A 229239-nucleotide genomic window follows, 5' to 3' on the forward strand; every position below is an offset into this window, starting at 1 on the left:
GCACTACCGACGAGTAACGTAGGCTGGGGATATGCCAGATCGCGTGTACCCGCCGGTGATCGCCGCGGCCAAGCTGATGTTCCGCGTGCTCGACATGCGGATCACCGTGGAGGGCGCGGAGCACGTGCCGACCACCGGCGGGGCCGTGCTGGCCTCGAACCACGTCTCCTACCTCGATTTCATCTTCGCCGGCTACGGCGCGCAGCCCGCGCGCAGGCTGGTCCGGTTCATGGCCAAGCACGAGGTGTTCAAGCACCGCGTGTCGGGCCCGCTCATGCGCGGGATGCACCACATCCCGGTGGACCGGACCGCCGGGCAGGCGTCCTACCAGCAGGCGGTGGACGCGCTGCGGGCCGGCGAGATCGTCGGGATCTTCCCCGAGGCCACCATCAGCCGGTCGTTCACCGTCAAGGACGTCAAGAGCGGCGCGGTGCGGATGGCGGCCGAGGCCGACGTGCCGTTGCTGCCGACGGCCGTGTGGGGCACGCAGCGGCTGTGGACCAAGGGCAGGCCGAAGTCGCTGACCCAGCGGCACGTGCCGATCACCATCATCATCGGCGAGCCGATGGAGCCCACCACGGACGCCGCGCTGCACGAGCGGATGCAGGCGCTGCTGGACGACGCCCAGGCCCGTTACCCGGAGTCGGGTGAGGACCAGTGGTGGCAGCCCGCCCACCTCGGCGGCACCGCTCCTACACCGGAAGAGGCGAAGCAGCTCGACGGTCGCTGACCCGACCGCGCCGCAGCACCCACTCCGCGACGAGCAGGTTCGGCACCCACGAGCCGAACGGCATGAACGCGTACGCCGTCGCGAAGCTGCCCGTCACCGGCACCAGCAGCACCACGCCCAGCCGCAGCGCCACACCGGCATAGACCAGGGCGAAGGCCCGCACCATCCAGCGGCGGTGGGCGGGCACGTCGCCGGTGCGGACGGCCCGCAGGCCCAGCAGCGGGAACACCACCGACAGCACGGCCAGCAGCCCGAAGCCGGCCGTGCCGACCCAACCGGCGATGCTGAACGGGGCCAGCGCACCGCCGGCAGCGCCACCCACCACCATCGCGACGATGGTGACCCGGCCCGCCACGCGGTGCAGTCGCGGCGCCCTGCCGCGCACGCGCGTCGACAGTTGCAGCGGCGACAACAGCAACGCCAGCCCGCTGAACACCATGTGCACGTACAGCGCGCCCCGCGTCCACGCCGGTTGCGCCACGTAGTGCGCGGCCAGCCCACCGTCGTTCGCCGCCAGCTCCCCGAGCGAGTTGGTCAGGTACGGCAGTGGCGCGAGGCGGACGTGCTGCGGGCGTTGGCGCGCGGGTAGTCGAACCCGGAGATCGCGCGGTCGCTGCACCTGTCGGTCGAGACGGTGAAGACGCACGTCAAGCACGTGCCGGCCAAGCTGGACGCGCGCGACCGCACCCAGGCGGTGGTGGGGGCCTACCGGACCGGGTTCGCGCACCGGGAGGACTAGGGCGCGGCGTCAGTCTCCGGCGCGGCTTCGGTCACCGGCGCGGCGTCAGTCTCCGGCGCAGCTTCGGTCACCGGGGCGGCCTCAGTCTCCGGGGCGGCCTCAGTCTCCGGGGCGGCCTCAGCCTCCAGAACGGCGACGGCGTCGGCAGTGACCACGGCAGGGCCGTCGGCGGTGGGCTCGGCCTTGGCGGCGGCCCTGGCGCGCTTCGGCTTGTCCTCGCCGCGCAGCCGCTGCGAGATCACCTGGCTGATGCCGTCACCGCGCATCGACACGCCGTACAGCGCGTCGGCGATCTCCATGGTCGGCTTCTGGTGCGTGATGATCAACAGCTGCGACCGCTCCCGCAGCTGTTCGAACAGGCCGATCAACCGGTGCAGGTTGGTGTCGTCCAACGCCGCCTCGACCTCGTCCATCACGTAGAACGGCGACGGCCTGGCCCGGAAGATCGCCACCAGCATCGCCACCGCCGCCAGCGACTTCTCCCCACCCGACAACAACGACAGGCGCTTGACCTTCTTGCCCGGCGGTCGGGCCTCCAGCTCGATGCCCGTGGTCAGCATGTCGTCCGGCTCGGTCAGCACGAGCCGACCCTCGCCGCCGGGGAACAGCACCTTGAACACGACCTCGAACTCGCGCGCGACGTCCTCGTAGGCCGACGTGAAGACCTCCAGGATCTTGTCGTCGACCTCCTTCACCACGGTCAGCAGGTCGCGTCGGGTCGCCTTGATGTCCTCCAGCTGGTTGGACAGGAACTTGTAGCGCTCCTCCAGCGCCGCGAACTCCTCCAACGCCAACGGGTTGACCTTGCCCAGCAGCGAGAGGTCCCGCTCCGCCCGCTTGGCCCGCCGCGCCTGCGTGTCCCGGTCGTAGGGCATCGGCTGCGGTGCGGTCACCAGCTCGCCGCGCTCCTTCGCCGCCTCGTACTCGGCGACCTCCTGCGGCGACGGCGGGATGAACACGTCCGGCCCGTACTCGGCGACCAGGTCCTCCAGGCCGATGCCGAACTCCTCGGAGACCTTGGTCTCCAGCTGCTCGATGCGCATCCGCTGCTCGGCCCGCAACACCTCGTCGCGGTGCACGGCGTCGGTCAGCTTCTCCAGCTCGACCGACATCTCGCGCACCAGGTTGCGCACCTGGGCCAGGAACGCCTCGCGCTGCGTCCGGCGCTCCTGCGCCGCGTCGCGCTCGCGGGCCGCGCGGGCCAGCGACGCGGCGATCTTCTCCAGCGCGAGCTCACCGCCGCGCACCACGGCCTTGGCCACGACGGCGCCCCGTGCCCGGGCCGCGTGGGCGCGCTGGGCACGTTCCCGCGCCTCGCGCTCGGCGCGTGCCGCCCGGCGCAGCCCCTCCGCCTTGCCCTGCAACGCGCGGGCGCGTTCCTCGGCGGTCCGCAGCGCCAGCCGCGCCTCCACCTCGCCCTGGCGGGCGGCGGCCAGCTCGGCGGCCATCTCGTCGCGGTGCGCCGTGTCCGGCTCGTCGTCCAGCGGCTGCTCCTGCGCCACCAGCAGGCGTTCCTCCAGCTCGCCGAGCTTGAGCAGGTTCTCCTCGCGGGCGAGTTCGACCTTCTCCCGCTGCACCCGCGCCCGCTCCACCTCGGCCTCGGCCGACCGCACCGCCGAGGCCAGCCGGTTGAGCCGCTCCGACGACCGGGCGCGCCGCACCTTGGCCTCGTTGAGCTGCTCCTTGACCGCGGCGACCTCGGCCCGACGCGCCTGCTGCTCGGCCCGTGCGCCCTCAAGGGCGGCCGTGGACTGCTCCAGCGCGCGCTCGGCCAGCGCCAGCTTCTCCGACGCCTCGTCCACCGCGGCCTGGACCTCGATGACGCTCTGGCTGCGCCCGGACCCGCCGACCGCCCAGTCCGCGCCCAGCACGTCGCCGTCACGCGTCACCGCGCGCACCGACGGGTGCGCGTCCACCAGCTCCCGCGCGGTGGCCAGCGAGTCCACCACGACGACCTTGTCCAACGCGCGGTGCAACGCGGGCCGCAGCGCTTCCGGCGCCTGCACCTGGTCCACGGCCCACCGCGTGCCGGGCGGCAGCGCCGGCCACCCGGACCGGTCGACGACCACCGCGGCACCGCCCACGAGAACTCCGGCGCGACCGGTGTCCTGCTCCTTCAACAACTCCAACGCCGCCACCGCGTCGGCGCCGGACGCCACCGCGACCGCGTCCGCGATCGGCCCCAGCGCCGCGGCCAGCGCGACCTCCGCGCCCGGTTCCACGGTCAGCAAGGCCGCCACCGAGCCCAGCAGCCCCGGCAACCGGGAGGCCAGCAACGCGCCCGCGCCGTCCTTGCGGGTCAGGCCCAACGACAGCGCGTCCACCCGCGCCTGCCACGACGCGATGTCCCGCTCGGCCGTCCGCTCGGCCTTGACCAGCTCCTCGACCCGGCGGCGCGCGGCGTCGTCCGCCTCGGCGGCCAGCCGGTGCCGCTCGTCCAGGCCGACGTCGTCCTCGTCCTCGGTCCCGGTCACCTCACGGGCCTCGGCCAGCTCCTGCTGCACGACCTCCGACCGCTCGACCGCCTCGGCCAGCGCGATCGACATCCGCTCGATCTCCTCGGCGGTCGCGCTCGTCTTCGACCGCAACGCCTCCACCTGCCCGGACAGCCGGGCCAGGCCCTCGCGCCGGTCGGCGATCGCCCGCACCGCGGCCAGGTGCGCCTTCTCCGCCGCGGACACCATCCGTTCCAGCTCGGCCCGCGTCTCCACGGCCTCCGCCAGACCGACCCGCGCCTCCGTCACGCCGTCCTGGAGCTCCTGCTCCAGCTGCGCGGTCTGCTCGGCCTCGGCCTCCAGCTCGTCCGGGTCACGCCCGCCGCGCGGCGCGTCCACGGCCGCGGACAGGTGCCGTTCCCGTTCCACGGCCAGCCGCACCGTGCCGCGCAGCCGCTCCTCCAGCGCCGAGAGCCGGTACCAGGTGTCCTGGGCCTGCTGGAGCCGCGGCGTGTCGGCCGCGACCTGGTCCTCCAGCTCGTTCTGCTGCAACTGCGCCTGTTGCAGCGACTTCTCCACCTCGGCGCGGCGGGCGCGGGCGGCGGCCTCGTCCTGCTCCTCGCGCGCCAGCGCCTCGCGCTGCGTGACCAGGTCGTCGGCGAGCAGGCGCATCTTGGCGTCGCGCAACTCCGACTGCACGACCTGGGCGCGGCGGGCGATCTCGGCCTGCTTGCCCAACGGCTTGAGCTGGCGGCGCAGCTCGGCGGTGAGGTCGGTCAGGCGGGTCAGGTTCGCCTGCATCGCCTCCAGCTTCCGCAGCGCCTTCTCCTTGCGCTTGCGGTGCTTGAGGACGCCCGCGGCCTCCTCGACGAACGCCCGCCGTTCCTCGGGCTTGGACTCCAGGATCGCGGCGAGCTGGCCCTGGCCCACGATCACGTGCATCTCGCGGCCGATGCCGGAGTCGCTGAGCAGCTCCTGGATGTCCATCAGCCGGCAGGAGTTGCCGTTGATCTCGTACTCGGTCGCGCCCTCGCGGAACATCCGGCGGGTGATCGACACCTCGACGTAGTCGATCGGCAGCGCGCCGTCGGAGTTGTCGATGGTCAGCGTCACCTCGGCGCGGCCGAGCGGCGCGCGGCCGGACGTGCCGGCGAAGATGACGTCCTCCATCTTCCCGCCGCGCAGGTCCTTCGCGCCCTGCGTGCCCATGACCCAGCGCAGCGCGTCGAGCACGTTCGACTTGCCGGACCCGTTCGGCCCGACGACGCAGGTGATGCCCGGCTCGAAGCGCAGCGTGGTAGCCGAGGCGAAGGACTTGAAGCCCTTCAGCGTCAGGCTCTTGAGGTGCACGCCGGGCAGAGTACCCGTGCGGTCCTCACACCAGTCGTCGGCACGCTGACCAGCGCGATCACGGCCGGACCGACACCAGGACCCTCATGTCGACCACCAGGTCGAGCCGTTCGATCTCGTCGACCGGGAACGAGGTGGAGCCGGGGATCCGCTCGTCGGGGGCGTGGTCGGTGCCCCACCAGCCGCCGATCTCGGTGCGCCCGGCCCGGTCGTGGACGATCAGCTTGCACCTCACGCCCTTGGGCATGTTCTCGATGCTCATCCACAGCTCGGTGCCCCACGACTTGCCGACGAGGTCCGCGCTGGCCACCACGCCGGAGGTGGCGTCGGAGGCGCGCCAGGTCACGGCGGCCTCGCCGCCGCGGTGCACGCCGTCGTCACCGGTCAGCCTCGGCACCAGCAGCACGCCCAGCGCGACCAGCACCAGCAGCGCCGCGGCGCCGACCAGCACCGGCCAACGCCGCACGCGCGACGCGTGCCGCGGCTCGGGCTCGGGGGCGGTGGGCGGCTCGGGGGGCAGCGGCCACAGGTCGGGGTCGGGCGCGGGGTCGTCGAACGGCAGCTCCAGGTCCGCCAGCTGCACCTGGCCGAGCAGCCCAGGCAACGGCGCCAGCCGCACCATCTCCCGGCGGCAGGTGGAGCAGCCGTGCACGTGCCGCTCGAACGCCGACCGCTCCGCCGGGTCGAGCGAGCCGAGCAGGTAGGCGCCGAGCGCCACGGTCCGGTCACAGCTCACGACTCGGTGACCCCCCGCTCCTCCAGCGCGTCCCGCAACGCCCGCAGGGCGTAGAAGCAGCGGGACTTGACCGTGCCGGGCGGGATGCCCAGCACCACCGCGGCCTCGGCGACCGAGCGCCGCCGGTAGTACAGCTCGACCACCACGTTGCGGTGGTCGACGCTCAGCGCGCGCAGCGCCTCCGCGACCTGCCAGCTCTGCAGGACGTGCTCCACCTCGTCCGCGACCGGGGGCAGGTCGCCCGGTTCGATCGGCACCTCGGAGTTGCGGCCGCCGCGCTTGCGGAAGCCGGAGATGACCAGGTTCCTGGCCACCGTGTAGAGCCAGGGGCCCGCGTCGGCCGGGGTCAGCTCGTCGACGTGCCGCCACGCCCGCAACAGCGTCTCCTGGACCACGTCCTCGGCCTGCTGGTGGTCACCGCCGACCATGCGCAGGACGTAGCCGTGCAGCGGGCCGCGCCAACGGCCGTACAGCTGCCTGACGACATCTTCGCCACGGTCCACATCGAAGTACTACGCCATCGGACCCCTCGGCGTTCAACGCTCCACGAAACCGGTGAGGCCACCGCGGGCCTCCGACCAGCGCTCCACGATCGAGTCCACCCGACCAGGGGTACCGCCGGAACGCAGCGCGGTGAGCAGATCCCGGCACGCCGATTCCGGACCTTCCGCGTTCACCTCCACCCGACCGTCCCGCAAATTGGACGCCGAACCGACAAGTCCCAGCTCAAGTGCCCTCGCACGAGTCCACCAGCGGAAGCCGACGCCCTGCACCCGGCCCCGCACCCAGGCGGTCAGACGTACGGTCCCCTCTACTCCAGCCACAACAGCCATCCTGACATTTCACCCGTTAGTGGTACGGTGCGCGACCGTGACAGCACGGCGTGGTAACCGATCCGTGATCGGCGGACTCGTCGGCCTGCTCCTCGGCGCGGCCGGTGCGACCGGCGTCGCCGTCGCCAACCCGGAACAGCTCGCCCCGTTCGTCGGGGTAAGCGCAGCACAGAGCCGCGGTTCCGACAACGTGGGCGTCGGCGGGGTGGGCGGTGTCGGTGAGCCCGCGCAGAGCCGTGAGCCGGAGGACCTGCCGACCACCACCGAGGCGCCGTCGTCGCCGGAGACGACCACCGCGACGACGACCACCACCGAGACCACCACGACCACGACCGAGACGACGACCACGACGCCGCCCGTGACGTCCGCGGCCCCGACGACGACCACCGCGCCCGCCGACGTGCCGCAGGCGCAGCAGGTCGTCGCCCTGGTGAACGAGGCCCGCGACCTCGCCGGCTGCAAGCCGCTCAAGGTGGACGAGCGGGTGGTCGAGGCCGCGCAGGGCCACAGCGCCGACATGGCCGCGCGCGACTACTTCTCGCACACCACCCCGGAGGGCGTCGACTTCGCGCAGCGGATGCGCGCGGCGGGCTACCCGAGCCCCGGCGGGGAGAACATCGCCATGGGGCAGCGCTCCGCCGAGCAGGTCATGCGGGCCTGGATGAACTCCGACGGGCACAGGCGCAACATCCTGAACTGCGGGTTCACCACCATCGGCGTGGGTCTGGACACCCGCGGCTGGTACTGGACCCAGAACTTCGGCTGGTAAAGACGTCCGACGAACATTGGGAGAACCGTTGTACGAGACCCCGGAGCCCGAGCGCCCCCGCCTGCGCGTGTCGCCCCACGTGCTGCTGGCCGCGTCCGGTGTCGCCGTGTCGACGATCTTCGCCACCATCGCGTCCCTGGCGGGCGCGACCCCGGCCGCCTCCTCCGGGGAGCAGCTGCCGCGCGAGGACGTCGTCTCGCGCAGCACCCTCAGCACGGTCCCGCGCACGTCGGTCTCCTCGATCAGCCTGACCACCACCGCGGAGTCCACCACCACGACGACCGAGACCACGACGACGACCACCACCTCGCGGCGCACCCGCGTGACCACGGTGACCCGGCCGGACGGGACGACCACGACCACCGTGGTCGACGACCCGCAGCCGCAGCCCACCACCACGACCACCCAGCCGCCGGCGAACACGACGACCACCACGAAGCCGACGACGACCACCAGCACGACCACCACCACCACGACGACGACCACGACGCCGCCGGTCGACCCGCCGACCGAGCCGTAACGAGATCGTCCGCCCGGGGTGACGGTCGTCCACACCATCGTGTGGACGACCGCTCGAACGTTGAGGCCCCCGGCATGATCCGCCGATAACTCGAACACTGACCATCCGTCCGGATCCCCCACAGGGAGATGGTGTGTTCGAGGAAGATCAAGCGTCACCGAAGAAGAAGGTCTCCTCGGTGGTGCTGCTCGCCGCGGGCGGCGCCGCCGTCGCCACCGTGATCGCCACGCTCGCCTCGGTGCTGGCGGGCGGGTCCACCGCGGCGCCGCCGGAACCGCTCGCCGAGCTGAAGACGACGACGGACACGTCGCTGAGCGCCGCACCGCACGCGGGCACGGCCACGGTGGTCGTCACCGTGTCCAAGCGGTCGACCACCCAGCCGGGCAAGACGACCGGCTCGAAGCCCGAGGACCGCGCGGAGCAGCCACCGCAGCCGGGGTCGGCGTCGTCCGAAGCGCGGCTCACCACCCAGCCGCCGAGCAACCCGCCGACGTCCTACGAGCCGCCGACGTCGTCCTCCTCCTCCGCGTCGGCCACGACCACCACCACGCCGACGACGACGGACACCCCGTAGCTACCAGACGTCGCCGTCGCGCCAGTCGCAGGTGAGGTCGCCCGCCAGGTCGAGCGGCACGACCGGCAGGACGAAGATCGCGTCGTCCTCCTCCTCCGTGCGCTCGACCCCGGCGGGCGTCAGGGCGAACGTCCTGCCACGCCACCGCTGCCACCCGCGCGCCGCGTAGAACGCCAGAGCGTCCTCCGACGCGCTCAGCGCACCGAGGGGGTACGCGCCGCGCACCACGTCCTCCAGAGCCGCCATCACGACCCCGCCGACGCCTTCGCGGCGTCGGTCCGCCCGCACCGCGACCCCTTCCACGTAACCGGCCCGCAGCGCGCGGGTGGTGTGCGGGACACCCGCGACCCGGCGTGCGTGCAGCAGCCGCCGCTGCACGACCGCGCCGTGGCCGATCAGCTCGTCGCCGTCCCAGACGAAGGCGTGCACGCCACCGAGGCCGTGCTCCCAGTCCTCGTCGCTGAAATCGCCGTCGAACGCCTCGTCGAGCAGCTTGCGCGCGGCGGTGAGCGTCGTCGCGGGCACTTGCCAGGTGTGCAGCACGGAAACAGGTGACACGACTCACACCCTATGCCGTCACACCGCGCCGCCCTCTCTCGCTCCTCTCACGACGAAAGGACGGGAAAATGGCAGAGCACATCGTGGTGGTCGGCGCGGGGTACGCGGGTCTGGCCGCGGCCAAGCTGGCGGCGAGGTGGACCGGCTCCCGGGTCACCCTGGTCAACGCGCGGGACCGGTTCGTGGAGCGGGTCCGGCTGCACCAGCTCGCGGTGGGTCAGCGGATGCGCGACGTCCCGCTCGCCGACCTCCTCAAGGGCACCGGCGTCGACCTGGTGGTGGACCGGGTGACCGACATCGACCCGGACACCCGCAAGGTCCAGCTCACCGGCGGCACGCTGGCCTACGACCGGCTGATCTACGCCGCGGGCAGCCAGGCGAACCTGGACGGCGTCCCCGGCGCGGCCGAGCACGCCCACACCGTCGCCACCCGCGAGGACGCCGAGAAGCTGGCCGTGGCGCTCAAGGGCGCGCGCACGGTCGCCGTGACGGGCGGTGGGCTGACCGGCATCGAGGCCGCCTCGGAACTGGCCGAGTCGCGACCGGACCTGGACGTCGTGCTCGTCACCGCCGGCGGGTTGGGCGACGCCCTGTCGGAGAAGGGCAGGGGGCACCTGCGCAAGGTGTTCGCCCGGCTCGGCGTCCGGGTGCGCGACCACGCGCACGTCACCGAGGTCCGCGCCGACGGCCTGGTGCTGGACGGCGGCGAGCTGGTCGCCGCCGACACGGTCGTCTGGACGGCCGGTTTCGCCGTGCCCGACCTGGCGGCGCGGGCCGGGTTCGCGGTGGACGACCACGGTCGCCTGCTGGTGGACCAGACGTTGACGTCGATCTCGCACCCCGAGGTCCAGGGCATCGGCGACGCGGCGGCGATGAAGCGCCACGACGGCCTCGAACTGCGGATGGCGTGCGCGACCGGCCTGCCCACCGCGCAGCAGGCGGTGCGCGCCCTGGCGAAGCGGCTCGGCGGCGACGAGCCGGCCGACCGGCTCGACTTCCGGTACCACATCCGGTGCGTCAGCCTCGGTCGCCGGGACGGCCTGATCCAGTTCGTGGACGCCGACGACAGCCCGAAGGAGCGCGTGCTCACCGGCCGGGTCGCGGCGCTCGCCAAGGAACTCGTGGTGCGCAACGCGCTGTTCTTCCAGAGCCACCCCACCATGCCGGCGGGGTGAGCGGTCAGCGGGCGGCCTGGGCGATGTCGGCGCTGGTCGTCGTCCCTAGAGCTCGAACCGGTAGCCCATCCCCGGCTCCGTCACCAGGTGGCGGGGACGGGCGGGCTCCGGTTCCAGCTTGCGCCGCAGCTGGGCCAGGTAGACGCGCAGGTAGTGGGTCTCCTTCGCGTACGCCGGGCCCCACACCTCCTGCAACAGCTGCTTCTGCGCCACCAGCCGGCCCCGGTTGCGGGCCAGGACCTCCAGCAGACCCCACTCGGTGGGCGTCAGGTGCACCTCGACGCCGTCACGGCGCACCTTCTTGGCCGCCAGGTCCACGGTGAACGACGCCGTCTCCACGACCGCGTCCCCACCCTCGACCACCGCGGCGCGGCGCACCGCCGCCCGCAGCCGGGCCAGCAGTTCGTCCATCCCGAACGGCTTGGTCACGTAGTCGTCGGCGCCCGCGTCCAGCGCCTGCACCTTGTCCGCGGAGTCGACCCGCGCGGACAGCACGATGATCGGCACGGTCGTCCACCCGCGCAGGCCCGCGATCACCTCGGTGCCGTCCACGTCCGGCAGCCCCAGGTCGAGCACCACCACGTCCGGCTTGCCCTCGGCCGCCGCCTTGAGCGCGGTCGTACCGTCGTGCGCGGTCAGGACCGAGTAGCCGCGTGCCGACAGGTTGATCCGCAACGTCCGCACGATCTGCGGCTCGTCATCCACGACCAGCACCTTTGTCACGCTCGGACACTACGCCCGGGGTTCGCGCCACCGCCGGGCCCGACTACGTTCGGCGAACCGCCGGGGAAGCCCGTTCCCGCCTCTGTGCCGATTTGCCGGTTCCGTCTCCGCATCGGTGCGGAAAGGGTGAGTACATCCGGGTGCGAATGAAACCATTCTCTGGACAGCCGTACTGCGATAGTGCGAATGTCCTGTCCGAATTCGGACACTTGCTCACTCACGGTGAGCCACGAGGAGGTCTGATGACCACCAGTGTGACTAATCAGGACGCGTTACAACTCGTGGTCGCCGTGCACCGGCTGATCCGCAGCCTGCGCCAGTCCGCGTCCGTTCGGCGACTGCAGCCCACGCAGTTGCTGGTGCTCGCGGAACTCGCGTCGAAGGGACCGATGCGGATCGGTGAGATCGCGGTGCGTGCGCTGTGCTCGCAGCCCACGGCGACCACGGTGGTGACGGGCCTGGAATCCGGCGGCCTGGTGCGCCGCGAGTCCGACCCCGCCGACGGTCGGGCGACCATCGTCGAGCTGACCGGTCTCGGGCGGGACACCATCCTGTCCCTGGCGCACGGCGAGGCGGAACTGCTGTCCGAACGGCTTTCCCGGCTGGAGCCGGAGGAGCGCGACGCGGTGCGCACGGTCACGCCGCTGCTGCGCAGGCTCGCCGACCCGGCGCGGTGAGCGCGTCCGTCAGCCCCTCGGGCGGGGTTGGCACCGCGGGCACGAGTAGGAGGAGCGGTTCATGAACGGCTCACGCCTGATCGCCGTCCCGCACCGCGGGCACGGCCGGTTCTCCTGCCCGTACACGGCCAGGGACCGGTCGAAGTAGCCCGACTGGCCGTTCACGTTGACGTAGAGCGCGTCGAACGACGTGCCGCCCTCGCCCAGCGCCTCGTACATGACCTGGGTCGCGTGCGCGAGCAGTTCGGCGGCCTTGGCCCTGGTCAACCGGTCGGCGGGGCGCAAGCCGTGCAGCTTGGTCCGCCACAGCGCCTCGTCGGCGTAGATGTTGCCGACGCCGGAGACCAGCGTCTGGTCGAGCAGGGCTCGCTTGACCTCGGTCCGCCGCTTCCGCAACGCCGCGACCGCCGCGTCCGGGTCGAACGCCGGGTCCATCGGGTCGCGCGCGATGTGCGCCACCGGTTGCGGCAGTCGGGTCCCGTCGACCTCGACGATGTCCGCCAAGGCCAATCCGCCGAACGTGCGCTGGTCCACGAACCGCAGCTCCGGGCCGTCGTCGGCGAATCGGACCCGCACCCGCAGGTGCTTCTCGTCCGGCGCGTCCCCGGGCTGGACCAGCATCTGGCCGCTCATGCCGAGGTGCGCGAGCATGGCGTCGCCGCCCGACAGGTCGACCCACAGGTACTTGCCACGCCGACGCGCGGCCTCCAGGCGCTGACCGGTCAGGCGCATGGCGAAATCCGCCGCACCGGGTAGGTGTCGGCGGATCGCGCGCGGGTGGAGGACCTCCACCGAGTCGACGGTCCTGCCCGCGACGTGCTCGTGCAGACCTCGGCGGACGACCTCTACCTCGGGCAGCTCGGGCACGGGTGGACGGTCAGTCCTCGGACTCGCGCTCGGCGGCGGCGGCCTCGGCCCGCTCCAGCTCTTCGAGCATCTCGTAGGCGGCGGCCTGCGGCTTGGTCGGCTTGAGCATCCAGCCGCCCGCCTGGGCGGTGTCGCGCACGAGTACCAGGCCCTGGATGCCGCCGTTGCGGCTGGCGTTCAGCGGGCGGGACGGACGCGCGTGGCGCGCGCGCCGGTTCGTCCGGACGTTCGTGGCATACATTTCGGCGTCAGTCTTCCTGAGTAGGTGAAGCCTGAGGTGAAGCCTGGGGTGAAGCCTGCGTCGCCGAGCCGGGTGCGTGGCCGTTCCCGGACGCGCCGGTCTCCTCGGCGCGAACCCGTTCGTGCAGCACCCGGTAGGCGGCCTCGGCCGCCTTCTGCTCGGCTTCCTTCTTCGTGCTGCCGTCGCCGGTGCCGTAGGCCTGGCCACCGACGAGCACCTTGGCGGTGAACTCCTTGCGGTGGTCCGGGCCCTGGTCGTCCACCCGGTACTCGGGGACGCCCAGACCGGCGGACGCGGTCAGCTCCTGGAGACTCGTCTTCCAGTCCAGTCCAGCACCCCGCAGCGGCGCTTCGGCCAACAGCGGGTCGAACAGGTGGTGAACGAGTTGACGCGCGGTGTCGATGCCGAATTGCAGGTATACCGCGCCGATGACGGCTTCCAGGCCGTCCGCGAGGATGCTCGCCTTGTCCCTGCCGCCGGTCAGCTCCTCGCCGCGACCGAGCAGCAGGTGCCCGCCCAACCCGTCGTCGCCGAGCCCCCGGGCCACGCCCGCCAGGGCGTGCATGTTCACCACGCTCGCGCGGAGCTTGGCGAGCTGACCCTCGGGCAGTTCCGGGTGCGTGCGGTACAGGTGATCGGTGACGACGAGGCCGAGCACCGCGTCGCCGAGGAACTCCAGCCGCTCGTTCGGCGGCAGACCGCCGTTCTCGTACGCGTACGACCGGTGTGTGAGCGCGAGCGTCAGCAGCTCGGCGTCCAACGGGACGCCGAGCGCTTCGATCAACGGGGCGCGGTCGGCGGACCGACCGCGCGACGACCTACCCCCCACGATTCGCCGCTACCTTCGCCAGAGGGGTGATCAGGCCGGCTGGACGACCTGGCGGCCGTCGTACTGGCCACAGGCCGGGCAGGCGACGTGCTGCGGCTTCGGCTGGCGGCAGGCCTTGTTCTGGCAGGCCACCAGGTGCACGGCAGCGGTCTTCCACTGAGCGCGGCGCGAGCGCGTGTTCGAGCGCGACATCTTCCGCTTCGGGACGGCCACGACTAGTTCTCCTCTGGATTGTCACGATTCCCGTCGAACCGCTCCTGCAGAGCAGCCCAACGGGGGTCAATCGTCTCATGCCCGTGGTCGGGGCCGAGATCAGCCAGCTTCCCGCCGCAGTCGACGCACAGCCCGAGGCAGTCCGGCGAGCACAGCGGCACCTGTGGCAGCGCGAGCACGATGGCGTCGCGCACCACGGGTTCGAGGTCGATCAGGTCGTCGTGCAGACGGCTGACCTCGTCCTCTTCGGTCGTCTCATCGGTGGTGCTGTCCGGGTACGCGTACAGCTCGGTCAGCTCCACCTCGACCTCCGCGGACAGCGGCTCCAGGCAGCGCGAGCACTCCCCTTCGACCACCGTCGCGGCGGTGCCCGTCACGAGCACGCCCTCGACCACCGACTCCAGCAGGAGGTCGAGTTCGACGTTGCCCCCCGCCGGCACCGCGATCACGCCCAGAAGGCCGACGCCCTCCGCGGGCACCGTCCTGCGCAACCCGCGGCTGGAGCCCGCACGACGCCCGAGGTCCCTGGTGTCGATGACCCAGGGCCCGGTCGCTGTGGGACGCGCGGAGGCGTGACGATGCTCAGACATGATGTTTGGTGTGCCGTCGGGGACTTACCACGACCAGCCGGTCAAGGGTACGGGACAACGGGCGTCGACGTGAAATCGGCTGGTCGGGACGTCGTCCGGTCGGGTGCACGGTTCCTATTCGTGGTAGTCGAAGGGTGCGGCGGCGCTCGCGACGGCCGGTCCGCGCAGGTGCGAACGGCCCTTGCCGACGCTGCGCAGGGTGTGCGCGAGCAGGTCCTCGAAGTCGGCCAGCTTGCCGTCCACGTACGCGTCGCACTCGCTGCGCAGCCGGATGGACTCCGTCTGCGCGGCGTCCAGCACGCGCGCGGCCTCGGCGTGCGCGGCCTGCACGACCTCGGTGCCGTCGACCAGCCGCGCCTGCTCGGCCCGGCCCTCCTCGATCGCGCGCTCGTAGTTGGCCCGGCCCGCCTGGACCATGCGATCGGCCTCGGCGTGCGCCCGGCCCACCAGGTCCTCGTACTCCTGGCGGCCCGCGGCGACGGTGCGCTGCGCCTGGTCCTCGGCCTCGCCGACCATCCGCTCGGCCCGGGCACGCGCCTCGGACAGCATCCGCTCGGCCTCGTGCTGCGCCTCGGCGACCATCCGCTCGGCGTCGGAGCGGGCCTTGCTCACGGCCTGGTCCGCGTCGTGCTGCGCCTTGCCGACCAGCTCGTCGCGGTGGTCGAGCACGTCCTGGGCGTCGTCCAGCTCCGCGGGGATCGCGTCGCGCACGTCGTCGAGGAGTTCGAGCACGTCGCCGCGCGGCACGACGCACCCGGAGGTCATCGGCACGCCACGCGCTTCCTCGACGATCGTGACCAGCTCGTCGAGGGCCTCGAACACCCGGTACACGTCTCACTCCTCGCGCCCACAGCAGTACCCGTCCCAGTGTGCCCTGCCGATCTCTTCGCCGCCGGGAGATCGGCAGGGCGTGTCCGGCTAACGGGTGATGTCCACGAGGACGAAGCTCGCGTAGTGGTCCGCCGTGTAGAAGTACGACTTCGGGGTGGAGTTGCCGGTCACGATCCGCCGCGCGCCGCGGGTGGAGGTGCCCGGCGTCTTCACCGTGTACTCCTTGTAGTAGCCGGTCGAGCAGGCCGGGAGGATGCCCTCGCGGTTGTAGAAGGTCTGGTTGTCCTGCGAGTACGGGTACGGACCGCCCCGCTGGATCAACCGCACGGTGTCCGTCGCCTGGCTCGGCAGGGTCGACAGGGCCACCGTCCGGAAGCCGGACGTGTCACCGCAGGCCGCCTGCGCGACGGCGATCGACTCGGCCGCGACCGCCGGTGCGGACGTGCTGAACGTGCCCGTGAGGACCAGCAGCAGGGAGAGCAGCACCTTCGCGGTGCGCGATGTGATCTCGCTCATGCCGGTGAACGCTAACCACACCGAGCGACGAACAGACCGTTCGGAAGTGAACGGACCGTGACCGGTCAGCGACTCTCGGCGAGCCGGGCGGCGAGCCGGTCCTTGATGGTGGGCGGCAGCAGGCTGCTCACGTCGCCGCCGTAGGTGGCCACGTCCTTGACCAGGGAGCTGGCCAGGAAGCTGTAGATCGGGTTCGTCGGCATGAACAGCGTGTCGACCCCGGAGAGCTGGTGGTTCATCTGCGCCATCTGCAGCTCGTAGTCGTAGTCGCTGACCGCGCGCAGGCCCTTGACGATGGCCTTGATGTCGTTCTCCCGGCAGTAGTCGACCAGCAGGCCGTGCCAGGCGTCGACGCGGACGTTCGGCCACTGAGCGGTGACCTCGCGCAGCATGTCCGTGCGCTCCTCGACCGAGAACAACGTCTTCTTGGTCTTGTTGATGAGCACGGCGACCACGACCTCGTCGAAGAGCTTCGCCGCTCTGCCGATGATGTCCAAGTGTCCGTTGGTGACCGGGTCGTAGGAGCCGGGGCACACGGCACGCGTCATGGTTTCGGACGGTAGCACCCGATCGGACGCAGCCACTCAGGTGCGTGGTCGGCATCACCCGGTGGCGGCAACCTGTTCGGCCCAGTGGAGCGCCGTGTCGCCGTATCTCTTGCTGCGCAAGGATTCCACCGCGCTTGGCCAAATCGGTTCAGGACTGCGCGCGCCGCGTTCCACGACGATCAGCGAGCCCGGTTTCGTCCAACCGTTGGTGACCAGCGACGCGAGGATCCTGTTGAGCTGTTCGTCGGTCACGGCGTACGGCGGATCGGCGAAGACCACGTCGCACGGCCCGTCCGCCGCCGCCGCGACGACGGCCTCGGCGGTGCGGTGCACCACCACCGCCCCCGGCAGCGCGACCACCTTGGCGTTGCCCTTGAGGACTTCGGCAGCCCGCTTGTCGGACTCCACGAAGGTGGCTTTCGTCGCACCCCTCGACAGCGCTTCGAAGCCGAGCGCCCCCGACCCCGCGTAGAGGTCGAGCACGACGGCGCCGTCGAGGTCGACCATCGTCTCCAGCGAGCTGAACAACGCCTCGCGAACGCGGTCGGAAGTGGGTCGGGTGCCGCGTGGGGGCACTTGCAGTCTCCGGCCACCGGCGGCGCCCGCGACGATCCTGGTCACCCCGTCATCGTGCCAAGTGCCTGCCACCACCCGTCGACCGCCGGCGGTCGTTCGACGTCGACCCGCTCACCGGGCCGCGGCACGGCCAACGGCACCTCGTGCGCCTTCGCCTCCCGCCACACCCGGTCGACCGGCTCGGACCAGTCGTGGAACGCCAGGTTGAACGTCGCCCAGTGCACCGGGATCAACAGGCCGCCCCGCACGTCCCGGTGCGCGGCCACACCTTCCTCCGGCGTCATGTGGATGTCCGGCCACCCCGGTCCGTAGGCGCCGATCTGGATCAGCGAGGCGTCGAACGGACCGTGCTCCTCGCCGATCTTCTTGTAGCCGTCGAAGTACCCGGTGTCCCCGCTGTAGTACACGCGGTGCCGCGGCCCCTTCACCACCCACGAGGCCCACAACGTGTTGTCCCGCTGGAAGCCGCGGCCGGAGAAGTGCTGCGCGGCGGTGGCCGTCAGGGTGATCCCCGCCACCTCGTGCGACTCGTCCCAGTCCAGCTCCACGATCCGGTGCTCGGGCACCCGCCACCGCCGCAGGTGCGCACCGATCCCGAGCGGCACCACGAACACCGCGTCGGTGTCCCGCTCCAACGCCCGCACGGTGGGCAGGTCGAGGTGGTCGTAGTGGTCGTGCGAGATCACCACCGCGTCCACCCGCCCCACCTCGTGCAACTGGTGCGGCACCGGGTGCAGCCGACGGGGACCGACCACTGGGGACGGTGAGCACCGGTCGCTCCAGACCGGGTCGACCAACACCCGGGCACCGTCGATCTCCACCAACGTGGAGGCGTGCCCGTACCAGGTGATGTGCAACCCGTCCGGTGATCCCGCCACGGGCGGCACCAGCGGCACCTCGCCCACCGGCCGCCGCTGCTGACCGCCGAAGAACATCTCGCGCACGGTCCCGGCCGCCCCGTCCGGCATGGTCCGCGTCGGCCCGGCGTTGTGGAACTTCCCGTCGCGGTACCGCGGCGACCGCCGCACCCGCTCACCACCGGGCTTCCCACCCAACGCGACGGGCACGTCCCGCGCCGCCCAGGCGACGGCGCCGGCCGTGAGTGCGAGCAGTGCAGCGGCAACCTTCTTCATGCCACGACCAACGCCGCCCCCGACCCACCGGTTCCCCACGGCCGGGTGACCAAGCGCACCCACCGGCGAGCGGGCGCGGTCAGGCGTCCGGCTCGACCGCGGATCGGTGGTCGTCGGCGCCCGACGACGTCCCTGCTGCCCACGGCTCGCACCACCATCGTCCGGCGCCCTGCCGGGCCGGGCACCACCACGGCGCCCGGCCCGGCAGGGCGCACCGGTCACTCCAGCACGATCAGCAGGTCCCCGCCCTCGACCTGCTGCACCCCGCGCACCGCCAGCCGCTTGACCCGCCCCGCCTTGGGCGCGGTGATCGCGGCCTCCATCTTCATCGCCTCGATGGTCGCGATCGTCTGGCCGACCTCGACCACGTCGTCCTCCGCCACGCTCGGCGTGACGACCCCGGCGAACGGCGCCGCGACGTGACCGGGGTTGCCCCGGTCCGCCTTCTCCGCCACCGGCACCTCGGCCGCGATCGACCGGTCGCGCACCTGGATCGGCCGCAGCTGCCCGTTCAACGTGGCCATCACCGTGCGGATACCGCGCTCGTCGGCCTCACCGATGGCCTCCAGCCCGATCAGCAACCGCACACCCGGCTCCAGGTCGACCTGGTACTCCTCCCCCGGCTTGAGCCCGTAGAAGAAGTCCTTGCTGCCCAGCACGCTCGTGTCGCCGTAAGCGTCCCGGTGCGCCAGGAACTCCTTCGTCGGCGCCGGGAACAGCAACCGGTTGAGCGTGCCGCGCCGGTCGTCCTCCAGGCCCTTCACGTCCTCGTCGGTCAGCTCCGCCACGCCCTTCGGCGCGGCCCGACCCTGCAACGCCTTGCTCCGGAACGGCTCCGGCCAGCCGCCGGGCGGGTCGCCCAGCTCGCCGTGCAGGAACCCGATCACCGACGCCGGGATGTCGAACCGACCCGGGTCCGCCTCGAAGTCCTCCGGCTTCACCCCCGCGCCGACCAGGTGCAGCGCCAGGTCGCCCACCACCTTGGACGACGGCGTCACCTTCACCAGCCGACCGAGCATCCGGTCGGCGGCCGCGTACATCGACTCGATCTCCTCGAACTTCTGCCCGAGCCCGAGCGCGACCGCCTGCGTGCGCAGGTTCGACAGCTGCCCGCCGGGGATCTCGTGCGAGTAGACCCGCCCCGTCGGGCCGGGGATCCCCGACTCGAACGGCGCGTAGACCTTCCGCACCGACTCCCAGTACGGCTCCAGGTCGCACACGGCCCGCAGGTCCAGGCCCGTCGCCCGGTCCGTGTAGTCGGTCGCCGCCACGATCGCCGACAACGGCGGCTGCGAGGTCGTGCCCGCCATCGACGCCACCGCGCCGTCCACCGCGTCCACACCGGACTGGATGGCCGCCAGGTAGGTGGCCAGCTGCCCGCCCGCCGTGTCGTGCGTGTGCAGGTGCACCGGCAGGTCGAACTCCTTGCGCAGCGCGCTCACCAACCGTGCCGCCGCCGGCGGGCGCAGCAGGCCCGCCATGTCCTTCACCGCGAGCACGTGCGCGCCCGCGCCGACGATCTGCTCGGCCAGCTTCAGGTAGTAGTCGAGCGTGTAGATGCGCTCGTCCGGGTTCGACAGGTCGGAGGTGTAGCAGAGGCACACCTCGGCGACCGCCGTGCCCGTCTCCCGCACCGCCTCGATGGCCGGCCGCATCTGCTCGACGTCGTTCAACGCGTCGAAGATGCGGAAGACGTCGATACCGGTCTTCGTCGCCTCTTCGACGAACGCGCTGGTCACGGCCTCGGGGTAGGGCGTGTACCCCACCGTGTTACGACCGCGCAGCAGCATCTGGAGCGTGATGTTGGGCACCGCCTCGCGCAGCGCGGCCAGCCGTTCCCACGGGTCTTCGGCCAGGAACCGCAGCGCCACGTCGTACGTCGCGCCGCCCCACGCCTCCAACGACAGCAGCTGGGGCGCCATCCGCGCCACGTGCGGCGCGATGGCCAGCAGGTCCTTCGTCCGCACCCGCGTGGCCAGCAACGACTGGTGCGCGTCCCGGAACGTGGTGTCGGTGACCGCCAGCGCCTTGCTCTCCCGCAGCCAGCGGGCGAAGCCCTCCGGTCCCAGCTCGTCCAGCTTCTGCTTCGACCCCGCCGGCGGTTCGGCGTTCAGGTCGACGACCGGCAGCTTCACCTTCGGGTCCACGGCCGACGGGCGCGGGCCGTTCGGCTTGTTGACCGTCACGTCGGCCAGGTAGGTGAGCATCCGCGTGCCGCGGTCGGCGGAGTGCCGCGCCGTCAGCAGGTGCGGGCGCTTCTCGATGAACGACGTCGTGACGCGGCCCTCGTAGAAGTCCGGGTCGTCCAGCACCGCCTGGATGAACGGGATGTTCGTGGACACGCCCCGGATGCGGAACTCGGCCACCGCGCGCCGTGCGCGGGCCACCGCGGCGGAGAACGTGCGGCCGCGGCAGGTGAGCTTGACCAGCATCGAGTCGAAGTGCGCGCCGATGACCGTGCCCGCGCCGGTCGTGCCGCCGTCCAGCCGGATGCCCGAGCCGCCCGGCGAGCGGTAGGCGCTGATCATGCCGGTGTCCGGGCGGAAGCCGTTGGCGGGGTCCTCGGTGGTGATGCGGCACTGCAGGGCCGCGCCGCGCAGCTGCACGGTGTCCTGGCTCAACCCCAGGTCGTCCAGGGTCTCACCGCCCGCGATGCGCATCTGCGACTGCACCAGGTCGACGTCGGTGACCTCTTCGGTGACCGTGTGCTCGACCTGGATGCGGGGGTTCATCTCGATGAAGACGTAGTTGCCCCGCGGGTCGAGCAGGAACTCGACCGTGCCCGCGTTGCGGTAGCCGATGTGCCGGGCGAACTTCACGGCGTCGTCGCAGATCCGGTCGCGCAGCTCGGGGTCGAGGTTCGGCGCGGGCGCGATCTCGATGACCTTCTGGTGGCGTCGCTGCACCGAGCAGTCGCGCTCGAACAGGTGCATCACGTTGCCGTCGCCGTCGGCGAGGATCTGCACCTCGATGTGCCTGGGCTCGACCACGGCCTGTTCGAGGAACACCGTCGGGTCGCCGAAGGCCGACTCCGCCTCGCGTGACGCGGCTTCCAGTGACTCCCTCAGCGCGCCGGGCTCCTCCACCCGCCGCATGCCTCGCCCGCCGCCGCCCGCGACGGCCTTCACGAACACCGGGAACGCGATGTCCTCGGCGGCCCGGACCAGGGCGTCGATGTCGCTCGACGGCTCGCTGGACTTGAGCACCGGGAGGCCGGCCGCACGGGCCGCGGCGATGGCGCGGGCCTTGTTGCCGGTCAGTTCGAGCACGTCCGAGGGCGGGCCGACGAACGTGATGCCGGCGTCGGCGCACGCCCTGGCCAGCTCGGGGTTCTCCGACAGGAAGCCGTAGCCGGGGTAGACCGCGTCGGCGCCCGCCTTGCGGGCCGCCTTGATGATCTCCTCGACGGACAGGTAGGCCCGGACGGGGTGGCCGGGCTCGCCGATCTCGTAGGACTCGTCGGCCTTCAGCCGGTGCAGGGAGTTGCGGTCCTCGTGGGGGAAGACGGCAACCGTGCCCGCGCCCAGCTCGTAGGCGGCGCGAAAGGCCCGGATCGCGATCTCGCCGCGGTTGGCGACAAGAACCTTGCGGAACATGCGGCGTTCCCTCCCGGTTACTCGGCGAGTCCCGCCCCGGCGCGGGCGGGACTCGATGAATCAAGGCACGTTACCGTGCGCTTCCCGCCCCTCGGGAGTTCCATCTCACGTGACGGACGTCATCGTGATCGTTCACTCTCGCGGTCAAGGCGGTCGCGACCTGGGACCATGCCCCGGGATTCTCCCTTGTGCGGCCCTCGTGCGCAGCCCCCGGCGGACGGCACGCGCGTGGCGGGTCGACCGCCGGCGGGCACGGCCCGTCACCCGACATCGGCGAACGAACGTTCACCCCACACGTTGGATCACCGACTCGTTACGGTGCGTTCGCTGCATCGGGTGACTACCGCCGGCGACTTCTCGGTAGGGTTGCCCCCATGGCCGGGGCTGAAGGGACTGGGCAGCCTGCTGCCCGCACCCATTTCGACGTCGTACTGCGCGGGTACAACCAGCGCCAGGTGAACGAACGGGTGACGCGACTCGAGTTCGACCTCAAGAACTCGAACCGCGCCCGGGACGCGGCGTCGGCCCAGGCCGCGGAGCTGGGCAAGCTGCTCGGCTCGACGCGCGCCGAGCTGGAGAAGGTCAAGGCGCAGTTGGGCAAGCTGGCCACCAGCCCGGCCAGCGCCTCCAACGTCACCGAGCGCGTGCGCGTGATGATGACGTTGGCGGAGGAGGAGATCGCCGACATCCGCAAGGCGGCGCTGGACGACGCGACCGCCACCCGTGCCGAGGCCGAGCGCGACGCGGCCCAGGGCAAGGCGGTGCACCAGCGCGCGATGGGCGAGCTGGAAGACCGCCGCCGGCAGCTGGAGGCGGCCCACCAGCAGCGGACCACGGAGCTGGAGCGCCAGTACGACGAGCGCCGCACCGAGCTGGAGCGTTCCCACGAGGAGCTGCGGGTCAAGCTGTCCGGCGAGCACGAGGCGCTGATGGCCGAGGCCCGCGCCGACCGCGAGAAGCTGACCGCCGACTTCGAGGCGAAGCAGGCCGAGCTGGAGGCCAAGCGGGTCGAGCTGGAGCAGAAGTACAAGGGCTACCACGACGACCTCGACAAGGAGTACGACGAGCTGCGCACCAAGCTCCGCAAGGAGCACGAGGTGCACGTGGTGGAGGCCAAGGCGGAGGCCGCGAAGCTCCTCGAAGCCGCACGGGCCGACGCGGCGCAGGTGCGCGCGGAGACCGAGAAGCAGGTCGCCGACCTGGAGGCCGAGGCCCTGGCCAAGATCGAGAAGACGATCGGCGAGGCCAACGCCAAGGCGGAGAAGACCGTCACCGAGGCGGACGCCCACGCCGAGAAGACCATCACCGAGGCCGACGCCCACGCCGACCGCCGGACCACGGCGGCCGACGCGAAGCTGGCCGAGCTGCACCGCGTGCACCGGGCGCTGAGCGAGCAGTTCGCCGCGGCGCAGGAAGCGGTGTCCCGGGCGGTGGCCTCCCTCACCCCGCTGGACGAGGAGTCCGAGGTCCCGGCGCCCGCGGACGCGCCCACCACGCCGGCGACGGCCGCACCGGCGGCGCCCACCGGGCCGGCGGCGGGGACCAAGCCCAAGGCCGTCGACCCGTCGGAGCAGCCGACCGCCCAGCTGTCGGTGCCGAAGTCGGGCAAGCGGACCTCGTAGCGCGCCCGGCCAGGTGCCCCTGCCCTACTGGGGCAACTGGTCGGCCGGGACGACCTCGGCCTGGTCCGGCACGGTGATCCGCACCGGCTCGCCCCACCCGCGGAACCGGGTGGTGGACTGCTTGACGACCTTGCCGGCCAGCTCGAACCGGTACTCGGCCTGCACCGGGGCGCTCGTGCCGTCCACCCACACCGACGCGGAGATCCGCACGCCGTGCTCGGCCAGCTGGGTGTGCTGCAACTGGGTGTCCTGGTCCTCGATGACCTTGGCCATCTTCAAGGCGTCCACCACCAGGTCGAACCGGGTCACCGGCACGCCGTCCAGCTGCTCGGACGCCTTGCCGACGATCAACGCCGCCCTCGGCTGCACGTAGTCCAGCTCCGCGCCGACCGTGGCGCTCGGGCCGAAGCCGCGCAGCAACGCGGACACCTCGCCGCTCTGCGACGGGTAGAAGCCCCACTTCTTGCCAGCGGGCATCGGCGCGCCCTCGACCTGCACGTACGTGCCGTCGCGGACGATCACCAGCCCGATCTTCTTCGGCTGACCGCCGGTCGACACGTCCATCGTCATCGACCCGGTCACCTCGCCGGCGTCCTGCCGCACCGCGCCGTCCACGACGTTGCGCACCTCGGTGGACTGCCCGTCGGACGCGAACCCCTCGGTGTGGAACGTCGCCGTCCCCAGCTCGGCCCGCCGCTGCTCGATGCGCTCGGCCAGCACCGCCAGATCGCCCTTGGGCAGCGACGACGTGGTCGGAGCGGTATCACCGGTCGGCGCGGCCGAGCAGGCGACCAACGCCAACGGAACCAGGGCGAGCAGGAATCGGCGCACGAGTCAGGGTACCCAGCGACCGGCCTGCCCCCTCCGAGTGCGCCGGCCAGGCCGCCCCCGGGCACACCACCCGGCCCACGCGGAGCCGCCGGCTACGCCTTCTCCAGGTACTCCGCGCGCTCCTCGTCCAGCAGCCCCGCCACCAGCCCGGCCAGCCCGGGGTTCGCGGCCAGCTCCGGATCCGCCTCCACGACCTCCTGCGCGACCACCCGCGCCTCGGCGATCACGTCCTCGTCGCGCAGCAGCGACAGCATCTTCAGCCCCGACCGCGTGCCGGACTGGGCCGCGCCGAGGATGTCGCCCTCGCGCCGCAGCTCCAGATCCAGCTGGGCCAGCTCGAAGCCGTCCAAAGTAGACTCGACCGCCCGCAGCCGCTCCATCGTGGACGTGCCGTCCGGCATCTCGGTCACCAGCAGGCACAGCCCCGGCGCGCTGCCCCGGCCGACGCGCCCGCGCAGCTGGTGCAGCTGGCTCACGCCGAACCGGTCCGCGTCCATGATCACCATGACGGTGGCGTTGGGCACGTTCACCCCGACCTCGACCACGGTCGTGGCGACCAGCACCTGCACCTCGTTGGCCGCGAACGCCCGCATCACGGCGTCCTTGTCGTCCGAGGCCATCCGCCCGTGCAGGATGTCGATCCGCAGTCCCCGCAACGGCCCCTCGGCCAGCCGGTTCGCCACGTCCACCACCGCCAGCGGCGGCCTCCGGTCGGCGGCGCCCTCCTTGCCCGGGTCCTCCTTCGGCGGGGCCTCCGCGTCGTCCTCCGCCGCGCCGTCGCCGATGCGCGGGCACACCACGTACACCTGGTGCCCCTTGCCCACCTCCTCGCGGATCCGCTGCCACGCCCGGTCCAGCCAGCCCGGCTTGGCCGCCACCGGCACCACGGACGTGCTGATCGGTGAACGCCCCTGCGGCAGCTCGCGCAGCGCGGACACCTCCAGGTCCCCGTACACGGTCATCGCGACCGTGCGCGGGATCGGCGTGGCCGTCATCACCAGCACGTGCGGCGTCGACCCGCCCGCACGCCCGCTCAACGCGGCCCGCTGCTCCACGCCGAACCGGTGCTGCTCGTCCACCACGACCAGCCCCAGGTCGGCGAACTCCACCTTGTCCTGGATCAACGCGTGCGTGCCGACCACGATCCCGGCCTCACCGGACACGATCTCCAACAACGCCCGCTTGCGCGCCGCCGTCGCCATCGACCCGGTCAGCAACGTCACCCGCGTCGCGTGCTCGGCCCCACCCAGCTCACCGGCCTGCCCGAGATCACCCAGCAACTCGCGCAACGACCGCGCGTGCTGGGCCGCCAGCACCTCGGTCGGCGCCAGCATCGCAGCCTGCCGCCCCGCGTCGACGACCTGCAACATCGCCCGCAGCGCGACGATCGTCTTGCCCGAACCGACCTCGCCCTGGAGCAGCCGGTTCATCGGGTGCTCGCCGGACAGGTCGCGGGCGACCTGCTCGCCGACCTCCCGCTGCCCCGCGGTCAGCTCGAACGGCAGGCGCGCCTCGAACGCGTCGCGCACCAGGCCGTCGCGCGGCTCGCACCGGGGCGCGGGGCGGGCCGTCGCCGAACGGCGGCGTTGCGCCAGCGCCAGCTGCACCGCCAGCGCCTCGTCCCACTTCAACCGCTGCTGCGCGACGGCGATCGCCGCCCACCCGTCCGGCCGGTGGATGTCGCGCAGCGCCTTCTCCAGCCCGATCAGCCCTCGATCGGCGCGCAACGACGCGGGCAGCGGGTCCTCGGTCACCCCGTCCCACACGGCCAGGACCTGCTCGACGCAGTTGGAGACGTTCCACGACTGGATGCCCTGCGCCGCCGGGTAGACCGGGATGAACGCGCCCGCGAAGTCCGCCGCGGCGGCGTCCTCCCCGTCCAGCACCTGGTAGTCGGGGTGCGCGAGCTGGAGCTTGCCGTTGAACATGCCGACCTTGCCCGCGAACATCGCCTCGCGACCCGGCAGCAGTTCCCGCTCGACCTTGCGCGAACCGCGCCCGAAGAACACCAGGTGCAGGTCGCTGGTGCCGTCGGTGATCACGGCTTCCAGCAGCTCGCCGCTGCGCGACTTCATCCGGCGCTGCCGGGCGCTCTTCACCCGCGCCTGCACCGTGACGTGCTCGCCCAGCTCCAGCCCGGCGATCTCGGTCAGCTTGCCGCGCTCGTCGTAGCGGCGCGGGTAGTGGCGCAGCAGCTCACCGACCGTGGTCAGGCCGAGGCCGGCCTCCAGCGCGTCGGCGCTCTTCTTGCCGAGCACCGACACCAGCTTCTCGTCGAAGGTCGTCATCTCGGCCCATTCAACTACTCGACACCGACAACCAGCAGCGCGTCGCGTTGTCCGCCCTGGTAGGCGGCCAGCTCCACCTCCGGGTGGACGACGCGCAGGTGATCTTCCAGCACCCGTTCGACCCCGTCCGGGGCGGCCCGCCCCAACAGCACGGTCACCAGCTCGCCGCCGCTGGCGAGCATCCGGTCGACCAGCCGGCAGGCCAGGTCGCCGACGTGCGCCGCGGCCGGTTCGACCAGCACGACCTCGCCGTCCACCATGCCGAGCAGGTCGCCGGGACGGCACCGGCCGACCCAGGTGATGGCCTCCCGGTCGGACACCGCGACCTCGCCGCGCCGGGTGGCCGCCGCGGCCTCCGCCATGGCCACCACGTCGTCACCGGCACGGCGGGACGGCGAGTGCACGGCCAGCGCGGCCAACGCTTGCACCGGCGAGAACGTCGGCACCACCACGACGTCCTGACCTGCGGCGACGGCTTGCGTGACGGCCTCGTCCAGTGGTTCGCGCCAGGTCGGGTCGCCGGGCAGCACGGTCACCTGCCGCGCCCGCGTGCTCACCACCACGGCCAGCAGGTCGGCCGCCGTCACGTCGTCGCCCGGCTCGAACACCACCGCGCCCTCCGACCGGAACAGCTCCGCCACGCCGTCGCCCTCGACCAGCACGACGATCGCCCGGTCGCGCACGAACCGGGGTGCCTGGGCGGCGATCTGGTCGGCGAACCTGGCCACCGTGATGCGGTGCGGCCGACCGGCCCGGATGCCCGCCTCGACGGCCGCGCCGATGTCGTTGCAGTGCACGTGCACGGTCCACAGGCCGTTCCCGTCGCCGACCGCGGACACGCAGTCGCCGATCGCCAGCAGCTCGTCCTTCAGCACCTCCACGTCCGGCGGACCGTCGAGCAGGTACATGACCTCGTACTCGAACTCGGACGACCCGGCCTCACGCGCGGTGGTCAGCGACTCGCGCGGCACCGTGGCGAGCACTGGCACGTCCTCGACGGCCCGCCCGGTGATCACCGCCGCCAAGGTGTCCAGCAGCACGAGCAGCCCGCGCCCGCCCGCGTCGACCACACCGGCCCGGGCCAGCACGGCCAACTGCCGCGGGGTGTTGGCCAACGCCTCGGCCCCGGCCTTCGCCGCGACCGTGATGACCTCGTCCAGGTCGTCGGACGTGCAGTCGCGTGCCGCCTCAGCCGCCGCGTGCAGCACGGACAGCACCGTTCCCGGTACCGGTTCGGAGACCGCGGCGGTGGCCAGCTCGTCGGCCCGCCACAACGCCCGCCGCAACGACGCACCGGAGGCCGTGGAGGCCCCTTGGGCGGCCTCGGCCAGGCCTCGCAGCACCTGCGACAGGATCACCCCGGAGTTGCCCCTGGCCCCGGCCAGCGCACCCCGGGCGAGGGCGCCCAACGCCGCCCCGACCGTGTCCACCGGTGTCCTGAGCAGCGCGTCCAACGCCGACCGCATGGTCTGGAGCAGGTTGGTCCCGGTGTCGCCGTCCGGCACGGGGAACACGTTGATGCGATCGATGTCCTCCCGGTTCGCGTCCAGGGACCGCACACAGGCGTCCGCCCACTGGCGCACCGCGACCGCATCGAGAGCCTGCATGCCGGCGAGAGTATTCGACCCGGTTTGGTGGCAGAACGCGCCACCGGCTACCCTGTCTGGGTTGCCATGCCCGGCTGAGGCTTGTGCACGCTTGCGCGCCCGCCGGGGCGTGAGTATCGATCAGGAACCTTAAGGAGTGGCTGACGTGGCTGCCGTGTGCGACGTCTGTGGCAAGGGGCCGGGCTTCGGCCATTCTGTCTCGCACTCCCACCGGAAGACGAACCGCCGGTGGAACCCGAACATTCAGACCGTGCGCGCGAAGGTGTCCTCTTCGACGCGGCAGCGGCTGAACGTGTGCACCTCGTGCCTGAAGGCGGGCAAGGTGGTGCGCGGCTGATGACCCGCGCCTGAGCTTGTCGAAAGGCCCCCCGGGACTCGTCCCGGGGGGCCTTTCGGCGTGACTGGGGCCTTTCGGCGTGACTGGGGGGGGTTTGGCGTGACTGGGGGGTTTGGCGTGACTGGGGGGTTTGGCGTGACTGGGGGGTTTGGCGTGACCGGGTGTCCGGCGTCAGCGGTTCGACTTCAGGCCGTACGGCTTCAGGGCAGCTTCCAGTCAACCGGGTCGGCGCCCTGCCGCACGAGCAGCTCGTTGGCCTTGCTGAACGGCCGTGAGCCGAAGAAGCCGCCGGCCGCCGACAGGGGGCTCGGGTGGACCGACTCGACGCAGCGGTCCGCGCCCAGCAGCGGCTTGAGGGCGCGCGCCTGGCTGCCCCACAGGATCGCGACCAGCGGTGCGTCCCGCTCGGCCAGTGCCTTGATCGCCTGCTCGGTCACCGGCTCCCAGCCCTTGTTGCGGTGGGAGTTGGACTTGCCCGGCTGCACCGTCAACGCGCGGTTGAGCAGCAGCACGCCCTGCTCGGTCCACGGGGTCAGGTCGCCGTTGGCGGGCTTCGGGTGCCCGAGGTCGGACACGTACTCGGTGTAGATGTTCACCAGGCTCTTCGGGAGGGGCCGGGTCTCCGGCGACACCGAGAAGCTGAGACCGACCGCGTGCCCCGGCGTCGGGTACGGGTCCTGGCCGACGATCAGCACGCGCACGGAGTGGAACGGCTGCTGGAACGCCCTCAGGACGTTCTCCCCGGCCGGCAGGTAGGTGCGCCCGGCGGCGACCTCCGCCCGCAGGAACTCGCCCATCGCGGCGATCCGATCGGCCACGGGCGCGAGTGCCGCGGCCCAGCCTGCTTCCATGATTTCCTCAAGCGGACGTGCCACGGCCGGACCTTATCTCAGTCCAGACGCCGCAGTTCCTTGCGGTAGAGCAAGATGTTGTCCACGTACTTGTCGACCGCGAACTGCCAGGCGCCGTCCGGCACGACGTACCCCTCGCGCACCTTCGCGGGCACGCCGAGCGCCATCGACCGCGCCGGCACGTGCCCTTCGAAGGACACCACCGCGCCCGCGCCGACGATCGCACCGGTCTCGACCACGGACCCGTTGAGCACTACCGACCCGGAGGCGATCAGGCACCGGTCGGCGATCGTCGCGCCCTCGATGTGCACGTTGTGCCCGATCACGCACTCCGCGCCGATCAGCGTCGGGTGGACCTCCGTGCAGTGCACGACCGTGCCGTCCTGGATCGACGTCCGCGCGCCGACCTCGATGCGCCCGTAGTCACCGCGCAGCACGGCCTGCGGCCACACGGACGCGTGCGCGCCGATCCGGACGTCGCCGATCACCGTCGCGTCGGGGTGCACGTAGGCGTCCGGGTGGATCGCCGGCTCGAAGTCGCCCAACGCGTAGATCGCCATCGCGGTCCCTCCCGGCCCTCACAGGTCCTTCGCGAAGCAAAGGCTTTCCGGATGATGCCGGTACACGCCGAAGTTGTCGATGCGCGCGTATCCATTGGCCTGGTACAACCCGATCGCCTCCGGCTGGCGCAACCCGGTCTCCAGCACCATGCGCCGGCGACCGGCCGCCCGCGCCGCCGTCTCCAGCGAGGCCAGCACCAGCCGCGCCAGGCCACGCCCGCGCAAGGCCTCCGCGACGTACATGCGCTTGATCTCGGCGTCACCGGGTCGCAGCGAGGCGTCCGCCACCTCGTGCGCTCGCCAGCCGCCGCACGCCACCGGGTCGCCGTCGACGTAGCCGACCACGAAGTGCCCCAGGGGTGCGGCGAACTCCGCCGGGTCGACCGGCGTGACGTCGACCTCGCCGTAGCGGTCCAGGTAGACCTGCTGGATGTCGGCGATCAACTTGACCGAGTCTGGATGGTCATACGCGAGCGTGCATAGTTCCACATCCGCCAGGCTACCTAGCGCCAGTGCTCCCATCCAGCGGGTTTCTCGTACGCCCGGCCGTCGACGGTCACCCCGCTGCCGTGCCGGACCGTGCCGATGGTGCGCCACCCCTCGGGCACCACCGCCGGTTCGGGGAACGTGGCCGCCAGCGCGTGGTCCTCGCCACCCGTCAGCGCCCAGTGCCGGGCGTCCGCGCCGAGCGCCGCCGCCACGTCGATCAGCCGCGGGTGCACCTCCAGCAGCTCGGTCCGGATGTCGATGCCGATGCCCGACTCGTCGGCGATGTGCCCCAGGTCGGCCAGCAGGCCGTCGGACACGTCGATCATCGCCGTCGCGCCCGCCGCGGCCGCTTGGGGCCCGGCGGCGTACGGGGGTTCGGGGTTCCGCTGGGCGCCGACGACCGCGACCGGCGACCGGAACCCGCGTTGCAGCACGGCCAGTCCACCCGCCGCCCAGCCGAGCCGTCCGCACACCGCGACGACATCACCCACTTGCGCACCGGATCGGGTGACGGGCTCCAGACCGCCCATGTCGCCCAGCGCCGTAACGGAGATCACCAGTGTCGCGGACGACACCATGTCGCCCCCGACCACGCCCGCGCCGGCGACGGTGGCCTCCTGCCACAGGCCGGCGGTGATCCCCTCGACCACGGCGGACGGCGTGTCGGAGGGGCAGGCCAAGCCGATCAGCAGGGCCGTCGGCATCGCGCCCATGGCCACGACATCGGCCAGGTTCACCGCCGCCGCCTTGCGCCCCACCTGCTCGGGAGAGGACCAGTCGAGTCTGAAGTGGACACCTTCGACCAGCACGTCGGTGGACACCACCACGCGACCGTCGGGCGCCGCGACGACAGCCGCGTCGTCACCCGGCCCGAGCAGGGTGGTGGGCGGCTGCGTCCGACCTGCCGTCACCCGGCGGATGAGACCGAACTCACCCACCTCAGCGACCGTGTCCGCGTTGCGCGGCGGCTCCGGACGCAAGATTGCCTCCCGTTCTGAGCATTCGGAACCCCAACTGGGGTACGTTGCTGTGCACGTTCCTACCCCGACCTAACCTGTCGCGACGAAGGGGCACGCCGTGGTCCACGCATACATCCTCATCCAGACCGAGGTCGGGAAGGCAGCCGCCGTTGCGGCGGAGATCTCCGGCATCCCCGGTGTGGCCACCGCGGAGGACGTCACCGGACCGTACGACGTCATCGTCCGCGCCGAGGCCGACACCGTCGACCAGTTGGGACAGCTCGTGGTCGCCCGCATCCAGAACGTGGAGGGCATCACGCGAACGCTGACCTGCCCTGTGGTCCACCTGTAGGCACGTGTTGTCATAACCGGGTGGCACAGGAACCGGAACCCGCGTCGCTGCTCCCCCGTCCGCTGCTCGCCGTCGCCCTCGGGCTGCCGGCGTTGCTCGCGGCGGCGGTGGCGGCCGTGGGCCTCTTCCTCGGCGCCGGGGGCAAGGACGACCCCGCCGACCCGTCGGCCGTCCACTCCGGGCCCGTGGCGCTGGTCCCGGTGCCCGCGCCCAAGGCCGAGTCGGACGAGTGCAAGGCGCTGCTGAGCGCCCTGCCGATGCAGCTGGTGTCCAACGGCGCCACGTTGCCGCGCCGCGAGCTGGCCGCGCCCGCGCCCGCCGGTGCGATGGCGTGGGGAGACGCGCAGCACGAGCCCGTCGTGCTGCGGTGCGGTCTCGACCGTCCCGGTGACCTCACCCCGACCTCCCGGCTGCGGATCATCTCCGACGTGCAGTGGTTGGAGGTGTCCGAGGGCGACTCGGCCACCTGGTACGTGGTGGACCGGCCGGTGTACGTGGCGCTGACCGTGCCGTCGGACGCGGGCACGGGGCCCTTGCAGGACATCTCGACCACGGTCCGAGACACCCTCGCCAAGGGCCCCGTGAACACCAGGGGTTAGCGGCGGGTCGGCCCGCCGGCTCGCGTCGCCGGAGGCGGGCCCGCGGTCAGCGCAGGCCCGTGCCGCGGGCGATCGCCGTCTCGACCAACGTGGTCAGCAGGCTCGGGTAGTCCACGCCCGTCTCAGCCCACATCCGCGGGTACATCGAGATCGGCGTGAAGCCGGGCATGGTGTTGACCTCGTTGACCACGAGCTCGTCGTAGTCGGTGACGAAGAAGTCGACCCGGGCCAGGCCCTGGCAGTCCAGCGCGCGGAACGCGGTGACGGCCATCTCGCGCAGGTCGCGGGTGACGTGGGGTTCCAGCTTGGCCGGGATGTCGAACTCGCACACGTCGTCGAGGTACTTGGCGTCGAAGTCGTACCAGTCGACCTGGCCGCCGACGACGCGCAGCTCGGCGGGCAGCGACGCCTCGACGCGGCCGTCGGGGAACTCCAGCACGCCGCACTCGACCTCGCGGCCGGAGACGGCGGCCTCGATGATCACCTTCGGGTCGGTCTTGCGCGCCAACGCGATCGCGCTGTCCAGGTGCGCCCAGTCCACGACCTTCGAGATGCCCACGGACGACCCGGCGCGCGCGGGCTTGACGAAGACGGGCAGCCCCAGGCGTTCCCGGTCGGCCTCCGACAGCGTGTCCTGGTCGCGGCGCAGCACGGCGAACTCGCCGACCGGCAGGCCCGCGCCCTTGAGCAGGCGCTTGGTGAACTCCTTGTCCATGGCGACCGCGCTGGCCAGCACACCCGGTCCCACGTACGGGAGGTCGGCCAGTTCCAGCAGGCCCTGGATGGTGCCGTCCTCGCCCCACGCGCCGTGCAGCACGGGGAACACGACGTCCACGTCGGCCAGCACGTCACCGGGCGCCACCGGCACCAGTTCGCTGCCGGACACGGGGACCAGCGCGTTGACGGTGGGCAGCTGGCGGTCCCGCACTTCGAGCGCCGCGGTGTCGTCGGCGCCGATCACCCACGCGCCCGTCTCGGTGATGCCCACCGGCACGACGTCGAACCGGTCCCGGTCCAGGTGCGGGAGGACACTGCCGGCGGACAGGCAGGAGACCATGTGCTCGCTGCTGCGCCCGCCGAACACCACGGCGACCTTGGTCTTGCGCTGTGTCATGGTTCGGACCCTACCCGGATGGCGTAACCCACGATCTCCACCGCACACCCGAGCGTAGAACTCGGGGTACCTGGAGGTACGACTCGCGGGTCCTGGACGTAGGACTCGCGCGCGAGTCCTACGTTCGGAACGCGCGAGTCCTACGTCCAGGTACCCCGAGTTGAACGCTCAGGACGGCTCGGCGCGGGTGGCGATGATGCGGATCAGGTCGGGGATCGCGGCGGTCAGCTGGTCACGGGAGCAGGCGCTGTAGCCGATCGCGGCGCCGTGCACCTTCGGCCGACCGGCGTGGTGGCGGCCGAGGCCGTCCAGCCGCAGGCCGCGGTCGTGCGCCTCGGCCAGCACGTCCCGCTCCGCCTGCGCCGACGGCAGCGGCACCACGATGTGCGCGCCCGCGTCGTCACCGAGCACGGGGATCCCGGCGTCGCCGAACGCCGCCGACAGCAGGGCACGCCGTTCGGACAGCTCACGCCGCAGCTTGCGCAGGTGCCGGCCCAGGTCGCCGTTGCGCGCCAGCTCGACCAGGATCCGCTGGCCCGCCGCGGACGGGCCGGTGCCGGTCCGGTCGCGGTGCGCCAGGACCTCGGCCGCGATCGGCTCGGGCGCCACCATCCACCCCGCGCCGAGCGTCGGGGTGAGGATCTTGCTGGTGGTGCCCAGGTGCACCACCACGTCCGGCGCCAACGCCGCCAGCAACGGCAGCGGCGCCACGTCGTACCGCAGCTCGCCGTCGTAGTCGTCCTCGACCACGAGCCACCCCTCCGCCCGCGCCCGCTCCACCAACGCCACCCGCCGCGCCGCCGACATGCGACCGCCCATCGGGTACTGGTGCGCGGGCGAGCAGTACACGCCCCGCACGCCCGGCGGCACGGCCTCCACCAACAGCCCCTCCGCGTCCACGGGCGCCTGCACGACCTTCACCCCGGCCGACCGCAACGCCCACACCGCCCGCTGGTACCCCGGCTCCTCCACGGCCACCGCGTCACCGGGCCGCAGCACGGCCGACCCCAGCTCCACCAACGCCGCCGTGGTGCCGCCGGTCGCCAGCACCAGCTCCTCCCGCAACCCGCCGCGCACGGCCAGCCCCCGGTGCCGCAACAGGTGCTCGGCCACCACCGCCCGGTACTCCGGCAGCCCACCCCGGGCCGGCCGGAACAACGGCTGCACGTCCGCCGCCGCACGCCACGCCCGCCGCCAAGCCGCCCGGTCCAACCCCTCGGCCCACGGCGCACCCGGCGCGAGGTCGACCACGTCCGCCGGCACCACGGGCGCGGCCGCACGCCGGGTCCGCGACTTCAACGCGCCGGGCGGCGTCGTGGTCACGTACGTGCCGGAGCCGTGCCGCCCGGCGATCCAGCCCTCGGCGTGCAGCTGCTCGTATGCTGCTGCCGTCACGGTCCGGCTCACGCCGAGCCGCTCGGCCAGCGCCCGGGTCGAGGGCAGCCGGTCACCGCTGCGCAGCCGCCCGTCGGCCGCCGCCGCGCGCAGGGCGTCCGCGAGCTGCACGGCCAGCGGCTCGGCCGAGTCGCGGTCCAGCACGACCGCGAGCGCCGTCTCCGCCAAAGTGGCCTCCTCATAACGCCGCGAATTGGCACTTGAGAAGGGCCACTTTACCGGAAATGCTGGTCGCATGACGTTGTCACCGACGGACCGCAGCACCATCAAGCGTGGCCGCAAGCGCGCCGTGACCGAACGCGAGGCGCTGCACGCGGTCCTCGACGCCGCCCTCGTCTGCCACCTGGCCGTCGTCGTGGACGGCGCGCCGCTCGTGCTGCCCACCGGCTACGGCCGCGACGGCGACACCCTCTACCTGCACGGCTCGACCGGCGCGCGCAGCCTGCGCGAGGCCGCGACGGGCGTGCCCGTGTGCGTCGGCGTCACGATCCTGGACGGCGTGGTCTACGCCCGCTCGGCGTTCGACCACTCGATGAACTACCGCGCCGCCGTCGTGCACGGCACCGCCGTCCCAGTCACCGACCCGGAGGCCAAGCGGCACGCCCTGCGGGTGCTCACCGAGCACCTCGCGCCCGGCTCGTGGGACTACGCCCGGCAGCCGACGCCGAAGGAGGTCGCCGCGACCGCCGTGCTGTCCCTGGACCTCGCCGAGGCCTCGGTGAAGATCCGCAGCGGCCCGCCCGGCGACGAGCCCGAGGACGTCACCGCCAACGCGAAGTGGGCGGGCGTGCTGCCGCTGCGCACGGTGTGGGGCGAGCCCGAACCCGACCCGGCGCTCGTCGGCGACTGGGACGTGCCGCCGCACGTCAGCGCGCGGAGGTAGTCCCCGTCAGCGGGTCGAAGTGGACCGGCCGCATGGTGCGCCCGCCGTCGCGGTACACGTGGATCGTGACGGCGGGGTCGACGCCGTCGTTGCGCACCTGGTGCACGTACGAGGGGCCGAACACGCGTGACTGCCCGGCCACGAGGTGGTGCAGCACCTGGGTCGGCCCAGGGGTGACGACCTCCGTCAGCGAGCCGCTGACCACGGTGAACGCGCCGCTGGTGACGCCGTGGTCGTGCAGGTCGGCGTGCTGGCCGGGCAACCAGCTCATCAGCCACACCTCCTGCTCGTCGGTGGCGTCCACGAGCGCGGCGAAGCGGGTGTCGGGGTCGTAGCGGAGCAGGTGGGCCCAGCGCTCACGCCGTGCCGCCACGTCGAGCGCGATCCGCACGGGGTGCAGCGCGGCGTGCGTCTGGGGCAGGGCGATGGTGTTCTCCGGAACGGCGAACATGGTTCCTTCTCGGTGTGCTCGGTGAGTGGCGAGCCGCACGGCTCGCGGGACGCGGGACGATCACCGAGGCAGACAGAGCGCGCTGGCGACCAGGCGGAGGTCGATGTGACCCCGCCCGTCGATCATCGCGCGGAAGGACATGCCGACGAGGGTGTCAGCACGTCCGCCGCCGCGCAACCAGGTCCCACGAGATGGACCCGTCAGAGTGACGCGAGCACGTCCTCGACCAGGTCGGCGGTGTCCTCGCAGCCCGCGGACAGCCGGACCAGGCCCTCCGGCACCGGGTCGCCCCACTGCGCCCGCCGGTCCAGGCTGGTGTGCAGGCCGCCGAAGCTGGTGCTCGCGGACACCAGCCGGGACCGCGAGAGGAACGCCGCCACCGCGTCGGCGTCCGCCAGCTCGAACGTCAGCACCCCGCCGAACCGCCGCATCTGCCGTGACGCGACCTCGTGCGCCGGGTCCTCCGGTGCACCCGGCCACCGCAGGCACGTGACGGCCGGGTGGGTCTTGAGCACGTCGTACAGGGCCGCCGCGTTCGCCGCCTGCCTGCTCAGCCGCAGGTCGAGCGTGCCGAGGCCGCGGTGTGCCAGCCACGCCTCGAACGGTCCGGGGATCGCGCCGCCGGTCGTGCGCGCCGTGCGCACCCGTTCGGCCAGGTCCGGGTCCGTCGTGGACACGTGACCGAGCAGCACGTCGCTGTGCCCCGCGACGGCCTTCGTGTCGCTGCTCAGCACCGCGTCCGCGCCCAGCAGCAGCGGTTGCTGCCCGAGCGGCGTCGCGGTCGTGTTGTCCACGGCCACCAGCGCGCCCGCCGCGTGCGCGGCCTCGGCCAGCGCGGCGATGTCGCACACGTCCAGGCCCGGGTTGGACGGCGACTCCAGCAGCACCAGCCGCACGCCGTGCAGCGACGGGTACGGGCCGGTGGTCGGCACCTCGACCACCTCCACCGGCATCCCGGCGACCAGCGTGCGGGTCAGGAAGTAGCCGTCGCTGGGCAGCACCACCACGTCACCGGGCGCGAGCACCACGCGCAGGAACGTCGAGATCGCCGCCATGCCGGACGGGAACAGCACGGTCGTGCCGCCGTCCAACTCGCCCAGCGCCGCCTCCAGCGCGCGCCAGGTCGGGTTGTGCGCCCGGCCGTAGGTGTCCTCGCCGCCCAGGTGGTAGCCGGTGGCGAACACCGGGCCCGCCAGGAACGGCTCACCCGGCACGGCGGGCGTCGAGTGCACGACCCGCGTGCCGTCACCCCAGGTCACTGCCGTTCCGCCTTCGGCTCGCGGCCGAGCAGCGCCGCCGTCAGCACTCGCGGGTCCAGCCCTTCGTGGCACACCTGGTGCACGCCGTCGGTGATCGGCACGTCCACGCCGACCCGGGCGGCCAGCTCGCGGATCGACGAGCACGACTTCACGCCCTCGGCGACCTGCCCGTGCGCGGCCTCCTGCGCCTGCGCCAGCGAGTCGCCACGCCCCAGCCGTTCCCCGAACGACCGGTTGCGCGACAGCGGCGACGCACAGGTCGCCACCAGGTCGCCCAGGCCCGCCAGCCCGGCGAACGTCAACGGGTCCGCGCCCAGCGCCGCGCCCAGGCGGGCGGTCTCGGCCAGGCCCCTGGTGATGATCGACGCCATCGTGTTGTCACCGAACCCCATGCCCGCCGCCATGCCGCAGGCCAGCGCGATGACGTTCTTGCACGCGCCGCCGAGCTCGCAGCCGACCACGTCGACGTTGGTGTAGGGGCGGAAGTAGGAGTTGGAGCACGCGTGCTGGAGGTCGACCGCGCGGTCGTGGTCGGTGCACGCGATGACCGTCGCGGTGGGCTGCTCGGCCGCGATCTCCTTGGCCAGGTTCGGCCCGGAGACCACCGCGACCTGGTCCTCCGGCACGCCGGCCACCTCGCGGATCACCTCGCTCATCCGCTTGAGCGTGCCCAGCTCGACGCCCTTGGCCAGGCTGACCAGCGTCGCGCCCGCGGGCAGCCACGGCCGCCAGCCGGTCAGGTTCTCCCGCAACGTCTGGCTCGGCACGGCCAGCACCACGGCACCGGCGCCGTCCAACGCCTTCTCGGCGTCGGCGGTGGCGGCCAGGTTGGCCGGCAGCGCCACGCCCGGCAGGTAGTCGGCGTTGACCCGGTCCTTCGAGATGGCGTCGGCCACGTCTGCCCGCCGCGCCCACAGCACCACGTCCGTGCCGGAGTCGGCGAGCACCTTGGCGAAGGCGGTGCCCCACGACCCGGCGCCCAGCACCGCGACCCGGTCCACGTCAGGCCTTCTTGGTGTAGAAGCCGTCGGGCGCCTGCTCCTCGCGGATGTCCGCGAGCAGGTCCTTCACCTCGTTCATCAGCACGTCGGTGACCTCGCGCAGCAACGCGAGGTTCTGCGGCTGGTCGCGGTAGGTCGACAGGTCGACCGGTGCGCCGACCTTCGTGACGACGGTCTTGCGCGGGAACGGGCGGAACTTCTTGCGGTAGTGGTCGTAGACCTCGCGGGTGCCCCAGCGGGCGACGGGCAGCACCGGCACGTCGTGCTCCAGGGCGAGCCTGGCCACGCCGGTGCGGGCGGTCATCGGCCAGCCGTCCGGGTCGCGGGTGATCGTGCCCTCGGGGTAGATGATCACCACCAGGCCCTGCTCCAGCGCCTCGTGCGCGGCGCGCAGGCTCTGCTGGGCGTCGGCCGTGCCCCGGTAGACCGGGATCTGGCGGGCGCCCTTGATCACGGCGCCGACGACCGGGACGTTCCACAGGCTGTGCTTGGCCAGGAAGTGCGGCACGCGGCCCTGCTTGTGCGTGAAGACGGCGTCGTAGACCGGGTCCAGGTGGGACACGTGGTTCATCACGACCAGCGCGCCGCCCTTCTTGGGCACCCGCTCTCCGCCCTCGTTTCGCCGCCGCGCCATCAGCGCGGTGGCGGGGTAGAAGATCGCCGCGGCGAGCCCGACCCAGAAGCCGCCCTTCTCCTTGGCCACTTGCACTCCCTCTTCGTCGTGGACCTGGAGTCTTCCCCACGTCGCCGGAGGGGACAATCAGACTTCGATCGGACTTCGAGCCAGTGGCCAGGTCCAGCCGGCATCCGGGAGTATGGCCTGGTGCGAGCGGACGTCGACCTGGTGGTGCCGGTCAAGGCGCTGGAACGGGCCAAGTCACGGCTGGTCGGTGCCCGGCTGGACCGGCCGGCGCTCGCGCTGGCGTTCGCGTTGGACACGATCGCGGCCGCGATCCCGGCGGTTCGCCGTGTGTTGGCGGTCACGTCCGACCCGGCGGTGGTGGCGGAGCTGCGCGCGCTGGGCGTCGAGTCGGTGGCCGGCCCGGAGGGGTTGAACGAGTCACTGCGGTTCGGCTTCGGGGTGCTGCGTTCCCGTGACGCGGGGTCGGTCGTGGGTGCCCTGCAGGCCGACCTGCCCGCTCTGCGGACGCTGGAACTGACCGCGGCATTGGCGGCCGCCCGGGGGCGGGCGTTCTGCGCGGACCACCAAGGAACCGGTACGACGCTGCTGCTGTCGCCGCCCGGCGGCCCCTTGGCCCCTTCCTTCGGCATCGGCTCAGCCACCGCCCATGCCGCTTCGGGGGCGATGGAACTCGTAGGCCCATGGCCTTCCCTGCGCCAGGACGTCGACACTGCCGAGGACCTGCGCCTGGCATCCGACCTGGGTCTCGGTCCCAGAACAGCCGCCGTCGTGGCCCCCGTCGGCGGTTGAGAACCACCGTATCCCGCACCCCTGTGCGCTGCTGACGCTCTTCCTCCCATAGGAAGGGCTTCGTGTCATCCCGCCGACCTGGCCCCGCCCAACCGCACGTGTCAAGGGGGCGCTTCCAGCCCTACCGCACCTTGCGCTGGAACCGCCCCCTTGACGCGTGTGGTTGCCCTTGTGGAGGTCGGCGGGATGACACGAAACCCGACCCCCCACACAGCCGCACCGGACCGCGAGGCCCCGTCATCCTGCTGATCTGCCCGTCCGGCGAGGACTCTTCTGGATCCTTTCAACACTTCCTCGCACCGATCAGCAGCCGACACCCATCAACAGCCGACACCCATCAGCAACACGGTTCACCCGGCACGCAACGACCGACGAGCATCGGGCAAGCGAACCCGTAGTCCGGGTCCGGTGCGAGGGGCAGTCGCTTGCGGGGGCCGTCCAGCGATCGGAAGGTCGCCGACACCGACGACACCGGCGCCGTCTTCAGCGTCACGTTCGTGTGCGAGGCCTGCGCCTCGTACGCGGCCGCCGTGAGCTTCACCACCTCCACACCACGGGCCAGGTCCGCCACGAACACCCGACCCCGGTGCCAGTACGGGGCGAACGACACCGCGCCCTCCGGCCGCCAGTACGCCACCTGGATCGGGTTCGCCGGGTCGGAGATGTCCAGGAACCGCGTCCCCTGCTCGTACCACGAGTACGCCACGATCCGCTGGTGCACGTCGAAGTAGTGCGCCGAGCAGAACGTGTCCGGCCCCGGCAGCGTGCCCTCCTGGTCGTCCGGCGACCACACGCCCACCGTCTTCAGGTGGAACGGCTGCTCGGGCGTCGCCCGCCACGACTCGCCGCCCGTCGAACCCGCCAGCGACGAGATCACGAACCGCCCCTGGTCCTTGCACGTCGCCGACCCGAACGCCTCCTCGGTGTGCAGCAGCAAGCTGCCCGCCGGGTGCTCGCGCGACGGCTTGGGACCGTCCTTCAGCGTCCGCCCGACCGGTCGGAACGAGTTGTGCGAGAACGACGTCGGCATGTCCAGCTTCGCCGCCGCCCCACCGGCGTACGGGACCGGGCTGTACGGCGTCGCCTCGCGCACCTGCCCGCTCAACGGATCGCGGTGCCACCCGCGCGTGTGGTAGCCGCGCGTCCCACCCGTGCCGGCCACCCACGCGATGCCCGCCGCGTCCACCTGGACGTCGTGCGTCATGTGCGTCTCGCCCTGGTTGCGGTTGAGGTCCACGTAGGTGCCCAGGGTCTTCGGGTTGCGCGGATCGCGGATGTCGGTGACGAACACCTTGCCGGAACGCCGGTAGGTGTCCGGGTCGTCGGTCGGCGTGCCGTCGTAGCCGGTCGTCCACAGGTACGAGCAGTCGTTGACGCACGACGTGATGTGGCCGGTGCCCATCGGCGCGAAGCTCAGCAGCTCAAGCCGCGCCGGGTCGACGGCGGACACGAAGTACACGCCGGTGGGCCGCTCGTTGCCCACCTGCCGGCCGAACGCGCTGCGCTCGCGCGCCAGGAACACCAGCTTGCGGTTCGGGTCGACGGTGACGTCCTCGTTCTCCCAGAACCGCTGCTCGGCGTCGTCGCCCGGCAACGCCAGCTCCTGCTTGGTCAGGTGGTCGAGGAACCTGGGCCGGTCGACGTCCGTGACGTCGTAGGTCTTGAGCCCGAACGTGCCGCTGAGGAACATCACGTCGCGGTGCCGGTACTGCATGAAGTTGATGGAGATGGCGCCTTCGGTCTCGGGTATCGCCGCGCGCAGCTCGACGTTCTTCGCCGCCGCCTGCAGGCCGACGCGCCCGGGTTCCGCGGCCGCGGCCTCCGGGGACGCCTGAGCCTGGCCGGTGACGGCACCGGTGAGGCCGCCGAGCAGCAACGCCGCCAACACCCCTGCCACAACCCTCATGCCCACTCCTTCCGGTAACGGGACCATTGCGGAGCGTGGCAGCGACGTCCGATCGGCCACCACCCGCCGATCGGCTAGCTTTGGCCCGTGACCGAGCAGGCGACGGTGAGCGCGCATCACCCGGACGGCTCAGCGACCGTCCTGCGCGACGACGGCGTGCTGGTGGACGTGTCGGCCGAGGCCGTCGCCGAAGGCGGCTGGCGCACGCTGCGCCCCGGCCAACGGGTCACCCTCGTCCGTGATGCCGCCGGCGACGTACAGGGCGTGCTCCGCCCGGTGTGACTCCTCAGGCGTGACCCGACCGGCATGACCCCGAACCGGCATGACCCCCAACCGGCAACCCCAGCCGACGCGACCCCCAGCCGACGCGACCCCGAACCGGCGTGACCCGAACCGGTGTGGCTCGAACCGGTGTGACTCCGGCCGCTGTGACGCGGAGTTCACCTCCTGGTCGGCTCCGATCGGCGCGCAACCGCCCGTTCTGGGGAACAATGCTGATCGTGAGCACGGACAACACTCCCGAGCAGCCCGCGCCGAAGCGACGGACGAGGACGCCCAGGGCGACGCCCTCGACGAGCGCCCCGCGCCGTCGACCGCGCCCGGCCGCCCGACGCGGCGGCAACGGCACGCGTGCGGGCACGGCGGCGCAGCAACCGGCCGAGTCGGCGTCCCGGTTCCCGAGCTCACCGCCCGCCGTCACGGCCACCGAGGCGCAAGCCGACCTGCCCGACGACCGGTACTTCAACCGGGAGCTGTCCTGGTTGGACTTCAACGCCAGGGTGCTCGCGCTGGCCGAGGACGCCTCCCAGCCGCTGCTGGAGCGGGCGAAGTTCCTGGCCATCTTCGCGTCGAACCTGGACGAGTTCTACATGGTGCGGGTCGCGGGCCTGAAGCGGCGCGACGAGACCGGCCTGTCGGTGCGCAGCGCGGACGGCCTCACCCCGCGCGAGCAGCTGGCGAACATGTCCAAGCGCGCCCAGGGGCTGGTCGAGCAGCACGCCAGGGCGTTCCTCGACCACGTGCAGCCGGAGCTGGAGAAGCACGGCATCAGCATCGTCAACTGGGCGCAGCTCAGCGACTTCGAGCAGCTGCGGCTGTCCAACTACTTCACCGACCAGGTGTTCCCGGTGCTCACGCCCCTGGCCGTGGACGCCGCGCACCCGTTCCCCTACATCTCCGGCCTGTCGCTGAACCTCGCCGTGACGGTGCGCGACCCGGAGGGCGGGGCGGAGCGGTTCGCCCGCATCAAGGTGCCGGACAACGTGCCGCGCCTGGTTCGCGTGGAGAACGACCGGACCAGCCCGACGGCCACGTTCCTGCCGTTGGAGGACCTGATCGCGGCGCACCTGGGCGAGCTGTTCGCGGGCATGCAGGTCATCGAGTGCCACGCGTTCCGGGTGACCCGCAACGCCGACCTCGAGGTCGAGGAGGACCAGGACGAGGACCTGCTCAAGTCGTTGGAACGGGAGCTGGCGCGCCGCCGGTTCGGGCCGCCGGTGCGGCTGGAGATCGCCGACGACATGACCGAGCACATGCTGGAACGGCTGCTGCGCGAGCTGGAGGTCGACCCGCACGACGTCGTCCAGGTGCCCGGGCTGCTCGACCTGTCGTGCCTGTTCCAGCTCTACAGCGTGGACCGCAAGCAGCTCAAGGACGCGCCGTTCGTGCCCGCCACGCACTCGGCGTTCGGCGAGCGGGAGACGCCGAAGAGCATCTTCGCCACGTTGCGCGAGGGTGACGTGCTGGTGCACCACCCGTACGACTCGTTCTCCACCTCGGTGCAGCGGTTCATCGAGCAGGCGGCGGCCGACCCCAGGGTGCTGGCCATCAAGCAGACGCTGTACCGCACGTCGGGCGACTCCCCCATCGTGGACGCGCTGATCGACGCGGCCGAGGCGGGCAAGCAGGTCGTGGCGCTGGTGGAGATCAAGGCGCGGTTCGACGAGCAGGCGAACATCAAGTGGGCGCGTGCGCTGGAGAAGGCGGGCGTGCACGTCGTCTACGGCCTGATGGGGCTCAAGACGCACTGCAAGACCTCGTTGGTGGTGCGGCAGGAGGGCTCCCGGATCCAGCGGTACTGCCACATCGGCACCGGCAACTACAACCCGAAGACGGCCCGGCTGTACGAGGACATCGGCATCCTCACCGCCGAGCCGACCATCGGCGCGGACCTGACCGACCTGTTCAACGTCCTCACCGGGTACGCCCGGCAGGACCACTACCGCAGCCTGCTCGTCGCGCCCTACGGCGTGCGGCGCGGGATCGTGGAGCGCATCGAGCGGGAGATCGAGCACTCGCGGGCGGGGTCGCCCGCCGGTGTGCGCATCAAGGTGAACTCGCTGGTGGACGAGCAGGTCATCGACTCGCTGTACCGGGCGTCGCAGGCGGGCGTGCGGGTGGACGTGGTCGTGCGCGGCGTCTGCGCGTTGAAGCCGGGCATCAAGGGGCTGTCGGAGAACATCCACGTCCGGTCGATCCTCGGCCGGTTCCTGGAGCACTCGCGGGTGTTCCACTTCGTCGGTTCCGCCGAGCACTGGATCGGCAGCGCCGACATGATGCACCGCAACCTGGACCGCCGGGTGGAAGTGCAGCTGCGGGTGACCGACCCGAAGCTCACCGCGCAGCTCGACGCGATGATGGACTCGGCCCTGGAACCGACCACGCGGTGCTGGGTGCTGCAACCCGACGGTGAGTGGGAGGCGTCGCCGGCCGACGGCACCAGGGTGCGCGACCACCAGACCGAGATGCTGCGCAACCACCGCGCGCTGGGGTGAGTCGTTTGATCCGGGCGGCGGGCGCCGTGCTGTGGCGCGATGGATCCGTGGCGGTGGTGCACCGACCGCGTTATGACGACTGGTCCCTGCCCAAGGGCAAGTTGGACCCCGGCGAGACGGTGCCCGCGGCGGCGGTGCGGGAGGTGCTGGAGGAGACCGGGTTCCGCGCCGTGCTGGGGCGGCACCTGCGCCAGGTGTCGTACCGGGCGTTCGGCAGGCCGAAGGTCGTGGACTACTTCAGCGCGCGGGCCGAGTCGGGCGCGTTCGTGCCGAACGACGAGGTGGACGAGCTGCGGTGGGTGCCGTTCGCCGAGGCGGCTTCGCTGGTGACCGCGGACACCGACCGGTCGGTGCTGGCGGCGTTCTCGGCGGAGCCCGCGGACCTGGCGACGGTGTTGCTGGTGCGGCACGCGAAGGCGGGCAAGCGGGACAACTGGCCTGGTGACGACGACCTGCGGCCGTTGAGCTCGGCGGGGTGGCGGCAGGCGGGCGGGTTGCGGTCGATGCTGCCGTTGTGGGGGCCCGCGCGGGTGCACTCCGCGCCCCGGGTGCGGTGCGTGGAGACCGTTCAGGGGGTGGCGGAGGACCTGGGCGTCGGCGTGCTGCTGGAGCCGCGGTTGTCCGAGGAGGGGTACTGGCCGGACCGGGAAGCCGGGTTGGTGCGCCTGCTGGAGATCGCCGACGGCGCCGGCACGCCGGTCGTGTGCAGCCAGGGCGGGGTGATTCCGGACATCGTGTCCACCCTCGCCGACCTGGGCGGTCTCTCGTTGGACGGCACGCCGTGCAAGAAGGGCAGCACGTGGCTGCTGACGTTCCGGCGGCCCGAGCCGGGGTGGTCCACTTCGGACTCGCACACCGCCTGGCCACGCCTGGTCTCGGCCCACTACTTCCCCACCGCGCTGCCCACGCCCACCACCTGACCCTGGGAACACCGGCAATCGGCCAGTCGTGCACCCGACTCGGCCGGTCGGGTCACGTGGGGAGTCCGCTCGGCTCCGCGCAGTCATCTCGGACGTTCTGAGCGTTGAACTCAGGGGTCCTGAACGTAGGACTCGCGCGTTCCGAACGTAGGACACGCGCGACCTGAAGGTACGACTCGCGCGTTCTGAACGTAGGACACGCGCGTTCTGGAGGTAGGACACGCGCGGGGTGGGGGTTGGAGGCGCGCAGGGTGGAGGTGGAGGGGCGCGGGGTGGGGGTGAGGGCTCGGGTGGTTCGGGGTTCCGAGGTGGGTGGGTGGAAGAGGGGCTGAGGTGGGCTGTGCGGGGTTGGGGCGGTGGGGGTTGGGTAGACAGCGCTCAGGGCCCGGTGCGCGTCCGCATCGGGCCCTGAGCTTGTGTTGCGCGCCTGGCCGGTGATCACCCGGCCGGGTTTCACTTCTTCTTGGCCGGGGCCTTCTTCGCCGCAGGCTTCGCGGCGGCGGCCGTGGTGGCCTTCGCCGTCGACGCCTTCGGCGTGGCGGCCTTCTTGGCCGCCGCAGCCGCGGGCTTCGCCGCGGTCGCCTTGGCCGCCGCGGGCTTCGCGGCGGTCGCCTTGGTCGCGGTGCTCTTCGCAGGCGCGGCCTTGGTGGCGGTGGCGGCGGGCTTCGCAGCCGCGGCGGTCCGGCGGGTCGCCGGTGCCTTCGTGGCTGCCGCAGCGGCACGCGTGGCGGTACCGGTGCTGCGCGTCGCGCGCGCAGTGGTGGTACGCGCGGTGGTGCTGCGGGTCGCCGGCGCCTTCGTCCCGGCGGCCGGCTTGGCCGCCGCGGCCGCGGCGGGCTTGGCGGCCGTGACGCGCGGCAGCTTCTTCGTGCCGCTGATGACGTCCTTGAACGTCGAACCCGCGCGGAACGCGGGAACGTTGGTCTTCTTGACCTTCACGGTCTCACCGGTGCGCGGGTTGCGAGCGGTGCGGGCCGCACGGGCACGCTTCTCGAAGACACCGAAGCCGGTGATGTTGACCTTCTCGCCCTTGTGGACGCTGCGGACGATGACGTCGACGATGCCGTCGACGGCGGCAGCGGCGTTCTTCTTGTCGCCAAGGCGCTCGGCGAGCGCCTCGATGAGCTGGGCCTTGTTCACCTTCAGTCCCTCCCAGGACGCTCACGGCCCTTAGCTCGGGCCGACTGATTGCCCACGGTAAGCCCATATGCAAGGAAATACCAATCGCCACGCCAGATTTTCCGTTGTGGCGTGGGCAATTACGACCTGTCGAGGGACACCTGAGCGGCCCCGGAGGGTTCGAAGGGGCCGGATTCCCGCTGTTCGGAGGGGAATCCGACCCCTTCGGAGTCACCCCGCGGGCAGCGGATCGGTAGTCGGCAACCAACCCTGCCTGCGCTGCTCGAACTCGGTGATGGCGTCGGCGTGGCGGAGGGTCAGCGCGATGTCGTCCAATCCCTCCAGCAGCCGCCAGCGGGTGTACTCGTCGACCGTGAAGGGCGCGGTGAAGTCCTTCGCCACAACGGTGTTCTTCGTCAGGTCGACGGTGACCTCGGTGCCGGGCTCGTTCTCCAGCAGCTTCCACAGCAATTCGACATCGGACTGCGAGCACTCGGCGGCCACCAGGCCCTGCTTGCCCGAGTTGCCCCGGAAGATGTCGGCGAACCGGGACGAGATGACCACCCGGAAGCCGTAATCCATGAGCGCCCAGACGGCGTGCTCCCGGGACGACCCGGTGCCGAAATCAGGCCCGGCGACCAGCACGCTGCCCGCCCGGAACGGTTCCTGGTTGAGCACGAACTGCTCGTCGCCGCGCCAGGCGGCGAACAGGCCGTCCTCGAAGCCCGTGCGGGTCACGCGCTTGAGGTAGACGGCCGGGATGATCTGGTCGGTGTCCACGTTGGACCTGCGCAGCGGAACGCCGACCCCGGTGTGCGTGGTGAACGCTTCCATGTTCGTAGAACTCCTCAGACCAGGTCGGCGGGCGACGACAGCGTGCCCCGCACGGCGGTGGCGGCGGCCACGAGTGGCGAAACCAGGTGGGTGCGGCCACCCTTGCCCTGCCTGCCCTCGAAGTTTCGGTTGGAGGTCGACGCGCTGCGCTCGCCCGGCTTGAGCTGGTCCGGGTTCATGCCCAGGCACATCGAGCAGCCGGCCTGGCGCCACTCGGCGCCGGCCGCCAGGAACACCTCGTGCAGCCCCTCGGACTCGGCCTGCGCGCGCACCCGCATGGAGCCGGGCACGACGAGCATCCGGACGCCGTCGGCCACCTGGTGGCCGCGCAGCACGTCCGCCGCCGCCCGCAGGTCCTCGATCCGGCCGTTGGTGCACGAGCCGAGGAACACGGTGTCGACGCGGATGTCGCGCAGCGGGGTACCCGCCTCCAGCCCCATGTAGGTCAGGGCCTTCTCGGCGGCCACGCGCTCGTTCTCGTCGACGATCGTCTCGGGGTCGGGCACGGCGGCGCTGAGCGGCAGGCCCTGGCCGGGGTTGGTGCCCCAGGTGACGAACGGCGTCAGCTCGTCGGCGTCGAGGCGGACCTCGGCGTCGAACTCGGCGTCGTCGTCGGTGCGCAGGGTCTTCCAGTACTCGACGGCCGCGTCCCAGTCGGCGCCCGACGGCGCGTGCGGACGGCCCTGGATGTAGTCGAACGTCGTCTGGTCCGGCGCGATCATGCCCGCGCGGGCGCCCGCCTCGATCGACATGTTGCACACGGTCATGCGGGCTTCCATGGACAGCGCCTCGATCGCGCTGCCCCGGTACTCCAGGACGTAGCCCTGGCCGCCGCCGGTGCCGATCTTCGCGATCACCGCGAGGATGACGTCCTTCGCCGTGACGCCGGGCCGCAGCTCGCCGTCGACGGTGATGGCCATCGTCTTGAACGGCCGCAGCGGCAGCGTCTGGGTGGCCATCACGTGCTCCACCTCGGACGTGCCGATGCCGAACGCCAACGCGCCGAACGCGCCGTGCGTGGACGTGTGGCTGTCGCCGCAGACGACGGTCATGCCGGGCTGGGTCAGGCCCAGCTGCGGGCCCACGACGTGCACGATGCCCTGCTCGACGTCACCCATGGGGTGCAGCCGCACGCCGAACTCCGCGCAGTTCTTGCGCAGCGTCTCGACCTGCGTGCGCGACACCGGGTCGGCGATCGGGAGCTCGATGTCGATCGTCGGGACGTTGTGGTCCTCGGTGGCGATCGTGAGGTCGGGTCGGCGGAGCTGCCGCCCCGCCAGGCGCAGGCCGTCGAACGCCTGCGGGCTGGTCACTTCGTGCAGCAGGTGGAGGTCGATGTAGAGCAGGTCCGGCTCCGCGCCACTGCCGTGGCGCACGACGTGTGCTTCCCACACCTTCTCCGCGAGCGTGCGGCTCATCGCAACTCTCCCAAGATCTGGACAGTCGATAGATCTGGACTTCCCAGACAGTGGGAAGTTAGTATCGGCTTGTGGGACAGCATAGCGGGATCGGCGTGTTGGACAAGGCAGTGGCTGTCTTGAACGCCGTCGCAAAGGATCCGTGTGGGCTCGCCGAGTTGTGCAACCGGACGGGCTTGCCGAGGGCTACCGCGCACCGGTTGGCGGTGGGGCTCGAGGTGCACCGGTTGCTGCGACGGGGTTCCGACGGCCGCTGGCGTCCGGGCGCGGCACTGGCGGAGTTGGCGGGCGGGGCCACCGACCCGCTGCTCGACGCGGCGTCCTCGGTGTTGCCGAGGTTGCGCGACATCACGGGCGAGAGCGTCCAGTTGTACCGACGGGACGGGATGCAGCGGATCTGCGTGTCCTCCGCGGAACCACCGAGTGGTTTGCGCGACACCGTGCCGATCGGCGCGCGATTGCCGATGACGGCCGGTTCGGGCGCGAAGGTATTGGCCGCGTGGGCGGATCCCGGCACTCAACGTTCCGTTCTCGCCGACGCCGTTTACGGCGAACGGACATTGTTGGAAGTCCGCCGGCGCGGTTGGGCGCAGTCCGTGGCGGAACGGGAACCGGGCGTCGCTTCCGTTTCCGCGCCGGTTAGGGACAGCACCGGCTCGGTAGTGGCCGCGGTCTCCGTTTCGGGCCCCATCGACCGGATGGGCCGCCGCCCGGGCGCCCGCTGGGCCGCCGACCTCCTGGCCGCCGCCGAAGCCCTCCAAACCCGCCTCTGACCCCCTGGGCAAGCCCCTCGGGACTCGCCCTGACGCCCTGGCCACGCCTCCGAGGCCTTGCACCCGCCCTGGCACCGGAGCTCGCCTGCCGACGTCCTGGCCTCGCTCGACGGGCTCCCGCTCCCCTCACCGGGGAACGGGAGCCCGCTCGCGCACGGGGGTGCAGGGGGCGGAGCCCTCCTGCCCGGGGGTCGGACCCCCGGTGTAAATGCGAAAGATCCCCGTTTCGCGTCAGCGAAACAGGGATCTCCCTGATCTGTAGCCCCGATGGGATTCGAACCCACGCTACCGCCTTGAGAGGGCGGCGTCCTAGGCCGCTAGACGACGGGGCCAGGAACTTTCATATTCAGTTGAGCGGTCTTGCCTTGCTGTCCTGCGACGCGAGTAGCTTACCACACTGGATTTTTAGCTTGCCACCGGGTTATCTACTTCGCAGCTGGGGTACCAGGACTCGAACCTAGACTAACTGAACCAGAATCAGTCGTGCTGCCAATTACACCATACCCCAATGGTTTCCCGGGCCGCTCCCCGTTGATCGCGCTTCAGGGGGCCGTCCGTTCCGCCGGGAGGAATACTAGACCACGTGCCCGGCGGAACGGAAATCGGGGTCACGCGGAGGCGGCCGAGAGCTCGCAGACGAGCAGTTCCGGCAGCTCAGCCAGGCTGCTGATGGCGGCGATGCCGGTGGGCAGCGCGCCCTCGCGCGGGCCCTGGCGGTTCAGCCACACGCCCTTCATGCCCGCGTCGCGCGCGCCGATCGCGTCGGCGTGCAGGCGGTCGCCGACGTGCACCGTGTCACCCAGGTCCACACCGAGGTCCGCGCACGCGGTGTCGAAGATCACCCGGTCCGGCTTCGCCGCGCCGACCTCGCCGGCGATGAGCACGGTGTCGAAGTACTGGGCCAGCCCCAGGGACGCGATCTTCACCCGTTGGTGGCGCCCTGAGGCGTTGCTCACGGCCGCCATGGGCAGACCGGTCGCCCGCAGCCACTCCAGGCACGGCACGACGTCGGGGAACAGCCGCCAGCCGGACGCGAGGACCTCCTGCCGGTGCAGTTCCCGGCGGGTCGCCTCCTCCTGGTTCAACTCCTCGCCGAGGGCCGCGAAGAACGCGCGGGTGCGGATGTTGCGCATCGTCTCGTACTCCAGCTCGCCCGCGAGCAGCCGCTCGCAGTGCTCGTCGGTGATGCGCTGCCACAGCGGCCAAGCGTCGGCGTTGCCGACCATCGCGGCCAGGGCGGCCCGGGACGACGTGCTGTAGTCGACGAGGGTGTCGTCCACGTCGAGGCACACGGCCCGGATCTCGCCGGTTCTCCGAGGGGTGAAATTCGGGGCTGCGGTTGTCACCCCGTGAGGCTAGGTGCGGTCACCCCTCGTCCGACTCGACCAGAGAGGTGATATCTGGCGATTCTTGCACGGTCAAGCACTGCTGAACCGCCCGAACGAACCAGTCAGATTGCCCCGAGCGCCCGGCGCAATCGCCCGATCGAGCGACTCCGACCCAGTAGTTCCATGGATTCGTACAGTGGCGGCGAGACGGTACGGCCCGTCACGGCGACCCGCACCGGGGCGTAGGCCGTGCGCGGTTTGAGCCCCATCGCGTCCACAAGAGACTCCTTCAGGGCGGCCTCGATGGCCGCGGCCGTCCACTCCGGAAGCGATTCCAGGGCACGGACACCGGCCTCCAGCACCGGCCGGGCGTCCTCGCCGAGGGTCTTGGCCGCGGCGTCCTCCTCGGGCGCGAAGTCCTCCTCCGCGACGAACAGGAACCGCACCATCCCGGACGCCTCGGACAGCACCACCAGCCGCTCCTGCACGAGCGGGGCGACGCCCCTGAGCACGGCCAGCTGCTCGTCGGTCGGCGCGGGCGGCAGCACCCCGTCCTTGACCAGGTACGGCAGCACCCGGTTGAGGAACTCCTCGACGGGCAGCGCGCGCAGGTGGGTGGCGTTGAGCGCCTCGGCCTTCTTCAGGTCGAAGCGGGCGGGGTTGGGGCTGACCTTCTCCAGCTCGAACGCCTCGACCAGTTCGGCCACCGAGAAGACGTCCCGGTCGTCGGCGATGGACCAGCCCAGCAGCGCCAGGTAGTTCAGCAGGCCCTCGGGCAGGAAACCGCGGTCGCGGTAGAGGAACAGGTTCGACTGCGGGTCGCGCTTGGAGAGCTTCTTGTTGCCCTCACCCAGCACGTACGGCAGGTGTCCGAACTCCGGGGTGGTGGAGGTGACGCCGATCCGGGTCAACGCCCGGTACAGCGCGATCTGGCGGGGCGTCGACGGGAGGAGGTCCTCGCCGCGCAGGACGTGCGTGATGCCCATCAGGGCGTCGTCCACGGGGTTCACGAACGGGTACAGCGGGTCGCCGTTGGCGCGCACCAGCACCGGGTCGGGCGTGCTGCCCGCCTTGAACGTGATCTCGCCGCGCACCAGGTCGACCCACGTGATGTCCTCGTCGGGCATCTTCAGGCGCAGCACCGGCTCGCGGCCGTCGGCGCGCAGCGCGGCCTTCCGCTCCTCGGTCAGGTCGCGGTCGTGGCCGTCGTAGCCGAGCTTCGGGTCCTGCCCGGCGGCCTTGCGGCGCGCCTCGATCTCCTCGGCCGTGGAGAACGACTCGTACAGCTCGCCCGCCTCGAACAGGCGCTCGGCGATGTCGGCGTAGAGCTCCCGCCGGCCGCTCTGCCGGTAGGGCGCGTGCGGTCCGCCGACCTCGGGGCCCTCGTCCCAGTCCAGGCCGAGCCACCGCATGGCTTCCAGCAGCGAGAGGTACGACTCCTCGGAGTCGCGGGCCGCGTCGGTGTCCTCGATCCGGAACACGACCGCGCCGCCGGTGTGGCGGGCGTAGGCCCAGTTGAACAGGGCGGTGCGGATGAGCCCCACGTGCGGTGTCCCGGTCGGCGACGGGCAGAAGCGGACGCGGACCCCTGGCGGTGCTGATGCGCTCATGACCCGATCAGCGTATCCGGCTTGACCGCGGCCGCACGCCGGAGCATCCTGGACTTATTCAACCGGTGTTGAAAACGCGAGGGGTGGATCATGGAGAGGACTGGTGTCGTGGTCGTCGGGGGCGGCCCGGCGGGCATGGTGGCCGGGTTGTTGCTGGCCAGGGCCGGTGTGGAGGTGACCGTGCTGGAGAAGCACGGCGACTTCCTGCGCGACTTCCGCGGCGACACGGTGCACGCGTCGACGTTGACCCTGCTGGACGAGCTGGGCCTGGGGCCCTCGTTCGCCGAGGTGCCGCACCAGCTCGTGGACAAGGTGCAGGTGCTGCTGGACAGCGGACTCCAGACGATGGGCGACCTCACGCGGCTGCCCGGGCCGCACAAGCACATCGCGTTCGTGCCGCAGTGGGACTTCCTCGACCTGCTGGCCGACGCGGGCAAGCGCGAGCCGACGTTCGACCTGCGGATGAACACCGAGTTCACCGGTCTGATCGAGGAGGGCGGCAAGGTGACCGGCGTCCGGTACCGCACGCCGGGCGGCACGACCGGCGAACTGGGGGCGGACCTCGTCATCGCGGCCGACGGGCGCCGCTCGCGGGTGCGGGAGCAGCTCAGGCTGCCCGTGCACGAGTTCGGCGCGCCGATGGACGTGTGGTGGTTCCGGCTGCCGCGCGACCCCGCCGAGCTCAACGGCGCCACCGGGCGGTTCGGCCGGGGCCAGGCGATGGTGCTGATCAACCGGGGCGACTACTTCCAGTGCGCGTACCTCATCCGCAAGGGCACCGACGAGCTGCTGCGGGCGGAGGGGGTCGCCGCGTTCCGGCGGCGGGTGGCGAAGCTGGTGCCGTGGCTGGAGGAGCGGTTGGAGACCGTCGAGTCGCTGGACGACGTGAAGCTGCTGGACGTGAAGCTCGACCGGTTGCGGCGTTGGCACGCCGACGGCGCGCTGTGCATCGGTGACGCGGCGCACGCCATGTCGCCCATCGGCGGCGTCGGCATCAACCTGGCCGTGCAGGACGCGGTGGCCGCCGCGCGGATCGTGGCCGCGCCGCTGCGGCGGGGTGAGCTGAGCCCGAAGGTGCTGGCGAAGGTGCGGCGCAGGCGGTGGCTGCCGACAGCGGTGACGCAGGCGGTCCAGCGGCGGGTCCAGGACTCGTTCCTCAAGCCGACGCTCGCGGCCACGTCGACCGCCGCCGCGCCGGGGCGACCGGCGCTGCCGGTCCGCCTGATGGGGCGGTTCCCGTGGCTGCAGGCGGTGCCCGCCTACCTGGTGGCGATCGGGCTGCGGCCCGAGCACGCGCCGGAGTTCGCCCGGCGCGCGCCCGAGCGCATCGAACGGACCTGACCGCTCAGCGGTTGGTGACCGTGTTCGTCAGCGTGCCCAGGCCTTCGACGGTCACCGACACGGTCTGCCCGGCGGTCAGCGGGCCGACGCCCGCGGGGGTGCCGGTGAGGATCACGTCCAGCGGGCGCAGCGTCATCACCGAGGAGATGTACTCGATCAGCTCGGGGATGCCGTGCACCAGCAGTGAGGTCCGCGAGTCCTGCTTGACCACGCCGTCGACCTCGGTGCGGATGGCCACGTCGGACGGGTCGAACTCCGTCTCCACCCACGGTCCCAGCGGGCAGAACGTGTCGAAGCCCTTGGCCCGCGTCCACTGCCCGTCGGTCTTCTGCAGGTCGCGGGCGGTGACGTCGTTGGCGATCGTGTAGCCCAGGATCGACTGGCGGGCGCGGGCGGCGGTGATGTCGCGCCCGCCCACACCGACGACCACGGCCAGCTCGCCCTCGAAGTCGACCCGCTCGGACACCGCCGGGAGCTTGATGTCCGCGTTCGGCCCGATCACCGCGGTGTTGGGCTTGAGGAACATCAGCGGGCTGTCGGGCACCTCGTTGCCCAGCTCGGCGGCGTGCTCGGCGTAGTTGCGGCCGATGGCCACGATCTTGGGCGGCAGGAACGGCGCCAGCAGGCGGACGTCGGCCAGCGGCCAGCGGCGACCGGTGAAGGTGGGGTTGGCGAAGGGGTCGTCGGCGATCTCGACCGCGGTCAGGTCGTCGCCTTCGCCCTCGATCGCGGCGAAGGCGAGGCCGTCCGGTTGGGCGATACGGGCAATGCGCACGGAGATCACCCTAACCGGCGGCTGGAAACCGCACCGCGCGTGCCTAGCGTCGAGGGGATGAGAACCCTGCTGCTCGCACTCACCCTGCTCGTCGCCGCCGCCGCGCCCGCCGCGGCGACCACCTCCCCGGCCGCGACCACCTCCGCGCTGCCGACCACCTCCGCGCTGCCGACCCCGCTGGAGGCCGGCACGCCCCTCTCCACGTGGACCGGCGCGCGCTGCGCCAACGGCTTCAACGTCCGCGGCCACCTGATCGCGTCACCGTCCTGCGGGATCGTCGGCACCATCGTCTACGGACCGGGAGGGGTGGACATAGGTCCGATCGTGGCGGTCCGCCCGGCCTACGCGGTCGTCCGGATCACCAACACCGCCGCCTGGGTCCAGCGACCCACCGTCGCCGGGCGCATCGGCACCACGGTCCGCGGCTCGGTCGAGACGCCGGTCGGCGGCCAGGTGTGCGCGGTCGGCCGCACCACCGGTCTGCGGTGCGGCACCGTGGTGGCGAAGAACGTCACCGTCAACTACCCGACCGGGGTGGTCTCCGGGCTGACGCGGACCAACGTGTGCGTCGAACCCGGCGAGCACTGGTCGCCGCTGCTCACCGGCTCCCACGCCCAGGGGCACGTGCTCGGCGCGAGCGGCAACTGCTCCAGCGGCGGCTCGTCCTACTTCTACCCGCTCAACCGGATCCTGGCCGAGGGAGGGTTCACGCTGGTGACGGGCTGACCCGCATCGCCTTGTGCACGAGCGCGTCGCACAGGGCGAGCCAGCTCGCCTCGACGATGTTGCCGTGCACGCCCACGGTGGTCCACTCGCGCTCGCCGTCGGTGGACTCCACCAGCACGCGGGTGACGGCGTCGGTGCCGTGCTGATCGGTGAGGATGCGCACCTTGTAGTCGTTCAGCTCCACCGCGTCCAACCAGGACAGGTGGGGCAGGAGCGCCTTGCGCAGCGCCGCGTCCAGCGCGTGCACCGGGCCGTTGCCCTCGGCGGTGGCGATGACCCGCTCACCGGCCACGTGCACCTTCACCGTGGCCTCGGACACGATCGCGCCGTCCTGGTGGTGGTCGAGCACCACGCGGTAGGACTCCAGCACGAACGGCGGCGTGTCCAGGTCGGACAGCTCGGCCTTGAGCAGCAGTTCCAGGGAGGCGTCGGCGGCCTCGAACGACCAGCCGCCCGCCTCCAGCTCCTTGACCTTGCGCACCACGTTGGTGAGCGCATCCGGCCGGCGGGTCAGGTCGATCCCGAACTCACGTCCCTTGAGTTCGAGACTGGCCCGACCCGCCATCTCGGTGACCAGCACCCGCATGTCGTTGCCCACGGTGTCCGGATCGATGTGGTTGTACAGCTCCGGGTCCACCTTGATCGCGCTCGCGTGCAGCCCCGCCTTGTGGGCGAAGGCCGACGACCCGACGTAGGCCTGGTGGGTGTCGGGTGCGATGTTCGCGATCTCGGCCAACGCATGGGAGACCCGGGTGAGCTCGGCCAGCGATTCGTGCGGTAGCACCTGCAGGCCGAGCTTGGTCACGAGGTTCCCGACGACGGAGAACAGGTCCGCGTTGCCCGCTCGCTCGCCGTAGCCGTTCGCGGTGCACTGGACGTGGGTCGCCCCCGCCTGCACCGCGGCGATGGTGTTGGCCACCGCGCAGGACGTGTCGTCCTGGCAGTGGATGCCGACGCGGAAGCCCGTGCGGGCGACCACGTCGGCGACGGTCTCGGCCAGGCCCAGGGGCAGCTGGCCGCCGTTGGTGTCGCACAGCACGACGACGTCCGCGCCACCCTCCACAGCGGACTCCAGCACGCGCAGCGCGGTGTCCGGGTCGAACGCGAAGCCGTCGAAGAAGTGCTCGGCGTCGAGGAAGACCCGGCGGCCCTCGCCGACCAGGAACGCGACCGTGTCGCGGACCATCGCGCAGTTCTCCGCCACGTCGGTGCGCAGGGCCCGCTCGATGTGCCTGCGGTCCGACTTGGCGACCAGCGTCACGACCGGTGTCCGCGCCTCCAGCAGGGCCCTGACCTGCTTGTCCTCGTGCACCTTGACGCCCGCCTTGCGGGTGGAGCCGAACGCGACGAGCTGGGCGTGCTTGAGCGTGAGCTCCCCCTCGGCGGCCCTGGCGAAGAACTCGGTGTCCTTGGGCATGGCGCCCGGCCAGCCACCCTCGATGAAGCCGACGCCGAGCGAGTCGAGCAAGCGGGCGACGGCCAGCTTGTCGTTGACCGAGTAGGAGATGCCCTCGCGCTGGGCACCGTCCCGCAGGGTCGTGTCGAAGACGTGGAATGAATCACCGAGGGGGTTCACGAGGGGGCTCCTTGTGAGTCTTGGGAAAACAAAAAGACCCCCCGCAGGATGCGAGAGGTCGGCGCGCCGGGTGCTGGGAGGCAGCACTACCCGACGCGCTGGGAAATAATGACCACGGTGTGGAGAGCCACGTTGGCGATGGTGCCACAACCCGTCCGCGGATACCAAGCCACGGACGGGTCGTCCCACACTATGGGTGGAAGCTATCGGCCAAGAACCTGGCGAACGCCTCGATGGCGGCCGGGTTGCGCGGGCTCTCCACCAGTGCCGCGTACGGCAGCACGAAGAACCTCTTGGCCTTGATGGCGGGCACGTCGGCCAGCGGCGGGTAGGACTCCAGGAACGCCCGCTTCTCGTCCGGTGTGGTCGACTCCCCGTCGGCGTAGTCGTTGATCAGCACCACGTCCGGCGCCCGGTCCACGACGGCCTCCCAGCCGACCGTGGTCCAGCTGTCGTCGAGGTCGCCGAAGACGTTGTCGCCGCCCGCCCTGCCGATGATGTCGTGCGGCGCGGCGTTGCGGCCCGAGGTGAACGGCTGGTCGAGGCCGCTGTCGTAGAGGAACACCTTCGGGCGGTCGCCCTTGACGAGCTCCTCGGCGTCCGCGACCTGCTTGCGGTAGCCGGCGACGAGGGCCTCGGCCTTGTCCTGCACGCCGAAGATCCGGCCGAGGTTGAGCAGGTCGGTGTAGAGGGCGTCCAACGGCGGCATGATGCCGCGCTGCCCGCCCACGCCGTTCCGGCACGCCTCGGTGAGCTGGTAGGTGGCGATGCCGAGGTCGTCGAGGGCGTCGGGGGTGAAGCCGGTCGACTCCGAGAAGCCGTAGTTCCAGCCCGCGAACACGAGGTCGGCCTTGGCGCCCTGGACGAGTTCCTTGGTGATCTGCTCGCCGAGGTGCGGCACGCGTTCGAAGTCCGCCCGCCACGGCGAGGAGGCGACGTCGTTGGCGTGGGCGCCGCCGATGACGTAACCGGCCATCCGGTCGCCCAGGCCCAGCGCGAACATCAGCTCCGCGATGCCGGTGTCGTTGGTGACCACACGGGACGGTGTGCCGTAGGTGACCTGCTGCCCGCAGTTCGTGACGGTGACCGCGGCGGTGGTCGCCGTCGTGGCGATCCGCGCGCCGCAGCCCGTAGTGAGGACCAGGACCACGGCGAGCGCGACGAACTTCTTCACTCGATCTCCCTGTGTTCGAACAGCAGTTGCGGTACGCCGCTGGTGGGGTGGCGCACGACGTGGGCGCGGACGTGGAAGACCTCGTGCAGCACTTCGGGGGTGAGCACGTCCTCCGGCCTGCCGCTGCGCACCACCCGGCCGTGGTCGAGCACGTGCAGGCGGTCGCAGTAGGCGGCGGCGAGGTTGAGGTCGTGCAGGACCGCGAGGACGGTCACGTCCAGGCTGCGGACCAGCGCGAGCACCGCGAGCTGGTGGCTGATGTCGAGGTGGTTGGTGGGTTCGTCCAGCACGAGCACCTTCGGCTGCTGGGCGAGCGCGCGGGCGATGAGGACGCGTTGGCGCTCGCCGCCGGAGAGGCTGAGGAAGCCCCGGTCCGCGAGGTGCGCGGCGTCCACTCGGGACAGCGCGTCGGCGACCACCTCCCGGTCGCGTTGCGGAGTGCCCCGGTGCGGGAGGCGTCCCATACCGACGACCTCGGTGACGGTGAAGTCGAACTCGACGTGGCTGTCCTGGGTGAGCGCGGCGAGGTGCTCGGCGGTGTCGCGGACCTTCGTCGTGGCGAGGTCCCGGCCGCCGAGCCGCACCACTCCCCCGGACGGTCGCAGCGCCCGGTACACGCAGCGCAGCGTGGTGGACTTGCCGCTGCCGTTGGGGCCGACGATGCCGTGCACCTCGTTGGCGCCGGCGTGCAGGTCGATGCCGTGGAGGATGCCGTCGACGGTGACGCGGTCGAGTCGGACGTCCATATGGCGGCGGTCCATCAGCGGCCGCCGAACACGTAGCCGCGGCGGCGCATCAGCAGGATGAAGCACGGCACGCCCAGCGCGGCCGTGATGACGCCCAGCGGCAGTTCCTCGGGTGCGGCGAGCAGGCGTGCGGCGACGTCCACCCAGATGAGGAAGCAGGCGCCCGCCAGGGGTGCCACGGCCAGCACCTTGCGGTGGTCCGCGCCGACCGTGAGCCGGACCGCGTGCGGCAGCATGAGGCCGACGAACCCGACCGCGCCGCTGACCGCGACCAGCACGCCGGTCATGGCGGCGGTGACGCCGAACAGCGCCTTGCGGGTGCGGGAGACGTCGATGCCGAGGGTGGTCGCGGTCTCGTCGCCCATGGAGAGGGCGTTGAGGTGCTTGGCGCGGCTCTGGAGGTAGGCGACACCGGCCAGCACGACGGCGGCGGCGACGGGCAGTGCCGCCCACGTGACGCCGCCGAGGCTGCCCAGCAGCCAGAACATCGCGGCCCGTGCCGCCTCGCCGCGTGGTGACTGGAACACCAGCAGCATGGCCAGGGCGGAGAAGCCGTAGGCCATGGCGGTGCCGGTGAGCACGAGGCGCAACGGGGTCAGGTTGCGGCCGGCGACCACGTAGACCAGGGCCATCGCGGCGAGCGCGGCCAGGAACGCGGCCGTGGACAGGGCGTAGATGCCCAGTGAGGCGAACAGGCCGGTGGTCGCGACGGCGGTCGCGCCGACGCTCGCGCCGGAGGAGATGCCCAGCACGTACGGGTCGGCCAGGGCGTTGCGGACCATGGCCTGGATCGCGACGCCGACCGCGGACAGGCCCGCGCCGACGACGGCGGCGAGCAGGACGCGCGGCAGGCGGATGTCCCACACGATCCGGTAGGGGCCCGCCTCGGCGGCGTCGATCGTGCCGCCGGTGAGCGCGGCGGCCAGGAAGCGGAGGACGTCGCCGAACGGGATGCGCACCGGCCCCAGCGCCACACCGCAGACGACCGAGGCGGCGAGGACGGCGGTGAGGGCGAGGCAGAGGCCCGCGGTGGACGGGCGGCGCGGTGTCGGTGGTGCGGCGCGGTCGGTCGTGCGCCGACTGCTGGTGGAGGTCACCGGTCGCCTTTCGGACGGGTGGCCCAGACCGGCCACCCGCGCCCGCTCGTGGCAGGCCGGCGCACCCGTCCCGCAGACCACGGCAGGAGTTGGAGCAACTTCCCACCGCCCGCGGGTGATCGGGCTCGCCGAGCACGTGGCTCGACCTACCGTTGCGGGTCAGCGCCGGACTTCGACCGGACTTCCCCCACGGGCGGCACCGGCGACCCTACGGCCCGTGACGCGGTCAGGGCCACCACGACGAGGTCGTGGTGGCCCTGATCACGTGCTTTCGCCTGCGCGAGTCGAACACTCGCGTCCCGCGAGTCGAACACTCAGGTAGGCCGAGTTCAACGCTCAGGTGGTGGCACGCCGGTCCCGAGCGTTGAACTCACGGGTCCTGAGCGTTCGACTCGCGGGTCTTGAAGGTTCGACTCACGGGTCCTGAGCGTTCGACTCGCGGGTCTTGAAGGTTCGACTCGCGGGTCTTGAAGGTTCGACTCACGGGTCCTGAGCGTTCGACTCGCGTGGGTCAGCCGGTGCGGACGTTGGACGACACCAAGGCGGCCAGGCGGTCGCCCACCGCGTAGGTCGCGCCCGGCGACGAGTGGTCACGAGTCGCCAGATCGAACGCCACCGACGCTTCGATCCGCCGGGCCGCCTCGGACTCGCCGAGGTGGTCCAGCATCAGGGCGACGGAGAGGACCGCCGCGGTCGGGTCGGCGATGCCCTGGCCCGCGATGTCCGGCGCGCTGCCGTGCACCGGCTCGAACATGCTCGGGTTGCGCCGCGTCACGTCGAGGTTGCCCGACGCCGCCAGCCCGATGCCGCCGGTCACCGCCGCCGCCAGGTCGGTCAGGATGTCGCCGAACAGGTTGTCCGTCACGATCACGTCGTACCGGCCCGGGTCGGTGACCAGGTGGATCGTCGCCGCGTCCACGTGCTGGTAGGCCACCGTCACGTCCGGGTGCTGCAACGACACCTCCTCCACCACGCGCGACCACAACGAACCGGCGTGCGTGAGCACGTTGGTCTTGTGCACGAGCGTGAGGTGCTTGCGCGGCCGGTTCGCCGAACGGGCGAACGCGTCGCGCACCACCCGCTCCACGCCGAACGACGTGTTGATCGACACCTCGGTCGCGATCTCGTGCGGCGTGTCCTTGCGCAGGAGCCCGCCGTTGCCGGCGTACAGGCCCTCCGTGCCCTCGCGCACCACCACCATGTCGATCTCGGGCGGGTCGGCGATCGGGCTGCGCACGCCGGGGTAGAGCCGGGCCGGGCGCAGGTTCACGTGGTGGTCCAGTTCGAACCGGAGCCGGAGCAACAGGCCGCGTTCCAGGATCCCGCTCGGCACCGACGGGTCACCGACCGCGCCGAGCAGGATCGCGTCGTGCTGGCGGAGTTCCCCGAGCACGGACTCCGGCAGCAACTCACCTGTGGCGTGCCAGCGCGCCGCGCCGAGGTCGTAGCGGGTGATCTCAGCCGCTGGAACGACCTCACCGAGCACCTTCAGGGCCTCGGCGACGACCTCGGGCCCGATCCCGTCTCCTGGGATCACTGCGAGCCGCATCCACACACCTCCCAGGTATCAGTCCCAATGCGCGGGACTAGTTCTCATTGCGAAAGGCTACCGGTCCGAAGCGGTGAAACCGCACTCGGAACACCCCTCCGTGGCCATATCTCCCGGACTGCGGGACACCCGAACGGTTCTGTGCCCCCGTTCGGTCGTCACCCGATGTGCGTAAACGGCTCTGGCCGGCCGGGGCAACCCCGACCGGCCAGAGCGATGCACGACGATCAGGCCACTGAGCGCACGGCCGGGTTCAGCCGCGTCTGCGCCCGCACCCTCACCACGTCGGCCTTGTCGCCCGAGGCGTTGTGGTGGTGCAGGACCAGCAGGCTGTCCGCGCCGTCGGCCGCCGCGGCCGCCGAGTCGTGGTTGACGACCAGCGCGGTGGCCGGACGGGCCCGGTAGGACAGCGCCGGGTCACCGCCGCCCTGCACCCACATGCCCGGCTTGAGCGGGTCGAACGACAACGCGGTCGGGATCGAGTCGACCAGGCCGTCGGACGCGCCCGGTGCCACGTAGAACCCGGACACGCCGACCTGGTAGCTGATCCGCGAGGTGTCCGCCGACGCGTCGATGCCCAACGCGGACAGCAGCACCGGCAGGACCACCACGTTCGTGTCGAACACGTTGGTGTCCACGTCGCCGAACTGGCCGTTGACGCCCTGCAGGTCGACCGTGGCGCCCGTGTTCAGGTCCACCGTGGCCGCGACCAGGAGGTCGGTGTCGGTCAGCTTGGTCGCGTACACCTCGTAGTCGAACGCACCGTCACCGTTGGTGTCGATGTCGATGAACGGGATGGTGTTGCTGCCCAGGTTGTACCAGTTGCCCCAGGTGGCGATACCGAAGGCGAGCAGCGCGTTCTCCGGCGTGCCCTGCGCCTTGGCCAGCGGCGCGGTCGTGGCGGCGCCGACGTAGCGCAGGTCGCCGCCCTTGGCGGTGTTGTTCAGCACGCAGTTGTCGGTGACGTTGCGGCGGCAGTCCGGCAGCTGCGGCGAGGACGCCTGCAGCTCCAGCACGCTCACCAGGGACTGGTAGGCGCCCTGGTCGACGCCCCGACCGGTCAGGTTGAGCACGCCCTGGCCCTTGCCGTTGACCCGCACGCTGTTGGCCACGTTGATGTCGGCCACCGGCTTCGGCGCGGAGTACACCGGCACGCGGAGCGCCACCGCGGAACCGGCCTTCGGGGTGAGCACGACCCGGCCCGACGCGTCGGCCAGGTACTGGCGCGGCACGTCGAGGTGGTTGGCCTCGATGGTCGGGTCGACCGTCTTGCGCAGCGCGGTCGGGTCGTCGATCTTCAGCGCGACGGTGACCCGGGCGATGCCGCGCGGGCTGAGCCGCACGGTGCTCGCGGACAGCTCGTAGCGGACGCCGGGGATCTGCGTCAGCGCCTCGTAGCCCACGGTGTAGTCCACCCACTTGGTGGACTTGTTGACCACCTTGATGGTCTTGGTGAGGCTGACCGGCGCGGCCACCTCGACCGTGCCGAAGGACGCGGACACCGCGCCCGGGTCGTCCTGCACGTAGGCGAGGACCTGGTTCTCCACCGCGGCCTTGCCGTCGACGCGGCCGGCGCCGACGCGGTTGGGCGCGTAGGTCTTGTCACCGACCTTCACGTCGTGGCCCGCGGTGTTCATGACCGCGGCCTTGACCTCTTCCGGCGTCCAGTCCGGGTGGACCTGGCGCACCAGCGCCGCGATGCCGGAGATGTGCGGAGCGGCCATCGACGTGCCCGAGTTGACCATCGTCTTGTTGCCCGAGCCGACCAGCGCCGAGGCGATGGAGTCACCGGGGGCGGCCACGTCCGGCTTCACGACCGGGCCGCGCACGCCGCGCGAGGTGAACGAGCTCGGGGTGTCGCTGATGGACTGGTCGAAGGTGGGCAGCGAGGTGCGCAGGTCGCCCGACTGGCGGACCACCAGCGTGCCCGCGGCCAGCACCGGGCGCAGCGCCGCGGTGGCCGAGCCGGTGAACTGGAACACCGGGATCGCCGCGTTGCCGGAGATGCCCGCGTTGAAGTGCTCCAGGGTCGAGGTGAACACCGCGCCGACGGCGCCGGCGGCGGTGGCGTTGTTGCTCCGGCCGACCGAGCCGCAGCGACGCGTGGCGTCGTTGTCGTCCCACTCCAGCCACACCATCTTGCCCGCCACGGCGGCCTTGTCGGCGGCCGAGAACGGCAGGCAGCCGTCCTTGTTGGCGGCGTCGCCCATCGCCACGACCGGCGCGGTGAGCTCCAGGCCCTCGTAGTCGAAGGCCACGCTGTACTGGCCGGGCTTGCGACCCGCCGAACCGGCCGGGGCGGTCACCTCGACCGCGTCGCGCAGCACGTACGCGTCACGGGTGCTGGCCACGGTCAGCGCCTCGGGGGTGCTGCCCGGCGAGCCGCCGATGTCGTACAGGTCGCCGCCGTTGCCCGCGGAGAACACGGTGAGCACGCCGGAGGCGTTGAGCTTGCGCACGAACAGGCTGTCCGGGTCGTCCGGGGCGCCGTAGTCCGAGCCGAGCGAGAGGTTGACCACGTCGAGGTGGTCGGAGAAGTCGCCGTCGCCGTCGGGGTCGAGCGACCAGTCCAGGGCCTGCGCGGTGACGTTGGTCGAACCGTCGCAGCCGAACACCTTCAGCGCGTACAGCAGGGCCTTCGGCGCGGTGCCGGGGCCGATGCGCATCGCGTCCAGCGCCTCGGGGGTGAGCTTGGTGTAGTCGCCCTTGAAGGTGCTGCCGTCGGCGTTGACGCCGAAGCCCGCCGCGGTGCCGGCGACGTGCGAGCCGTGGCCGTTGCAGTCGAGGGGGTTCGGGTCGGGCTTCGGGGTGTTGACCGCCGGGTCGTCGCTCTCGCCGTCGTAGGCGTTGCCGACGAAGTCGTAGCCGCCGACCACCTTGGCGGTCGGGAAGTAGGAGGCGTCGACCACGGTCTCGTCGATCGCCTTGAACGCCTCGATGGTGCCGGGGCCCGCGAAGTCGCTGTGGGTGTAGTCGATGCCCGTGTCGATGATGCCGACGCGGGTGTCGTCACCGAGCTTGCCGTACTCCTGCCACGCCTTCAGCGTGTTCGTCAGCTGCACGGCGGTGGAGTTCTGGCGCTTCTTCGGCACCACGGTCCGCACGGACTTCACGTCCGCGCGCTGCGCCAGCTCGCGCACCTTCGCGGCGTCGGCCTGCACGACCACGCCGGGCACGCCGTTGGCGGTGCGGAACAGCTCCTTGGTGGCGGAGTCCGCGACCCTCAGGGCGCCGACGACCTGGTCGGTGACCCGACCGGTGTCGTTCTTCGTCGCCCTCGCGGCGTCCTTGGCCTGCTGCTTGGTCGCGCCCTGGCTGGTCTTCTCAGCGAACGCGTCGACGGCCGGCTTGGCCTCCAACTCCACGAACGCGGTGACCCTGCCCTTGGCGGCCGTCAGCCGGTCGGACACCTTCAACTGCAACTTGCCCGCGTCCAGCCCGCGCGCGTTCGCGACGGACGGCGCGAGTGGATCTTCCGCGGCCAGCGCGGTACCGGCGGTCGAACCGGCGACGAGTATCGCGGTCAACACCACCGGTACGGCAGATCTGGCGACAACGCGAGATCGGCTCACAACGTGCCCCAAGCGAGGTCGGATTCGACCGGGCAGGCAGCGTCGTCTCCAGTGGGGGCACTGCCCGCGTGGTGCCGTGCCCTCTACGGCACCGGGTCAACCTCGTGCGAGGAACCTAATCGCTCGATCGAGCGGATCACTTAGCCCGATCGAGTGATGGCAACCACAGTTTTGACGACTAACGGTTAACTGTGACACCGCCGAGACCTGCGGCGATATACATCGACAGGCCTCGGCGGCGTTACTCCGTTCCAGGGACGAACGATCAGTCGAAGTTGACCGAGCGCACCGTGCGCGCACCGACGGCCGCACCGATCGGGTCGAGCACCGCGGTGTCCACCGGGCGGTCCACGCGCAGCAGCATGAACGCGTCCGCGCCGTCCTTGGTCTGGCTGATCTGGGCGGCCTCGACGTTCACGCCGGCCTCGCCCAGCAGGGTGCCGACGGTGCCCATCACGCCCGGCCGGTCCGGGTACTCCAGCAGCAGCACGTTGCCCTCGGCCCGCAGGTCGAAGCTGCGGCCGTTGATGCCGACCAGCTTCTCGACCTGGTCCAGACCCGTGAGCGTGCCCGACACCGTGATGACCGCGCCGTCGGCCTGCACCGCGCGCACCGTGACCAGGCTGCGGTGGTTGGCGCTCTCCGGCTCCTTGACCAGGTCGACGCTCACGCCCAGCGAGTTCGCCAGCGCCGGGGCGTTGACGAAGGTGACCTGCTCCTCGACCACGCTGGAGAACACGCCGCGCAGGGCGGCCAGCGGCAGCACCGCCACGTCCTCGTTGGACAGCTCGCCGCGCACCTCCACGCTGACGCTCGTGGGCGCCTTGGCGCTGAGCGCCGCGACCACCGCGCCCAGCTTCTGCACCAGCGGCAGGTACGGGCGGACCTCCTCGCCGACCACGCCGCCGCCCTGCACGTTCACCGCGTCCGGCACGAAGTCGCCCGCCAGGGCGAGCAGCACCGACTTGGCCACGTCCGTGCCCGCCCGGTCCTGCGCCTCCGAGGTCGAGGCGCCCAGGTGCGGGGTGACCACGACGTTCGGCAGGCCGAACAGGGGGCTCTCGGTGGTGGGCTCGGTGGAGAACACGTCGATGCCGGCGCCGCCGACCTGGCCCTCCTTCACGGCCTCGGCCAGCGCCTCCTCGTCGACCAGACCGCCGCGGGCGGCGTTGACGATGATCACGCCGCGCTTGGCCTTGGCCAGCTGCGCGGCGCCGATCAGGCCCTTGGTCTCCGGGGTCTTCGGCAGGTGGATGGAGATGAAGTCGGCGCGCTCCAGCAGCTCCTCCAGCGTCACCAGCTCGATGCCGAGCTGCGCGGCGCGGGCGGCGCTGACGTACGGGTCGTAGGCGATGAGCTCGGTGCCGAAGGCGGCGATGCGGGCCGCGAACAGCTGGCCGATCTTGCCCAGGCCCACCACGCCGACGGTCTTGCCCTGCACCTCGACGCCGTTGAACTTGCTGCGCTTCCACTCGTGGTTCTGCAGCGTGGCGTGCGCGGCCGGGATCTGGCGCGCGGTGGCGAGCAGCAGCGCGACGGCGTGCTCGGCGGCGCTGACGATGTTCGAGGTGGGCGCGTTGACCACCATCACGCCGCGCTCGGTGGCGGCGGGCACCTCGACGTTGTCCAGCCCGACGCCCGCGCGGGCGACGACCTTGAGCTTGGTGGTGGCCTTGAACACCTCGGCGTCGACCTTGGTGGCCGAGCGGACCAGGAGGGCGTCGGCGTCGGCGACGGCTTCGAGCAGCGCGGGACGGTCGGTGCCGTCGACGTGGCGCACCTCGATGCCATCACCGAAGACGTCGAGAACGGACGGTGCGAGCTTCTCGGCGATGAGGACAACGGGCTTGGTCACGGACGTCGCTCCCGGAGGTGTGAACGGGTGGGGAGCGCGGGGCCGTCGAGCAGGTCGTCACCCGCGCCGGCCGGCCACGGCAATGTGTCCGGGTTGTTAACGAGCATAGTCAGCGCCCGCCCGGCGGTTGACACCCGGGTGCCCCGTTTCACCTGCTGGAACACGGTACGCGCGTCCTACTTGGACCCTGCGGGGCGTGCGGGGCGCGAACGGTCACCAGGGCTCGTCGAACTCGCCGTCCTTGACGCCGAGGATGAACGCCTCCCACTCGGCCGGGGTGAAGACCAGGACCGGGCCGTCGGGGTGGGCGGAGTTGCGCATCGCCGTGTACGTCACGCCGTCGGTGTGCTCGACGAACGCGATCTCGACGTGCTCCTCCTCCCCCTCGGCCCCCTCGTCGCTGCGGATCCACTCGGCGCCGCCGAGGTCGAGGTTGCCCCGGACGTGGGCCTTGTCGTCGTAGATGGGCGCGCTGTCGGTCATGGGGCCTAGGTATACCGGGGCCCGCGGCGCAAACCGCGGGCCCCGTCGAAAAAACCGCTGATCTTACGCCGTTTCGGTGATGGGTCGGTCGACCCAGGACATGAGGCCGCGCAGCTTCTTGCCGACCTCCTCGATCGGGTGCTGCTCGCCCTCCTGCTGCAACTTCTTGTAGTTGCCGCGGCCGGCGTCGTCCTCGTTCACCCACTCGGTGGCGAACGTGCCGTCCTGGATCTCGCCCAGGATCTTGCGCATCTCCTCCTTGACCCCCGGCGTGACCACGCGCGGGCCGCGGGTGAGGTCGCCGTACTCGGCGGTGTCGGAGATCGAGTAGCGCATGCGGGCGATGCCGCCCTCGTACATGAGGTCCACGATGAGCTTGAGCTCGTGCAGGCACTCGAAGTAGGCGACCTCGGGGGCGTAGCCCGCCTCGGTCAGCACCTCGAAACCGGCCTGCACCAGCGCGGACGCGCCACCGCAGAGGACCGCCTGCTCACCGAACAGGTCGGTCTCGGTCTCCTCCTTGAACGTGGTCTTGATGACGCCCGCACGCGTGCCGCCGATGCCCTTGGCGTAGGACAGCGCGAGCGCCTGCGCGTTGCCGGAGGCGTCCTGCTCGACCGCGATGAGCGCGGGCACGCCCTTGCCGTCGACGAACTGGCGGCGGACCAGGTGGCCCGGGCCCTTCGGCGCGACCATCGCCACGTCCACGTTGGACGGCACGGTGATCAGGCCGTAGCGGATGTTGAAGCCGTGGCCGAAGAAGACCGCGTCGCCGTCCTTCAGGTTCGGCGCGATGTCGTTGGCGTAGATGTGCCGCTGGGCGGTGTCCGGCGCCAGGATCATGATCAGGTCGGCCTCGGCGGAGACCTCGGCGGGCGTGCCGACGGCCAGGCCCTCCTCCTCCGCCTTGGCACGGGACTTCGAGCCCTCGGGGAGGCCGATCCGGACGTCGACGCCGGAGTCGCGCAGGCTCAGCGCGTGCGCGTGGCCCTGGCTGCCGTAGCCGATGACCGCGACCTTGCGCCCCTGGATGATGCTCAGGTCGGCATCGTCGTCGTAGAAGATCTCGACGCTCACTGGTGGTACTTCCTTCCTCGGAACCGGAAAATCAGCGCACCGCGGTCGCGGTGATGGAGCGGGCGCCACGGCCGATGGCGACCATGCCGGACTGGACGATCTCGCGGAGCCCGTAGGGCTCCAGCATCCGCAGCAGCGCGTCGAGCTTCTCAGACGTGCCGGTGGCCTCGACGGTGACCGCCTCCGGGGAGACGTCGACGACCTTCGCGCGGAAGAGCTGCACCGTCTCCAGGACCTGGCTGCGCACCGTCGCGTCGGCGCGCACCTTGACGAGCAGGAGCTGCCGCTGCACCGACGCGGCGGGCTCCAGCTCCACGATCTTGATGACGTTGATGAGCTTGTTGAGCTGCTTGGTGACCTGCTCCAGCGGCAGCTCCTCGACCGACACCACGATGGTCATCCGGGAGATGTCCGGGTGCTCGGTGCGGCCGACGGCCATCGACTCGATGTTGAACCCGCGCCGCGAGAACAGGCCCGCGACCCGCGCGAGGACACCGGGCTTGTCCTCGACCAGAACGCTCAGGGTGTGCCTAGTCATCTCGTCACTCGTCCTCGTCGAACAGCGGGCGGATGCCACGCGCGGCCATGATCTCGCTGTTGCCGGTGCCGGCCGCCACCATGGGCCACACCTGGGCGTCCTTGCCGACCACGAAGTCGATGACGACGGGCCGGTCGTTGATCTCCATGGCCTGCTGGATCACCGAGTCGACCTGCTCGCGCGACTCGGCGCGCAGGCCGGCGCAGCCGTAGGCCTCGGCGAGCAGCTTGAAGTCGGGGATGCGGTGCTTGTGCGTGCCCAGGTCGGTGCTGGAGTAGCGCTCGCCGTAGAACAGCGTCTGCCACTGGCGGACCATGCCGAGGTTGCCGTTGTTGATCACGGCGACCTTGATCGGGATGCCCTCGATGGCGCAGGTGGCCAGCTCCTGGTTGGTCATCTGGAAGCAGCCGTCGCCGTCGATCGCCCACACCTGGACGTCCGGCACGCCAGCCTTGGCGCCCATCGCGGCGGGCACCGCGTAGCCCATCGTGCCGAGGCCGCCCGAGTTGATCCACGTGCGCGGCGACTCGTACTTGATGAACTGCGCCGCCCACATCTGGTGCTGGCCGACACCCGCGGTGAACAGGGTGTCCGCCGGGGTCAGCGCGCCGATCCGCTCGATCGCGTACTGCGGCGACAGCGTGCCGTCGTCGGGCCAGTCGTAGCCCAGCGGGAACGTCTCGCGCAGCGCGTCCAGCTGCGCCCACCACGGCGTGAGGTCGACGGTGGTGGCCGCGTTCTCCTTCTCCGCCCGGACCGCGTCGACCAGCTCGCTGATGATCTCCTTGCAGTCGCCCACGATCGGGACGTCCGCGCGGCGGTTCTTGGAGATCTCCGCCGGGTCGATGTCGGCGTGCACGACCTGCGCGTCCGGCGCGAACGAGCCGAGCTGCCCGGTGACCCGGTCGTCGAACCGCGCGCCGAGGGCGACCAGCAGGTCCGACTTCTGCATCGCGGCGACCGCCGAGACCGTGCCGTGCATACCGGGCATGCCCAGGTGCTGCGGGTGCGAGTCGGGGAACGCGCCGCGCGCCATCAGCGTGGTGACGACCGGGATGCCGGTCGACTCGGCCAGCTCCAGCAGCTCGGCCGACGCCTCGGCCTTGATCACGCCGCCGCCGACGTAGAGGACGGGGCGGCGGGCCGCGGCGATCAGCTTCGCGGCCTCGCGCACCTGCTTGCCGTGCGGCCGGGTCGTCGGCCGGTAACCGGGCAGGCGCAGTTCCGGCGGCCAGGAGTACGAGGTCATCTCCTGCAGCACGTCCTTGGGGATGTCCACCAGGACGGGGCCGGGTCGGCCGGTGGAGGCCAGGTGGAACGCCTCGGCGATGGCGCGCGGGATGTCCGCGGCGTCGGTGACGAGGAAGTTGTGCTTGGTGATCGGCATGGTGATGCCGCAGATGTCGGCTTCCTGGAACGCGTCGGTGCCGATCAGCGGGCGGGACTGCTGGCCGGTGATGGCGACCACCGGGACGGAGTCCATGTTGGCGTCCGCGAGGGGCGTGACGAGGTTGGTCGCACCGGGGCCCGAGGTCGCCATGCAGACCCCGACCTTGCCGGTGGCCTGCGCGTACCCGGTCGCGGCGTGGCCCGCGCCCTGCTCGTGGCGGACCAGGATGTGGCGCACCTTGGTGGAGTCGAGGAGCGGGTCGTAGGCAGGCAGGATCGTGCCGCCGGGGATGCCGAAGACCACCTCGCAGCCCACTGCCTCCAGTGAGCGGACGAGGGACTGGGCGCCGGTCACGCGGATGGGAGCGCCGCTCGGCGGGGCCGGCTTCGGCCGCGGTCCAGGGCGGGGCGACGACGACTCTCCGGGAGCCGGTCGCGAGGTTGCGCTGGTCATCTGTCTGCCTCGTGGGTAAGGAGAATGCACGGTCCGGGCACGAAAAAACCCTCGCCAACCCGGACGGGTCGCACGAGGGTCGCGCGTCGACGCAAGCTCGAATGCCTAGGCGTCGACGCGCCTGGGAAGTACGAGAACGAGGTTGCGCTGCATGGGGCTGACGTTAACCGTCAAGGAGGTGGAGCGTCAACTGTGCGGGACGGCACTCCCGGATCGTGGACCCCTCCACGTGCGTGGGAGTGGGTCGGCGTCACCCGCTCGGACGAGGAGGTGGCAGCATCTCAGGGGTGCCGAAAGTCGTGTTCCGCATCCCCACCCCGGCCCTGTTCGCCGCCGGGTCCGCCGCCATCTGCGCGACGCCCGTGGCCTGGGGCGTTCCCGGTCTCCAGGTCCTCTACCTGCTCCCGGCGGCGTTCGCGTGGTGGGTGCTGCGCAACCGGACGTCCGTGGACGGCGAGCGGATCGTGGCGCGGGGCACGTTCGGCCGGCGGGAAGTGCCGTGGTCGGACGTGAAGGCGATCAAGGTGGTACCGAAGGGGTGGTTGTCGGCCGTGCTCGCGGACGACTCGCTGGTGCGGCTGCCCGCCGTCCGCGCCGCGCACCTGCCGATGTTGTCGCAGGTCAGCGGGGGTCGCGTGGCCGATCCGACGGTCGTGGCGACCGAGGACGAGCCCGCCGAGGCTGACGGGGACGCAACGCCGCCGCCCGTAAAGTCCGAGGAGTGAGTTCTCGCACACAGTGGGTGCCCGTCGTCAGCCTGGCGCTGTCCGTGGCGGGGCTGGCCGTCTCGACCTACCTCACCGTCGCGCACTTCACCGCGGGCGCGCTGCTGTGCGCCGAGGGCGAGGTGATCGACTGCGGCACGGTGACCACCAGCGAGCAGTCCGAGCTGCTCGGCATCCCGGTCGCGGTGCTGGGGCTCGCGTTCTTCGCGTTCCTGACCGTCGCGTGCCTGCCGTTCGCCTGGCGCGGCGAGGTGTGGCACTGGGCGCGGCTGGCGTCCGTCGGCGTCGGCGTGCTGTTCGTGGTGTACCTCGTGGCCGCCGAGTTCCTGCTGATCGGGAAGATCTGCCTGTGGTGCACGGCCGTGCACGTCATCACGCTCGCGCTCGCCGCCGTGCTGGTCGCCGGCGCGTTGCGGCGGAGTACCCTCTGAGGCACCGCTCCCGCATTCCGCGCCCTCCACCCCGCGCGCGCGTCGTACGCGAATCTTTTGGCAAAGACTTCTGGAGGAGCCGTGCCACCGCTCCGTTCCCGCACCACCACCCACGGCCGCAACGCCGCGGGCGCACGCGCGCTCTGGCGCGCGACCGGCATGACCGACAGCGATTTCGGCAAGCCGATCGTGGCCATCGCCAACTCCTACACGCAGTTCGTGCCGGGGCACGTGCACCTGCGCGACCTCGGGGACATCGTGGCCGAGGCGATCCGCGAGGCGGGCGGGGTGCCGCGCGAGTTCCACACGATCGCGGTGGACGACGGCATCGCCATGGGGCACAGCGGGATGCTGTACTCGCTGCCGTCGCGGGAGATCATCGCCGACTCGGTCGAGTACATGGTCAACGCGCACCAGGCCGACGCGATCGTGTGCATCTCCAACTGCGACAAGATCACGCCGGGCATGCTCAACGCGGCGATGCGGCTCAACATCCCGGTGGTGTTCGTCTCCGGCGGGCCGATGGAGGCGGGCAAGGCGGTCGTGGTGGACGGCGTGGCCGTCGCGCCGACCGACCTGATCACCGCGATCTCCGCGTCCGCCTCGCCGGACGTGGACGAGGCCGGTCTGGCCGAGGTCGAGCGGTCCGCCTGCCCGACCTGCGGGTCGTGCTCGGGCATGTTCACCGCGAACTCGATGAACTGCCTCACCGAGGCGCTGGGCCTGGCGCTGCCGGGCAACGGCTCCACGCTGGCCACGCACGCCGCGCGCCGCGAGCTGTTCGCCGAGGCCGGCCGCACGGTCGTGGACCTGTGCAAGCGGTACTACGAGCAGGACGACGAGTCGGTGCTGCCCCGCTCGATCGCGAACCGCAGGGCGTTCGAGAACGCCATGGCGCTGGACATGGCGATGGGCGGCTCGACGAACACCGTGCTGCACATCCTCGCCGCCGCGCGGGAGGGCGAGGTCGACTTCACGCTGGCCGACATCGACGCGCTGAGCCGGCGCGTGCCGTGCCTGTCGAAGGTGTCGCCGAACTCGGACTACCACATGGAGGACGTCCACCGGGCGGGCGGCATCCCGGCCCTGCTGGGCGAGCTGTGGCGGGCCGGCCTGCTCAACGAGGACGTGCACACCGTGCACAGCCCGGACATCGCGTCGTGGCTGGGCGAGTGGGACGTGCGGGCCACGTCGCCCTCCCGGCGGGCCGTCGAGCTGTTCCACGCCGCGCCCGGCGGCGTGCGCACGACGGAGGCGTTCTCCACGTCCAACCGGTGGTCGAAGCTCGACACGGACGCGGCCGGCGGCTGCATCCGCGACGTCGCCCACGCCTACACCAAGGACGGCGGCCTGGCCGTGCTGCGCGGCAACCTGGCCGAGCGCGGCGCGGTGATCAAGGCGGCGGGCATCGACGAGGAGCTGTGGCACTTCGAGGGGCCGGCGCGGGTGGTGGAGTCCCAGGAGGAGGCCGTCTCGGTGATCCTGAAGAAGGAGATCCAGCCCGGTGACGTCCTCGTGATCCGCTACGAGGGTCCGGCGGGCGGGCCGGGCATGCAGGAGATGCTGCACCCCACCGCGTTCCTCAAGGGTGCTGGCCTGGGCCGCAAGTGCGCGTTGATCACCGACGGCCGGTTCTCCGGCGGCACGTCGGGCCTGTCGATCGGCCACGTCTCACCGGAGGCGGCGGGCGGCGGCGTGATCGGCCTGGTCCAGGACGGCGACCGGATCGTCATCGACATCCACGAGCGCCGGTTGGAGCTGCTGGTGGACGAGTCGGTGCTGGCCGAGCGGCGGGCCAAGGTGGAGGCCTCGGAACGGCCCTGGCAACCGACCGACCGCGTCCGCCCGGTCACCGCCGCCCTGCGCGCCTACGCCCGCATGACCACCGACGCCTCCACGGGCGCCGTCCGCGAAGTGAATTAGCCGGAAACCGGAAGACCGGCCGCCGGATGATCCGCCGGCCGGTCTCCACACCCTGGTCACACGGCCCGACGAACGGGCACCACCACGCGAGGTCGCGTCGACCGTTCGCGACTCATTTCCCGGCGATCACGCTCTTCGATCGCCGGGAAATCAGGCGCGAACGGTCTGCCCGCCGCGAAGCGGCAGATCTGCCCTAGCCAGGCGACCGAGCCGCCGTCTGCGGAGCAGCGGCCATGTCACCTAAACACGTAGAGGGTTGCCGCGGTGGCGCCGGCGGCGAGGATGAGGCAGATGAAGCCGGACAGCAGCGGGTGGCGGAACCAGCTGCGGTTGTAGTCGAGGGCCGCGCGGCCGGGGCCGGCGAACAGCACGGCGAACGCCATCGCCGCGTAGACGGCCTCCAGCTCCACCCCGTTGGGTGCGAAGAACCCGCCCCGGTACTTCAGCGCGATGACGTTCGCCATCACGCCGAGCACGCCGGCCGCGGCCAGGGGGGTGAACAGGCCGAGGACGAGCAGCGCGCCGCCGCCGAGCTCGGTCACCCCGGTGACCCACGCCAGGATCCGCGCCTCGCGGAACCCGGCGGACTGCAGGTACTGGGCGAACCCGTCGATGCCCGGCCCGCCGAACAGGCCGAACACCTTCTGCAGGCCGTGCATGACGAACGCGCCGCCCAGGGCCAGCCGCAGCACCAGCAGGCCGATGTCGGCGCTCGCGGTCCAGCCGAACTTCCTGCGCTCGTCCTCGTCGTCGAAGGTCTCGTAGTGCGCGGGCTTGTCGTCCAGGTCGGCTACCGGCGTGTAGCCGGTCGCGTCGAACGCGGTCGTGTCCTTGGTGAACGCGCTGTTGTCGATCGTCCGCGTGCCGTCGTCGAAGTGGTGAACTCCTCCGCCCACGCCACTCGTCGAGTAGAACCCGTCGTCGGAGTAGCCGCCCGATGCTTTCGAGCGGTCGTCGTGAGTAGCCACGCACCCGCACGTTAGGAGGTTCGGACGACGTCCGCGAGCGTCCGTTTCGGGGTGTACGTACACCCGAATGGCCTAATAATCACCCTCGACCAGGTTCGCCGGCCGCTCACCGCGGGCGAACCGCGCGATCTCGGCGGCCGCCACCGCGTACGCGCGGTCGGCGCTGCCCGTGCAGCTGCCGGCCACGTGCGGCGTGAGGAACAGGCCCGGCGCCGTCCACAGTGGATGGTCCGACGGCAGGGGTTCCGGCTCGGTCACGTCCAGCGCCGCGCGCAGCCGCCCCGACGTCAGCTCGGCCACCAGCGCGTCGGTGTCGACGACCGCGCCGCGGGCCGCGTTGACCAGGATCGCGCCGTCCTTCATCCGGGAGAGGAACTTCGCGTCGACCATCCCGGTGGTCTCCTCGGTCAGCGGCACGACGACGAGCACCGCGTCGAACCCGCCCAGCAGGTCGGGCAGCTCGTGCACGCCGTGCACACCGGGCCGCGCGGTGCGGCCGACCAGGGTCGCGGTCGCGTCGAACGGCTCCAGCCTGCGGCGGAACTGCTCGCCCAGGTCACCCGCGCCGACCACGAGCACCTTCTTGTCCTGCAACGTGTCGGTGAAGTGGTAGTCCCAGCGCCGCTCCTGCCTGGCCCGCTCGAACACCGGGAAGTCGCGGTAGATCGCCAGCAGCGCGCCGATCGCCCACTCCGCCGTGCTGCCACCGTGCGCGCCGCGGCACGTCGACAGCATCACCCCATCGGGTACGACCCCGATGAACCGCTCGGCGCCCGCCGAGAGCAGCTGCACCAGCTTCAACGACGGCAGCTGCGCGAACACGTCCCGAGGGTCCGCGCCCGTGAGGAACTTCGGCACCAGGACTTCCGCCCGCGCGGCCTCGGCCGGCAGCGGCTGCCCCGGCTCGTAGCGGAGGGGGCGCACACCCTCCACGTCGGACAGCACGCGGACACCCAGGTCGTCGGGGACCAGAACGGTGAGGCTCACGGGTTCGCACGTTACGGCACACTGGCCGCCATGCGGGAGCACGACGTCCACTCCGCGGACGGCACGCGGATCAGGTTGTGGCGCACCGACGGCGACGGGCCGGACGTGCTGCTCAGCCCCGGGCTCGGCGCGGTTCCCACGCTGTGGCCGGAGCTGCCGTCGGCCCGCGTGCACAGCTGGTACCACCGCGGCACCCTCGACTCGGACCGGCCCGCCGACCCCGCCCGCATCGAGCTGGCCGACCACGTCGCCGACGCGCTGGCCGTGCTCGACGACGGCGGGATCGAGCGGTGCGTGGTGATGGGCTGGTCGATGGGCGTCACGGTGGCCGCGGAGCTGGCGTTGCGGCACCCGGACCGGGTGAGCGGCCTGATGCTGGTGGCGGGCGCGCCGGGCGACACGTTCGCGGACGTGCTCGGCTTCCCGGGCGTGCCACCGCCGGTGCGGCGGCTGATCGGCGTGGGCGGGGTGACGGCGTTGAAGGCGGCCGGGCCGCTGCTGGACGCCGTGCTGCACCGCGTGCCGGTGCCGGACGTCGGCGGGCCGCTGCTCGGGTCGCTGCGCCGGTACCTGCGGCACGACTGGCGCTGGTACTTCACGCTGGCCCTGGCCCTGGGCCGGGCGCCCCGGCTCGACCTGACCGGCGTGACGTGCCCCACAACGGTGCTGGCGGGCCGGTACGACTTCCTGGCCTCGACCGACGGTGTGCTCGGCCCGGTCGCCGCGCTGCCGCAGGCCAGGGTGCGGGTGCTGCCGAACACGCACTTCCTGCCGCTGGAGGACCCGCGGGTGGTGGTGGACGAGCTGGAGCTGCTGCTCGACCGGGCGGACGCCGTGCAGCGGGCACTGCGGGACGAGGTGGAAGGGCCGCTCACCTCGCGTTCACGGCCGCGCGCCTAACCTGGGACCCGTGTCGCGACTGCGTGGAGTGCTGATCGGGTCGGCCTTGGGCCTGCTGGCCGCGGGCTGCGCGAGCTTCCCCGAGCAGCCGGGACCGGCGGGGTGGAGCGCGGCCGTGCAGCTGACGCCGCAGGCCGGGCCGGTGCCCGAACTGCCCGGCGAGCTGCCGAAGGGGCCCGCCGACGGCAGGCAGCCCGGCCAGCAGCAGACCCCCGTGCCGCCGCCGCAGGGCTGCAAGGACTTCAGCCCGGCCGTGGTCGGCACCTGCCTCAACCCCGTTTCCGGGGTGGCGCTGACCGACATCAACCAGACCACCGGCGCGGTGACCGCGCTGGCGACCGAGCGGACCACCGGCCGGCTGCTCAAGGTGACCAAGGACGTCGACCCGGTCGAGGTGGCGAAGTTCGACGTGGACGCCTCCAGCGGTGGCGGGCTCACCGGGCTCACGCTCTCGCCGACGTACCCCGAGGACCAGCTGGTCTACGTGTACGTGACCACGGCGACCGACAACCGGGTGATGCGGCTCGCGCCCGGCGACGTGCCGAAGCCGGTGCTGACCGGCATCCCGAAGGGCCGGACCGGCAACCGGGGCGTGCTCGCCTACGACCGCTCCGGTGCGCTGCTGGTGGCCACCGGCGACGGCGGCGACCCGGCCGCGGCGGCCGACCCGAACTCGCTGGCCGGGAAGGTGCTGCGGATCGACGGCACCGGCCAGCCCGCGCGCGGCAACCCGACGCAGGGCTCCCGGGTGCTCGCGAGCGGGCTGAGGTCGCCGGGCGGGCTGTGCGTGTCCGGAGACGGGTCCAAGACGTGGGTGACCGACGCGGCCGCGACCGCCGACGTGCTGTACCGGGTGGAGCCGGGCAAGGCGCTCGGCGACCCGGCGTGGTCGTGGCCGGAGCGGCCCGGGGTGGGCGGCTGCGGTTCGTTCTCGAACCTGGTGATGGTGACCACGAGCGCCGCGCCGGGCCTGCTCAACCTGCCGATGAACCCGGACGGCAGCTTCACCGGCAAGCCCGAGCTGACCATGGACGGCCCGGACGGCTTCGGCCGCCTCGGCCCGGTGGTGATGCTCGACGACACGACCGCGCTCGCCGGCACCGTGAACAAGGAGGCGGGCGGCGCGCCGGTCTCCAGCGACGACCGCGTGGTGATCATCGTGCGGGACGGCGGCGGCGAGGGCGGCAAGGACTGACGCCCGCCGTCAGGGCGCCGCGGTGCGGTAGATGGCGTCCGCCACCTGCCAGTACAGGCCCTTCGGGTGGTCGCGGAACAGCGGTTCGGTGCCGAACAGCACCGCCCGCGCGCCCTTCGGCGACGTGCCCGCCACGACCGCCGCCCGACCGGCCGCCTCGTCCTGGCCGCCCGACCCGTCGGGGCGCGCGGCCCAGTGCCCGGCGACCAGGTCCTGGTACCGCTGCCGCGCGCTCACCCCCGGTCCGAGGTCGGTGAACCAGTGCGGCGCGTACACGAACGAGTGGTCGACGGCGCCGGTCTCGTCCACCACCGCCACGACCCCGTTCGCGTCCTCACGACCCGCGACCGCGCGCACCGGCAGCACCCCCGCGTCGGCGTTGAACCGGGCGCCGGTGGCGCCGCGCGTCACCACGCCGCCGCGGGCCAGGAACCCGTCCACCGCGGCCCTGGCCGGCGCGCCCAGCTGGTCGTAGCGCAACCCGGACGACACGACCAGCACGTCGACCCCGGACAGGTCGAACCCGGCGTCCACCGTCGCCGTGGACACCGGTCGCACGTCGAACCCCATGTCCCGCAACGCCTTCAGCTCGTCCGCCGCCACCGCGCCGGCCACCACGGGACGCCGCAGCGGCGCACCGCCGGGCGTGGCCGACGTGAACCGGACGCCGTACCGGTCGGCCACCTCCTCGGCCGCCGACCGCGCCGACGCGGGCACCACGATCGTGCCGTCGTCCTGCCTGCGCAGTTCCAGGCCACGCCCGAGCAGGTCGTTCACCGCCGCCGCGTCCTTGCCGTCGGCCAGGACCAGCGCCAGGTCGCTGCCCCTGGGCGCGCCGACCGACCCCGTCGGCGACGCCGCCACCACGTCGCGCCCGCGCACGTCGACCGGCCCGTCGCGCACGACGTCGACCGAAGCGCCCCACAGCAGCCGGTGGCTCCAGCCGCTGATGTCGTACATCACGTCCACCCGGTCGGAGATGTCCCGGCCCGCCTCCAGCATCACGTTGGCCAGCGCCCGCTTCGGCTGGTGCAGGTCCACCACGTACGACCCGGCCGGGTAGGACCGGTCGCCGAGGGTGAACGCCCGGTCGGCCCGCCGCACCCGCACGTCGTGCGCCAGCAGGTGGTCGACCAGCCTGGCCGCCGCCGGCCCGGACCGCTGCCCGTCGCCCACGGGGATGACGTACGCGCGCGGGAACTCTGTGGTGTAGCGGTCTTCCGGGCCGAAGCCGGGCACGTAACCGTCCGGCACCGCCCGCTGCGGCTCGCCGGCCAGTCCGCGGCGGAACATCTCGATCTGGTTGTCCACCATCGGGAGCCGATGCTCCTTCACGTACGCGAGGGCGCTGCGGATCGTCGCCTCGACCACGTCGGTGTTGATCGCCGAACGCCGCCGCAACTCGGTCACCGGCTGCGTCGTGTAGTCGGCCCGGTTCACGCGCATGGGGATCTCGATCGTGTAGGACACCGCGCCGTGGTACATCGAGTACTGGGCGGTGTAGATCGGCGCCCAGCCGTCCCACACGCCCGGCTCGTAGTCCCGGAACGGGATCTCCGGCTCGGCCGCCTCCGGGTGGCCGAGGCCGCGCACCGCGTCCTCCATGCGCAGGCCGCCCGCGTAGCCGTGCCCGATGTAGAGGTCGAAGTCGTAGTTCTGGCCGTGCGGCGGTGTGGTCGGCTCGATCAGCGTGTTGGCCACGTACCCGTGCTCGTCCAGCACCAGCAGCGGCTGGATGCGCTTGACCACGTCCCGCATCGCCCGCGACTCCGGCTGCGACGAGGTGGCGAAGTCGCGGTTGAGGTCGAACCCGCGGGCGTTGGCCCGCGTCCCGGCCACCCGCCCGTCCGGGTTCGCGGTCAGGTTCACGTGCACCCGGTGGCGGCGCAGCAGTTCCAGGGTGGCCGGGTCGGAGGCGAACGCGAGGTCTTCGAGCACGCGCAGCGCGCCGTCGGTGCCCTCCCACTCGTCGCCGTGGATGTTGGCGTTGACCCACACCGGCGCCTTGTAGCCGGCGCGGAGGAACATGTCGCGGGCGGCGGACGCCGGCGCGTTCTCGATCCGGTCGCGCCACGCCTCCTGCCTGCGGGTCTCCGCGGGGCTCTCCGGCGCGGTGAGCGTGACCAGGTAGAGGTCGCGTCCCGCCGTCGACCTGCCGACGACCTCGACGGACACCCGGTCGCTGCGCCGTTGCAGGTCGTTGAGGCGTGGCGCGAGGGAGTGGTAGGGCGCGAGGCCGAGCTTGATCGCCCGGTCGGCCTGGTCCTCCGGGTACACGCGCAGCCGGGTGCGGCGCGGGTAGCCGGGGTTGGCGTCGGGCCAGTTGTCGCCGCGCGCGGTGGCGTGCAGCGGCGGGTCGACAGCGGCGACCTGGTTGCGCTCCGGGCCGTTGCCCGGCTCGTGGGCCCGGCCGACCGCGGGCGCGGCGGTCGCGGGGGTGGTCATCGTGGCCAGCAGCAACAGCGTGAGCGTCAACCAGCGCACCGTGCCCCCTAGGGGTGATCGCCGAAGAACTCCTCCACCCTGACTAGTGGGTGCGGGTGATCCCGGTCAACCGGTCGAACGGCTGGTCAGCCGCTCACCCGGCGCCGAGGCACACGAACGGGCGACGCAGCGGGTCCACGGCGACCGCCTCGGCCAGCGCCACCGCCGGTGACGCGCCGCCTGCGAGGTTGCGGTGGAAGTCGGCCATCGCCGCCGCCGACGGCCGGTCGCCGACCCGGCTGGACGCGGCGATCACCGTGCGCGCGCCACTGGCCAGCAGCGCGCCGGCGAACCCCAGCGGCTCGTCACCGGGCCGCACCCGGTTCAACGCCAGTTCGCACGCGGCCAGCACGACCTGGTGCGGCGGCCTGCGCACCCGGCCGATCTCGTGCGCGAACAGCGCGCCGTCCACCAGCTCCAGCCGTGAGAACAACGCGTTCTCCTGCTCGTGCTCGCCGTGCGCGGCGATGTGCGCGAGCTCCACGCCGTCCAGCGCCGCCAGCACCTTGCCGACCCTGGCCTCGGTGACGCCGAGCGTCGTCGCGCCGCCGTGGTAGCCCGCGAGCCGGTCGATCTCGCCCTGCGCGGCCTGCAACCCGGGGCCGCGCACCAGCAGCACGCCGTCGGCGACCTCACGCGCCTCGCGGATCGCCGACATCCACGCGGTGGCCGACGGCACGGCCGTCGTCGGCCGGTTGGCGCACGTCGGCAGCACACCCCACGGCACCACGTACAGCGCGCCCGTGGGCACCACGACCAGGGACCGGTCCCCGATCATCGGCGCCAGCGGGCGCAGCAGCAGCCGGTCGAGCTTCTCCGCCTCGCGGCGCGCGGACGCCGAGATCACCTCGACCAGCGGCGCCGGGAGGTGGTCGGGCGCGAGCGCGTTGAGGTCGGCGTGCAGGCGGCGTGCGCCCTCGGTGGCGGCGGCGGCGGAGCCCAGGCGCACCATGCGGACCCGTTCACCGGCGAACACGACGGCGATCAGCTCGTCGCCGGACACCGCGAAGCTCACCACGGCCCGCCCGCACAACCGGCCCAGCACCTCGTCCGGCGTGACGACCGGGCGCGGCGTGCCCCACGGGCTCGCGCTCCACCCCATCCGGGTGGCGGCGCGCTGGCTCGCCTTGAGCCGCGCCTCCAGCTCACCGGTCGGCAGGCCGTCGAGGCGGGCGCGCAGCAGCACGCGGCTGAGCCTGCGCACGTCGGCGATGCGCTCACCCAGCTCCGAATCCACTGTGGACTCCGCCGGGTCGTACCGGTACAGCTGGGCCCTGGTGCGCTCCAGCCAGGTGAACAGGCGCTTGGCGTTGGCCGCCGAGTCACGGCCGCGCAGCACCAGCCGCACGGCGAGTTCGCCCAGCTCACGGCCGTGCACGGCGGTGCCGGACACCAGTTCCAACCCGCCGAGCCGGTCCCGCATCCGGCCCAGCTCGGCCAGCCCCGCCTTGGCCTGCGCCAACGCCACCCGGTGGTTGCCGCGGGCCAGCGCCAGCTCCGCCCGGCACAGCCGCAGCAGCATCCGGTGGTCGATCGGCGCGATCCGGCGCGACTTGGGCACGCTGCGCAGCAGTTCGGCGCCCCGGTCCGGGTCGCCGCGGCGGATCTCCAGGCGGGCCGCCAGCACCAGCGCGAACGCGGCCTGGTCGGCGAGCTTCAGCCCGGCCAGCTCCGCGGACAGCTCGATCGCCCGCCGCACCACCTCGGCGACCGGGCGCCGCGACTCCAGCGCGCGCACCGCGTCCACCCGCAACGCGATCAGCCCCGCGACCGCCGCCCACGCCGGGCTGCCGCGACCGACCAGCTTGCGCTGCGCCGAGGTCGCCATCCGCCGGGCCAGCCTGAGGTCGCCGTCCTGCAACGCGGCCGCCGCGCGGAACAGCTCGGCCTCGGCGACGTCCTGCCCGATGCGCTGGCGGCGCAGTTCGGGCAGCACCTCGTCCAGCAGCCGGCCCGCCTCGTCGGCCAGCCCGACGCTGATCATCGCCTCGGCCTGGTCGATGCGCAGGCGCAGCAGCAGGCCCGGTTCGAGGTCCTGGAACGCCCGGTTGGCCTCGTGGTAGTGGCGCAGCGCGGCCGGGATGTCGCCGGCGCGCTGCACCGCGTTGCCCAAGGCGTGCTTGGCGATCGCGGCGCGCAGCGGCAGGTCGTGGGCGTCGGCGAGCTCGACGGCGCGGTTGAGGTCGCGGACGGCCTTGTCGTGGCGGTGCACCTCGCCGTGCGCGTTGCCCCGGTTGGACAGGGCCAGCGCGAGCAGGTCGACGGCGTCGGGGTCACCGCCGGCGGAGTCGGCGATCGGGGCGGCGTGCGCGGCGAGGCGGCGTTCGCTGCGGTCGATCTCCCGGTCCAGCTGGGCGATGCCCTCGTCGATGCGGCCGACCCGGCACAGCAGGGCGGCGCGGTTGAGGTTGACCAGGGTCGACAGGTGCGCCCGCAACGCCTCGTCCCGCAGGCCGACGAGCTCTGCGTCCACGCCCGCGAGCTGGGTGAGGCCGTCGTCCACCTTGCCGGTCTCGGCCAGGCAGAACGCCAGGGTGTTGCGCAGCCGGGTGCGGACCTCCAGGCGTTCCTGCGGGTCGATCCCCTCGGTCTCCAGCAGCGACAGGCCCTTGCGCATCTGCCGGATGGCGGCGGGGTGGCGGTCGGCGGTGGCCGCGTCCAACGCGCTGCGGTGCAGTTGCCGGGCCCGTGCGACCGCGTGGCCGGGTCCGGCGGAGCCGCGCCTCCCGCGTGGTCCGCCGGCGGGGCTCTGCGAAGGCACGGTCATATGAGATCACAGGCACCGAGCGGGTGCCGCCGGCCTGGGGCCGGCGGCATCCGGTGCGACGTCACCCCGGTCGGCGGGCGCTACCTCGTCTGGGTGGCGGCCGTCGGCTCGTCCGTGGTGGGCTTGTACGGGCCACCGTTCGTCTCGGGGTCGCCCGTCGGCTTGTACGGGCCGCCCATCGGCGTGACCAGCGGGTCGACGGCCGGGTCGCCGGTCGGCTTGTACGGGCCGCCGGTCGGCTCGACACCACCGCCGACGAGCAGGTCGACCTCGGTCGACTCGGTGTCGGTCGCCTCGTCGACGATCCGGTCCTCGATGGCGTCGATCTCGGCGACGAGCTTCGGGTCAGTACGAGTCATGGCGTTGCCTCCCCTACAACGGGTCCCCTGGACGGGGCATCCTCTGGGTCTGATTGCCGATCCGGTGAGCCCCCCGACCCTCCCGAACGGCTCAAGCCTGACACAGATGGACGCACCTGAGCGGAGGAAATTTACCGAGAGCGACCAACGTGCCGATCTTGAGCTTCGCTACCAGCACCGAAGAGGTGTTTCGACCAGTGTTACCACTCGAATGGGCGAACGTATTAACAGAGTGCAGGCACTCTGGGTCCGCAATAAGGCGACTCCACCCGCGTGTGGACGCACGGGCCCCGGACATGCGACGGCGGTGGGGTGGGGCCGCGTCGCGCGACCCCGCCCCACCGCCGGACCACCCGCTACGAGCAGCGGGCGATGATCAGCTCACGCACGCGCTTGGCGTCCGCCTGACCCTTCGTCGCCGTCATCACCGCGCCGACGATCGCACCCGCCGCCGCCACCTTGCCGTCGCGGATCTTCGCCGCCACGTCCGGCTGCGCGGCCAGCGCCTCGTCCACCGCCCGCTCCAGCGCGGAGTCGTCGGAGACGACCTTCAACCCCCGCGCCTCGATGACCGCCTCGGGCTCGCCCTCGCCGTTCAGCACACCGGTGACCACCTCGCGGGCGAGCTTGTTGGTCAGCTCACCGGCGTTCACCAGCGCGACGACCCGCGCGATCTGCACCGGCGTGATGCCCAGCTCGGCCAGCTCGACGCCCCGGGCGTTGGCCTCCTTGGTCAGGTAGGCCGCCCACCACGACCGGGCCTCGGTGTGCGTGGCGCCCGCGTCGACGGTGGCCGCCACCAGGTCCACCGCACCGGCGTTGACCAGGTCGCGCAGCTCGGCGTCGGTCAACGACCACTCCTGCTGCACCCGCTTGCGGCGCTCCCACGGCAGCTCCGGCAGCGTCCCGCGCAGCTGGTCGACCCACTCGCGCGACGGCGCGATCGGCACCAGGTCGGGCTCCGGGAAGTACCGGTAGTCCTCCGCCGTCTCCTTGGTCCGCCCCGACGACGTGCTGCCGGTCGACTCGTCGAAGTGCCGGGTCTCCTGCGTGATCGTGCCGCCGGCCGCCAGCCGCGCACCCTGGCGGGTCATCTCGAACCGCACCGCCCGCTCGACGCTGCGCAGCGAGTTCACGTTCTTGGTCTCGGTGCGGGTGCCGAACTCGGTCGCGTCCTTGGCCATCAGCGACACGTTCGCGTCGCAGCGCAGCGAACCCTGGTCCATCCGGACGTCCGACACGTCGAGCGCCTTCAACAGGTCGCGCAACGCCGTGACGTAGGCGCGCGCCACCTCGGGCGCCCGCTCACCGGTGCCCGTGATCGGCTTGGTGACGATCTCGATCAGCGGCACGCCGGCGCGGTTGTAGTCCAGCAGCGAGTGCTCCGCGCCGTGGATGCGGCCCGTCGCGCCACCGACGTGCAGCGACTTGCCGGTGTCCTCCTCCATGTGCGCGCGCTCGATCTCGACCCGGAACAGCGAGCCGTCGTCCAGCGTCACGTCGAGGAAGCCGTTGAACGCGATCGGCTCGTCGTACTGCGAGGTCTGGAAGTTCTTCGGCATGTCCGGGTAGAAGTAGTTCTTCCGGGCGAACCGGCACCACTCGGCGATCTCGCAGTTGAGCGCCAACCCGATCCGGATCGCCGACTCCACCGCCTGGCCGTTGAGCGCGGGCAGCGCGCCGGGCAGGCCGAGGCAGGTCGGGCAGACCTGCGTGTTGGGCTCGCCGCCGAAGACGTTCGCGCAGCCGCAGAACATCTTGGTGTTGGTGTGCAGCTCGACGTGCACCTCCAGCCCGAGCACCGGGTCGAAGCGCTCGATGACCTCGGCGTAGTCCATCAGCTCGTGCACCGACGTCATGCCTTCCCGTCCTTCCGCAGACCCCGCACGGCCAGCGCCGCACCGGTGATCGCCACCAGGATGCTCGCCACCGCGTTGGCCAGCGCGAGCTTGTCGTTCTTGCCGCGGGCCGCCTTCAACGTGGAGAACGCGCTGGTGGCCGCACCCGCGGCGCCGACCAGCGACAGGATCGTGCGTCCGCGCTTCACCGGGCACCCGCCAACTGCGGCACGCCGCTGATGACCGGCGCGCCCAGGGCCGCGTCACGCGCCACCTCGTACGCCGCCGCCACCCGGTACATCCGGTGGTCCTGCAACGCGGGCGCCATGATCTGCAGGCCGACCGGCAGGCCGTCTTCGTCGGACAGTCCGCTGGGCACGCTCATCGCGGCGTTCCCGGCCAGGTTCGCCGGGATCGTGCACAGGTCCGCCTTGTACATCGCCATCGGGTCGCCGGTGCGCTCGCCGATCCGGAACGCCGTGGTCGGCGTCGTCGGGGAGACCAGCACGTCCACGGTGGCGAACGCGGCGTCGAAGTCGCGGCTGATGAGCGTGCGCACCTTCTGCGCCGAGCCGTAGTACGCGTCGTAGTAGCCCGACGACAGCGCGTACGTGCCAATCATGATGCGGCGCTTCACCTCGGGGCCGAAACCGGCCTCGCGGGTCAGCGACATGACCTCCTCGGCGCTGCGGGTGCCGTCGTCGCCCACGCGGATGCCGTACCGCATCGCGTCGAACCGGGCCAGGTTGGACGACGCCTCGCTGGGCGCGATCAGGTAGTACGCCGGCAGCGCGTAGTCGAAGCTCGGGCAGGAGACCTCGACGACCTCCGCGCCCAGCTGCTTGAGCTGCGCCACGGCCGCCTCGAAGCTGCGCAGCACGCCCGGCTGGTAGCCCTCGCCGCTGAACTGCGTGACCACGCCGACGCGCACACCGGACAGGTCGCCGCTCGCGCCCTCGCGCGCCGCCGCGACCACCGGCGGGACCGGCGCGTCGATCGAGGTCGAGTCCATCGGGTCGTACCCGGCGATGACCTCGTGCAGCAGGGCCGCGTCCAGCACCGTGCGGGCGCACGGCCCGGCCTGGTCCAGCGACGACGAGAACGCCACCAGGCCGTAGCGCGACACACCGCCGTAGGTGGGCTTCACGCCGACCGTGCCGGTGACCGAGCCGGGCTGGCGGATCGAGCCGCCGGTGTCCGTGCCGATCGACAGCGGCGCCTCGAACGCGGCCAGCGCCGCCGCCGAGCCACCGCCCGAGCCGCCGGGGATGCGGTCGGTGTCCCACGGGTTGCGGGTCGGGCCGTAGGCGGAGTTCTCGGTGGAGGAACCCATCGCGAACTCGTCCATGTTGGTCTTGCCGAGGATCACCACGCCGGCTTCCTTGAGCCTGCGGGTGACCGTGGCGTCGTAGGGCGGCAGCCAGCCTTCGAGGATCTTCGAACCGACCGTGGTCGGCACGCCCTCGGTGGTGAGCACGTCCTTGAGCGCGATCGGCACGCCGGCCAGCGGACCCACGTGGGCGCCCGCGGCGATGTCGTCGTCGACCTTGCGGGCCGCGGTCAGCGCGCCCTCGGTGTCGACGTGCAGGAACGCGTGGATCGCGCCGTCGACCTCGGCGATCCGGTCGAGGTGGGCCTGCGCGACCTCCACCGCGGAGACCTCGCGGCTCGCGATCCTGGCGGCCAGTTCGGCGGCCGTGGCGCGGGTCAGGTCGGCGGTCATGCTTCCTCCCCCAGGATGCGGGGCACGCGGAAACGACCGTCCTCGGCGGCGGGGGCGCCCGCGAGCGCCTGCTGCTGACCGAGGCTGGGACGCACCACGTCCTCGCGGAACACGTTGGTCAGCGGAACGGCGTGCGAAGTGGGCGGGATGTCCGCGGTGGCGATGTCGCCCACCGTGGCCACCGACTGCAGGATCACGTCCAACTGGCCGGCGAACAGGTCCAGCTCGTCGTCGGTGACGGCGAGCCTCGCCAAGCGGGCCAGGTGCGCGACCTCGTCGCGGGAGATGCTGGGCACCTCGTCAACCCCCGTGGGTCGGTTTTTCGGATTGGGAACCCGCCGAGTCTATTGGCTGGTCAGACGGGGCCTCGACCGGGTTACCCGCGCTCGCGCGCGTGGGTGCGCGATTTTACCCGTGTGCAACGCGCCTGGTGGGTCGGAAAGCGAAGCTGCGTCTGCCAGAATCATCGATCGGCGAGTTTCCACCTCGATGCTCCACCACAGCCTTTGGAGGCGTGCACCGTGTCCTTCCTGATCCGGGTCCAGCTCCCGGACCGTCCCGGCACACTGGGCGCGGTCGCCTCCGCGCTCGGCGCGATCGGGGCCGACATCCTCAGCGTGGACGTGGTGGAGCGCGGGGCCGGCCTGGCCATCGACGACCTGGTGGTGGAGCTGCCGTCCGGGCGGTTGCCGGACGTGCTGATCACGGCCGCGGAGTCCATCGACGGGGTCGAGGTGGACGCGGTCCGGCCGTACGCGGGTGTGCTGGACACCCACCGCGAGCTGGAACTGGTGGAGGACGTCGCCGAGGACCCGCGCAACGGCCTCGCGATCTTCACCGAGGGCGTGCCGAAGATCATCCGTGCGGGGTGGGCGGTGGTCGTCTCGTGGGACGGCGGCACCGCGCACCGCATGACCTCCTCCTCGGCCGCGCCCGAGACGAAGCTCCAGACCCCGCCGTGGCTCCCGCTGGCCCGGGCGACCGTGCTGGACGGCGAGGACGACTGGGTGCCCGCCACCTGGCAGGAACTGGGCACCGAACTGGCCGCCACCCCGCTGGGCAAACCGGACCGCGTCCTGCTGGTGGGCCGCCCGGGCGGCCCGATGTTCCGCGCCGCCGAGGTCGCCCGCCTCGCCCACCTGGCCGGCATCGTCTCCGTCGTCCTCCCCGACTGACCAGCGTGTCCTACCTCCAGAACCCGCGTGTCCTACGTTCAGAACGCGCGTGTCCTACGTTCGCGTCGTGCGTGTCCTACGTTCGCGTACCCCGAGTTGAACACTCAGAACAGTCGATCTTGTTCTGAGTGTTCAACTCGGGGGTCCTGAACGTAGGACACGCGTGACGCGAAGGTAGGACACGCGCGTTTTCAGGTGTTGCGGCCGGTGGTGGCGATGGTGACGCCCAGGCCGATCATGGTCAGGCCGCCGAAGCCGCCCACCAGGGCGAGGCGGCGGGGTGAGCGGGCGAACCAGCCGCGGGCGGTGGCGGCGGCCAGGCCCCAGACGCTGTCCGACGCCACGGCGATGACGTTGAACACCAGGCCGAGCACGAGCATCTGCACCGCCACGTTGCCCTGCGCGCGGTCCACGAACTGCGGCAGCACGGCGGCGAAGAACACGATCGTCTTGGGGTTGGCCACGCCGACCGCGAAGCCCTCCCACAAGGTGCGCAGACCCCCGTGCGCCGGACCACCACCGGTGAACGACGCGTGCAGAGCCCCGCGCCGCCGCACCGCCTTCACCCCCAGGTACACCAGGTACGCCGCACCGACGAGCTTCAGGGTCGTGAACACGACCGCCGACCGCTCCACGATCGCACCGACACCGAACGCGACGGCCACGACGAGGGCGTAGGCACCGAGCGTGTTGCCCAGGACCGTGATCAGCGCGGCACGCCTGCCCTGCGCCAACGCCCGGCCGACCACGAACAGCACGCTGGGTCCGGGTATCACGATCAGCAGGAACGACATGGCCGCGAAGGCGATGAGCCGGTCAGTGGACACCATGGCCCAACGAAACCACGGCGAACACCCGCTCTACCAGTGCTTTTCGCCGCACCGGCGTCAGCGTCGAAGCCCGAGAGCCAGCCGCACGAGCTGTGCGTTGTCCACCGCCGCCGAGCCGTCACGGGCGGTGAGCGTGTCCTCCAGCCCGACTCGTGTGTCGAGCCCGAGCGACAACGCGTAGTGCAGCACCGGCCACGCGCTGTCGTCCTCGCCGTGCAGCAGGATCGGCACCCCCAGCGGCCCGAGCAGGTCGAGCAGCCGTTGCGCGTCGGCCGTCGTCTCCCCCGGCCGCACCTCGGCCAACACCCGCACCGTCCCCGCGGGCACCCCGGCGTCCACCAGAGTCCGAGCAGCCCGCTCGTGGAACACACCCAGCTCGATCCCGACACCCGCGTCGCGCAACGCGGCGGCGACCTCACGCCAGCCGTCCTCGTGGACGTTGACCGAGGCGAAGTCCGGACGCCCGGCGGCCAACCCCGCCCACCCGCGCACCAACTCCGCCCGCCGCACGGGGTCCGGCACGATCCACGCCCCGGTGGTCACGCCGATCTCCGCGTGCGGCACCACGCCCCGGACCACGGAGACCGCGGTGGCGACCTCCGGACCGGCCAGCACCTCCAACCCGACCACGTCACGAGGGTGCACGTGGAACGACGTCACGCCCGACTCGGCGCACGCCGCAGCGTCGGCCGCCAGCTGCTGCGGGGTGATCGGCAGACTAGGGTGGCTGCCCGACTCGCGGGCGCCGTTCAGACAAGCCTGGAGCACGAAACCCACCGAACCACAAGGTGTTGGATACCGCCATGCCGACGCTGACCCCAGCCCTGCTGCGCCACCACGCGGGCGCCAAGTCGTACTGGCGCGGGCTGACCTACCGGGACTCCGTGGTCGAGTTGGCGGTGCGCTCACGGCACGTGGAAGGCGTCGTGGTCGGCACGGCCGAGTACCGGGTCGCGCTGCACTGGGAGGGCACCCACCTGGCCGGCACCTGCACGTGCCCGTACGGGTCGCAGGGCTTCTTCTGCAAGCACTGCGTCGCGGTCGGCCTGGTGCTGCTGGAGCGCGACCTGACCGTGCCGCCGCCGGACGCGGAGGACGAGGAGCTGCGCGTCCGCCTCGCCGGGCTCGACCACGCGACGCTGGTGGAGCTGCTCTACGACCGGGCCGCGCGGGACCGGTCCCTGCGCGACGAGATCATGCGAGTTCGAGGCTGAACCCGAGCGCGGTCACGTCCACGCCCGGCACCGGCCGCCAGTCGCGCTCGGGCAGCCGCTGGAACCCCAGCCGCTGGTAGAGCCGGTGCGCCGTGGTCATGTGCTCGGAACTGCTCATCACCAACCGCCGCGCGCCGAGCTCGCGCGCCCGCACGATCACCGCCCGCACCAACGCCTCGCCCACACCGCGACCGCGGGCGGACGGGCTCACCGCGAGCATCCGGAACTCCACCTCGCCGTCCCGGCTGACCTCGGCGTACGGGGTGCCGGGCCGGACCACCGTGACGGTGCCGAGCACGGTCTTCTCCACGTCCACCGCGACCAGCAGTTCCGCCTCGCGGGCACGGGTCCGCGTATCGACGAGCGTGTCGGCGTACCCGCCGGTGTGGCTGTCGATGTGGCGGTCGGCTCGGTAGGCGGCCACGGTGATCGCACCCGCCGCCGCCCACTCCTCTTCCCGGGCGGGCCTCACCACGATGTCGGCCATCTGGTTCCTCTCCACGTCAACGGACGTCCCGATTGTCGTCGGAGACCACTGCGGGGGAAGGGGTTCGATCAAGATTCGGGCCGGATGTGGGCCGGATGCCGGTGCCACCTCCGCGTCGACCGCAGGACTGCGGGCGCGATGATGTCGGGATGACTCTTCCCGGTGCGATCGAACTCCCCGACGGCGCGCGCGTGCGCGGCCGCGGCCTGCGGAACCCGACGCCCGAGGGCACGCCGGACTACGCGCTGTACCTCGGCTCGCCCCGGATGCGACGCGACGTGATGGCGCGCGCGGACGCCCCCTCGTGGCCGCACGAGTGGGTCGAGTGGCCGGACTTCCGGTTGCCCAGGTCGCCGGAGCACGCCGTGGCGCTGATCCGGGACCTGCACGCGCGGGCCGCGGCCGGTGAGCGGGTCGAGGTGGCGTGCGGCGGCGGCGTGGGCCGAACCGGCACGGTGATCGCCTGCCTGGCCGTGCTGGCGGGCGTCCCATCGGGTGAGGCCGTGGCGTGGACGCGGGCCAACTACAGCCGGCGCGCGGTGGAAACGCCCTGGCAGAAGCGCTGGGTCAGGCGCTTCCCGGACGTGACGTCGAAGCGTTAATCGGTTGCCCGGCTTCCCGCCCGGCTGCTTTGGTGGCCGTCGTCCTTGTCGTCGACCGAGGAGAACCGCCGTGCCGGCTGTCATGCCCTTCCAGAAGGTCGTATTCGCCTGTCTCGAAGAGGACATGACGCTTGGTGCGAACGCTGAACTTGGGGATCCTGGCGCACGTCGACGCCGGTAAGACGAGCCTGACCGAGCGGCTGCTGCACGCCGCCGGTGTCATCGACGAGGTCGGTCGCGTCGACGACGGCACCACGCAGACCGATTCGCTGGCCCTGGAACGGCGGCGCGGCATCACCATCAAGGCCGCGGTGGTGTCGTTCGACGTGGGCGGCACGACGGTCAACCTGGTCGACACACCCGGTCACCCGGACTTCATCGCCGAGGTGGAACGGGTCCTCGGCGTGCTCGACGGCGCGGTGCTGGTGGTGTCGGCGGTCGAGGGCGTGCAGGCGCAGACGCGGGTGCTGATGCGGGCGTTGCGGCGGTTGCGCATCCCGACGCTCGTGTTCGTGAACAAGGTCGACCGGGGTGGGGCGCGGCCCGGTGCCGTGCTGCGGGACGTCGCCGACTTCCTGACGCCCGCCGTGGTCGCGATGGGGCGGGTGCGTGACGCCGGCACCCGTGCGGCTTCGGTCGTGCCGGGGATCGGGGGCGGCGCGGTCGAGGATGGCGCGGTCGAGGATGGCGCTGTCGAGGATGGCGCTGTCGAGGTGTTGGCAGAGCACGACGACGCCGTGCTGGCCGCTTACGTCGAGGGGCGGGCGGCGCCCGACCTCGGGCCGGTGGTAGCAGCGCAGACGCGGCGGTGCGAGGTGCACCCGGTGTACTTCGGCTCCGCGATCACGGGTGCGGGCGTGCCCGAGTTGCTGGCCGGGGTCGCGCGGATGCTGCCCGCGTCGTCCGGTGATCCCGACGGGCCGGTGTCCGGGTCGGTGTTCAAGGTGGAGCGCGGGCCGGCCGGTGAGCGGATCGCGTACGTGCGGATGTTCTCCGGGACGGTGCGCGTGCGCGATCGCCTGCCCGGCGGGGAGAAGGTCACCGCGCTGAGCGTGTTCTCGCGGGGTGGCGCGGTGCGCCGCGACGCCGTTCACCCCGGGCAGGTGGCGAAGCTGTGGGGGTTGGAGGACGTCCGGATCGGCGACGTCCTCGGCGTGCCACCGCCAGCGTCCTCGTCGGGGCACCGGTTCGCGCCGCCCACGTTGGAGACGGTCGTCGTGCCGTCGCGGGACGACGACCGGGGTGCGCTGCACGCGGCGCTGACGCAGCTGGCCGAGCAGGACCCGTTGATCGACCTGCGGCAGGACGACGAGCGGCGGGAGCTGTGGGTGTCGCTGTACGGCGAGGTGCAGAAGGAGGTGCTGCAGGCGACGTTGGCCGACGAGTACGGGCTGGCGGTGGAGTTCCGCGAGACGACCACCATCTGCCTGGAACGGCCGGTCGGGGTGGGTGCGGCGGTGGAGACCATCGGCACCGGGGGCAACCCGTTCCTGGCCACGGTGGGGCTGCGGGTGGAGCCGGGCGACGGGGTGACCTTCCGGCTGGGTGTCGAGCTCGGGTCCATGCCGTTCGCGTTCTTCAAGGCGGTCGAGGAGACCGTGCGGGAGGCGCTCGGGCAGGGGCTGTGCGGGTGGCAGGTCACCGAGTGCGCGGTGACGATGACGCATGCCGGGTACTGGGCGCGGCAGTCGCACGCGCACGCGACCTTCGACAAGAGCATGTCGAGCACGGCGGGCGACTTCCGGTCGTTGACCCCCTTGGTGTTGATGTCGGCGCTGCGTTCGGCCGGGACCGAGGTGCTCTCGCCCGTGCACCGGTTCACGGTGGAGGCGCCTGGTGACGTGCTCGGTGTGCTGACGCCCGCGATGGCGCGGCTGCGGGCGGTGCCGCTGAGCAGCGTGCCGCGTGGGCGGGTGAGCGTGGTGGAGGGCGAGATCCCGGCGGCGTTCGTGCACGGGTTCCAGCGGAGCCTGCCCGCGCTGACCCGTGGCGAGGGTGTGCTGGAGACGTCGTTCTCGCACTACGCGCCGGTGCGGGGCGTCGCGCCCGTGCGCGCGCGTTCGGATCAGAACCCGTTGAACCGCAAGGAATACCTGCTGCGGGTGACGCGGCGGACCGACTGAGTGTTGCGGAGGAAGCCTTGTCTGACCACTCCTACGACGTGATCGGTGACCCGGCGTTCTTCGGCACCGTGTGGGCCGAGGACTACGACGGTGGCACCGTGCTCGACCCGACCCCGGCGGTCGACTTCCTGGCCGAGCTGGCGGCCGGTCGGCGGACTCTGGAGCTGGCCGTCGGCACCGGCCGCGTGGCCCTGCCCCTGGCCGCGCGGGGCGTGCCCGTGGAGGGGGTGGAGGGGTCGGAGCTGATGGCGGCGAAGCTGGCCGCGAAACCGGGCGGTGCGGCGATCCCCGTGACCATCGGGGACATGGCGGACGTGCCCGTGACGGGTCGGTTCGCGGTGGTGTACCTGGTGTTCAACACGATCTTCAACCTGGTGGACGTGCGGCGGCAGGCGGACTGCTTCGCGAACGTGGCGCGGGTGCTGGAGCCGGACGGCGCGTTCGTGGTCGAGACCTACGTGCCGGACCCGTCCCGCTTCCCCGATGGCAAGCGGGTGCAGGCGCTGTGGGCGGACGTCGGGTCGGCGGCGATCGAGGTGTACGACGTCGACCTGGCGGGGCAGCGGTTCGTCAGCCAGAAGGTGATCTTCACGGCGGACGGCATCCGGTTGAAGCCGCACGCGCAGCGGTACAGCTACCCCGGTGAGCTGGACCTCATGGCGGAACGGGCCGGGCTCCGGCTGACCGAACGTCATGAGACGTGGGACCGGCGCCCGTTCACCGGTTCGAGCCGGGGGCACGTGTCCGTGTACCGGCCTCGGTGACGCCGAAGGCGGCGGCGAGCGCTTTCGCGATGACGTCGGGCAACGAGGTCCGCCCGTCGTCTTCGGCCCAGCGCACCAGAGCCGTGTGCATGGCCGCGAGGCAGGCACTCGCCGCCGCTCGGGCGTGGAAGGTCGTGTCGGGATCGGCGGTGTCGTCGGGTAGGAGGGCGCCGACGATCGCCTGCTGGAGGGCGTAGGAGTTGTCGAGGTGCTTGGCGCGCAGGGCGGGCGTCGAGATCATGAGCTGGAGGCGGGCGAGCAGGAACCTCTCGTCCGTCCCCAGTTCTTTCCCGCCACTGCCGCCGCTGCGGCCAACGCCGTCGCCGCCGTCGCTGGTCAACGTCGCGGCCGCGTCGATGAGCGCGCTGCCGATGCGACGCACCAGGGGCTGGTCGGCGGACGACGCCGCGATCCGCTCGGCGATGAGGCGGCCGTGCTGGTCGACCAGCACGAGGTCTTCCTTCGTCGGGAAGTGCCGGTACACGGTCATGGGCGAAACGCCCGCCGCCTCGGCGACATCGGTGACGGTCGTCGCGTCGTAACCGCGCTGCGTGAACAACCGCACCGCGTGCGCCTGGATCGTGCGCTGGGTCTCGGCTCGCCGCTGCGCTCGCAGCGTTGAGGGCCTGTCGGGCATGTGATAGACACTACCGTAGTGGTAGTGACTACCAACTTGGTAGCCGCTAACAATCCTTGGGGGTACCCGCCATGCCCGACCCGACCGGCTTGACCGGCAGAACGGCACTCGTGACGGGCGCGTCACGCGGCATCGGACGGGCGATCGCCGCCCGACTGGCAGCGGATGGCGCGATGGTCATCGCGCACTTCGGCACCGACGAGGACGGCGCGACGGCGACGGTCGCCGAGATCGAACGCACCGGCGGAACCGCCATCGCCGTCGGAGCGGAACTGGGCGTCGACGGCGACGTCGAGGCCCTCTTCGCGGGAGTCGAGGCCGGCCTGGCCGGGCGACCGCTCGACATCCTGGTCAACAACGCCGCAGCCACCCCCGCCGGCCCGCTAGGGGCCACGACGCGGGCCGAGTTCGACCACCTCTTCGCGGTGAACGTGCGGGCGCCGTACTTCATCATCCAGCGAGCCCTGCCACTGCTCCGCGACGGCGGCCGCATCATCACGATCTCGTCCGTGGCAACCCGCATGGCCAACCCCGCCCAGACGTCGTTCGCCATGACCAAGGGCGCGGTCGAGACGATGAGCCTGACGTTGGCCAACCAACTCGGCGACCGCGGCATCACGGTGAACGCGGTCGCCCCCGGCGCCACGCGGACACCGGCCAACGGTGCGATCTTCAAAGCACCAGGCCTGACCGAGTTCATCACCGGCTCGACGGCACTCGGCCGACTGGGCGAGGCCGACGACATCGCCGACGTGGTCGCCTTCCTCGCCTCCGACGCCGCCCGCTGGATCACCGGCCAGGTGATCGACGCCAGTGGCGGCCTGTTCCTCGGTCCACGCGTCTGATCGCAGCCCACGTGCGTGGTCAAGGCCCACATCCCTGGTCAAGGCTTACATGCCTGGTCAAGGCCCACGCGTGCGATCGGCGTTCACCGCTCGACCGCGGCCACAGCTGGATGGCGACTGGGCGGCGGTCAGGGATCGATGGTGGTCAAGGCTGAGTCCCGGTCAAGGCTCGGCGGCGTGTGGCGGTCAGGGCTCGGCGGCGTGTGGCGGTCGAGGTCGGTGGCGGGTGACGGTCAGGGTTCGGTGGCGGGTGGCGGCCGGGGATCGGCGGGGTCAGGGCGGGGGCGGGTGCGGGTGCGGTCAGGGTTGGGTGGTGATGGTCGTTTGGTTGGGGTTCCGGTTCCCGCGTCGAGTGCCCGGTCGTGGAGTGTTCGGTCGTGGAGTGTTCGGTCGTGGGGGTAGCCGGGGACGGGGTTGGTTGCCGGCCTCGTTGTTTCAACCGACGTTTGAGGTTGTGGATAACGGCGTTTTGGTTGGTCGATTTGGCATGATCACTCGATCGTGTTCGGGATGGTTCGGGAAAGTGCTGGTCAGGGCGGTGCGAGGGCTCGCGGTTAGGGTTCTGTTGTGGCGGACTCCCCCTCTGGTTCCGGGGTGGGGTTTTGGTCCGGGGCGGGGTCTTCGGTGACCTTGGCGACCTTGGCCGCGGCGTCGGGGCCTTCGGTCAGCAGGAGCCGGAAGCCCGGTTCGTCCAGGACCGGGACCTTGAGCTGAAGTGCCTTGTCCGCCTTGGAACCCGGTGACTCGCCGACCACGACGAACGCCGTCTTCTTCGACACCGAGCCCGCCGCCTTGCCGCCGCGCGTCAGGATCGCCTCCTTCGCCTCGTCACGCGAGAACGTCTCCAGCGACCCCGTCACCACGATCGACAGCCCCTCCAGGTTGCGCGGGATCGAGGTGTCGCGTTCCTCCGCCGTGCGCACCCCCGCGGCACGCCACTTGTCCACGACCACCTGCCGCCACGGGGTCTCCACCCACTCGCGCACGGCCGTCGCGATCGTCGGACCCACGCCCTCCGCGGCCGCCAGCTCCTCCTCCGTGGCCTCGACGATGCGCTCCAGGGAACCGAACTCCTGCGCCAACGCACGGGCCGCCGTCGGCCCCACGTGACGGATCGACAGCGCCACCAGGACTCTCCACAGTGGACGTTGCTTGACCGTCTCCAGGTTGTCCAGCAGCTTCACGGCGTTCGCGGTCAGCTCACCGTCCTTGGTGCGGAACAGGTCGACCTGTGCCAGCTTGTCCGCGTCCAGGTCGAACAGGTCCCCCTCGTCGCCGTACACGGGCGAGTCGACCAGCGCCGCTGCGGCTTCGAAGCCGAGCACCTCGATGTCCAGCGCCGACCGGGACGCGAGGTAGGCGAGCCGCTCGCGCAGCTGCCCCGGGCACCCGGCCGCGTTGGGGCAGCGGATGTCGACGTCGCCTTCCTTCATCGGCCGCAACGCGTGCCCGCACTCGGGGCAGGTCAGGGGCATCTCGAACTCGTACGCGTCGTCCGGTCGGGCGTCGATCACCGGGCCGAGGACCTCGGGGATCACGTCGCCCGCCTTGCGGATCACGATGCGGTCGCCGATCAGCACGCCCTTGCGCTTGACCTCGCTGGCGTTGTGCAGGGTGGCGCGCGCGACCGTGGACCCGGCGACCTTCACGGGCTCCATCACCGCGAACGGTGTCACGCGGCCGGTGCGGCCGACCTGCACCTTGATGTCCAGCAGGGTCGTCGTGGCCTCCTCGGGCGGGTACTTGAACGCGATGGCCCACCGCGGCGCGCGCGAGGTGCTGCCCAGGCGCCGCTGCGACGACACCTCGTCGACCTTGATCACCACGCCGTCGATCTCGTGCACGGCGTCGTGCCGGTGCGCGCCCCAGTACTCGACGTGCTCGCCGATCTCCTCGAACGTGCTCAGCACCTTGGTGTGCGAGGACACCGGCAGCCCCCACGCCCGCAGCGCCTCGTACGCCTCGGACTGCCTGGTCAGCTCGAAGCCCTCGCGCTTGCCGAGGCCGTGGCAGATCATCCGCAGCCGCCGTGACGCGGTGACCTTCGGGTCCTTCTGCCGCAACGACCCGGCGGCGGTGTTGCGCGGGTTCGCGAACGGCGGCTTGCCGGCCTCCACGAGGCGGGCGTTGAGCTCCAGGAAGTCCTCCACCGCGAAGAACACCTCGCCGCGCACCTCGACCAGCGCGGGCACGGGGTACTCGTCGGTGCCGGTCAGCGTCTCCGGCACGTTCTCCAGCGTGCGGACGTTGAGCGTGACGTCCTCGCCGGTCCGCCCGTCACCGCGGGTCAGCGCCCTGACCAGCCGTCCGTCCTGGTAGAGCAGGTTGATGGCCAGCCCGTCGATCTTCAGCTCGCACAGGAAGTGCGCGTCGGGGCCGATCTCCTTGCGCACGCGCTCGTACCAGGCCTGGAGCTCGTCGGGCGAGAAGACGTTGTCGAGGCTGAGCATCCGCTCCAGGTGGTCGACCGCCTTGAACTCGGTCGAGAACGTGCCGCCGACGAGCTGGGTGGGCGAGTCGGGGGTGGCGAGGCCGGGGTGTGCCCGCTCCAGCGCTTCCAGCTCTCGGAGCAACGCGTCGAACTCGCCGTCACTGACCGTCGGCGAGTCGAGGACGTAGTAGCGGAACTGGTGCCCGCGCACCACCTCGGCCAGCGCGGCGTGCCGGGCGCGCACGTCGGCGGGCACGTCCTCGACGCCCTCGGCGGGGGCCTGGGTCGGGTTCAACGAGTCGTTGCTGGTCACGGCATGAGCGTAGCCAGGGGGTCCGACAATTTCAGGAGGGATCCCCGACCATCGCCCGGACCAGGTCGCGCAGTTCGAGCAGGCCGATCGTGCCCTCGGGTTCGGTGGCGGCGGTTTCCACCCGGCCCAGCCGTTCGCCCGCCAGTCGCTCACCGAGAGTGACGTCGAGGGGCAGGAACGTCATGGTCTGCCTGGCCTTGTCGTCCAGGTTCGCGAACTCGGGGTGGTACACGGCGACGTCGACGAGGCCGTCGGAGACCTGTGCGACCACGCGGACGTCGGCGAGCCGGATGCGGCGGGGGCCGAGGTTGATCGTGACGGCCGTCGGGTCGGGAACGGGGGGCACCGAGTCGTGGTACTCCCAGATCATGTCCTCGGGCGGCGCGGCTTTGATCCACGCGTCGGTGTAGGGCCGCAGCCCGGGGTCTTCCCGGCTGGTGATCACCAGGGCGTAGATGGCGCGGTGGCCGCGTTCGAGGGAGAACTCCAGGTCGGGGTGCATGCCGGCGACCAGCGCGCCGAGTTCGCCCTCGACCCGGTACGACTCGCCGTCGCCGAGTGCCGCGCTCACGGTGGGCAGCAGTTCGAACCACTCCTGCCAGAACGCGACCGCGGCCTCGTCCGGGTTGGGCAGGTGGACGGGCGCGGGTTCGGGTTCGGTGCGTCGGCGCAACCAGCTCATGGCTCCATTGAACTACGGCGGGTGGCCACCGCGAGGAGTTCCGCGGCGGGTCCGACGAGCTTGCGCCCGGCGGGCCACACGGCGCGCAGGACGCGGCGGAGGTCGAGTTCGACGGGCACTTCGACGAGCCGTCCTTCGGCGAGGTCGACGGCGGCGGCGAGCACGCTGAGCACGGCCGGGGCGACACCGGCGACCACGGCGCCGCGCACCGCCGTGGTGGAGCCGAGCTCCAACGCGGGCGGGCACGCGTCGGGCAGCGCCCGGTCCAGGGTGTCGCGGGTGCCGGAGCCGCGTTCGCGCATCACGAGCGGTGTCGCGGCCAGTTCGGCCGGGGTGAGGGGTCGCCGCCCGCGGGACCACGGGTGGCTTGGCGCGACGACCAGCGCGAGCCGGTCCACGGCCGTTGCCCGGGACGACAGCCCTGGTGGCGGTGGTCCCGGGGCTTCGACGAAGCCGAGGTCGACCGCGCCGTCGCGGACGAGCGCGCCGACCGTCTCCGAGTTCGTCACCCGCAGGCCGACGCGCAGGTCGGGCCGGGTGCGGCGCAGTTCGGCGATCCAGCCCGGCGCGAGGTGTTCGGCGACGGTCATGCTCGCGGCGACGCGCAGTTCGGCTTCCTGCGCCGACCGCAGCGCGCGAGCGCCCTCCACCAGGCCCGCGACCTCGTCCAGCACCCGCCGGGCCCGTTCGGTCACCACCACGCCCGCGGGTGTGAGCACGGAGCCGCGCCGGCCCCGGTCCACCAGCACGACGCCGAGTCGCCGTTCGAGTGTGGACAGGCGCTTGCTGGCCGACGGCTGCGCGATGCCGAGCTCCTCGGCGGCCCGGCCGAGGCTGCCCAGCTCCCCGACGAGCACCAGCAGGCGCAGCGATTCGAGGTCCGGGGTCATAGCCACAGGGTATGACCCCAGACCTCATGGCCGGCTACCGGAAGCGTGCGCGGGGACGGAGGGTGGGCGGTGTGCTGATCGCCGCGTTGGTCCTGGGTGTGCTGGTGGGTGGACGCCTGCCGGACCTGGCCGGGGTCACGCGGGTGCTGCTGCGCACGGGGGTGGTGCTGCTCGGTCTGCAGCTGTCCGTGGTGCAACTCGTCGCTTTGGGACCGGGCGTCCTGGTGGCGATCGTGGTCACCGTCTCGGTCACGTTCTTCGGCACGGTCCTGCTCGGCCGCTGGCTGCGCCTGCCCCGCGGCTTGTGCGTTCTTGTGGCCAGCGGCTTCTCCATCTGCGGTGCGTCGGCCATCGCCGCCGTCGAGGGTCGGGTGGACCGCGAGGACGAGCACGTGGCCACGAGCGTCGCCCTCGTCACGCTCTGCGGCACGCTGGCGATGGTCGTGCTGCCGCTGCTGGACGCTTCACCGCAGTGGATCGGGTTGAGCGTGCACGAGGTCGCGCAGGTGGCCGCGGCCGCGCCGGCCGGTGGCTTGGCGACGGCCATGGCGGTGAAGCTCGGCCGGGTGGCGTTGCTGGCGCCGATCGTGGCCGGTGTGGGCGGGCGGGGCGCGCCGCCGGTACCCGGTTTCCTGCTCGGTTTCCTGGCGTTGATGCTGGTCAGCCCGTTGGTGCCGACCGGTGTGCTCGCTGTGGCCAAGATCGGGACGACGGTCGTGCTGGCCGCCGCGCTGTTCGGTCTGGGCACGTCGGTGCGGCTGCGGAGCCTCCTGCGGACCAGCCCCAGGGTGCTCCTCCTGGGGCTGCTCTCCACGCTCCTGGTGTGCGGGACGGGTTACCTGTCGCTGCGGGTGGTGTGAGCGCGCAGCAGGTCGGCGTTCAGGCGGGCGATGGTGGTCAGCGGGATGCCCTTGGGGCACGCCGGCGTGCACTCGCCGGTGTTCGTGCAGCCGCCGAAACCGGAGGCGTCGTGCTCGGCCACCATGTCCCGCGCCCGCGAGTACCGCTCCGGCTGACCCTGCGGCAGCACGCCCAGGTGCGTGGCCTTCGCGGCGGTGAACAGCATGGCGGACCCGTTGGGGCACGCGGCCACGCACGCGCCGCAGCCGATGCACGCCGCCGCCTCGAACGCCGTGTCCGCGTCCGGCTTGGGCACGGGGGTGGCGTGCGCGTCCGGCGCGGACCCGGCGGGGACGCTGATGTACCCGCCCGCCGCCACGATCCGGTCGAACGCGGAGCGGTCCACGACCAGGTCGCGCACCACCGGGAACGGCTCGGCCCGCCACGGCTCCACGGTCACCACGTCACCGTCGCGGAAGTGCCGCAGGTGCAGCTGGCAGGCGGTGGTGGCCCGCTCCGGCCCGTGCGCCATCCCGTTGATCATCATTCCGCACATGCCGCAGATGCCCTCGCGGCAGTCGTGGTCGAACGCCACCGGCTCCTGCCCGGCCGTGATCAACCGCTCGTTGAGCACGTCCAGCGCTTCCAGGAAGGACATGTCCGGCGACAGGTCGTCCACGGCGTACTCCACCAACCGCCCGGTGGCGCCGCTCTGCCGCCAGATCCGCAGGGTCAGCATCATGAGTAGCTCCGGGTGCTCGGCGTGACGTGGTCGAAGACCAGCTCTTCCTTGTGCAGCACGGGCGGTCGGCCGACGCCCGTGTACTCCCAGGCGGCGACGTAGGAGTAGTTCGCGTCGTCCCGCAACGCCTCACCGTCGGGTGTCTGGCTCTCCGACCGGAAGTGCCCGCCGCACGACTCCTCGCGGTGCAGGGCGTCCACGCACATCAGCTCGGCCAGCTCGAAGAAGTCCGCGACCCGGCCGGCCTTCTCCAGCTCCTGGTTCAGCCGCTCCCCGGTGCCCGGCACCTTCACCCGCTGCCAGAACTCCTCGCGCAGCTCCGGGATCCGCTCCAGGGCCTTGCGCAACCCGGCCTCGTCGCGCTCCATGCCGCACTCGTCCCACATCAGCCTGCCGAGCTCGCGGTGGAACGACTCGACCGTGCGGTCACCGTCCACGGCCAGCAGCGTCTTCACCCGGCCGCGCACCTCGGACATCGTGTCGGCGACGACCGGGTGGCCGTCGTCCACCGGCTCGAACGGCGCGTCCGCCAGGTAGTCGCCGATCACGCCCGGCAGCACGAAGTAGCCGTCCGCCAGGCCCTGCATCAGCGCCGACGCGCCCAGCCGGTTGGCGCCGTGGTCGGAGAAGTTCGCCTCGCCGATCACGTACAGGCCGGGGATCGTGGAGCGGAGGTCGTAGTCGACCCACAATCCACCCATCGTGTAGTGCACGGCCGGGTAGATGCGCATCGGCGTCCGGTACGGGTCGTCGCCGGTGATGCGCTGGTACATCTCGAACAGGTTCCCGTAGCGCTGTTCGACGGCGAGCGCGCCGAGGCGGTCGACGGCGTCGGCGAAGTCGAGGTAGACGCCGCGCTTCTCGTCGGACATGTTCTTGGCCGCCCGTGACGCGATGTCGCGCGGCACCAGGTTGCCGAAGGCCGGGTACATGCGCTCCAGGAAGTAGTCCCGGTCCGCTTCGGGGATGTCGTTCGGCGCACGCGTGTCGTGCGGGTCCCGCGGCACCCACACCCGGCCGTCGTTGCGCAGCGATTCACTCATCAGGGTGAGCTTCGACTGGTGGTCGCCGCTGATCGGGATGCACGTGGGGTGGATCTGGGTGAAGCACGGGTTCGCGAACAGCGCGCCCCGCCGGTGCGCCCGCCAGATCGCGGTGGTGTTGCAGCCCTTGGCGTTGGTGGACAGGTGGAACACGTTGCCGTAGCCGCCGGTGGCGAGCACGACGGCGTCCGCGAAGTGGGTGGACACCGCGCCGCTGACGAGGTCGCGCACGACGATCCCGCGGGCCCGGTCGTCCACCACGACCAGGTCGAGCATCTCGGTGCGCGGGTGCATCTCGACGCGTCCGGCGGCGACCTGCCGTTCCAACGCCTGGTAGGCGCCCAGCAGCAGCTGCTGCCCGGTCTGGCCGCGGGCGTAGAACGTGCGGGAGACCTGGGCGCCGCCGAACGACCTGGTGTCCAGCAGGCCGCCGTACTCGCGGGCGAACGGCACGCCCTGCGCCACGCACTGGTCGATGATCTCGACGCTGATCTGCGCCAACCGGTGCACGTTCGACTCGCGAGAGCGGAAGTCGCCGCCCTTGACGGTGTCGTAGAACAGCCGGTGCACGCTGTCGCCGTCGTTGCGGTAGTTCTTGGCCGCGTTGATGCCGCCCTGGGCGGCGATGCTGTGCGCGCGGCGCGGGCTGTCCTGGTAGCAGAACGACTTGACCTGGTAGCCGAGCTCGGCCAACGTCGCCGCGGCCGAACCGCCCGCGAGGCCCGTGCCGACCACGATCACGCTGCGGTTGCGCCGGTTCGCGGGGTTGACCAGCCGGGCGGAGAACCGGCGGCGGTCCCAGCGGTTCTCGATCGGCCCGGAGGGTGCGCGCCGGTCGACGATCGGGGTGCCTTCTAGGTAGGTCATGTCAGCTCACCAATCCGGTGAAGACGGCGAAGGGGACGGAGAGGAATCCGGCGCAGATCACCGCGGCAACACCGAGGCCGATCACGCGCGAGGTGGTGACGCCCAGCGTCTGGGTGGCGCTCCACACGCCGTGGCGGATGTGGAAGCCGAGTGCCAGCACGGCGACCGCGTACGCCAGCACCACGTACCAGTGCCGGAAGTCGGCGACCACGTTGGCGTGGATCTCGCCGGGGACGCCGTTCGGGTTGAGCCACCCGACGGTGAGGTCGAGCAGGTGGTAGACGACGAACAGGGCGATGATCACGCCGCCCCAGCGCATGGTGCGGGCCGCGTAGCTGCCCTGGACGCGCCTGCGGTGCTCGTACCGGCCCTTGGCCCGGCGGGCTCTCGCGGTCAGCTGGTAGGCGGCGGCGAAGTGCAGCACCACGCAGGCGAGCAGGGCCGCCCGCGTCGGCCAGACCGCGCCGATCTCGCGCAGCCAGCGGCCGTAGCCGTTGATCGCGTCCGCGCCGGAGAAGACCGTGAGGTTGCCGAGCATGTGCACGACGACGTACAGCAGCAGCCCGGCGCCGGTGACCGCCATGACGACTTTCTTGCCGACGGTGGTGCGGTAGAGCCCGATCGTGTCCACGTCGATGACGCTAGGAACGGGTGTGACGAGTCGTCCAATACATCGTGAACTGCCTGAAGATAGCCTGGGGCTATGACGCTCCAGCAGCTCGTGTACTTCCTGGCAGTGGCCCGGACGCGGCACTTCACGCGTGCGGCGGCGGAGGTGCGTGTGGCGCAGCCCTCACTGTCCAAGCAGGTGCACGCGTTGGAGAAGGAGCTGGGCGCGGAGCTGTTCAGCCGGGCGCGGGGCAACGTCACGCTGACGCCCGCGGGTGAGGCGCTGCTGCCGGTGGCGGCCCGGATCCTGTCCGATGTGGACACGGCGCGGCTGGAGGTGGCCGAGCTGGTGGGGCTGCGGCGGGGGCGGGTGCGGGTGGGTGCGACGCCGAGCCTGTGCGGCAGCATCTTCGCGGACGTGATCAAGCGGTACCACGACGCGTACCCCGGGATCCAGGTGTCGGTGACCGAGGGCGGGTCGCGTGACCTGGTGCGGGCGTTGGAGGCCGGTGAGCTGGACCTGGCGCTGGTGATCGTGTCGCCGGCCGACGCGGACCGGGCGTTGACCGTGGTGCCGGTGCTGCGGGAGGAGCTGGTGGTGGCGTCGGCCGCGCCGCTGGGTGTGCCCCGGATGACGTTGACGGAGCTGCGCGAGCACCCGTTGGTGATGTTCCGGCCGGGGTACGACCTGCGGGAGACGACGTTGGCGGCGTGTCGGCAGGCGGGGTTCGAGCCGCGGTTCGCGGTGGAGGGCGGGGAGATGGACGCCGTGCTGCGGTTCGTGGAGGTCGGGTTGGGGGTGGCGATCGTGCCGAGCACGGTGCTGGCGGCGCGGTCGTTGCACGGGACGCCGTTGGCTCCGACGACCACCCGCACCGTGGCGTTGGCACACCGGACGGACGTGGCGCCGACGTCGGCCGGGCGTGCGTTCCAGAGCGTGCTGCTGGCGTTCCTGCGCGGGGCGGAAATGCCTTCGGGGGTGCACCTGGTGGGGTCGTAGGGTGTCGGGTCGTGCTGATCCGACGCGAGACCGCCGCCGACGTCCAGGCCATCCACGACGTGACCGAGGCCGCGTTCGCGGCGAGACCCGGTGGCGAGGCGCGCCTGGTGGGCGAGCTGCGGGCCGACGCCGGGTGGATCCCCGCGCTGTCCCTGGTCGCCGAGGTGGGGGGTGCGGTGGTCGGGCACGTCGTGTGCACCCGCGGGCGGGTTGGTGAGTCGCCGGCCCTCGGCCTGGGCCCTCTCAGCGTGCTGCCGTCACGCCAGCGTTCGGGCGTGGGCAAGGCCCTGATGCACACCGTGCTGGGCGCGGCGGACGCCCTCGACGAACCGTTGGTGATCCTCCTGGGCGACCCGGCCTACTACTCCCGCTTCGGCTTCGTGCCGGCGTCGACCTACGGCATCACCCCGCCCGACCCCGACTGGACCCCGTACTTCCAGGCCCGCACCCTCTCCACCTACACCCCTACCCTCACCGGCCCCTTCACCTACGCCACCCCCTTCACCACCCTCTGACCCCAAGCGCCCACCTCGAACCGCGCGAGTCGAACCTTCAGGTCCCGCGTGTCCTACGTTCAGAACGCGCGTGTCCTACGTTCAGGCACCCCGAGTTCAACGCTCAGGACGGCGAGGCTTGTTCTGAGTGTTGAACTCGGGTGTTCTGAACGTAGGACACGCGGGACGCGAACGTAGGACACGCGGGACGCGAACGTAGGACACGCGGGACGCGAACGTAGGACACGCGGGACTTGAGTGTTCGACTCGCGGGACTTGAGTGTTCGACTCGCGAGCGGTCGGGTGAGGGAAGGGTGTGGCGCAAGCGATTGCGCGGTAGGTGACCGTCGGGTCACCAGTCCTCGGGCGGTTCCACGAACGCCTTGCCGGCGTCGCGGACCAGCGCCAGCGCCCGCCGCACCCACTCGTCGCTCGCGCCCGCCATGCCGCACGTCGGCGTCGGCACGGCGTGCGTGCCGAGGATCGAACGCGGGAAACCGAGCCGGTCCACCAGGTCCAACGCTGGCTGGGCCAACGACTTGAGCGCCTGCCTGGCCTGCTGCGGCGTCCGCTGCGCCTGCCGGGTGGTGGGGTCGGTGCTCGGCGCGAGGCCGAGGAACAGCTGGGTCTTCTCCTCCCACGCCTCGCCGATCTCGTCCCACATCGTCTCGTCCAGAACCGTGAGGTCGAACGAGACGGCCCGCGCGCCCGCCTGGCGGATCAACGTGATGGGCGGCCGAGGAGCGCAGCAGTGGACGACCACGTCGGCGTCCACGGCGTCGATCACGGTCTGGAGCAGGGCGCGCGCGTCCGGCTCGGGGACGGCGGCGACCGTGCCGAGCTTGGACGGCGTGGGCAGCAACCCCCTGAGCACGGCGGGCAGCGCCGGTTCGTCCAGCTGCACGACGACCTTCGCGCCGGTGCGCTTGGCGACCTCGGCGACGTGCCGGTTGAGCCCTTCCACCAGGGACTGGGTGAACTCGCGCAGCGCGCCCTTGTCGGTGAGCACGCGGTGGCCGCGCAGCAGTTCGACGCTCGCGGTGAGCGTCCACGGCCCGGCGGCCTGCACCTTGACCACCGGCGGCGGCGCGGGCTCGGCGACCTCCTCGAACGCGTCCAGGTCGCGGCGCATCAGGTCCACCGCCCGCCGGTGGTCGCGACCGGGGTGCGCGGCGGTCCGGTAGCCGGACGGGACCACCTCGACCGGCAGGTCGACCAGGAGCGCGGCGGTGCGGCCGATCATGTCCGCGCCGACACCCCGTGCGGGGAGTTCGGGCAGGTGGGGCAGGTCTGGGAGTTCGCCGAGAACGATCCTGGCGGCCTCCAGCGGGTCGGTTCCGGGTAGCGAGCCGATGCCGGTTGCGGCGCCGGCGGACCAAGGGAGGGCATCCACCCGGACAGTGTCCCACCACCGCCGATCGGCCGTTCGGGACCGAAAAGGTCTAGACCCATTGACGACGTGGTCCAGTCCACCTACGGTCACCTTGTCGGTGCCGACAGTGGTCGAGGGCACCGCCACGACGTGGTGTGGGGGCGTGCCGCGCCCCGCGCTCCCGCACCACTCCCACCCCGTCCCCCTGCACGGGAGTACCGATGTCCCTCAAGCGCAAAGGCCTGGCCGCGCTGGCGGCAGGCGTCACCGCGGTCGTCACCGCCGGTCTGCTGCTGGCCGCCCCCGCGGGCGCCGCGCCGACCCCGACGGCGGTCTTCACCCAGGACTCCGCGTGGAGCTCGGGCTACCAGGGCAAGTTCACCGTCACGGCCGGGTCCGGCGCGGTGTCCGGGTGGAAGGTCGAGCTCGACCTTCCGCCTGGCAGCACGCCCGGTTCGTACTGGGACGCCACGCTCACCAGCAGCGGCGCGCACCACACGTTCACCAACCGTGAGTACAACGGCAGCCTCGCGGCCGGCGCGTCCACATCGTTCGGGTTCCTGGTCAACGGCACCGGTCTGCCCGCCAACTGCAAGCTCAACGGCCAACCTTGCACCGGTGGCACGAGCACGACGACCACCACGAGCACGACCACAACCACCTCGACCTCGACCTCGACCTCGACTCAGCCACCTCTACCGGGCAGCCTGAAGTCCGCGCCGTACGTGGACATCACCATGCCGACGCCATCGCTGGAGTCGGTCGCCCGTGCCACCGGCCAGAAGGTGTTCACGCTCGCCTTCGCGCTGGCGGACAGCAGCGGCTGCAACCCGTCGTGGGGCGGCACGATCCCGTTGCAGGACAGCCGGATCATCAACGACGTGCGTGCGCTCAAGGCGTTGGGCGGTGACGTGATCGTGGCGACCGGCGGCGCCGCCGGGCCGTACCTGGAGTACTCGTGCGCCACCGCCGACGCGTTGCTGGCGGCGTACAAGAAGGTGCTCGACGCCGTCGGCAGCAACCACCTGGACGTGGACGTCGAGGCCGCCATCCCGCACGACATGGTGAACACGGCGTTGAAGCGCCTGCAGACCGAACGCGGCACGTCGATCAGCTACACGATGCGCGTGCAGGGCGACGACTACGGCATGGACCCGTACTCGGTGCAGATCCTGCAGAACGCGGCGGCCAAGGGCCTGACCGTCCTGGTGAACCCCATGACCATGGAGTTCGGCTCCTCGCGCCCGGACTGGGGAGACGCCGTCATCGCCGCGGCCGAGAGCAGCCTGCGGCAGATGAAGCAGATCTGGCCCGCCAAGTCGGACGCGGAGCTGAAGCGGCTGCTCGGCGTCACCCCGATGATCGGCCGCAACTTCAACGGCAAGGTCTTCACCCAGGCTCACGCGCGCAAGCTCGTGGCCTGGGCGAACACGAACCGCATCGGCCTGCTGGGCTTCTGGTCGGTGGGCCGGGACAACGGCGGCTGCCCGGGCGGCGGCATTTCACCGACGTGCAGCAGCATCAGCCAGACCCAGTACGAGTTCACGAACATCTTCAAAGGATTCACAGCCTGACCTGCACAAACGATGACGGTTGATCTTGCCAGGCCGTCGTCAGGCCGTCCGGGGTTCACGCCGGGGCCGGAACACCCGATCGACCGCCGACCGAGCACGCCCGTAGCTCGACGGCAGGAGATGGGTGTACGTCTGCGGCGCGCCCCGACCGGCCTCATCTGGATGAACGACCAATCCCTTGAGCGACACGTTCCGAGCGGCCAGCACCATCCAGACGGTTCCGTGAATTTATTCGTAATACCCCAGCCGCTCGAGGATCGCACCTCCGAATGCCGAGTCAACCTCCTCTGCGTTCAGCAGTCGCGTGGGCTTGCCCTCGCTGAACTCGGCCACACCGCACGCTATGAAAGTCTGCCGAAAAGCTCGCATTTCAGCCAGTTCGGACAGAGAAGGCTGAAAAGCCAAATCTTTGTTCCGCTTCGAGAGTTCCCTGGCGAACGATTCCGAGATCCGCTTCCAGTACGCCCCGTTCAACTTGGCTCGACCCTCGAGCTTCAGCCCCAATCCCACACTGTACAGTCGCGGTTGCGTGAAGTGGTCTACGGCGTAGTACTCGCAGCGACCCGTGAAATTGCAGTCGCGCAGGGCCACCAGCATCGAATCCACCACGTCTGGGCCATAAAAGCCGATTGAGCGATCAGGCAGCTCCATGGTGAAGACATATCCGAGCTGATCGTCAGTCAACGGCGTGGACACGCTCAACCGATATCGGAGGACTCGACGTAGGTGCTTGAGGTCTCCGTACAGGTGGTGACGATAGTGCTGATAGTTGAACGGAAGAGGATCACCCTTCCTCCGGAGCAAGATCAAAGATTTGTCCTGCCGTCCGACACCGTGACAGAATCCGAGCTCGTAGGCCACATTGCTCGAATCACCAGTGGTGTCGAACACGACGCAGTCGGCGGTTCGAAGAAGCATGAGCACTTCGTCGACCACTGCTCCCGAGGACTGGACTTCATCGCCGCGAATGACTCGGTAGCCGCTCTCGCGAAGAACCTCGCTGATCACCGTGTAGGCGGGATCGTTCCATGGATCTTTCGCGAATTTCATCGCAACGAAGGCGACTTTCCCCTGGTCGGGCATTCAGATCCTCGGGATCACTAGTCGAATGTCTTCCGGCGGGGACTATACCGACGACGACGCGAGCAGTGTCCGACCGGGCTTGTCGCCTAGGTCGGACGACCGACATCGACGGTGTCCGGGGATCACTCCTGCCCATTACATTCATCACAAACAAATGGAGTGCGTACAGGCACGGCGCATGCTCATCAGGTCGACATCACCATCTGGGCGGCGCACGTCAGCACCGACCTTGCCTGCTGCGGCGCGCGTGGCTTCGGTGACATGCTTCGTCGGCAACGACATCTACGTGCGTTAAGGACATCTCCCTGCGGCCGCCGAACATGGGCGTCGGACGGCCCGACCGACTTACGCCCGGCTGTGGCGAAGAGCGGGAACGTGGCATCCCGCGCTCATCGTCCGCACGACCACCGTGTCACGCGAGTGGATCAGCGACGGACCACTCACCCTCCTACCAGGATCAGCACACCGATGACGATCAGCACGACCGGCAGCACCACGTGACCCCGGCGGCTCAGGGCGCGGGCGATGACGGGGCGGGTCGCGAAGAAGCGGCCCGCCGCGCACCACACTGCCACCAGCAGCAGGAAGACGATCACGTAGTCGGTGAAACCGGTGGTGGCGAAGACGGGGACGTAGACGCCGATGTTGTCGCCGCCGTTGGCGAACGTCACGGCCGCCACGCCGAGCGCCCCGGAAGCCGCGGGTGCGGAGTCCTCTCCGCCGCGCCACGCCCGCCAACCGGCCTTCACGCCCAGTGCCGGCGGCAGGAGGCCGAGCCACGGGAGCACCGACGGGGGCAGCAGGGTGGCATCCAGGGCGGCGGTGACGGCGACGGCCAGGATCCCGGCGAAGCCGAGGTACTGGCCGAGCACGACGCGCCACGCGGGCACGCCCTGCGCGAAGAACAACGCCGGCAGCACGATGTCGTCCACGTTCGTCACCGCGAACAGGCCGATCGCACGGATGATGTCCGGCACCGGCGAACCATAAGGTGCAGGGATGAACGGACCCGCGGAGATGCTCGCCAACGACGCCGCGTCGGCCGCGCTCGGCATCCGGGCGCTCGAACTCGGTGATGGCACCGCCACGCTCGCCATGACCGTCACCCGGCAGATGGTCAACGGGCACGGCATCGGGCACGGCGGGTACGTGTTCCTGCTCGCCGACACGGCCTTCGCCTGCGCGTGCAACCGCCACGGCTCGGTGACCGTGGCGGCGCAGGCGGAGATCGACTTCATCGCCCCCGTGCACGAGGGGGACGAGTTGGTGGCCGAGGCGGCGGAACGGGTGCGGTTCGGGCGCAGCGGGATCTACGACATCACCGTGCGCCGGGGCGACCAGGTGGTGGCCGAGTTCCGCGGCCGCAGCCGGACCCTCAGGCCGAACGGCGCAGACCCAGCACCTGGAGGGTGATGAAACCCAGCACCGCGACCGCCTGGGCGACGATCAGGAGAACACCCAGGCCGGTCACCGGGAACCACCCGGCGAACGCGGTGAGGAAGCTGTCCAGCACCCACACCGAATTGCCGATGATCACGACCGCGACCAACGCGCGAACGGGTCGGGTGCCGAGCACGAAAACACCCATGCCGTAGGCGACGAGGAATGCGCCGAGCCCGATCACGAGACCGCGGGGCAATCCGGTGGGCAGGTCGAACAGGAGGGCCAGTAGGCCCAATCCGCCCGAGGCGACACCGTCGAGCTTGAGGGCGAAGCGGAGGAGACCGTCATTGCGAACCTGGGTTGTCGTCATGGCTCGAAAGCTAGGGCCGGTCGTACTGCCGGCGGTATGCCGAACACTGCCAACGCCTGCCAGTCACAACGCCTCGACCTGCGAGGACAAGTCCTCGGCCACCAACCTCGCCCCCGCGTTCTGCCAGTTGTGCAGCGTCCGCTCCGGCACCTGGTTGACGAACCACGCCAGCGCCCGCCGCGCCGTCGGGTCGAGGTCCTCGCGCTTGGTGCGCCTGCTGTACGGCCGGATGCCCGCCACGTAGTAGAAGTACAGCGCGTTGTAGTGGCGCCATTCGTCGCTGGTGCCGAAATCCCCGTCCTTCGGTTTGAGCCGGCAGATGCTCTCCAACAACAACGACTTCAACTCGGCCGCACGTTCCAGCGGTTGGTCCGACGCGCCGCGCGCGGCCAGTCGGGCGTCGATCACCGGCAATTCCGTCAACGGGCTGGCGACCAACTTGCCCAGGTCGCCGTAATGGCTCAACGCACGCCTGGTCAGCTTCACGAACTCACCCGGGTCGAGCGGAGCACGGCGGGGCAGCGCCTCGGCGGCGTCACGCAGCTCGGCCCGTTCCAGCGCCACGTCCGGCACCGCCACCCTGTCCACCAGCAGCGCCAGCGGGTTGGCCAGCACCTGCACCGCGATCGCGGCGGCCACCGTGCCGTACAGCAGCGGCACCAGCCGGTCGTCGAGGAACAACGCCACCTGCCCGCCGAACACCGCCGCCAGCCCGGCCGACGTGAGCAGCGAGCGCACCATGTCGGCCCGGATCGCCTCGCCCTCGTCGAACGCGTCCGCCACCGCCACGACCACGCCGAACACCAGCAGGTCGATCCCGGCCGAGGCGATCACCAGCGGTTCGGGCAGCACGTCGAGCAGCAGCAGCGCGCAGCTCAACCCGAACAGGATCGTCGCCGCCCCCAGCAACGCCCGCCGCACCCGCAGGCACAGCACGAGCGCCGCGGCCAGCGGGACCAGCACCACCGCGGGCGCGAAGTAGGCCGCCGCCAGCAACGGCAGCGCGCTGAAGCGCCACCACCGGTCGTAGCGCACCGGCAGCCAGCACACCACGACCCCGGTCCACGCCACCGCGGGCACCGCCAACGCCATCGGCGGCAGCGGGAGGACGATCACCAGCGCGTAGGCGAGCAACCCGATCGAGGCTCGCTGGAGCAGGTGCTTGCGGGGATCGCGCATGAGCAGGTACAGGCCCAGCCACCAGGCGAGGCCGAAGGTCACCACCGACACCGCGATCACCCGGAGATCCTACGGTTGCGGCGGCTGGGACTATGTGGGTCATGCCGGTCGAGCTGACGCTCCGCAGGGCCGCCGACGAGGTCGAACGCGGCGATCTGGCCAGTGTGCTGCGCGCGAGGCAGCGCCTGGTGGGCCTGGTCACCAGCTACCCCGACCGGTTGGACCTGCGTGACCGGCTGGCGTCGGTGTACCGGCTGCTCGGCGACGCGGCGCAGGCCGGTCGCTGGAGCTACCTGTCCGAGGTGCGCGACGAGGTCGAGCTGGCGGCCTTCGAACGCGCCTACCGCACGCCCCTGTCCCGGCTGGAGGCGATGAACTGGGTGGGTGCCGAGGCGGGCGCGGCCACCCCGAACGCGCGGGAGCGGCTGGCGGCGTTGCAGGCCGGGGCCAACGCCCAACTGCGGGCGGAGTTGGCGGTGGCCGACGACCGCGACTCGTCGTGGCGCACGAACGTGTTGGTGCTGCTCGGCCTGGTGATCGTGCTGCTGTGCTTCGTGGTGGGCGCGGTCACGCTGGTCGTGTGGGTTTACCGGTGGTTCGCCGGCTGAGTGCATGCTGGGTGCATGACCCCCGACGTCCTCGCCGCCGCCGACCGCATCCGCCCGCACGTCCGCCGCACGCCGCTGTGGCGCACGGAGGTGGACGGCAGGCCGATCGTGCTCAAGCTGGAGCACCTCCAGCTCACCGGCTCGTTCAAGCTGCGCGGCGCGGTGAACACCCTGGTCGCCGCCGGTTCACCGGATCGAGTGGTCACGGCGTCCGGTGGCAACCACGGCCTGGGCGTGGCGAAGGCCGCTCAGCTGCTCGGGCTGCACGCGACGGTGTACGTGCCGGTGAGCGCGCCGGAGGCCAAGGTGCGGCGGATCGAGGCGGCGGGCGCCAAGCTGATCCGCCACGGCGACACGTACGCGGAGGCGGTGCTGGCGGCCCTGGAGACGCCCGGCTTCTACGTGCAGGCCTACGACGACCTGACCGTCATCGCAGGTCAGGGCACGGTGGCGGCCGAGGTGGTCGAGGACGCGCCGGACGTGGACGCGATCGCGGTCGCGGTGGGCGGCGGCGGGCTGGCGGCGGGCACGGCCCTGGCCTCGGGTCGGCTCACGGTCGCGGTGGAGCCGGAGCGGTGCTGCGCCCTGCACCACGCGCTGGCCGCCGGCGAGCCCGTCGACGCCGAAGTGGACTCGGTCGCCGCGTCGGCGCTGGGCGCCACCCGGGTGGGCGCGGTCCCGTTCGGGATCCTGCGGACGCACCCGGTGACGTCGGTGCTGGTGTCGGACGCCGACGTCCTGGCCGCGCGCGACCGGCTGTGGGAGGAGTTCCGGCTGGCCGTGGAGCCCGCGGCGGCCGTGCCGTTCGCCGCGTGGCTGGACGGGCGGGTGCCGGGTGAACTGGCCTGCGTGGTGCTGTGCGGCGCGAACGCGGATTGGACCCCCTGACGGGGTTCCCGTTCGTCATCCCGCCCGTAGCCTCCGCACGGGCGGGATGACGTCGTCGGTGTCGGTGCTCGCCCCGGCCACCCCCTCAGGCGGCTACAACGCGTTCGTCCGGGTCGCGCCGCCCCCGTCGGCGGCGCCCGACACGCGGGCCTGCGGGCCTTGCTCCGGCGAGACCCAGACCTGCGAACCCTGCTCCGGCGTGACCCAGACCTGCGGGCCCTGCTCCGGCGAGACCCGCGCCTGCGGTGGCACCTCGACCTCGCGCGCGAGCGCGGGGTCCAGTCGCTCCACCCGTTCGACCATGGCCTCGACCTCGGCGATCAGGTCGGCCCACTCGGGCCGGTGCAGCCGTTCCCGGACCACCCAGCGCAGCGTGCGGACCTCCGCGCGCAGCCGCTCGAACTGCTCCGCGTCGAGACGTTGCGCGGACGGGTGGTCGAGCTTGCTCGAGAGCACCCTCACCCGGATCCCGATGTCCACCAGCGACCTCCGGCGTCGTGCGTTGTCATACGGCACGCACGCAGTGTCGCAGGCGGCACCGACAAAACCACAAGCCGCACCTCAACGAGTCGTGCTGATCGTGGCGCTGGCGAGCACCAGATCGCCCGCCACCGGGTCCTCCCGGTACACCGCGACCGCCTGACCAGGGGCGACACCGCTCAACGGCTCACGGAGGCGGACCAGGAGCTCGCCGTCGACGACTTCGGCCACCGCAGGCGCGAGACCCCCGTGCGCGCGCACCTGCGCCACGCACTCGACCGGACCGTCGAAGGAGATCCTGGTCACAGGGCGCCGCGCGACGATCTCCGTGACGGCCAGCTTCTCCGCCGCGCCGACCCGCACGGTGCCGCTCACGGGCTCCAGGGACAGCACGTACCGGGGTCGCCCGTCCGGCGCGGGCGCGTCGATGCCCAGGCCCTTGCGCTGGCCGACGGTGAACTCGTGCACGCCCACGTGCCGCCCGAGCACGGCGCCGGTCTCGTCGTCCACCAGCACGCCGGGCTGCTCACCCAACCGCCGGGTGAGGAAGCCCCTGGTGTCGCCGTCGGGGATGAAGCAGATGTCGTGGCTGTCGGGCTTGTCCGCGACCTGGAGCCCGCGCTCGGCGGCCTCGACGCGCACCCGGGCCTTGGTCGAGTCGCCCAGCGGGAACATCGCGTGCGCCAGCTGCTCACGGGTCAACGACGCCAGCACGTAGGACTGGTCCTTGCCGTCGTCGGCCGAGCGGCGCAGCTCCAGCACACCGTCCACAGTGGACAGTCGGGCGTAGTGGCCGGTGCACACCGCGTCGAACCCGAGCGCGATCGCCTTGTCCAGCAGCGCCTCGAACTTGATCTTCTCGTTGCACCGCAGGCACGGGTTGGGCGTGCGCCCGGCCGCGTACTCGGCCACGAACTCGTCCACGACCTCCTCGGTGAACCGCTCCGCGAAGTCCCAGACGTAGAACGGGATGCCGAGCACGTCCGCCGCGCGTCGCGCGTCCCGGGCGTCCTCGATGGTGCAGCAGCCGCGCGCGCCCGTGCGCAGCGTGCCTGGCTTGGCCGACAACGCCAGGTGCACGCCGGTCACCTCGTGACCCGCCGCCACCGCCCGCGCCGCAGCCACGGCGGAATCGACCCCGCCGCTCATCGCCGCCAGCACCCGCATGCCCCTCACACCTCCGCCGTCGCCTTGCCCGCAAGCCGCTTCAACCCCGCGATGCCCGCCGTGCGGGCGCGGTCGACCACCGGGCCGATCACCTCGGCCAGTTCGCGCACGTCGGCCGTCGTGGACGTGTGCCCGAGCGAGAACCGCAGCGACCCGCGGGCCAGCACCGGGTCGACGCCCATGGCCAGCAACACGTGGCTGGGCTGCGCCACCCCCGCCGTGCAGGCCGAGCCGGTGGAGCACTCGACGCCCTTGGCGTCCAGCAGCATCAGCAGGCTGTCGCCCTCGCAGCCGGGGAACGTCAGGTGCGCGTTGCCGGGCAGCCGGTGCACCGGGTCGCCGTTCACCGCCACGTCCGGCACCACCCGCCGCACCGTCGCCACCAGCTCGTCGCGCAGCGCGGCCAGCGAGGCGGCGGTCTCCGCCTGGTGGTCCACCGCGTGCCGCACCGCCGCGGCGAGGCCGACGATCGACGGCACGTCCAGCGTGCCGGACCGCACTTCCCGCTCCTGCCCGCCGCCGTGCAGCACGGGCGTCGTCGCCACGTCACGCCCCAGCAGCAGCACGCCCACCCCGTACGGCCCGCCGAGCTTGTGCCCGGTCAGGGTCAGCGCCGAGGCGCCCGAGGCGGTGAAGTCGACCGGCACCGCGCCGACGGCCTGCACCGCGTCGGTGTGGAACGGCACCGCGCGCCCGGCGGCCAGCGCGGCCAGCTCCGCCACCGGGTTGATCGTGCCGACCTCGTTGTTCGCCCACATCGCGGTGACCAGGGCCACGTCGTCGTCCAGCACGTCGCGCAGCGCCTCGGGCCGGATGCGGCCCAGCCCGTCCGGTTCCAGCCAGGTGACCTCGGCGCCCTCGTGCTCGGCCAGCCACTGCACGGCGTCCAGCACGGCGTGGTGCTCCACCGAGGACGCCACCACGCGCCGGCGCCGGGACGTGCGGCGGGACCAGTAGACGCCCTTGACCGCGAGGTTGTCGCTCTCGGTGCCGCCGCTGGTGAAGATGACCTCGGAAGGTCGCGCGCCGAGGGCGTCCGCGATGTCCTCCCTGGCCTCCTCGACCGCCCGCCGCGCCCGCCGTCCCGAGGTGTGCAACGACGAGGCGTTGCCCGTGGTGGACAACGCCCTGGTCATCGCCTCGATCGCCTCGGGGAGCATGGGGGTCGTGGCGGCGTGGTCGAAGTAGGCCATCAGCTTTCCAGGGTAGCCCGGCCCAGCCGTCCGGCGAGCACCGCACCGAGCACCGCGACGCCCGCCATCAGCAGGTCGAACGGCACCACCGCGGCCGTCGGCGCGGCGGCCGAGGCGAACGTGGTGACGAGCACACCGCCGAGACCGACCAGCAGCGCCGAGCCGAGCATGTCGCTGATCTGCAGCGCGGAGGAGTTGAACCCGCGGTCGACCTCGGACGACGCGCCCAGCGTGAGCACGCTCAGGCTCGACATGGCCAACCCCATCCCCGCTCCGGCGACCGCCCACAGGATCGGTGTGGCCCACGCCGGGCCCCACGACGGTGCGATCAGTGTCACTCCGGAGATACCCGCGGCATTGAGCACGAATCCCCAACGCACCAGCTTCTCGCGCGGGATGTCCGGTTTGCGCGACTGCCACCAGGCGGCGCTGGACCAGCCCAGCGCGCTCAGCGTGAGCGGGATGCCGGCGGCGATGGCCGAGTAGCCGTGCACGGCGGTCAGCGTCAGCGGGATGAACGCCTCGGCCGCGAAGAACGAGCCGGCCAGCAGCGCGCGGGCCAGGATCGTCACCGGCAGGCCACGCCGGGCGGTGAGCGTGCCCTTGGGCAGCAGCACGCGCAACGCGGGCGCCAGCGCCAGGAGCCCGGCCAGCCCGATCAGCAGGTGGACGCCGGTGGGGTGCTGGGCGGCCCAGCTCAGCGCCGCGACACCGAAGCCGGCGCCGAGTGCCGCCAGCGGCAGCCCGCGCCGGGTGTTTTGGTCGGGCGTGTGCGGCGGCAGGTTGCGCAGTACGGGCACCAGCAGCAGCACGCCCACCAGCACGAACGGCGCCAACCCCAGGAACACCCACCGCCAGCTCAGCGTCTCGGTCAGCCACCCGGCCAGCGCCGGTCCGACCAGCGACGGCACCACCCACGCCGACGCGAGCAGCCCGAACACCGCGGGCCGGTCGCGTTCGGGGTAGACCAGGCCGATCAGGACGTAGACCGCGACCACCTGCGCGCCGCCGCCGATGCCCTGGAGCACCCGGCCGAGGAGCAGCAGCGGCATGTCCTGGGCCAGTCCGGCGACGATCAGGCCGACCAGGAACAGCGCCGGTCCGATCAGCAGCGACGGCCGCGGCCCGCGCAGGTCGCTCAGCCGTCCGGACAGCACGGTGGCCACCACGCTCGCGGCGAGGAAGGCCAGGAACGGCCACGCGTACAGCTCGTTGCCGTCGAGCTCGGCGACCATGCGCGGCATCGCCGTGCTGACACCCATGTTCTCGAACGCGAGCAGCGTGACGAGCAGGATGATCCCGACCGTCGGGCCCCGCCGTTCAGGTGTCCACAGGTTGCTCTTGGCGGGGGTTTCGGCTGTCGTCGTCACAGGTCAATGGTTCAACCTCCACCGTGGTGGAGGTCAAGGCAATATGACGCGGCCGGCCACCGGTGCTCGTGGTACGCCGGTCCCGGGGTCCGCGGTCACGCCACCCGGGCGGTCGGCGCCGGGGCGTGCACCCGTTGCGCGGGCACCTCCACGGACCCGTGCACGACCCGTTCGGCCTCCTGTTGGGCGAGGGCCGCCAGCTCACGGCGCGTCGACGCACGGCCGGGCGCGATCTCGTCCAGCACGTGCACCTCCACCACCAGCCGGCGGGAGCGCAGGACCCGCCGCATCGAGTCGACCAGCGTGTCGGACCCCACGAACGCGGGCCGGGTGGACGTCGAGGAGTCCTGCGAGTACCGCAGCACCACGGGCCGGACGGGCACGCCCGCGTCCAACGCGGCCTGGAACAGCGCCGGCCGGTAGCGCCCGGAGGCCACCCCGCACCACGTCGTCCCCTCCGCGTGGATGCCGACCGCCGCGCCGTCGCGCAGCGCCGTCGCCAGCTCGGCGACCGTGGCCGGCAGCAGCGACAGCCGCTCCCGGTCCAGGTACACCGTGCGGGCCGCGGTGATCAGCCTGCCGAGCACCGGCCAGTCCCGGATGTCCCGCTTGGCGACCATCCGGATGGGCTGCACCGCGTCGATCGCCAGCTCGTCCAACCAGGACACGTGGTTGGACACCACGAGCACGCCGCGCCCCGGGTTGTCCTGGAACACCGGCCCGATCACCCGCAGCCGCACGCCGAAAGCCCCCAGCAGGGCCCGGAACCACCGCCGCAGCAGCACCGAACGAGCCCGCCCGCGCACGCACAGCACGCCGAGGACCACCAGCAACCCGGACAGCATCACCGCCGACGCCGCCACCACCCGCCACACCACCCGGACCACGCCGACGGACGCCGTCGAGTGGTCCACGCACCCGTCGCCGCACGGCGACACGGGCATCCACGCGTGCTTCACGCCGCCTCCCCCAGGAAGAACTTCAGGTACCGCTGGTCCACCCGGTCCATGCCGAGCAGCACGGGCAGGTCCGCCACGCCGAAGTCGGCGTCCAGCGCGGGCCGCCCGCACACCCACGCGCCCAGCCGCAGGTAGCCCTTCAGCAGCGGCGGCAGCACGGTCTTGCCCGGCCGCCCGACCGAATCGACGTCCCACGGCGTCCACGGCGTGACGCGGTACTCCTCGGGCGCGTGGTGCTTGGCCTGGACGACGTCCCAGACGCCCGCCGCGAACGACCCGCCGTCGTGCAGCGGCACCGAAGCGCACCCGATCAGCCACGAGTGCCCGGACAGCAGCATGTACCGGGCGATCCCGGCCCACACCAACGACACCACGGCACCGTTGCGGTGGTCGGGGTGCACGCACGACCGCCCGGTCTCCACCAGCGACGGCCGCAGGGCGTCCAGGGCGGACAGGTCGAACTCGCCGTCGGAGTACAGGCCACCGGCCTCGGCGGCGCGTTCCGGCGGCAGCATCCGGTAGGTGCCGACGATGTCGCCCGTGCGGTCGTCGCGCACCACCAGGTGGTCGCAGTACCGGTCGAAGCGGTCGACGTCGTGCCCCGGCACGGGTGTGTGCAGCACGGCGCCCATCTCGGCGGCGAACACCTGGTACCGCAGCCGCTGCGCGGCCACGACCTCGTCGCTGTCACGCGCGACCAACAGGGAGTAGCGCGGCGCGTCGGAAGCGGCGTCACCGGTGCTGACAAGCAGTTGCGGCTGCGTCATGGCTCTGGTCTACCGACCGGTTGGCGACCGGGAGCAGGTCGTTCCGATGACGCCTCAGTGGCAGGTCGGTTAAGCGCCGGTGAGGCCACCGGCAGCACGAGGGCCGCTCCGCGCGTCGCGGAGCGGCCCTCGGCCGGACTTTCGAACGAACCCGCAGGTCAGCCCTTGCGCTTGCCGACCTCGTCGGTCAGCTGCGGTGCGACCGCGAACAGGTCGCCGACCACACCGAAGTCGGCGATCTCGAAGATCGGCGCCTCCGGGTCCTTGTTGACCGCGACGATGGTCTTGGACGTCTGCATGCCCGCCCGGTGCTGGATCGCGCCCGAGATGCCCAGCGCGATGTACAGCTGCGGCGAGACCGTCTTGCCGGTCTGGCCGACCTGGAACTGGTGCGGGTAGTAGCCGGAGTCCACCGCGGCCCGGGACGCGCCCACGGCCGCGCCGAGGCTGTCGGCCAGCTTCTCCACGACCTCGAAGCTCTCCGCGCTGCCCACGCCACGACCACCGGACACGACGACCGACGCCTCGGTCAGCTCGGGGCGGTCGCCGCCGACGATCGGCTCGCGACCGGTCACCCTGGTGACCAGCGCCGGGTTCGCGGCGGGCAGCTCCACGGCCTGCTCGACCGCGTCGGCGGGCGACTCGGAGGCCTCCACGCCGCCGGGCCGCACCGCGATGACCGGCACGCCCTTGGTGACCTTGGACTTCACCACGTACGCGCCACCGAAGATCGACTGCGTGGCGACGCCCTCGCCGTCGAGGTCCACGGCGTCGTAGAGCAGGCCGGAGTCCAGCCGCACGGCCAGCCGGCCCGCGACCTCCTTGCCCTCCAACGTCGCCGACACCAGCACGGCGGCGGGCGAGGCGGTGCCCGCGATCGTGGCGAGCGCGTCCACCTTCGGCGTGACCAGGTGGTTGGCGGCGTCCTCGGACTCCACCGCGTACACCTTCACCGCGCCGTAGCGGCCCAGCGACTCCCTCACCTTGCCCGCGGTCCCGGGCGATCCGACCACCACCGCGGCCGGCTCGCCGAGACGGCGCGCGGCGGATAGAAGCTCATAGGTGACCTTCTTGACCTCGCCGTCGACGTGGTCGACGAGGACGAGTACCTCAGACATGCTTCTCCTCGCCTTCAGATGAGCTTCTGGTCGACCAGGTACGCGGCGATCTTCGAACCACCGTCACCCGAGTCCTCGACGCGCTGACCCGCGCCGCGCGGCGGCTTCGGGGCCGACTCCAGCACCTGCGACCAGGCGGCGCCGAGGCCCACCTCGCCCGCGTCCAGCCCCAGGTCGGCGACCGTGAGCGTGCTGACCGGCTTCTTCTTGGCCGCCATGATGCCCTTGAACGACGGGTAGCGCGGCTCGTTGATCTTCTCGTTCACGCTGACCACGGCGGGCAGGCTCGCCTCCAGGTGCGCGACGCCCTCGTCGGTCTCCCGCTCGGCCTTGACCGTGCCGCCCTCGACGGAGAGCTTGCGCACCTGGGTCACCTGCGGCAGGCCCAGCAGCTCGGCCAGCATCGCGGGCACCGCGCCCGCGCGGCCGTCGGTGGCCTCGTTGCCCGCGATGACGAGGTCGAAGCCCTCGATGGTGCCGATGGCCTTGGCCAGCACCTTGGCGGTGGTGAGCGCGTCGGAACCGTGCAGCGCCTCGTCGGAGACGTGCACGGCCTTGTCCGCACCCATGGAGAGCGCCTTGCGGATCGCGTCGGTCGCGCGGTCGGGACCCATCGCGACGACGGTCACCTCGCCGCCGTGCGCCTCCTGGAGCAGCAGCGCCTCTTCCACGGCGCGCTCGTTGATCTCGTCGAGCACGGCGTCCGCGGACTCGCGGTCGAGGGTGTGGTCGGCGTCGGCGAGCTTGCGCTCGGACCAGGTGTCGGGCACCTGCTTGACCAGGACGACAATGTTCATGGGTCCTCTTCGACCTCCTGCGGACGGGCGGCGACGTGGGTTGGCGACGGTAGTTGCCTGCGGTCGCCGGATTGTTCGTGACCCTGCCATGTCATCGCCGCATTGGCATGGTGGTGTCGGCCACCCGCATGTTACCCACCGGTAGCAGAGGTGCAAACCGCAGCAAGCACCCGCGGCGGGTGATGATGCTCACTGGGACGAGCAGGCCATTCGGACAATGTCGGGCGTTGCGCCGGCGGCGTCACAGACCTTCCCCTACTCGGCCCTTCCCCCTACTCGGCTAGGTTCGATCGCATGCCCCGGCGAGTAGCGATTGTCACGGACTCCACCGCGTGCCTGCCGCCGCAGTTGACCGAAAAGCTCGGCGTGACCGTCGCGCAGATCCAGGTGCGCATCGGGGACTGGGTGGACGACGAGGTCCGCGTGCCCGTGCCGAAGCTCGTGGACGCCCTGCGCGGGCAGCTCGACGTCAGCACCGCGCCGCCCGACCCCGGCGCGTTCTTCTGGGCCTACGCCGACGCGGTGACCTCGGGCGCGGACGCGATCGTGTCGCTGCACGTGTCGACCGACCTGTCGCAGACCGTGGAGGCGGCCCGGCGGGCCGCCGCGCAGGTCCAGGTGCCCGTGCACGTGGTCGACACGCGGACGTGCGGCATGAGCCTGGGGTACGCGGTCGTGGCCGCCGCCACCGCGGCCGCCGCCGGTGGTGACGTGAACCACGTGCTGTCCGCCGCGCAGCACATCGTCCGCGGCAGCTCCGAGCTGATCTACGTGGACACGTTGGAGTACCTCCAGCGGGGTGGGCGGATCGGCAAGGCAACCGCCCTGCTCGGCTCGGCGCTGTCGATGAAGCCGCTGCTGACCGTGGAGGACGGGCGGATCACGCCGCTGGACAAGGTGCTCGGCGCGGAACGGGCGTTGCGCAGGCTGATCGACATCGCGGTCAAGCGCGCGGGCGGCGACGCGGTGGACATCGCGGTCGAGCACTTCGACGCGGCCGATCGCGCGAGGGCCGTGCTCGACCAGCTGCGCGCGAAGCTGCCCGACGTGCGGCGGTTCCTGGTGACCCAGGTCAGCTCCGCGATCGGCGCGCACGTCGGTCCGGGCGCGGTGGGCGTGACCGTTTCGCCGGTTTAGGAACTTCGTGCGGTGTTTGAGCGTTGACCGGTTGGGGAAGGAGGTGGACATGGCAAATCTGTTCAGCAAGCTCGCCGCGTTCGCCCGCAGTCCGCAGGGCCGTCGGGTCGCCGAGCAGGTCAAGCACGCGGCTCGCGATCCACGCAACAAGGCCAAGGCCCAACAACTGCTGCGCAAGTTCCGCAAGCGCTAGCACGGCTGACGTTCGAGCGGCCCGCTACCGTCCCTACCGGTCGGACTCCCGGCGGGCCGCTCCGAATGCCTGCCGACCCGGGACGGGTTCGGATTGCGCCGAGACCTGGATGACCACGGTTTCGGCAATGGACTCCGCGCCGGCCCCGGCCGGATCAACGGGTTCCACGGTCCCGGCCGGTTCGGCGATCTCCGACACGGCCGCGGGTTCGGCGGTCCCGGGCGCGGGTTCGGCGGTTCCGGGCGCTGGTTCGGCGACCCCGCTCGCGGTTTCGGCGACCTCCACCGGGCCGGCGACCTCCACCGGGCCTGCGGGTTCCACGGCATCGGTCGATCCGGTCGGTTCGGCCGTTCCGGTCGGCTCGGCTCCCGGCCGCGGCACGTCCTCGGCCCGAACCACGTGCATGCGGCGCACCTCGTCGAGCCGAACGGGTTTCGCCGCCACGGGCGGCGGATCCGCGACCAGGACCAGGTTGGGCCGCGCGGGTTCCCGTGCCGGCAGTTCCGTCGGCACGCCCACCACCGGGTTGCGGTGGATCGGCTTGGTCACGTAGTCCTCGGGCGGGAACTGCGGTTCGAACTCCGGCACCGTCGACGTCGGTGCGGCCGGCCGCGGCGCGGGTTCGGGTGGCTGGTCCCGCCGGAGCATGACGGCCGTCAGCACGCAGCCCGCCGCGAACGACAAGGCGCACAACCCGAACACGACCGCCACCCCGGACATCACCGCATCCTCACCCGACGCGCACGTCGACTCGCGGGCCGGCGGCCACCGGCGCGCCCCACAGGATCGACAACTCCCGCACCGGGCGCCGACCCGGTCCGCCGACCGGCGTGGTCCGCGACCCGGGGACCGCGGTCCGCGCCGGCGTCAAGCGCCGACCCGCTGGTCGTCGCCGCTGGTCTGCTCGGCCTCCGCCTGCTCGGCGGTGGTCTGCTCCGGGATGAGGCCGGGCACCTGGTCCGCCGCCGAGTCGAGCACGCCCCTGGCCGAGGCGAGCTGGTCGGCCACCGTGCGGCGCAGTTCGCGCAGCTCGTCGGTCCGCCGCTGGACCTCGTCCAGGCGCCGGGTCGCCTCCCGGGCGGCGAGCTTGATCAGGAACGCGGCCCGCGCCTTGGCCAGCTCCTCCTGCTCGGCGAAGTGCTGCTCGGCCTCGTGGCGCCGCCTGTTCATGGTCAGCTCGAAGAAGTTCTGCGCCTTGGTGCGCTTGGCGTCGGACTCGGCCTCCAGCTGCGCGCACCGCTCGGCCGCCTCCCGCAGCAGCCGCTCCCCCTCCTGCTCCGCCTCGGCCACCGCCGCGACGCACTCGGCCTCGACCTCCTCGGCACGGGCCTTGAGGTGCGCCTCCACCTCGACCCGGCGGCGTTCCAGGTCGACCTCGCACTGCTCCAGCTCGGCGGCCCGCCGGTTGGCGGCCTCGCGCTGCTCGTGCGCGTGCTCGTCGACCTCCGCGCGTCGGGCGGTCAGCTCCTCCTCGACCTGGCGCCGCCGCTCGGCCAACTCGGCCTCGGTGCGCTCGCGCAGCGCCGTCACCTCGTTGCGGGCGCGCACCCGCAGCTCGTTCGCCTCGTCCTCGGCCAGCGTCAACATCCGGTGCAGGCGTTCGGACGCGCCGGACGTCGTGTTGGGCGACATCTCCAGCCGTTCGATGCGCGTCCTGGCCTCGTCCAGGTCCTGCCTGGTCATCTCCAGCAGCTTGCGCAGGTCGGCCGCCTGGGCCAGCGCCTCGGCGCGGTCCAGCGTCGTGTACTTGAGCTGCTCGTCGAGGTTCTCCAGGTGCTCGATGACCTGACGGCGGTGGAATCCTCGGTAGACGACGTCGAAACCCGCGTGCAGCGGAACAATCTCCGGCTCTTTCGCACCCATGGCGGCCCCACTCGTTCGAAGATTGGCCGAGGGTACCGAGCGTAAAGCACCCAACCGGCACATGACCACCCACGACTACCCTGGTGCACCTCGATCAATGCGTCACCTTCCAGGGCAAACACCATCAGGGAAGATCAATGCAGGATCGGTTCAGGTCACTCGATAGTGTTGCTTTCCGAGAATCAACCGGACCAATCGGAATGCTCACAGCAACAAAAACCGCAATCGGGTGACCGGCGACTTCACACGAAAAAGTGACCACCATCTGGACGGGCGATGCCTACCCACGAGTAACGGACAACTAGGCTGGCCCGGTGACCGTCGAGCCGCTGCCCCTCACCGGTGAACGCACCGTGCCCGGTGTCGCCGAGGAGAACTACTGGTTCCGGCGCCACGAAGCGGCGTACCTGGACCTGGTCCGGTACTGCGTCGGCGCGGTGGTGCTGGAGGCGGGTTGCGGCGAGGGCTACGGCGCCGCGCTGATCGCCCGGCACGCGGCGCGCGTGGTCGCGCTCGACTACGACGAGCCGACCGCCTCGCACGCGAGCCGCGCGTACCCGGAGCTGGCGGTGCTGCGCGGCAACCTGGCCTCGCTGCCGCTGCGCGACGCGAGCGTGGACGTGGTGGCGAACCTCCAGGTCATCGAGCACCTGTGGGACCAGGAGGGCTTCCTGGCCGAGTGCGCGCGGGTGCTGCGGCCCGGCGGGCGGCTGCTGGTCACCACGCCCAACCGGATCACCTTCTCCCCCGGCCGCGACACCCCGCTCAACCCGTTCCACACCCGCGAGCTGGCGCCGTCCGAGCTGACCGAGCTGCTGGTCGGCGCGGGGCTGCGGGTCGAGCTGCTGGCAGGTCTGCGGCACGGACCGGCGTTGCGCGCGCTGGACGAGCGGTTGGGCGGGTCGATCATCGACGCGCAGGTGGCCGTGGTGGTGGACGGCGGCCGGTGGCCCGACGACCTGCTGGCGGCCGTGGCGTCGGTGCGCGACGAGGACTTCGAGATCACCACCGACGACCTGGACGCGTGCCTGGACCTCGTCGCCGTGGCGGTGCGCCCGTGACGCACGACGAGGGCACGTTCTGCCTGGTCCTGCACAGCCACCTGCCGTGGCTCGCGCACCACGGCGCCTGGCCGGTCGGCGAGGAGTGGCTCTACCAGGCGTGGGCGCACTCGTACCTGCCGGTGATCGACCTGCTGGAGCGGTTCGCCGCGGAGGGCCGCCAGGACGTGCTCACGCTGGGCATCACGCCGGTGCTCGCCGCGCAGCTGGACGACCCGTACAGCCTGCGCGGCCTGCACGACTGGTTGGGCGACTGGCAGCTGCGCGCGCACAGCGCGTCGTCCCGGCTGCCGGACCTGGCCGCCCGCGAGCACCGCGCGTCCGCGTGGGCGTTGGCGCGCTTCGAAGCCCGGTGGCGGCACGGTTTCTCACCGGTGCTGCGGTCCCTTGTGGACTCACGGGCGGTCGAGCTGCTGGGCGGACCGGCCACCCACCCGTTCCAGCCGCTGCTCGACCCGCGGCTGCGGGCGTTCTCGTTGCGCACCGGGCTCGCGGACACCGCCTTGCGCGTCGGCTCGACGCCGGAGGGCATCTGGGCGCCGGAATGCGCGTACGCGCCGGGCATGGAGCACGACTACGCGCGGGCCGGCGTGCGGCGGTTCCTGGTCGACGGCCCGTCGCTGCGCGGCGACACCGCCGCGGGCAGGCCGGTCGGCACGTCGGACGTGGTCGCCTTCGGGCGCGACCTGGAGGTGTCCTACCGGGTGTGGTCGCCCAAGGTCGGCTACCCCGGCGACCCGGCGTACCGGGACTTCCACACCTACGACCACGCCAGCGGGCTCAAGCCGGCTCGGGTGACCGGGAAGACCGTCGAGCCGGCCGACAAGCGGCCGTACGACCCGGCCCTGGCCGCGGCGGCGGTCCGGCGGCACGCGGCCGACTTCGTGGACACGGTCGTGCGGCGGCTGCGGGCGTTGAAGGAGCAGCGCGGCAAGCCGTCCCTGGTGGTCGCCGCGTACGACACCGAGCTGTACGGGCACTGGTGGCACGAGGGCCCGGCGTGGCTGGAGGCGGTGCTGCGCGCGCTGCCCGAGGCGGGCGTGCGGGTGACGACGCTGCGCGGCGCGGTCGAGGCGGGGCACGTGGGCGCGCCGGTGGAGGTGCCGCCGTCGTCGTGGGGCTCGGGCAAGGACTGGCAGGTCTGGAACGGTCCGCAGGTCGGCGACATCGTGCACGGCAACGCCGAGGTCCAGCGCGAACTGCTCGCGCTCGACCTGTCCGGCGTGGTGCGCGACCCCGTGGCCGACCAGGCCGTGCGCGAGGCGCTGCTGGCGCTGTCCAGCGACTGGGCGTTCATGGTGACCAAGGACTCGGCCGCGGACTACGCCCGCTACCGGGCCAAGGTGCACGCGGAGAGGTTCCGCGAGCTCGTCGCCCTGCGGCGGGCCGGGCGCGGCCGTGACCGGGCGGCCGAGCTGCGGCTGATCGACGGGCCGTTCGGGCACCTCGACGCGCGAGGGCTGGCTGGTTGACGCCCCCGCCGCCCGTTTCGTCGCCGTCGCGCCGGTGCGCGATGCCCGCAGAACCGGGGTTGTCGAGCCGGGCCTGCACCACCGGGTCCGCCTTCGAGCGACCCCTGGTGTCGGCCGGTCGTTCGAGGCCGGCGCGCTGGGCGCGGGCCCTCCGGTCGACCGCGGCCCCGATCGCCGGCAGCGTGGCGCAGAACAGCAGACCCCAGAGCCGAGGTGGCATGACCGCCGTCCCCCTTCTCCCGGTTCTGGCCGGCGTAGCGGCGTGGAAGTGCGAGGATGGCCCATGCGCGTGCTGATGTTGTCGTGGGAGTACCCGCCCGTGGTCGTCGGCGGGTTGGGCCGGCACGTGCACGCGCTGGCCGGGCACCTGGCCGCGCAGGGCCACGAGGTGGTCGTGCTGTGCCGCCAGCCGGCGGGGACGGACGCGGTCACGCACCCGACGTCGGACACCGCGGTCGACGGCGTGCGGCTGATCCGGGTGGCCGAGGACCCGACGCACCTGGTGTTCGAGCGGGACCTGGTGGCGTGGACGTTGGCGATGGGCCACGCGATGACGCGGGCCGGGGCAGCGTTGCTGCGCGACTGGCGGCCGGACGTGGTGCACGCGCACGACTGGCTGGTCACGCATCCCGCGATCGCGCTGGCGGAGCTGTGCGGCGCGCCGTTGGTGGCGACCGTGCACGCGACCGAGGCCGGACGGCACAGCGGGTGGCTGTCGCAGACGTTGAACCAGCAGGTGCACTCGGTCGAGTGGTGGCTGGCGAACCGGGCGGACGCGCTGATCACGTGCTCGTCCGCGATGCGGACCGAGGTCGCGCACCTGTTCGAGGTGGAGCCAGCGTCGGTCACGGTGCTGCACAACGGCATCGAGCCGCGCCGGTGGCGGGTGCGTTCGTCCGACGTGACCGCCGCCCGTGCCGCGCACAGCCCCGACGGCGCGCCGCTGCTGCTGTTCTTCGGTCGGTTGGAGTGGGAGAAGGGCGTGCAGGACCTGATCGCCGCCCTGCCCCGGATCCGGCGCGCCCACCCGGGCACCCGGCTGGTCGTGGCGGGCACCGGCACGCACCGGGAGTGGCTGGTGGACCAGGCGCGCAAGCACAAGGTGCGGCGGGCCGTGGACTTCGTCGGCCACCTGTCGGACCGCGCGCTGGCGGCGGCGCTCGCGGCGGCCGACGCCGTCGTGCTGCCGAGCAAGTACGAGCCGTTCGGCATCGTGGCGCTGGAAGCGGCCGCGGCCGGCACCCCGCTGGTGGCGTCGACCGCGGGCGGTCTGGGCGAGGTGGTCCTGGACGGCGTGACGGGCCTGTCGTTCAGCCCCGGCGACGTCGAGGCGCTGGCGGGCGCGGTCCGGTCCGTGCTGGACGACCGGCCGGCGGCCCAGCGCCGGGCTCGCGCCGCGAAGTCCCGCCTCGCCACCGACTTCGACTGGTCGAAGATCGCCGCCGACACCACGGCCGTCTACCGCGCCGCCACCGTCCACGACCACCCGCCGCTGGGTCGTCCCAAGATCCCCACCGGCAACGTGTTCCTCTAGGACACGGCTTCCAGCGGAACATCGCCACCGCCGCGCCAGGTGGCCGCCAGGTCCTGCACCGGCACGTCGAGCGCCTCGCCTAGGCGGACGATCGTGCCGAAGCCGGGTGACGGCAGCCGGCCGGTCTCGATCTTGCGCAGGGTCTCCGGCGAGATGCCGGCCGCGTGCGCGACCTCCACCAGGTCGCGGCCCGCTCGCGCGCGGCGCAGCAGGACGCCGAGACGCCTGCCGGCTTCGACCTGCTCGGGCGTGAGCGGTTGGCGGACCATGCGGCCAGGATAGGGTTGGTATTAAAATACCGCCAGGTGCTACGGTGCCGGTATAACTATACCGACCCCTGTGACGCGAGGTAGTACGTGATCGAGTTGAAGACGCCTGCGGAGATCGACCGCATGCACGTGGCCGGGCGGTTCGTCGCCGAGGCGCTCTCCGAGGTCGGCCGACTCGCCGAAGTGGGTGTGAACCTGCTGGACCTGGAGCACCACGTGCGGCGCATGATCGACCGGCGCGGGGCGGAGTCGTGCTACTGGGACTACGCGCCGTCGTTCGGGCGCGGCCCGTTCCGCAACGTCATCTGCCTGTCGGTCAACGACGCGGTGCTGCACGGCCTGCCCCACGACTACGTGCTGCGGGACGGGGACGTGCTCAGCGCCGACCTGGCGGTCGGCATCGACGGCTGGGTGGCCGACTCGGCGCGCACGATCATCGTCGGCACGCCCGCCGAGGAGGACCTGAGGATCATCCGCGCCACCGAGGAGGCACTGGAGGCGGCGATCGCGGTCGCGCGCCCCGGCAACCGCCTGGGCGACATCTCGGCGGCGATCTGGGCGGTGGCCCGCGACCACGGCTACCCGGTCAACACCGAGTTCGGCGGCCACGGCATCGGCCGCACCATGCACGAGGACCTGCACGTGTCGAACAAGGGCAAGCCGGGCCGCGGCCTCAAGCTCCGGCCGGGGCTGACCCTGGCGCTGGAACCGTGGTTCACGCGCACCACCGACCGGATCGTCTACGACGACGACGGCTGGACCATCCGGTCGGCGGACGGTTCGCGCACCGCCCACTCCGAGCACACGATCGCTATCACCGACGACGAACCGCTGGTGCTGACGCGCCGCGAGGCGGAGTAGGCGACTACTCGACCTCCGCCAGCCGGCGCAGTTCCCCCATGGCCGACGGAAGGTCTCGGAAGTCACCCTCGACGTTGTGCGCGAAGAGGTACTGCACGACGAAACCCAGAATTTCTGCATCCGCCGGGCGCACCTCGTCCGACGCTGCGGAGAATTTGCCGACAACGGCAAGGAAGTGCTGCGGCCGAACCTTGCGCAAGGCCCTGGACGAAGACACCCCCAACGCCACCAGAAGCGACTTGTCGAACATCCAGTTCACTGCCGTCCCGCCGGCCAGGTAGGCGAAGGAGTCGACCGGGAAGTAGATGTTCCGCGGGAGATCGGATCGGATCCGACTCGCGACCGGGTCGAGCTGCGCCAAGAGCTGGTCGATGCCGCCTCCTCCGCCTCCGGCGACCAGGCTCGTTCGCCAGGCGAGGACCAGGCACGCAAGAGCCTCGCCCTCGTTCTTGGCCACCCATCCGACGATGCGGTCGACCATGCCATCCATCTCGTCCAACAGTTGGGGGTGGGCACAGACGAGCGAACACACCTCGAAGGCCTGCCGGACTCCCAACGGGCTGTCCGGCTGATCCAGGCCCAGACACCCGACCGCTCGGAGCACCGTGCCGGCCGGGAGGCGCCACGACTCGCGGGACAGCGAGAAGAGCAGGATGTCCCGCGCATCACCATGCATCGGGACACCTGATTCGATGCCGTCCAGGACCTTGTCCAGGAGGTCGATGTCATAGGGCAGGAAGTCCTTCGAACTTCCCATCCCACTGCTCCGGGCAACCCATCTGGACAGCGTCTCGAGCAGCTCCTGCTCTGCCACATCCGCGGTGACGCCGGAGCCGATGAACGTGTCACCGACGCGCACCGTTCCTTCGAGAACGGGATCACCGAGCAACTGGGCCTCACCGACATACACCGTATCGGTGAGATCCTTCCGGCTGATAAGGCTCGGGACGCCCTGCGCCCAGTGCAGGGTGAGCGCTCCGAGAAGACTGAGCCACCCCTCGGCGTCCGACCCGGAATGCCACAGGTGGACCATGGACCGCCAGGCGTCGAGGTCGGTGCCCATACCCGGGAACAGACTGTCCAGCGGCACGGGCGAGTCAACCAGGTGAACGCGGAGGCAGACCAGGTTCGCCGTGTATGCCGCTATGCGTCCGACCAGGTTCGCCCCGGACGGGTCGTAACCTGGGTGGGCGTCGTTCTTCACCCTCTGGTGAACCGTTCGGATCAACTCGTCCAGCACACCGAGGACGCCCACGCGGACGTCCGGGTCGAGTGCCTGGAACAGCCCGGACGCGAACTCCAGGATGGGGCGCCTCTTGGCGAAGACGTCGTGGGAGATCAGCGAGTACAGCAGGGCGTCGTCCAGGAGGCCGAAGCCCTCGAAGGGGTTCGACTCGCGCCGCTGCTTGTCCACCAGGACCGTGCCGAGCAGCTTGAGCGTCCGTTCGGCGATGAGGTACTCGCCGAAGGTGGCGTGCAGGAACTCGTACGTGCGGCGGCCGGTGGACGCGCTGTCCTGCGCGTTGAGCTGCGCCGAGTGGATGAAGAAGAAGTCCCCGACCGTCTGGTCGGAGAGGCTGAGGGGGTCGTCGAAGCTGCTCCGCTGCGTCATCTCCTGGGCCGGGAAGAAGGGCAGGAGGTCCCGTTCCAGCTCGGCATCGCTCACGTACTGCAGGCCGCGGTTGAACATCGCCAGGGCCGCGATGCTCAACTGCCACTTGCTCTTCTGGACCTTCGTCGCGACCTGCTGCTCGGACGGCTCGACGCGGCTCTTGTCGCGGGCCTGGCGGAGGACGAAGGAGTCGATCAGGCGCTCGTACAAGGCGGCCCTGGACAGGTCTTCGTCGTCCAGCCACCGGTCCTCCGCGTCGGCGGCGTAGATGGCGAGCATCAGCAGGATCAACGGTTGCCTGGCCAGGTCGCCGTGCCGGAGCAGGTCGGCCGGTGCGAGAGTGTGGAAACCGGGTGTCGAGGCGTTGGCCTGGTTCCACGCGTCCAGCCACTTGCCGACCCGGCTGTCGTCGAACTCCTCCAACTTGACGATCGGCACGCCGTCGGGGATGCGCGCCCGGTCCACGACGAGGGTCCGCGACGTGATGACGACCGCCACCGGCCGGCCCAGATCCGCTTCGCGTTCCTGGAACTCGCAGACCTGCCGGATGTAGTTGGACTGCGTCACGCCGCTGGCCTGGACGAGCTCGTCGAAACCGTCCAGCAGGACGACCCGGATGGTGTCGTCGCACTCGTCGGCGAGCTTGCCCCAGTCGACCTTCTCCGACAGCACTTCGGTCAGCGCGCTCTCGATCTGCCGGCGCACCGGCTCGTCGGCGTTGACCTTGCGGAGCTGCACGTTCACCACGGTGTACCCGGCGGCGGGCAGCCTGGCCGCGAGCACTTCCATCAGCAGGGACTTGCCCGCGCCCGGGTGCCCCAGGACGAGCAGCGGTCGGGCGGTGCCCGTCGGGCTGGACAGGTGCGCCGCGAGGAAGGTGTCGATGTCCTCCTCGACCGCCGTGTACGACGACCACCAGTCCTCGGACGCCGGGACGGCCTTCTCGTCGTGGACGGTCACGCGGTACCGGGGCGCCACGAAACCGCGTTCGACGGACGGGAACCGCGTGGTGACCGCCTGGTTCCCCGGGTTGCTCCGGAGCAGGGGCTTCGCCAAGGTGGCCAGCGCCGCCTTCTCCAGCTTCCGCCGGTACGAGCGGTCCGCTCGCAGTTCTCCCGGTGCGGACGAGGACAACAGCCGGGCGAACCGTTCCAGGGATTCCGTCTGCGTGGCCAGGGCTTCGGCCAATCGGGCGTTGCCGGCCACGACCGCGTCACGGGTGGCCGAGTGCTCGCCGATGAACGTCCAGACCTCGAACTCCGGGATGCTCGCGGCGAGCCCCAGGTAGTGGTGCACGTACTTCTCCCGGCTCTCCCTGACGATCCCCCGGTGCGGGTCCGGCTCAAGCCGAACCGAGGACAACCCGCCGAGGAAGGACATCACCTGCTCGGCGGAGGTCGCGAAGAAGTGCGTCAGCGGTCCTTCGAGGTTCTGCTGGAACCCGCGGATGGCGTCGGGCGCCGGAACGTCCAGTTCGGTCAACGCGGGCAGGGCGCCGGCCTCGTTGGTCCCGGTCGGTTCGACGCCCAGCATCCGGAACTTCTCGTCATCGGTGATCCGGAGTCGGTCGAGCTGGACGCCGATCCGGTCGCGGAACGCGTCGAAGACGGAGTTCACCGCGATCACGGTGTGCGCGGCGGACACGAGTTCCTGGCGGTTCACACCGGACAGGCCGGTCAGCCTCGTCGACAGGCCGTCGAGCACCTTCCGCAGCGACGACATGGCTTCGTTCTTCGGGTCGATCAGGCCGAGGACGCCCGCGTTGCCGAGCGCGCCCCCGGCCAGGATCGCACCGCCCAGCGCCATGTCGACCTTCTCGAACAGGGGCCTCTCGTACTTGCCCAGGATCCGCAAGGCGCCCGCGTACGTGAACAGGTCGGGTCGTGACACGGGCGCTCCACAGGGCAGGACGGCGTGGTTTCGGCCGATCCTCGCAGGAGATCGAATCGGCCGAGCCGCACTTCTGCGCCTACCGCGGGCTCTCAGACGGTGAGCACGAGCTTGCCGGTGGTCCGGTTGGCCTCGCCCACCTCGTGCGCCTTGGCCGCGTCCTCCAGCGGGAACGTCTCGGCGACGAGGACCTTCAGCTCGCCGCGCTCGACGAGTCCCGCCACGTGCTCCAGCACGGCGTGGTCCGGGGCCACGAACACGGTGGCGGCACGCACGCCCAGGGCTTCGGCCGCGGCCTTGAGCTCGGGCAGCGCTCCCGGGGCGGGGACGCCGACGTACAGCCCGCCGGGCTTGAGGACCCGCATCGAGCGCTGCTCGTAGTCGTCGCCGCCGACCAGGTCGACCACCACGTCGACGTCCCGGAGCTCGCCGAAGTCCTGCGTCGTGTAGTCGACCAGCTCGTCCGCGCCCAGCTCGCGCAGCAGGTCGTGCTTGCCCGCCCTGGCGGTGCCGATGACGTGCGCGCCCAGCGACTTCGCCAGCTGCACGGCGAGGTGCCCGACACCGCCGGCGGCGGCGTGGACCAGCACCCGGTCGCCCGCCTTCATCCCGGCGGCCTCGGTGAGGGCCTGCCACGCGGTGAGCACGGCCAGCGGCAGGGCCGCCGCGTGCACGTGGTCGAGGCCGGCGGGCTTGCGGGCGAAGTGCCTGGCCGGCGCGGCGACGTACTCGGCGTACGCGCCGGCCGGGCGCGGGAAGTGGGGCATCCCGTACACCTCGTCGCCGACCGCGAACCGGTTCTCCCCCGCGGGCACCGACGCCACCACACCGGAGACGTCCCAGCCCGGCACCCACGGCGCGGTCAGCCAGAAGCCGTTGCGCCGCACCTTCCAGTCAACCGGGTTCACGCCGATCGCGCGCACCTCCACCAGGATCTCGTCCATCGCCGGCTCCGGCCGCGCGACCTTCCCGACCACCATGACCTCGGGCTCCCCGAAGGCTTCGACCGTCACGGCACGCATCTCGTTCGTCATGGGTCAAAGGATCACGGCCGGTAGTACCTGTTGTGAAGAAGGCACCTAAATGGTATTTAGGTACCTCATGTATACCGTTCCTGACCTGCGCGCCCACGGCGGCGCGGATGCCTTCCTGCGCGGCTGCGCCTCACGAGCGGTGCTCGACCTGCTGACCAACAAGTGGGTGTGCCTGGTGATCGGCGCCCTGCGGCCGGGCACCATGCGCTTCGGCGAGCTCCGCCGCCGCCTCGACGGCATCACCCAGAAGATGCTCACCCAGACCCTGCGCGACCTGGAACGCGCGGGCCTCGTGCACCGCGCCGTCTACCCGAGCGTGCCACCGCGCGTCGAGTACAGCCTCACCCCGCTCGGCGACAACGTCGGCGGCCTGATGGACGCGATCAGGGTGTGGTCGGAGACCCACATCGAGGACATCCGCACCGCGCAGGAGGAGTACGACCGCAAGGCGGGCGAGGAGCTGCAACCCGTCTAGGACCGCGGTGCCGACACGGCGTAACCCTGCGCCGGGTTGCGCAACGCACCGCAGACGCCGTCGAGCGCGGCACCGAACACCGGTTCCCAGCCGAGGTCGCGCAGCCGGGTCGCGTCGAGCGCCGCGTCCGCCGCCAGGTACGCGGCCAGGTCACCGTGCGTCGCGAGGGCCTCGGCGAGGCTCCACGAGCGCACGGGCACACCGGCGGCGTCGGCGATCGCGGCGGTGAGCGCGGCCATCGGGACCGGTGTCGTCTCGGCGGCGTGGAAAACGCCGCGCGCGGGCGATTCGAGCAGCAGGGCGTACCCGCGCGCGAGGTCGTTCACGTGCACCGCGGACCAGCGGTTCTCGCCCGCGCCGACGTGCCGCGCCACCCCGTCGGCACTCGCTCGCCGGACCAGCGCGGCGGTCGGGCCGCCACCGTCGCCGTAGACGATCGGCGGTCGCACGACGACGCCACGCACGTGGCCCGCGTCCAGCACCCGCGCCTCCGCCCCGGCCAACCACGCCAGCGGGCCGGTGACCTCGGCGGTGTCGTACTCGGCCACCGGCGTCCGCGACGACCTGGCCCTCGGCGCGCCGGTGGTCGTGATGAAGACGCCGCCGGTCATCCCGCCGAGCATCGCCTTCACGGCGGCCGCGTCCACGGCGGGTCGGTCCGCGTCGGTGGTGGCCGCGATGTGCACGACGCCGTCCGCGTCGGCCGCCGCGCCCGCCGGCACCGCCAGGTCGGACAGGTCGCCGCGAACCGGTTGCGCGCCGTTCGCCCGAACCTTCGCCTCCGCCGCGTCACTGCGGGCGAGGCCGCGCACCCGGTGCCCGCGGGTGACGAGGACGCGGGTCAGCGCCGAGCCGATGTAGCCGCTCGCGCCGGTGATGAAGATGTCCAACGGTGGTCTCCTGGTTCTCGTGGGTCGATTCACCGTAGGAAGCTCCGGACGCGGGGGAAATGTGCAAGGGTCCAGGTCTTGTGCGCGAGCGTCCTCCGTTCGACCTGGTCGGCACGTTGCTGCGGCACGTGCGGGTAGACGCGAGCCGGTTCGGCCGGGTCGAGCTGGGCGCGCCGTGGGGAGCGCGGATGGACGCGCGCGACACCACGTCGCTGCACCACGTCCTCGACGGTGAGCTGTGGCTGGACGTCGACGGGCGGCGTGTCCACGTGCGGGCCGGTGACCTGGTGGTCCTGCCGCACGGCGCGTCGCACTCGCTGCGGCACCGGCCGGACGCGCAGGTCACCGCGCACGACACGGACCCCACGGCGGGCGGGCTGTCGGTGCGGCGGCGGTTCGGCGGCGACGGCGCGCGGACCGTGATGCTGTGCGCGGAGCTGACCTTGTCCGGTGCGGCGAAGACGCTGTTCCTGCGGGCGCTGCCACCCGTGGTGCACCTCCGCCCCGCCTCGTCCGGTGACCCGGTGCCCGGCCTCGGACGGCTGCTGGACGGCCTGCGCGAGGAGGTCCGCGACGACCGGCCCGGCGCGTCGCTGGTGGCGACCAGGCTGGTCGAGGTGGTGCTGGTGCAGGGCATCCGGGCCGAGCTGGAACGCCCGGCCGAGGCCGGTTCGTGGCGTGCGGCGCTGGCCGACGACCGCATCGGTCGTGCGCTCGACGCGCTGTACGACGCGCCCGAGCGGCCGTGGACCGTGGCGGTGCTCGCCCGGGCGGCGGGCATGAGCCGGGCCGCCTTCGCGACGCGCTTCCGCGAACTGCTGGGCGAGACGCCGATCGCCCACCTCACCCGGTGGCGGATGGACCTCGCCCGCACGGTGTTGCGCGAGCGGCCCGAGCTGTCCGTCGGTCAGGTCGCGACGGCGGTCGGCTACCGCAGCGAGTACGCGTTCAACGCGGCGTTCCGCCGGGTCGTCGGCACGCCGCCGGGTCGCTACCGGACCGGGGGGACGTGACCGCCTACGACCCGTTGCGCGACTGCTCCAGGGCTTCCTGCGCCTTGCGGGCCATGTCGGCGACGGCGGCGCGGCGCACGGCGTCGGCCTCGTAGTCCGCACGGCGGTCCTTGACGACCCGCGCCGGGATGCCGACGGCGATCTTGAAGTCCGGCACGTCGCCGCGCACCACCGCGTGCGCGCCGATCACGCACCCGCGCCCGATCCTCGTGCCGCGCGTGACGGTGACCTTCGTGCCCAGCCAGCAGTCGGGCCCGATGCGCACCGGCGACTTCACGATGCCCTGGTCCTTGATCGGCAGGGTGATGTCCGCGGTCACGTGGTCGAAGTCGCAGATGTACACCCAGTCGGCGATCAGCGTGGCCGCGCCGATCTCCAGGTCGAGGTAGCAGTTCACCGTGTTGTCCTTGCCGAACACGGCCTTGTCGCCGATCCGCAGCGACCCCTCGTGGCAGCGGATGGCGTTGCCGTCGCCGATGTGCACCCAGCGGCCGATCTCCAGCCGGCCGTAGCCGGGGCGGCAGTGCAGGTCGACCTTCTTGCCCAGGAACACCATGCCGCGCAGCACCACGTGCGGGTTCGCGATCCGGAACTTGAACAGCCGCCAGTACCGCACCAGGTACCAGGGCGTGTACGCCCGGTGCCGCAGCACCCAGCGCAGCGACGCCAGGGTGAGGAACTTGGCCTGCGCCGGATCGCGCCGCGACCTGCGCCACCTCGTCCACACGGGTGCACCCCACATGCTCGTCACGCAGGCAGGGTAGCCGGCGCTCCCGGCCACCGCCGCACCGTGTCACAGTGATGCCCGTGACCACTCCGCTGATCATCGACACCGACCCCGGCGTGGACGACGCGTTCGCCCTCGCCCTCGCCGCCGCCAGCCCCGAGGTCGAGTTGATCGGGGTGACCACCGTCTTCGGCAACGTGTCGTTGGAGAACACGACCCGCAACGCCCTGCGCCTGCTCACCCTGCTCGGCCGGGACGACGTGCCGGTCGGTGTCGGCGCGTCCCGGCCGCTGGTCCACCCCCACCCGCACCTGTCCAGCGCCCACGGGGCCGACGGCCTGTCCGGGTTCGCGCACACGCTGCCGGAGCCCACTCAGGACGTGGACCCGCGTGACGCCGTGACCCTCATGCGTGAACTCCTGGAGCAGGCCGACCGGCCCGTCACGATCGTGCCCATCGGGCCGCTGACCAACATCGCGCTGCTCCTGGCCGCCCACCCGCGCCTCAAGCCGAAGATCGGCCGCCTGGTCGTCATGGGTGGCGGGGTGAACGGCGGCAACGTCACCGCCGCGGCCGAGTTCAACGTCTGGAGCGACCCCGAGGCCGCCCGCCGCGTGCTGGTCGAGGAGGACGTGCCCACGACGCTGGTGCCGATGGACCTGACCCGCCGGTGCGCGGTCAGCGCCGAGTGGCTGGACGCGCTGGCGAAGACGTCCGGCGTCGCCGCCGCGCTGGTCGGCCTCACGCCGTCCTACCTGGAGACCTACCGGAGGTTCCTCGGCTGGGACGGCATGGCGGTGCACGACGCGGTCGCGGTGGCCGAGGCGGTCCGGCCGGGGATCCTGAGCGGTACGCCGTTCCCGGTGGACGTCGACTGCTCGTTCGGCCCGAACCGCGGCGGGCTCGTGGTCGACCAGCGCCTGGAGGTGGACGCGCCGAAGACCCTCGACATCGCGCTGGACGCCGACCTGGACGGCCTGCGCGCGTTCCTGTTCGAGAGGCTAGGTGCGCTCGGCGTGCGCGAGTAGGTACACCGGGCGGCGGCCGATGCGGGTCAGCGCCACGGTCGCCTCGGTCGACCCGGACAGCTTCAGCCTCGGCCGCAACGCGTTCGGGTCCACGTCCAGGCCGCGCACGAGGATCTCCAGCCGACCGACGTCGTGCGCCCGCAGCACGGACCGCAGGGTCTTCTCGCTGTAGTGCCCGTGCTCCACCACGCGGAACGCCCGCACGCCCGGCGGCGGCACGGGTCCGGTCAGGTAGGCGATCCGCTCGTCGAGCTGCGCCAGCCCGTGCCGGGCCGCGTAGTGCCGCACCAGCCCCGCGCGCACCACCGCGCCGTCCGGGTCGACCAGCCACTCACCGGGCGGCCCCACCGGGCAGTCGTCCGGCTCGGCGGAGGTGATCGTCCACTCCGGACCGTCCGACCGCAGCACGGTCGCGCGCCGCGACACGCCGGGTGTGGCCAGGCCGCGCGTCCACAGGCACGCCTCGCGCACCTGCCCGTCCAACGACACCAGCTCGACCTCGTCCGCCCACGGCGCGACCGCGAAGTCCACGCCCGGCGCGCACTTCACCGCCATGTCCCGTGCCGCGTAGACCGACGCCAGCTCGTCCAACGGCGGCGCGAAGTCGGCCGGTCGCCACGTGCGCCGACCGGTCGCGTCACGCCGGGCGGGGTCGGCGAGCACCGCCGTGCCGCGCGACACCGGCCGCAACGCGTCCGCCCGCGCCAGCGGCACCGCGTCACCCAGGTTGTGCCGCGCCATGGCCAGCCGCACCGGGTCCAGGTCCGAGCCGATCGACCCCTCGGGCAGCGCCGCGAGGTCCGCGCCGATCGAGCACGTCACGTCGTGCGCGGGCCCGCTGAACCGACGGGCCCGGTGCGCGGCCACCACGTGCGCGGTGGCCTGCTGCAAGGCGTCGGAGGTGAACAGCCCGTCGGCGAAGGTGAGCTTGGCGGCCTTGCGCCGCAACAACAACGTCTCCAGCACGGCGGCGAAGCGGGTCGGCGAGACCTGCTTGGCCAGCCCCACGTCGGACAGCCGCGACGCGGGGGTCAACGGCAGGTCCGCCAACGCCGACAACGCGGCGGACCCGGCGTCGGAACGCAGGTACGCCACGTCGTCGAGGCTGAACGCGTAGGCCACTAGACCGGCTTGCGGCCCGTCACGGAGACGTTGTAGAAGACCTCTCGCGGCAGCACCTTGGCGAGCACGTTCTCGTCCACCCAGGACAGCCGCTGCCAGGTCTTGTAGGCGAACACCGCCCACCCGAAGCCCAGCTTCTCGCGCGGCACGGCGGCCTCGAACGTGCGCACCGGCCAGCCGAACAACGCCGCCGACAGCTCCTCGGTCACCGCCCGCACGCCGACCGCGCCCGCGCCGCGCGCCGTCCGCTCCAGGTCCGACGGGTCGAACGTGTGCAGGTCGACGACGGCTTCCAGCGCCGCCGCCCGGGACGAGGAGTCCAGCTCCTCCTGCGGCCGGCGCCAGTCGTTGAGCGGGCCGAGCCTGGTCACGTTCGTGGTCAGCCACCACGTGAGCTGCCCGAGCTTGCGGGCGTAGAAGTTGCCCACGTTCGTCGGGTCGCCCGCGAACACGAACTTCCCGCCCGGCTTGAGCACCCGCAGCACCTCGCGCATCGCGGCGGGCACGTCCGGGATGTGGTGCAACACCGCGTGCCCCACCACCAGGTCGAACGTGTTGTCGTCGTACGGGATGCGCTCGGCGTCGGCCACCCGGCCGTCGACCGGCAGCTCCAGCCGCTCGGCGTTGCGCAACGCCACCTCGACCATGCCCGGCGACAGGTCGGTCACCGAGCCGCGCCGGATCACGTCGCCCTGCATCAGGTTGAGCAGGAAGAACCCGGTGCCGCTGCCCAGCTCCAGCGCGTGCTCGTACGGACCGACGTCACCCGCGACCGCGCGGAAGCGGTCCTTGGCGTAGGTGATGCAGCGCTCGTCGTACGAGATCGACCACTTCTCGTCGTACGTGTCCGCTTCCCAGTCGTGGTAGAGCACGTTCGCGAGCTTGGGGTCGGAGTACGCCGCCTCGATCTCCTCGACGGTGGCGTGCGGGTTGGGCTTGGGATCAACGGCCACTGAACTTCGCCTTCCCCGGGCCGTTCTCGATGAACGACGCCATGCCGGTCTTCTGGTCCTCGGTGGCGAACATCGCGGCGAACAGCTGGCTCTCCAGCTTCAGCCCGCTGCCCAGGTCGGTGTCCAGCCCGCCGTCGATCGCGGCCTTCGCGGCGGCGTACGCGCGCACCGGGCCGTTCACGAACTGGCCCGCCCAGCGGCGTGCCGCGGCGTAGACGTCGTCCGGGGCCACCACCTCGTCCACCATGCCGATGCGCAACGCCTCCTCGGCGCCGACGAACCGGCCGGTGTAGATCAGGTCCTTCGCCCGCGACGGCCCGACCAGCCTCGGCAGGCGCTGCGTGCCGCCCATGCCGGGGATGACGCCGAGCAGGATCTCCGGCTGGCCGACCTTGGCGTTGTCGCCCGCGATCCGCCGGTCCGCGCACAGCGCCAGCTCGAACCCGCCACCCAGGGCGTACCCGGTGATGGCGGCCACGGTCGGCTTGGGGATCTCCTCCACCGAGCGCAGCGCCGAGGTGAACGCGGCCGCGCGGGACGCCATCTCGGCGTAGGACAGCTCGGCCATCTCCTTGATGTCCGCGCCCGCCGCGAACACCTTCGGCCCGCCGTACACGATCACCGAGTAGACGTCGGCCCGGTCGGTCGCCTCCAGCGCGGCGGACCGGATCTCCTCCTGGACCTGCCGGTTGAGCGCGTTCATCGGCGGGCGGTCCAGCCGGATGGTGCCGATCCCGTCCTCGACTTCGAGCCTCACGAACTCAGCCACGCGGTCCTCCTCGACCTCCGTCGGTGCGCCTCGCAGGTTACCCCTGGGTAGTTTTGCGGCGGGCGAAGTACCTGTCACCCGACCGTTGGAGCTCCAAGGGCTGGTCGAACGTCTTCGACAGGTTCTCCTCGGTCAGCACGTCGTCCAGCAGGCCCTGCGCCACGATGCCGCCGTCACGCAGCAGCAGCGCGTGCGTGAAACCGGGCGGGATCTCCTCCACGTGGTGCGTGACCAGCACCGTCGCCGGCGCGTCGGGGTCGAGCGCCAGCTCCGACAGCCGGGCCACCAGGTCCTCGCGGCCGCCCAGGTCCAGGCCGGCCGCGGGCTCGTCGAGCAGGAGCATCTCGGGGTCGGTCATCAACGCGCGGGCGATCAGGGTGCGCTTGCGCTCGCCCTCGGACAACGTCCCGTACGTGCGGTCGGCCAGGTGCTCGATGCCCATCGTGGCCAACAGCTCCTTGGCGCGGCCGGTGTCGAGCTTGTCGTACTCCTCGCGCCACCGGCCCAGCACCGCGTAGCCGGCGCTGACCACCAGGTCGACCACCTTCTCGTCGGGCGGGATCCGGCCGTTCAACGCCGACGAGGACAGCCCGATCCGGGGTCGCAGCTCGGCCATGTCGGTCTTGCCGATCCGCTCGCCGAGCAGGTGCACCTTGCCCTTGGTCGGGTGCAGCTCCGCGCCGGCCAGCCTCAGCAGCGTGGTCTTGCCCGCGCCGTTCGGACCGAGCACGACCCAGCGCTCGTCCAGCTCCACGCTCCAGTCGACGTCCCCGACCAGCGTGGTCTTGCCCCGTCGAACCGAAACACCCTGCATGTGGATGACCAGATCTTCGTTTTCCACGCCTGCCCTCGCCCCGTCGATGCGCCGCCGTCGCCATTGTTCTTCACCCCCCTCCGCCCGCGGTCCGGTGGGGGGAGGTATGGCTCGGTGGGCGAACCGCGCGGTCGCGGGGTGGCCGGACCCCGCGGTCACGCGGGGCGCCCGTGCCCGCCGAGCCGCTGTGCCGGGGGCGCGGCGATCCCACGCAGTCGGTCCGTGCTGGAAAGATCCCGGGTATGGCTGCCGACTCGATCCTGCTCGCGGGCCGACCGTTCCCACTCGGGGCGCATCCCGAGGCCGGAGGTGTGCGCTTCGCGGTCTCGGCACCGCCCGCGCACGCCGTGGAAGTGTGCCTGATCAGCGAAGACGGCACGGAGGAGCGGGTCGAGCTGACCGAGCGCACGTTCGGCGTGTGGCACGGGTTGATCTCCGGCGTCACGCCCGGACAGCGCTACGGCTACCGCGTGCACGGCCCCTACGACCCCTCGCGCGGGCTGCGGTGCAACCCCGCGAAGCTGTTGGTCGACCCATATGCGACGAGGATCACCGGCGGGATCACGAGCCTGGAAGCGGCGCTCGGCTACGTCGACGACCCGATGCTCGGCGGCCCGTCACCGGTCGACTCGCTGGGCAGCGTGCCGCTGTCCGTGGTCACCTCGCCGGGCGGGCCGGACACCGGGGTGAAGCCCGAGGTGCCGTTCGAGGAAGCGGTGATCTACGAGCTGCACGTGCGCGGCTTCACCAAGCTGCACCCGGCCGTGCCCGAGCACCAGCGCGGCACGTACCTGGGGCTGGCGCACCCGGCCGTGGTGGAGCACCTGGTGCGGCTCGGCGTGACGTCGGTGGAACTGCTGCCGGTGCACGCGTTCGTCGACGAGCCGTCGTTGATCCGCGGCGGCAGGCACAACTACTGGGGCTACTCGCCGCTGAGCTACTTCGCACCGCACCCCGCCTACGCCAGCGAGCCGGGCCGGGAGGTGGAGGAGTTCCGCACGATGGTGTCCGCGCTGCACGCCGTGGGCATCGAGGTGATCATCGATGTGGTCTTCAACCACACGTGCGAGGGCGGCCCGGAGGGCCCGACGCTGTCCTACCGGGGCTTCGACGCGCCCGGCTACTACCTGCACATCGACGGCGGCGGCACGCTCGACATCACCGGCTGCGGCAACACCACCGAGGCCGGGTCGCCGCAGTTCGTCCGGCTGGTGACCGACTCGCTGCGGTACTGGGCCACCGAGATGGGCGTGGACGGGTTCCGGTTCGACCTGGCCTCCACGCTGGGCCGGCCGGGCGGCGGCCGGTTCGACCGGGCGTCGGCGATGCTGACCGCGATCACGCAGGACCCGGTGCTGTCGCGGTGCAAGCTGATCGCGGAGCCGTGGGACGCCACCGGCGACGGCTACCGGGTCGGCGACTTCGGCGTGCAGTGGGCCGAGTGGAACGGCCGGTACCGCGACACCGTGCGGGACTACTGGCGCGGGATGACCAGCGTGCGCGACCTGGCCTACCGGCTGTCGGGGTCGTCCGACCTGTACGCCGACGACCTGCGCCGGCCGTGGCAGTCGGTCAACTTCATCACCGCGCACGACGGGTTCACGCTGCGCGACCTGGTGTCGTACAACGACAAGCACAACCTGGCCAACGGCGAGGACAACCGCGACGGCACCAACGACAACAGGTCGTGGAACTGCGGCGTGGAGGGCGAGACGGACGACGCGTCGGTGCTCGCGCTGCGCGCCCGGCAGGCGCGCAACCTGTTCGCCACGCTGATGCTGTCCACCGGCACGCCGATGCTGACCGCGGGTGACGAGCAGTGGCGCACGCAGGGCGGCAACAACAACGCGTACTGCCTGGACGACGAGACGTCCTGGGTGAGCTGGGAGCTCACCGGCGAGGGCGAGTCGATGCTGGCGTTCGCCCGCCGGGTGATCGCGTTGCGCGCCGCGTCGCCCGCGTTGCGGCAGCCGCAGTTCTTCGACGGCCGCACCACCGCGTCCGGCGCGCCCGACCTGGTGTGGTTCCGGCCGGACGGCGAGGAGATGGCCGAGACCGACTGGTTCGACGAGGGCCGCCGGTTCCTGGGCATGTGGATCGACGGGTCGAACAGCCTGTCCCGCTCCCGTGACGGCGAGCTGGTGTCCGACGACTCGTGGTTGCTGCTCGTGCACGCCGGGGCGGACCCGGTCGAGGTGACCCTGCCGGGGCCCGAGTACGGCGGCCGGTACGAGCCGGTGCTCGACTCGACCGCCGCCGACGGCGCACCCGAGACCGCGGAGAGCCTGGCGGCGGGCACGACCGTCGTGCTGGGGGCTCGGTCGTTGCTGCTGCTGCGGGTGCCCGCCTGACGGTGCCGATTGCGTCGGCTACCGATGCAATCCTGCCTGGTGAGAGCGCTGCGCGCGGGTCGCGGATCCGTGGCACGATCACGGCGTGGCCCGCCCGTTGCTGACCTGGTGCGACCGCACGATCGACCTCCTGCTGGTGGCGTCGTGCGGGTGTAGCCGGACGCGACGCGGCCGGTCCCGCTCCTCGGATTGACGCCGCGTCGCGTCTTGATCGCTACCCCGCCCGACACGTAGCCATCAGGAGCGACCCACCGTGACCGCGACGATCGCGCGCGCCGACCTGCACCCGAAGCTGGACGTGCCGTTCCTGCACGACCTCATCCACCCGGAACGCGACCTGTGGACGCCGCGCGAGCTGCGTGAGCTGACCTCCACCGTCGCCGCCGAACTGACCACCCCGTTGCTGGACGTCCTGGAGTACGACGCCGACCGCCGCTGGTGGGCCCGGCTCGGGCTGACCGAGGGCGTCGAGCTGTGGTTGCTGAGCTGGCTGCCCGGTCAGGGCACCGAGCCGCACGACCACGGCGGCGCGGCGGGCTCGTTCACCGTGCTCACCGGCGAGTTGGCGGAGGACTACCGCTACCCCGGTGGGCCGATCCGCAGCGCACTGCGGCCCGTGGGCAGCGCCCTGGGTTTCGGCGCCGGGCGTGCGCACCGGGTGGTGAACCAGGGCACCGCCGGTGCGGCGAGCGTGCACGCCTACTCGCCGCCGCTGGTGCCGACCCGCGAGTACCCGAGCCTGGCGGACATCCCGCAGGAGATCCCGCCGTTGCCCGCCAAGCGGCTGCCGTTGGAGCGGCTGCGCGTTCTGGCCGATCAGGAGGGCCCGTGAGTGCCGAGGAGTTCCTGGAGGAAGCGCGGCGAGGGCTGAAGCGCGTCTCGCCGCACGAGTTGGCGGGGCTGTCGGACGCGCTGCTGGTCGACATCCGGCCGCACCACAACCGGGCGGAGGAGGGTGAGATCCCCGGCTCGATCCCGGTGGAGCGCATCGTCCTGGAGTGGCGGCTGGACCCGGACGGCGAGCACCGCATCCCCGGCTTCACCGCCGACACCACCGTCGTCGTGCTGTGCAACGAGGGGTACGCGTCCAGCCTGGCCGCCCGCGACCTCCGGCGCGTGGGCCTGCCCAACGCGACGGACCTGGTCGGCGGCTTCCGCGCCTACGCCGCGTCCGGCCTCCCCGTCCGCCCGGGCGCCACCCAGGCCGTCACCTGACCGTCCTGAGCGTTGAACTCGGGGTACCTGAACGTAGGACACGCGCGACGCGAACGTAGGACTCGCGCGCGTGTCCTACGTTCGGGACGACCGTGTCCTACGTTCAGGACACCCGAGTTCAACACTCAGGACGGTCGGGTGGTCGGTGAGGGAACCGCGGGGGCGGCGGTAGCGTCTCCAGCTTCGTGTGGAAAGCGCTGACCGGACTGGTGCTGGTCGTCCTCGTGGTCTGGCGGCCTGGTGTCGCGACGTTCGGCGGGGCGGCGTGCGGCGCCTGGGCGGTGCTCACCGCGCTGCAAGTCGGGTTGCTGCTGGGTGCGCCGCTGTTCCGGGTGCGGGTGTCGCTGGTCGAGATCGGCGTCGGCGGCGAGGTGCGCACGTGGACGCGACCGCACCTGCGCGTGGTGTGGCGGACGGTCCCGCTGCTGATGGCGGTCGGGCTCACGTCGATCAAGGCGCCGGTCCGCCGTCGGCTGTGGCTGACCGGGCTGTCCTCGGCGGTGCTGTCCGCCGCGATCGTGGCGGTGGCCTGGCTCGGCGCGCTGGTCTGGTCCGACGTCGACCAGCCGTTCCTGCGGGGCTTCGCGGTCGCGGGCACGGCGGTGCTGGTCAACGGCCTGTGGCCGCGACGCGGCGCGGGCACCACCTCACCCGGCTGGTTCCTGTTCGCACTGCCCCGCGTGTCCGACCGCCTGGCCGCGGAGTACGAGGCGACGCCGCTGGTCAACCAGGTGACCGACGCCCTCGCGGTCGGCGACCTGGACCGGGCCGAGGCGCTCGCCGACGAACTGGTCGAACGCCACCCCACGCTGCTGGTCACGACCGGCGCACGGGTCGCCGTGCTGACGCTGCGCAGCCGGTACGCCGAGGCGCTGCACGCGGTCAGCGGCCTGATGGGGCGCACCGACCTGGAGCCGCGCGACATGGCGTTCGTGCTGGCGGAGATGGCCAGCTCCACGGCCAACGCCGTCGAGGGCGGCCAGGTGCCCGCCGACATCGGCGTGCCCGCGGCGCGACGGGCCGCGGACGGCGCGATGCAGTTCGGCTACCCCCGCCACCGCTGCACGGGCACGCTGGCGCAGCTCGCGCTGCTGGAGGACGACCACGCCGCCGCGCTCGTCCTCGCCAAGCAGGCGAAGGCGAGCAGCGAGAGCGGGCTGGCGCGGGCCGACGCCCTGGTCACGATCGCCCGCGCGCAGATGGCCGCCGGTGACAACGCGGCGGCCCGTGCGACGTTGGTCGAGGCCCGGGAACTGGCCGGCTGGATGCCCCGGGTCGCGGAAACCACCGCCCGGCTCGACATCGCCTGAGCCCGGCCGGGCGTCGATTCACCGGAATGCGCTAGGCGGGCGAGTTCGGCAATGTCGGCATACCGCCGGGCGGTGCGGGCAGACCGCAGTTCTCCAACGCGCCGGTGACGGTTTTCAGCCAAGCCTGCACTTCGCCGCGCAATTTCTTCGGGTCCGGCGCCACCGCGCCCGGGACGATCTTGCTCAGCACGCTGAACAGCCCGGCGAACACCGCCATGGCGTGCGACAGGCACAGCTCCGGACCCTGGAACGGCGCATCCGCCTGCGCGGGCGCGCTCGCCGGCGGCGTGGGCAGGCACTTCGCCGCGGTCATCGCCGCCAGCAGCCGGAGCGCGTCACCGAGCGGCGGAGCGGCCTTGTCCGGTGCGGGCGGGTTCGCGGCCAGCGGCTCGACCGCCTTCTTCAGCGTCTCCGCGAGCTGCGTCACCAGACCCGCGCACCCGGCGGGCGGTTCCGCCGAACGCCGCTGCGCCGACGCCGCCGGGATGACGGCCACCGCGAACACCACGGCGAGCACCGTGCCCATAGTCGCGAATTTGTTCACACCCCGAAGGGTAAGCGCGAAAACCGACACCTAAAAGCGGGAACGGCGAGTTCACCCGACCGAAAAAATAGCGTGCCGAAAGCGTGAAGAATTGTCCGACGAGATGACCGCCGGTCACGCCGGCGGTCATCTGATCGGGCGGTTCAGCCGGCCAGCACCACCCGACCGAGTTCCGCCGGTGACGCGAGCAGGTCGTGCCGGGGCAGCACGCGCACGGTGTAGCCGACGGCGCCCGCGTGCGGCAGCGGCACCTCGATCTCGTAGTTGCCGTTGCCCGCGTACCGCATCCCGTGCGTGACCACGTCGTAGAGCTCGTCGGAGTCGCCGACCCGGCCCAGCGCCACCTGCACGTCCACCTCGGACGGTTCCAGCCCGGCCAGCTCGATCCGCGCCCGCACGCCGATCGGCGAGCCGAGCCGGGGCGTGGCCGACCCGTTCGACGACATCTGCGAGTCCAGCACCCGCACCCTGGTCCACGACGCCCGCAGGCGGTGCCGGTAGGAGGCCAGCTCCTTCGCGCCGCGGAAGCCCTCACCGACCACCGAGGCGGCCGACGACGCGGCGGGCGCGTACAGCCTCTCCACGTACTCGCGCACCATCCGGGACGCCTGCACCGCCGGGCCGAGCGACGCCAGCGTGTGCCGCACCATGGCCAGCCAGCGGGCCGGCACGCCGTCCTCACCGCGGTCGTAGAACAGCGGCGCGACCTGGTTGCCCAGCAGGTCGTACAGGGCGGCGGCCTCCAGGTCGTCGCGCCGGGTCGGGTCGGTGACGCCGTCCGCGGTCGGGATGGCCCAGCCGTTGCTGCCGTCGTACAGCTCGTCCCACCAGCCGTCGCGGATCGACAGGTTCAGCCCGCCGTTCAGCGCCGACTTCATGCCGGACGTGCCGCAGGCCTCAAGCGGGCGCATCGGGTTGTTCAGCCACACGTCGCAGCCCCAGTACAGGTACCGGGCCATGGACATGTCGTAGTCGGGCAGGAACACGATCCGGTGCCGCACGCCCGCGTCGTCGGCGTACCGCACGATCTGCTGGATCAACGCCTTGCCGCCGTCGTCGGCCGGGTGCGACTTGCCCGCCACGACCAGCTGCACCGGCCGTTCGGGGTGCAGCAGCATCGCGCGCAGCCGCTCCGGGTCGCGCAGCATCAACGTCAACCGCTTGTAGGTCGGCACGCGGCGGGCGAAGCCGACGGTCAGCACGTCCGGGTCGAACACCGAGTCGGTCCAGCCCAGCTCCAACGCCGACGCGCCGCGCTGCAACCACGACGCGCGGGTGCGGCGGCGCACCTCGTGGACGAGCTTGGTCCGCAGGTCGTTGCGCAGCTCCCACAGCCGCTGGTCGGTCACCGGCTCGAACCCTCGCAGGCCGACGCCGGACTCCTCCGTGTCGCCCACCAGGCGGCTCATCTCGGTGGCCGCCCACGTGGGGCCGTGCACGCCGTTGGTGACCGAGCCGATCGGCACCTCCGAGGCGTCGAAGCCGGGCCACAGGCCGCGGAACATGTCGCGGCTGACGGTGCCGTGCAGCTTGGACACGCCGTTCGCGCGCTGCGCGAGCCGCAGCCCCATGTGCGCCATGTTGAACAGGCCCGGGTTGTCCTCCGCGCCCAGGGCCAGGACGCGCTGGGTGTTCACGCCCGGCAGCAGCGACTCCGAGCCGAAGTAGTGCTGCACCAGGTCGACCGGGAACCGGTCGATGCCCGCCGGCACCGGCGTGTGCGTGGTGAACACCGTGCCCGCGCGGACCGCGGCCAGCGCCTGGTCGAAGTCCAGGCCCTCGCCGGTGACCAGCTCGCGGATGCGCTCCAGGCCGAGGAAGCCCGCGTGGCCCTCGTTGGTGTGGAACACCTCGGGCGAGGGGTGGCCGGTCAGCTCGCAGTACGTGCGCACGGCGCGGACACCGCCGACGCCCGCCAGGATCTCCTGCCGGATGCGGTGGTCCTGGTCGCCGCCGTAGAGGCGGTCGGTGACGCCGCGCAGGTCGTCGTCGTTCTCCTCCACGTCGGAGTCGAGGAGCAGCAGCGGGATGCGGCCGACCTGGGCCTTCCACACCTTGGCGCGCAGCACCCGGTCGCCGGGCATGGCCACGTGCACCAGGATCGGCGCGCCGGACGGCTCGGTGAGCAGCTCCAGCGGCAGGCCGCGCGGGTCGAGGACGGGGTAGTGCTCGATCTGCCAGCCGTCCAGGCTCAGCGCCTGGCGGAAGTAGCCGGACCGGTAGAGCAGACCGACCGCGATCAGCGGGACGCCCAGGTCGGAGGCCGCCTTGAGGTGGTCGCCCGCCAGCACGCCGAGGCCGCCGGAGTAGTTCGGCAACGCCTCGGTGACACCGAACTCCATCGAGAAGTAGGCGACCGCGTTGGGCAGGGGGTGCAGGTCGTGGTTGCCGTGCTCGCGGCGTTGCGCGATCTCGTCCTGGCGGCGCTGGAACCAGCGGGGGCCGGTGGTGTAGCGGTGCAGGTCGTCGGCCAGCGCACGGGCGTGCGAGAGGAACTGCTCGTCACGGGAGAGCTCGTCGAGGCGTTCGGGGGCGACCACGGACAGCAGGCGCAACGGGTCGCCGCCGTCGGCCCACAGCTCGGGGTCGACCGACGCGAACAGGTCCTGGGTGGGCTGGTGCCACGTCCAGCGCAGGTTCGTGGCGAGGGTGCCCAGGGCCGTCAACGGCTCGGGCAGACTGGCTCGGACGGTGAACCGGCGAAGTGCTCGCATGGCGTCGGACCTTATCCCCCATCCAGCGGCGCAGAACAACGGTCACCCGAACCGATGCAGGGACCGATCCAGCTTGACCAGCACAAACGTTCCACTGCAAGTTATTTCGACCACCGGGCGCAAGTGTCAACGCGGCGGTGAGGCCGGCGGGACGGCCGGGGACCGAGCGTCACCATGCCCGACCGGGTGGTCTCGGAGAGTGACCGGTTCGGTCGATCATCGCTCGACCGGGCGGCTTGCAGCGCGGCGCGGGACTGATCACGACCTGGGAATCGGCTCCTCCATCGCGAGACGGACGCCACCACCAAGTGTGCAATCCAACCAGAAGGGGTAGGAACAGCGAGACGGGTCCCGGTGATGACCTATCCGATCACTGCGGGCAGACTTGACCGTGCACGCGTCACACCAGGTGAGAGGGGCGCTGCCGATGAGCGGACGACTCGGAATCGACGATGTCTCCCCGACCGTGAGCGGAGGCCGCTACCCGGCGAAGGCCGTGGTGGGCGAGCACGTCCCGGTCGAGGCCACGGTGTGGCGGGAGGGTCACGACGCCGTGGCCGCCACCGTGGCGTGGCGGGGACCGAACGACCGGGTCGCCAGACAGACGCGCATGGTCCCCGCGGGCGTGGGCCTGGACCGCTGGGCCGCCACGATCGTGCCCGACGCCGAAGGCGCGTGGACGTTCCGCGTGGACGCCTGGAGCGACCCGTGGGCCACCTGGCAGCACACCGTCGAGGTCAAGATCGCCGCCGGGCAGGGCGCCCACGAGCTGGAGAACGACCTGGAGGCGGGCGCCCGCCTGCTGGACCGGGTCAGCCGCCGGCCGGACCGGCGCCGGGAGAAGCCGCTGCTGGTCAACGCCGCCGCCGCGCTGCGCGACGAGCACCGGCCCCTGGCCGAACGGGTCGCGCCCGCCCTCGCGGGCGACGTCCGCCAGATCATGCACGACCACCCGGTGCGCGAGCTGATCACCAAGGGCAAGCCGCAGAAGGTGTGGGTCGACCGCAAGCGCGCGGCCTTCGGCTCCTGGTACGAGTTCTTCCCCCGCAGCACGGGCGGGGTGGACGAGTCCGGCGTCCCGGTGCACGGCACGTTCGTCACCGCCGCGAAGGAGCTGGACCGCGTCGCGGCCATGGGCTTCGACGTGGCCTACCTGCCCCCGATCCACCCGATCGGGAGGGTGAACCGCAAGGGCCCGAACAACACCCTCACCGCCACCGAGGACGACCCGGGCTCGACCTGGGCCATCGGCGCGGACGAGGGCGGGCACGACGCGATCCACCCCGAGCTCGGCACGATCGAGGACTTCGACGCGTTCGTGGCGCGCGCCCGCGGGCTGAACCTGGAAGTGGCGCTCGACCTCGCGCTGCAGTGCGCGCCGGACCACCCGTGGGTGCTGAAGAACCCCGAGTGGTTCACCACCCGCCCGGACGGCTCGATCGCGTACGCGGAGAACCCGCCGAAGAAGTACCAGGACATCTACCCGGTCAACTTCGACAACGACCCGCAGGGCATCTACAACGAGGTGCTGCGCGTCGTGCTCCACTGGGTGGACCACGGGGTGCGCATCTTCCGGGTGGACAACCCGCACACCAAGCCGCCGGACTTCTGGGCGTGGCTGATCTGGGCGGTCAAGGACCGGCACCCGGACGTGCTGTTCCTGTCCGAGGCCTTCACCCGCCCGGCCCGCCTGTACGGCCTGGCCAAGCTCGGCTTCACGCAGAGCTACACCTACTTCACCTGGCGCACGACCAAGGAGGAGCTGACCGAGTTCGGCGCCGAACTGGTCGAGCACTGGGACGAAGCGCGGCCCAACCTGTTCGTCAACACCCCCGACATCCTGCACGAATCGCTGCAGCACGGCGGTCCGGGCATGTTCGCGCTGCGCGCGGCGCTGGCGGCGACGATGGCGCCGACCTGGGGTGTGTACTCGGGCTACGAGCTGTTCGAGCACGAGGCCGTCAAGCCGGGCAGTGAGGAGTACCTGAACTCGGAGAAGTACCAGCTCCGCCCGCGCGACTACGCGGCGGCGGTGGCCGAGGGACGGTCGTTGGAACCGTGGTTGCGCAAGCTGAACGCGGTCCGCCGGGCACACCCGGCGCTGCAGCAGATGCGAACACTGCGGTTCCACCACGTCGACAACCCGGCGTTGATCGCCTACTCGAAGCAGGATCCCGGCACCGGCGACACGGTCGTCGTCGTGGTCAACCTGGATCCGCACGACGCGCAGGACGGCACCGTCTGGCTGGACCTGCCCACGCTCGGCGCCGACTGGCACGAGCGGCTGATCGCGCACGACGAGGTGTCCGGGGAGACCTGGGACTGGGGTCAGGCCAACTACGTCCGCCTGGAACCCTGGCGCGCTCCGGCGCACATCGTGAGCGTCCAGCGCAGGTTCTCCTAGGGCGAGATCCCCTGGGAGAGGTCCAGCAGACAGCGAAAACCCAGCCCGGTCCCCAAACCTGAGTCCCCCGTGCCCGCCGAAGGACACGAGGGACGATCGAACGCACCCCCAATGAGGTGGGACGAGGTGGAGCACACATGCAAGAAGAGGCCCGACCCGATGCCGCGCTGGTAGGCCTGGAGAACGTGCCGCACACCGGCGAGGCCATCGGCGCCGACGGCCTGCTGGTCGAACCGCAGGCGGAGGACTTCCGGTCGGCCAAGCTCGTGCCGCGCGAGCGCGACTGGTTCAAGGGCGCGGTGTTCTACGAGGTGCTGGTGCGCGCGTTCAGCGACTCCAACGGCGACGGCACCGGTGACCTGCGGGGCCTCGCGTCCCGGTTGGACTACCTGGAGTGGCTCGGCGTCGACTGCCTGTGGCTGCCGCCGTTCTACGCCTCGCCGCTGCGCGACGGTGGTTACGACATCTCCGACTTCCGCGCGGTGCTGCCGGAGTTCGGCTCGGTCGAGGACTTCGTGTACCTGCTGGACGAGGCGCACCGCCGCGGCATCCGGGTGATCACCGATCTCGTGCTCAACCACACCAGCGACGCGCACCCCTGGTTCCAGCAGTCGCGGACCGATCCGGACGGCCCCTACGGCGACTACTACGTGTGGAGCGACGACGACCAGCGCTACGCGGACGCGCGGATCATCTTCGTCGACACCGAGTCCTCGAACTGGACCTACGACCCGGTGCGCGGCCAGTTCTACTGGCACCGGTTCTTCTCCCACCAGCCGGACCTGAACTTCGAGAACCCGCACGTCCAGGAGGCGATGCTGGACACGCTGCGGTTCTGGCTCGACCTGGGCATCGACGGGTTCCGGCTCGACGCCGTGCCGTACCTGTTCGAGCAGGAGGGCACCAACTGCGAGAACCTGCCGCGCACGCACGACTTCCTCAAGCGCTGCCGCAAGGTGGTGGACGACGAGTACCCCGGCCGGGTGCTGCTCGCCGAGGCCAACCAGTGGCCGTCCGACGTGGTCGAGTACTTCGGCGACCCCGCCGTCGGCGGCGACGAGTGCCACATGGCCTTCCACTTCCCGCTCATGCCCCGCATCTTCATGGCCGTGCGACGCGAGTCCCGGTTCCCGATCTCCGAGATCCTGGCCCAGACCCCGGAGATCCCGTCCGGCGCCCAGTGGGGCATCTTCCTGCGCAACCACGACGAGTTGACGCTGGAGATGGTCACCGACGAAGAGCGCGACTACATGTACGCCGAATACGCCAAAGACCCCCGGATGAAGGCGAACATCGGCATCAGACGGCGCCTGGCACCGCTGCTGGAGAACGACCGCAACCAGCAGGAGCTGTTCACCGCGATGCTGCTGTCGCTGCCCGGCTCGCCCGTCCTGTACTACGGCGACGAGATCGGCATGGGCGACAACATCTGGCTCGGCGACCGCGACGCGGTGCGCACGCCGATGCAGTGGACCCCGGACCGCAACGCCGGGTTCTCCAGCTGCGACCCCGGCCGGATCTACCTGCCCGTGATCATGGACCCGGTGTACGGCTACCAGGCGCTCAACGTCGAGGCGCAGCTGAACAACCAGTCCTCGCTGCTGCACTGGACCCGGCGGATGATCGAGGTGCGCAAGCAGCACCACGCGTTCGCCGAGGGCGACTTCACCGACCTGGGCGGCTCGAACCCGAGCGTGCTGGCGTACCGGCGGCGGTGGCGGCGACCCGACGGCCACGAGGACGTCGTGCTGTGCGTGAACAACCTGTCGCGGTTCCCGCAGCCGGTCGAGCTCGACCTGTCGGAGCACCACGGCAGCCGGCCGGTGGAGCTGACCGGCGGGGTGGTCTTCCCCACCGTGGGCGATTTGCCGTACCTGTTGACCCTGCCAGGGCACGGCTTCTACTGGTTCCAGCTCGTGGAAGCCGGCGACGACAGCGAGCCGAGGTGATGGACGTGACCGAACCGCACGACCTGGTCGACAAGGTGATGGCCGAGCTGCCCGAGTGGTTGCCCGCGCAGCGGTGGTTCGGCGGGAAGGACCGCCCGGTCACCTCGATCCGACCGCTGCGGACGTCGGTGCTGCGGGCGCGGGAGCCGGTGCTGGTGCACCTGGTGGTCGAGGTGGAGCAACCCGACCGGCGGGAGCCCTACCAGCTGCTGGTCACCGACCACGTGGACAACTACGACGCGACCCAGGTGCCGGAGCTGACCGGCGTGCTGCTCGACCTGATCGCCGAGGGCGCCGAGGTCGAGGGGCTGACGTTCGCGCACGAGCCGGGCGTGCAGCTGCAGACCGGGCTGCGCGGCAGGCCGATCACCTCCGAGCAGTCCAACACCTCGATCGTGTACGGCAGCCAGTACATCCTCAAGCTGTTCCGCAAGCTGACCCACGGCGAGAACCCGGACCTGGTGCTGCACCGCGCGTTGCGCCAGGTCGGCTGCGAGCACATCGCCCAGCCGCTCGGGTCGATCACCGGTCGGCTGGACGGCGAGACCACCACGGTCGGCATGGTGCAGCAGTTCATGCCGGACGCGGTGGACGGCTGGGCGATGGCCACCACGAGCGTGCGCGACCTGATGGCCGAGGCCGACCTGCACGCCGACGAGGTCGGCGGTGACTTCGCCGGCGAGGCGCAGCGGCTGGGCCAGGCGGTGGCCACCGTGCACTCGGACCTGGAGCGCGCGCTGGGCACGCAGCACGCGGACGCCGAGGACATCGAGCGGACCGTGCTGGCGATGACCTCGCGGCTGGACCGGGTGGTCGCCGCGGTGCCGGAGCTGCGGCCGTACGTGCCCGCGCTGCGGGAGGCGTTCGAGCAGGCCAAGGACACCCCGGACGTGATCGGGGTGCAGCACATCCACGGCGACCTGCACCTCGGTCAGGTGCTGCGGACCGTGCAGGGGTGGCTGCTGATCGACTTCGAGGGCGAGCCGGGTTCCCCGATCGCCGACCGGACCGCGCTGCGGTCGCCGCTGCGCGACGTGGCCGGGATGCTGCGATCCTTCGACTACGCGGCGCACCAGCTGCTGGTCGGCCAGCCGGAGGACCACCAGCTGACCGTGCGGGCGCTGGAGTGGGCGCGGCGCAACCGCGCGGCGTTCACCGAGGGCTACGCGGAGGCGGCGTCGGAGTCGGTCGGCGACCCGCGCAAGCGGGGCTACCTGCTGCGGGCGTTCGAGCTGGACAAGGCCGTGTACGAGGTGGCGTACGAGCACGCGAACAGGCCGGAGTGGTTGACGGTCCCGTTGTCGTCGATCGCACGGATCACTGGAGAGGGAGCGGTGCAGTCATGATCTCGCCCGAGGACGTCGACCGGCTGCTGGCCGGGGCGCACCACGACCCGCACTCGGTGCTCGGCGTGCACCACGTCCCGGAGGGCGTGGTCGCGCGGGCGCTGCGGCCGGGCGCGACCGCGGTCGCCGTCATCGCGGGTGACAAGCGCTTCGAGCTGGACCGCGTCACCGACGGGTTGTTCGCGGGCGACCTGCCCGAGCACCCCGGCGGCGACTACCGGCTGGAGGTCGAGTACGGCGACGACCTGGTCGAGGTGGACGACCCCTACCGCTGGCTGCCGACCGTCGGCGAGCTGGACCTGCACCTGATCGGCGAGGGTCGGCACGAGCGGCTGTGGGACGTGCTGGGCGCGCGGGTGCGCACCTACGACACGCCCGACGGCGTCGTCTCCGGCGTCTCGTTCGCGGTGTGGGCGCCGACCGCGCGCGGCGTGCGGGTGTGCGGCGACTTCGACGGCTGGGACGGCCGCGCGAACCCGATGCGGTCGCTCGGCTCGTCCGGCGTGTGGGAGATCTTCATCCCCGGCATCCCCGAGGGCACCCGGTACAAGTTCCGGATCCTCGGTCGGGACGGCCGCTGGCACGAGAAGGCCGACCCGATGGCGTTCGCGACCGAGACACCGCCCGCCACGGCGTCCGTGGTGACCCGGTCCACCCACCAGTGGGCCGACGACGAGTGGCGGGCCAAGCGGGACGCCACCCAGTGGATCAACGCGCCGATGAGCGTGTACGAGGTGCACCTCGGGTCCTGGAAGCCCGGTCTGGGTTACCGGGAGCTGGCCGAGGAGCTGGCGGACTACGTGGTGGGCGCCGGTTTCACGCACGTGGAGCTGATGCCGGTGGCCGAGCACCCGTTCGGCGGGTCGTGGGGCTACCAGGTGACGTCGTACTACGCGCCCACCTCGCGGTTCGGCTCACCCGACGACTTCCGGCACTTCGTCGACGTGCTCCACCAGCGCGGCGTCGGTGTGATCATGGACTGGGTGCCCGCGCACTTCCCCAAGGACTCGTGGGCGCTGGCCAAGTTCGACGGCAGCGCGCTGTACGAGCACGAAGACCCGCGCCGGGGCGAGCACCCCGACTGGGGCACGCTGGTGTTCGACTTCGGGCGCAACGAGGTGCGCAACTTCCTCGTCGCCAACGCCCTGTACTGGATCGAGGAGTTCCACATCGACGGCCTGCGGGTCGACGCGGTGGCCTCGATGCTCTACCTGGACTACTCCCGCGAGGAGGGTCAGTGGCTGCCCAACCAGTACGGCGGCCGGGAGAACCTGGACGCGGTGCGGTTCCTGCAGGAGCTGAACGCGACGGTGTACAAGCGCCACCCCGGCGTGGTGATGGCGGCCGAGGAGTCGACGGCGTGGCCGGGCGTGTCGCGGCCGACGCACCTGGGCGGCCTGGGGTTCGGGTTCAAGTGGAACATGGGCTGGATGCACGACTCGCTGCACTACCTGTCGCGCGAGCCCATCCACCGCTCGTTCCACCACAACGAGATCACGTTCTCGCTGGTGTACGCGTGGAGCGAGAACTTCGTGCTGCCGCTGTCGCACGACGAGGTCGTGCACGGCAAGGGGTCGCTGTGGCAGCGGATGCCCGGCGACGACTGGAACAAGGCGGCGGGGCTGCGGTCGCTGCTGGCGTTCATGTGGGCGCACCCGGGCAAGCAGCTGCTGTTCATGGGCGGCGAGTTCGGGCAGCGGGACGAGTGGTCGGAGGCCCGGTCGCTGGACTGGCACCTGCTGGACGACCCGCTGCACGCGGGCCTGCACCGGTTGATCTCGGACCTGAACCGGGTCTACACCGCCTCGCCCGCGTTGTACAGCGCGGACAACAGGCCCGAGGGGTTCTCGTGGATCGACGCGAACGACTCGGCGGGCAACGTGCTGAGCTTCCTGCGGATCGGTGCGGACGGCTCGGTGGTCGCGTGCGTGGCGAACTTCGCCGGTTTGCCGCACCACGACTACCGGGTTGGTCTGCCGGCGGCCGGTCGGTGGCGCGAGGTGGTGAACACCGACTCCGAGGTGTACGGCGGGTCCGGCGTCGGCAACCTGGGTGTCGTGGAGGCGGAGGAGCACCCGTGGCACGGCAGGCCCGCTTCGGCGGTGCTGCAACTGCCGCCGTCGGGCGTGCTCTGGCTCGTGCCGGAAGCCCCCGCGGCGGCCGTGACGAGCGCTGACACCGCCAACGCGGCCGTGGAGAGGATGCACGGCGACGTCGACCTGATCGGCGCCGGCGTCGCGGCGGAGGACGGCACCGACGGCGACACCGACCGTGGCCCGGACGGCGGCCCGGACGTGCACCGGACCGCGCTGGACAACGGCTGACCGAGCCGTCGGACGTGGTTCGCAGGGGCTCCCGGGTGGGGCCCCTGCTTCGTTCGCGGGAGACAGACCTCCCTCGGCGGGCCCGGCGCTGCCATGCTGAGCCCGTGGCAAACGAGGTGTGGGCGGTCGGCGAGGCTTACGAGGCTTACGTCGGGCGGTGGAGCGCGCCCGTCGCGCGGCAGTTCCTCCGCCTGTTGAACGTGCCGGCGGGCCGGCGTTGGGTGGATGTCGGCTGTGGCACGGGGGCGTTGACGACGGCCGTGCTCGACGTCGGGCAGCCGGCCGAGATCACGGGGGTCGACCCGTCGGAGGGGTTCCTGGCCACCGCGCGGCACCGCGTCGCCGATCCGCGCGCGGTCTTCCACGCCGGTGACGCCCGTGCGCTGCCGTTGCCCGACCGGGCTTTCGACGCCGTGGTCAGCGGTCTGGCCCTCAACTTCGTGCCCGACGCCGCGCGGGCCGTGGCCGAGTGCGCCAGGGTCGCCGCGCCCGGCGGTGTGGTCGCGGCCTACGTCTGGGACTACGCCGAGGGTATGGCGATCACCCGGTGGTTCTGGGATGCCGCCACCGACCTCGACCCGACGGCAGCGGACCTGGACGAGGGGCGGCGCTTCCCGCTCTGCCGTCCGGAACCCCTGCGGGCGCTGTGGACCGGTGCGGGCCTGGGTGCGGTGCGCGTGGAGGCGTTGGAGGTGCCGACGGTGTTCAGCGACTTCGACGACTACTGGCGCCCGTTCCTCGGTGGTCAGGGCCCGGCGCCCGGCTACGCCGCGTCCCTGCCCGACGATCGGCGCCGCGCCCTGCGCGACCTGCTGCGCACCCGGCTGCCCACTCACCGCGACGGCTCGATCCGGCTCACCGCCCGGGCGTGGGCAGTCCGGGGGGTCACCCCGACGGGCTGAACGTCGGCAGCAGCCCGGGCAGGCGTCCGGCTCCGCGTTCGGTGATCAGCAGCGCCCTGGTGCCGTCCTGGCGGCGGACCAGGTCGTCGGCGACGAACGCGTCCAGCACGAGCCTGCCCAGGTCGCCGCCCAGGTGCGGGACGCGGTGCGTGCGGTCCAGGCACGCCGACGCCAGGCGGCGGCGCGGTGCGACGGCGCCCGGGTCGACGCCCAGGCGGTGCAGCGCGGACAGGTCGTCGCCGAGCGCCAGGTCGCCGGTGCGGCCGTCGGGCGGCTTGAGCGCGCCGCCGTCCACCAGGGTGGCGAACACCGCGATGCCCAGCCGGCCGGCCGCGTGGTCGTAGCAGGTGTGGGCCACGTCGACCGGTGAGGACGAGCGCTGCGGCGTGGTCAGGTCGCCGTGGTGGGCGTAGCGGGCCAGGGCGGTGAGGACGTCGGCGATCTCGCCGCGGGCGACCTGGTAGACCGCGTGCCGACCGGTGTGCTCGACCGTGACGAGGCCGGCGGCGCGCAGGCGGGCCAGGTGGTTGCCCAGGCGCGGCGGCGAGACGCCCATGGCGTCGGCCAGCTGCACCATCGTGTGCGGGCCCTCGGCGGCGAGCAGTTGCAGCGCGGTGAGGCGGACCGGGTCCGACAGCTCGCGGGCCAGCGCGACGACCGCGGCCTGGACGGCGTTGCCGGAGTCGACCCATCCCGTCATGCGCGTGCTCCTCTCCCCTCGCACGGTAGCACCATTCATGGTCTCCTGAACGTTGATTGCGGTCCGACGGGGCCCGGGTTACCGTGCATTCACCATTCATGTCTATGTGAAGGGTGAACGTCGATGGGGCTGGGAGTGCTGTTGTGGGGCCGCGGCGTCTCGGCGCTCGGTGACGGCCTGTGGTTCACCACGTGGGCGTTGTTCTTCACCCGCGTGCTCGACCTGCCGCTGGTCACGGTGGGTGCGGGGATGGCGGTGGCCGGGGCGGCGGGGCTGGTCGCGGCGGTGCCGCTGGGCGGGCTGGCGGACCGGTTCGACCCCCGGCTGGTGCTGGTCGCGCTCACCGTCGTGCGAGCCCTCGCCATGGCGTCCTACCTGGTGGTGGACGGCACGTGGTCGTTCCTCGCGGCGACGGTGGCGTTCACCGCGCCGGCCAACGGCGGCAACGCGGTGCGCACGGCGTTGATCGCGGGCCTGGTCACCGACCACGCCGAACGGGTGCGGGCGCTGGCGCGGCAGCGGGTGGCGCAGCACGTCGGGTACGCGATCGGGGCCGGGCTCGGCGCACTGGTCCTGACCGCCGACAGCCACTCCGCCTACGCCCTGGCCATCGCGGGCAACGCGGCCACGTTCGGGGTGCTGGCGGTGACGACGCTCGCCGTGCGCAGGCCCGGGGCGCCGGTGCGGACCACCCGGCACCGCGAGGTGCTGGGCGACCGCCCCTACCTGGCCGTCGTCGGCGTCACCTCGGTGCTCTCGCTGTGCTGGGCGATGCTGTCGACCGGCCTGCCGCTGTGGCTGTCCCGCTCGACGGACCTGCCGCTCGCCCTCGGTGGCGTGGTGGTCGTCCTCGGCTCGGTGGGCATCGCCGTGTTCCAGGTGCCGTTCTCGCGGTTCGCCCGCACCACCGACCAGGCCGCGCGCACGGCCGCGCGGTCCGGGGTCGTGCTGGCCGCGAGCTGCCTGCTGCTCGCCACGACCGCGGGCGGCGGCGGTGCGGTGGGCGTGGCGATCGTCATCGTCGCGGCGCTGCTGCACGTGGTCGGGGAACTGGGGTACGTGGCCGCGAACTGGGGCCTTTCGGTGAGCCTCATGCGCGAGGAGGCGCGCGGCGCGTACCAGGGCGTGAACGAGGCGGCCACCGCCACCGTGCAGCTGTTCGGGCCGGCGGTCTTCACGTTCGCGCTCGGCGGCTTCGGCGCGGGCGGCTGGGTCGCGGTGGCCGCGATCTTCCTCGCCGCGGCCGCACCCGTGCCCGCGTTGACCAGGTGGGCGAACCGCACGCGGAAGCCGGTGGTGCCCAACAGCACCCCGTAGGGGTTCACGGCAGGCACAATGGGCGAATGCGGCTCGTATCGGCTCGGCTGGTCCTGCTGGCGGCGGTCCTGCTCACGGTCGGCGCCTGCGCCGAGGTGATCCCCGGCAAACCGGTGGCGGGCGAGGCGGTCACCAAGGGCACGGTCGACCCGGGCTTCATCCGCGGCACCGACGGCGGTCCCATCGACCAGCTCGCGGCCACCGCGATCACCGACGTCGACACGTTCTGGAAGCAGGCGTTCCCGGACACGTTCGACAAGCCGTGGCAGCCGATCGAGGGCGGCATCTACTCCGTCGACACCGCCGACCCCTCGGCCAAGCCGCCGCCGTGCACCGAGAAGGCGAGCGACGTCGAGGGCAACGCGTTCTACTGCCCCAGCGCCGACGCCATCGCCTGGGACCGCGCCGCGCTGCTGCCCGTGCTCAAGGACCGGTTCGGCGACGCCGCCGTGGTGATCGTGCTGGCCCACGAGATGGGCCACGCGGTGCAGAACCGGATGGGCATCACGCCGGAGGCCGAGCGCCGCCAGCCGCAGCGGTTCCCCACGATCCTCACCGAGGCGATGGCCGACTGCTTCGCGGGGTCGTTCATCAAGTGGGTCAACGACGACAAGTCCGAGCACCTCGACATCGGCTCCGACACGCTGGACTCGGCGCTCGGCGCGCTGATCACGTTCCGCGACCCGGTCGGCACCTCGCCCGAGGACCGGTCCGCGCACGGCAACGCGTTCGACCGGGTGTCCGCGTTCCAGGACGGCTACCAGCAGGGCACCAAGTTCTGCGCGGCCATGACGGTCGACAACCGGGTCTTCACCCAGCAGGCGTTCACCACGGCCGACGACCGCGACCGCGGCGGCAACCTGCCGTTCGACGAGATGCTGGAGAACGTCACCCCCGACCTGAACCTCTACTACAAGACCGTGGTCGAGCAGGCGGGCAAGAAGTGGACCGAGCCGAAGGCCAAGACCACCGAGGACGAGCCGGACTGCTCCGGCGACCAGGGCCCGGTCGCGTTCTGCCCGGCGGACAAGTCGGTGGAGATCGAGGTCGGGGCCGACCTGCCCGAGCTGCACGCGGAGATCGGCGACTACGCCACGGGCGTGCTGCTGGCCAGCCGCTACGGGCTGGCCGCGATGGCGGCCGTCGACGTCGACCTCGAAGGCGAACCCGCCGCGAGCAGCGCGTTGTGCCTGGCCGGCGCGTACACGCGGGAGGTGTTCGTGCGGCAGAAGGGGTTCGGGCTCTCGCCCGGTGACCTGGACGAAGCGGTGCAGGTGCTGCTCGCCTACGACTACGCGGCACGTGACGCGACGGGTTCGGCGGCGCTCGGACCCGGCTTCAAGCGGGTCGAGGTGTTCCGCGGCGGAGTCCTGGAGGGCACCGAAGCCTGTGGTTTGGCCTAGCCGGGCCGGCGGGCCAAGTAGGGTTCGGGCTTGGATTCGGCACGAACCGGGGATGGGGCTTGGGCATGGCTCGACGGGCTTGGGTTGCTGCGACGCTCGCCGCCGCGATGGCGTTGACCGGGTGCACCCAGACGGTGAGCGGGCAGGGCCGGTCGGAACGGCCCGACGTCACCAAGGTGGCCGGGTTGGACATCACCACCGGTGAGAGCGGCGCGAAGCCCGGCGTCCCGGACGCCGACCTCCAGGTGGAGAACGGCGACGGCGGCGAGATGGACCGGCTCGCCATCAACACGCTGGCCGACGTCGAGCAGTACTGGGCCGAGCAGCTGCCCGCCAGGTTCGGCAAGGAGTTCGAGCCGGTGAAGCGGTTGGTGTCCTACGACTCCAACGGCAAGGGCGTCGACATCTGCCGCACCAACACCGCGGGCGTGGCGAACGCGTTCTACTGCTCGCTCGACGACTCGATCGCCTGGGACCGCGGCGAGCTGCTGCCGATGCTGGACGACGCGTTCGGGCCGATGTCGGTGGTGACCGTGCTGGCGCACGAGATGGGTCACGCGATCCAGTACAAGCTCGGCGACATCGGCGGGATCAACCAGGCCACGCCGTCGATCATCAAGGAGCAGCAGGCCGACTGCTACGCGGGCAACTTCTTCCGGTGGGTGGCCGAGGGCAAGTCCAAGCACTTCCGGATCTCGACCGGGCCCGGGTTGAACCAGGTGCTGGCGACGATGTTCTTCATCCGGGACGCGGCGGGCACGTCGGCCGAGAAGCAGGGCGCGCACGGCAGCGCGTTCGACCGGGTGTCCGCGTTCCAGTTCGGGTTCGCGGGCGATCCGCAGCGGTGCGCGCAGATCGACGAGGCCGAGATCAAGGCGCGGATCACGCAGCAGCGGTTCGACTCGCAGGACCAGGACACCGGGCAGGGCAAGGGCAACCTGAAGGTGGACGACCAGCGGTCGCTCGACCTGCTGGAGGAGTCGCTGCGGGACGCGTTCAACCAGGCGGGCGCGACCCCGCCGTCGCTGACCACCTCGTCGTCCGCGGCCTGCACGGACGGCGGCGACACCTCCCCCGCGGCCTACTGCCCGTCGACCAACTCGATCTCCGTCGACCTGCCCGCCCTGGTGAAGATCGGCACGCCGCCGAAGCGGGGGCAGAAGGGCGGCATCGGCGACTTCGCCGCGTTCGCCGAGATCGCGTCGAGGTACGCGCTGTCGATCCAGAAGGCGACCGGGTACGGACTGGAAGGGCCGGCGGCCGGTCTGCGCACGGCGTGCCTGACCGGGGCGTGGGCCGGGAAGACGAACCAGAGCGGCGCGAAGCTGCGGCTGTCGTCCGGCGACCTGGACGAGGCGGTGGCCGAGCTGCTGGCCGACAAGAGCCTGATCGCGGCGGACGTGAACGGCACCAACGTGCCGTCGGGCTTCGCCCGCGTCGAGTCGTTCCGCGACGGCTTCTACCAGGGCGCGGGCCTGTGCACCCGCAAGTACGCGGGCTGATCGAACAGGGGTCCCCCGGGCGGGGGACCCCTGCGGACCGTGGTGGGACTGGCGTCGGTGCGGGCCCGTGCGAGTAGCGGGCGGTGGCTCAGAACAGGGCGCTGGCCAGGTTGCGGCGGGCCTTGGCGACCCGGTCGTCGTCCGGCGGGAACAGCTCGAACAGGCCGACCAGGTGTTCGCGGACCTTGTCGCGGTCCTCGCCGAAGACCCGGCGGACCGTGTCGACCAGGCGCTTGAACGCCTGGTCCACGTCGTTGGTCGCCAGTTCCAGGTCCGCGGCGGCCAGCTGGGCGTCCAGGTCGTCCGGGTTGGCGTCGGCCTTGGCGATGGCGTCACCCGGCACGGCCTCGGCGCGCGCGGTGAAGCGCACCTGGGCCAGGGCCGCCTTCGCCTCGGCGTTGGCCGGTTCGGCGGCCAGGATCGCCTCGTACGCGGCCTCGGCGGCGGCGAAGTCACCCTGCTCGAACGCGTCCTCGGCGGCGGCGAAGCGCGGGTCCTCCGGCTCGCCCTCGGGCTCGACGCCCGCCTGCGGCGCGGCGCGGTTGGCCTCCGCGGCCTTGATGCCCGGCAGGCGGTCGCGCAGCGCGTCCAGCAGGCGGGTGATCCACTGGCCGAACTCGGCCTCCGGCAGCGGCCCGGCGAATGCGTCGAGGGGCTGGCCGCCGGCGATCGCGACCACGGTCGGCACCGACTGCACGCCGAACACCTGGCCGATGCGCGGGTTGGCGTCCAGGTCGACCCTGGCCAGCAGCCAGGTGCCGCCGCCCGCCCGCGCGGCGCGTTCGAGCACGGGCGAGAGCTGGCCCGCCTCGGGACTCCACGACGCGGTCAGCTCGACCACGACCGGGATCTCCAGGGAGCGCTCGACAACCGACTGGAACGTCGCTTCGGTGACGTCCAGCACCCACGGGCTCGGACCGGCGTCCGAGCCCCCGGCCGCACCGGCCAGCGGGGGTGGGGTGGTGGCGCGCTGCCTCGCGGCGTCGGCCCGGGCCTTGAGCGCGCCGAGGTCGACCGCCCCGGACAACGCGGCGGACAGTGCGGCGGTCTTTCGGGGGTCTGGCCTTGTCACGTCTCCATCCTGGCACGAGTGCGGCGGTGCGCCGCGCGCGGCTAGCCGGGTAGTTGCGCGATCGGGTCGATCGCCATCGGGTTGACCCGCATGGCCTCGTTCAGTCGTCCCAGGCGGCGGGCGATCGGGGTCGTCAGCTCCACGAACCGGGCCGTGCCCGCCGGGCCGAGCACGTCCCACGGACGGGTGGCGGCCTCGTCGGTGCGGCGTTCGACGTCCTCGCGCAGCGCCCGACCGGCAGGCGTCAGACCCCCGTCCAGCAGACCGCGTTCGACCAGGGCCGCTTCGGCTTCCCGCCATTCCTCCTCTGACCACCCGCGCATCCTGCGCATGTACGCGGGCGCGAGGTCCTTGTCGGCGCTGAACAGCACCAACGCCTCGCACGGCCCCAGGTCGGCCGCCACCAGCGCGGCCACGTGGCCGTCACCGCGCGACTCGCGCAACGTCGTGCACGCCTGCCACAACGCCAGGTGCGGCTCGTCGGGCAGCGGCAGCGCGCGGTTCGCCGCCGCCAGCACCCGGCCCGCTAGCGGCGTGGCCTCGGCGGCCTGACCGGCCAGCTCGGCGGCCTCGGCCACGTCCAGGCTCTCCAGCATCCGCCGCAGCGCCAGGTCGGCGCCCTCCAGCCGGGCCTGGAGGTACCGCTCCGGACTGGCCACGTCCCACGCGTCGGGCAGCGCGCGGGCCACCATGCGCGGGTGGAAGTTGAAGAACGCGGCGGTCGCGATCTCCGGCGGCACCGCGCCCAGGGGTGCCGCGCGCTGGCCGAAGTAGCCCATCCAGCCGCCCTTGCAGCCCAGCGCGTCGGTCACCGCTCGTGACTCGGGCGAGAAGTACGTGACGTCGTGGTAGGTCTCGAAGCGCAGCCACAGGTCTCGGGGTTCCATGCCGGGTTCCATGCCACCAACTTAGTAGGACGTCCTACTATTTGTCGCCTACGGCAGGTCGTCGGCGAGGTGCTGCTCGACCCGCTGCACCTTGGCCGTCAACTGGCCCGTCCAGCCGGGTCGGATGTCCGCTTTGAGCACGAGGCTGACCCTCGGCGCGGACGCCTGGACGACCTCCGCCGCCTTCTTCACCACCGCCATCACCTCGTCCCACTCGCCCTCGACCAGCGTGAACATGGCGTTGGTCTCGTTGGGCAGGCCGGACTCGCGCACCACCCGGACGGCCTGGGCGACGGCCTCGGCCACCCCGTCGGACTCCCCGCCGAGCGGGCTGACACTGAACGCGACGAGCACTGCTGCCTCCTGGTGGACGGGTACCCACTGGTAGCTTCGCGGCATGACGTCCCAGCCGCTGCCGTTCGACCCCATCGCGCGCGCCGCCGAGCTGTGGGAGAAGCGGATCGGACCGTCGACGGCGATGGCGGCGGTCACCAGCGTCATGCGAGTACAGCAGATCATCCAGTCCGCCGTGGACGCCGCCCTCAAACCGCACGGGCTGACGTTCGCGCGGTTCGAGGCGCTGGTGCTGTTGACGTTCGCCCGCACCGGCAGCCTGCCGATGCGGGTCATGGGCGAACGGCTCCAGCTGCACCCGACGAGCGTCACGAACATCGTGGACCGGCTGGAAGCCGACGGGCTCGTGCGCCGCAACCCGCACCCCACCGACCGGCGCACCACCCTGGTGGAGATCACCGAGGCCGGGCACGCCCGGCGTGAGGCGGCCACGGAGGCCGTGACGGCCGTCGAGTTCGGGTTGCGCGGGCTGACCGGCCGGCAGACCGAGCAGCTGACCGAGCTGCTGGCCAAGGTGCGCCGCGCGGTCGGCGACTTCGAGGACTGAATTCGGTCGACAGACCTCGCCGGTGACGGCCACCCTGCACCTCGTGCGGGAGATCAGGGCTCTGGTGACGGTCGACGGGCGTTGCGTGGGCGCGGCGGAGCCGTTCACGGTGGACAGCCCCTGGTGGAACGACGTCGAGCCGGTGACCGCGCACCTGTCGCGCGCGCTGGGCGTGCCGACGAGCGTGCTGCGGCTGGTGTCGACCACCGGCCGGGGCGGGCGTGACGGCGTGGTGACGTACCAGGTGGAGGCCGACCGCGTGCCGGCTCGCGGTGTCGCCGCGGTGGAGCGGCACGAGTTCCCCGACCACCCGCTGCGGCTGCCGTGGGCGCGTCCCGGCGGTCCGGCGGAGCTGGTCGGGTGGGCCCGGCGGCACGTCGGGGTGAGCGGACCGGCCGTGCAGGTGAAGACGTGGAACCTGTCGTGCCTGTACCGGTTGCCGACCGCGGGCGGGAACGTGTGGGCGAAGGCCACGCCGCCGTTCATGGCGGACGAGGCCGCGGTGATCGGGCTGGTGGCGTCGGTCGACCCGTCGTTGGCGCCGGGGTTGATCGCGGCGGAGCCCGGTCGGGTGCTGCTGGCGGAGGCGTCCGGGGTGGACTGCTGGCAGCCGGGCGACGAGGTGGTCGAGCGGATCGTGCCGCGGTGGGTGGCGGTGCAGGCGGCGTTGGCGGGCGAGCCGCGGTTGCGTGCGCACGGGGTGCCGGTGCGCGGCGTGCGGGTGCCGGACTTCGGGCTGCCGGACACGCTGCTGCACGGTGACTTCCACCCGGGCAACTGGCGTTCCGGCGGGGTCGTGCTCGACTGGGGCGACGCGCACTGGGGTCACCCGGCGCTGGACGCGGCGCGGCTGATCGGGTTCGTCGCGCCGGAGTTCCGGCCGGTGATCGAGCGGGTGTGGGTCGACGCGTGGTTGAGCCACCACCCGTCGAGCGATCCGGCGAGCGCGCTGCGGCACGCCCGGCCGGCGTCACACCTCGTCGGCGCGTTGGTGTACCAGGAGTTCCTGGACAACATCGAGCCGAGCGAACGCGTCTACCACCTCGGCGACCCCGAGGCGGAGTTGGTGCGTGCTCAGTCGTTGGCGGTCTGAGCCTCGGTCTCGTCCAGGCGACCGGTCCGGTTGGCCCAGCGCTCGAACACCACGGTGCCGAACGGCGGGATGCTCGCGACCAGGCCCAGGACGAGGGTCTTGCGGTCCCAGCGGTGCGCCAGCATCAACGTCACCAGGACGTAGCCGACGAAGATCGCGCCGTGCACCGGGCCGAAGACCTTGACGCCGATCTCGTTCCCGACCACGACGTACTTGAAGAACATGCCGATCAACAGACCGGCCCAGGACACCGCCTCGGCCAGGGCGAGGAGTCGGAACCGACCAACAGCGCTGCTCAACATGCCCTCATTGTGGCCAGTGACCCCCCTCACCCCACCCCCACCCCCACCCCCACCCGCGCGAGTCGAACCTCCAAACCGCGCGTGTCCTACGTTCAGACCGCGCGTGTCCTACGTTCGCGTACCCCGAGTTCAACGTTCAGAACAGTCGATCTTGTTCTGAGCGTTGAACTCGGGGGTCCTGAACGTAGGACACGCGCGACGCGAACGTAGGACACGCGCGGTCTGGAGGTTCGACTCGCGCGGGTGGGGGTTGGGCTCGCGGGGTCAGTCCTCCCAGCGGAAGAGCTTGGCGGCGAGCAGGCCCACGACGAGGGTGAAGGCGATCAGGACCGCGGACGGCAGGAGCAGGGCCTCCACGCCCTTGCCGCGCACCAGGACGTCCAGCATGCCGTCGTTCATGTGCCGCAACGGGAAGATGTTCGAGACGGTCTGGAGCCACGCGGGTGCGTTCTCCACCGGGAAGAACGTGCCCGACAGGAACGCCATCGGCATGATGATGATGTTCGCCGCGCCCGACGCCGCCTCCTCCGTCTTGCAGAATGCGCCGACCAGCATCCCGACCGCGAAGAACGCCGTGGTCCCCAGCACCAGCAACGGCAGCGCCAGGTACCACTGACCGGTCAACCTCAGGCCGAACGCGGGCAGCAGCGCCACCGCCACGAACACCACGCCCTGCGCCAACGCCGTCCCGACGCTCACCAGCACCCGCGACGTGAGCACCGTCGTCGCGCTCACCGGCGCCAGCCGGATCCGCCGCAGCACCTGCTTCTTCCGCCACGACACCATGGTCAACGCCGCGCCGAACACGCCCGAGATCGAGATCGCCCACGACAGGATGCCCGGCGTCAGGTACTGGATCGGCTTGAGCGAGGCGTCCTCGACCGAACTGGTCTCCAGCGTGAACCGCGGCGCCACGTCCGCCGCACCCAGGTTGATCTTGTCGACCACGCCGGACACGATGCCCGTCACGGTGCCCGCCGCCACCTGGTCGCTCGCCGCGTAGATCAGCTCGACGCGATCACCGGACACGACCACGGCGGCGGGCAGGTCGCCGTCGTCCACCTTCTGCCGCGCGGCGGCCGTGTCGCCGTACTCCTCCAGCTCGATCGCGCCGGTCTGCTCCAGCGCCGACAGCACGGGCCCCTCGCCCACCGCCGCGATCTTGGTCTTGTCGCTGCCCGAGTCGCCGAGCAGCAGCCCGAACACCACCAGGAACATCAACGGGAACAGGAAGACGAAGAACAACGTCATCTTGTCCCGCAGGAAGCCCTTGACCATGGCCGCCGAGAGGCTGCGGAAGGCGGTCACGCGCGGTACTCCCGTCCGGTCAGGTCGAGGAAGACGTCCTCCAACGTGGCCGTGCGCACCTGGAGCCCGTCCAAGGTGCCGCGTTCGGCGAGCGCCGAGAGCACCGGCGCGGGCTTGCGGGTGGAGATGGTCAGCGAGACCTCGTCCTCCTGGGCGTCCTCGACACCGGTGATGCCACGCGCCGCCTCACGCGTCAGCAACCCCTTCTGCAGCACCACGTGCGTGGGCGCGTCGAGACCGCGCACGAGCGTCGCGGGCGCGTCCATGGCGAGGATCCGACCCCGGTCCATGATCGCCACGCGGTCGCACAGGATCTCGGCCTCGTCGAGGTAGTGCGTGGTGTAGACGATGGTCTTGCCCCTGGCCTGGATCGCGCGCAGCACGTCCCACAGGTTGCGGCGGGCCTGCGGGTCCAGCGCGGCGGTCGGCTCGTCCAGGAAGACGAGGTCCGGGTCGTGGACGAGGGCGCACGCGATCGACAGGCGTTGGCGCTGACCGCCGGAGAGCTTGTTCTCCTGCACGTCCGCCTTGTCGGTCAGGCCGACCAGCTCCAGCATCTCGTCGGCCTTGCTCCGGCTCACGCCGTACAGCGAGCCGAACGTCTGGAGCTGTTCACGGGCGGTCAGCTTCTCGAAGAAGCTCGACGCCTGCAGCTGCACGCCGATGCGCGGCAGCAACTTCGGGTTGCGCGGCCACGGGTGCTCGCCGAGCAACGTCACCTGACCGCCGTCGGGCTTGCGCAGGCCCTCGATGATCTCCAGCGTGGTGGTCTTGCCCGCGCCGTTCGGCCCCAGGATGCCGAAGAACTCCCCTTCGGCGACGGTGAACGAGACGCCGTCCACCGCCTTCAGCTCGCCGTAGTTCTTCCTGATGTCGGCAACCACGACGGCCGGTATGCGTGCCCCTGTCATGGCTGGACGGTAGGCCGCGCAACGCTTCGGTGGTGGCACTTCGATCCGTTCGCGACGGAAGTAAAGGCCGATCGAGACTTTCGACCCATCCGACCGTCGCTGTGCGCGCGCTCCCGATCACGAGACGTGCTCACCTGTGCAGGAAGAGGGCGGCGCGGACTCGGGCCGGGTCGCCCACGTCGCCTCCGCCGGGTCCGTCGTCAGCCCGTAGTCGAGCGTGACGCCGCCGTGCCGGAGGAGGTCGACGTTCAGGTACGCCCGGTCCCACGACGTGTCGTCGACGTGGAGCGACCGCACGTACTGGAGCCTCGACGGGTCCGCGCCGGCCGCGGTGATGGTGATGTCACGGCCGTTCTCCAGGTGGATCACCGCCCGGTCGAACCTCGGCGCGTTCAGCACCAGGTCGCCGGTGCCCGGTGTCACCGGGTACATGCCCAGCGCGCCGAACACGTACCACGCCGACATCTGCCCGAGGTCGTCGTTGCCGGTCACGCCGTTGGGCGCGGCCACGAACAACGTCTGCGCCGCCCGCACCACGGCCGACGTCTTCCACGGCTGCCCGACCAGCGCGTACATCCACGGAGCGTGCAGGTCCGGCTCGTTGTTCGGGTTGTACCGGTACTGGTTGTAGTAGTTGTACGGCCCGACGACCCACTTCTCGCGCACGGTCTTCGCCGGGTCGGCCACCAGGTCCGGGTAGGCGAAGAAGTCGTCCAGCCGGGCCGCCGCCGCGTCACGGCCGCCGAGCAGCTCCACCAGACCGGGCACGTCGTGCTGCACCAGCCACTGGTACTGCCACGCCGTGCCCTCGTGGAAGCCGTCCGGGCCCTGCGGGGTGAACGGCGCCAGCCACTCGCCGTCGCCCAGCTTGGGCCGGGGGAAGCCGGTGAACCCGCGGTCCGACACCGTGCTGTCCCACAGCACCCGGTAGTTCAGCCCGCGGCGGCGCAGCAGCTCGGCGTCGTCCTCGTGGCCCAGGCCCCGCGCCATGATCGACAGCGAGCAGTCCGCCAGCGCGTACTCCAACGTCGCCGAAGCGCCGTGGTGCGGGTCGACGTCCTGCCCCTTCTTGCGGAAGTCCTTGTCGTACTGCACGAAACCGCGCCCCAGGTAGGACGGGTTGCCCGCCCTGCCCTCGAACGGGGACGACGCGGGCGGCACACCGGTCGCGTTCTGCCACAACGCCTGGTAGGCGCGCTCCTCCGAGCCCTCCAGCGCGCCGAACCGCCACAGGTCCACCAGGAACGGGGTGACCGGGTCGCCGGTCATGGTGTTGGTCTCCTGGTTGGCGTACGCCCAGCGGGGCAGCCACCCGCCCTGCTCCCGGATCGCCAGCAACGACCGCGCGACGTCCTTCGCCCGTGCGGGCCGCAGCAGCGCCAGCAACTGGTTGTGCGCCCGGTAGGTGTCCCAGAGCGAGAAGAACTGGTGGTAGGTCCAGCCGTCGGCCACGTGCACCCGGTCGTCGAACCCGCGGTACCGGCCGTCCACGTCGTTGCCCGTCAACGGTTGCAGCAACGCGTGGTACAGCGCGGTGTAGAACACGGTGCGGTCGGTCCCGGCCGCGGAGACCTCGATGCTCGACAGCTCCCGCCGCCACGCCTCCTGCGCCTCCGCGCGCAACGCGTCGAACGACCTGCCCCTGGCCTCGCCGAGGTTCTTCGTCGCGCCTTCGGCGTCCACGTGCGAGATCGCGGTCGCCGCGGTGACCGGGCCCTCCTCGAACGTCACCCACTGGCCGCGCAGGCCCGCGCCGCCCTCCACGCCGCCCCAGTTGCCGGTCGCCTTGAACGGCCGGTCGAACGTCGTGGTGAAGTACGTGGTGTACGGCTTGCCGCCGCAGAACGCCTGCGACACCACGGTCCCGGCCAACGTCCGGTCGTCCACCACCCGCACGCCGCTGGCGGACACCGGCTCCTTGTCGTTCGCCTGACCCACGTTCACCAGCACGTGCGGCGTCGCACCGGCCGGGAACGAGAACCGCTCGACCCCGGCACGGGTCGTCGCCGTCGTCTCCACCGTGATGCCGGAGGCCAGCCGCACGCGGTAGTAGCCGGGCCGGCCGACCTCGCCGTCGTGGGTGTACCCGACGCCGTACGAGCGGTGGTCGAAGCGGCGCGGCAGGCGCGTGGTCGGCAGAACCGACACCAGCCCGCCCTGCTCCCAGCACCCCGCGCCGGACAGGAAGAAGTGCCCGAACCCGCGGATCACCGGGTCGTCGTAGCGGTAGCCCGCGTAGTGCGAGCCGATCGGACTGGAGTGCGCCATGCCGAACGGCACCGACGCGCCCGGGAACGTGTTCCCGTCGTCCTTGGTGCCGATGAACGTGTCCACCGACTCGACCGGATCAGGGCTGGTCACGACCTCACGCTACCGCGATGGCGAACACGTGCAACGTCCCGCCGGTCACCGACGCGGGCAGCATCACCGATCGGACCTGCTTGTCGGCGCGCAACGCGATCGGCGCGGTCGCGAACACGTGCACCGCCAACCGCTGCGGCTCGCCGCTGGAGTTGTTGCGGTACGGCGTGGAGGCCACGGTCCGGTTGTCGAACGACGGCGGCAGGTTCGCGCTGCCGCCGAGCGCCCAGTCGGAGAACCCGACCTCGGCGGTCTGGGTGCTGCCGTCGGTGTAGGTGACGGTGAGCGTGCCGGACGCCTTGCCGCCCGCCGCGCTGCCCAGCAGCCCGAGCCTCGTCGCACCCGCGGGCGCGGCGATCGTCACCGCCTCGCCGGAGGCGTTGACGTTGTCCGGCTCGCCGACCGGCGACGTCGGCCAGGTGTAGAGGAGGCCGTCGGAGGTGACCGTGCCGCCGGGCGTCACGCCGGCGTCGGCCAGCGCCTCGCGCGAGTAGCTCCACCCGCCGCCGTCGAAGTTGCCGGTCGCCTGGTCGTCGTCCGGTGAGGTGCCCACGTTGTCGAACGCCGCCCGCAGGCTGCCCGGCTCGGCCACCAGCACCGAGATCGTGGACCGCCCGCCGGGGGAGAACGCCAGCGGCACGCGGTGGGTCTGCTCGGCCGCGTCCGCCGCGACGGCGACCGTGACCGGCACACCGGCCTTCTCCCCCGGCGGCACGGTGACCTGACCGGAGGCGGGGGTGAGCGTGATCCCGGTGGGCGGCTGCGCGGTCCACGACACCTTGCCGCCGCTGCCGGAGAAGTCCTGCGCGCCGACGGTCACGGTGCCGCTGCCACCCGCCGGCAGCACCAGCCGGCCCGGTTCCACGAACGCCTGCTGCCCCACCTCGCCGTCCCGGAACGACGGCGGCGCGTCGGCCGGGCCGGTGGCCCAGGCGGTGGGCTCCTCGGACAGCGCGAACTCCACCGTGCCGCCTCCGGTCACGAACGACTCGGGCAGCCAGCTGCGGGTCTGCTCGCGACCGTTCAGCTTGAGGCCCGACACGTACGCGCCGCTGCCGGACGCCTTGATCACGAGCGGCGCGCCGTTCGGCCGGGTGATCGTGACCTCGCGGAACAGCGGGCTGTTGAGCACCAGCTCGGCCCGGCCCGGGATCACCGGGTACATGCCCAGCGCCGCCCACACGTACCAGGACGACATCTGGCCGAGGTCGTCGTTGCCCATCAGCCCGTCGGGGCCGGGGCCGAACAGCTCGGTCACCGCGCGCCGCGTCACGGCCTGGGTCTTCGCGGGCGCGCCCACCCAGTTGTACAGCCACAGCGAGTGCATGATCGGCTCGTTGCCCAGGAACGCGTACGGCTCGTCGGGCCCGGCGTTGAGCTTGGTGAAGAACGCGTCCAGCCGGTCGCGGACCTTCGCGTCGCCGCCCATCGCGGTGAACAGGCCGCGCGCGTTGTACGGCACCATCCACGTGTACTGGGCGGCGTTGCCCTCCACCCAGTTGTCCGGGCTGCCCGGCGTGAACGGCTCCGCGTACGAGCCGTCCCGGTTGCGGGGCTGGGTGTAGCCGGTGGCGGGGTTGAAGACGTTCTGCCAGTACTGGGCGCGCTTCATGAACGTCCGCCAGGTCGCGCCGTCGCCGAGCCTGCGGGCGAGGTCGGCGATGGCGAAGTCCGCGGTCGTGTACTCCAGGGTGGTCGCGGGCGCTCCCCACACGTTGCGCGCGCCGACCGGCACGTACCCGAGGTCCAGGTACTCGGTCAGGCCGGGGCGTTCCTCGTAGCCCTGGGTCGGCTGGGTCGCGCCGCGCAGCATCAGCAGCAGTGCCTTGCGCGCGTCGAAGTCCCTGGCTCCGAACGCGTACGCACTGGCCACCATCACGTGGTACGGGTCGCCGACCATCACGCCGGTGTAGCCGTTGGCCACCGTCCAGCGGTCCCAGGAGCCGCCCTGCTCGGCGAACGCCACCATCGAGCGGACCATGTCCGACGCCTCCCGCGGCGCCAGCAGCGACAGCAGCTGCATCTCCGAGCGGTAGACGTCCCAGCCGGAGAAGTTGGTGTAGACGGCGTGACCGGGTTCGGCGGTGTGGGTGCGGCCGTCGAAGCCGGGGTAGCGGCCGTCGGTGTCGGAGAAGACGTTCGGCTGCAACAACGAGTGGTACAGCGCGGTGTAGAACGTGGTGCGCTGGGCGTCCGTGCCGCCGGTGACCTCGACCTGGTTGAGCCGGTCGTTCCACGCCTGGCGCGCGGCGGCGTGCACGGCGTCGAACGACCTGCCCGCGTTCTCCGCGTCCAGGTTCTTCTTCGCGCCGTCGATCGAGACGAACGACAGGCCGACGCGCATGGTCACGTCCGGGTCGTCGAACGTCACCCACCCGCCGGAACCCGGACCCGACACGGTGGTGTCCTCGGCCTCGACGTCGGGTTCGCCCTGCGCCTCAAGGGTTTTCGGGGCGTCACCCAAGCCCTCGCGGACGCCGGACCCGCCGCGTTCGGCCGAACGGCCGGGCGTGACCGCGCCGTTGCGCCACGTGCCGATCGACGCGAACGGCCGGTCGAACCGCGCGTGGAAGTACACCCGGTAGCGGTGGTCCGCGCCGCAGAACCGGCCGCTGGTCGCCCAGCCGCTGATGGTGTCCGCACCTAGGGTGATCTCGGCGTCGTCCGTGCCCGAGATCGAGCCGGAGGTGTTGACCAGCAACGTCGACGTCGACCCGCCGGGGTAGGCGAACCGGCCGACCCCGGTGCGCTGGGTGACCGTCAGCTCGACCTTCGTCCCGCTGTCGAGGGTCACACCGTAGTAGCCGGGACTCGCGGTCTCGTTGCCGTGCGAGAACGTCGAGACGTACCGGTCGGGGTCCGTCGCGGGCGACGTGGTGACCTCGCCGGTGAACGGCATGATCGGGATGTCCTGGTAGGTCGAGCAGCCCGCCCCGGACAGGTGGGTGAGGCTGAATCCCCTGATCCGGTCGTCCTCGTAGGCGTAGCCGCCGTGCTGGCGGGTCACCGTGTCCGGGCTCCACTGCACCATCCCGAACGGCACGTCCGCGCCGGGGAAGTTGTTGCCCGCCCCGCCGCCGGTGCCGTGGTCCGGCCCACCCGGTTCGGTGCCGACGAACGGGTTCACCCACCGCGCCAGGTCGTCCACCTGTGCCTGCTCTCCTCGGGCCGTCCCCACGACGGGCAGCGCCGCCGAAAGCGCCACCGCCGCCGCAAGAGCCAGAATCCTCCGCACGAGCGCCTCCGACTCCGTGTGTCGACTCCGCCGACGGTTGACAACGCTGTCCACGAACTAAGCGTAATCGCATACTTGCGGAGCGTGTGGGGGTGGCGTCAACCCCCGGCGCCGGGTGTTGTCCGGTTCGAGACGGGGCGGCCGTTGACATACCCGAATGCGAGGTGTGTGATTCGCGCACTATGACAACGTTGTCCCCGAACGGCGCGACAGGCGCCCGCAAGGTTCGGCGTGCCACGATGAACGACGTGGCGCGGCTGGCGGGCGTCAGCATCAAGACCGTCTCGCGCGTGGTGAACGACGAGGCGGGCGTGCACCCGGCCACCGCCGAGCGGGTGCTGGCGGCGATCGACCAGCTCGGCTTCCGGCGCAACCTCAGCGCCCGCAACCTGCGGCGCGGCTCGTCCACCGGCACGATCGGCCTGGTGCTGGAGGACGTCGGCAACCCCTTCTACTCGGGCGTCACGCGCGCGGTCGAGGAGATCGCGCGGCTGCGCGGGCGGCAGGTCATCACCGGCTCGTCCGACGAGGACCCGGCGCGGGAACGCGAGCTGTCGCTGGAGTTCTGCTCGCGACGCGTGGACGGCCTGCTGATCGTGCCCGCCGGGTTGCAGCACGGGTACCTGGTGCCGGAGATGCGCGCGGGCACGCCGGTGGTGTTCCTGGACCGGCCAGCCGGTGACGTGGTCGCCGACACCGTGCTGGTGGACAACATCGGCGGCACCGCCGAGGCGGTGGCGCACCTGGCGTCGTTCGGGCACCGGCGGATCGCGTTCCTCGGCGACGCGCCGGACATCTTCACCGCCAACGAGCGTCTGCGCGGCTACCGCGAGGGCTGCGTGCGAGCCGGCATCGGCTACCACGAGTCGTTGGTGGTCATGGGGCCGCACGACGAGGAATCGGTGCGCAAGGCGTTGTGGGGCCTGCAGAACGCGGCCGACCCGGCCACCGCCGTGGTGACCGGCAACAACCGGATCACCGTGCACGCGGTGCGGGCGTTGGCCGGCAGCACCGCCCGGCCCGCGCTGGTGGGCTTCGACGACTTCGAGCTGGCCGACCTGCTGTCACCGCCGGTGACCGTGATCGCGCACGACGCGAGCGCGCTCGGCAAGGCAGCGGCGGACCTGCTCTTCGCCCGGTTGGACGGCGACGGCTCCCCACCGCGCCGGGTCGTCCTGCCGGTCCGCTTGGTGGCCCGTGGATCAGGAGAGGTACGCGCATGAGTCCCGACGCCCAGCCCATCGCGCTGGAGGCCAACCAGCCCCGGCAGTTCTACCGGGGCGGTGCGGCGATCGCGGCGTTCCGGAGCCAGGCCGAGGCCGATCGCGGGCCCGAGGACTGGGTCGCGTCGACCACCACGCAGTTCGGCAAGGACGAGGCCGGGTTGTCCCGGCTGCCGGACGGGCGGTGGTTGCGCGACGCGGTGGCGGCGGACCCGGTGTCGTGGTTGGGGTCGGAGCACGCGGCGGAGTTCGGCGCGGACGCCGCGCTGCTGGTGAAGCTGCTCGACGCCGGGCAGCGGCTGCCGGTGCACTGCCACCCGTCCGACGCGTTCGCGTCCGCCCACCTGGGCTGCCGGCACGGCAAGACCGAGGCGTGGGTCGTGATCGGCACGTTCGGCGCCGACCCGACGGTGTACATCGGCTTCCGCGAGGACGTGCCCGCCGCCGTGGCCGCCGAGTGGGTGTCCACCCAGGACTCCGCCGCGATGCTGGCCGCGCTGAACCCGGTCAAGGTCTCGCCCGGCGACACGGTGTTCGTGCCCGCGGGCGTGCCGCACGCCATCGGCGAGGGCGTGTTCATCGTCGAACTCCAGCAGCCGACGGACTTCTCGGTCACGTTGGAGTGGCAGGGCTTCCTGGCCGACGCCGAGGCCGGGCACCTGGGCCTGGGCTACGACAAGGCGTTGGACTGCCTGGAGCGCCGCGCCCAGTCGGCCGACGACCTGGTGCGGCGCACCCGGGCGCTCACCGGCCGGTCGGTGGCCCTGTTCGACGCGCAGGCCGACCCGTTCTTCCGCGCCGACCGGCTGCACGTGTCGGGCTCGGCGGCGTTGGAACCCTCGTTCGGCGTCTACGTGGTGCTGGAGGGCGCCGGCACGCTGGGTCCCGTCGCGGTGCACCGGGGCAGCACGGTGGTCGTGCCGCACGCGGCGGGTGAGGTCGTGGTGACCGGCGACGTCGTCGCCATCCGGTGCCGGCCGCCACTGGTGTCGAGCCCCGGGAGCTGACGGATGGCGTTACCCCTGTTGGACGCACGGGAGTTGGTGAAGCACTACGGGAACGTGGAGGCGTTGCGCGGCGCCTCGTTCACCGCGCACGCGGGCGAGGTCGTCGCGCTCGTCGGTGACAACGGCGCGGGCAAGTCGACGCTGGTGAAGTGCCTGTCCGGGGTGGAGCGGCCGGACTCGGGCACGATCCTGCTCGACGGTTCGCCGGTGGCGCCGGCCTCGCCGGTCTCGGCACGGGCGCTGGGCATCGAGACCGTGTACCAGGACCTGGCCGTCGCGCCGGATCTGGACCCGGCGGCCAACCTGTTCCTGGGCCGGGAGCTGCGCCGGGGCGGCCTGCTCGGCAGGCTGGGTGTGCTGGACGAGCGGGGGATGCGGCGGCGGGCGATCGCCGCGTTCCGCGACCTCGGGGTGTCGCTGCCGGACGTGGACGTGCCGATCGGGGCGCTGTCGGGTGGTCAGCGGCAGAGCGTCGCGGTGGCCCGGTCGGTGGTGTGGGCGAGCCGGTTGGTGTTCATGGACGAGCCGACCGCGGCGTTGGGCGTGGTGCAGCGCGAACGCGTGCTCGACGTGATCCGGCGGGTTCGCGACCAGGGCATGGCGGTGGTGCTGATCAGCCACAACATGCCCGAGGTGCTGGCCGTGGCGGACCGGGTCGAGGTGCTGCGGCTGGGTCGGCGGGTGGCGCGGTTCGACGCGGCGACGACCACGGTCGAGGAGCTGGTCGGCGCGATGACCGGTGCGTTGTCGCAGGAGGAGGCATGACCACCCCGGACCTCGACACGGCGCCGGAACGCCGCCGGACGCCCGTGCAACGGCTGTTCGGCGCGAACACGTTGTGGATCGCGGTGGTGCTGCTGGTGCTCATCGCGGTGTTCGGCGCGTTGCGGCCGGACGCGGTGCTGACCGCGTTCACGTTGCAGACGACGCTGGTCGAGACGTCGGTGCTGCTGGTGCTGTCGGTGGGCATGACGTACGTGATCGTCACCGCCGGGATCGACCTGTCCGTCGGCTCCGTCCTGGTGTTCTCCGGCGTCACGTCGGCCATGGCGATGAACGCCCTGCACGGCGGCAACGCGACGACCGCCGGGTGGGGCGTGGTGTTCGTCGGCCTGCTGGTGGCGCTGCTGTCCGGTGCGGCGTGGGGGTTGCTGAACGGCCTGCTCATCGCCCGCACCGGCCTGCCGCCGCTGATCGTGACGCTCGGGTCGTTCGGCGCGGCGCTCGGTGCCGGGCAGCTGCTGTCCAACGGGTCGAACGTGGCCGGGGTGCCGGAGGTGCTCGGCGACGGCCTGGGCACGGGGACGTGGTTCGGCGTGCCGAACCTGGTGCTGACGGCCGCCGTGGTGGCCGCGCTCGGCGCGCTGGTGCTGGGCACGACGGTGTTCGGGCGGCACACGTACGCCATCGGCTCGAACGAGGAGGCGGCGCGGCGCGCGGGCATCCCGGTGGCGCGGCACCTGGTGCGGGTCTACCTGCTGGCGGGCGTGCTGGCCGGGCTGGCCGGGTTCATGGCGCTGGCGTACTTCCGGGTCGCGTCGATCACCGGGCACGACACCGACAACCTCAACGCCATCGCCGCCGTGGTGCTCGGCGGCACCAGCCTGTTCGGTGGCGCGGGGTCGGTCGTGGGCACGGTGCTCGGGGTGTTCATCCCGGCCGTGCTGCGCAAGGGGTTCGTGATAGTCGGCGTGAACGTGTACTGGCAGCCGATCGCGGTGGCGCTGGTCCTGGTGGCGGCTGTGTGGTTCGACCAGTCACGGCGGAAGGCGCGCGACAGACGCTAGCCGGCGACGGAGGAGGAGAACCATGTCGACGAAGACGGTTGCTCTTGTCCCAGGTGCTCTTTTAGGGGCGGCTTTGCTGCTCACGGCCTGCGGTGGCGGTGGGCAGATCGGCGACACCGGCGGCACGGGTGACGCGAAGAAGATGGTGCTGATCCCCGGTGTGGCGGCGGAGCCGTTCTACATCTCGATGGAGTGCGGCTTCCGGGAGGCCGCCGCGGCTGCGGGCTACTCGGTCGACGTGCAGGCGCCGGCGAAGTTCGACGCCACGCAGCAGACCCCGATCGTGACGGGTGTGCTCGCCGACAAGCCCGGCGCCGTGCTCATCGCGCCGACCGACGACAAGGCCATGGCCGGTCCGATGCGGCAGCTCAAGGACGCCGGGATCAAGGTCGTGGAGGTCGACACCGAACTGGAGGACACGTCGATCGCGTCGTCGACCGTCTCCTCGGACAACGGGCAGGGCGGGCGGCTGGCGGCGCGGACGTTGGCCGGGCTGGTCGGTGACAAGCCCGGTTCCGTGCTGGTGCTGAACACGAAGGCGGGCACGTCGACGACGGACGCCCGTGCCGCCGGGTTCGAGGCGGAGGTCGGGAAGTACCCGAACCTGGAGTACGTCGGGCAGCAGTACACCGACAACGAACCGGACCAGGCGGCGGCCAAGGTGACCGCCACGCTGGCCGCCAACCCGGACCTGGTCGGGGTGTTCGCGACGAACCTGAACACCGGTGAGGGCGCGGCGACCGGGTTGCGCAACGCGGGCCGGACCGGCGCGGTGAACCTGGTCGGGTTCGATGCGTCACCCAAGCAGGTGGCGGACCTGCGGGGCGGGGCGGTGCAGGCCCTCATCGCGCAGGACCCGGCGACCATCGGCAGGACCGGCGTCGAGCAGGCCGTGGCGGCGCTGGAGGGCAAGCCGGTGGAACGCGACGTCGAGACCGACCTGGTCGCGTTGACCAAGGCCGACATGGACGCGAACTCGCAGTACTTCTACAAGCAGAAGTGCTGACCACCCCGAGAGTCCAACCCCCACCACCCGCGTGCGGGGTGGGGGTTGGACTCCCGGGTCAGAGGTACTTGTTGGCCAGTTCCGAGTACTCCTGCTCCAGGTCGTCGGCCAGGTAGGCGACGTAGGCCCAGGGCACCTCGTGCACGTGGTCGCGCATGCCGAGCAGGTGGCGCTTGGCCCGCGGCGCGTCGTCGGCCAGGGCGAACGCCGCCGCGAACAGGTTGTGCGCCTGCAGGGTGCGCGGGTGGGGCTTGGTCCGGGTGGCGTCCCACTTGTCCGCCGCCGCGGCGATCTCCTCCCGGTGCCGGGTGAAGTAGCGCATCTTCAACGTCGCGATCTTCAACGCCGACCGCGCCTGCACGGCGTCCTCGAACTGCTCCAGGAAGATCTCGAAGTGCGCCAGCGGCAGCATCGCCACCACCGGGTCGCCGGGCGGCGCGGCGTCGACGCTGCCCTGGGCGAACGCCATCATCTCCTCGGCCGACCCACCCCACTTGGACGCCAGGATCTGCAGCCGGGTCCAGTGCGCCGGGTACAGCGTCGCGCAGCGCGCCGCGACCTCGCGCCACACCTCGTCCTTCTGGTCCCGGTCCACCTGCAACCCCAGGCCGGCGGTCTGCAACTGCGCCCACGGCACCGCGTCGCGCGGCAGGAGCTTCGCGGCCTCGTGCAGCGGTCCCACGGCCTTGCGGAGGGTGCCGAAGAAGACCTTGAACCGGTCCTTGCCGACGCTGTCGGCCCGTCCCGAGCCGCGGATCGCCCACGCCTCCCGGATGAACGCCGTACCGGCCAGCAGCCACAGGTCGGGGTCGGTGTTGTTCTTCGCCAGCTCCAGCAGCTCGTCCGCGTGGCCGATGGCGTGCTCGCCGAGCACCTCGACCCGCAGCGCGCGCACCTCGGGCTCGTCACGGCACTCCGCGAGCACCGTGGTCGCCGCCCTCAGGTGGCCCGCGTCCATCTCCTCCGCCGCGATGTCCAGGATCGCGTCGTCGTAGGTGTGGTCCCGCACCACCTCGCGGGCGACCGCGGCAGGCCGCTTCCTCCGGAAAATCCCCACTCCAGCGACCTTACTTTCCTCCGAGCCCGAGTGGCTTAAGTCTTTCGTAGAGCCGAACAGGGCCTTTCTGCGGTTGCCCACCAGAGTACGTGCGCGGTGGAGTGGAGGCCTCGACGGAGGGGGAATCCATGCGAGGGAGAACCGCCGCGGCCGTGACCGCGGCCTTGATCGGCGCCGCCCTGCCGACGTACGCGCAGGCCGAGCCGGAGCCCGGCCTGGACCAGACCATCACCTGGTCCGCGTGCGCCGAGTACGAGGGCCTGGAGTGCGGCACGTTCCAGTCGCCGTTCGACTGGCGCACGCCGCACGACGGCCGCAAGATCACCATCGCGGTGAGCAGGCTCAAGCCGCGCAGCGGCGAGGCCAAGGGGGTCGTGCTGACCAACCCGGGCGGTCCGGGTGCGCCGGGCCGGTCGTTGCCGCTGCTCTACACCGGCCGCGCCAAGCTGGTCGACAACATGGAGGTCATCGGCATCGACCCGCGCGGCACGGGCGCGAGCACGAACGCCACCTGCGGCGGGTACGACTGGCTCGGCATCACCGACCCGCGCGACCGCGGCCGGGCCAACACCGAGCTGCTCTACGACGCCGCCGAGCTGCAGGCCACCGCGTGCCAGGCGCGATCGGGCGAGTTCGGCAAGGTGATCAACACCGAGCAGACCGTGCACGACCTGGACCTGCTGCGCCGCCTGTTCGGCCGGGAGAAGATCAACTGGATCGGCTACTCGGGCGGCTCCTGGATGGGCGCGTACTACGCCACCTACTTCCCGGACCGGGTGGACAAGGTCGTGCTCGACTCCAACACCGACTTCACCTCGACGTTCCAGGACATCTTCGACAACTTCGGCTACGCCTTCGAACGCCGGTTCCGGACCGACTTCCTGCCCTGGGTGGCCAAGTACGACAGCCTCTACCACCTGGGCACGACCGCCGAGCAGGTCCGCCAGACCTACGAGACGACCCGCGCGAAGCTGGCCGCGGACCCGTTGACGCTGCCGGACGGCACGGTGGTCGACGGCGTGCTGTTGGACCTGGTGCTGGCCCAGGCGCAGTACAGCAAGCAGGCGTTCCCGCAGGCGGCGGAGGCCTTGGCGTTCGTCGGGCGGCCCACGGCGACCGCGGCGGCGTCGGCCCGGTTCCCGGACGCGCCCAACGCGACGCTCTACGGCATCACGTGCAACGACACGAAGTTCCGGCACAACCGCGCGACCATGGCCGCCGAGGCCGAGCGCCTGGGCGCGAAGTTCCCGCTGATGGGCTACTACCAGCGGCTCGCGCCGTGCGCGTTCTGGGAACGGCCGCCGCTGGAGCTGAAGAAGCCGACCGGCAGGGGCGTGCCGCCGTTGCTCATGGTGCAGTCGGAACGCGACCCGGCGACGCCGATCGAAGGCGCCCAACGGGCACACCGCAACTTCCAGGGCTCACGGTTGCTCACCGTGACCGACGAGGGTGACCACGGCATCTACGGCTTCGGCAACCCGTGCGTGGACGACGTGGTGGAGGCCTTCATCGTGGACGGCAAGGTGCCGCCACGTGACCTGACCTGCCCGGGGATGCCGCTGCCCGACCCGACCGCACCGGCCGCCACGAGCACGCGCCCGTTGATCGGCTGGCCGCTGTAGCCGCCCGACGCGGGCACCGGCCGTCGGCTACATCCCGCCGGCCTGCCGCCTGCGGGCGGCGTAGACGCCGGCCTCGGTCCGGCGGTCGAAGCCGAGCTTGTGCAACAACGTGGAGACGTAGTTCTTGACCGTCTTCTCGGCCAGGAACAACCGGCTCGCGATCTGCCGGTTGGTCAGGCCCTCGGCGATCAGGTCGAGGATCCGCCGCTCCTGCGGGCTCAACGACGCGTAGCGCGGATCCTCGACCGGCCCGCCCCGCAGCCGTTGCAGCACGGTCGCGGTCACGCCGGAGTGCAGCAGCGAGCCGCCCGCCGCCAGCGTGCGGATCGCCGAGACCAGGTCGTTGCCGGAGACCTGCTTGAGCATGTACCCGGCCGCGCCCGCCATGATCGCGCCGAACAGCGCCTCGTCGTCGGAGTACGAGGTCAGCATCAGGCACGCGGGCGGCGGCTGGACCGTCGAACGGATCTCCCGGCACACGGTGACCCCGTCGCCGTCGGGCAGCCGCACGTCGATGACGGCCACGTCGGGCCGGTGGAACGCGGCGGCGGACACGGCCGCGGCGGCGCTCTCCGCCTCACCGACGACCTCGATGTCCGACTCGACGGCCAACAGCTGCTGCAAACCGCGCCGGACGATCTCGTGGTCGTCCACCAAAAGCACCGAGATGGACATGGGGCCTCCCTACACCGACACCAACGGCACGGACCACGTCAGCGTTACGCCCCGGCCCCGGGTCGACTCGACCTCGCACGAACCATCCCACCTGGCGGCACGGGCCGCCATGTTCACCAGACCGCCGGTGTGCCGGTCGCGGCCGGACGGCAGGCCGTCGCCGTCGTCGCGCACGACCAGCCGCAGGTTCGTCGCCGCGCGGTCCACCACGACCTCGACGTCGACCTTGCGCGCCGAGGCGTGCCTGGCCGCGTTGGCCAGCGCCTCGCGCAGCGTGGCCAGCAGGTCGGGCCGCACGTGGTCGGGCACCACCGAGTCGATCGGGCCGTCCATGACCAGCGCGGGCTCGAACCCGAGCAGCCGGGCCGACTCCTGCACCACCTTCAGCAGCTGGGCGCGCAGGTCGGCCGCGCCGGCGGGCGGCTCCTGCAACGAGAAGATGGTGCGCCGGATCTCCCGGATGGTCTGGTCGACCTCGGTGACGAAGTCCGTCAGCCGCTGCGCCACCATCGGCTGCTCCACCAGCCCGTTCATGCTCTGCAGACCCAGGCCGAGCCCGAACAGCCGCTGCACGACCAGGTCGTGCAGGTCGCGGGCGATCCGGTCGCGGTCCTCCAGCACGGCCAGCCGCCGTCCCGCCCCGGTGGCCCTGGTGAACTCCAGGATCAGCGCGGCCTGCCGGGCGAACGACTCGACCAGCGCCACGTCCGAGGCGTCGAACGCACGCTGGTCGCGGGCACGGGCGACCATCAGCACGCCCAGCACCCGATCGCCCGCGGCCAGCGGCGCGAACACCACCGGGCCGATCCGGTCGGCGTGGCCGGGCAGCCCGTCGAGCACCTTGGCCCGGCCGGTCTCGAACACCTCGCTGACCGTGCCGCCCTCGCCGGACACGCTGAACCCGCGCAGGTCGCCGTCCACCACCCGGACGGCCAGCTCGCCCTGCACGTCGGGCAGCGCGAGCAGCGCGTTCACGCCGTCGGCGGCCAGTCGGGCGCGCACCGCGACCAGGCGCAGCGCGTCCCGGTCCGGGGTGCCGGTGAGCAGCGCGTTCGTCACCTCGTTGGACGCGCGCAACCACACCTCGCGCTGCCGCGACTGCTCGTAGAGCCGGGCGTTCTCGATCGCGATGCCCGCCGCGGCGGCGACCGCCACCACGACCTCGCGGTCGGCGCGGGTGAAGTCGGAGCCGTCGGCCTTGTCGCTGAGGTAGAGGTTGCCGAACACCTTCCCCCGCACGTGCACCGGCACGCCCAGGAACCCCTGCCCAGCAGGATCGAACGCAGCAGGATCGAACGCAGCAGGATCGAACGCGGCAGGATCGAACGCAGCAGGGTCGAACGCGGAAGCGTCGGGCACGGACGGGTCGAACGCGGACGGGTCGAACGCGGACGGGTCGAACGCGGTCTCCTCCGGCCCCGGCCCGGCGAAGTCGGTGTCGTGGTGGCCGTCGCCGTAGGTGAACTCCAGCAGCTGCCGGTTCGGCCCCACCACGGCCAGCGCGCCGTACCGGGCGCCGACCAGGCCGCACGAGGACTCCACGATCCGACGCAGCACGTCGGGCAGCGACAGGTCGCTGGCCAACGAGACGACCGCGGTCAGCAACCGGTGCAGCCGCTCCTGCGAGACGACCGCCTCGGCGGTGCGGTCGGTCAGCTGGCGCAGCAGGCCGTCCAGTCGCACCGCGGCGTTCGCGTCCGGGGATCCGGCCACCTCCGACCACCTCCGGCTGGGAGGGTTCCGAGGCTATCGCCTTCGCCTAGGGGATGCGACGGCCCGACAGCAGCTCCAGGTCGACGACCAGGTAGTGGTCACCGCCGCCGTGGCCGCGGGAGGCCAGCGGCAACTGCCGCAGCCGGGTCAGCCGCCCCTGCTCCCGGACCTCGGTGACGTGCCCCACCGCCATCACCGACCAGCCGCGGGACAGGTCGGGCGCGACGTCGTCGATCTGGAACGCGACGATCGTGTCCCGGGCGACGAGGGTGGCGCTGCCGTCGGGCACGCGCAGCACGACGCAGTCCCCGTCGAGCACGAACACCACGGGGTGCACCACGGGCAACGCCTTGTCGGTGTAGACAAGGCGGCCGACGGCTGCCATGCCGAGCAGCTTGAGGCACTCCTCGCGGGAGAGGACCTGAAGCCCAGCGGAGTCGTACATCGCACCTCTTCGTCCCCCGGTCGCTGGGATAAAGGTTCGGTTCTGTGATCGTCCTTGCCTAGAGTCGGAAGTCCCGGCTTCGACGTTCCACCCGGATGGGGGATTTTCAAGATGGCTTCGCTGGACGTGCCCGCCTTCTTGCGCCGCCTCGGCCAGACCGCCGCCGAACCGCCGAGCGTGGCGGCGCTGACCCGGCTGCACCAGGCGTTCGTGGAACGCGTGCCGTACGAGACGGTGGAGGTCCAGCTCGGCCGGGTGACCTCGCTGGAGCCGCTGGACTCGGTGGACCGCGTGCTGGCCGGTCGCGGCGGGTACTGCTTCCACCTCAACGGCGCGTTCAGCGAGTTGCTGCGCGCGCTCGGTTACCACGTGTCCAGGCACCCCGGCGGCGTGCAGAGGACCCGGGACGGCGAGCCCGTCATCAACCGCAACCACCTCGCGCTCACCGTGCGCGACCTGCCCGGGTCCGACGACGCCTGGTTGGTGGACGTCGGCATGGGCGACGGCCTGCACTCGCCGTTGCCGCTGCGTGAGGGCACGTACCGGCAGGGCCCGTTCACGTTCGGCCTGGTGCCGTCGGTGGTCGCACCGGGCGGGTGGCGGTTGGAGCACGACGAGCGGGGCAGCTTCTTCGCCATGGACTTCGCGCCCGACGAGGTCGGCATGGACCGCTTCACCGACCGGCACGTGTACCTGTCCACGTCACCCGAGTCGGGCTTCGTGCGCACGTTCTGCGTGCAGCGGGCGGACGCGACGGGCTGGGACGTGCTGCGCGCGTTGACGCTGTCCCGGATCGGGGAGACCACCACCAGTACCGTGCTGCACGACCGGCACGACTGGTTCACGGCCCTGGCCGACGTCTACGGGCTGGTCGTCGCCGCCGAGGACCGCGACCCGCTGTGGCGCAAGGCCGTGTCCCAGCACGAGGCGCACCTGGCGACCACGACCTAGTCCCGGCCCGGTCCGGCCGGGCTCGCGTGCCCGGCCGGACCGACCGGTTCAGCCGGTGAAGTGCGTCACGTAGCCCCGGTAGAGCTGCGGCGCGTGCCGCTTGAGCGCCAGGTCGAGCATGTCGTTGCCGGTGTCGTCGGGCAGCTGCACCCAGTGGCCGTGCGGGGACGCCGGGATGCTGCGGTACGTGGCGGCGAAGGCCCCCGGGTCGTTCGGCACCAGGTGCAGCCACAGCGACGCCTTCGGCTTGCCGTCGTACGACAGGCCGACCCCGGCCAGCTCGTACCAGGGCACCGCCCACGTCTTGCCCTTCTCCTCCCAGCGCAGGCCCTGCGGCTCGACCACGAGCCGGCGCAGCCGGGCCTTCCGCCGCCAGACACCGCCGCCGATCAGGCCGCCGAGCGCCACCAGCGGTCCCACGACCATCGCCGCGACGTGGCCGTCGGAGTAGGACAGGAACATCAGCAGGACGCCGAACAGGGTCAAGCCGAGCTGCACCGCGAGGGCGACGCGCCGCTCGGTCCGGTTGCCGAAGGGGATCTCGACCTCTTTCACGACAACCCCATTACCGAGCCCTCGTCCTGCACGCCCCGGTACAGCTGCGGCGCGAAGCCGCGCACGGCACCCTCGACCACGCGGACCAGGCCGGCCGCGTCGCCCAGCGGTAGCCGGTAGGCGCCGTCGTGACGGGCCAGGTGTGCCATGTCGGTGTGCCGCGCCTGGAAGGTCGGCGGATCGGCGGGCAGCAGGTCCACCCGGACCATGGTCTTGCGGACGACCGAGTCGGCCGGGTGGAACACCCGTTCCCGCGTCCGCGAGATGCGCACCGCGCCCAACTCCGGCCACGCCACCGCCCAGGGCGCGCCGGCCGGGTCGTCCCACCGCACGCCCGCCGTCTCGAACACGAGCTTGCGCGGCCGGGAGATCCTCTTCCGGTTGACGATCGCGCCGACCGTGATCCCGGTGAACGCCAGGCCGATGACCAGCCCGATCGTCCCGCCGACACCCTCGCCGTCCGCGTAGGCCGTCACCGCGCCGACCAGTGCCGCCACGCCGAGCACCCCGGCCACCGCTCCCCCGATCAGCACGCGGCGGACGTCCCGCCCACCGATGTCGATCATCACTGGCGTCATGACCCCACCCCCTCGACCAGTCGATCAGCCGCAGCGTAGGGGTCCAGCTCGCCCGCCACGACCCGTTTGGCCAGGGTTTCGAGCGCGGACGCGCCGCGCAATCCGCCGATCCGGGAACGGAGCCGCTCCAGCGCGATGGCCTCGATCTCGCCCGCGGCCCTGGAGGCACGGCGTCGTTCCAGCTCACCGCGCTGGACCAGCCACGCGTGGTGCGCGTCGACGGCGTCCACGACCTCGTCCAGCCCTTCGGCGCGGGCCGCGACGGTCTTCACCACGGGAGGCCGCCAGAGGCCGCCCTCCCGGTCGCGGCGGCCCAGCGAGATCATGTGCTTGAGCTCGCGCGCGGTCTGGTCGGCGCCGTCGCGGTCCGCCTTGTTCACCACGAACACGTCGGCGATCTCCAGGATGCCCGCCTTGGCGGCCTGGATGCCGTCGCCCATGCCGGGCGCGAGCAGCACCACCGTGGTGTCGGCCAGCGACACCACCTCGACCTCGGACTGGCCGACGCCGACGGTCTCGACCAGCACCACGTCGCAGCCTGCCGCGTCGAGCACGCGCAACGCCTGCGGCGTGGCCCAGGACAGCCCGCCCAGGTGGCCGCGGGTGGCCATGGACCGGATGAACACGCCGGGGTCGGTGGCGTGCTCGCCCATCCGCACCCGGTCGCCGAGCAGCGCGCCGCCGGAGAACGGCGACGACGGGTCGACGGCCAGCACCCCGACCCGCTTGCCGCGGGCGCGGTAGGCCGCGACCAGTGCCGACGTGGACGTGGACTTGCCCACGCCCGGCGCGCCCGTCAAGCCGATGACCTGGGCGTTCCCGCAGAAGGGGGCCAGCGCGCCCGCGACCTCGCGCAGCTGCGGGCTCGCGTCCTCGACCAGCGAGATCAGCCTGGCGACCGCGCGCGGCTGTCCTTCACGCGCGCGGTCGACCAGTTCTGCTACGTCAACGGTGCGGGCCACACCCCTAGGCCTTCGGCACGCGCACGATCAGGGCGTCGCCCTGACCGCCGCCGCCGCACAGGGCGGCCGCGCCCACGCCGCCACCGCGGCGCTTGAGCTCCAGCGCGAGGTGCAGCGCGATCCGGGCGCCCGACATGCCGATCGGGTGACCCAGCGCGATCGCGCCGCCGTTGACGTTGACCTTGTCCTCGGCGATGCCGAGCTCGCGCGTGGAGACGATGCCGACCGCCGCGAACGCCTCGTTGATCTCGACCAGGTCCAGGTCGGCCGGGTCGATGCCCTCCTTGGCGCACGCCGCCTTGATCGCGTTCGACGGCTGCTGGTGCAGGCTGGCGTCGGGGCCGGCCACGACACCGTGCGCGCCGATCTCGGCCAGCCAGGTCAGGCCCAGCTCCTCGGCCTTGGCCTTGCTCATCACGACCACGGCCGCCGCGCCGTCGGAGATCTGCGACGCCGAACCGGCGGTGATCGTGCCGTCGGGCGCGAACGCCGGGCGCAGCTTAGCCAGGGTCTCCGCCGTGGTGTCGGCGCGCACGCCCTCGTCGGTGGCGAACAGCACCGGGTCGCCCTTGCGCTGCGGGATGGCGACCGGGGCGATCTCCTCGCCGAACACGCCGTTCGCCGTCGCCTTGGCCGCCAGCCGGTGCGACCGGGCGGAGAACTCGTCCTGCTCCTCGCGGGTCAGGCCGTGCCGCGCGTTGAACTTCTCCGTCGACATGCCCATCGCGACCTGGTCGAACGCGCAGAACAGGCCGTCGTGGGACATGTGGTCGAGCATCGTGACGTCGCCGAACTTGAACCCGCCGCGTGACTTCTGCAGCAGGTGGGGCGCCTGCGTCATGGACTCCTGACCACCCGCCACCACGATGTCGAACTCACCGGCGCGGATGAGCTGGTCGGCCAGCGCGATCGCGTCGATGCCGGACAGGCACACCTTGTTGATCGTGAGGGCGGGCACGGTCATGGGGATGCCCCCGTTCACCGCGGCCTGGCGCGCCGGGATCTGGCCCGCGCCCGCGGTGAGCACCTGGCCCATGATCACGTACTGCACCTGGTCGGGCGCGACGCCGGCCCGCTCCAGGGCCGCCTTGATCGCGACGCCGCCGAGCTGGGCGCCGGAGAAGTCCTTCAACGACCCGAGCAGTCGTCCCATCGGGGTACGGGCCCCGGCGACGATGACGGAACCGGACACAGCAGCCTCCACAGCGGGTGTAAGCGGTTGTTAACACGCCACGATACCCACGGTTACCACGGAGTAGCCCTGTGAGGCGTCGCACAGCGCTACCTGCACCGATTCGGCCGCTAGCCTTCCCGGCCATGAAAGAACTCCGCGGTTTCGTCACCGCCATCGACCACGTGGGCATCGCCGTGCCCGACCTCGACGCCGCGATCGCGTTCCACCGCGAGCACTTCGGCCTCGAAGTCGCGCACGAGGAGGTCAACGAGGAGCAGGGCGTGCGCGAGGCGATGCTGCGCGCGCCGGGTGACGACGGCACGGGCACCGCCGTGCAGCTCCTGGCGCCGCTGACGCCCGAGTCCACCATCGCCAAGTTCATCGGCAGGTCCGGGCCGGGGCTGCAGCAACTGGCCTACCGGGTGTCCGATGTGGACGCGGCGGCGGACGCGCTGCGCGCCAGGGGCTTGCGGCTGCTGTACGACGCGGCCAGGCGCGGCACGTCCGACAGCCGGGTCAACTTCGTGCACCCCAAGGACGCGGGCGGCGTGCTGGTGGAGCTGGTGGAACCCGCTCGCTAGGGCCGTTCGAGGGCGGCGGCGACGAACGTCAGCTCCAGGTCCATCCGGTCGTCGTCCGGCGCGTGCCGGGCCACCGAGTGCCGGTAGCTGACCGCGAGGCCGAGCAGGGCGGAGGCGCTGTCGACGTCCTTCGCCGCCACGGCCGCCCCGCCCGCGGCGACGATGACGTTGCGGATCTGCCGCACCATCGACTGGTAGCGCTCGTGCAGCGCGTCGCGGACCGCCGTGTGCGTGTCCGCCTCGCGCCACAGCAGGTGGCTGAGCAGCGGTGACGCGTTGAGCCGGGCGTCCAGGGCGGCGACGAGCCTGCGCAGGCTCTCCGCGATGTCGCCGACCACCACGACCCGGTGCGCGTCCACGGTGCCGTCCGGGAGCCGCTGCACGAGTGCCGCCAGCAGGTCGGTCTTGCGGCGGAAGTAGTAGTGCACGAGCCCCTTGGGCACGGCGGCCCGCTCGGCGATGCGCGAGGTCGGCGTCGCGTCGAAACCCGACTCGGCGAACAACTCCTCGGCCGCTTGCAGGATCCGCTCCCGGGCCGACGAGTCCTCTGCCAATGTCCAAGCCCTTCCCGTCGACCGGGCCCACGGCGGCAGCCGCGGGCCCGGGGTCCTCCGTCGTCTCAGGCGGTGCCGGCGATCCGGCCGCCGTGCGCCGCGTTCGCCAGCGGCACCGCCATCGCGCCCGCCGCGACGGTCAGCACGCCGCCGACCCACGACACCCAAGACGCCGCCGCCAGGTCGCTGTAGCCCATCACCCACGGGGAGATGAACAGCAGCGCGCCCAGGACCATCTGGAACCACTCGCCGTAGACCATCCCGGGCATCGCGAGCGACGCGAGGCCGTCGATGGCGATCAGTGCGCCGAGCACGATCATCGTCCACATGGCCCCGGTGGTGGTCTCCACGACCAGGGGTGACAGCAGCACCAGGACACCGATGACGACCTCGGCCCAGTCCTGCCACCTGGTCCACGCCTTTGCCATGACCTGCACCTCCGTCCTCATGAACCGGACACCGTCGATGGTCCGCTTGGTTGGCCGCCCGGTCAAGACCGTTTGAGCAGGACCGTCACGACCGTCCGGTACGACCGCCGGGCACCACCGCACGGCACGACCGACCGATCGGGCGAAAAGCCAGTGCGGTGCCTCACAGCGCGGGTTCTGAATCGGTTACCCGTGGGTAACCTCCGGCCACCCGCGTGGACCTCCGGAGCCCGCGACACCGACCATCCCCCAAGCCCCCATTGGGAGGGAACGCCGTGCAGAAGATCCTCGACGCGATCCTCGCGGACGAATTGGACGCGATCGGATCGCTGGACGTACCGGAGAGCTACCGGGGCGTGACGGTGCACGCCGACGAGGTCAAGATGTTCGAGGGCCTGGCCACCAAGGACAAGGACCCGCGCAAGTCCCTGCACGTCGACGAGGTCGCCACGCCCGAGCTGGCGCCGGGCGAGGCGCTGGTCGCGGTGATGGCGAGCGCCATCAACTACAACACGGTGTGGACCTCGATCTTCGAGCCGCTGTCCACTTTCGCGTTCCTCAAGAAGTACGGCGGCCGGCACGACCAGCCGTTCCACGTGGTCGGCTCGGACCTGGCGGGCGTGGTGCTGCGCACCGGCCCCGGCGTGAACGCGTGGAAGCCGGGCGACCGGGTCGTCGCGCACTGCCTGGACGTGCAGCTGGAGCACCCGGACGGGCACAGCGACACCATGCTCGACCCGGAGCAGCGCATCTGGGGCTTCGAGACCAACTACGGCGGTCTCGCGGAGATCGCGCTGGTCAAGGCCAACCAGCTGATGCCGATGCCCGCCCACCTGACGTGGGAGGAGGCGGCGTCACCCGGTCTGGTGAACTCCACCGCCTACCGGCAGCTCGTGTCGACCAACGGCGCGAACATGAAGCAGGGCGACACCGTGCTGATCTGGGGCGCGTCGGGCGGCCTCGGCTCCTACGCCACCCAGTTCGCGCTCAACGGCGGCGCGACCCCGATCTGCGTCGTGTCGTCGCCGGAGAAGGCCGAGATCTGCCGCCGGATGGGCGCGGAGCTGATCATCGACCGCAGCGCCGAGGGCTACAGGTTCTGGAAGGACGAGCACGAGCAGGACGTGCGCGAGTGGAAGCGGCTCGGCGCGAAGATCCGCGAGCTGACCGGCGGCGACGACCCGGACATCGTGTTCGAGCACCCCGGCCGGGAGACGTTCGGCGCGTCGGTCTACGTCGCGCGCAAGGGCGGCACGATCGTGACGTGCGCGTCCACCAGCGGGTACATGCACCAGTACGACAACCGGTACCTCTGGATGCACCTCAAGCGGATCGTCGGCTCGCACTTCGCGAACTACCGGGAGGCCTGGGAGGCCAACCGGTTGGTCGCCAAGGGGAAGATCCACCCGACACTGTCCAAGGTGTACTCGCTGGAGGACACCGGGCAGGCCGCGTACGACGTGCACCGCAACGCCCACCAGGGCAAGGTCGGCGTGCTGACGCTGGCGCCGGAGGAGGGCCTCGGCGTCCGCGACCACGAGCTGCGGGCGGCGCACCTGGACGGGATCAACCGTTTCCGGGGCGTCTAAAGCGAAATCACTCCCGATGTGCGGCTCTCGGGTGACCGCCGCACATCGGGAGCAGGTAGCGTGAGCGGCATGGGCCTCGCCGACGACCGTGACCTCGTCCCCCTGGGATCCGGCTTCGACATCGTCAAGCGCGGGTACGACCGCGCCCAGGTCGAGGACCACCTGGAACGCCTGGACTCCGACCTGCGCCTGCTCGCGGCCGACCGGGACGCGGCGGTCTCGCAGACCAACGACCTGGCCCGGCAGCTGGAAGCGGCGCGGTCGGAGATCGCGGAGCTGCGCGGCCAGGTGGAGCGGCTGTCGCTGCCGCCCACGACGTTGGAGGGCCTGAGCGAGCGGTTGCAGCGGATGCTGCGGCTCGCGCAGGACGAGGCGAACGAGATCAAGGCGCGGGCCGAGGCCGAGGGCGGGCACATCCGCGCCAAGGCCGAGGCCGACGCGGGGGTGCTGCGCACCCGGTACGAGAAGCTGATCGCCGAGCTCGACCAGCGGCGCACCGAGATGGAGGCCGAGCACCGGGGCGTGCTGGAGAAGGCGCGTGCCGAGGCCGACCGGATGGTGGGCGAGGCCCGGGCCGAGGCGGCCAGGTTGGACGAGGAGTCCCTCCAGCGCCGGACCACGGTCGAGGAGGACTTCGAGATCGCGATGGCCGCGCGCCGGGTCGAGTCGATGAAGACGCTGGCCGAGCAGGAGGCGTCGTCGAAGGGCGAGGCCGAGCGGCGGTTGCGCGAGGCGGCCGAGGAGGCCGCCCGGGTGCGCGCCCAGATCGCCCAGGAGCAGGCCGCGTCGAACGCCGAGGCCCAGCGGCTGGTGCGCGAGGCGACCGAGGAGGCGAACCGGCGCCGGCACGACTCCATCAGCGAGGCGACGGCCCGCGTGCAGGAGGCGACCGACGAGGCGAACCGCCGGGTGCGCGAGGCGACGGAGGAGTCGAACCGCCGCGTCACCCAGGCCACCCAGAAGGTGGAAGCCCTCCGGCAGCTCCGCAACCGCCTGTCCCAGCAGCTGCACGCCGTGAGCTCCGCCCTGCACGACGTCACGCCCCTGCTGGACCCGCTGGACGAGGAACGCCCCCAGCAGCAGTCGCAGCCACCGCAGCCACCGGCCTCTGCCACTCCTTCCTCTCCCGCCTCTTCACCCTCCACCGGCTCCACCCCGCCCCAGCCGAGCACCACCACCCCGCCGACCACCACCTCGGACTCAAACCCGGAAGCCGCCCCGGCAGCCACCAAGCCTGCCCCCGACGGCCCGACCCAGAAGATGGCCCGCCCGAACCCCAAGCCCCAGGCCGCCAAGCGCTGACCTCGCGAGAGCCCAACCTCCACCACGCGCGAGTCCTACACTCACGTCCCGCGAGTCCTACGCTCAGAACGCGCGTGTCCTACGTTCGCGTCCCGCGTGTCCTACGTTCAGGACCCCCGAGTTCAACGCTCAGGACACGGCGTCACACCCCGACGCGCCGCCGCCAGTCGAGAACGACCGAGGCGAACGCGTCCGGCGCCTCCAGCGGCGACAGGTGACCGACGCCGGGCAACTCGACGTACTCGCCCTGCCGCAGCACCCCCGCCAACTCACGGGCCAACGCGGGCGGTGTGAGGGCGTCGTGCTCCCCCACCAGCACCAACGCCGGCACGTCCACCTCCGCCAGCACGCCGGTCGAGTCCGGCCGCACGGCCATCGCCCGCTGCGCCCACGCCACCTCCGCCGGGTCCTGGTCGAGGATCAACCCCCGCACCCGCTCGACCACGGCCGCGTCCGGCGCCGGCCCGAGCAGCCCGGCCACCACGGTGTCCGGAACCCAGCCGACCCCCTCCTCCTCCACGCGCGCGGCCATCGCCAGCCGGTTCGCCCGCGCCTCGTCGGTGTCCGCACCGGCCCGCGTGTCGGCCAGCACCAGCCCGGCCACCCTGGACGGGTCGCGCCGCAGCACGGCCATCGCCACATACCCACCCATGGAGCACCCTCCGAGCACCGCCCGCTCGACCCCGCGCTCGTCGAGCAACCGCAGCACGTCGTCCGCGACAGCCACCAGATCGGGTGAACGATCGCCGCCGCGCTGGTCGGGTGTGATCGGTTTCAGCAGGTCACGGGCGCCGTCCCACATCCGTGAGTCGAGCGGGAAGGCGTGCAGGAGGACGAGCGGTGCAGGTTCCATACCCGGAATTGTCGGACCACCTGGCTAGCTTCGTCGCATGACCTCCACCTCCGAACCGGACGAGATGCGCACCGACCGCCTCCTGCTCAGGCGCGTCGGCCCGGGTGACGTGCGCGCAGCGATCGCGGTCATGTCCGATCCGGAGACCAACCGCTTCAACCCGGCGGGGCCACCGTCGGCGGAGCAGGCGGCGAAGATGCTGGCCGAGTGGCAGGCCCACTGGGCGCACGACGGCATCGGGTACTGGGCGGTGGAGTTGCCGGAGACCGGGGAGGTCATCGGCTTCGGCGGCCTGCGCCACCACGAGCTGGACGGGGAACCGACGCTCAACCTGTTCTACCGGTTCCGCCCCCGGCACTGGGGCCGCGGCTACGCCCCGGAGATGGCGCGCGCGGCCATCGAGTGGGCGGGTCGGGTCCGGCCGGACCGTCCGGTCACGATCATCACCGACCACGGCAACACGCCCTCCCAGCGCGTCGCGGAGAAGCTGGGCTTCGCGCACGTGGGCGACAGCAGGACCGCCGAGGGTCCGGTGCTGGTCTGGCGGCTTCAGGAGGCCACGATGGCCACTTGATGCTGCTCGTGAGGGCCGGACCAGGTGCGCGGCAACGGCGTGGGCACCTCGGGCACGGCCGCGGACACGATCGCGTCCAGGACCTCTTCGGCGTGCCCGACCATGAGGTGCTTGGCGCCGGGGAAGTCGATGACGTCCGCGGTCGGGATGCCCGCGCCGAACCGCCGCCTGGCCTCGGCCGGTGGCAGGTAGGTGTCGAACTCCGGCACCAGGCACACCACCGGTTTGCCCGCACGCGCCCAGGTCCGCAAGTGCTCGGTGCTGCTCCACCGCAGAGGAGGTGAGATCAACACGGCGCCCTCGACCAGCGGGTCGCACCCGTGCATCAGCGCCAGGTCGGTGCCGAACGACCAGCCCACGAGCCACACCGAGGGCAACCCGCGTTCGGCCGCGAACGCCAAGGCGGCGGCAACGTCCAGCCGCTCGCCGACGGCGTGGTCGAACGTGCCCTCACTGCACCCGGCCTCGCTGGCCGTGCCGCGGGTGTTGAACCGCAACACCGCGAGGTCGGCCAGCGCGGGCAGCCGCCAGGCCGCCTTGCGGTAGAGGTGGGAGTCCATCATCCCGCCGTGCGTGGGCAACGGGTGCAGCAGCACCACCGTGGCCCGTGGGTCCCGTTCGGCCGGCAGGGCCAGCTCACCGACCAACGCCAACCCGTCCGCGGTCCGCAAGGTCACCGCTTCCCGACGTGCGGGCAGCACGGTGTTGGCCTTGATCGGGACTTCGTCACCCACGACGACATCGTGCCATCCACCCGACGCGCCGGCGGGCACGCCCGACGATGACACCGATGACACCGATGACACCGACGGCCCGACCGGCCCGCCACCGCATCCAGCGGCACGGCCGTTCGGCGCGGGCGTGCCGCCGCTTGGTGTGGTGGGAGGCCGCGTCGTCAGTGCGGCGTGGGGATGCGCGTGGCGACGCACTGTCGCGGATACGGAGCGTCATCAGTGGCGGTGTCGCTGGTGGCGGTGATGGTGAGTGACGCCGTCACCAGCGGCGGGCGGTGGGGCCTCGTCTGCGTCGTGACGACCAGCAGCCCTGGTGCCAGTGGCGGCGGTCTTCCACCGAGCCGTAGTCGGCGGCGGGCCAGGCCACGACGTGCGGGGTGCCGGGGCGGATCTCGTGGTCGCAGCCGGGACAGCGGTAGGTCTTGGTGGTGGCGTTGCCGGACACGGTGCGCACCAGCCACTCGCCGTCGGGGGCGCTCTCGGCGCGGGCCCAGCCGTGGCCACCGATGGGTGACGGCTCGTCCGGGCGTTGCGGGCGGTTACGGCGTGGCACGAGAAGCGAGGGTATCCGGGCTCGCCCTGGGTGATCGCCTACGGTCCACTGGATGAGCAAGTGGCAACGGGTCATATTAACCGTGCTCCTGGTGGCCGAGATCGCCGTGACGCTGCTGCCGGTGGTGCGGGGGCTGGTGTTCGAGCCGGCGCCGACGGACGTTCCGCCTGGTGGCGGGGGGCGGCCGGTCCTCCAGGAGCCTGATGCACCGGTCGGGCAGCCGCGCGCGCTCCGGCAGGGCGTGCTGCTCGGCACGACGATGTTGATGCTGGTCACAGCTCTGTCGGCGTTGGCGCCGGTATGGCTGCGACCGAGGTCGCGGACGTGGGTGGCCACGTTCACCGGCACCCACCTGGCCGCCGTGGGCGTCGGCTGGGTGCACAGCCTGCCGCTGTTGACGCTGCTGGCCGCCGTGTCGGCGGTTGGGGTGCCCTTGCTGGTGCTGGCACCGCCGCGCCGGGGACAATGAGCGACGTGCCAACCTACGAATTCCGCTGCAAGGCGTGCGGGTCGACCTTCGACGTGAAGCGGTCGATGGACGAGTCCTCCGCGCCCGCCCCGTGCCCGAACGGTCACGACGACACCGTGAAGCTGCTCTCCATGGCCGGCCTGGGCGGCAAGGCCGACGCGCCCGCCGGAGGCGGAGCCGGTGGTGGCGGCTGCTGCGGCGGCGGCTGCTGCGGCTGATCAGGCCAACCCCAACCTCGGCCGGTCGAACTCGGCCGGCCGACCTCAGCCGACGGGCGTCAGCCGGCCAGCCTCAGCCGACCAACCTCAGCCGACGGGCGTCAGCCGGTCGAACTCAGCCGACGGGTATCAGCCGGTCGAACTCAGTCAGCCGGCCTCGGTCGGTCGAGCTCAGCCGGCGGGCGTCAGCCGGTCGAACTCAGTCAGCCGGCCTCGGTCGGTCGAGCTCAGCCGGCGGGCGTCAGCCGGCCGGCCTCAGCCGGTCGGTTCCTTCTCCAACAACACCTCGGCCACCTTCTTGCCCTGGTCGCAGATCGCCCCGAAGCGGGCCGAGCCGTCGATCACGATGATCCCGAGCCCGCCGCCGGCGTAGTCCATCACCAGCACGCACGAAGGCTGCACCGACGTGTCCGTCGTCCGGTCGAAGTAGGTCACCTTCCGGTCACCCAGGTCGAACTCGCCGTTGCTCTGCTCCAGCGTGATCGCCCGCCCCTCGCGGAAGCGCAAAGTCACGCCCACGTCCAGCGTCCCGACCGGCGTCTGCCACTTGCACGACTGGTCGAACGTCGCGTCGTAACCGGTGTCGGTCGGCGGGGCCTTCTTGTCCGGCACGTCGTAGGGCAGGTCACCCCACCCGAGCAACGAGCAGATGTCCCCGACCTGACCCGTCGGCTCACCGGACGGGTCGGTGGACCCGGTCGGCGTGGGTTTGGCCGAGGTGAACGGCGGGTCGACGTCGAGCACCTGCTCCGCCACCGGGGTGCCGTTGACCGTGTACGCGCAGGCGCTCGTCAGACCGAACGCCGCCACCAGGAGCGAGATCACCACACGCCGCATGGTGACCACGATGCCAAACGCCGAAACCCGCCACGCCATCAGCCCGCACAACGCGACCCTCAGCCCGCGCAACGCGACGCTCAGACCGCGTAGTCGCGGAAGCCCTTGCCGGTCTTGCGACCCAACCGCCCGGCCTTCACCAGGTGCTCCAACAGCGGCGCGGGAGCGAAGCCGGCCTCGCGGAACTCCAGGTACAGGGTCCGCTCGATGGCCAACGACACGTCCAGCCCCACCACGTCCAGCAGCTCGAACGGCCCCATCGGCAGCGAGCAACCGACCTTCATCGCGTTGTCGATGTCGTCGGCGGTCGCGTAGTGCGCCTCCAACATCTTCACCGCGTCGTTGAGGTACGGGAACAGCAGCGCGTTGACGATGAACCCGGCCCGGTCGCCGCAGTGCACCGGCACCTTGCCCAGGTCGAGGCACACGCGACGGGCGGTCGCGACCACGTCCGCCGACGTCGAGATCGTCTCCACGACCTCGACCAGCTTCATCACCTGAGCCGGGTTGAAGAAGTGCAGGCCGACGACGTCACCGGGCCGCGCGGTGGCGGCGGCGCACTCGATGACCGGCAGCGAGGACGTCGTGGTGGCCAACACCGCGCCGGGCTTGCACACCTCGTCCAACGCCTCGAACACGGCCTTCTTGATCGACAGCTCCTCGGCGACGGCCTCGACCACGAGGTCGCAGTCGGCGAGGTCCGCGAAGTCGACCACCGGCGCCACCCGCGCCAACGCCGCGTCCCGGTCCTCCGCCGACAACCTGCCCCGCGAGACCGCCTTCTCCAACGACTTGCGCACCTTGCCCACCGCCGCGGCGGCCTTCTCCTCCGACCGCGCCCGCAGCACCACGTCGTACCCGCGCTTGGCGAACACCTCCACGATCCCCGTGGCCATGGTGCCCGTGCCGATCACCCCGACCCGCTGGACCTCCCGCGCGGGCACGCCTTCCACCGCGGCGACGGGCGTGTGCACGTCCGGCACCACGACCGGCGAGTCGGGACCGTCGTAGGTGTAGAAGCCGCGCCCGCTCTTGCGGCCGAGCAGGCCCGCCGTGATCATCTGCTTGAGCAGCGGCGCCGGCGCGTGCAGCCGGTTGCGCGACTGGTGGTACATCGTGTCCAGGATCTCGTACGCGGTGTCCAGCCCGATCAGGTCGAGCAGCGCCAGCGGGCCCATCGGGTAGCCGCAGCCGTACCGCATGGCCGCGTCGAGGTCTTCCCTTGTGGCGTAACGGGTTTCGTACATCCGCACCGCGTGGTTGAGGTACCCGAACAGCAGCGCGTTGGCGATGAACCCGGCCCGGTCGCCGATGACGACCGGCGACTTGCCCAACCCCTCGGCGAACGCGACCACGTCGGCCACCACGTCCGGCTCGGTGACGACCGTGCGGATCACCTCGACCAGCTTCAACACCGGCGCCGGGTTGAAGAAGTGCAGGCCGACGACCTTGCCCGGCCGTCCGGTGTGGACACCGATCTCGGTGATCGACAGGGAGGAGGTGTTGGACGCGAAAACCGTGTCCGGGCCGCAGATCCGGTCCAGTTCGGCGAACACGGCGGCCTTCAGCTCGATCCGCTCCGGGACCGCCTCGACGACGAGGTCCACCCCCGCCAACGCGTCCAGCGACGTGGCGTAGGAGATGCGCCCGAGCGTCGCGTCCCGCTCCTGCGCGGACAGCTTGCCGCCCGCCACCGCGCGGTCCGTCGAGTGGTCCAGGTGGCCGCGACCGCGGGCCAGGCCGTCCTCGTCCACGTCGACCGCCACCACGGTGATGCCGGTCCGGGCGAGGACTTCGGCGATACCGGCGCCCATGGTGCCGAGACCGACGACTCCGACCGTGTTGAACTGGCGCGTCACTGCTTACCTCCCACTCACCGGAGTGGCTACCGATCGGTAACTTGACCGCGACTATCCCACGGCCGTCACGCGTCGTTCGCGTGAGCTTCACCATCGGTATCGAGCAAGTAATCGGTCCAGCGACGTCTCACCAGGTCATTCGTCGAACCGCCGCGCGGCCAGCTCCTCCACCCGCCGCACGGCTTCCGCCGCGTCCGCACCGGTCGCCACGACCTCGATCCGCGCACCGCCCGGCGCGCCCAGGCCCATCAACGCCAACACGCTCTTCGCGTCCGCCTCCTCGTCACCGAACCGCACCACCACCGACGCGTCCAGCGAGTCCAACGCCCGCACCACCAACGCCGCCGGCCGCGCGTGCAGCCCGACCGAGTTGGTCAGCTCCACCGCCGCCCGCACCGCGTCCCCTGCAGGAGCGGCCCTCTCCGCCGACCGGGACCAGGCGGTACCCGCCGCCGCGGCCACCTCCGCCAACCCGGCGCCACCCTGCGCGCGAACGGCCGCCGCCACCGCGCCCTCGACCAGGGGCGCGTCCACGACCACGACCGACCCCTCCGCCTCCTCGGCGGCCATGTCCGCGACCATCTTCGCGCTGCCGAGGTCGAACAGCACGACCACCCCGGAGCCGGAATCGGCCTTCCCGATCGCCTCGCCGACCGCCACGTAGTCCGTGCCGAGACCGCCCGACCCGTCGCCACCGGACGGCACGATCGCCACCGACGGCGCCATCTGCCCGGCCAACTCCGCCACGCCCTCCGCCAACTGCCGGCTGTGCGACACCACCACGAGCCCGATCACCGCGCACGCCCCGCCAGGGTCCGCAGCAGCAACGCCGTCGAGCGCGCGCCCGGGTCCAGGTGCCCGCCACTGCGCTCACCCAGGTAGGAGGCACGTCCCTTCCGCGCCACCATCGGCACGGTCGAGTCGGCGCCCATCTCGGCCCCGTCGGCCGCCGCCGCCAGCACCTCGGCCACCCCGCCACCGGTGGCCGCCACGGACTCCGCGGCCGCCACGGCAGGTGTGAGGGCGTCCACCATCGTCTTGTCCCCCACAGCGGCCTTGCCCCGAGCCACCACACCCTCCAACGCCGCGCGCAACGCCGCAGCCGCCGCCGTGCCGTCCACGACCGCCACATCACCCACCGAGGTGGCGGCACGCAGGAACGCCGTCCCGTACAACGGCCCGGCCGCCCCACCCACCGTGGAGATCAACGTCGTCGCCACCAACCGCAACACCCCGCCGGGCGACGACGGCACGTCGGCATCCAACTTCGACACCAGCGCGGTGAACCCGCGGGCCATGTTCTCGCCGTGGTCGCCGTCGCCGATCTCCCGGTCGAGTCGGATCAGCTCTTCCCGGTGCTCGACCACCACCGCCGCCACCGCACGCAACGCGTCCGCGACCGACTCCGCCGTGCACGCCATCAGACGCCCCACCGCAGCGCGGCGGTGTGCACGGGCGCGTCCCACAACTCGACCATCTCGTCGTCCAGCTTCAACAACGTCAAGCTCATGCCCTGCATCTCCAGACTCGTGATGTACGGGCCGACCAACCGCCGCTCCACCACCACCCCGCGCTCGGCCAACTGCCGTTCCGCGATGCCGTGGGCCAAGTACAGCTCGATCAGGGGTGTCCCGCCCATCGAGTTGGTGAACAGCAGCACCCGGTCGCCCTCGCCGAACGGCAGGTCCTCCAGGACCGGGTCGAGCAGCGCCTGCACCATCTCGTCCGCGGACCCCACCGGCACCCGCCGCCGTCCCGGCTCGCCGTGGATGCCGATGCCCAGCTCCATCTCGTCGTCGGCGAGCGTGAACGACGGCTCACCGGCGTGCGGAACCGTGCAGGCGGCCAACGCCAAGCCCATCGACCGCACCCGCGACACGACCCGCCGCGCCAACGCCTCGCACCCGTCCAGGTCGACCCCGCGTTCCGCCGCCGCGCCGACGATCTTCTCCACCAGCACCGTTCCGCCGACACCACGCCGACCGGCCGTGTAGAGCGAGTCCTTGACGGCCACGTCGTCGTCGATCAGCACGGTCCGCACGTCGACGCCCTCGACCAGCTCCGCGGCCGTCTCGAAGTTCAGCACGTCACCGGTGTAGTTCTTGACCAGCAGCAACGCCCCGGCGCCACCATCGGTGCGACTGACGGCCGCCGCCACCTGATCGGGTGTGGGCGAGGTGAACACCGCCCCGGGACAGGCCGCGTCGAGCATCCCCCGTCCGACGAACCCGCCGTGCAACGGCTCGTGCCCCGACCCACCGCCGGAGATCACGGCCACCTTGCGCGCCACCGGGGCGTCCGCCCGCACCACCACCGCCGGGTCGTACTGGATGTCGAGCAGGTCGGCGTGCGCGAGCGCCATGCCCCGCAACGCGTCGACCACGACGGTCGCCGGATCGTTGATGATCTTCTTCACGGGTGACCTCCCGATCGACGCTGATCACCCCATTACTACTCCACCGCGAGCGTGCCCGAAAGCGGACGCCGAGGCCCTGGAACCGCAGGTCAGTGACCTGGAGTAGCGGAAGGAACCCCGAGCGTGGCACACGACGGCGCGCCCGCGACGCCGAGCCGCGTCGCGTCCGGAGGGTACGACGCGGTGGTCAGCGGCCGTAGAGGACGCGCACCAGCCGGACCACGTGCCGGATCGTCCGGGACCCGCGCTCGTACGTCATCGGGTTCAGCAACGCCCCGAACCGCTTGCGCGTGACCGAGTGCGCATACGTGAACTCCCGCAGCCCGTCCTCGCCGTGGATGCGCCCGAAGCCCGAATCGCCCACCCCGCCGAACGGCAGCCCCGGCACCGACGCGAACGCCAGCACCGAGTTGATCGACACCATGCCGCACCGCAGCCGACCCGCCAGTTCCTCGCCCCGGTTGCGCGAGTACACCGACGCACCCAACCCGTACGCCGACGAGTTGGCCCGCCGGACCGCCTCGTCCGCGTCCGCGACCCGCGTCACCACCAACGTCGGCCCGAACGTCTCCTCGGTCACCGCGGTCGACTCGTCCGGCACGTCCACCAGCACCACCGGCTCGACGTAGGGCGGCCGGATCGACTCCAGCCCGCCCACCACCGCCCGCCCACCGCGCTCCAACGCGTCGGCCACGTGCGACTGGATCACGTCCACCTGCTTGGGCATGGTGATCGGCCCGAAGTGGGCGTCGGCCTCCCCGCCGGGCCGCAGCTTCTTCGCCTTCTCCACCACCAGGCCGACGAACTCGTCGTACACCGCGTCCGCCACGTACACCCGCTCGACCCCGGCGCACGTCTGCCCGGAGTTGAAGATCCCGCCCCACACCGCGCCGTCCGCCGCCGCCTTCACGTCGGCGTCCTCCGCCACGATCAGCGGGTCCTTACCACCGCACTCCACCAGCACCGGCGTCAACGACGCCGCACAAGCCGCCATCACCTTCCTGCCCGTCGCCGTCGACCCGGTGAACGCCAGCTTGTCCACCCCGGACGTGCACAGCGCCGCGCCGGTCTCACCGAACCCGGTCACCACCTGCAACACCGGGAACTCCGGCACCACCTCGCCGAACGTCGACGCCAGGAACACACCCACGCCCGGCGTGAGCTCCGACGGCTTGAACACCACCGCGTTGCCCGCGGCCAACGCGTACGCGATCGAGCCCATCGGCGTGAACGCCGGGTAGTTCCACGGCCCGATCACGCCGACCACGCCCAGCGGCCGGTACTCCAGGGACGCCGCGTGGTTGTACATGAGCATGCCGGGCGAGACCTTGCGCTTGCCCAGCACCTTCGGCGCGTGCTTGGCCGCCCAGTGCAGGTGGTCGATGACCAGCGCCAACTCGGTCCTGGCGTCGTCGGCCGACTTGCCGGTCTCCGAGCTGATCAGGCGCTGGAACTCGTCCAGCCGCTTGAGCAGCAGCTTGCGCCACGCGTCCAGCCGGCCGCGCCTGCCGTCGAACCCGAGCCCGGCCCAGAACGCCGACGCCTCCCGCGCCACCCGCACGGCCTCGCGGACGTCGTCCTCCGACGCCACCGCGTGGTGGGCGATGACCTCGCCCGTGCGGGGGTCGAGCGAGGCGAACCGCCGCTGCTCGTCGTCGGCCCGCGCAGGAGTGGTGGGAGCGGTCTGCGTCATCGGGCCCTCCAAGCACAAAGCACGAACGCGGGGGTGTTACTGAACAGTAACGGGTAACGGGGGGTGATGTCAGCCCCCGTTCAGCCCTTCGGGATCTTGCCGACCACGGTCTTGGCGAAGGTCAGGGCCGTGGCGCAGCGGTCGAACCCGGAGTCCTTCGGTCCGGCCGACTTGACCTCGACCAGCTCGCCCTCGTTGTCCGCGCCGGCCAACTGCACCCACTTGACCTCGCACGACGGGAACGAGTTGGTGGTGGACACCTGGTAGCCGGTGACGCCACCACCGAGGTCGACCTCGGTCTGCCCGTCGTCGAACTCGCGGTCGTCGGGGATGAACGACTCCCGGAACGCCAGGCTCAGCTCGCGGTCCTTGCCCACCCACGCGCAGTTGTGCAGCCCGTACGGATACGTTCGGTAATCGGCGCCGACCCCCGCTTCCACCGCCGCCTTGTCCGGCAGCGCGCACGGGTCGAGCGTGATCAGCGAGCCCTTCGCGGGCGAGCGGGTCGCCGACCGCTCCTTGACCTGCTTGACCACCGACTCGGCCACCTCGCGACCGGGCGCGCACGCGTCGCCGTCCTCGTAGCCGATCTGCACGGTGATGCCGAGGCCGGGTTCCTCCTGCGTGATCACCGAGACGAAGCACGCGCTGTCCTCCAGCACCTGCTCGTAGCTGCGCAGGCCGGCGAGCTGCTTGTCGGCCTTCTTCAGCTCGCTGGTCATGGTCTGGCCGATCTCGACGGTGACCGCGAGGTCCTTGCCGTTCTTGTCCTTCATGAAGTTCGAGCACCGGCTGAACCCGCTGCGCGACCGGTTGCCGGGCGTGCCCAGCCGCTTCAGCACGTCCTCGTCCAGCAGCTCGCACGGGTCGGTCAGCCGCATCTTGTCCGCGGCGAACGCCGGGTCGACCGGCTGCCCGGCCGTGGGCGGCGGGGTCCGGGTCGTCCCGCTCGGGTCGGAGACGTTCTCGGCGTCGGCCGGGATCGTGGTGCGCGGGAACTTCTGCTTGGCCAGATCCGTCCCGGCACAGCCGGCAAGCAGCAGGATCAGGCTCAACAGGGCGACGAGGCGGGGCACGAGTGCACGGTAGCGACCACTTGCGCCATTCGTGGCACGAACCGTGTGTCCGTCCTCACGACTCCACCCGTGTGTCCGCCCTCACGACCCTTTCGGGAACGATTCAGAACATCGACGCGCTGTACGGGGCGAACCCCGCAGAACCCCTGTGGAGCGCTTGGAGAACCAACGAGAGGAACACCGAATGCGCACCCGCGTCCGACGCGCAGTCCGCTGGCTCGACACCTGGACGGTCGAGGCGTTCAACCCGATCTACCCGAGGCGCTGACCACCCGCGTCGCCACCGTCAACTCCCCGAGGACTCCGCGGCACCCGCGTCCTGCGCCTCGGGCACCACGACCGGCCGCAGCACCGCCCACGCGGCGAACACCGCCGACAGCGCGAGCATGCCCACGCCGGACCACAGGTTGATGTTCAGCCCGTCCGCCTTGGCCAGGTCGGCCTCGTCGGTGAAGCCGAGACCGACCACCAGCAGCACCACGCCGTAGATGGCGAACAGCACCGCGATCACCAGTCGCAGGTCGAACAAACCGGCCTTGTGCGCCACGACGACCTACCTCCCCTCAGCCGAAGATGATGTTGAGCACGGCGGTCAGCACCAGCACGCCGACGCCCAGCAGCACGGGCGACCGGTACCACCCCGCGTCGTCGCCGGTGGTGGAGTGCTTGCGGTCCTCCTTGGGCGTCAGGCTGTACACCAGCCCGACCAGCCGCTCCTCCGGCACCGGCCGGGTGAACACGGTCACCACCACGCTGACCACGATGTCCACCGCGAACGCGACACCCGCGCCCACGAAGCTCGCGCCCTGACCCGGCAGGTCCAGCACGCCGACCTCGGCGAGCACGAACACCGCCACCGCGCCGAGCGTGCCCGCGACCAGGCCCGCCCAACCGGCCGCCGCCGACATCCGCTTCCAGAACATGGCCAGGATGAACGTGGCGAACAGCGGCGCGTTGAAGAACGAGAACAGCGCCTGGATGTAGTCCATGATGTTGCCGTAGCCGGCCGCCAGGAACGCGGTGCCGATCGCGACCACCGTGCCGCCGATCGTGGCCAACCGGCCGACCCGCAGGTAGTACTCGTCCGGCCGGTCCTTGCGCACGTAGTCCTGCCACAGGTCGTACGTGAACACCGTGTTGAACGAGGAGACGTTCGCCGCGACACCCGCCATGAACGACGCCAGCAGACCGGTGATCGCGATGCCCAGCATGCCGTTGGGCAGCAGTTCGCCGATCAGCGCGGGCAGCGCGTTGTTGTAGACGACGCCGCTCTCCTCACCGGCCTTGAGCGCGACCATCTCCGGCACGACCAGCGCGGCGATGATGCCCGGGATGATGATCACGAACGGGATCAGCATCTTGGGGTACGCGCCGATGATGGGCGTGCGCCGGGCGGCCGACATGCTCTTGGCCGACAGCGCGCGCTGCACCTCGGCGAAGTTCGTCGTCCAGTACCCGAACGACAGCACGAACCCGAGCCCGAACACGATGCCGATCACGCTGAGCACCGGGTTCTGGATGCCGGTCAGCTCGGTCGCGGGCCACGCCGACAGCTGCTCCGCGCCACCCGGTCCGCCGGTGACCTTCTCCACCAGCCCGTCCCACCCGCCGACCCGGTGCAGGCCGACGATGGTCAGCGGCAGCAGCGCGGCGACGATCACGAAGAACTGCAGCACCTCGTTGTAGATCGCCGCCGACAGGCCGCCCAGCGCCGTGTACGTCAGCACGATCGCCGCGGCGATGACCACCGACAGCGGGATAGGCCAGCCGAGCATGAGGTTGAGCAGGAACGCCAGCGCGTACAGGTTCACGCCCGCGATCAGCACCTGCGCGACGGCGAAGCTGATGGCGTTGACCAGGTGCGCGCCCTTGCCGAAGCGGCGGCGCAGGAACTCCGGGACGCTGCGGACCTTCGAGCCGTAGTAGAACGGCATCATCACCAGGCCTAGGAACACCATGGCCGGGATCGCACCGATCCAGTAGTAGTGCACCGTCGCCATGCCGTACTGCGCGCCGTTGGCCGCCATGCCGAGCAGCTCGATCGCGCCGAGGTTGGCGGAGATGAAGGCGAGGCCCGTCACCCACGCGGGCAGCGAGCGGCCGGAGAGCAGGAAGTCCAAACTGGACGAGACGGATCGGCGGGCCAGGAAGCCGATGCCGAGGACGAACACGAAGTAGACCGCCAGCAGGGTGTAGTCCAACGGACCGGCGTCCAGCCGAAGATCCACCTGGGCCAGTACGGGCACCTCCGCCCACCTCCCTGATCGAACAACCCCGAACACCATCGCGCACTACCGCACAGCCGATCAAGCCGACGGTAGTGCACCTCGGCGTGCTCCGCCGGTTTGAACTACCCCGGGCTAAACCTCAGGTGGGGGGCGTCAGCGGGTGAGGACGAACGGCGTCTCGGCGTAGACCGGTCCGGAGGTGGCGCCGATGGTGAACTGCGTGCCAGGGGCGGAATCGCCGAACGAATCGGGCACGTGCACCGGTACCTCGGCGAACCGCCCGACCGCGTCCGCGGTGGTGTCGCCGACCCGCCGGCCGTGGAAGGTGAACACCACTCGACCGTGTGCGGGATAGCCCTCGCCGCTGAGCCGGACTTCGTCACCGGCGTGACCGGAGAGGGGGTGTGCCGCGAGGTGCGCGGCGGGAACTGCGGCGGCGGTGGAGCTCAACGCCGTGACGGCGATCAGCGGCGGGGGCGTCCGCGCCGCGCAGCCCGCCACCACCAGGGGGACCAGCAGGACCAGGAGGGGTAAACCGGGTCTTCGTCTTCGCACCGCGCGCCTCCCAGGCCCGTTGACGGGGAAGTCAGCGTATATCGCGGAATCCGGCCTGCCACGCACCCGAACGGCTTACCGCCGACCCCGCAAAATGCGGACGACCACGCGATCCCCCGACGGCACACCTCGCCACGGCACACCGCCGGCCCGCGAACCGCGGACCGGCGGTGCCACCGTGCTCGAACGACGCGAGAACCGCGGTTGAGCAGCGGACGCTAGAACGGCCAGGTGGCGTTCCGCCCGCTCTCCAGCAACGGGATCATCCGGAAGGCCTGGTCGGTCAACCCCCCGAACGTGTGCCGGCCCTGACCGCCGCTGGGCGACCCTCCGGCGAGGGATTCAGCCAGGTCTCCCGGTACCTCCGGCTCGGCCGTGCCCGGATCGGCGCGACGCCGGGGTTGTTCAGGTGCTGGTAGTTGGAGGTCAAGGCGTGGCAGTTCGGACAGAGGAGGCGCACCTCGTCCGGCCTGTTCCGGCTACGGTCCCCGGTGGTGTGATCGACGTGCAACGGGACTCGTCCGCTGACCGGGTTCACCCGGGTCCACCCGCACTCCTCGCACCGTTGACCACGCAGGAAGACCAGGGCCTGACGAACTCGATGATCCGGCCGCCCGTCCTCGGCAGTGCCGGAGGTCACCCCGGACACCCACTGCGCGAGCCAGGTGGCGAATGAACCGGTCCGTTCGTAGCGGTCTTCGTTGAAACACGCCCACGAGCAGTAGGGACCGCTGCTGCGGCGCCCGAACCGCTCTTGTGACCCGCAGCGGCGGCAGGGATCGGGCTGACGTCGGCGCATCGCGTTCGAGCAGACCCGACTACAGGTTTTCGCACCTCGCATGACAGAACCGGTGCCACATCGAGGACAAAGCGGTCGTGGTTTGCGCAAACGCGCTGAACGGAGTTCCTGCGTCCCCTTGAGATGGCAGGAGTTGCTGCAAAAGCGCGGATTTCGGGTTTCCGACCCGCAGTGTTCACAAGGGTGTGGATCGACTGGTGACCTGACCAACGCTCGAACCTCTCGTCAAGACGGAGTCATCCCTCCCGTGACCGAGATCGGGTGAAGGCACAGGCACACTGCCGTGACCGTCCCCCGTGCGTCGGGCACGTGACGTAGATGGCTCCCGAGATCCAGGCGTACCGCTGTGCCATGCAGTGACAACAGTCGCGGGACTTCGCACCGGGAATGCGTCAACCATGGAAATCAAGAGCGACGAAAGGTCAACTCGACCGATCAGAACAGGCGGAACTCGTCGGATTCGATGCCGCGCAGGGCGTCGTAGTCCAGCACGACGCAGCGGATGCCCCGGTCCTCGGCGAGGGTGCGGGCCTGGGGTTTGATCTGCTGCGCGGCGAACACGCCGCGCACCGGCGCCAGCAGCGGGTCGCGGTTGAGCAGTTCCAGGTAGCGGGTCAGCTGCTCGACGCCGTCGATCTCGCCGCGGCGCTTGATCTCGACCGCGACGGACTTGCCCTTCGCGTCCCGGCACATCAGGTCGACCGGGCCGATCGGGGTGGGGAACTCGCGGCGGACCAGGGTCCAGCCCTCGCCGAGCGTGGTGACGTGCTCGGCGAGCAGCTTCTGCAGGTCGGCCTCGACGCCGTCCTTGACCAGGCCGGGTTCCGGGCCCAGCTCGTGCTTGGAGTCGTGCAGCACCTCGGCCAGGCTGATGATCAGCTTCTCGCCCGCCTTGTTCTGCACGACCCACACGTCCGGGTCCTCGATCAGCCAGCACGGCGGGCTCATCCAGTTCAGCGGCTTGTACGCGCGGTCGTCGGAGTGGATCGACACCGAGCCGTCCGCCTTGATCAGCAGCAGCCTCTGCGCCATCGGCAGATGGGCGGTGAGGCGTCCGACGTAGTCGACCTGGCAGCGAGCGATGACGAGGCGCACGGCCGACAGGCTACGGGGTGCGGCCCCTGATCCACCGGCAGGTACCGTCGGCCGACGTGTCACCGCTGCGGCAGCTCCTGCGCACCAAGCCCGTCGACCTGATCAATGACGAGAGCGCGCACACGTCGCTGCGCCGCAGCCTCGGCCTGGTCTCCTTGGTCTCCCTGTCGGTGGGCGCGACGCTGGGCACGGGGATCTTCGTGGTGCTCGGCCACGCCGCGCCGGTGGCCGGTCCGGCGGTCACCGTGTCGTTCGCGGTGGCGGCGTTGGCCGCGTTGTTCTCCGCGCTGTCCTACGCCGAGCTGGCGGGCGCGGTGCCGGTGTCCGGGTCGGCCTACTCCTACGCCTACGCCACGCTGGGCGAGCTGGTCGCGTGGGTGTGCGGGTGGTGCCTGCTGCTGGAGTACGGCGTGTCGGTGGCGGCGGTCGCGGTCGGTTGGAGCGGCTACCTCAACGCGTTCCTCGACGCCACGCTCGGGTTCCAGCTGCCGGCGGCGCTGTCCGGTGACGTGGTGAACCTGCCCGCGGCGGTGGTCGTGCTGCTGGCGTCGGCCGTGCTGCTGGGCGGCGTGCGGGAGAGCGCCGCGGTCACCACGGTGACGACGCTGCTCAAGGTGGCGGTGCTGCTGTTCTTCGTGGTGGTGGCGGTGTTCGGGTTCCGGAGCGGGAACCTGGCGCCGTTCGCCCCGGCCGGGGTCGCGGGCATCACGGGTGCGGCGTCGCTGGTGTTCTTCTCGTTCATCGGGTTCGACGCCGCGTCCACGGCCGGTGAGGAGGCGCGCAACCGCAGCGGGACCTGCCGCGGGCCATCGTGATCTCGCTCGTGATCGTCACGGTCGTGTACGTGCTGGTGGCGTTCACCGCCGTCGGCGCGGTGGGCGTGGACGCGCTGGCCGGTTCGGACGCCTCGCTGGCCGCGGTCCTGCGGCAGGTGACCGGTGCGGGGTGGCCCGCGACCGTGCTGTCGGCGGGCGCGGTCATCGCGATCGCGTCCGTGGTGTTGACCGTCCTCTACGGACAGACGCGGGTGCTGGTCGCGATGGCCCGCGACGGCCTGGTGCCGCGGGTGTTCGCCCGGGTCGGCGCGAAGCGGGTGCCGGCGGTGAACACCGTGCTGGTCGGCGTGGTGGTCGCGGCGCTGGCCGCGCTGGTGCCGCTCGGGCAGCTGGCCGAGGCCACGAGCATCGGCACGCTCGTGGCGTTCAGCCTGGTCAACGTGGGTGTGCTGGTGTTGCGGCGCACCCGGCCGGACCTGCCGCGCGGTTTCCGCACGCCGTGGGTGCCGGTGGTGCCGCTGCTCGGCCTGGGCATGTGCGTGCTGTTGGTGGCGGGCCTGGCGCCCGCCACGTGGTCGGCCTTCGGCATCTGGTCGGCCGCGGGTTTGGTGGTGTACTTCGCCTACGGGCGGCGTCGATCGGAACTGGCCCGGTCGCGATCCGACCCGGGATCGTCGGCGCACGGACAACCGGCACAGGGAGAAGAGTGATCGTGGAAACCCTCGGATCGCGTGAGGTGTACGCGAACCAGTGGATGGTGGTCCGGGAGGACGCCATCGGGCGGGCGGACGGGACCACCGGGATCTACGGCGTGGTCGACAAGCCCGACTTCGCGCTGGTGATCCCCATGGACGGCGAACGGCTGCGGCTCGTCGAGCAGTACCGCTACCCGTTGGGGATGCGGCGCTGGGAGTTCCCGCAGGGCACCGCGCCGGAACGCGCCGACGCGGACCCGTTGGCGCTGGCCGAGCGCGAGCTGCGGGAGGAGACGGGGCTGCGGGCGGGTCGGCTGGTGCAGCTGGGCGTGCTGGACGTCGCGCCGGGCATGTCGAGCCAGCGCGGTCGGGTGTTCCTGGCCACCGAGCTCAGCGAGGGCTTCCACGAGCGCGAGCACGAGGAGCAGGACATGCGCTCGGCGTGGTTCCCGCGCGCCGAGTTCGAGGCGATGGTCGCGCGCGGCGAGATCACCGACGCCCAGTCGATCGCCGCGTACACGCTCCTCCTGCTGCACGAGCACGCGCAGCCCTGAGCGCGGCGGTCACCTTCCCCGCGGTCCGCACGTCGGGTGAGCAGGCGTCCGCCTGCTCACCGCACGTCCGTTCGGAGGGGTCAATGTCCACCGCGCACGTCCTCGTCACCGTCCTCGCGATCCTGGCCAACGGCGGCTTCGCCGTCGCCGACCTCCTGCGGGCGGACTTCGTCATGGCGAACTCGGCGGCGGTCGACGTGCCGCCGTCGTGGGTGCCCGCGCTGGGCGCGCTGAAGGGCGCTGGCGCGGTCGGTCTGCTCCTCGGCCTGCTCGGGGCGCACGTCGTCGGGGTCGCGGCGGCGATCGGCCTGGTGGCGTTCTTCGTGGGCGCGATCGTCGCCCACGCGCGGGCAGGGGCCTGGCGCACGGTCACGTTCCCCGGCGCGTTCCTCGCCCTCGCCGTCGGGTCCCTGGTGCTGGACCTGGCCCGTTAGCCGGAGCCGCCGGCCGGACCCGGCCCGTCAGTCCGTCCAGACGGCCGGGCGCTTCTCCAGGAACGCGGACATGCCCTCCTTGGCCGCCGGGGTCTGCGACGCCGCCGCCATCACCTCCACCGCGATGGCGTAGGCGTCGGCCTCCGGCCGGTCGAGCTGGGCGTAGATCGTCTGCTTGCCCAACGCCTTGCTCGCCCGGCTGCCGCGGGTCGCCCGGCGCATCAGCTCGTCCACCGCGTCGTCCAGCTCGGCCAGCGGCACGACGCGGTTCACCAGGCCCCACTGCTCGGCGGTGCGCGCGTCCACCGGGTCGCCGGTCAGCGCCAGCTCCATCAACCGCTTGCGCCCCACCGCACGGGCCACCGGCACCGCCGGGGTGTGGCAGAACCAGCCGCCCTTGCCGCCGGGCAGGGCGAACCCGGCCTCCTCGGCCGCCACCGCCAGGTCGCACGAGGCGACCAGCTGGCAGCCCGCCGCCGTGGCCAGGCCGTGCACGCGCGCGATCACCACCTGGGGCACGGACTCGATGGTGCGCATCAGGTCCGTGCACAGCGTCAGCAGGTCGCGCACGCCCTCCAGGTCGCGGGCGGCCACGTCGGCGAAGTCGTGCCCGGCGGAGAACACCGGCCCCTCGCCCGCGAGCACCACACCCACCGCGTCGGACGCGGCGACCTCGTGGAACGCGGTCAACAACTCCGCCAGGTGCTCGGCGGACAGCGAGTTGCGCCGTGCGGCGCGGTCCATGGTGATCCGCACGACGTCATCCGTGCGGTCGACGCGGATGTGCTGGTAATCGGCCATGGTGCGACCGTAACCGGCCGGACAACCGCTTGCCGGTCCGCCACCGTCATGTGGGTATGAGACCTCTTGCCGCAACGCTCGTCCTGGTGGCACTGCTGGCGGGGTGCGCGGTGGACGCCGCACCGCCGCAGGCCGTGCCCGACCCGTCGTCCGCGCCGGCCGTCGCGGTCACACCCACCGGACCGGTCGACTTCCCGCTGGTGGCGGACGCGCCCCGGCCGATCGTGCTAATCGGCTCGCCGCGCAAGCCCATCGAGAATGCGCCCGGGGAGAAGGAGAAGATGCTCGCCGTCGGGGCGAACAGCGGCCGGTACGCGTTCACCGGCGTCGAGCCGCCCACGCCGGGACCGACCTCGGTGCCGCTGCCCGACGGTCCCGCGACGCTGCCCCTGGTCGGTGTCCGCGAGGTGGTGGCCGCCATGTCGGCGGGTGGCCGTGAGGGCGCGCCGCTGGAGCTGGTGAGCGCCGAGCCGGGCACGGCGGAGTACCTGACCGACCGCGGCCCGCTGGAACTGCCCGTGTGGCGGTTCCGGACGGTGTTCGGCAGCACGTGGGCCTGGCCCGCCGTCGCACCGGAGGTGTTCTGGCGGCTCGGCGAGGTCGACTACGCGCGACAGGTCACCACCTCGGACGGGGTGGAGCTGGAGGTGCCGTTCTACGCGTCCCCGGCGTGCCCCGGCGAGGAGCCGGTCGTGATGGAGCCGGTGGTCACCGAGGGGATGACGTCGGTGGTGGTCGGGCTGCGGAGGGTCGGCGGTGGCCTCGGCAACTGCGTGCGCGCCCTGTTGCAGCCGACCGAGACGTACACCGTGAAGCTGGAGGAACCGTTGGGCACGCGGGTGTTGGTGGACGAGGAGGAGCGAGTCTTCGACGTGACGATCCGCTAGAGCCCGTTCGCCTCGCGTACCACGGTCACGATCTCGTCCATGATCTGCGTCAGCTCGTAGTCCTTCGGCGTGAACACCCGGGCCACGCCGCGCTCGCGCAGCTCGGCGGCGTCGTCGGGCGGGACGATCCCACCGACGATGACCGGCACGTCGCCCGCACCGGCCGCGCGCAGCCCGTTCACCACCGCGGGCACGACCTCCAGGTGCGAGCCGGACAGGATCGACAGGCCCACCACGTGCACGTCCTCCTGCACGGCGGCGGCGACGATCTGCGCGGGCGTCAGCCGGATGCCCTGGTACACCACCTCGAAACCGACGTCGCGGGCCCGCACGGCGACCTGCTCGGCGCCGTTGGAGTGGCCGTCGAGCCCGGGCTTGCCGACCAGGATCCGCAGTCGCTCACCCAGCTCCTCGCCGGTCGTCCGCACGCGCTCGCGCACGCGGGCGATCTCCGTGCCCGCCTCGCCGGACGCCGACGCGGCGGAAACGCCGGTGGGAGCGCGGTACTCGCCGAACGTCTCGCGCAGCGCCTGCGACCACTCACCCGTCGTGACGCCCGCGCGGGCGCACGCGATGGTCACCTCGACCAGGTTCCGGTCCGTCTTCGCGGCCGCACGCAGGTCGTCCAGGGCGGTCTTCACCGACGCGTCGTCCCGCGAGGCCTTCCACGCCCGGATCGCCTCGACGGCCTGCTGCTCCACGACCGGGTCGATCTGCTCGATCGCGTTCGCGCCCTCGGCCTGCAACGGCGACGGCTCGGTGGTGGCGAACTTGTTCACGCCCACCACGACGTCCTCACCGGACTCGACCCGGCGGCGCCGATCCGCCAGCGACGACACCAGCGCCGACTTCATGTAGCCGGACTCGACCGCGGCGACCGCGCCGCCCATCGCCTGCACGCGGTCGATCTCGGCCCGCGCGCCCTCGACGAGTTCGTCCACCTTGGCCTGCACGACGTGCGAGCCCTCGAAGATGTCCTGGTACTCCAACAGGTCCGTCTCGTAGGCCAGCACCTGCTGCATCCGCAGCGCCCACTGCTGGTCCCACGGGCGGGGCAGGCCGAGCGCCTCGTTCCAGGCCGGCAGCTGGATCGCGCGGGCCCTGGCGTCCCGGGACAGCGTCACGGCCAGCATCTCCAGCACGATCCGCTGCACGTTGTTCTCCGGCTGCGCCTCGGTCAGCCCGAGCGAGTTCACCTGCACGCCGTAGCGGAACCGGCGGTGCTTGGCGTCGACGATGCCGTACCGGTCGCGGGTGATCTCGTCCCACAGCCGGACGAACGCCCGCATCTTGCACATCTCCTCGACGAACCGCACGCCTGCGTTGACGAAGAAGGACATGCGGGCGACGACCTCGCCGCGCCGTTCCTCGGGCACCTGGCCGGAGTCGAACACCGAGTCCAGCACCGCGATCGCGGTGGACAGCGAGTAGGCGATCTCCTGCACGGGCGACGCGCCCGCCTCCTGGAGGTGGTACGAGCAGATGTTGATCGGGTTCCACTTCGGCACGTTCGTCACGGTCCACGCGACCATGTCGGTGATCAGCCGCAGGCTGGGCCCGGGCGGGAACACGTACGTGCCGCGGGACAGGTACTCCTTGATGATGTCGTTCTGCGTGGTGCCGGCGAGGGTCGCGCGGTCCGCGCCGTGCTCCTCGGCCACGCTCACGTACAGCGCGAGCAGCCACATGGCCGTCGCGTTGATGGTCATGGACGTGTTCGCCTCGCCCATCGGGATGCCGTCGAACAGCTGACGCATGTCACCGATGTGGCTGATCGGCACGCCGACCTTGCCGACCTCGCCCTTGGCCAGCTCGTCGTCCGGGTCGTAGCCGGTCTGCGTGGGCAGGTCGAACGCCACGGACAGACCCGTCTGGCCCTTGGCCAGGTTGCGGCGGTACAGCGCGTTGGAGGCGGTGGCGCTGGAGTGACCCGCGTACGTCCGCATCACCCACGGACGGTCGCGCTCTCGGTCGGCCGGGTACGGCACGGCAACCTCCTGTGTCTCATTGCCACTGCTCCGCCGACGGCGGCTCGGTCGCCTGGGAAGTCGACCGCTCACGCCTGATTTTCCGACGACCGAAAAGCGTGATCGCCGGAAAATAAGTCGCGAACGATCGACGCGACCTCGCGGTTCTCCGTAGCGTACTGGCGAGTAATAGGGAGCGCGCGTGCCGTTGCTCACTGAATCGAAGCTGCGGGAGGATGGGCGGCGTGACGGCGCTCACCACGTTCTTCGTGCTGGCGGTTGTGTTCGGTTTGCTCAGCCTGGTGCTGTTCTGGGCGTTCGGCATCGACCGGCGAGCCGTGCCCGACTACACCGGGGACGACTTCGGGCTGCTGACGGAGGTCGCCGCGGTGCCCACGCCCGCGGCGGCGGACGTGCTGGCCAAGCGCTTGCGGGCGGCACGCATCAAGGTGACCGTGGTGCGTCGCGGCGGGGTGCACCGGGTCATGGTGTTCCCGGCCGACGCCCCCGACGCCAAGCTCCTGCTGCGCGACCGGTAGCCGGGCGGCTCAGGCGGTGACCCGCTCCACCGTCGCACCGAGCTTGCGGAGGTTCTCCACGAAGCCCGGGTAGCCGCGCTCGATGTGGAAGATCTCGTACACCTCGGTCACGCCGTCCGCGCACAACCCGGCCAGTACCAGCCCGGCGCCCGCGCGGATGTCCGACGCCCACACCGGCGCGCTGGACAGCTGCTCCACGCCCCGCACCACCGCGTGGTGGCCGTCGGTGCGCGCGTCCGCACCCAGCCGCACCATCTCCTCGATGAACCGGAACCGGGCCTCGAACAGGTTCTCGGTGATCATCGACGTGCCGTCGGAGACGCTGGACAACGCGATCGCGAACGGCTGGTTGTCGGTGGCGAAGCCGGGGTAGGGCAGCGTCACGAAGTCCACCGACCGCGGCCGGTCGACCTGCACCACGCGGAAGCCGTCGTCGAGCGTGGTCACCTCCGCGCCCGCCATCCGCAGCTTCTCCAGCACCAGGTCGAGGTGGTGCGGGTCCACGCCGCGCACGGTGATGTCACCCCGGGTCATCACGGCGGCGAACGCCCAGGTCGCGCCGACGATCCGGTCGCCGATCACCCGGTGCTCGGTCGGTCGGAGCGACTCCACCCCGTGCACGGTGAGCGTGGACGTGCCCGCGCCCTCGATCTTGGCGCCCATCTGCTGGAGCATCACGCAGATGTCCACGATCTCCGGCTCGCGGGCGGCGTTGTCGATGACCGTGGTGCCGTTGGCCAGCACCGCCGCCATCAGGATGTTCTCCGTGGCGCCCACGCTGGGGAAGTCGAGCCAGATCTGGGCGCCGTGCAGGCCCTCGGCCTCGGCGATCACGCAGCCGTGCTCGATCTCGCTGTGCGCGCCGAGCTTGCGCAGGCCGTTCTGGTGCATGTCCAGCGGCCGGTTGCCGATCGCGTCACCGCCGGGCAGGGCGACCACCGCGCGCTTGCACCGACCCACCAGGGGCCCGAGGACGCAGACCGACGCGCGCAGCTTGCCCATCGCCTCGGAGTCGGCGCGGTGGTTGAGCTCCCTGGGGGTGGTGATCGTGACGACCCGGCCGTCGAGGGTCACCTCGCAGCCCAGGCTGCGCAGGACGTCCGCCATCAGCGGCACGTCCAGGATCTCCGGGCAGTTGGTGATGGTGGTCGTGCCCTCGGCCAGCAGCGCCGCCGCCATCAGCTTGAGCACGCTGTTCTTCGCGCCTACGACGGCGACCTCGCCGACGAGCCGCGCACCGCCCTGAACCCGGAAGTGCTCACTCACGTAAGGAACTCCTTGCTCGTTGTGCCGCAATCCTACGTACGGTCTGAATCGTGCCCGTCCGTGGTGGGCCACTGCGGTGTCTACAGTGCTCGGCATGGCCGTGCACCTGACGAAGATCTACACCCGCGTCGGCGACGACGGGACCACCGGCCTCGGCGACTTCTCCCGGGTGCCCAAGACCTCGCCGCGCATCACGGCGTACGCCGACGTGGACGAGACCAACGCCGCGCTCGGCGTGGCCCTGGCGCTCGGCGCGCTGGAGCCGGACGTCGTCGAGGTGGTGCGGCAGGTCCAGAACGACCTGTTCGACGTCGGCGCTGACCTGTGCACGCCCGTGGTGCCCGACCCCAAGTACCCGCCGTTGCGGGTCACGCAGGCCTACGTGGACCGGCTGGAGTCGTGGTGCGATGCGTTCAACTCCCGGTTGGGCAAGCTGGAGTCGTTCATCCTCAACGGTGGCACACCCGGCGCGGCGCTGCTGCACCAGGCCCGCACCATCGCGCGGCGGGCCGAGCGGGGCGCGTGGGCGCTGATCGAGGTCGAGGCCGAGCAGACGAACGTGCTGACCGCGAAGTACCTGAACCGGCTCTCCGACCTGCTGTTCATCCTGGCCAGGGTGGCCAACCCGGACGGCGACGTGCTCTGGCGGCCCGGCGCCAACGCCTGACCCCCGCGCGGTTGTACTTCCTGTTTTTGAAGCATAGACTTCAAAAACAGGAAGCAGCCCTACGCGGAGGTCGACCATGACCACATACGTCCTCGTCCACGGCGCGTGGCACGGCGGCTGGGCCTGGGAGCGGGTCACGCCGCTGCTCACCGCCGCCGGCGCGCACGTCGTCACCCCCCGACCTCACGCACGACCGCGACGTCGGCCTGTCCGACCACGCGGACGAGGTGGTGGCCGCGATCGACACCGTCACCGACCCCGACCTCGTGCTGGTCGGCCACAGCTACGCGGGCCTGGTGGTCCGACAAGCCGCCGACCGGCGGCCGGACCGGGTGGCCCACCTCGTCCTGGTCGACGGCTGGGCGGGCCCGGACGGCGCCGCCCTGGCGGACCTGGCGCCGGACTGGTTCACCGCCAGGGCCACCGCCGCCGCGGGCGCCGACGGCCTGATCGCCCCACCCACGCCCGCGTCGTTCGGCATCACCGACCCGGACGACGCCCACTGGCTCGGCCAACGGCTGCGCACGCACGCCCTGCGGACGTTCACCGAGCCGACCCGCCTCACCGGCGCGGTCGACCGCATCCCCGGCACCGGCGTCCACTGCGTGCCGGAGACGTTCCCGTTCGCCCGGTTCGCCGCCGACCTCGGCTACCGGGCGGTGCCCGTCGACGGGCCGCACGACGTTGTGCTGACCGACCCGCGCGGCGTGGCGGACGTCCTGCTCGCCGTCGCGAGCCCGGAGGCGCGCCATCCCTAGGATGAGCCGGTGGACCAGCGGACGTACAACCAGTACTGCGCCACCGCGCGCACGCTCGACCTCGTCGGCGAGCGCTGGACCCTGCTGCTCGTCCGCGAACTGCTGACCGGCCCCAAGCGGTTCGGCGACCTCCAGAAGAGCCTGCGCGGCATGGGCACCGGGCTGCTCGCGGCCCGGATGAAGCACCTCGAACGGGAAGGCCTCGCGCACAAGGTCACGCTGCCCCCGCCGGCCCGCACGCCTGCCTACGCCCTCACCGAGGCGGGCCGCGAACTCGGACCCGCGGTGCTCGCGCTCGCCCGGTGGGGCACGAGGTGGGCGATGGGCGGGCGGCGGGCGGACGAGGCGTTCCACCCGGGCTGGGCCGTGCTGGCGATGGAGGCCTTCTTCGACGCCGACGCCGCGACGGGCGTGCGGGCGGTCTACGAGTTCCGCGTCGGCGACGAGGTCTTCCACGTGCGCGTGGACGACGGCACGGTCGACGCGGGCCACGGCCCCGCCCAGCAGCCCGACGCGGTCGTCGCGACCGACGAGGACGTGTTCGCCGACCTGGCCGACGGCCGGTCGAGCCTGGCCGACAAGATCGCCTCCGGCGCCGCGACGGTGTCCGGCGACCGGGACGCGCTGCACCGGCTGGGCACCCTGTTCCGCCGGCCGAGCCCCGCCGAGCGGGTGCCCGGTCAGGACGCGTAGACCCGCTCCGCGCCGATGCGCCGCATCCGCTCGGTGCCCCACACGCCGAGCACGTCCAGCGCCTCGTTGAGCGACACCCCGTGCTCGGTCAGCGCGTACTCGACCCTCGGCGGCACCTCGGGGAACACCTCGCGGTGCACCAGGCCGTCCTCCTCCATCTCCCGCAACTGCTGGACCAGCATCTTCTCGCTCACGCCCGGCAGGCCGCGGCGCAGTTGGGCGAACCGCCGCACGCCGTGCGCGGCCAGCTCCCACAGGATCAGCGACTTCCACTTCCCGGACACCACGTCCATCGCGGCGTCGAGGCCGCAGAAGTAGGGACCACGTCGTGCCTTCGTCGCCATCGGCCCTCCCGGGGTACTTACCAAAAGGTGGGTACTGCACAAAATAGTCCGTACTGGTGCACCGCGACGGTACGCGTGACGATCATGGCATGACGAACACGAAGGTGACCGTTCTCGGATTGGGCGCGATGGGCGCCGCCCTCGCCACGGCCCTGGTGCGGGCCGGGCACCCCACCGCGGTCTGGAACCGCTCCTCCGGCAAGGCCGACGCCCTCGTCGGCCTGGGCGCCACCGCCGCCCCCACCGTGCGCGACGCCGTGTCGGCGGCCGACGTGGTGATCGCGTGCCTCTTCGACGCCTCCTCGGTCCACGAGGTGCTCGACCCGGTGGCCGACCTGCTCACCGGCCGGACCCTGGTCAACGTCACCACGACCACGCCGGACCAGTCCAGGGAGATCGCCGGCTGGGCGGCGGCGCACGGCGTGGTGTACCTCGACGGCGGCATCATGGCCGTGCCGCACATGATCGGGCAGCCCGGCTCGTCCGTCCTCTACAGCGGCTCGCGGGCCGCGTTCGACCGGTACCGGCCCCTGCTGGACCTCTGGGGCGAGAGCGCGTACTTCGGCGAGGACGCGGGCGTGGCGTCGCTGTACGACATGGCGCTGCTCGCCGGCATGTACGTGATGTTCGCCGGGTTCCTGCACGGCGCGGCGATGGTCGCGGGCGCGGGCGTGCCGGCCGCGGAGTTCGCCGAGCGGGCCGCGCCGTGGCTGTCCGCGATGACCGGCGGGTTCGCCGGGCTCGCCGTCGTGGTCGACGGCGGCGACTACACCGTGGCGGGGCAGCAGAGCCTGGAGTTCTCCGACCTGGGCGACATGGTCGACGCCAGTGCCGCGCAGGGCATCTCCACCGAGGTGGTCGGCGTGGTGCAGGGCCTGATCCGGCGGCAGGTCGACGCCGGTCACGGCAAGGAGGGCTTCGCCCGGATCTTCGAGAGCATCAGGCAGCCGGCCTGACCTCCGTTCGAGTGACGTCGCTGGGCTGATCGAGTGCCCTGCCGAGCGGAAGACCCACCCGACCGAGGGTTCGTGTGTTCACTCGGTCGGGTTCGGACGCCGGGGAGGGCGTCCACCGAACCAGGGGGTACTTCGTCATGCGCAAAACCCGAAGATCCGGATTAATCGTGGTGGCCGCTCTGCTCGGTCTGCTCGGCCTGCTCGTCCCGGGGGTGGCGCACGCCGCGCCGCCCCCGAACGACGACTTCGACCAGGCGGTAGCGATCGCCACCCTGCCCTTCACCACCACCCAGGCGACGGACGAGGCGACCCAGGCCGCCGACGACCCGTCGTCGTGCGCCTCGTACCGGTCGGTGTGGTTCACCTACACGGCGACCACGAGCGGCACGATCACCGCCACCACGGCGGGCAGCGGCTACGACACGGCCCTGTCGGCGTACACCGGCTCCCGCGGCTCGCTGACCCAGCTCGGCTGCAACGACGACGCGGACGGCGGCTACCACTCACGCCTGGACCTCGCGGTCGTCGCCGGCACCCGGTACCACTTCATGGTCGCCGCGTTCGGTAGCGGGTCGGCCGGGCCGGCGTCGTTCTCCGTGACCGCGTTGGCACAGGCCGAGAACGACGCTTTCGCCGACGCCACGCCGGTGACCGTGCTGCCGCACGCCTCAACGCCCGACCTCGCGACGGCGACCGTGGAGCCGGGTGAGCCGAACAGCTCGTGCGGGACGTCCACCAGGTCCCTCTGGTACGCCGTGACGCTGCCCGAGACCACGCCGGTCACCCTCACCTCGTCGACGTACAGCGCGGGGTTCGGGGTCTACACGGGGTCGACGCTCGCCAACCTGACCGAGGTCCGCTGCACCTGGTCCGAGACCATGACCTTCCGCGCGACCGCGGGCACGACGTACTACGTCCGACTCGCCAACACCTACAACAGCGCGCCGACCCTGCACCTCACCATCGGCGTCGCCCAACCGATCGAGGCCGACTTCACCTACTACCCCTACAACCCGTCCGTGTTCGACACCGTCAGCTTCTACGACCAGTCCACGGTTCCCGGCGGATCCACCTCGGTCACGCGGTCGTGGGACTTCGGCGACGGGACGACGGCCGAGGGCGACTACCCGCAGCACCGCTACGCGGCCGACGGCGACTACCCCGTGACGCTGACCGTCGCCACCTCGGACGGACGCACGGGTTCGGTGACCAACGTGGTCCGGATCCGCACGCACGACGTCGCCATCACCCGCTTCACCACTCCCGGCACGGCGGTGGTCGGTGCGACGAAGACCCTCACCGCACGGATCGGGAACACGCGGTACGCCGAGGACGTGACCGTCAGGCTGTACCGAAGCACCCCGTCGGGCTGGCAGGAGATCGCCCACTCCACCCAATACGTGCCGGCGAGCGCGACGGGGGCGGTGAACTTCCCGTTCAACTACACGTTCCGCCCGGAGGACGCCGCCCTGGGGAAGATCAACTTCAGGGCGGTGGCGACCCTGGCCGGCACGTTGGACGCGCTGCCGCTGGACAACGAGGTGATCAGCACGACCACTGCGGTGCAGTCGGCCGCCACCGGCCGCGACGCCGCCTGACCGGGCGCTAGGAGGCCCAGGGAATGGATCGGCCCGGAGGCGCTGACTCCAACCAGGACAGGAATCCGGTCAGCGCGTCCGGGCCCATCGCGATCTCGACCTCGCCCTTGTTGCCGCGGCAACGGAGCACCACCGCGCCCGCGGGCATGGCGTACGCCTCCGGTGCGGTGGGCTCGCGGCGGTCGTCGATCTCGAAACCCTCGCGGGAGATGACCATGTCCGGGCCGGAGCTCAGGCTCAGCACGCGGAACCAGGTGAACTCGTCACCCCGGTAGTGCCCCACGCCCAGGTGCCAGCCCCGGCCGGAGTCCTCCAGCCTGGCCCTCAGCGCGACGTGCACACCGCCCGCGCGCAGCAGCCGGACGCGGCGCCACGTGAGGTACGCGAGGACGACCACCGCGCAGAACAGGACCACCCCGACCAGTTCGGCGATCCCCACGGCGTTCGTCCGCTCGTCCGCGTCAGGCCGAGTGACCCGCGGCGCGCAGCCGCGCGATGGCCCGGACCCGCTGCACGTCGTCCGAGTCCTGCGCGTCGGCGCGGGCCCGTTCGACGTCGATCTCGTTCGAGAGCTCCGCGTCCTCGGCGAGGATGCTCACGCCCTCACCGGTCACGGAGAGGAACCCGCCGTGCACGGCCGCCGTCACCAGCTCGTTGTCCGTGGTGCGGATCCGGACCACGCCGCCCTCGACCAACTGCCCGAGCACGGGCTCGTGACCGGGCAGGATGCCGATCTCGCCTTCGAGGGTCTGCGCGACCACCGAGGTGGCCGTGCCGGACCACAGGCGGCGTTCCACCGCGACCAACTGGACGGTCATCTCGGCCACGCGCATCTCCCTGAGTCGACTGGAGTCCACCGCAGTCTAAACGGTGACCGGAACGGACCGCCGCACCAGCCACCCCCAGACGCGCCGACCGCGTGCCGGCACCCGCCCCGACGGCCGTCACCACGACCCCGCCCGGCACGCCGGGGTGGTCCTGGTCACCACCGGCCGGGCGGTGGTGTTTCCGATGAGCGGAAGACCGCACCTGTCGGGGGACCGGCCGGCGTTGGGAGACTGGACCCCGTGCCACCACCGAAGTCCCTGCTGGAACGCGCGTTCTCACTGCTGTCCGTGTTCACCGTGGACCGGTCCGCGGTGACGCTGTCCGAGCTGAGCCGCCACTCCGGGCTGCCGCTGAGCACGACCCACCGGCTGGTGGCGTCCCTGGTCGACCTGCGCGCCCTGGACCGCACCCCCGACGGCCGCTACCGCGTGGGCCTGAGGCTGCTGGAGCTGGGCGCGCTGTCGCCGGGCAGCCTGGACCTGCGGGACCGCGCGCTGCCGTTCCTGGAGGACCTCTACGAGGTGACGCGGCACAACGTGCAGCTGGCCGTGCGCGACGGCACGGAGGTCGTGTACGTGGAGCGGATCTCTGCACGGGACGCGGTCAACGTGGTCACCCGCGTCGGCAGCCGGATGCCGCTGCACTGCACGGGGGTCGGCCTGGTGCTGCTGGCCGCCGCGCCCGTCGCGGTGCAGGAGGCCGTGCTGGCCGCGCCGCTCAAGCGGTTCACGCCGAAGACCATCGCCACGTCGCAGGAGCTGCGCGAGACCCTGGCCAGGGTGCGCCGCGACGGCTACGCGATCAGCGACCGCCAGATCGAGATGATCACGTACTCGGTCGCCGCGCCGGTGCGCGGGCAGAACGGCGACGTCGTGGCCGCGGTGTCCGTCGTGGTGCCCACGGGCACGGCGCACAAAGGAATCGGCACGGACACCATCGTGCCCGCCGTGCGCACGTGCGGGCTGGCCATCTCCCGCGCCCTGGGGTGGGTGTCCCACTGAAAGCCCGAAGGGCCGTCCCCCCGCGGAGGACGGCCCTTCGGCAAAGCCCGACCTACTTGCCGGCGAGCTTCTTGGCGTTGGCCTCGACGTCGTCCAACCCGCCGCAGGAGAAGAACGCCTGCTCCGGGTAGTGGTCGAACTCGCCCTTGCAGACGCGGTCGAACGCCTCGATCGTGTCCTTGATCGACACGAACGAACCGGGCTGACCGGTGAACTTCTCGGCCACGATGAAGTTCTGGCCGAGGAAGCGCTCCAGGCGACGGGCGCGGCCGACGAGGACCTTGTCCTCCTCGGACAGCTCGTCCATGCCGAGGATCGCGATGATGTCCTGCAGCTCCTTGTACTTCTGCAGGATCCGCTTGACCTCCTGCGCCACCCGGTAGTGCTCCTCGCCGACGATCGACGGCTCCAGGATCCGGGACGACGAGGACAGCGGGTCCACCGCCGGGTAGATGCCCTTCTGGGAGATCGGACGGGAGAGCTCCGTCGTCGCGTCCAGGTGGGCGAACGTGGTGGCCGGCGCGGGGTCGGTGTAGTCGTCCGCGGGCACGTAGATGGCCTGCAGCGAGGTGATCGACTTGCCGCGCGTCGAGGTGATGCGCTCCTGGAGCTCACCCATCTCGTCCGCCAGCGTCGGCTGGTAACCCACGGCGGACGGCATGCGGCCCAGCAGGGTCGACACCTCCGAGCCCGCCTGGGTGAAGCGGAAGATGTTGTCGATGAACAGCAGCACGTCCTGGCCCTGCACGTCGCGGAAGTACTCCGCCATCGTCAGCGCGGACAGCGCGACGCGCATGCGCGTGCCGGGCGGCTCGTCCATCTGGCCGAACACCAGGGCGGTGTCGTTGAGCACGCCCATCTCCTCCATCTCGAGGAGGAGGTCGGTGCCCTCACGGGTGCGCTCGCCGACGCCGGCGAACACCGACGTGCCGGAGAACTCGCGGGCGATACGGGTGATCATCTCCTGGATGAGCACCGTCTTGCCCACGCCCGCGCCGCCGAACAGGCCGATCTTGCCACCCTTGACGTACGGGGTCAGCAGGTCGATGACCTTGATGCCCGTTTCCAGGATCTCGGTCTTGCCCTCCAGCTGGTCGAACGACGGCGCCTTGCGGTGGATGCCCCACTGCTCGCCGTCGCGGCCGAGGCCGGGCTCGTCCAGGCAGTCGCCCAGCGCGTTGAAAACGTGGCCCTTGACGACGTCGCCGACGGGCACGCTGATCGCCTTGCCGGTGTCGGTCACCGCCGCGCCGCGGACCAGGCCGTCGGTCGGCTGCATGGAGATCGTGCGGACCAGGTTGTCACCCAGGTGCTGGGCGACCTCCAGGGTCAGCGTCTTGGCGACCGCCTCGAACGTGATCTCCACGTGCAGCGCGTTGAACAGCTCCGGCACCGCGCCACGCGGGAACTCCACGTCGACGACGGCACCGATCACCCGGACCACACGGCCGGTGCGGGTGGTGGTGGCAGTAGCACTCATGTCACTCATCACTTCCTGCGCCCCCGGTTAGCGCGGAGGCGCCACCGACGATCTCGCTGATCTCCTGGGTGATCTGGGCCTGGCGGGCCGCGTTCGCCTGACGGCTCAGGTTGCGGACCAGCTCGGTGGCGTTGTCCGTCGCCGCCTTCATCGCGGTCCGCCGTGCCGCCGACTCCGAGGCCGCCGCGTCCAGCAGCGCCGAGAAGAGCCGGGTCTTGACGTACTTGGGCAGCAACGCGCCCAGCAGCGTCTCCGCGCTCGGTTCGAACGAGTACACCGACTGCAGCTTCTGCGCTTCCGGCTCGAAGTCGACGACCATCGGCGCGATCCGCTTGGCGACCGGCGTCTGGCTCAGCATCGACTTGAACTCGGTGTAGACCACGTGCAGCTCGTCCACGCCGAGCACGCCGTCCGGGCCGGGCGGGTTGTCACCGTCGTCGCTGCCCGCGACGAACGCCTCGACCAGCGCGTCACCGGCCTCGACGGCGTTGACGTAGTGCGGCAGCTGCGAGAAGCCGGTCCACTCGCCCGCGATCGCGCGCCTGCGGAACTTGTAGTAGCCGACGCCCTTGCGGCCGACGACGTAGAGCACGGGCTCCTTGCCCTCGGACCGCAGCAGCGAGAACAGCTCTTCCGCGGCACGCAGCACGTTGGCGTTGTAGCCACCGCACATGCCCTTGTCACTGGTCACGACCAGGACGCCGGCACGGCGCGGGTTCTTGCGCTCGGTCAGCAGCGGGTGGTCGAGGTTCGCCGACGCCGTCGCCAGCTCGGAGAGCACCGAGGTGATCTCCTCCGCGTAGGGACGGGACGCCGCGACCCTCGTCTGGGCCTTGGCCAGCCGGGACGTGGCGATGAGCTCGTACGCCTTGGTGATCTTCTTGGTCGAGTTGACCGAGCGGATCCGCTGGCGCAGCTCTCGGATCTGTGCCGCCATGCCTACGTCACTTCTCGGTCGGAGCGGGCCGGTTGACCTTCACCGACTCCTGCCCGACCTTGTCGGCGGCCATCGCGTCGGCAGGCGCCTCGTTGACCGCGGT

General features: G+C 71.7%; 218 protein-coding genes, 2 tRNA genes, 3 pseudogenes and 1 riboswitch (2 of these 224 running past the window's edge). Of the genes and pseudogenes, 85 read left to right on the forward strand and 138 right to left on the reverse strand.

The features are described 5' to 3' along the window. Both AB0K14_RS16105 and AB0K14_RS16110 read left to right on the forward strand, forming a co-directional pair. Positions 1-17, forward strand: partial view of a hypothetical protein gene (locus tag AB0K14_RS16105; protein WP_123745931.1) — the final stretch only. 319 nt of this gene lie to the left of the window's left edge; only the last 17 of its 336 coding nucleotides appear in the window; the start codon falls outside the window, past its left edge; it ends in the stop codon at positions 15-17. A 14-nt stretch (positions 18-31) separates the two neighbouring features. Further along, complete coding sequence (locus AB0K14_RS16110; RefSeq protein ID WP_360447189.1) at positions 32-730, forward strand: lysophospholipid acyltransferase family protein; 699 nt, start codon at positions 32-34, stop codon at positions 728-730. Here AB0K14_RS16110 and AB0K14_RS16115 read toward each other — a convergent pair. Continuing rightward, the gene (locus AB0K14_RS16115; RefSeq protein WP_360447595.1) at positions 693-1169 is read right to left on the reverse strand and encodes a DUF2306 domain-containing protein; all 477 of its coding nucleotides are present in this window, start codon (positions 1167-1169) and stop codon (positions 693-695) included. The two genes, AB0K14_RS16110 and AB0K14_RS16115, sit on opposite strands and share 38 nt — an antisense overlap. Positions 1170-1280: 111 nt before the next feature. Here AB0K14_RS16115 and AB0K14_RS16120 point away from each other — a divergent pair. Then, a pseudogene (locus AB0K14_RS16120) lies at positions 1281-1469 on the forward strand (LuxR C-terminal-related transcriptional regulator); the annotation flags it as partial. Here AB0K14_RS16120 and smc read toward each other — a convergent pair. The 4 genes from smc to AB0K14_RS16140 are packed head-to-tail and all read right to left on the reverse strand — an operon-like array spanning position 1466 to position 6823. Further along, complete coding sequence (gene smc / locus AB0K14_RS16125; protein ID WP_360447187.1) at positions 1466-5254, reverse strand: chromosome segregation protein SMC; 3789 nt, start codon at positions 5252-5254, stop codon at positions 1466-1468. The pseudogene AB0K14_RS16120 and the gene smc overlap by 4 nt on opposite strands. Positions 5255-5312: 58 nt before the next feature. Then, positions 5313-5990 (reverse strand): zf-HC2 domain-containing protein, encoded by a 678-nt coding sequence (locus AB0K14_RS16130; RefSeq protein WP_360447185.1) that lies wholly within the window; start codon positions 5988-5990, stop codon positions 5313-5315. Continuing rightward, positions 5987-6493, reverse strand: a complete 507-nt coding sequence (locus AB0K14_RS16135; RefSeq protein WP_360447183.1) for a sigma-70 family RNA polymerase sigma factor — start codon at positions 6491-6493, stop codon at positions 5987-5989. Before AB0K14_RS16135 ends, AB0K14_RS16130 begins: the two co-directional genes overlap by 4 nt. Before the next feature lie 33 nt (positions 6494-6526). Beyond that, complete coding sequence (locus tag AB0K14_RS16140) at positions 6527-6823, reverse strand: acylphosphatase (RefSeq protein ID WP_360447181.1); 297 nt, start codon at positions 6821-6823, stop codon at positions 6527-6529. 64 nt (positions 6824-6887) lie between these two features. Here AB0K14_RS16140 and AB0K14_RS16145 point away from each other — a divergent pair, with 64 nt between their 5' ends. The 3 genes from AB0K14_RS16145 (at position 6888) to AB0K14_RS16155 (ending at position 8686) form a co-directional block, all read left to right on the forward strand. Next, a complete protein-coding gene (locus AB0K14_RS16145; RefSeq protein WP_360447179.1) occupies positions 6888-7592 on the forward strand; it encodes a CAP domain-containing protein in 705 nt (234 codons plus the stop codon). Between the two features lie 28 nt (positions 7593-7620). Next, positions 7621-8112, forward strand: coding sequence for a hypothetical protein (locus tag AB0K14_RS16150; protein ID WP_360447177.1), 492 nt, complete (start codon positions 7621-7623; stop codon positions 8110-8112). Between the two features lie 133 nt (positions 8113-8245). Continuing rightward, positions 8246-8686, forward strand: coding sequence for a hypothetical protein (locus tag AB0K14_RS16155; protein ID WP_360447175.1), 441 nt, complete (start codon positions 8246-8248; stop codon positions 8684-8686). On the opposite strand, the gene AB0K14_RS16160 is transcribed toward AB0K14_RS16155, so the two are convergent. After that, entirely contained in the window at positions 8687-9244 is a 558-nt protein-coding gene (locus AB0K14_RS16160; protein WP_360447173.1) for a GNAT family N-acetyltransferase, read from the reverse strand. It lies immediately after the preceding gene. 68 nt (positions 9245-9312) lie between these two features. Between AB0K14_RS16160 and AB0K14_RS16165 the strand changes: the two genes are divergently transcribed. Beyond that, positions 9313-10419 carry an FAD-dependent oxidoreductase gene (locus tag AB0K14_RS16165; protein ID WP_360447171.1) on the forward strand — a complete coding sequence of 369 codons (1107 nt, stop codon included), beginning with the start codon at positions 9313-9315 and terminating at the stop codon, positions 10417-10419. 45 nt (positions 10420-10464) lie between these two features. Here AB0K14_RS16165 and AB0K14_RS16170 read toward each other — a convergent pair whose 3' ends face one another. After that, positions 10465-11142 (reverse strand): response regulator, encoded by a 678-nt coding sequence (locus AB0K14_RS16170; RefSeq protein WP_360447169.1) that lies wholly within the window; start codon positions 11140-11142, stop codon positions 10465-10467. A gap of 242 nt (positions 11143-11384) precedes the next feature. Between AB0K14_RS16170 and AB0K14_RS16175 the strand changes: the two genes are divergently transcribed. After that, positions 11385-11819, forward strand: coding sequence for a MarR family transcriptional regulator (locus AB0K14_RS16175; protein ID WP_360447167.1), 435 nt, complete (start codon positions 11385-11387; stop codon positions 11817-11819). Between the two features lie 9 nt (positions 11820-11828). Here the strand turns inward: AB0K14_RS16175 and mutM are convergent, their stop codons facing one another. From mutM to AB0K14_RS16230, 11 genes are all read right to left on the reverse strand, one after another. After that, entirely contained in the window at positions 11829-12686 is an 858-nt protein-coding gene (gene mutM, locus AB0K14_RS16180) for a bifunctional DNA-formamidopyrimidine glycosylase/DNA-(apurinic or apyrimidinic site) lyase (protein ID WP_360447165.1), read from the reverse strand. A gap of 10 nt (positions 12687-12696) precedes the next feature. After that, on the reverse strand, positions 12697-12927 hold the full coding sequence (locus tag AB0K14_RS16185) for a hypothetical protein (RefSeq protein WP_360447163.1): 231 nt from the start codon (positions 12925-12927) through the stop codon (positions 12697-12699). Positions 12928-12934: 7 nt separating this feature from the next. Then, complete coding sequence (gene rnc, locus AB0K14_RS16190; protein WP_360447161.1) at positions 12935-13756, reverse strand: ribonuclease III; 822 nt, start codon at positions 13754-13756, stop codon at positions 12935-12937. Positions 13757-13786: 30 nt separating this feature from the next. Continuing rightward, a complete protein-coding gene (rpmF, locus tag AB0K14_RS16195) occupies positions 13787-13969 on the reverse strand; it encodes a 50S ribosomal protein L32 (protein ID WP_073896635.1) in 183 nt (60 codons plus the stop codon). 2 nt (positions 13970-13971) lie between these two features. Continuing rightward, entirely contained in the window at positions 13972-14559 is a 588-nt protein-coding gene (locus AB0K14_RS16200) for a YceD family protein (RefSeq protein ID WP_360447158.1), read from the reverse strand. Positions 14560-14673: 114 nt separating this feature from the next. Continuing rightward, positions 14674-15390, reverse strand: a complete 717-nt coding sequence (locus tag AB0K14_RS16205) for a DivIVA domain-containing protein (RefSeq protein WP_360447156.1) — start codon at positions 15388-15390, stop codon at positions 14674-14676. A gap of 87 nt (positions 15391-15477) precedes the next feature. After that, positions 15478-15906, reverse strand: coding sequence for a ribonuclease domain-containing protein (locus AB0K14_RS16210; protein ID WP_360447154.1), 429 nt, complete (start codon positions 15904-15906; stop codon positions 15478-15480). 65 nt (positions 15907-15971) lie between these two features. Then, complete coding sequence (gene coaD, locus AB0K14_RS16215) at positions 15972-16454, reverse strand: pantetheine-phosphate adenylyltransferase (protein ID WP_360447152.1); 483 nt, start codon at positions 16452-16454, stop codon at positions 15972-15974. A 54-nt stretch (positions 16455-16508) separates the two neighbouring features. Beyond that, positions 16509-17075: a 16S rRNA (guanine(966)-N(2))-methyltransferase RsmD gene (rsmD, locus tag AB0K14_RS16220; protein WP_360447150.1), complete on the reverse strand. Its 567-nt coding sequence runs from the start codon at positions 17073-17075 to the stop codon at positions 16509-16511. Then, positions 17072-18163, reverse strand: coding sequence for an MBL fold metallo-hydrolase (locus AB0K14_RS16225; protein ID WP_360447148.1), 1092 nt, complete (start codon positions 18161-18163; stop codon positions 17072-17074). Before AB0K14_RS16225 ends, rsmD begins: the two co-directional genes overlap by 4 nt. 218 nt (positions 18164-18381) lie before the next feature. Continuing rightward, on the reverse strand, positions 18382-21759 hold the full coding sequence (locus AB0K14_RS16230) for a pyruvate carboxylase (protein ID WP_360447146.1): 3378 nt from the start codon (positions 21757-21759) through the stop codon (positions 18382-18384). A gap of 467 nt (positions 21760-22226) precedes the next feature. Here AB0K14_RS16230 and AB0K14_RS16235 point away from each other — a divergent pair, with 467 nt between their 5' ends. Beyond that, the gene (locus tag AB0K14_RS16235; RefSeq protein ID WP_360447144.1) at positions 22227-23381 is read left to right on the forward strand and encodes a hypothetical protein; all 1155 of its coding nucleotides are present in this window, start codon (positions 22227-22229) and stop codon (positions 23379-23381) included. Positions 23382-23405: 24 nt separating this feature from the next. Here the strand turns inward: AB0K14_RS16235 and AB0K14_RS16240 are convergent, their stop codons facing one another. The 3 genes from AB0K14_RS16240 to AB0K14_RS16250 form a co-directional block, all read right to left on the reverse strand. Then, positions 23406-24212, reverse strand: coding sequence for a hypothetical protein (locus tag AB0K14_RS16240; protein WP_360447142.1), 807 nt, complete (start codon positions 24210-24212; stop codon positions 23406-23408). Positions 24213-24304: 92 nt separating this feature from the next. Continuing rightward, positions 24305-26500: an ATP-dependent DNA helicase RecG gene (gene recG / locus AB0K14_RS16245; RefSeq protein WP_360447140.1), complete on the reverse strand. Its 2196-nt coding sequence runs from the start codon at positions 26498-26500 to the stop codon at positions 24305-24307. A gap of 14 nt (positions 26501-26514) precedes the next feature. After that, on the reverse strand, positions 26515-28107 hold the full coding sequence (locus AB0K14_RS16250; RefSeq protein ID WP_360447138.1) for a DAK2 domain-containing protein: 1593 nt from the start codon (positions 28105-28107) through the stop codon (positions 26515-26517). 145 nt (positions 28108-28252) lie between these two features. Between AB0K14_RS16250 and rpmB the strand changes: the two genes are divergently transcribed. Further along, positions 28253-28444 carry a 50S ribosomal protein L28 gene (rpmB, locus tag AB0K14_RS16255; protein WP_033437952.1) on the forward strand — a complete coding sequence of 64 codons (192 nt, stop codon included), beginning with the start codon at positions 28253-28255 and terminating at the stop codon, positions 28442-28444. A 200-nt stretch (positions 28445-28644) separates the two neighbouring features. Here the strand turns inward: rpmB and AB0K14_RS16260 are convergent, their stop codons facing one another. The 4 genes from AB0K14_RS16260 to AB0K14_RS16275 are packed head-to-tail and all read right to left on the reverse strand — an operon-like array spanning position 28645 to position 31324. Next, the gene (locus AB0K14_RS16260; protein ID WP_360447136.1) at positions 28645-29319 is read right to left on the reverse strand and encodes a uracil-DNA glycosylase; all 675 of its coding nucleotides are present in this window, start codon (positions 29317-29319) and stop codon (positions 28645-28647) included. 14 nt (positions 29320-29333) lie between these two features. Next, the gene (locus AB0K14_RS16265) at positions 29334-29855 is read right to left on the reverse strand and encodes a gamma carbonic anhydrase family protein (protein WP_360447134.1); all 522 of its coding nucleotides are present in this window, start codon (positions 29853-29855) and stop codon (positions 29334-29336) included. Between the two features lie 18 nt (positions 29856-29873). After that, the gene (locus AB0K14_RS16270; protein ID WP_360447132.1) at positions 29874-30344 is read right to left on the reverse strand and encodes a GNAT family N-acetyltransferase; all 471 of its coding nucleotides are present in this window, start codon (positions 30342-30344) and stop codon (positions 29874-29876) included. Positions 30345-30358: 14 nt separating this feature from the next. Further along, a complete protein-coding gene (locus tag AB0K14_RS16275; protein ID WP_360447130.1) occupies positions 30359-31324 on the reverse strand; it encodes a thiamine-phosphate kinase in 966 nt (321 codons plus the stop codon). 97 nt (positions 31325-31421) lie between these two features. Here AB0K14_RS16275 and AB0K14_RS16280 point away from each other — a divergent pair, with 97 nt between their 5' ends. Both AB0K14_RS16280 and AB0K14_RS16285 read left to right on the forward strand, forming a co-directional pair. Continuing rightward, positions 31422-31655 (forward strand): Lrp/AsnC ligand binding domain-containing protein, encoded by a 234-nt coding sequence (locus tag AB0K14_RS16280; protein WP_015104517.1) that lies wholly within the window; start codon positions 31422-31424, stop codon positions 31653-31655. A gap of 20 nt (positions 31656-31675) precedes the next feature. Beyond that, on the forward strand, positions 31676-32254 hold the full coding sequence (locus AB0K14_RS16285) for a DUF3515 domain-containing protein (RefSeq protein WP_360447128.1): 579 nt from the start codon (positions 31676-31678) through the stop codon (positions 32252-32254). A gap of 46 nt (positions 32255-32300) precedes the next feature. Here the strand turns inward: AB0K14_RS16285 and AB0K14_RS16290 are convergent, their stop codons facing one another. Beyond that, the gene (locus AB0K14_RS16290) at positions 32301-33368 is read right to left on the reverse strand and encodes a D-alanine--D-alanine ligase family protein (RefSeq protein ID WP_360447126.1); all 1068 of its coding nucleotides are present in this window, start codon (positions 33366-33368) and stop codon (positions 32301-32303) included. A 168-nt stretch (positions 33369-33536) separates the two neighbouring features. Then, the gene (locus tag AB0K14_RS16295) at positions 33537-35000 is read right to left on the reverse strand and encodes a PLP-dependent aminotransferase family protein (RefSeq protein ID WP_360447124.1); all 1464 of its coding nucleotides are present in this window, start codon (positions 34998-35000) and stop codon (positions 33537-33539) included. Here AB0K14_RS16295 and AB0K14_RS16300 point away from each other — a divergent pair. After that, positions 34999-35646 (forward strand): pyridoxamine 5'-phosphate oxidase family protein, encoded by a 648-nt coding sequence (locus AB0K14_RS16300; RefSeq protein ID WP_360447122.1) that lies wholly within the window; start codon positions 34999-35001, stop codon positions 35644-35646. The genes AB0K14_RS16295 and AB0K14_RS16300 overlap by 2 nt on opposite strands. Here AB0K14_RS16300 and AB0K14_RS16305 read toward each other — a convergent pair. From AB0K14_RS16305 to AB0K14_RS16320, 4 genes are all read right to left on the reverse strand, one after another. Next, complete coding sequence (locus AB0K14_RS16305) at positions 35630-36097, reverse strand: cysteine dioxygenase family protein (protein ID WP_360447120.1); 468 nt, start codon at positions 36095-36097, stop codon at positions 35630-35632. The two genes, AB0K14_RS16300 and AB0K14_RS16305, sit on opposite strands and share 17 nt — an antisense overlap. 200 nt (positions 36098-36297) lie before the next feature. Further along, positions 36298-37356, reverse strand: a complete 1059-nt coding sequence (locus AB0K14_RS16310) for a cystathionine gamma-lyase (RefSeq protein WP_360447118.1) — start codon at positions 37354-37356, stop codon at positions 36298-36300. Then, positions 37353-38357, reverse strand: coding sequence for an NAD(P)H-dependent glycerol-3-phosphate dehydrogenase (locus AB0K14_RS16315; protein WP_360447116.1), 1005 nt, complete (start codon positions 38355-38357; stop codon positions 37353-37355). Before AB0K14_RS16315 ends, AB0K14_RS16310 begins: the two co-directional genes overlap by 4 nt. A gap of 1 nt (position 38358) precedes the next feature. Continuing rightward, positions 38359-39060: a lysophospholipid acyltransferase family protein gene (locus AB0K14_RS16320; protein WP_360447114.1), complete on the reverse strand. Its 702-nt coding sequence runs from the start codon at positions 39058-39060 to the stop codon at positions 38359-38361. Between the two features lie 120 nt (positions 39061-39180). On the opposite strand from AB0K14_RS16320, the gene cofC reads away from it, so the two are divergent. Further along, positions 39181-39789, forward strand: coding sequence for a 2-phospho-L-lactate guanylyltransferase (gene cofC / locus AB0K14_RS16325; RefSeq protein ID WP_360447112.1), 609 nt, complete (start codon positions 39181-39183; stop codon positions 39787-39789). A gap of 337 nt (positions 39790-40126) precedes the next feature. Here cofC and AB0K14_RS16330 read toward each other — a convergent pair whose 3' ends face one another. After that, entirely contained in the window at positions 40127-41695 is a 1569-nt protein-coding gene (locus AB0K14_RS16330; protein WP_360447110.1) for a hypothetical protein, read from the reverse strand. 87 nt (positions 41696-41782) lie between these two features. Here AB0K14_RS16330 and AB0K14_RS16335 point away from each other — a divergent pair, with 87 nt between their 5' ends. The 3 genes from AB0K14_RS16335 to AB0K14_RS16345 all read left to right on the forward strand — a co-directional run bounded on the left by AB0K14_RS16335 (position 41783) and on the right by AB0K14_RS16345 (position 45389). Then, complete coding sequence (locus AB0K14_RS16335; RefSeq protein WP_360447108.1) at positions 41783-41977, forward strand: hypothetical protein; 195 nt, start codon at positions 41783-41785, stop codon at positions 41975-41977. Positions 41978-42186: 209 nt separating this feature from the next. After that, the gene (locus tag AB0K14_RS16340; RefSeq protein ID WP_360447106.1) at positions 42187-44469 is read left to right on the forward strand and encodes an RNA degradosome polyphosphate kinase; all 2283 of its coding nucleotides are present in this window, start codon (positions 42187-42189) and stop codon (positions 44467-44469) included. Next, positions 44466-45389 carry an NUDIX hydrolase gene (locus AB0K14_RS16345; protein WP_360447104.1) on the forward strand — a complete coding sequence of 308 codons (924 nt, stop codon included), beginning with the start codon at positions 44466-44468 and terminating at the stop codon, positions 45387-45389. The genes AB0K14_RS16340 and AB0K14_RS16345 overlap by 4 nt, the downstream gene beginning before the upstream one ends. Positions 45390-45842: 453 nt before the next feature. Here the strand turns inward: AB0K14_RS16345 and AB0K14_RS16350 are convergent, their stop codons facing one another. The 3 genes from AB0K14_RS16350 to leuC all read right to left on the reverse strand — a co-directional run bounded on the left by AB0K14_RS16350 (position 45843) and on the right by leuC (position 48760). Then, entirely contained in the window at positions 45843-46529 is a 687-nt protein-coding gene (locus AB0K14_RS16350; protein WP_360447102.1) for an HU family DNA-binding protein, read from the reverse strand. Between the two features lie 210 nt (positions 46530-46739). Further along, entirely contained in the window at positions 46740-47342 is a 603-nt protein-coding gene (gene leuD / locus AB0K14_RS16355) for a 3-isopropylmalate dehydratase small subunit (protein ID WP_360447100.1), read from the reverse strand. 14 nt (positions 47343-47356) lie between these two features. Next, the gene (gene leuC / locus AB0K14_RS16360; RefSeq protein WP_360447098.1) at positions 47357-48760 is read right to left on the reverse strand and encodes a 3-isopropylmalate dehydratase large subunit; all 1404 of its coding nucleotides are present in this window, start codon (positions 48758-48760) and stop codon (positions 47357-47359) included. A 71-nt stretch (positions 48761-48831) separates the two neighbouring features. On the opposite strand from leuC, the gene AB0K14_RS16365 reads away from it, so the two are divergent. Further along, complete coding sequence (locus AB0K14_RS16365) at positions 48832-49533, forward strand: IclR family transcriptional regulator (protein WP_162470707.1); 702 nt, start codon at positions 48832-48834, stop codon at positions 49531-49533. 259 nt (positions 49534-49792) lie between these two features. Here AB0K14_RS16365 and AB0K14_RS16370 read toward each other — a convergent pair. From AB0K14_RS16370 to gltX, 4 genes are all read right to left on the reverse strand, one after another. Beyond that, positions 49793-49865 (reverse strand) — tRNA-Glu (locus AB0K14_RS16370). 104 nt (positions 49866-49969) lie between these two features. Then, a tRNA-Gln gene (locus AB0K14_RS16375) sits at positions 49970-50041 on the reverse strand. A 100-nt stretch (positions 50042-50141) separates the two neighbouring features. Continuing rightward, a complete protein-coding gene (locus AB0K14_RS16380; RefSeq protein ID WP_360447096.1) occupies positions 50142-50879 on the reverse strand; it encodes an HAD family hydrolase in 738 nt (245 codons plus the stop codon). 104 nt (positions 50880-50983) lie between these two features. Continuing rightward, complete coding sequence (gene gltX, locus AB0K14_RS16385; RefSeq protein WP_360447094.1) at positions 50984-52471, reverse strand: glutamate--tRNA ligase; 1488 nt, start codon at positions 52469-52471, stop codon at positions 50984-50986. Between the two features lie 90 nt (positions 52472-52561). Here gltX and AB0K14_RS16390 point away from each other — a divergent pair, with 90 nt between their 5' ends. Next, a complete protein-coding gene (locus AB0K14_RS16390) occupies positions 52562-53812 on the forward strand; it encodes an FAD-dependent oxidoreductase (RefSeq protein WP_360447092.1) in 1251 nt (416 codons plus the stop codon). 4 nt (positions 53813-53816) lie between these two features. Here AB0K14_RS16390 and AB0K14_RS16395 read toward each other — a convergent pair whose 3' ends face one another. Then, positions 53817-54587: a fumarylacetoacetate hydrolase family protein gene (locus AB0K14_RS16395; protein WP_360447090.1), complete on the reverse strand. Its 771-nt coding sequence runs from the start codon at positions 54585-54587 to the stop codon at positions 53817-53819. Between the two features lie 57 nt (positions 54588-54644). Between AB0K14_RS16395 and AB0K14_RS16400 the strand changes: the two genes are divergently transcribed. Continuing rightward, positions 54645-55313: a S1 family peptidase gene (locus AB0K14_RS16400; RefSeq protein ID WP_360447088.1), complete on the forward strand. Its 669-nt coding sequence runs from the start codon at positions 54645-54647 to the stop codon at positions 55311-55313. Here AB0K14_RS16400 and cimA read toward each other — a convergent pair. From cimA to AB0K14_RS16455, 11 genes are all read right to left on the reverse strand, one after another. Beyond that, positions 55294-56889: a citramalate synthase gene (cimA, locus tag AB0K14_RS16405; RefSeq protein WP_360447086.1), complete on the reverse strand. Its 1596-nt coding sequence runs from the start codon at positions 56887-56889 to the stop codon at positions 55294-55296. The genes AB0K14_RS16400 and cimA overlap by 20 nt on opposite strands. Before the next feature lie 190 nt (positions 56890-57079). Continuing rightward, positions 57080-58063, reverse strand: coding sequence for an ABC transporter substrate-binding protein (locus AB0K14_RS16410; RefSeq protein ID WP_360447084.1), 984 nt, complete (start codon positions 58061-58063; stop codon positions 57080-57082). Continuing rightward, positions 58060-58809: a heme ABC transporter ATP-binding protein gene (locus tag AB0K14_RS16415; protein WP_360447082.1), complete on the reverse strand. Its 750-nt coding sequence runs from the start codon at positions 58807-58809 to the stop codon at positions 58060-58062. Before AB0K14_RS16415 ends, AB0K14_RS16410 begins: the two co-directional genes overlap by 4 nt. A 14-nt stretch (positions 58810-58823) precedes the next feature. Next, positions 58824-59906 carry an iron ABC transporter permease gene (locus tag AB0K14_RS16420; protein ID WP_360447080.1) on the reverse strand — a complete coding sequence of 361 codons (1083 nt, stop codon included), beginning with the start codon at positions 59904-59906 and terminating at the stop codon, positions 58824-58826. 92 nt (positions 59907-59998) lie between these two features. Next, positions 59999-60125, reverse strand: a riboswitch (cobalamin riboswitch). A 292-nt stretch (positions 60126-60417) separates the two neighbouring features. Continuing rightward, the gene (locus tag AB0K14_RS16425) at positions 60418-61455 is read right to left on the reverse strand and encodes a 3-isopropylmalate dehydrogenase (protein ID WP_360447078.1); all 1038 of its coding nucleotides are present in this window, start codon (positions 61453-61455) and stop codon (positions 60418-60420) included. A 227-nt stretch (positions 61456-61682) separates the two neighbouring features. After that, positions 61683-64988 (reverse strand): S8 family serine peptidase, encoded by a 3306-nt coding sequence (locus AB0K14_RS16430; protein WP_360447077.1) that lies wholly within the window; start codon positions 64986-64988, stop codon positions 61683-61685. Positions 64989-65292: 304 nt separating this feature from the next. Beyond that, a complete protein-coding gene (serA, locus tag AB0K14_RS16435) occupies positions 65293-66882 on the reverse strand; it encodes a phosphoglycerate dehydrogenase (protein WP_360447075.1) in 1590 nt (529 codons plus the stop codon). A 213-nt stretch (positions 66883-67095) separates the two neighbouring features. Continuing rightward, a complete protein-coding gene (locus AB0K14_RS16440; protein ID WP_360447073.1) occupies positions 67096-67365 on the reverse strand; it encodes a DUF397 domain-containing protein in 270 nt (89 codons plus the stop codon). A 63-nt stretch (positions 67366-67428) separates the two neighbouring features. Beyond that, the gene (gene ilvC, locus AB0K14_RS16445; RefSeq protein WP_360447071.1) at positions 67429-68442 is read right to left on the reverse strand and encodes a ketol-acid reductoisomerase; all 1014 of its coding nucleotides are present in this window, start codon (positions 68440-68442) and stop codon (positions 67429-67431) included. Positions 68443-68473: 31 nt separating this feature from the next. After that, on the reverse strand, positions 68474-68980 hold the full coding sequence (gene ilvN, locus AB0K14_RS16450) for an acetolactate synthase small subunit (protein ID WP_360447069.1): 507 nt from the start codon (positions 68978-68980) through the stop codon (positions 68474-68476). A 4-nt stretch (positions 68981-68984) separates the two neighbouring features. After that, positions 68985-70730, reverse strand: a complete 1746-nt coding sequence (locus AB0K14_RS16455; protein WP_360447593.1) for an acetolactate synthase large subunit — start codon at positions 70728-70730, stop codon at positions 68985-68987. Positions 70731-71110: 380 nt separating this feature from the next. On the opposite strand from AB0K14_RS16455, the gene AB0K14_RS16460 reads away from it, so the two are divergent. The 3 genes from AB0K14_RS16460 (at position 71111) to ilvD (ending at position 73902) form a co-directional block, all read left to right on the forward strand. After that, the gene (locus AB0K14_RS16460; RefSeq protein ID WP_360447067.1) at positions 71111-71548 is read left to right on the forward strand and encodes a PH domain-containing protein; all 438 of its coding nucleotides are present in this window, start codon (positions 71111-71113) and stop codon (positions 71546-71548) included. After that, complete coding sequence (locus AB0K14_RS16465) at positions 71545-71979, forward strand: vitamin K epoxide reductase family protein (RefSeq protein ID WP_360447065.1); 435 nt, start codon at positions 71545-71547, stop codon at positions 71977-71979. The genes AB0K14_RS16460 and AB0K14_RS16465 overlap by 4 nt, the downstream gene beginning before the upstream one ends. An 81-nt stretch (positions 71980-72060) precedes the next feature. Beyond that, positions 72061-73902, forward strand: coding sequence for a dihydroxy-acid dehydratase (gene ilvD, locus AB0K14_RS16470; protein ID WP_360447063.1), 1842 nt, complete (start codon positions 72061-72063; stop codon positions 73900-73902). Between the two features lie 236 nt (positions 73903-74138). On the opposite strand, the gene AB0K14_RS16475 is transcribed toward ilvD, so the two are convergent. Beyond that, the gene (locus AB0K14_RS16475; protein ID WP_360447061.1) at positions 74139-74870 is read right to left on the reverse strand and encodes a DoxX family protein; all 732 of its coding nucleotides are present in this window, start codon (positions 74868-74870) and stop codon (positions 74139-74141) included. Positions 74871-74942: 72 nt separating this feature from the next. Further along, positions 74943-75857 (reverse strand): 2-hydroxyacid dehydrogenase, encoded by a 915-nt coding sequence (locus AB0K14_RS16480; RefSeq protein ID WP_360447060.1) that lies wholly within the window; start codon positions 75855-75857, stop codon positions 74943-74945. A gap of 30 nt (positions 75858-75887) precedes the next feature. On the opposite strand from AB0K14_RS16480, the gene AB0K14_RS16485 reads away from it, so the two are divergent. After that, entirely contained in the window at positions 75888-76757 is an 870-nt protein-coding gene (locus AB0K14_RS16485; RefSeq protein WP_360447058.1) for an alpha/beta hydrolase, read from the forward strand. Positions 76758-76767: 10 nt separating this feature from the next. Next, complete coding sequence (locus AB0K14_RS16490) at positions 76768-77952, forward strand: PQQ-dependent sugar dehydrogenase (protein ID WP_360447056.1); 1185 nt, start codon at positions 76768-76770, stop codon at positions 77950-77952. A gap of 9 nt (positions 77953-77961) precedes the next feature. Here AB0K14_RS16490 and AB0K14_RS16495 read toward each other — a convergent pair whose 3' ends face one another. From AB0K14_RS16495 to gatC, 7 genes are all read right to left on the reverse strand, one after another. Next, on the reverse strand, positions 77962-80436 hold the full coding sequence (locus AB0K14_RS16495) for a M14 family zinc carboxypeptidase (RefSeq protein ID WP_360447054.1): 2475 nt from the start codon (positions 80434-80436) through the stop codon (positions 77962-77964). 94 nt (positions 80437-80530) lie between these two features. Beyond that, positions 80531-83197: a CHAT domain-containing protein gene (locus AB0K14_RS16500; protein WP_360447052.1), complete on the reverse strand. Its 2667-nt coding sequence runs from the start codon at positions 83195-83197 to the stop codon at positions 80531-80533. 86 nt (positions 83198-83283) lie between these two features. Next, positions 83284-83562: a hypothetical protein gene (locus tag AB0K14_RS16505; RefSeq protein ID WP_360447050.1), complete on the reverse strand. Its 279-nt coding sequence runs from the start codon at positions 83560-83562 to the stop codon at positions 83284-83286. 356 nt (positions 83563-83918) lie between these two features. After that, complete coding sequence (gene gatB / locus AB0K14_RS16510; protein ID WP_360447048.1) at positions 83919-85421, reverse strand: Asp-tRNA(Asn)/Glu-tRNA(Gln) amidotransferase subunit GatB; 1503 nt, start codon at positions 85419-85421, stop codon at positions 83919-83921. Then, positions 85418-85609, reverse strand: coding sequence for a hypothetical protein (locus AB0K14_RS16515; RefSeq protein ID WP_033437546.1), 192 nt, complete (start codon positions 85607-85609; stop codon positions 85418-85420). The genes gatB and AB0K14_RS16515 overlap by 4 nt, the downstream gene beginning before the upstream one ends. Beyond that, the gene (gatA, locus tag AB0K14_RS16520; RefSeq protein ID WP_360447045.1) at positions 85606-87123 is read right to left on the reverse strand and encodes an Asp-tRNA(Asn)/Glu-tRNA(Gln) amidotransferase subunit GatA; all 1518 of its coding nucleotides are present in this window, start codon (positions 87121-87123) and stop codon (positions 85606-85608) included. The genes AB0K14_RS16515 and gatA overlap by 4 nt, the downstream gene beginning before the upstream one ends. Further along, positions 87120-87419 (reverse strand): Asp-tRNA(Asn)/Glu-tRNA(Gln) amidotransferase subunit GatC, encoded by a 300-nt coding sequence (gene gatC / locus AB0K14_RS16525; protein WP_015104569.1) that lies wholly within the window; start codon positions 87417-87419, stop codon positions 87120-87122. Before gatC ends, gatA begins: the two co-directional genes overlap by 4 nt. A 225-nt stretch (positions 87420-87644) precedes the next feature. On the opposite strand from gatC, the gene AB0K14_RS16530 reads away from it, so the two are divergent. Beyond that, positions 87645-88298, forward strand: a complete 654-nt coding sequence (locus AB0K14_RS16530; RefSeq protein ID WP_360447043.1) for an amino acid-binding protein — start codon at positions 87645-87647, stop codon at positions 88296-88298. A 191-nt stretch (positions 88299-88489) separates the two neighbouring features. Here the strand turns inward: AB0K14_RS16530 and AB0K14_RS16535 are convergent, their stop codons facing one another. Together AB0K14_RS16535 and AB0K14_RS16540 are read right to left on the reverse strand one after the other, a co-directional pair. Continuing rightward, positions 88490-89128 (reverse strand): LysE family translocator, encoded by a 639-nt coding sequence (locus AB0K14_RS16535; protein ID WP_360447041.1) that lies wholly within the window; start codon positions 89126-89128, stop codon positions 88490-88492. A 57-nt stretch (positions 89129-89185) separates the two neighbouring features. Continuing rightward, positions 89186-89905 (reverse strand): 3-keto-5-aminohexanoate cleavage protein, encoded by a 720-nt coding sequence (locus AB0K14_RS16540; protein ID WP_360447039.1) that lies wholly within the window; start codon positions 89903-89905, stop codon positions 89186-89188. 26 nt (positions 89906-89931) lie between these two features. Here AB0K14_RS16540 and AB0K14_RS16545 point away from each other — a divergent pair, with 26 nt between their 5' ends. After that, entirely contained in the window at positions 89932-90342 is a 411-nt protein-coding gene (locus tag AB0K14_RS16545; RefSeq protein ID WP_360447037.1) for an SWIM zinc finger family protein, read from the forward strand. Here AB0K14_RS16545 and AB0K14_RS16550 read toward each other — a convergent pair. After that, positions 90323-90829 (reverse strand): GNAT family N-acetyltransferase, encoded by a 507-nt coding sequence (locus AB0K14_RS16550; RefSeq protein ID WP_360447035.1) that lies wholly within the window; start codon positions 90827-90829, stop codon positions 90323-90325. The genes AB0K14_RS16545 and AB0K14_RS16550 overlap by 20 nt on opposite strands. 149 nt (positions 90830-90978) lie before the next feature. Between AB0K14_RS16550 and AB0K14_RS16555 the strand changes: the two genes are divergently transcribed. The 3 genes from AB0K14_RS16555 to AB0K14_RS16565 all read left to right on the forward strand — a co-directional run bounded on the left by AB0K14_RS16555 (position 90979) and on the right by AB0K14_RS16565 (position 94318). Beyond that, positions 90979-91431, forward strand: coding sequence for a protein-tyrosine phosphatase family protein (locus tag AB0K14_RS16555; protein ID WP_360447033.1), 453 nt, complete (start codon positions 90979-90981; stop codon positions 91429-91431). Positions 91432-91565: 134 nt separating this feature from the next. After that, positions 91566-93554 (forward strand): translation factor GTPase family protein, encoded by a 1989-nt coding sequence (locus AB0K14_RS16560; protein WP_360447031.1) that lies wholly within the window; start codon positions 91566-91568, stop codon positions 93552-93554. Positions 93555-93571: 17 nt separating this feature from the next. Continuing rightward, positions 93572-94318: a class I SAM-dependent methyltransferase gene (locus tag AB0K14_RS16565; RefSeq protein ID WP_360447029.1), complete on the forward strand. Its 747-nt coding sequence runs from the start codon at positions 93572-93574 to the stop codon at positions 94316-94318. Here AB0K14_RS16565 and AB0K14_RS16570 read toward each other — a convergent pair. Further along, positions 94272-94955 carry a helix-turn-helix domain-containing protein gene (locus AB0K14_RS16570; protein WP_360447027.1) on the reverse strand — a complete coding sequence of 228 codons (684 nt, stop codon included), beginning with the start codon at positions 94953-94955 and terminating at the stop codon, positions 94272-94274. The two genes, AB0K14_RS16565 and AB0K14_RS16570, sit on opposite strands and share 47 nt — an antisense overlap. A gap of 71 nt (positions 94956-95026) precedes the next feature. Between AB0K14_RS16570 and AB0K14_RS16575 the strand changes: the two genes are divergently transcribed. Then, entirely contained in the window at positions 95027-95800 is a 774-nt protein-coding gene (locus AB0K14_RS16575) for an SDR family oxidoreductase (RefSeq protein ID WP_360447025.1), read from the forward strand. Positions 95801-96354: 554 nt separating this feature from the next. Here AB0K14_RS16575 and ligA read toward each other — a convergent pair. The 3 genes from ligA to AB0K14_RS16590 are packed head-to-tail and all read right to left on the reverse strand — an operon-like array spanning position 96355 to position 100116. Further along, the gene (gene ligA, locus AB0K14_RS16580; RefSeq protein WP_360447023.1) at positions 96355-98544 is read right to left on the reverse strand and encodes an NAD-dependent DNA ligase LigA; all 2190 of its coding nucleotides are present in this window, start codon (positions 98542-98544) and stop codon (positions 96355-96357) included. A 31-nt stretch (positions 98545-98575) separates the two neighbouring features. Further along, a complete protein-coding gene (locus tag AB0K14_RS16585) occupies positions 98576-99226 on the reverse strand; it encodes a hypothetical protein (protein WP_360447021.1) in 651 nt (216 codons plus the stop codon). Next, a complete protein-coding gene (locus tag AB0K14_RS16590) occupies positions 99223-100116 on the reverse strand; it encodes a LysR substrate-binding domain-containing protein (protein ID WP_360447019.1) in 894 nt (297 codons plus the stop codon). Before AB0K14_RS16590 ends, AB0K14_RS16585 begins: the two co-directional genes overlap by 4 nt. Positions 100117-100127: 11 nt before the next feature. Here AB0K14_RS16590 and AB0K14_RS16595 point away from each other — a divergent pair, with 11 nt between their 5' ends. Further along, a complete protein-coding gene (locus AB0K14_RS16595; RefSeq protein WP_360447017.1) occupies positions 100128-100976 on the forward strand; it encodes a putative sulfate exporter family transporter in 849 nt (282 codons plus the stop codon). Here the strand turns inward: AB0K14_RS16595 and AB0K14_RS16600 are convergent. From AB0K14_RS16600 to AB0K14_RS16610, 3 genes are read right to left on the reverse strand one after another with little or no spacing between them, the layout of a single operon-like run. Further along, a complete protein-coding gene (locus tag AB0K14_RS16600; RefSeq protein ID WP_360447015.1) occupies positions 100952-101698 on the reverse strand; it encodes a succinate dehydrogenase/fumarate reductase iron-sulfur subunit in 747 nt (248 codons plus the stop codon). The two genes, AB0K14_RS16595 and AB0K14_RS16600, sit on opposite strands and share 25 nt — an antisense overlap. Then, positions 101695-103608 (reverse strand): fumarate reductase/succinate dehydrogenase flavoprotein subunit, encoded by a 1914-nt coding sequence (locus AB0K14_RS16605; protein ID WP_360447013.1) that lies wholly within the window; start codon positions 103606-103608, stop codon positions 101695-101697. The genes AB0K14_RS16600 and AB0K14_RS16605 overlap by 4 nt, the downstream gene beginning before the upstream one ends. 1 nt (position 103609) lies before the next feature. Then, a complete protein-coding gene (locus AB0K14_RS16610; RefSeq protein ID WP_360447011.1) occupies positions 103610-104239 on the reverse strand; it encodes a succinate dehydrogenase cytochrome b subunit in 630 nt (209 codons plus the stop codon). 72 nt (positions 104240-104311) lie between these two features. Between AB0K14_RS16610 and AB0K14_RS16615 the strand changes: the two genes are divergently transcribed. Both AB0K14_RS16615 and AB0K14_RS16620 read left to right on the forward strand, forming a co-directional pair. Beyond that, positions 104312-105217, forward strand: coding sequence for a LysR family transcriptional regulator (locus AB0K14_RS16615; RefSeq protein ID WP_360447009.1), 906 nt, complete (start codon positions 104312-104314; stop codon positions 105215-105217). An 11-nt stretch (positions 105218-105228) separates the two neighbouring features. Beyond that, complete coding sequence (locus AB0K14_RS16620; protein ID WP_360447007.1) at positions 105229-105732, forward strand: N-acetyltransferase; 504 nt, start codon at positions 105229-105231, stop codon at positions 105730-105732. A 331-nt stretch (positions 105733-106063) separates the two neighbouring features. Here the strand turns inward: AB0K14_RS16620 and AB0K14_RS16625 are convergent, their stop codons facing one another. Continuing rightward, complete coding sequence (locus AB0K14_RS16625) at positions 106064-107104, reverse strand: methionine synthase (RefSeq protein ID WP_360447005.1); 1041 nt, start codon at positions 107102-107104, stop codon at positions 106064-106066. A 200-nt stretch (positions 107105-107304) separates the two neighbouring features. Between AB0K14_RS16625 and AB0K14_RS16630 the strand changes: the two genes are divergently transcribed. Then, the gene (locus tag AB0K14_RS16630; protein ID WP_360447003.1) at positions 107305-108657 is read left to right on the forward strand and encodes a cellulose binding domain-containing protein; all 1353 of its coding nucleotides are present in this window, start codon (positions 107305-107307) and stop codon (positions 108655-108657) included. Positions 108658-108885: 228 nt separating this feature from the next. Here AB0K14_RS16630 and AB0K14_RS16635 read toward each other — a convergent pair whose 3' ends face one another. Both AB0K14_RS16635 and AB0K14_RS16640 read right to left on the reverse strand, forming a co-directional pair. Continuing rightward, entirely contained in the window at positions 108886-109740 is an 855-nt protein-coding gene (locus tag AB0K14_RS16635; RefSeq protein ID WP_360447001.1) for a hypothetical protein, read from the reverse strand. 440 nt (positions 109741-110180) lie between these two features. Next, complete coding sequence (locus AB0K14_RS16640; RefSeq protein WP_360446999.1) at positions 110181-110717, reverse strand: cadmium resistance transporter; 537 nt, start codon at positions 110715-110717, stop codon at positions 110181-110183. Positions 110718-110739: 22 nt separating this feature from the next. On the opposite strand from AB0K14_RS16640, the gene paaI reads away from it, so the two are divergent. Continuing rightward, the gene (paaI, locus tag AB0K14_RS16645; protein WP_360446997.1) at positions 110740-111153 is read left to right on the forward strand and encodes a hydroxyphenylacetyl-CoA thioesterase PaaI; all 414 of its coding nucleotides are present in this window, start codon (positions 110740-110742) and stop codon (positions 111151-111153) included. Here paaI and AB0K14_RS16650 read toward each other — a convergent pair. Further along, on the reverse strand, positions 111116-111493 hold the full coding sequence (locus tag AB0K14_RS16650; RefSeq protein WP_360446995.1) for a hypothetical protein: 378 nt from the start codon (positions 111491-111493) through the stop codon (positions 111116-111118). The genes paaI and AB0K14_RS16650 overlap by 38 nt on opposite strands. Before the next feature lie 63 nt (positions 111494-111556). Then, a complete protein-coding gene (locus AB0K14_RS16655; RefSeq protein WP_360446993.1) occupies positions 111557-112732 on the reverse strand; it encodes a hypothetical protein in 1176 nt (391 codons plus the stop codon). Between the two features lie 41 nt (positions 112733-112773). On the opposite strand from AB0K14_RS16655, the gene AB0K14_RS16660 reads away from it, so the two are divergent. Continuing rightward, positions 112774-113280 carry a DUF6584 family protein gene (locus AB0K14_RS16660; protein ID WP_360446991.1) on the forward strand — a complete coding sequence of 169 codons (507 nt, stop codon included), beginning with the start codon at positions 112774-112776 and terminating at the stop codon, positions 113278-113280. Between the two features lie 15 nt (positions 113281-113295). Continuing rightward, positions 113296-114168: a serine/threonine dehydratase gene (locus tag AB0K14_RS16665; RefSeq protein WP_360446989.1), complete on the forward strand. Its 873-nt coding sequence runs from the start codon at positions 113296-113298 to the stop codon at positions 114166-114168. Between the two features lie 93 nt (positions 114169-114261). On the opposite strand, the gene AB0K14_RS16670 is transcribed toward AB0K14_RS16665, so the two are convergent. From AB0K14_RS16670 to AB0K14_RS16705, 8 genes are all read right to left on the reverse strand, one after another. Continuing rightward, positions 114262-114684: a hypothetical protein gene (locus tag AB0K14_RS16670; RefSeq protein WP_360446987.1), complete on the reverse strand. Its 423-nt coding sequence runs from the start codon at positions 114682-114684 to the stop codon at positions 114262-114264. 45 nt (positions 114685-114729) lie between these two features. Beyond that, positions 114730-115815, reverse strand: a complete 1086-nt coding sequence (gene mnmA, locus AB0K14_RS16675) for a tRNA 2-thiouridine(34) synthase MnmA (protein WP_360446985.1) — start codon at positions 115813-115815, stop codon at positions 114730-114732. A gap of 5 nt (positions 115816-115820) precedes the next feature. Continuing rightward, positions 115821-117008: a cysteine desulfurase family protein gene (locus tag AB0K14_RS16680; RefSeq protein WP_360446983.1), complete on the reverse strand. Its 1188-nt coding sequence runs from the start codon at positions 117006-117008 to the stop codon at positions 115821-115823. Then, the gene (locus AB0K14_RS16685) at positions 117008-118378 is read right to left on the reverse strand and encodes an MFS transporter (protein WP_360446981.1); all 1371 of its coding nucleotides are present in this window, start codon (positions 118376-118378) and stop codon (positions 117008-117010) included. Before AB0K14_RS16685 ends, AB0K14_RS16680 begins: the two co-directional genes overlap by 1 nt. Positions 118379-118473: 95 nt before the next feature. Beyond that, positions 118474-119337 carry a lysophospholipid acyltransferase family protein gene (locus AB0K14_RS16690; protein ID WP_360446979.1) on the reverse strand — a complete coding sequence of 288 codons (864 nt, stop codon included), beginning with the start codon at positions 119335-119337 and terminating at the stop codon, positions 118474-118476. Beyond that, positions 119334-120104, reverse strand: coding sequence for a GNAT family N-acyltransferase (locus AB0K14_RS16695; protein ID WP_360446977.1), 771 nt, complete (start codon positions 120102-120104; stop codon positions 119334-119336). Before AB0K14_RS16695 ends, AB0K14_RS16690 begins: the two co-directional genes overlap by 4 nt. 158 nt (positions 120105-120262) lie before the next feature. Then, on the reverse strand, positions 120263-121222 hold the full coding sequence (locus AB0K14_RS16700) for an electron transfer flavoprotein subunit alpha/FixB family protein (RefSeq protein ID WP_360446975.1): 960 nt from the start codon (positions 121220-121222) through the stop codon (positions 120263-120265). 14 nt (positions 121223-121236) lie between these two features. After that, entirely contained in the window at positions 121237-122019 is a 783-nt protein-coding gene (locus tag AB0K14_RS16705; protein ID WP_360446974.1) for an electron transfer flavoprotein subunit beta/FixA family protein, read from the reverse strand. A 294-nt stretch (positions 122020-122313) separates the two neighbouring features. On the opposite strand from AB0K14_RS16705, the gene AB0K14_RS16710 reads away from it, so the two are divergent. Continuing rightward, positions 122314-123156, forward strand: a complete 843-nt coding sequence (locus AB0K14_RS16710; protein ID WP_360446972.1) for a DegV family protein — start codon at positions 122314-122316, stop codon at positions 123154-123156. Between the two features lie 49 nt (positions 123157-123205). Then, positions 123206-123349, forward strand: coding sequence for a hypothetical protein (locus AB0K14_RS16715; protein ID WP_360446970.1), 144 nt, complete (start codon positions 123206-123208; stop codon positions 123347-123349). Between the two features lie 33 nt (positions 123350-123382). On the opposite strand, the gene AB0K14_RS16720 is transcribed toward AB0K14_RS16715, so the two are convergent. Both AB0K14_RS16720 and AB0K14_RS16725 read right to left on the reverse strand, forming a co-directional pair. Then, positions 123383-124069 (reverse strand): hypothetical protein, encoded by a 687-nt coding sequence (locus tag AB0K14_RS16720; protein ID WP_360446968.1) that lies wholly within the window; start codon positions 124067-124069, stop codon positions 123383-123385. Between the two features lie 147 nt (positions 124070-124216). After that, on the reverse strand, positions 124217-125212 hold the full coding sequence (locus AB0K14_RS16725) for a hypothetical protein (RefSeq protein WP_360446966.1): 996 nt from the start codon (positions 125210-125212) through the stop codon (positions 124217-124219). 314 nt (positions 125213-125526) lie between these two features. Here AB0K14_RS16725 and AB0K14_RS16730 point away from each other — a divergent pair, with 314 nt between their 5' ends. The 3 genes from AB0K14_RS16730 to AB0K14_RS16740 all read left to right on the forward strand — a co-directional run bounded on the left by AB0K14_RS16730 (position 125527) and on the right by AB0K14_RS16740 (position 129279). Continuing rightward, positions 125527-126273, forward strand: coding sequence for a class I SAM-dependent methyltransferase (locus AB0K14_RS16730; RefSeq protein WP_360446964.1), 747 nt, complete (start codon positions 125527-125529; stop codon positions 126271-126273). Continuing rightward, positions 126270-127745: a glycoside hydrolase family 57 protein gene (locus AB0K14_RS16735; protein WP_360446962.1), complete on the forward strand. Its 1476-nt coding sequence runs from the start codon at positions 126270-126272 to the stop codon at positions 127743-127745. Before AB0K14_RS16730 ends, AB0K14_RS16735 begins: the two co-directional genes overlap by 4 nt. A gap of 283 nt (positions 127746-128028) precedes the next feature. Next, the gene (locus AB0K14_RS16740; protein WP_360446960.1) at positions 128029-129279 is read left to right on the forward strand and encodes a glycosyltransferase family 4 protein; all 1251 of its coding nucleotides are present in this window, start codon (positions 128029-128031) and stop codon (positions 129277-129279) included. Here AB0K14_RS16740 and AB0K14_RS16745 read toward each other — a convergent pair. Next, positions 129276-129548, reverse strand: a complete 273-nt coding sequence (locus AB0K14_RS16745) for a helix-turn-helix transcriptional regulator (protein ID WP_360446958.1) — start codon at positions 129546-129548, stop codon at positions 129276-129278. The genes AB0K14_RS16740 and AB0K14_RS16745 overlap by 4 nt on opposite strands. Positions 129549-129635: 87 nt before the next feature. On the opposite strand from AB0K14_RS16745, the gene map reads away from it, so the two are divergent. Continuing rightward, entirely contained in the window at positions 129636-130409 is a 774-nt protein-coding gene (map, locus tag AB0K14_RS16750; RefSeq protein WP_360446956.1) for a type I methionyl aminopeptidase, read from the forward strand. A gap of 4 nt (positions 130410-130413) precedes the next feature. Here map and AB0K14_RS16755 read toward each other — a convergent pair whose 3' ends face one another. Then, positions 130414-133911, reverse strand: a complete 3498-nt coding sequence (locus tag AB0K14_RS16755) for a hypothetical protein (protein WP_360446954.1) — start codon at positions 133909-133911, stop codon at positions 130414-130416. A gap of 92 nt (positions 133912-134003) precedes the next feature. Further along, positions 134004-134945 (reverse strand): NADP-dependent oxidoreductase, encoded by a 942-nt coding sequence (locus AB0K14_RS16760; RefSeq protein WP_360446952.1) that lies wholly within the window; start codon positions 134943-134945, stop codon positions 134004-134006. A gap of 67 nt (positions 134946-135012) precedes the next feature. Between AB0K14_RS16760 and AB0K14_RS16765 the strand changes: the two genes are divergently transcribed. Continuing rightward, a complete protein-coding gene (locus AB0K14_RS16765) occupies positions 135013-135420 on the forward strand; it encodes a helix-turn-helix domain-containing protein (protein ID WP_360446950.1) in 408 nt (135 codons plus the stop codon). Here the strand turns inward: AB0K14_RS16765 and AB0K14_RS16770 are convergent. Continuing rightward, positions 135417-136310 (reverse strand): NAD-dependent epimerase/dehydratase family protein, encoded by an 894-nt coding sequence (locus AB0K14_RS16770; protein ID WP_360446948.1) that lies wholly within the window; start codon positions 136308-136310, stop codon positions 135417-135419. The genes AB0K14_RS16765 and AB0K14_RS16770 overlap by 4 nt on opposite strands. Before the next feature lie 80 nt (positions 136311-136390). On the opposite strand from AB0K14_RS16770, the gene AB0K14_RS16775 reads away from it, so the two are divergent. Further along, on the forward strand, positions 136391-137323 hold the full coding sequence (locus tag AB0K14_RS16775; RefSeq protein ID WP_360446946.1) for an AraC family transcriptional regulator: 933 nt from the start codon (positions 136391-136393) through the stop codon (positions 137321-137323). Between the two features lie 4 nt (positions 137324-137327). Here the strand turns inward: AB0K14_RS16775 and AB0K14_RS16780 are convergent, their stop codons facing one another. Next, positions 137328-138074 (reverse strand): acyltransferase, encoded by a 747-nt coding sequence (locus AB0K14_RS16780; protein WP_360446944.1) that lies wholly within the window; start codon positions 138072-138074, stop codon positions 137328-137330. 56 nt (positions 138075-138130) lie between these two features. Between AB0K14_RS16780 and AB0K14_RS16785 the strand changes: the two genes are divergently transcribed. Beyond that, the gene (locus AB0K14_RS16785) at positions 138131-139078 is read left to right on the forward strand and encodes a nucleoside hydrolase (protein ID WP_360446942.1); all 948 of its coding nucleotides are present in this window, start codon (positions 138131-138133) and stop codon (positions 139076-139078) included. Here the strand turns inward: AB0K14_RS16785 and AB0K14_RS16790 are convergent. Genes AB0K14_RS16790 through AB0K14_RS16805 form a run of 4 tightly spaced genes read right to left on the reverse strand, consistent with a single transcriptional unit; the run spans position 139052 to position 142736 of the window. Further along, positions 139052-140200, reverse strand: coding sequence for a class I SAM-dependent methyltransferase (locus AB0K14_RS16790; protein ID WP_360446940.1), 1149 nt, complete (start codon positions 140198-140200; stop codon positions 139052-139054). The genes AB0K14_RS16785 and AB0K14_RS16790 overlap by 27 nt on opposite strands. Next, positions 140200-141153, reverse strand: a complete 954-nt coding sequence (locus AB0K14_RS16795) for a class I SAM-dependent methyltransferase (protein ID WP_360446938.1) — start codon at positions 141151-141153, stop codon at positions 140200-140202. The genes AB0K14_RS16790 and AB0K14_RS16795 overlap by 1 nt, the downstream gene beginning before the upstream one ends. Then, positions 141143-141922 carry an enoyl-CoA hydratase-related protein gene (locus tag AB0K14_RS16800; protein ID WP_360446936.1) on the reverse strand — a complete coding sequence of 260 codons (780 nt, stop codon included), beginning with the start codon at positions 141920-141922 and terminating at the stop codon, positions 141143-141145. The genes AB0K14_RS16795 and AB0K14_RS16800 overlap by 11 nt, the downstream gene beginning before the upstream one ends. A gap of 37 nt (positions 141923-141959) precedes the next feature. Further along, on the reverse strand, positions 141960-142736 hold the full coding sequence (locus tag AB0K14_RS16805; protein ID WP_360447591.1) for an ABC transporter ATP-binding protein: 777 nt from the start codon (positions 142734-142736) through the stop codon (positions 141960-141962). A gap of 242 nt (positions 142737-142978) precedes the next feature. Between AB0K14_RS16805 and glgX the strand changes: the two genes are divergently transcribed. The 4 genes from glgX (at position 142979) to AB0K14_RS16825 (ending at position 147612) form a co-directional block, all read left to right on the forward strand. Further along, a complete protein-coding gene (glgX, locus tag AB0K14_RS16810) occupies positions 142979-145087 on the forward strand; it encodes a glycogen debranching protein GlgX (RefSeq protein WP_360446934.1) in 2109 nt (702 codons plus the stop codon). Between the two features lie 253 nt (positions 145088-145340). After that, positions 145341-145919: a cysteine dioxygenase family protein gene (locus tag AB0K14_RS16815; protein ID WP_360446932.1), complete on the forward strand. Its 579-nt coding sequence runs from the start codon at positions 145341-145343 to the stop codon at positions 145917-145919. Next, complete coding sequence (locus tag AB0K14_RS16820) at positions 145916-146302, forward strand: rhodanese-like domain-containing protein (protein ID WP_360446930.1); 387 nt, start codon at positions 145916-145918, stop codon at positions 146300-146302. Before AB0K14_RS16815 ends, AB0K14_RS16820 begins: the two co-directional genes overlap by 4 nt. Positions 146303-146487: 185 nt before the next feature. After that, positions 146488-147612: a hypothetical protein gene (locus AB0K14_RS16825; protein ID WP_360446928.1), complete on the forward strand. Its 1125-nt coding sequence runs from the start codon at positions 146488-146490 to the stop codon at positions 147610-147612. Between the two features lie 31 nt (positions 147613-147643). On the opposite strand, the gene AB0K14_RS16830 is transcribed toward AB0K14_RS16825, so the two are convergent. Continuing rightward, complete coding sequence (locus AB0K14_RS16830; protein ID WP_360446926.1) at positions 147644-148156, reverse strand: hypothetical protein; 513 nt, start codon at positions 148154-148156, stop codon at positions 147644-147646. A gap of 143 nt (positions 148157-148299) precedes the next feature. After that, complete coding sequence (gene glgP / locus AB0K14_RS16835) at positions 148300-150870, reverse strand: alpha-glucan family phosphorylase (RefSeq protein ID WP_360446924.1); 2571 nt, start codon at positions 150868-150870, stop codon at positions 148300-148302. A gap of 427 nt (positions 150871-151297) precedes the next feature. On the opposite strand from glgP, the gene AB0K14_RS16840 reads away from it, so the two are divergent. The 5 genes from AB0K14_RS16840 to AB0K14_RS16860 all read left to right on the forward strand — a co-directional run bounded on the left by AB0K14_RS16840 (position 151298) and on the right by AB0K14_RS16860 (position 159795). Next, positions 151298-153274, forward strand: coding sequence for an alpha-1,4-glucan--maltose-1-phosphate maltosyltransferase (locus tag AB0K14_RS16840; protein ID WP_360446922.1), 1977 nt, complete (start codon positions 151298-151300; stop codon positions 153272-153274). Positions 153275-153411: 137 nt separating this feature from the next. Next, positions 153412-155223: a maltose alpha-D-glucosyltransferase gene (gene treS, locus AB0K14_RS16845; protein ID WP_360446920.1), complete on the forward strand. Its 1812-nt coding sequence runs from the start codon at positions 153412-153414 to the stop codon at positions 155221-155223. A gap of 5 nt (positions 155224-155228) precedes the next feature. Further along, positions 155229-156569: an aminoglycoside phosphotransferase gene (locus AB0K14_RS16850; RefSeq protein WP_360446918.1), complete on the forward strand. Its 1341-nt coding sequence runs from the start codon at positions 155229-155231 to the stop codon at positions 156567-156569. Beyond that, a complete protein-coding gene (gene glgB / locus AB0K14_RS16855) occupies positions 156566-158893 on the forward strand; it encodes a 1,4-alpha-glucan branching protein GlgB (RefSeq protein WP_360446916.1) in 2328 nt (775 codons plus the stop codon). Before AB0K14_RS16850 ends, glgB begins: the two co-directional genes overlap by 4 nt. 104 nt (positions 158894-158997) lie before the next feature. Then, positions 158998-159795, forward strand: a complete 798-nt coding sequence (locus AB0K14_RS16860; protein WP_360446914.1) for a class I SAM-dependent methyltransferase — start codon at positions 158998-159000, stop codon at positions 159793-159795. On the opposite strand, the gene AB0K14_RS16865 is transcribed toward AB0K14_RS16860, so the two are convergent. After that, positions 159779-160495, reverse strand: coding sequence for a helix-turn-helix transcriptional regulator (locus AB0K14_RS16865; RefSeq protein ID WP_360446912.1), 717 nt, complete (start codon positions 160493-160495; stop codon positions 159779-159781). The two genes, AB0K14_RS16860 and AB0K14_RS16865, sit on opposite strands and share 17 nt — an antisense overlap. A gap of 123 nt (positions 160496-160618) precedes the next feature. Here AB0K14_RS16865 and AB0K14_RS16870 point away from each other — a divergent pair, with 123 nt between their 5' ends. The 3 genes from AB0K14_RS16870 (at position 160619) to AB0K14_RS16880 (ending at position 164717) form a co-directional block, all read left to right on the forward strand. Beyond that, the gene (locus AB0K14_RS16870) at positions 160619-161812 is read left to right on the forward strand and encodes an MFS transporter (RefSeq protein ID WP_360446910.1); all 1194 of its coding nucleotides are present in this window, start codon (positions 160619-160621) and stop codon (positions 161810-161812) included. 26 nt (positions 161813-161838) lie between these two features. Next, positions 161839-163215, forward strand: coding sequence for a neutral zinc metallopeptidase (locus AB0K14_RS16875; protein WP_360446908.1), 1377 nt, complete (start codon positions 161839-161841; stop codon positions 163213-163215). Positions 163216-163280: 65 nt separating this feature from the next. Continuing rightward, on the forward strand, positions 163281-164717 hold the full coding sequence (locus AB0K14_RS16880) for a neutral zinc metallopeptidase (RefSeq protein WP_360446906.1): 1437 nt from the start codon (positions 163281-163283) through the stop codon (positions 164715-164717). 88 nt (positions 164718-164805) lie between these two features. Here the strand turns inward: AB0K14_RS16880 and AB0K14_RS16885 are convergent, their stop codons facing one another. From AB0K14_RS16885 to AB0K14_RS16895, 3 genes are read right to left on the reverse strand one after another with little or no spacing between them, the layout of a single operon-like run. Further along, positions 164806-165789, reverse strand: coding sequence for a tetratricopeptide repeat protein (locus tag AB0K14_RS16885; RefSeq protein WP_360446904.1), 984 nt, complete (start codon positions 165787-165789; stop codon positions 164806-164808). Positions 165790-165830: 41 nt separating this feature from the next. After that, the gene (locus AB0K14_RS16890; protein ID WP_360446902.1) at positions 165831-166676 is read right to left on the reverse strand and encodes a hypothetical protein; all 846 of its coding nucleotides are present in this window, start codon (positions 166674-166676) and stop codon (positions 165831-165833) included. 48 nt (positions 166677-166724) lie between these two features. Continuing rightward, the gene (locus tag AB0K14_RS16895; protein ID WP_360446900.1) at positions 166725-167030 is read right to left on the reverse strand and encodes an MTH1187 family thiamine-binding protein; all 306 of its coding nucleotides are present in this window, start codon (positions 167028-167030) and stop codon (positions 166725-166727) included. A gap of 43 nt (positions 167031-167073) precedes the next feature. Here AB0K14_RS16895 and AB0K14_RS16900 point away from each other — a divergent pair, with 43 nt between their 5' ends. Together AB0K14_RS16900 and AB0K14_RS16905 are read left to right on the forward strand one after the other, a co-directional pair. Continuing rightward, on the forward strand, positions 167074-167577 hold the full coding sequence (locus AB0K14_RS16900) for a MarR family transcriptional regulator (RefSeq protein WP_360446898.1): 504 nt from the start codon (positions 167074-167076) through the stop codon (positions 167575-167577). Between the two features lie 22 nt (positions 167578-167599). Then, positions 167600-168670, forward strand: a complete 1071-nt coding sequence (locus AB0K14_RS16905) for a phosphotransferase (protein ID WP_360446896.1) — start codon at positions 167600-167602, stop codon at positions 168668-168670. On the opposite strand, the gene AB0K14_RS16910 is transcribed toward AB0K14_RS16905, so the two are convergent. The 5 genes from AB0K14_RS16910 to AB0K14_RS16930 form a co-directional block, all read right to left on the reverse strand. Beyond that, complete coding sequence (locus AB0K14_RS16910) at positions 168652-168972, reverse strand: DUF3817 domain-containing protein (protein ID WP_360446894.1); 321 nt, start codon at positions 168970-168972, stop codon at positions 168652-168654. The two genes, AB0K14_RS16905 and AB0K14_RS16910, sit on opposite strands and share 19 nt — an antisense overlap. A gap of 264 nt (positions 168973-169236) precedes the next feature. Continuing rightward, entirely contained in the window at positions 169237-170280 is a 1044-nt protein-coding gene (locus tag AB0K14_RS16915; protein WP_360446892.1) for an ABC transporter permease, read from the reverse strand. Continuing rightward, positions 170277-171191 carry an ABC transporter ATP-binding protein gene (locus AB0K14_RS16920; RefSeq protein ID WP_360446890.1) on the reverse strand — a complete coding sequence of 305 codons (915 nt, stop codon included), beginning with the start codon at positions 171189-171191 and terminating at the stop codon, positions 170277-170279. Before AB0K14_RS16920 ends, AB0K14_RS16915 begins: the two co-directional genes overlap by 4 nt. Positions 171192-171308: 117 nt before the next feature. Next, a complete protein-coding gene (locus tag AB0K14_RS16925; RefSeq protein WP_360446888.1) occupies positions 171309-173552 on the reverse strand; it encodes a GH92 family glycosyl hydrolase in 2244 nt (747 codons plus the stop codon). 4 nt (positions 173553-173556) lie between these two features. Beyond that, on the reverse strand, positions 173557-176787 hold the full coding sequence (locus tag AB0K14_RS16930) for a GH92 family glycosyl hydrolase (protein ID WP_360446886.1): 3231 nt from the start codon (positions 176785-176787) through the stop codon (positions 173557-173559). Positions 176788-177026: 239 nt separating this feature from the next. On the opposite strand from AB0K14_RS16930, the gene AB0K14_RS16935 reads away from it, so the two are divergent. The 5 genes from AB0K14_RS16935 to AB0K14_RS16955 are packed head-to-tail and all read left to right on the forward strand — an operon-like array spanning position 177027 to position 181810. Further along, positions 177027-178010, forward strand: coding sequence for a LacI family DNA-binding transcriptional regulator (locus AB0K14_RS16935; protein WP_360446884.1), 984 nt, complete (start codon positions 177027-177029; stop codon positions 178008-178010). Then, on the forward strand, positions 178007-179017 hold the full coding sequence (locus AB0K14_RS16940; RefSeq protein ID WP_360446882.1) for a class I mannose-6-phosphate isomerase: 1011 nt from the start codon (positions 178007-178009) through the stop codon (positions 179015-179017). The genes AB0K14_RS16935 and AB0K14_RS16940 overlap by 4 nt, the downstream gene beginning before the upstream one ends. 3 nt (positions 179018-179020) lie before the next feature. After that, on the forward strand, positions 179021-179782 hold the full coding sequence (locus tag AB0K14_RS16945) for an ATP-binding cassette domain-containing protein (RefSeq protein WP_360446880.1): 762 nt from the start codon (positions 179021-179023) through the stop codon (positions 179780-179782). Continuing rightward, on the forward strand, positions 179779-180804 hold the full coding sequence (locus tag AB0K14_RS16950) for an ABC transporter permease (protein WP_360446878.1): 1026 nt from the start codon (positions 179779-179781) through the stop codon (positions 180802-180804). Before AB0K14_RS16945 ends, AB0K14_RS16950 begins: the two co-directional genes overlap by 4 nt. 22 nt (positions 180805-180826) lie before the next feature. Further along, positions 180827-181810 carry an ABC transporter substrate-binding protein gene (locus AB0K14_RS16955; RefSeq protein ID WP_360446876.1) on the forward strand — a complete coding sequence of 328 codons (984 nt, stop codon included), beginning with the start codon at positions 180827-180829 and terminating at the stop codon, positions 181808-181810. A gap of 58 nt (positions 181811-181868) precedes the next feature. On the opposite strand, the gene AB0K14_RS16960 is transcribed toward AB0K14_RS16955, so the two are convergent. Further along, on the reverse strand, positions 181869-182867 hold the full coding sequence (locus tag AB0K14_RS16960; protein ID WP_360446874.1) for a hypothetical protein: 999 nt from the start codon (positions 182865-182867) through the stop codon (positions 181869-181871). 128 nt (positions 182868-182995) lie between these two features. Here AB0K14_RS16960 and AB0K14_RS16965 point away from each other — a divergent pair, with 128 nt between their 5' ends. Continuing rightward, complete coding sequence (locus AB0K14_RS16965; RefSeq protein WP_360446872.1) at positions 182996-184489, forward strand: alpha/beta hydrolase; 1494 nt, start codon at positions 182996-182998, stop codon at positions 184487-184489. A 27-nt stretch (positions 184490-184516) separates the two neighbouring features. Here the strand turns inward: AB0K14_RS16965 and AB0K14_RS16970 are convergent, their stop codons facing one another. The 3 genes from AB0K14_RS16970 to AB0K14_RS16980 are packed head-to-tail and all read right to left on the reverse strand — an operon-like array spanning position 184517 to position 187322. Continuing rightward, positions 184517-185164: a response regulator transcription factor gene (locus AB0K14_RS16970; RefSeq protein ID WP_360446870.1), complete on the reverse strand. Its 648-nt coding sequence runs from the start codon at positions 185162-185164 to the stop codon at positions 184517-184519. A gap of 9 nt (positions 185165-185173) precedes the next feature. After that, a complete protein-coding gene (locus AB0K14_RS16975) occupies positions 185174-186877 on the reverse strand; it encodes a GAF domain-containing protein (RefSeq protein WP_360446868.1) in 1704 nt (567 codons plus the stop codon). A 46-nt stretch (positions 186878-186923) separates the two neighbouring features. Further along, the gene (locus tag AB0K14_RS16980; protein ID WP_360446866.1) at positions 186924-187322 is read right to left on the reverse strand and encodes a pyridoxamine 5'-phosphate oxidase family protein; all 399 of its coding nucleotides are present in this window, start codon (positions 187320-187322) and stop codon (positions 186924-186926) included. Positions 187323-187433: 111 nt separating this feature from the next. Between AB0K14_RS16980 and AB0K14_RS16985 the strand changes: the two genes are divergently transcribed. After that, positions 187434-188273, forward strand: coding sequence for an arylamine N-acetyltransferase (locus tag AB0K14_RS16985; RefSeq protein ID WP_360446864.1), 840 nt, complete (start codon positions 187434-187436; stop codon positions 188271-188273). 48 nt (positions 188274-188321) lie between these two features. Here AB0K14_RS16985 and AB0K14_RS16990 read toward each other — a convergent pair whose 3' ends face one another. The 4 genes from AB0K14_RS16990 to AB0K14_RS17005 are packed head-to-tail and all read right to left on the reverse strand — an operon-like array spanning position 188322 to position 191560. After that, positions 188322-188828 (reverse strand): hypothetical protein, encoded by a 507-nt coding sequence (locus AB0K14_RS16990; protein WP_360446862.1) that lies wholly within the window; start codon positions 188826-188828, stop codon positions 188322-188324. Continuing rightward, positions 188825-189406 carry a hypothetical protein gene (locus AB0K14_RS16995; RefSeq protein ID WP_360446860.1) on the reverse strand — a complete coding sequence of 194 codons (582 nt, stop codon included), beginning with the start codon at positions 189404-189406 and terminating at the stop codon, positions 188825-188827. The genes AB0K14_RS16990 and AB0K14_RS16995 overlap by 4 nt, the downstream gene beginning before the upstream one ends. Next, positions 189403-190368: a methylmalonyl Co-A mutase-associated GTPase MeaB gene (gene meaB / locus AB0K14_RS17000; protein WP_360446858.1), complete on the reverse strand. Its 966-nt coding sequence runs from the start codon at positions 190366-190368 to the stop codon at positions 189403-189405. The genes AB0K14_RS16995 and meaB overlap by 4 nt, the downstream gene beginning before the upstream one ends. A 4-nt stretch (positions 190369-190372) precedes the next feature. After that, positions 190373-191560, reverse strand: a complete 1188-nt coding sequence (locus AB0K14_RS17005; RefSeq protein ID WP_360446856.1) for an acetyl-CoA C-acetyltransferase — start codon at positions 191558-191560, stop codon at positions 190373-190375. Between the two features lie 125 nt (positions 191561-191685). On the opposite strand from AB0K14_RS17005, the gene mce reads away from it, so the two are divergent. Then, complete coding sequence (gene mce, locus AB0K14_RS17010) at positions 191686-192123, forward strand: methylmalonyl-CoA epimerase (protein WP_360446854.1); 438 nt, start codon at positions 191686-191688, stop codon at positions 192121-192123. Here mce and AB0K14_RS17015 read toward each other — a convergent pair. Further along, entirely contained in the window at positions 192120-192677 is a 558-nt protein-coding gene (locus AB0K14_RS17015) for a helix-turn-helix domain-containing protein (protein WP_360446852.1), read from the reverse strand. The genes mce and AB0K14_RS17015 overlap by 4 nt on opposite strands. A gap of 65 nt (positions 192678-192742) precedes the next feature. Continuing rightward, entirely contained in the window at positions 192743-193105 is a 363-nt protein-coding gene (locus AB0K14_RS17020) for an SPW repeat protein (RefSeq protein ID WP_360446850.1), read from the reverse strand. Between the two features lie 275 nt (positions 193106-193380). Here AB0K14_RS17020 and ccrA point away from each other — a divergent pair, with 275 nt between their 5' ends. Together ccrA and AB0K14_RS17030 are read left to right on the forward strand one after the other, a co-directional pair. Then, positions 193381-194694: a crotonyl-CoA carboxylase/reductase gene (ccrA, locus tag AB0K14_RS17025; protein ID WP_360446848.1), complete on the forward strand. Its 1314-nt coding sequence runs from the start codon at positions 193381-193383 to the stop codon at positions 194692-194694. 69 nt (positions 194695-194763) lie between these two features. Beyond that, positions 194764-195996 carry a chromosome segregation protein gene (locus AB0K14_RS17030; protein WP_360447589.1) on the forward strand — a complete coding sequence of 411 codons (1233 nt, stop codon included), beginning with the start codon at positions 194764-194766 and terminating at the stop codon, positions 195994-195996. Positions 195997-196138: 142 nt separating this feature from the next. Here the strand turns inward: AB0K14_RS17030 and AB0K14_RS17035 are convergent, their stop codons facing one another. Continuing rightward, positions 196139-196849 (reverse strand): alpha/beta hydrolase, encoded by a 711-nt coding sequence (locus AB0K14_RS17035; protein ID WP_360446846.1) that lies wholly within the window; start codon positions 196847-196849, stop codon positions 196139-196141. A gap of 37 nt (positions 196850-196886) precedes the next feature. Between AB0K14_RS17035 and AB0K14_RS17040 the strand changes: the two genes are divergently transcribed. Beyond that, entirely contained in the window at positions 196887-197423 is a 537-nt protein-coding gene (locus AB0K14_RS17040) for a GNAT family N-acetyltransferase (protein WP_360446844.1), read from the forward strand. Here the strand turns inward: AB0K14_RS17040 and AB0K14_RS17045 are convergent. Both AB0K14_RS17045 and AB0K14_RS17050 read right to left on the reverse strand, forming a co-directional pair. Next, the gene (locus AB0K14_RS17045) at positions 197399-198157 is read right to left on the reverse strand and encodes an alpha/beta hydrolase (protein ID WP_360446842.1); all 759 of its coding nucleotides are present in this window, start codon (positions 198155-198157) and stop codon (positions 197399-197401) included. The two genes, AB0K14_RS17040 and AB0K14_RS17045, sit on opposite strands and share 25 nt — an antisense overlap. Before the next feature lie 259 nt (positions 198158-198416). Continuing rightward, positions 198417-198710 carry a hypothetical protein gene (locus AB0K14_RS17050; protein ID WP_360446840.1) on the reverse strand — a complete coding sequence of 98 codons (294 nt, stop codon included), beginning with the start codon at positions 198708-198710 and terminating at the stop codon, positions 198417-198419. Positions 198711-198762: 52 nt separating this feature from the next. On the opposite strand from AB0K14_RS17050, the gene AB0K14_RS17055 reads away from it, so the two are divergent. Together AB0K14_RS17055 and AB0K14_RS17060 are read left to right on the forward strand one after the other, a co-directional pair. Further along, positions 198763-199179, forward strand: coding sequence for a hypothetical protein (locus tag AB0K14_RS17055; RefSeq protein WP_360446838.1), 417 nt, complete (start codon positions 198763-198765; stop codon positions 199177-199179). A gap of 5 nt (positions 199180-199184) precedes the next feature. After that, positions 199185-199397 (forward strand): zinc ribbon domain-containing protein, encoded by a 213-nt coding sequence (locus AB0K14_RS17060; protein ID WP_360446836.1) that lies wholly within the window; start codon positions 199185-199187, stop codon positions 199395-199397. Positions 199398-199652: 255 nt separating this feature from the next. Here the strand turns inward: AB0K14_RS17060 and AB0K14_RS17065 are convergent, their stop codons facing one another. The 11 genes from AB0K14_RS17065 to nucS form a co-directional block, all read right to left on the reverse strand. Next, positions 199653-200234, reverse strand: a complete 582-nt coding sequence (locus tag AB0K14_RS17065; RefSeq protein WP_360446834.1) for a DUF3558 family protein — start codon at positions 200232-200234, stop codon at positions 199653-199655. An 80-nt stretch (positions 200235-200314) separates the two neighbouring features. After that, entirely contained in the window at positions 200315-202093 is a 1779-nt protein-coding gene (locus AB0K14_RS17070; protein WP_360446832.1) for a 3-hydroxybutyryl-CoA dehydrogenase, read from the reverse strand. Between the two features lie 135 nt (positions 202094-202228). Beyond that, positions 202229-202888: a dihydroxyacetone kinase phosphoryl donor subunit DhaM gene (gene dhaM / locus AB0K14_RS17075; protein ID WP_360446830.1), complete on the reverse strand. Its 660-nt coding sequence runs from the start codon at positions 202886-202888 to the stop codon at positions 202229-202231. Then, a complete protein-coding gene (gene dhaL, locus AB0K14_RS17080) occupies positions 202885-203514 on the reverse strand; it encodes a dihydroxyacetone kinase subunit DhaL (protein ID WP_360446828.1) in 630 nt (209 codons plus the stop codon). The genes dhaM and dhaL overlap by 4 nt, the downstream gene beginning before the upstream one ends. Further along, the gene (gene dhaK / locus AB0K14_RS17085; RefSeq protein WP_360446826.1) at positions 203514-204509 is read right to left on the reverse strand and encodes a dihydroxyacetone kinase subunit DhaK; all 996 of its coding nucleotides are present in this window, start codon (positions 204507-204509) and stop codon (positions 203514-203516) included. Before dhaK ends, dhaL begins: the two co-directional genes overlap by 1 nt. A 187-nt stretch (positions 204510-204696) precedes the next feature. Continuing rightward, on the reverse strand, positions 204697-206202 hold the full coding sequence (locus tag AB0K14_RS17090) for an aldehyde dehydrogenase family protein (protein WP_360446825.1): 1506 nt from the start codon (positions 206200-206202) through the stop codon (positions 204697-204699). Positions 206203-206282: 80 nt separating this feature from the next. Next, complete coding sequence (locus AB0K14_RS17095; RefSeq protein ID WP_360446823.1) at positions 206283-207278, reverse strand: hypothetical protein; 996 nt, start codon at positions 207276-207278, stop codon at positions 206283-206285. A gap of 286 nt (positions 207279-207564) precedes the next feature. Next, positions 207565-207825: a hypothetical protein gene (locus AB0K14_RS17100; protein WP_360446821.1), complete on the reverse strand. Its 261-nt coding sequence runs from the start codon at positions 207823-207825 to the stop codon at positions 207565-207567. 16 nt (positions 207826-207841) lie between these two features. Beyond that, positions 207842-209524 (reverse strand): sodium:solute symporter family protein, encoded by a 1683-nt coding sequence (locus AB0K14_RS17105; protein ID WP_360446819.1) that lies wholly within the window; start codon positions 209522-209524, stop codon positions 207842-207844. Positions 209525-209659: 135 nt separating this feature from the next. Then, the gene (locus AB0K14_RS17110; RefSeq protein ID WP_360446817.1) at positions 209660-210010 is read right to left on the reverse strand and encodes a hypothetical protein; all 351 of its coding nucleotides are present in this window, start codon (positions 210008-210010) and stop codon (positions 209660-209662) included. 1285 nt (positions 210011-211295) lie between these two features. Next, positions 211296-211955 (reverse strand): endonuclease NucS, encoded by a 660-nt coding sequence (gene nucS / locus AB0K14_RS17115; RefSeq protein WP_360446815.1) that lies wholly within the window; start codon positions 211953-211955, stop codon positions 211296-211298. Between the two features lie 56 nt (positions 211956-212011). On the opposite strand from nucS, the pseudogene AB0K14_RS17120 reads away from it, so the two are divergent. The 3 genes and pseudogenes from AB0K14_RS17120 to AB0K14_RS17130 all read left to right on the forward strand — a co-directional run bounded on the left by AB0K14_RS17120 (position 212012) and on the right by AB0K14_RS17130 (position 214414). Beyond that, a pseudogene (locus tag AB0K14_RS17120) lies at positions 212012-213441 on the forward strand (amino acid permease). A gap of 2 nt (positions 213442-213443) precedes the next feature. Further along, complete coding sequence (locus AB0K14_RS17125) at positions 213444-213980, forward strand: NUDIX hydrolase (protein WP_360446813.1); 537 nt, start codon at positions 213444-213446, stop codon at positions 213978-213980. Between the two features lie 83 nt (positions 213981-214063). Next, complete coding sequence (locus AB0K14_RS17130) at positions 214064-214414, forward strand: DoxX family protein (protein WP_360446811.1); 351 nt, start codon at positions 214064-214066, stop codon at positions 214412-214414. Positions 214415-214441: 27 nt separating this feature from the next. On the opposite strand, the gene AB0K14_RS17135 is transcribed toward AB0K14_RS17130, so the two are convergent. Continuing rightward, positions 214442-215215: an enoyl-CoA hydratase-related protein gene (locus tag AB0K14_RS17135; protein ID WP_360446809.1), complete on the reverse strand. Its 774-nt coding sequence runs from the start codon at positions 215213-215215 to the stop codon at positions 214442-214444. Between the two features lie 86 nt (positions 215216-215301). On the opposite strand from AB0K14_RS17135, the gene AB0K14_RS17140 reads away from it, so the two are divergent. Beyond that, positions 215302-216102: a hypothetical protein gene (locus AB0K14_RS17140; protein ID WP_360446807.1), complete on the forward strand. Its 801-nt coding sequence runs from the start codon at positions 215302-215304 to the stop codon at positions 216100-216102. Here AB0K14_RS17140 and AB0K14_RS17145 read toward each other — a convergent pair. After that, positions 216099-218090, reverse strand: a complete 1992-nt coding sequence (locus AB0K14_RS17145; RefSeq protein WP_360446805.1) for a protein meaA — start codon at positions 218088-218090, stop codon at positions 216099-216101. The two genes, AB0K14_RS17140 and AB0K14_RS17145, sit on opposite strands and share 4 nt — an antisense overlap. Positions 218091-218305: 215 nt before the next feature. Between AB0K14_RS17145 and AB0K14_RS17150 the strand changes: the two genes are divergently transcribed. Beyond that, complete coding sequence (locus AB0K14_RS17150) at positions 218306-218608, forward strand: hypothetical protein (RefSeq protein ID WP_360446803.1); 303 nt, start codon at positions 218306-218308, stop codon at positions 218606-218608. A 9-nt stretch (positions 218609-218617) separates the two neighbouring features. On the opposite strand, the gene murA is transcribed toward AB0K14_RS17150, so the two are convergent. After that, on the reverse strand, positions 218618-219874 hold the full coding sequence (gene murA, locus AB0K14_RS17155; protein ID WP_360446802.1) for a UDP-N-acetylglucosamine 1-carboxyvinyltransferase: 1257 nt from the start codon (positions 219872-219874) through the stop codon (positions 218618-218620). 94 nt (positions 219875-219968) lie between these two features. Here murA and AB0K14_RS17160 point away from each other — a divergent pair, with 94 nt between their 5' ends. From AB0K14_RS17160 to AB0K14_RS17170, 3 genes and pseudogenes are all read left to right on the forward strand, one after another. Beyond that, positions 219969-220541: a cob(I)yrinic acid a,c-diamide adenosyltransferase gene (locus tag AB0K14_RS17160; protein WP_360446800.1), complete on the forward strand. Its 573-nt coding sequence runs from the start codon at positions 219969-219971 to the stop codon at positions 220539-220541. Positions 220542-220717: 176 nt separating this feature from the next. Beyond that, positions 220718-221299: pseudogene (locus tag AB0K14_RS17165) on the forward strand (alpha/beta fold hydrolase); the annotation flags it as partial. Between the two features lie 9 nt (positions 221300-221308). Next, the gene (locus AB0K14_RS17170) at positions 221309-221992 is read left to right on the forward strand and encodes a winged helix-turn-helix transcriptional regulator (RefSeq protein WP_360446798.1); all 684 of its coding nucleotides are present in this window, start codon (positions 221309-221311) and stop codon (positions 221990-221992) included. Here AB0K14_RS17170 and AB0K14_RS17175 read toward each other — a convergent pair. Then, the gene (locus AB0K14_RS17175) at positions 221980-222336 is read right to left on the reverse strand and encodes a helix-turn-helix domain-containing protein (RefSeq protein WP_360446796.1); all 357 of its coding nucleotides are present in this window, start codon (positions 222334-222336) and stop codon (positions 221980-221982) included. The genes AB0K14_RS17170 and AB0K14_RS17175 overlap by 13 nt on opposite strands. Positions 222337-222425: 89 nt before the next feature. Here AB0K14_RS17175 and AB0K14_RS17180 point away from each other — a divergent pair, with 89 nt between their 5' ends. Next, the gene (locus AB0K14_RS17180) at positions 222426-223292 is read left to right on the forward strand and encodes an NAD(P)-dependent oxidoreductase (protein ID WP_360446794.1); all 867 of its coding nucleotides are present in this window, start codon (positions 222426-222428) and stop codon (positions 223290-223292) included. A gap of 170 nt (positions 223293-223462) precedes the next feature. Continuing rightward, the gene (locus tag AB0K14_RS17185; protein WP_360446792.1) at positions 223463-224890 is read left to right on the forward strand and encodes a PKD domain-containing protein; all 1428 of its coding nucleotides are present in this window, start codon (positions 223463-223465) and stop codon (positions 224888-224890) included. Positions 224891-224897: 7 nt separating this feature from the next. Here the strand turns inward: AB0K14_RS17185 and AB0K14_RS17190 are convergent, their stop codons facing one another. Continuing rightward, entirely contained in the window at positions 224898-225329 is a 432-nt protein-coding gene (locus tag AB0K14_RS17190; protein ID WP_360446790.1) for a DUF2550 domain-containing protein, read from the reverse strand. Between the two features lie 22 nt (positions 225330-225351). Then, positions 225352-225717: a F0F1 ATP synthase subunit epsilon gene (locus AB0K14_RS17195; protein ID WP_360446788.1), complete on the reverse strand. Its 366-nt coding sequence runs from the start codon at positions 225715-225717 to the stop codon at positions 225352-225354. A 240-nt stretch (positions 225718-225957) separates the two neighbouring features. On the opposite strand from AB0K14_RS17195, the gene AB0K14_RS17200 reads away from it, so the two are divergent. Beyond that, positions 225958-226719 (forward strand): IclR family transcriptional regulator, encoded by a 762-nt coding sequence (locus tag AB0K14_RS17200; protein WP_360446786.1) that lies wholly within the window; start codon positions 225958-225960, stop codon positions 226717-226719. 52 nt (positions 226720-226771) lie between these two features. Here AB0K14_RS17200 and atpD read toward each other — a convergent pair whose 3' ends face one another. The 3 genes in view from atpD to atpA are tightly spaced (at most 7 nt apart) and all read right to left on the reverse strand, a layout consistent with a single transcriptional unit that may run on beyond the window. Next, a complete protein-coding gene (atpD, locus tag AB0K14_RS17205) occupies positions 226772-228208 on the reverse strand; it encodes a F0F1 ATP synthase subunit beta (RefSeq protein WP_360446784.1) in 1437 nt (478 codons plus the stop codon). After that, on the reverse strand, positions 228201-229136 hold the full coding sequence (locus tag AB0K14_RS17210) for a F0F1 ATP synthase subunit gamma (RefSeq protein ID WP_360446782.1): 936 nt from the start codon (positions 229134-229136) through the stop codon (positions 228201-228203). Before AB0K14_RS17210 ends, atpD begins: the two co-directional genes overlap by 8 nt. Before the next feature lie 7 nt (positions 229137-229143). Next, positions 229144-229239, reverse strand: the final stretch of a protein-coding gene (atpA, locus tag AB0K14_RS17215) for a F0F1 ATP synthase subunit alpha (protein WP_360446780.1). 1554 nt of this gene lie beyond the right edge of the window; the window shows 96 of its 1650 coding nt (coding positions 1555-1650); its start codon lies beyond the right edge, outside the window — the gene reads right to left on this strand; the stop codon is at positions 229144-229146.

Source organism: Actinosynnema sp. NPDC050801, from assembly GCF_040673975.1.
Classification (GTDB): domain Bacteria; phylum Actinomycetota; class Actinomycetes; order Mycobacteriales; family Pseudonocardiaceae; genus Actinosynnema.

Bases quoted from the DNA above. Each gene is read 5' to 3' on its own strand.
- AB0K14_RS16400 (WP_360447088.1), top strand. From the start codon at position 54,645: ATGAGAACCCTGCTGCTCGCACTCACCCTGCTCGTCGCCGCCGCCGCG.
- AB0K14_RS16175 (WP_360447167.1), top strand. From the start codon at position 11,385: ATGACCACCAGTGTGACTAATCAGGACGCGTTACAACTCGTGGTCGCC.
- AB0K14_RS16950 (WP_360446878.1), top strand. From the start codon at position 179,779: ATGACCACCCCGGACCTCGACACGGCGCCGGAACGCCGCCGGACGCCC.
- AB0K14_RS16305 (WP_360447120.1), bottom strand. From the start codon at position 36,097: ATGTTCGCCGTTCCGGAGAACACCATCGCCCTGCCCCAGACGCACGCC.
- AB0K14_RS16505 (WP_360447050.1), bottom strand. From the start codon at position 83,562: ATGACTCGTACTGACCCGAAGCTCGTCGCCGAGATCGACGCCATCGAG.
- AB0K14_RS16265 (WP_360447134.1), bottom strand. From the start codon at position 29,855: ATGGCGATCTACGCGTTGGGCGACTTCGAGCCGGCGATCCACCCGGAC.
- AB0K14_RS16720 (WP_360446968.1), bottom strand. From the start codon at position 124,069: ATGTCCGGGGTGGCGGTCGTGTTCGGGTTGTGCGCCTTGTCGTTCGCG.
- AB0K14_RS16650 (WP_360446995.1), bottom strand. From the start codon at position 111,493: ATGACGACAACCCAGGTTCGCAATGACGGTCTCCTCCGCTTCGCCCTC.
- AB0K14_RS17150 (WP_360446803.1), top strand. From the start codon at position 218,306: ATGGGCGGCGTGACGGCGCTCACCACGTTCTTCGTGCTGGCGGTTGTG.
- AB0K14_RS16745 (WP_360446958.1), bottom strand. From the start codon at position 129,548: ATGGTCCGCCAACCGCTCACGCCCGAGCAGGTCGAAGCCGGCAGGCGT.
- glgP (WP_360446924.1), bottom strand. From the start codon at position 150,870: ATGCGAGCACTTCGCCGGTTCACCGTCCGAGCCAGTCTGCCCGAGCCG.
- AB0K14_RS16115 (WP_360447595.1), bottom strand. From the start codon at position 1,169: ATGGTGTTCAGCGGGCTGGCGTTGCTGTTGTCGCCGCTGCAACTGTCG.
- AB0K14_RS16900 (WP_360446898.1), top strand. From the start codon at position 167,074: ATGACGTCCCAGCCGCTGCCGTTCGACCCCATCGCGCGCGCCGCCGAG.
- AB0K14_RS16555 (WP_360447033.1), top strand. From the start codon at position 90,979: ATGACTCTTCCCGGTGCGATCGAACTCCCCGACGGCGCGCGCGTGCGC.
- AB0K14_RS16805 (WP_360447591.1), bottom strand. From the start codon at position 142,736: ATGCAGGGTGTTTCGGTTCGACGGGGCAAGACCACGCTGGTCGGGGAC.
- AB0K14_RS16965 (WP_360446872.1), top strand. From the start codon at position 182,996: ATGCGAGGGAGAACCGCCGCGGCCGTGACCGCGGCCTTGATCGGCGCC.
- AB0K14_RS16740 (WP_360446960.1), top strand. From the start codon at position 128,029: ATGCGCGTGCTGATGTTGTCGTGGGAGTACCCGCCCGTGGTCGTCGGC.
- AB0K14_RS16605 (WP_360447013.1), bottom strand. From the start codon at position 103,608: ATGACCTACCTAGAAGGCACCCCGATCGTCGACCGGCGCGCACCCTCC.
- AB0K14_RS16230 (WP_360447146.1), bottom strand. From the start codon at position 21,759: ATGTTCCGCAAGGTTCTTGTCGCCAACCGCGGCGAGATCGCGATCCGG.
- AB0K14_RS16250 (WP_360447138.1), bottom strand. From the start codon at position 28,107: ATGCAGGCTCTCGATGCGGTCGCGGTGCGCCAGTGGGCGGACGCCTGT.
- AB0K14_RS17180 (WP_360446794.1), top strand. From the start codon at position 222,426: ATGACGAACACGAAGGTGACCGTTCTCGGATTGGGCGCGATGGGCGCC.
- AB0K14_RS16110 (WP_360447189.1), top strand. From the start codon at position 32: ATGCCAGATCGCGTGTACCCGCCGGTGATCGCCGCGGCCAAGCTGATG.
- AB0K14_RS16920 (WP_360446890.1), bottom strand. From the start codon at position 171,191: ATGACAGGGGCACGCATACCGGCCGTCGTGGTTGCCGACATCAGGAAG.
- AB0K14_RS16970 (WP_360446870.1), bottom strand. From the start codon at position 185,164: ATGTCCATCTCGGTGCTTTTGGTGGACGACCACGAGATCGTCCGGCGC.
- AB0K14_RS16485 (WP_360447058.1), top strand. From the start codon at position 75,888: ATGCGGGAGCACGACGTCCACTCCGCGGACGGCACGCGGATCAGGTTG.
- AB0K14_RS16425 (WP_360447078.1), bottom strand. From the start codon at position 61,455: ATGCGGCTCGCAGTGATCCCAGGAGACGGGATCGGGCCCGAGGTCGTC.
- AB0K14_RS17130 (WP_360446811.1), top strand. From the start codon at position 214,064: ATGTCCACCGCGCACGTCCTCGTCACCGTCCTCGCGATCCTGGCCAAC.
- ilvN (WP_360447069.1), bottom strand. From the start codon at position 68,980: ATGACTAGGCACACCCTGAGCGTTCTGGTCGAGGACAAGCCCGGTGTC.
- mnmA (WP_360446985.1), bottom strand. From the start codon at position 115,815: ATGCGGGTGCTGGCGGCGATGAGCGGCGGGGTCGATTCCGCCGTGGCT.
- AB0K14_RS17160 (WP_360446800.1), top strand. From the start codon at position 219,969: ATGGCCGTGCACCTGACGAAGATCTACACCCGCGTCGGCGACGACGGG.
- AB0K14_RS16875 (WP_360446908.1), top strand. From the start codon at position 161,839: ATGCGGCTCGTATCGGCTCGGCTGGTCCTGCTGGCGGCGGTCCTGCTC.
- gltX (WP_360447094.1), bottom strand. From the start codon at position 52,471: ATGAGCGCATCAGCACCGCCAGGGGTCCGCGTCCGCTTCTGCCCGTCG.
- AB0K14_RS16660 (WP_360446991.1), top strand. From the start codon at position 112,774: ATGCCGGTCGAGCTGACGCTCCGCAGGGCCGCCGACGAGGTCGAACGC.
- recG (WP_360447140.1), bottom strand. From the start codon at position 26,500: ATGACGACCTTCGACGAGAAGCTGGTGTCGGTGCTCGGCAAGAAGAGC.
- AB0K14_RS17035 (WP_360446846.1), bottom strand. From the start codon at position 196,849: ATGGAACCTGCACCGCTCGTCCTCCTGCACGCCTTCCCGCTCGACTCA.
- AB0K14_RS16290 (WP_360447126.1), bottom strand. From the start codon at position 33,368: ATGACACAGCGCAAGACCAAGGTCGCCGTGGTGTTCGGCGGGCGCAGC.
- AB0K14_RS17030 (WP_360447589.1), top strand. From the start codon at position 194,764: ATGGGCCTCGCCGACGACCGTGACCTCGTCCCCCTGGGATCCGGCTTC.
- gatA (WP_360447045.1), bottom strand. From the start codon at position 87,123: ATGACCGCCGACCTGACCCGCGCCACGGCCGCCGAACTGGCCGCCAGG.
- AB0K14_RS16940 (WP_360446882.1), top strand. From the start codon at position 178,007: ATGAGTCCCGACGCCCAGCCCATCGCGCTGGAGGCCAACCAGCCCCGG.
- AB0K14_RS16550 (WP_360447035.1), bottom strand. From the start codon at position 90,829: ATGGCCGACATCGTGGTGAGGCCCGCCCGGGAAGAGGAGTGGGCGGCG.
- AB0K14_RS16210 (WP_360447154.1), bottom strand. From the start codon at position 15,906: ATGAGCGAGATCACATCGCGCACCGCGAAGGTGCTGCTCTCCCTGCTG.
- AB0K14_RS16665 (WP_360446989.1), top strand. From the start codon at position 113,296: ATGACCCCCGACGTCCTCGCCGCCGCCGACCGCATCCGCCCGCACGTC.
- AB0K14_RS16890 (WP_360446902.1), bottom strand. From the start codon at position 166,676: ATGGAACCCCGAGACCTGTGGCTGCGCTTCGAGACCTACCACGACGTC.
- AB0K14_RS16935 (WP_360446884.1), top strand. From the start codon at position 177,027: ATGAACGACGTGGCGCGGCTGGCGGGCGTCAGCATCAAGACCGTCTCG.
- AB0K14_RS17090 (WP_360446825.1), bottom strand. From the start codon at position 206,202: ATGACGCAGACCGCTCCCACCACTCCTGCGCGGGCCGACGACGAGCAG.
- gatB (WP_360447048.1), bottom strand. From the start codon at position 85,421: ATGACGTCGGTGCACGAGCTGATGGACTACGCCGAGGTCATCGAGCGC.
- mce (WP_360446854.1), top strand. From the start codon at position 191,686: ATGAAAGAACTCCGCGGTTTCGTCACCGCCATCGACCACGTGGGCATC.
- AB0K14_RS16635 (WP_360447001.1), bottom strand. From the start codon at position 109,740: ATGCCCGACCAGGGGAAAGTCGCCTTCGTTGCGATGAAATTCGCGAAA.
- AB0K14_RS17055 (WP_360446838.1), top strand. From the start codon at position 198,763: ATGAGCAAGTGGCAACGGGTCATATTAACCGTGCTCCTGGTGGCCGAG.
- AB0K14_RS16955 (WP_360446876.1), top strand. From the start codon at position 180,827: ATGTCGACGAAGACGGTTGCTCTTGTCCCAGGTGCTCTTTTAGGGGCG.
- AB0K14_RS16140 (WP_360447181.1), bottom strand. From the start codon at position 6,823: ATGGCTGTTGTGGCTGGAGTAGAGGGGACCGTACGTCTGACCGCCTGG.
- AB0K14_RS16945 (WP_360446880.1), top strand. From the start codon at position 179,021: ATGGCGTTACCCCTGTTGGACGCACGGGAGTTGGTGAAGCACTACGGG.
- AB0K14_RS17135 (WP_360446809.1), bottom strand. From the start codon at position 215,215: ATGGCCGATTACCAGCACATCCGCGTCGACCGCACGGATGACGTCGTG.
- AB0K14_RS16165 (WP_360447171.1), top strand. From the start codon at position 9,313: ATGGCAGAGCACATCGTGGTGGTCGGCGCGGGGTACGCGGGTCTGGCC.
- AB0K14_RS16995 (WP_360446860.1), bottom strand. From the start codon at position 189,406: ATGACGCCAGTGATGATCGACATCGGTGGGCGGGACGTCCGCCGCGTG.
- AB0K14_RS16705 (WP_360446974.1), bottom strand. From the start codon at position 122,019: ATGAACATTGTCGTCCTGGTCAAGCAGGTGCCCGACACCTGGTCCGAG.
- glgX (WP_360446934.1), top strand. From the start codon at position 142,979: ATGGCTGCCGACTCGATCCTGCTCGCGGGCCGACCGTTCCCACTCGGG.
- paaI (WP_360446997.1), top strand. From the start codon at position 110,740: ATGAACGGACCCGCGGAGATGCTCGCCAACGACGCCGCGTCGGCCGCG.
- AB0K14_RS16680 (WP_360446983.1), bottom strand. From the start codon at position 117,008: ATGGCCTACTTCGACCACGCCGCCACGACCCCCATGCTCCCCGAGGCG.
- AB0K14_RS16390 (WP_360447092.1), top strand. From the start codon at position 52,562: ATGGAGAGGACTGGTGTCGTGGTCGTCGGGGGCGGCCCGGCGGGCATG.
- AB0K14_RS16585 (WP_360447021.1), bottom strand. From the start codon at position 99,226: ATGAGCTGGTTGCGCCGACGCACCGAACCCGAACCCGCGCCCGTCCAC.
- coaD (WP_360447152.1), bottom strand. From the start codon at position 16,454: ATGACGCGTGCCGTGTGCCCCGGCTCCTACGACCCGGTCACCAACGGA.
- AB0K14_RS16910 (WP_360446894.1), bottom strand. From the start codon at position 168,972: ATGTTGAGCAGCGCTGTTGGTCGGTTCCGACTCCTCGCCCTGGCCGAG.
- AB0K14_RS16615 (WP_360447009.1), top strand. From the start codon at position 104,312: ATGACGCTCCAGCAGCTCGTGTACTTCCTGGCAGTGGCCCGGACGCGG.
- AB0K14_RS16765 (WP_360446950.1), top strand. From the start codon at position 135,013: ATGTATACCGTTCCTGACCTGCGCGCCCACGGCGGCGCGGATGCCTTC.
- AB0K14_RS16760 (WP_360446952.1), bottom strand. From the start codon at position 134,945: ATGACGAACGAGATGCGTGCCGTGACGGTCGAAGCCTTCGGGGAGCCC.
- AB0K14_RS16985 (WP_360446864.1), top strand. From the start codon at position 187,434: ATGGCTTCGCTGGACGTGCCCGCCTTCTTGCGCCGCCTCGGCCAGACC.
- atpD (WP_360446784.1), bottom strand. From the start codon at position 228,208: ATGAGTGACATGAGTGCTACTGCCACCACCACCCGCACCGGCCGTGTG.
- AB0K14_RS16595 (WP_360447017.1), top strand. From the start codon at position 100,128: ATGACCCCAGACCTCATGGCCGGCTACCGGAAGCGTGCGCGGGGACGG.
- AB0K14_RS16880 (WP_360446906.1), top strand. From the start codon at position 163,281: ATGGCTCGACGGGCTTGGGTTGCTGCGACGCTCGCCGCCGCGATGGCG.
- AB0K14_RS17020 (WP_360446850.1), bottom strand. From the start codon at position 193,105: ATGGCAAAGGCGTGGACCAGGTGGCAGGACTGGGCCGAGGTCGTCATC.
- leuC (WP_360447098.1), bottom strand. From the start codon at position 48,760: ATGAGCCGCACGCTCGCGGAGAAGGTGTGGGAAGCACACGTCGTGCGC.
- AB0K14_RS17175 (WP_360446796.1), bottom strand. From the start codon at position 222,336: ATGGCGACGAAGGCACGACGTGGTCCCTACTTCTGCGGCCTCGACGCC.
- AB0K14_RS16535 (WP_360447041.1), bottom strand. From the start codon at position 89,128: ATGGTGTCCACTGACCGGCTCATCGCCTTCGCGGCCATGTCGTTCCTG.
- AB0K14_RS16630 (WP_360447003.1), top strand. From the start codon at position 107,305: ATGTCCCTCAAGCGCAAAGGCCTGGCCGCGCTGGCGGCAGGCGTCACC.
- AB0K14_RS16710 (WP_360446972.1), top strand. From the start codon at position 122,314: ATGCCCCGGCGAGTAGCGATTGTCACGGACTCCACCGCGTGCCTGCCG.
- AB0K14_RS16865 (WP_360446912.1), bottom strand. From the start codon at position 160,495: ATGACGGGATGGGTCGACTCCGGCAACGCCGTCCAGGCCGCGGTCGTC.
- AB0K14_RS16715 (WP_360446970.1), top strand. From the start codon at position 123,206: ATGGCAAATCTGTTCAGCAAGCTCGCCGCGTTCGCCCGCAGTCCGCAG.
- AB0K14_RS16295 (WP_360447124.1), bottom strand. From the start codon at position 35,000: ATGCGACCAGCATTTCCGGTAAAGTGGCCCTTCTCAAGTGCCAATTCG.
- AB0K14_RS17065 (WP_360446834.1), bottom strand. From the start codon at position 200,234: ATGCGGCGTGTGGTGATCTCGCTCCTGGTGGCGGCGTTCGGTCTGACG.
- AB0K14_RS16980 (WP_360446866.1), bottom strand. From the start codon at position 187,322: ATGTACGACTCCGCTGGGCTTCAGGTCCTCTCCCGCGAGGAGTGCCTC.
- AB0K14_RS16300 (WP_360447122.1), top strand. From the start codon at position 34,999: ATGACGTTGTCACCGACGGACCGCAGCACCATCAAGCGTGGCCGCAAG.
- AB0K14_RS16415 (WP_360447082.1), bottom strand. From the start codon at position 58,809: ATGGACGTCCGACTCGACCGCGTCACCGTCGACGGCATCCTCCACGGC.
- AB0K14_RS17040 (WP_360446844.1), top strand. From the start codon at position 196,887: ATGACCTCCACCTCCGAACCGGACGAGATGCGCACCGACCGCCTCCTG.
- AB0K14_RS16200 (WP_360447158.1), bottom strand. From the start codon at position 14,559: ATGTCTGAGCATCGTCACGCCTCCGCGCGTCCCACAGCGACCGGGCCC.
- glgB (WP_360446916.1), top strand. From the start codon at position 156,566: ATGATCTCGCCCGAGGACGTCGACCGGCTGCTGGCCGGGGCGCACCAC.
- AB0K14_RS16340 (WP_360447106.1), top strand. From the start codon at position 42,187: ATGCTGATCGTGAGCACGGACAACACTCCCGAGCAGCCCGCGCCGAAG.
- leuD (WP_360447100.1), bottom strand. From the start codon at position 47,342: ATGGAAGCGTTCACCACGCACACCGGGGTCGGCGTTCCGCTGCGCAGG.
- AB0K14_RS16330 (WP_360447110.1), bottom strand. From the start codon at position 41,695: ATGAGGGTTGTGGCAGGGGTGTTGGCGGCGTTGCTGCTCGGCGGCCTC.
- AB0K14_RS16725 (WP_360446966.1), bottom strand. From the start codon at position 125,212: ATGGGTGCGAAAGAGCCGGAGATTGTTCCGCTGCACGCGGGTTTCGAC.
- AB0K14_RS16440 (WP_360447073.1), bottom strand. From the start codon at position 67,365: ATGACCGACAGCGCGCCCATCTACGACGACAAGGCCCACGTCCGGGGC.
- AB0K14_RS16695 (WP_360446977.1), bottom strand. From the start codon at position 120,104: ATGACGCAGCCGCAACTGCTTGTCAGCACCGGTGACGCCGCTTCCGAC.
- AB0K14_RS16570 (WP_360447027.1), bottom strand. From the start codon at position 94,955: ATGCCCGACAGGCCCTCAACGCTGCGAGCGCAGCGGCGAGCCGAGACC.
- AB0K14_RS16225 (WP_360447148.1), bottom strand. From the start codon at position 18,163: ATGAAGAAGGTTGCCGCTGCACTGCTCGCACTCACGGCCGGCGCCGTC.
- AB0K14_RS16545 (WP_360447037.1), top strand. From the start codon at position 89,932: ATGCCGACGCTGACCCCAGCCCTGCTGCGCCACCACGCGGGCGCCAAG.
- AB0K14_RS16700 (WP_360446975.1), bottom strand. From the start codon at position 121,222: ATGTCTGAGGTACTCGTCCTCGTCGACCACGTCGACGGCGAGGTCAAG.
- AB0K14_RS16840 (WP_360446922.1), top strand. From the start codon at position 151,298: ATGAGCGGACGACTCGGAATCGACGATGTCTCCCCGACCGTGAGCGGA.
- treS (WP_360446920.1), top strand. From the start codon at position 153,412: ATGCAAGAAGAGGCCCGACCCGATGCCGCGCTGGTAGGCCTGGAGAAC.
- AB0K14_RS16590 (WP_360447019.1), bottom strand. From the start codon at position 100,116: ATGACCCCGGACCTCGAATCGCTGCGCCTGCTGGTGCTCGTCGGGGAG.
- AB0K14_RS17210 (WP_360446782.1), bottom strand. From the start codon at position 229,136: ATGGCGGCACAGATCCGAGAGCTGCGCCAGCGGATCCGCTCGGTCAAC.
- dhaL (WP_360446828.1), bottom strand. From the start codon at position 203,514: ATGGCGTGCACGGCGGAGTCGGTCGCGGACGCGTTGCGTGCGGTGGCG.
- AB0K14_RS16600 (WP_360447015.1), bottom strand. From the start codon at position 101,698: ATGATGCTGACCCTGCGGATCTGGCGGCAGAGCGGCGCCACCGGGCGG.
- AB0K14_RS16575 (WP_360447025.1), top strand. From the start codon at position 95,027: ATGCCCGACCCGACCGGCTTGACCGGCAGAACGGCACTCGTGACGGGC.
- AB0K14_RS16870 (WP_360446910.1), top strand. From the start codon at position 160,619: ATGGGGCTGGGAGTGCTGTTGTGGGGCCGCGGCGTCTCGGCGCTCGGT.
- AB0K14_RS16185 (WP_360447163.1), bottom strand. From the start codon at position 12,927: ATGTATGCCACGAACGTCCGGACGAACCGGCGCGCGCGCCACGCGCGT.